This window comes from Streptococcus sp. SCPM-O-B-23252 (M501) (assembly GCF_058200355.1).
In genome coordinates this window covers 1-230,686 of the sequence record NZ_JBYQGS010000001.1, presented here as the reverse complement: position 1 = coordinate 230,686, position 230,686 = coordinate 1, and the positions used below count along the sequence as shown (strand labels likewise).

The 230,686-nt window shown below is 43.0% G+C and carries 207 protein-coding genes, 1 tRNA gene, 5 pseudogenes and 1 riboswitch (1 of these 214 cut by a window edge); of the genes and pseudogenes, 50 read left to right on the top strand and 163 right to left on the bottom strand.

Features of this window, described 5'->3' with window-relative positions:
* From AC3E6G_RS01065 to AC3E6G_RS01015, 11 genes are all read right to left on the bottom strand, one after another.
* On the bottom strand, positions 1-700 hold the 5' portion of the coding sequence (locus tag AC3E6G_RS01065; protein WP_006146163.1) for a YebC/PmpR family DNA-binding transcriptional regulator. 17 nt of this gene lie to the left of the window's left edge; 700 of the gene's 717 nt are visible here — the first part of the coding sequence; the start codon lies at positions 698-700; its stop codon lies beyond the left edge, outside the window.
* A gap of 217 nt (positions 701-917) precedes the next feature.
* Positions 918-1,730 (bottom strand): hypothetical protein, encoded by an 813-nt coding sequence (locus AC3E6G_RS01060; protein ID WP_048789828.1) that lies wholly within the window; start codon positions 1,728-1,730, stop codon positions 918-920.
* Between the two features lie 70 nt (positions 1,731-1,800).
* Positions 1,801-2,892, bottom strand: a complete 1,092-nt coding sequence (locus AC3E6G_RS01055; protein ID WP_048789827.1) for a nucleotidyltransferase — start codon at positions 2,890-2,892, stop codon at positions 1,801-1,803.
* A 6-nt stretch (positions 2,893-2,898) separates the two neighbouring features.
* Positions 2,899-3,639: a class I SAM-dependent DNA methyltransferase gene (locus AC3E6G_RS01050; protein ID WP_125334847.1), complete on the bottom strand. Its 741-nt coding sequence runs from the start codon at positions 3,637-3,639 to the stop codon at positions 2,899-2,901.
* A gap of 208 nt (positions 3,640-3,847) precedes the next feature.
* Positions 3,848-4,201, bottom strand: coding sequence for a ribosome silencing factor (gene rsfS, locus AC3E6G_RS01045; protein WP_003014310.1), 354 nt, complete (start codon positions 4,199-4,201; stop codon positions 3,848-3,850).
* A 14-nt stretch (positions 4,202-4,215) separates the two neighbouring features.
* Entirely contained in the window at positions 4,216-4,716 is a 501-nt protein-coding gene (locus tag AC3E6G_RS01040; RefSeq protein WP_048691706.1) for a cysteine hydrolase family protein, read from the bottom strand.
* A complete protein-coding gene (gene yqeK, locus AC3E6G_RS01035; RefSeq protein ID WP_048789825.1) occupies positions 4,717-5,313 on the bottom strand; it encodes a bis(5'-nucleosyl)-tetraphosphatase (symmetrical) YqeK in 597 nt (198 codons plus the stop codon).
* A complete protein-coding gene (locus AC3E6G_RS01030; RefSeq protein WP_125334849.1) occupies positions 5,310-5,942 on the bottom strand; it encodes a nicotinate-nucleotide adenylyltransferase in 633 nt (210 codons plus the stop codon). The genes yqeK and AC3E6G_RS01030 overlap by 4 nt, the downstream gene beginning before the upstream one ends.
* A 21-nt stretch (positions 5,943-5,963) precedes the next feature.
* Positions 5,964-6,275 (bottom strand): ribosome assembly RNA-binding protein YhbY, encoded by a 312-nt coding sequence (yhbY, locus tag AC3E6G_RS01025; RefSeq protein ID WP_006595720.1) that lies wholly within the window; start codon positions 6,273-6,275, stop codon positions 5,964-5,966.
* Between the two features lie 224 nt (positions 6,276-6,499).
* Positions 6,500-7,606, bottom strand: a complete 1,107-nt coding sequence (yqeH, locus tag AC3E6G_RS01020) for a ribosome biogenesis GTPase YqeH (RefSeq protein WP_048789823.1) — start codon at positions 7,604-7,606, stop codon at positions 6,500-6,502.
* A 2-nt stretch (positions 7,607-7,608) separates the two neighbouring features.
* Entirely contained in the window at positions 7,609-8,136 is a 528-nt protein-coding gene (locus tag AC3E6G_RS01015; protein ID WP_045759146.1) for a YqeG family HAD IIIA-type phosphatase, read from the bottom strand.
* Positions 8,137-8,320: 184 nt separating this feature from the next.
* Here AC3E6G_RS01015 and AC3E6G_RS01010 point away from each other — a divergent pair, with 184 nt between their 5' ends.
* Positions 8,321-8,941, top strand: coding sequence for a TVP38/TMEM64 family protein (locus tag AC3E6G_RS01010; protein WP_048789822.1), 621 nt, complete (start codon positions 8,321-8,323; stop codon positions 8,939-8,941).
* A gap of 33 nt (positions 8,942-8,974) precedes the next feature.
* On the opposite strand, the gene AC3E6G_RS01005 is transcribed toward AC3E6G_RS01010, so the two are convergent.
* The 9 genes from AC3E6G_RS01005 to AC3E6G_RS00965 form a co-directional block, all read right to left on the bottom strand.
* Positions 8,975-9,886 carry a DMT family transporter gene (locus AC3E6G_RS01005; RefSeq protein ID WP_048789821.1) on the bottom strand — a complete coding sequence of 304 codons (912 nt, stop codon included), beginning with the start codon at positions 9,884-9,886 and terminating at the stop codon, positions 8,975-8,977.
* An 86-nt stretch (positions 9,887-9,972) separates the two neighbouring features.
* A complete protein-coding gene (locus tag AC3E6G_RS01000; protein WP_048789820.1) occupies positions 9,973-11,013 on the bottom strand; it encodes a 2,3-butanediol dehydrogenase in 1,041 nt (346 codons plus the stop codon).
* Positions 11,014-11,121: 108 nt separating this feature from the next.
* The gene (locus AC3E6G_RS00995) at positions 11,122-11,502 is read right to left on the bottom strand and encodes a hypothetical protein (RefSeq protein WP_048789819.1); all 381 of its coding nucleotides are present in this window, start codon (positions 11,500-11,502) and stop codon (positions 11,122-11,124) included.
* A gap of 100 nt (positions 11,503-11,602) precedes the next feature.
* Entirely contained in the window at positions 11,603-13,045 is a 1,443-nt protein-coding gene (gene gatB, locus AC3E6G_RS00990) for an Asp-tRNA(Asn)/Glu-tRNA(Gln) amidotransferase subunit GatB (protein WP_490700275.1), read from the bottom strand.
* A complete protein-coding gene (gene gatA / locus AC3E6G_RS00985; protein WP_118227880.1) occupies positions 13,045-14,511 on the bottom strand; it encodes an Asp-tRNA(Asn)/Glu-tRNA(Gln) amidotransferase subunit GatA in 1,467 nt (488 codons plus the stop codon). The genes gatB and gatA overlap by 1 nt, the downstream gene beginning before the upstream one ends.
* The gene (gene gatC, locus AC3E6G_RS00980) at positions 14,511-14,813 is read right to left on the bottom strand and encodes an Asp-tRNA(Asn)/Glu-tRNA(Gln) amidotransferase subunit GatC (RefSeq protein WP_048789816.1); all 303 of its coding nucleotides are present in this window, start codon (positions 14,811-14,813) and stop codon (positions 14,511-14,513) included. The genes gatA and gatC overlap by 1 nt, the downstream gene beginning before the upstream one ends.
* Before the next feature lie 136 nt (positions 14,814-14,949).
* The gene (locus AC3E6G_RS00975; RefSeq protein ID WP_048789815.1) at positions 14,950-15,519 is read right to left on the bottom strand and encodes a cysteine hydrolase family protein; all 570 of its coding nucleotides are present in this window, start codon (positions 15,517-15,519) and stop codon (positions 14,950-14,952) included.
* Complete coding sequence (codY, locus tag AC3E6G_RS00970; RefSeq protein WP_048691732.1) at positions 15,519-16,307, bottom strand: GTP-sensing pleiotropic transcriptional regulator CodY; 789 nt, start codon at positions 16,305-16,307, stop codon at positions 15,519-15,521. Before codY ends, AC3E6G_RS00975 begins: the two co-directional genes overlap by 1 nt.
* 185 nt (positions 16,308-16,492) lie before the next feature.
* Entirely contained in the window at positions 16,493-17,707 is a 1,215-nt protein-coding gene (locus tag AC3E6G_RS00965; RefSeq protein WP_023024219.1) for a pyridoxal phosphate-dependent aminotransferase, read from the bottom strand.
* A gap of 212 nt (positions 17,708-17,919) precedes the next feature.
* Here AC3E6G_RS00965 and AC3E6G_RS00960 point away from each other — a divergent pair, with 212 nt between their 5' ends.
* Positions 17,920-18,372 carry a universal stress protein gene (locus AC3E6G_RS00960; protein ID WP_048789814.1) on the top strand — a complete coding sequence of 151 codons (453 nt, stop codon included), beginning with the start codon at positions 17,920-17,922 and terminating at the stop codon, positions 18,370-18,372.
* Between the two features lie 41 nt (positions 18,373-18,413).
* Here the strand turns inward: AC3E6G_RS00960 and AC3E6G_RS00955 are convergent, their stop codons facing one another.
* A complete protein-coding gene (locus tag AC3E6G_RS00955) occupies positions 18,414-19,826 on the bottom strand; it encodes a Cof-type HAD-IIB family hydrolase (RefSeq protein ID WP_125334851.1) in 1,413 nt (470 codons plus the stop codon).
* Between the two features lie 64 nt (positions 19,827-19,890).
* On the opposite strand from AC3E6G_RS00955, the gene AC3E6G_RS00950 reads away from it, so the two are divergent.
* Positions 19,891-20,853 carry an asparaginase gene (locus AC3E6G_RS00950; RefSeq protein ID WP_048789812.1) on the top strand — a complete coding sequence of 321 codons (963 nt, stop codon included), beginning with the start codon at positions 19,891-19,893 and terminating at the stop codon, positions 20,851-20,853.
* A 469-nt stretch (positions 20,854-21,322) separates the two neighbouring features.
* Here AC3E6G_RS00950 and recG read toward each other — a convergent pair whose 3' ends face one another.
* The 8 genes from recG to manA form a co-directional block, all read right to left on the bottom strand.
* Positions 21,323-23,338, bottom strand: coding sequence for an ATP-dependent DNA helicase RecG (gene recG, locus AC3E6G_RS00945; RefSeq protein WP_125334855.1), 2,016 nt, complete (start codon positions 23,336-23,338; stop codon positions 21,323-21,325).
* A 97-nt stretch (positions 23,339-23,435) separates the two neighbouring features.
* Entirely contained in the window at positions 23,436-24,563 is a 1,128-nt protein-coding gene (gene alr / locus AC3E6G_RS00940; protein ID WP_048789810.1) for an alanine racemase, read from the bottom strand.
* Complete coding sequence (gene acpS, locus AC3E6G_RS00935; RefSeq protein WP_006595699.1) at positions 24,553-24,915, bottom strand: holo-ACP synthase; 363 nt, start codon at positions 24,913-24,915, stop codon at positions 24,553-24,555. The genes alr and acpS overlap by 11 nt, the downstream gene beginning before the upstream one ends.
* Positions 24,916-24,998: 83 nt before the next feature.
* Positions 24,999-26,030, bottom strand: a complete 1,032-nt coding sequence (locus AC3E6G_RS00930; RefSeq protein ID WP_048789809.1) for a 3-deoxy-7-phosphoheptulonate synthase — start codon at positions 26,028-26,030, stop codon at positions 24,999-25,001.
* Between the two features lie 20 nt (positions 26,031-26,050).
* Positions 26,051-28,570, bottom strand: coding sequence for a preprotein translocase subunit SecA (secA, locus tag AC3E6G_RS00925; protein WP_048691105.1), 2,520 nt, complete (start codon positions 28,568-28,570; stop codon positions 26,051-26,053).
* A 301-nt stretch (positions 28,571-28,871) separates the two neighbouring features.
* Positions 28,872-30,716: an APC family permease gene (locus AC3E6G_RS00920; protein WP_490700274.1), complete on the bottom strand. Its 1,845-nt coding sequence runs from the start codon at positions 30,714-30,716 to the stop codon at positions 28,872-28,874.
* Positions 30,717-31,090: 374 nt separating this feature from the next.
* Positions 31,091-31,831: a MerR family transcriptional regulator gene (locus AC3E6G_RS00915; RefSeq protein ID WP_048691111.1), complete on the bottom strand. Its 741-nt coding sequence runs from the start codon at positions 31,829-31,831 to the stop codon at positions 31,091-31,093.
* Between the two features lie 126 nt (positions 31,832-31,957).
* A complete protein-coding gene (manA, locus tag AC3E6G_RS00910) occupies positions 31,958-32,902 on the bottom strand; it encodes a mannose-6-phosphate isomerase, class I (protein WP_490700273.1) in 945 nt (314 codons plus the stop codon).
* Positions 32,903-33,045: 143 nt separating this feature from the next.
* Between manA and queG the strand changes: the two genes are divergently transcribed.
* Positions 33,046-34,179 carry a tRNA epoxyqueuosine(34) reductase QueG gene (queG, locus tag AC3E6G_RS00905; protein ID WP_048789804.1) on the top strand — a complete coding sequence of 378 codons (1,134 nt, stop codon included), beginning with the start codon at positions 33,046-33,048 and terminating at the stop codon, positions 34,177-34,179.
* Between the two features lie 61 nt (positions 34,180-34,240).
* On the opposite strand, the gene AC3E6G_RS00900 is transcribed toward queG, so the two are convergent.
* From AC3E6G_RS00900 to AC3E6G_RS00885, 4 genes are all read right to left on the bottom strand, one after another.
* Positions 34,241-34,756 carry a phosphatase PAP2 family protein gene (locus AC3E6G_RS00900; RefSeq protein ID WP_490700272.1) on the bottom strand — a complete coding sequence of 172 codons (516 nt, stop codon included), beginning with the start codon at positions 34,754-34,756 and terminating at the stop codon, positions 34,241-34,243.
* A gap of 45 nt (positions 34,757-34,801) precedes the next feature.
* Positions 34,802-35,212, bottom strand: a complete 411-nt coding sequence (locus AC3E6G_RS00895; protein ID WP_414281043.1) for a peptide deformylase — start codon at positions 35,210-35,212, stop codon at positions 34,802-34,804.
* A gap of 107 nt (positions 35,213-35,319) precedes the next feature.
* Entirely contained in the window at positions 35,320-36,213 is an 894-nt protein-coding gene (gene scrK / locus AC3E6G_RS00890; protein ID WP_490700271.1) for a fructokinase ScrK, read from the bottom strand.
* Positions 36,214-36,414: 201 nt separating this feature from the next.
* A complete protein-coding gene (locus AC3E6G_RS00885; protein WP_414281040.1) occupies positions 36,415-38,304 on the bottom strand; it encodes a sucrose-specific PTS transporter subunit IIBC in 1,890 nt (629 codons plus the stop codon).
* Positions 38,305-38,684: 380 nt separating this feature from the next.
* Here AC3E6G_RS00885 and AC3E6G_RS00880 point away from each other — a divergent pair, with 380 nt between their 5' ends.
* Positions 38,685-40,139 carry a sucrose-6-phosphate hydrolase gene (locus tag AC3E6G_RS00880; protein WP_125329147.1) on the top strand — a complete coding sequence of 485 codons (1,455 nt, stop codon included), beginning with the start codon at positions 38,685-38,687 and terminating at the stop codon, positions 40,137-40,139.
* Positions 40,120-41,085: a LacI family DNA-binding transcriptional regulator gene (locus tag AC3E6G_RS00875; protein WP_048691131.1), complete on the top strand. Its 966-nt coding sequence runs from the start codon at positions 40,120-40,122 to the stop codon at positions 41,083-41,085. Before AC3E6G_RS00880 ends, AC3E6G_RS00875 begins: the two co-directional genes overlap by 20 nt.
* A 248-nt stretch (positions 41,086-41,333) precedes the next feature.
* Here the strand turns inward: AC3E6G_RS00875 and nusB are convergent, their stop codons facing one another.
* The 5 genes from nusB to uvrA all read right to left on the bottom strand — a co-directional run bounded on the left by nusB (position 41,334) and on the right by uvrA (position 46,716).
* Positions 41,334-41,762 (bottom strand): transcription antitermination factor NusB, encoded by a 429-nt coding sequence (gene nusB, locus AC3E6G_RS00870; RefSeq protein ID WP_048716428.1) that lies wholly within the window; start codon positions 41,760-41,762, stop codon positions 41,334-41,336.
* A complete protein-coding gene (locus AC3E6G_RS00865; RefSeq protein ID WP_006595687.1) occupies positions 41,755-42,144 on the bottom strand; it encodes an Asp23/Gls24 family envelope stress response protein in 390 nt (129 codons plus the stop codon). Before AC3E6G_RS00865 ends, nusB begins: the two co-directional genes overlap by 8 nt.
* A 36-nt stretch (positions 42,145-42,180) precedes the next feature.
* Complete coding sequence (gene efp / locus AC3E6G_RS00860) at positions 42,181-42,741, bottom strand: elongation factor P (protein WP_006595686.1); 561 nt, start codon at positions 42,739-42,741, stop codon at positions 42,181-42,183.
* Positions 42,742-42,826: 85 nt separating this feature from the next.
* A complete protein-coding gene (locus AC3E6G_RS00855; RefSeq protein ID WP_140814285.1) occupies positions 42,827-43,894 on the bottom strand; it encodes a M24 family metallopeptidase in 1,068 nt (355 codons plus the stop codon).
* Positions 43,891-46,716 (bottom strand): excinuclease ABC subunit UvrA, encoded by a 2,826-nt coding sequence (uvrA, locus tag AC3E6G_RS00850; RefSeq protein WP_125329150.1) that lies wholly within the window; start codon positions 46,714-46,716, stop codon positions 43,891-43,893. Before uvrA ends, AC3E6G_RS00855 begins: the two co-directional genes overlap by 4 nt.
* A 121-nt stretch (positions 46,717-46,837) precedes the next feature.
* Here uvrA and AC3E6G_RS00845 point away from each other — a divergent pair, with 121 nt between their 5' ends.
* Positions 46,838-47,782: a magnesium transporter CorA family protein gene (locus tag AC3E6G_RS00845; RefSeq protein WP_006597173.1), complete on the top strand. Its 945-nt coding sequence runs from the start codon at positions 46,838-46,840 to the stop codon at positions 47,780-47,782.
* A 28-nt stretch (positions 47,783-47,810) separates the two neighbouring features.
* Complete coding sequence (locus AC3E6G_RS00840; protein WP_129270089.1) at positions 47,811-48,485, top strand: DUF1129 family protein; 675 nt, start codon at positions 47,811-47,813, stop codon at positions 48,483-48,485.
* Positions 48,486-48,520: 35 nt separating this feature from the next.
* Here the strand turns inward: AC3E6G_RS00840 and AC3E6G_RS00835 are convergent, their stop codons facing one another.
* The 4 genes from AC3E6G_RS00835 to rpsF all read right to left on the bottom strand — a co-directional run bounded on the left by AC3E6G_RS00835 (position 48,521) and on the right by rpsF (position 50,346).
* Positions 48,521-49,042: a GNAT family N-acetyltransferase gene (locus tag AC3E6G_RS00835; RefSeq protein WP_129822441.1), complete on the bottom strand. Its 522-nt coding sequence runs from the start codon at positions 49,040-49,042 to the stop codon at positions 48,521-48,523.
* Between the two features lie 211 nt (positions 49,043-49,253).
* Positions 49,254-49,493 carry a 30S ribosomal protein S18 gene (gene rpsR / locus AC3E6G_RS00830; RefSeq protein ID WP_000068664.1) on the bottom strand — a complete coding sequence of 80 codons (240 nt, stop codon included), beginning with the start codon at positions 49,491-49,493 and terminating at the stop codon, positions 49,254-49,256.
* 41 nt (positions 49,494-49,534) lie between these two features.
* Entirely contained in the window at positions 49,535-50,029 is a 495-nt protein-coding gene (locus tag AC3E6G_RS00825) for a single-stranded DNA-binding protein (RefSeq protein ID WP_006595680.1), read from the bottom strand.
* A 26-nt stretch (positions 50,030-50,055) separates the two neighbouring features.
* A complete protein-coding gene (gene rpsF, locus AC3E6G_RS00820; RefSeq protein ID WP_006595679.1) occupies positions 50,056-50,346 on the bottom strand; it encodes a 30S ribosomal protein S6 in 291 nt (96 codons plus the stop codon).
* A gap of 277 nt (positions 50,347-50,623) precedes the next feature.
* Here rpsF and AC3E6G_RS00815 point away from each other — a divergent pair, with 277 nt between their 5' ends.
* Genes AC3E6G_RS00815 through AC3E6G_RS00805 form a run of 3 tightly spaced genes read left to right on the top strand, consistent with a single transcriptional unit; the run spans position 50,624 to position 52,962 of the window.
* Positions 50,624-51,676, top strand: coding sequence for a bifunctional glycosyltransferase family 2/GtrA family protein (locus AC3E6G_RS00815; RefSeq protein WP_285338267.1), 1,053 nt, complete (start codon positions 50,624-50,626; stop codon positions 51,674-51,676).
* The gene (locus tag AC3E6G_RS00810) at positions 51,663-52,565 is read left to right on the top strand and encodes a phosphodiester glycosidase family protein (RefSeq protein WP_140814288.1); all 903 of its coding nucleotides are present in this window, start codon (positions 51,663-51,665) and stop codon (positions 52,563-52,565) included. The genes AC3E6G_RS00815 and AC3E6G_RS00810 overlap by 14 nt, the downstream gene beginning before the upstream one ends.
* A complete protein-coding gene (locus AC3E6G_RS00805; protein WP_140814451.1) occupies positions 52,546-52,962 on the top strand; it encodes a hypothetical protein in 417 nt (138 codons plus the stop codon). Before AC3E6G_RS00810 ends, AC3E6G_RS00805 begins: the two co-directional genes overlap by 20 nt.
* Before the next feature lie 108 nt (positions 52,963-53,070).
* Here AC3E6G_RS00805 and AC3E6G_RS00800 read toward each other — a convergent pair whose 3' ends face one another.
* Positions 53,071-55,455, bottom strand: a complete 2,385-nt coding sequence (locus AC3E6G_RS00800) for a phosphoketolase family protein (protein ID WP_048691154.1) — start codon at positions 55,453-55,455, stop codon at positions 53,071-53,073.
* Positions 55,456-55,815: 360 nt separating this feature from the next.
* Here AC3E6G_RS00800 and AC3E6G_RS00795 point away from each other — a divergent pair, with 360 nt between their 5' ends.
* Positions 55,816-56,787, top strand: coding sequence for a hypothetical protein (locus AC3E6G_RS00795; RefSeq protein WP_048691157.1), 972 nt, complete (start codon positions 55,816-55,818; stop codon positions 56,785-56,787).
* 365 nt (positions 56,788-57,152) lie between these two features.
* On the opposite strand, the gene metF is transcribed toward AC3E6G_RS00795, so the two are convergent.
* The 4 genes from metF to AC3E6G_RS00775 form a co-directional block, all read right to left on the bottom strand.
* Positions 57,153-58,028: a methylenetetrahydrofolate reductase [NAD(P)H] gene (gene metF / locus AC3E6G_RS00790; protein ID WP_140814290.1), complete on the bottom strand. Its 876-nt coding sequence runs from the start codon at positions 58,026-58,028 to the stop codon at positions 57,153-57,155.
* 62 nt (positions 58,029-58,090) lie between these two features.
* Complete coding sequence (gene metE, locus AC3E6G_RS00785; RefSeq protein WP_140814291.1) at positions 58,091-60,340, bottom strand: 5-methyltetrahydropteroyltriglutamate--homocysteine S-methyltransferase; 2,250 nt, start codon at positions 60,338-60,340, stop codon at positions 58,091-58,093.
* A gap of 273 nt (positions 60,341-60,613) precedes the next feature.
* Positions 60,614-62,221 carry a glycoside hydrolase family 13 protein gene (locus AC3E6G_RS00780; protein WP_490700270.1) on the bottom strand — a complete coding sequence of 536 codons (1,608 nt, stop codon included), beginning with the start codon at positions 62,219-62,221 and terminating at the stop codon, positions 60,614-60,616.
* A 114-nt stretch (positions 62,222-62,335) separates the two neighbouring features.
* On the bottom strand, positions 62,336-63,376 hold the full coding sequence (locus AC3E6G_RS00775; RefSeq protein WP_490700269.1) for an acyltransferase family protein: 1,041 nt from the start codon (positions 63,374-63,376) through the stop codon (positions 62,336-62,338).
* 120 nt (positions 63,377-63,496) lie between these two features.
* On the opposite strand from AC3E6G_RS00775, the gene pabB reads away from it, so the two are divergent.
* The 4 genes from pabB to AC3E6G_RS00755 all read left to right on the top strand — a co-directional run bounded on the left by pabB (position 63,497) and on the right by AC3E6G_RS00755 (position 67,887).
* Positions 63,497-65,227 carry an aminodeoxychorismate synthase component I gene (pabB, locus tag AC3E6G_RS00770; protein ID WP_490700268.1) on the top strand — a complete coding sequence of 577 codons (1,731 nt, stop codon included), beginning with the start codon at positions 63,497-63,499 and terminating at the stop codon, positions 65,225-65,227.
* Positions 65,224-65,838, top strand: a complete 615-nt coding sequence (locus AC3E6G_RS00765; protein ID WP_140814295.1) for an alpha/beta fold hydrolase — start codon at positions 65,224-65,226, stop codon at positions 65,836-65,838. Before pabB ends, AC3E6G_RS00765 begins: the two co-directional genes overlap by 4 nt.
* Before the next feature lie 333 nt (positions 65,839-66,171).
* On the top strand, positions 66,172-67,080 hold the full coding sequence (locus AC3E6G_RS00760) for an ABC transporter ATP-binding protein (RefSeq protein WP_140814296.1): 909 nt from the start codon (positions 66,172-66,174) through the stop codon (positions 67,078-67,080).
* Between the two features lie 54 nt (positions 67,081-67,134).
* A complete protein-coding gene (locus AC3E6G_RS00755) occupies positions 67,135-67,887 on the top strand; it encodes an ABC transporter permease (RefSeq protein ID WP_140814297.1) in 753 nt (250 codons plus the stop codon).
* A 20-nt stretch (positions 67,888-67,907) separates the two neighbouring features.
* Here the strand turns inward: AC3E6G_RS00755 and AC3E6G_RS00750 are convergent, their stop codons facing one another.
* The gene (locus AC3E6G_RS00750) at positions 67,908-68,795 is read right to left on the bottom strand and encodes a sensor histidine kinase (protein WP_490700267.1); all 888 of its coding nucleotides are present in this window, start codon (positions 68,793-68,795) and stop codon (positions 67,908-67,910) included.
* On the bottom strand, positions 68,795-69,484 hold the full coding sequence (locus tag AC3E6G_RS00745; protein WP_172605117.1) for a response regulator transcription factor: 690 nt from the start codon (positions 69,482-69,484) through the stop codon (positions 68,795-68,797). Before AC3E6G_RS00745 ends, AC3E6G_RS00750 begins: the two co-directional genes overlap by 1 nt.
* 203 nt (positions 69,485-69,687) lie before the next feature.
* Between AC3E6G_RS00745 and AC3E6G_RS00740 the strand changes: the two genes are divergently transcribed.
* Positions 69,688-70,221, top strand: a complete 534-nt coding sequence (locus tag AC3E6G_RS00740) for a hypothetical protein (protein WP_490700266.1) — start codon at positions 69,688-69,690, stop codon at positions 70,219-70,221.
* Between the two features lie 114 nt (positions 70,222-70,335).
* Here AC3E6G_RS00740 and AC3E6G_RS00735 read toward each other — a convergent pair whose 3' ends face one another.
* From AC3E6G_RS00735 to AC3E6G_RS00715, 5 genes are all read right to left on the bottom strand, one after another.
* Positions 70,336-71,775: a 6-phospho-beta-glucosidase gene (locus AC3E6G_RS00735; protein WP_490700265.1), complete on the bottom strand. Its 1,440-nt coding sequence runs from the start codon at positions 71,773-71,775 to the stop codon at positions 70,336-70,338.
* Between the two features lie 524 nt (positions 71,776-72,299).
* Positions 72,300-72,647, bottom strand: a complete 348-nt coding sequence (locus AC3E6G_RS00730) for a VOC family protein (protein WP_129270049.1) — start codon at positions 72,645-72,647, stop codon at positions 72,300-72,302.
* Between the two features lie 110 nt (positions 72,648-72,757).
* Positions 72,758-74,533: a pyruvate oxidase gene (spxB, locus tag AC3E6G_RS00725; RefSeq protein WP_490700264.1), complete on the bottom strand. Its 1,776-nt coding sequence runs from the start codon at positions 74,531-74,533 to the stop codon at positions 72,758-72,760.
* Positions 74,534-74,867: 334 nt separating this feature from the next.
* Complete coding sequence (locus tag AC3E6G_RS00720; protein ID WP_129270047.1) at positions 74,868-75,500, bottom strand: SGNH/GDSL hydrolase family protein; 633 nt, start codon at positions 75,498-75,500, stop codon at positions 74,868-74,870.
* A 52-nt stretch (positions 75,501-75,552) separates the two neighbouring features.
* A complete protein-coding gene (locus AC3E6G_RS00715; protein WP_129270045.1) occupies positions 75,553-76,386 on the bottom strand; it encodes a Cof-type HAD-IIB family hydrolase in 834 nt (277 codons plus the stop codon).
* Positions 76,387-76,634: 248 nt separating this feature from the next.
* Here AC3E6G_RS00715 and AC3E6G_RS00710 point away from each other — a divergent pair, with 248 nt between their 5' ends.
* Positions 76,635-77,510 (top strand): AraC family transcriptional regulator, encoded by an 876-nt coding sequence (locus AC3E6G_RS00710; protein ID WP_129270043.1) that lies wholly within the window; start codon positions 76,635-76,637, stop codon positions 77,508-77,510.
* Between the two features lie 92 nt (positions 77,511-77,602).
* Here the strand turns inward: AC3E6G_RS00710 and AC3E6G_RS00705 are convergent, their stop codons facing one another.
* The 5 genes from AC3E6G_RS00705 to AC3E6G_RS00685 form a co-directional block, all read right to left on the bottom strand.
* Positions 77,603-79,285, bottom strand: coding sequence for a MutS-related protein (locus AC3E6G_RS00705; protein ID WP_490700263.1), 1,683 nt, complete (start codon positions 79,283-79,285; stop codon positions 77,603-77,605).
* 17 nt (positions 79,286-79,302) lie between these two features.
* Complete coding sequence (locus AC3E6G_RS00700) at positions 79,303-80,580, bottom strand: CapA family protein (protein ID WP_233436518.1); 1,278 nt, start codon at positions 80,578-80,580, stop codon at positions 79,303-79,305.
* A 494-nt stretch (positions 80,581-81,074) separates the two neighbouring features.
* Positions 81,075-82,010, bottom strand: coding sequence for a peptide-methionine (R)-S-oxide reductase MsrB (gene msrB / locus AC3E6G_RS00695; RefSeq protein WP_490700262.1), 936 nt, complete (start codon positions 82,008-82,010; stop codon positions 81,075-81,077).
* Positions 82,011-82,291: 281 nt separating this feature from the next.
* Positions 82,292-82,648, bottom strand: coding sequence for a helicase BlpT (locus tag AC3E6G_RS00690; RefSeq protein ID WP_125334892.1), 357 nt, complete (start codon positions 82,646-82,648; stop codon positions 82,292-82,294).
* Between the two features lie 123 nt (positions 82,649-82,771).
* Positions 82,772-83,707 carry a dihydroorotate oxidase gene (locus AC3E6G_RS00685; RefSeq protein WP_125334894.1) on the bottom strand — a complete coding sequence of 312 codons (936 nt, stop codon included), beginning with the start codon at positions 83,705-83,707 and terminating at the stop codon, positions 82,772-82,774.
* Positions 83,708-84,081: 374 nt separating this feature from the next.
* Here AC3E6G_RS00685 and gdhA point away from each other — a divergent pair, with 374 nt between their 5' ends.
* Complete coding sequence (gene gdhA / locus AC3E6G_RS00680; protein WP_048789780.1) at positions 84,082-85,428, top strand: NADP-specific glutamate dehydrogenase; 1,347 nt, start codon at positions 84,082-84,084, stop codon at positions 85,426-85,428.
* Positions 85,429-85,520: 92 nt separating this feature from the next.
* Here gdhA and dnaJ read toward each other — a convergent pair whose 3' ends face one another.
* The 12 genes from dnaJ to AC3E6G_RS00620 all read right to left on the bottom strand — a co-directional run bounded on the left by dnaJ (position 85,521) and on the right by AC3E6G_RS00620 (position 97,220).
* Positions 85,521-86,666 carry a molecular chaperone DnaJ gene (gene dnaJ, locus AC3E6G_RS00675; protein WP_129270033.1) on the bottom strand — a complete coding sequence of 382 codons (1,146 nt, stop codon included), beginning with the start codon at positions 86,664-86,666 and terminating at the stop codon, positions 85,521-85,523.
* Between the two features lie 332 nt (positions 86,667-86,998).
* The gene (locus AC3E6G_RS00670) at positions 86,999-87,631 is read right to left on the bottom strand and encodes a DJ-1/PfpI family protein (protein ID WP_490700261.1); all 633 of its coding nucleotides are present in this window, start codon (positions 87,629-87,631) and stop codon (positions 86,999-87,001) included.
* A gap of 198 nt (positions 87,632-87,829) precedes the next feature.
* The gene (gene dnaK / locus AC3E6G_RS00665; RefSeq protein ID WP_048716323.1) at positions 87,830-89,653 is read right to left on the bottom strand and encodes a molecular chaperone DnaK; all 1,824 of its coding nucleotides are present in this window, start codon (positions 89,651-89,653) and stop codon (positions 87,830-87,832) included.
* A gap of 223 nt (positions 89,654-89,876) precedes the next feature.
* Positions 89,877-90,401: a nucleotide exchange factor GrpE gene (grpE, locus tag AC3E6G_RS00660; protein WP_325049894.1), complete on the bottom strand. Its 525-nt coding sequence runs from the start codon at positions 90,399-90,401 to the stop codon at positions 89,877-89,879.
* Positions 90,402-90,425: 24 nt separating this feature from the next.
* Positions 90,426-91,460 carry a heat-inducible transcriptional repressor HrcA gene (gene hrcA / locus AC3E6G_RS00655; protein WP_048716318.1) on the bottom strand — a complete coding sequence of 345 codons (1,035 nt, stop codon included), beginning with the start codon at positions 91,458-91,460 and terminating at the stop codon, positions 90,426-90,428.
* Between the two features lie 166 nt (positions 91,461-91,626).
* Positions 91,627-92,400: a M15 family metallopeptidase gene (locus AC3E6G_RS00650; RefSeq protein WP_048716316.1), complete on the bottom strand. Its 774-nt coding sequence runs from the start codon at positions 92,398-92,400 to the stop codon at positions 91,627-91,629.
* Positions 92,393-93,091, bottom strand: coding sequence for a histidine phosphatase family protein (locus AC3E6G_RS00645; protein WP_048716315.1), 699 nt, complete (start codon positions 93,089-93,091; stop codon positions 92,393-92,395). Before AC3E6G_RS00645 ends, AC3E6G_RS00650 begins: the two co-directional genes overlap by 8 nt.
* A 41-nt stretch (positions 93,092-93,132) precedes the next feature.
* A complete protein-coding gene (locus AC3E6G_RS00640) occupies positions 93,133-93,849 on the bottom strand; it encodes a histidine phosphatase family protein (RefSeq protein ID WP_490700260.1) in 717 nt (238 codons plus the stop codon).
* A 133-nt stretch (positions 93,850-93,982) separates the two neighbouring features.
* Positions 93,983-95,320: a PFL family protein gene (locus AC3E6G_RS00635; protein ID WP_048789774.1), complete on the bottom strand. Its 1,338-nt coding sequence runs from the start codon at positions 95,318-95,320 to the stop codon at positions 93,983-93,985.
* An 18-nt stretch (positions 95,321-95,338) separates the two neighbouring features.
* Positions 95,339-95,605 (bottom strand): ACT domain-containing protein, encoded by a 267-nt coding sequence (locus tag AC3E6G_RS00630; RefSeq protein ID WP_003004214.1) that lies wholly within the window; start codon positions 95,603-95,605, stop codon positions 95,339-95,341.
* A 137-nt stretch (positions 95,606-95,742) separates the two neighbouring features.
* The gene (locus tag AC3E6G_RS00625) at positions 95,743-96,345 is read right to left on the bottom strand and encodes a rhomboid family intramembrane serine protease (protein WP_414280108.1); all 603 of its coding nucleotides are present in this window, start codon (positions 96,343-96,345) and stop codon (positions 95,743-95,745) included.
* A gap of 164 nt (positions 96,346-96,509) precedes the next feature.
* Positions 96,510-97,220: a CPBP family intramembrane glutamic endopeptidase gene (locus AC3E6G_RS00620; protein WP_490700259.1), complete on the bottom strand. Its 711-nt coding sequence runs from the start codon at positions 97,218-97,220 to the stop codon at positions 96,510-96,512.
* Positions 97,221-97,675: 455 nt separating this feature from the next.
* On the opposite strand from AC3E6G_RS00620, the gene AC3E6G_RS00615 reads away from it, so the two are divergent.
* A complete protein-coding gene (locus AC3E6G_RS00615) occupies positions 97,676-97,879 on the top strand; it encodes a CsbD family protein (protein ID WP_306474902.1) in 204 nt (67 codons plus the stop codon).
* Between the two features lie 436 nt (positions 97,880-98,315).
* Here AC3E6G_RS00615 and AC3E6G_RS00610 read toward each other — a convergent pair whose 3' ends face one another.
* The 6 genes from AC3E6G_RS00610 to AC3E6G_RS00585 form a co-directional block, all read right to left on the bottom strand.
* Positions 98,316-98,732, bottom strand: coding sequence for a hypothetical protein (locus tag AC3E6G_RS00610; RefSeq protein ID WP_490700258.1), 417 nt, complete (start codon positions 98,730-98,732; stop codon positions 98,316-98,318).
* Between the two features lie 87 nt (positions 98,733-98,819).
* Positions 98,820-99,437, bottom strand: a complete 618-nt coding sequence (locus AC3E6G_RS00605; RefSeq protein WP_490700257.1) for a CPBP family intramembrane glutamic endopeptidase — start codon at positions 99,435-99,437, stop codon at positions 98,820-98,822.
* Positions 99,438-99,958: 521 nt separating this feature from the next.
* On the bottom strand, positions 99,959-100,471 hold the full coding sequence (locus AC3E6G_RS00600) for a GNAT family N-acetyltransferase (RefSeq protein WP_490700256.1): 513 nt from the start codon (positions 100,469-100,471) through the stop codon (positions 99,959-99,961).
* 423 nt (positions 100,472-100,894) lie between these two features.
* The gene (locus tag AC3E6G_RS00595) at positions 100,895-101,251 is read right to left on the bottom strand and encodes a class Ib ribonucleoside-diphosphate reductase assembly flavoprotein NrdI (protein WP_490700255.1); all 357 of its coding nucleotides are present in this window, start codon (positions 101,249-101,251) and stop codon (positions 100,895-100,897) included.
* A complete protein-coding gene (locus AC3E6G_RS00590; protein WP_061564378.1) occupies positions 101,252-101,599 on the bottom strand; it encodes a hypothetical protein in 348 nt (115 codons plus the stop codon). It abuts the gene before it with no gap.
* Positions 101,600-101,798: 199 nt separating this feature from the next.
* Positions 101,799-102,410 (bottom strand): TetR/AcrR family transcriptional regulator, encoded by a 612-nt coding sequence (locus AC3E6G_RS00585; protein WP_152904093.1) that lies wholly within the window; start codon positions 102,408-102,410, stop codon positions 101,799-101,801.
* A gap of 364 nt (positions 102,411-102,774) precedes the next feature.
* Here AC3E6G_RS00585 and AC3E6G_RS00580 point away from each other — a divergent pair.
* Positions 102,775-102,924: pseudogene (locus AC3E6G_RS00580) on the top strand (site-specific integrase); the annotation flags it as partial.
* A 664-nt stretch (positions 102,925-103,588) separates the two neighbouring features.
* Here the strand turns inward: AC3E6G_RS00580 and AC3E6G_RS00575 are convergent.
* The 8 genes and pseudogenes from AC3E6G_RS00575 to AC3E6G_RS00540 form a co-directional block, all read right to left on the bottom strand.
* A complete protein-coding gene (locus AC3E6G_RS00575) occupies positions 103,589-103,723 on the bottom strand; it encodes a hypothetical protein (RefSeq protein ID WP_023024363.1) in 135 nt (44 codons plus the stop codon).
* 43 nt (positions 103,724-103,766) lie between these two features.
* Complete coding sequence (gene cadX / locus AC3E6G_RS00570) at positions 103,767-104,105, bottom strand: Cd(II)/Zn(II)-sensing metalloregulatory transcriptional regulator CadX (RefSeq protein ID WP_000711078.1); 339 nt, start codon at positions 104,103-104,105, stop codon at positions 103,767-103,769.
* 11 nt (positions 104,106-104,116) lie between these two features.
* Positions 104,117-104,731: a CadD family cadmium resistance transporter gene (locus tag AC3E6G_RS00565; protein ID WP_002911684.1), complete on the bottom strand. Its 615-nt coding sequence runs from the start codon at positions 104,729-104,731 to the stop codon at positions 104,117-104,119.
* Between the two features lie 299 nt (positions 104,732-105,030).
* Positions 105,031-107,094, bottom strand: a complete 2,064-nt coding sequence (locus AC3E6G_RS00560; protein ID WP_002893754.1) for a heavy metal translocating P-type ATPase — start codon at positions 107,092-107,094, stop codon at positions 105,031-105,033.
* A 1-nt stretch (position 107,095) separates the two neighbouring features.
* Positions 107,096-107,374 carry a DUF6110 family protein gene (locus tag AC3E6G_RS00555; RefSeq protein WP_002893755.1) on the bottom strand — a complete coding sequence of 93 codons (279 nt, stop codon included), beginning with the start codon at positions 107,372-107,374 and terminating at the stop codon, positions 107,096-107,098.
* A gap of 180 nt (positions 107,375-107,554) precedes the next feature.
* A pseudogene (locus tag AC3E6G_RS00550) lies at positions 107,555-108,145 on the bottom strand (IS256 family transposase); the annotation flags it as partial.
* A 148-nt stretch (positions 108,146-108,293) separates the two neighbouring features.
* Positions 108,294-108,627: pseudogene (locus AC3E6G_RS00545) on the bottom strand (diacylglycerol/lipid kinase family protein); the annotation flags it as partial.
* A gap of 3 nt (positions 108,628-108,630) precedes the next feature.
* Positions 108,631-108,774 (bottom strand): annotated as a pseudogene (locus AC3E6G_RS00540) (IS982 family transposase); the annotation flags it as partial.
* A 350-nt stretch (positions 108,775-109,124) separates the two neighbouring features.
* On the opposite strand from AC3E6G_RS00540, the gene AC3E6G_RS00535 reads away from it, so the two are divergent.
* Together AC3E6G_RS00535 and AC3E6G_RS00530 are read left to right on the top strand one after the other, a co-directional pair.
* Positions 109,125-109,733: a DUF1269 domain-containing protein gene (locus AC3E6G_RS00535; RefSeq protein ID WP_002893760.1), complete on the top strand. Its 609-nt coding sequence runs from the start codon at positions 109,125-109,127 to the stop codon at positions 109,731-109,733.
* A 244-nt stretch (positions 109,734-109,977) separates the two neighbouring features.
* A complete protein-coding gene (locus AC3E6G_RS00530) occupies positions 109,978-110,199 on the top strand; it encodes a tyrosine-type recombinase/integrase (RefSeq protein ID WP_002893762.1) in 222 nt (73 codons plus the stop codon).
* A gap of 109 nt (positions 110,200-110,308) precedes the next feature.
* On the opposite strand, the gene rpsI is transcribed toward AC3E6G_RS00530, so the two are convergent.
* From rpsI to rlmB, 5 genes are all read right to left on the bottom strand, one after another.
* Positions 110,309-110,701, bottom strand: coding sequence for a 30S ribosomal protein S9 (gene rpsI / locus AC3E6G_RS00525; protein WP_002893764.1), 393 nt, complete (start codon positions 110,699-110,701; stop codon positions 110,309-110,311).
* Positions 110,702-110,719: 18 nt separating this feature from the next.
* Entirely contained in the window at positions 110,720-111,166 is a 447-nt protein-coding gene (rplM, locus tag AC3E6G_RS00520; RefSeq protein ID WP_002876943.1) for a 50S ribosomal protein L13, read from the bottom strand.
* Positions 111,167-111,319: 153 nt separating this feature from the next.
* Positions 111,320-112,183 (bottom strand): DegV family protein, encoded by an 864-nt coding sequence (locus AC3E6G_RS00515; RefSeq protein ID WP_125374535.1) that lies wholly within the window; start codon positions 112,181-112,183, stop codon positions 111,320-111,322.
* Positions 112,180-112,695 (bottom strand): NYN domain-containing protein, encoded by a 516-nt coding sequence (locus AC3E6G_RS00510; RefSeq protein WP_411400077.1) that lies wholly within the window; start codon positions 112,693-112,695, stop codon positions 112,180-112,182. The genes AC3E6G_RS00515 and AC3E6G_RS00510 overlap by 4 nt, the downstream gene beginning before the upstream one ends.
* A gap of 29 nt (positions 112,696-112,724) precedes the next feature.
* Positions 112,725-113,453, bottom strand: coding sequence for a 23S rRNA (guanosine(2251)-2'-O)-methyltransferase RlmB (rlmB, locus tag AC3E6G_RS00505; protein WP_048715200.1), 729 nt, complete (start codon positions 113,451-113,453; stop codon positions 112,725-112,727).
* Positions 113,454-113,557: 104 nt separating this feature from the next.
* Here rlmB and AC3E6G_RS00500 point away from each other — a divergent pair, with 104 nt between their 5' ends.
* Together AC3E6G_RS00500 and AC3E6G_RS00495 are read left to right on the top strand one after the other, a co-directional pair.
* Positions 113,558-114,523 carry an aromatic acid exporter family protein gene (locus AC3E6G_RS00500; protein ID WP_490700254.1) on the top strand — a complete coding sequence of 322 codons (966 nt, stop codon included), beginning with the start codon at positions 113,558-113,560 and terminating at the stop codon, positions 114,521-114,523.
* Positions 114,524-114,679: 156 nt separating this feature from the next.
* Positions 114,680-117,919 carry an LPXTG-anchored zinc carboxypeptidase gene (locus AC3E6G_RS00495; RefSeq protein ID WP_490700253.1) on the top strand — a complete coding sequence of 1,080 codons (3,240 nt, stop codon included), beginning with the start codon at positions 114,680-114,682 and terminating at the stop codon, positions 117,917-117,919.
* Between the two features lie 327 nt (positions 117,920-118,246).
* Here the strand turns inward: AC3E6G_RS00495 and AC3E6G_RS00490 are convergent, their stop codons facing one another.
* The 10 genes from AC3E6G_RS00490 to AC3E6G_RS00445 form a co-directional block, all read right to left on the bottom strand.
* Complete coding sequence (locus AC3E6G_RS00490) at positions 118,247-119,914, bottom strand: alpha-glucosidase (protein WP_490700252.1); 1,668 nt, start codon at positions 119,912-119,914, stop codon at positions 118,247-118,249.
* 66 nt (positions 119,915-119,980) lie between these two features.
* Positions 119,981-121,111, bottom strand: a complete 1,131-nt coding sequence (locus tag AC3E6G_RS00485) for an ABC transporter ATP-binding protein (RefSeq protein ID WP_021154414.1) — start codon at positions 121,109-121,111, stop codon at positions 119,981-119,983.
* A gap of 124 nt (positions 121,112-121,235) precedes the next feature.
* The gene (locus AC3E6G_RS00480; protein WP_490700251.1) at positions 121,236-122,096 is read right to left on the bottom strand and encodes a helix-turn-helix domain-containing protein; all 861 of its coding nucleotides are present in this window, start codon (positions 122,094-122,096) and stop codon (positions 121,236-121,238) included.
* Positions 122,093-122,491, bottom strand: a complete 399-nt coding sequence (locus AC3E6G_RS00475) for a Mini-ribonuclease 3 (protein WP_490700250.1) — start codon at positions 122,489-122,491, stop codon at positions 122,093-122,095. Before AC3E6G_RS00475 ends, AC3E6G_RS00480 begins: the two co-directional genes overlap by 4 nt.
* Positions 122,484-123,827 carry a cysteine--tRNA ligase gene (gene cysS, locus AC3E6G_RS00470; RefSeq protein ID WP_490700249.1) on the bottom strand — a complete coding sequence of 448 codons (1,344 nt, stop codon included), beginning with the start codon at positions 123,825-123,827 and terminating at the stop codon, positions 122,484-122,486. Before cysS ends, AC3E6G_RS00475 begins: the two co-directional genes overlap by 8 nt.
* A 20-nt stretch (positions 123,828-123,847) precedes the next feature.
* A complete protein-coding gene (locus tag AC3E6G_RS00465; RefSeq protein ID WP_490700248.1) occupies positions 123,848-124,714 on the bottom strand; it encodes a GNAT family N-acetyltransferase in 867 nt (288 codons plus the stop codon).
* A gap of 12 nt (positions 124,715-124,726) precedes the next feature.
* Positions 124,727-125,344 carry a serine O-acetyltransferase gene (gene cysE / locus AC3E6G_RS00460; RefSeq protein ID WP_003018264.1) on the bottom strand — a complete coding sequence of 206 codons (618 nt, stop codon included), beginning with the start codon at positions 125,342-125,344 and terminating at the stop codon, positions 124,727-124,729.
* A gap of 24 nt (positions 125,345-125,368) precedes the next feature.
* On the bottom strand, positions 125,369-127,591 hold the full coding sequence (gene pnp / locus AC3E6G_RS00455; protein WP_490700247.1) for a polyribonucleotide nucleotidyltransferase: 2,223 nt from the start codon (positions 127,589-127,591) through the stop codon (positions 125,369-125,371).
* A gap of 493 nt (positions 127,592-128,084) precedes the next feature.
* Positions 128,085-128,675, bottom strand: a complete 591-nt coding sequence (locus tag AC3E6G_RS00450) for a hypothetical protein (protein ID WP_490700246.1) — start codon at positions 128,673-128,675, stop codon at positions 128,085-128,087.
* Between the two features lie 162 nt (positions 128,676-128,837).
* Entirely contained in the window at positions 128,838-130,115 is a 1,278-nt protein-coding gene (locus AC3E6G_RS00445) for a DUF6287 domain-containing protein (protein WP_490700245.1), read from the bottom strand.
* 174 nt (positions 130,116-130,289) lie between these two features.
* Between AC3E6G_RS00445 and pepF the strand changes: the two genes are divergently transcribed.
* Positions 130,290-132,086 carry an oligoendopeptidase F gene (pepF, locus tag AC3E6G_RS00440; RefSeq protein ID WP_490700244.1) on the top strand — a complete coding sequence of 599 codons (1,797 nt, stop codon included), beginning with the start codon at positions 130,290-130,292 and terminating at the stop codon, positions 132,084-132,086.
* A 53-nt stretch (positions 132,087-132,139) separates the two neighbouring features.
* Positions 132,140-132,931, top strand: a complete 792-nt coding sequence (locus tag AC3E6G_RS00435) for a DUF2785 domain-containing protein (RefSeq protein ID WP_140814327.1) — start codon at positions 132,140-132,142, stop codon at positions 132,929-132,931.
* A gap of 72 nt (positions 132,932-133,003) precedes the next feature.
* Here AC3E6G_RS00435 and trxA read toward each other — a convergent pair whose 3' ends face one another.
* The 4 genes from trxA to AC3E6G_RS00415 form a co-directional block, all read right to left on the bottom strand.
* A complete protein-coding gene (gene trxA, locus AC3E6G_RS00430; protein ID WP_490700243.1) occupies positions 133,004-133,318 on the bottom strand; it encodes a thioredoxin in 315 nt (104 codons plus the stop codon).
* Between the two features lie 12 nt (positions 133,319-133,330).
* Positions 133,331-133,555: a DUF4649 family protein gene (locus tag AC3E6G_RS00425; protein ID WP_219074665.1), complete on the bottom strand. Its 225-nt coding sequence runs from the start codon at positions 133,553-133,555 to the stop codon at positions 133,331-133,333.
* Positions 133,556-133,939: 384 nt separating this feature from the next.
* The gene (rpsO, locus tag AC3E6G_RS00420; RefSeq protein WP_004193424.1) at positions 133,940-134,209 is read right to left on the bottom strand and encodes a 30S ribosomal protein S15; all 270 of its coding nucleotides are present in this window, start codon (positions 134,207-134,209) and stop codon (positions 133,940-133,942) included.
* 175 nt (positions 134,210-134,384) lie between these two features.
* Positions 134,385-135,113: a pseudouridine synthase gene (locus AC3E6G_RS00415; protein ID WP_314837205.1), complete on the bottom strand. Its 729-nt coding sequence runs from the start codon at positions 135,111-135,113 to the stop codon at positions 134,385-134,387.
* 172 nt (positions 135,114-135,285) lie between these two features.
* Between AC3E6G_RS00415 and def the strand changes: the two genes are divergently transcribed.
* Complete coding sequence (gene def / locus AC3E6G_RS00410; protein WP_490700242.1) at positions 135,286-135,900, top strand: peptide deformylase; 615 nt, start codon at positions 135,286-135,288, stop codon at positions 135,898-135,900.
* Positions 135,901-136,235: 335 nt separating this feature from the next.
* On the opposite strand, the gene AC3E6G_RS00405 is transcribed toward def, so the two are convergent.
* Positions 136,236-137,087 (bottom strand): mechanosensitive ion channel family protein, encoded by an 852-nt coding sequence (locus AC3E6G_RS00405; RefSeq protein WP_490700241.1) that lies wholly within the window; start codon positions 137,085-137,087, stop codon positions 136,236-136,238.
* Positions 137,088-137,236: 149 nt separating this feature from the next.
* Here AC3E6G_RS00405 and sstT point away from each other — a divergent pair, with 149 nt between their 5' ends.
* Entirely contained in the window at positions 137,237-138,454 is a 1,218-nt protein-coding gene (gene sstT, locus AC3E6G_RS00400) for a serine/threonine transporter SstT (RefSeq protein WP_233331725.1), read from the top strand.
* Between the two features lie 29 nt (positions 138,455-138,483).
* Here sstT and AC3E6G_RS00395 read toward each other — a convergent pair whose 3' ends face one another.
* The 5 genes from AC3E6G_RS00395 to AC3E6G_RS00375 form a co-directional block, all read right to left on the bottom strand.
* A complete protein-coding gene (locus tag AC3E6G_RS00395; protein WP_490700240.1) occupies positions 138,484-139,824 on the bottom strand; it encodes an alanine/glycine:cation symporter family protein in 1,341 nt (446 codons plus the stop codon).
* A gap of 155 nt (positions 139,825-139,979) precedes the next feature.
* A riboswitch (glycine riboswitch) is annotated at positions 139,980-140,070 on the bottom strand.
* Between the two features lie 136 nt (positions 140,071-140,206).
* Positions 140,207-141,625 (bottom strand): C69 family dipeptidase, encoded by a 1,419-nt coding sequence (locus AC3E6G_RS00390; protein ID WP_490700239.1) that lies wholly within the window; start codon positions 141,623-141,625, stop codon positions 140,207-140,209.
* A gap of 80 nt (positions 141,626-141,705) precedes the next feature.
* Complete coding sequence (locus tag AC3E6G_RS00385; protein WP_490700238.1) at positions 141,706-144,042, bottom strand: endonuclease MutS2; 2,337 nt, start codon at positions 144,040-144,042, stop codon at positions 141,706-141,708.
* 96 nt (positions 144,043-144,138) lie between these two features.
* Positions 144,139-144,693, bottom strand: coding sequence for a CvpA family protein (locus AC3E6G_RS00380; protein WP_048688423.1), 555 nt, complete (start codon positions 144,691-144,693; stop codon positions 144,139-144,141).
* Positions 144,694-144,703: 10 nt separating this feature from the next.
* Positions 144,704-144,994, bottom strand: a complete 291-nt coding sequence (locus AC3E6G_RS00375; RefSeq protein ID WP_023024429.1) for a cell division protein ZapA — start codon at positions 144,992-144,994, stop codon at positions 144,704-144,706.
* Positions 144,995-145,145: 151 nt separating this feature from the next.
* Between AC3E6G_RS00375 and AC3E6G_RS00370 the strand changes: the two genes are divergently transcribed.
* The 4 genes from AC3E6G_RS00370 (at position 145,146) to recD2 (ending at position 149,742) form a co-directional block, all read left to right on the top strand.
* Positions 145,146-145,625, top strand: a complete 480-nt coding sequence (locus AC3E6G_RS00370; protein WP_490700237.1) for a glutathione peroxidase — start codon at positions 145,146-145,148, stop codon at positions 145,623-145,625.
* A 55-nt stretch (positions 145,626-145,680) separates the two neighbouring features.
* Positions 145,681-146,571: a ribonuclease HIII gene (rnhC, locus tag AC3E6G_RS00365; protein WP_490700236.1), complete on the top strand. Its 891-nt coding sequence runs from the start codon at positions 145,681-145,683 to the stop codon at positions 146,569-146,571.
* Positions 146,572-146,574: 3 nt separating this feature from the next.
* Positions 146,575-147,213 (top strand): signal peptidase I, encoded by a 639-nt coding sequence (lepB, locus tag AC3E6G_RS00360; protein WP_048715187.1) that lies wholly within the window; start codon positions 146,575-146,577, stop codon positions 147,211-147,213.
* A gap of 93 nt (positions 147,214-147,306) precedes the next feature.
* Entirely contained in the window at positions 147,307-149,742 is a 2,436-nt protein-coding gene (gene recD2, locus AC3E6G_RS00355) for an SF1B family DNA helicase RecD2 (RefSeq protein WP_490700235.1), read from the top strand.
* 28 nt (positions 149,743-149,770) lie between these two features.
* On the opposite strand, the gene dinB is transcribed toward recD2, so the two are convergent.
* A complete protein-coding gene (gene dinB, locus AC3E6G_RS00350; protein WP_195611103.1) occupies positions 149,771-150,883 on the bottom strand; it encodes a DNA polymerase IV in 1,113 nt (370 codons plus the stop codon).
* Between the two features lie 225 nt (positions 150,884-151,108).
* On the opposite strand from dinB, the gene pflB reads away from it, so the two are divergent.
* The 6 genes from pflB (at position 151,109) to AC3E6G_RS00320 (ending at position 157,916) form a co-directional block, all read left to right on the top strand.
* Positions 151,109-153,424 carry a formate C-acetyltransferase gene (gene pflB, locus AC3E6G_RS00345; protein WP_048688403.1) on the top strand — a complete coding sequence of 772 codons (2,316 nt, stop codon included), beginning with the start codon at positions 151,109-151,111 and terminating at the stop codon, positions 153,422-153,424.
* A 140-nt stretch (positions 153,425-153,564) separates the two neighbouring features.
* Positions 153,565-154,323 (top strand): threonine/serine exporter family protein, encoded by a 759-nt coding sequence (locus tag AC3E6G_RS00340; protein WP_048688400.1) that lies wholly within the window; start codon positions 153,565-153,567, stop codon positions 154,321-154,323.
* A gap of 4 nt (positions 154,324-154,327) precedes the next feature.
* On the top strand, positions 154,328-154,795 hold the full coding sequence (locus AC3E6G_RS00335) for a threonine/serine exporter family protein (protein WP_048688397.1): 468 nt from the start codon (positions 154,328-154,330) through the stop codon (positions 154,793-154,795).
* Between the two features lie 106 nt (positions 154,796-154,901).
* Positions 154,902-155,132: a hypothetical protein gene (locus AC3E6G_RS00330; RefSeq protein WP_061564813.1), complete on the top strand. Its 231-nt coding sequence runs from the start codon at positions 154,902-154,904 to the stop codon at positions 155,130-155,132.
* Positions 155,133-155,476: 344 nt separating this feature from the next.
* Entirely contained in the window at positions 155,477-156,655 is a 1,179-nt protein-coding gene (locus AC3E6G_RS00325; RefSeq protein ID WP_490700234.1) for a hydroxymethylglutaryl-CoA synthase, read from the top strand.
* Positions 156,648-157,916, top strand: a complete 1,269-nt coding sequence (locus AC3E6G_RS00320; protein ID WP_490700233.1) for a hydroxymethylglutaryl-CoA reductase, degradative — start codon at positions 156,648-156,650, stop codon at positions 157,914-157,916. The genes AC3E6G_RS00325 and AC3E6G_RS00320 overlap by 8 nt, the downstream gene beginning before the upstream one ends.
* Before the next feature lie 46 nt (positions 157,917-157,962).
* Here the strand turns inward: AC3E6G_RS00320 and fni are convergent, their stop codons facing one another.
* The 7 genes from fni to AC3E6G_RS00285 form a co-directional block, all read right to left on the bottom strand.
* Positions 157,963-158,979, bottom strand: coding sequence for a type 2 isopentenyl-diphosphate Delta-isomerase (fni, locus tag AC3E6G_RS00315; protein WP_490700232.1), 1,017 nt, complete (start codon positions 158,977-158,979; stop codon positions 157,963-157,965).
* Positions 158,957-159,982 (bottom strand): phosphomevalonate kinase, encoded by a 1,026-nt coding sequence (locus AC3E6G_RS00310; RefSeq protein ID WP_048789988.1) that lies wholly within the window; start codon positions 159,980-159,982, stop codon positions 158,957-158,959. The genes fni and AC3E6G_RS00310 overlap by 23 nt, the downstream gene beginning before the upstream one ends.
* The gene (gene mvaD / locus AC3E6G_RS00305; protein WP_490700231.1) at positions 159,972-160,922 is read right to left on the bottom strand and encodes a diphosphomevalonate decarboxylase; all 951 of its coding nucleotides are present in this window, start codon (positions 160,920-160,922) and stop codon (positions 159,972-159,974) included. The genes AC3E6G_RS00310 and mvaD overlap by 11 nt, the downstream gene beginning before the upstream one ends.
* Positions 160,904-161,782, bottom strand: coding sequence for a mevalonate kinase (gene mvk / locus AC3E6G_RS00300; protein WP_048789986.1), 879 nt, complete (start codon positions 161,780-161,782; stop codon positions 160,904-160,906). Before mvk ends, mvaD begins: the two co-directional genes overlap by 19 nt.
* Before the next feature lie 120 nt (positions 161,783-161,902).
* A complete protein-coding gene (locus AC3E6G_RS00295) occupies positions 161,903-162,856 on the bottom strand; it encodes a serine hydrolase domain-containing protein (RefSeq protein WP_490700230.1) in 954 nt (317 codons plus the stop codon).
* A 35-nt stretch (positions 162,857-162,891) separates the two neighbouring features.
* Positions 162,892-163,626, bottom strand: coding sequence for a CppA N-terminal domain-containing protein (locus tag AC3E6G_RS00290; protein ID WP_023024457.1), 735 nt, complete (start codon positions 163,624-163,626; stop codon positions 162,892-162,894).
* A 105-nt stretch (positions 163,627-163,731) separates the two neighbouring features.
* Positions 163,732-165,012 (bottom strand): DUF308 domain-containing protein, encoded by a 1,281-nt coding sequence (locus tag AC3E6G_RS00285; RefSeq protein ID WP_023024458.1) that lies wholly within the window; start codon positions 165,010-165,012, stop codon positions 163,732-163,734.
* 101 nt (positions 165,013-165,113) lie between these two features.
* Between AC3E6G_RS00285 and AC3E6G_RS00280 the strand changes: the two genes are divergently transcribed.
* The 3 genes from AC3E6G_RS00280 (at position 165,114) to AC3E6G_RS00270 (ending at position 168,703) form a co-directional block, all read left to right on the top strand.
* On the top strand, positions 165,114-167,393 hold the full coding sequence (locus AC3E6G_RS00280; RefSeq protein ID WP_490700229.1) for a Xaa-Pro dipeptidyl-peptidase: 2,280 nt from the start codon (positions 165,114-165,116) through the stop codon (positions 167,391-167,393).
* A 112-nt stretch (positions 167,394-167,505) separates the two neighbouring features.
* Positions 167,506-168,021 carry a DUF536 domain-containing protein gene (locus tag AC3E6G_RS00275; protein WP_048690819.1) on the top strand — a complete coding sequence of 172 codons (516 nt, stop codon included), beginning with the start codon at positions 167,506-167,508 and terminating at the stop codon, positions 168,019-168,021.
* Positions 168,022-168,109: 88 nt separating this feature from the next.
* Positions 168,110-168,703, top strand: a complete 594-nt coding sequence (locus AC3E6G_RS00270; RefSeq protein ID WP_061564416.1) for a 3'-5' exonuclease — start codon at positions 168,110-168,112, stop codon at positions 168,701-168,703.
* Positions 168,704-169,016: 313 nt separating this feature from the next.
* On the opposite strand, the gene AC3E6G_RS00265 is transcribed toward AC3E6G_RS00270, so the two are convergent.
* A complete protein-coding gene (locus tag AC3E6G_RS00265; RefSeq protein WP_048690824.1) occupies positions 169,017-169,316 on the bottom strand; it encodes a YbaB/EbfC family nucleoid-associated protein in 300 nt (99 codons plus the stop codon).
* 140 nt (positions 169,317-169,456) lie between these two features.
* Positions 169,457-170,803 (bottom strand): Nramp family divalent metal transporter, encoded by a 1,347-nt coding sequence (locus tag AC3E6G_RS00260; protein WP_006595549.1) that lies wholly within the window; start codon positions 170,801-170,803, stop codon positions 169,457-169,459.
* Positions 170,804-171,089: 286 nt separating this feature from the next.
* On the opposite strand from AC3E6G_RS00260, the gene AC3E6G_RS00255 reads away from it, so the two are divergent.
* From AC3E6G_RS00255 to AC3E6G_RS00245, 3 genes are all read left to right on the top strand, one after another.
* Positions 171,090-171,620 carry a hypothetical protein gene (locus tag AC3E6G_RS00255; protein ID WP_006595548.1) on the top strand — a complete coding sequence of 177 codons (531 nt, stop codon included), beginning with the start codon at positions 171,090-171,092 and terminating at the stop codon, positions 171,618-171,620.
* Positions 171,621-171,707: 87 nt separating this feature from the next.
* Positions 171,708-172,880 carry an aminoacetone oxidase gene (gene aao / locus AC3E6G_RS00250; protein WP_195324185.1) on the top strand — a complete coding sequence of 391 codons (1,173 nt, stop codon included), beginning with the start codon at positions 171,708-171,710 and terminating at the stop codon, positions 172,878-172,880.
* Positions 172,881-173,077: 197 nt separating this feature from the next.
* Positions 173,078-174,415, top strand: a complete 1,338-nt coding sequence (locus AC3E6G_RS00245; protein ID WP_195324186.1) for a sodium-dependent transporter — start codon at positions 173,078-173,080, stop codon at positions 174,413-174,415.
* A 40-nt stretch (positions 174,416-174,455) separates the two neighbouring features.
* Here the strand turns inward: AC3E6G_RS00245 and AC3E6G_RS00240 are convergent, their stop codons facing one another.
* From AC3E6G_RS00240 to tsaB, 6 genes are all read right to left on the bottom strand, one after another.
* Entirely contained in the window at positions 174,456-175,127 is a 672-nt protein-coding gene (locus AC3E6G_RS00240; protein WP_229046236.1) for a hypothetical protein, read from the bottom strand.
* A gap of 122 nt (positions 175,128-175,249) precedes the next feature.
* A complete protein-coding gene (locus AC3E6G_RS00235) occupies positions 175,250-175,579 on the bottom strand; it encodes an AzlD domain-containing protein (RefSeq protein WP_129269951.1) in 330 nt (109 codons plus the stop codon).
* Positions 175,566-176,261, bottom strand: coding sequence for an AzlC family ABC transporter permease (locus tag AC3E6G_RS00230; RefSeq protein WP_156676971.1), 696 nt, complete (start codon positions 176,259-176,261; stop codon positions 175,566-175,568). Before AC3E6G_RS00230 ends, AC3E6G_RS00235 begins: the two co-directional genes overlap by 14 nt.
* An 86-nt stretch (positions 176,262-176,347) precedes the next feature.
* Positions 176,348-177,370 (bottom strand): tRNA (adenosine(37)-N6)-threonylcarbamoyltransferase complex transferase subunit TsaD, encoded by a 1,023-nt coding sequence (gene tsaD, locus AC3E6G_RS00225; protein WP_129269949.1) that lies wholly within the window; start codon positions 177,368-177,370, stop codon positions 176,348-176,350.
* Entirely contained in the window at positions 177,360-177,797 is a 438-nt protein-coding gene (rimI, locus tag AC3E6G_RS00220; protein ID WP_490700228.1) for a ribosomal protein S18-alanine N-acetyltransferase, read from the bottom strand. The genes tsaD and rimI overlap by 11 nt, the downstream gene beginning before the upstream one ends.
* Positions 177,794-178,477, bottom strand: a complete 684-nt coding sequence (gene tsaB, locus AC3E6G_RS00215) for a tRNA (adenosine(37)-N6)-threonylcarbamoyltransferase complex dimerization subunit type 1 TsaB (RefSeq protein WP_129269945.1) — start codon at positions 178,475-178,477, stop codon at positions 177,794-177,796. Before tsaB ends, rimI begins: the two co-directional genes overlap by 4 nt.
* Positions 178,478-178,760: 283 nt before the next feature.
* On the opposite strand from tsaB, the gene AC3E6G_RS00210 reads away from it, so the two are divergent.
* Both AC3E6G_RS00210 and rnjA read left to right on the top strand, forming a co-directional pair.
* Positions 178,761-178,991 carry a DNA-dependent RNA polymerase subunit epsilon gene (locus AC3E6G_RS00210; protein ID WP_006595537.1) on the top strand — a complete coding sequence of 77 codons (231 nt, stop codon included), beginning with the start codon at positions 178,761-178,763 and terminating at the stop codon, positions 178,989-178,991.
* A 3-nt stretch (positions 178,992-178,994) separates the two neighbouring features.
* On the top strand, positions 178,995-180,677 hold the full coding sequence (rnjA, locus tag AC3E6G_RS00205) for a ribonuclease J1 (protein WP_006595536.1): 1,683 nt from the start codon (positions 178,995-178,997) through the stop codon (positions 180,675-180,677).
* Positions 180,678-180,925: 248 nt separating this feature from the next.
* On the opposite strand, the gene glnA is transcribed toward rnjA, so the two are convergent.
* The 4 genes from glnA to AC3E6G_RS00185 form a co-directional block, all read right to left on the bottom strand.
* Complete coding sequence (gene glnA / locus AC3E6G_RS00200; RefSeq protein ID WP_006595535.1) at positions 180,926-182,272, bottom strand: type I glutamate--ammonia ligase; 1,347 nt, start codon at positions 182,270-182,272, stop codon at positions 180,926-180,928.
* A gap of 41 nt (positions 182,273-182,313) precedes the next feature.
* Positions 182,314-182,679, bottom strand: a complete 366-nt coding sequence (locus tag AC3E6G_RS00195; RefSeq protein ID WP_048715733.1) for a MerR family transcriptional regulator — start codon at positions 182,677-182,679, stop codon at positions 182,314-182,316.
* 69 nt (positions 182,680-182,748) lie between these two features.
* Positions 182,749-183,282: an FUSC family protein gene (locus AC3E6G_RS00190; protein ID WP_048690848.1), complete on the bottom strand. Its 534-nt coding sequence runs from the start codon at positions 183,280-183,282 to the stop codon at positions 182,749-182,751.
* 146 nt (positions 183,283-183,428) lie between these two features.
* Positions 183,429-184,628 (bottom strand): phosphoglycerate kinase, encoded by a 1,200-nt coding sequence (locus AC3E6G_RS00185; RefSeq protein WP_048715731.1) that lies wholly within the window; start codon positions 184,626-184,628, stop codon positions 183,429-183,431.
* A gap of 140 nt (positions 184,629-184,768) precedes the next feature.
* Here AC3E6G_RS00185 and AC3E6G_RS00180 point away from each other — a divergent pair, with 140 nt between their 5' ends.
* On the top strand, positions 184,769-185,476 hold the full coding sequence (locus AC3E6G_RS00180; RefSeq protein WP_048715728.1) for a hypothetical protein: 708 nt from the start codon (positions 184,769-184,771) through the stop codon (positions 185,474-185,476).
* A gap of 94 nt (positions 185,477-185,570) precedes the next feature.
* Here AC3E6G_RS00180 and AC3E6G_RS00175 read toward each other — a convergent pair whose 3' ends face one another.
* The 12 genes from AC3E6G_RS00175 to rsgA all read right to left on the bottom strand — a co-directional run bounded on the left by AC3E6G_RS00175 (position 185,571) and on the right by rsgA (position 201,225).
* Complete coding sequence (locus AC3E6G_RS00175; RefSeq protein ID WP_490700227.1) at positions 185,571-190,367, bottom strand: endo-beta-N-acetylglucosaminidase; 4,797 nt, start codon at positions 190,365-190,367, stop codon at positions 185,571-185,573.
* 233 nt (positions 190,368-190,600) lie between these two features.
* Positions 190,601-191,611 (bottom strand): type I glyceraldehyde-3-phosphate dehydrogenase, encoded by a 1,011-nt coding sequence (gene gap, locus AC3E6G_RS00170; protein WP_006595530.1) that lies wholly within the window; start codon positions 191,609-191,611, stop codon positions 190,601-190,603.
* Between the two features lie 255 nt (positions 191,612-191,866).
* A complete protein-coding gene (fusA, locus tag AC3E6G_RS00165; RefSeq protein WP_048715725.1) occupies positions 191,867-193,948 on the bottom strand; it encodes an elongation factor G in 2,082 nt (693 codons plus the stop codon).
* Between the two features lie 270 nt (positions 193,949-194,218).
* Positions 194,219-194,689, bottom strand: a complete 471-nt coding sequence (gene rpsG, locus AC3E6G_RS00160; protein ID WP_048715723.1) for a 30S ribosomal protein S7 — start codon at positions 194,687-194,689, stop codon at positions 194,219-194,221.
* A 19-nt stretch (positions 194,690-194,708) separates the two neighbouring features.
* Complete coding sequence (rpsL, locus tag AC3E6G_RS00155; protein WP_001142332.1) at positions 194,709-195,122, bottom strand: 30S ribosomal protein S12; 414 nt, start codon at positions 195,120-195,122, stop codon at positions 194,709-194,711.
* A 216-nt stretch (positions 195,123-195,338) separates the two neighbouring features.
* Positions 195,339-195,875: a hypothetical protein gene (locus AC3E6G_RS00150; RefSeq protein ID WP_154854441.1), complete on the bottom strand. Its 537-nt coding sequence runs from the start codon at positions 195,873-195,875 to the stop codon at positions 195,339-195,341.
* Positions 195,876-195,897: 22 nt separating this feature from the next.
* Positions 195,898-196,722, bottom strand: a complete 825-nt coding sequence (gene purR, locus AC3E6G_RS00145; RefSeq protein ID WP_272079841.1) for a pur operon repressor — start codon at positions 196,720-196,722, stop codon at positions 195,898-195,900.
* Between the two features lie 129 nt (positions 196,723-196,851).
* A complete protein-coding gene (locus tag AC3E6G_RS00140) occupies positions 196,852-197,802 on the bottom strand; it encodes a 3'-5' exoribonuclease YhaM family protein (protein WP_129269931.1) in 951 nt (316 codons plus the stop codon).
* Complete coding sequence (locus AC3E6G_RS00135; RefSeq protein ID WP_233331752.1) at positions 197,789-199,045, bottom strand: DNA recombination protein RmuC; 1,257 nt, start codon at positions 199,043-199,045, stop codon at positions 197,789-197,791. The genes AC3E6G_RS00140 and AC3E6G_RS00135 overlap by 14 nt, the downstream gene beginning before the upstream one ends.
* A gap of 1 nt (position 199,046) precedes the next feature.
* Positions 199,047-199,712 carry a thiamine diphosphokinase gene (locus AC3E6G_RS00130; RefSeq protein WP_343093902.1) on the bottom strand — a complete coding sequence of 222 codons (666 nt, stop codon included), beginning with the start codon at positions 199,710-199,712 and terminating at the stop codon, positions 199,047-199,049.
* Positions 199,672-200,331, bottom strand: coding sequence for a ribulose-phosphate 3-epimerase (rpe, locus tag AC3E6G_RS00125; protein ID WP_023024510.1), 660 nt, complete (start codon positions 200,329-200,331; stop codon positions 199,672-199,674). Before rpe ends, AC3E6G_RS00130 begins: the two co-directional genes overlap by 41 nt.
* 15 nt (positions 200,332-200,346) lie before the next feature.
* Entirely contained in the window at positions 200,347-201,225 is an 879-nt protein-coding gene (rsgA, locus tag AC3E6G_RS00120; protein WP_129269925.1) for a ribosome small subunit-dependent GTPase A, read from the bottom strand.
* Positions 201,226-201,407: 182 nt separating this feature from the next.
* On the opposite strand from rsgA, the gene AC3E6G_RS00115 reads away from it, so the two are divergent.
* Positions 201,408-201,490: transfer RNA gene (locus tag AC3E6G_RS00115), tRNA-Leu, on the top strand.
* Between the two features lie 137 nt (positions 201,491-201,627).
* Here the strand turns inward: AC3E6G_RS00115 and rsmA are convergent.
* From rsmA to AC3E6G_RS00060, 11 genes are all read right to left on the bottom strand, one after another.
* Positions 201,628-202,503, bottom strand: coding sequence for a 16S rRNA (adenine(1518)-N(6)/adenine(1519)-N(6))-dimethyltransferase RsmA (rsmA, locus tag AC3E6G_RS00110; RefSeq protein ID WP_490700226.1), 876 nt, complete (start codon positions 202,501-202,503; stop codon positions 201,628-201,630).
* Positions 202,504-202,566: 63 nt separating this feature from the next.
* Positions 202,567-203,193 (bottom strand): immunity protein Imm33 domain-containing protein, encoded by a 627-nt coding sequence (locus tag AC3E6G_RS00105; protein WP_048690870.1) that lies wholly within the window; start codon positions 203,191-203,193, stop codon positions 202,567-202,569.
* 20 nt (positions 203,194-203,213) lie between these two features.
* Positions 203,214-203,798, bottom strand: coding sequence for a ribonuclease M5 (gene rnmV, locus AC3E6G_RS00100; protein WP_172605119.1), 585 nt, complete (start codon positions 203,796-203,798; stop codon positions 203,214-203,216).
* Positions 203,770-204,540 (bottom strand): TatD family hydrolase, encoded by a 771-nt coding sequence (locus tag AC3E6G_RS00095; protein ID WP_490700225.1) that lies wholly within the window; start codon positions 204,538-204,540, stop codon positions 203,770-203,772. Before AC3E6G_RS00095 ends, rnmV begins: the two co-directional genes overlap by 29 nt.
* A 121-nt stretch (positions 204,541-204,661) precedes the next feature.
* Positions 204,662-204,796: a 50S ribosomal protein L34 gene (gene rpmH, locus AC3E6G_RS00090; protein ID WP_003003086.1), complete on the bottom strand. Its 135-nt coding sequence runs from the start codon at positions 204,794-204,796 to the stop codon at positions 204,662-204,664.
* A gap of 146 nt (positions 204,797-204,942) precedes the next feature.
* Positions 204,943-205,587 carry an HI_0552 family protein gene (locus AC3E6G_RS00085; protein WP_490700224.1) on the bottom strand — a complete coding sequence of 215 codons (645 nt, stop codon included), beginning with the start codon at positions 205,585-205,587 and terminating at the stop codon, positions 204,943-204,945.
* An 86-nt stretch (positions 205,588-205,673) separates the two neighbouring features.
* Positions 205,674-206,618 carry an RNA-binding cell elongation regulator Jag/EloR gene (gene jag / locus AC3E6G_RS00080; RefSeq protein WP_061564437.1) on the bottom strand — a complete coding sequence of 315 codons (945 nt, stop codon included), beginning with the start codon at positions 206,616-206,618 and terminating at the stop codon, positions 205,674-205,676.
* A 15-nt stretch (positions 206,619-206,633) separates the two neighbouring features.
* Positions 206,634-207,449, bottom strand: coding sequence for a YidC/Oxa1 family membrane protein insertase (locus tag AC3E6G_RS00075; protein WP_061564438.1), 816 nt, complete (start codon positions 207,447-207,449; stop codon positions 206,634-206,636).
* Positions 207,450-207,453: 4 nt separating this feature from the next.
* Complete coding sequence (rnpA, locus tag AC3E6G_RS00070) at positions 207,454-207,795, bottom strand: ribonuclease P protein component (RefSeq protein ID WP_048690882.1); 342 nt, start codon at positions 207,793-207,795, stop codon at positions 207,454-207,456.
* 106 nt (positions 207,796-207,901) lie between these two features.
* Entirely contained in the window at positions 207,902-208,597 is a 696-nt protein-coding gene (locus tag AC3E6G_RS00065; RefSeq protein WP_048690884.1) for a CPBP family intramembrane glutamic endopeptidase, read from the bottom strand.
* A gap of 110 nt (positions 208,598-208,707) precedes the next feature.
* On the bottom strand, positions 208,708-209,625 hold the full coding sequence (locus AC3E6G_RS00060; RefSeq protein ID WP_195612493.1) for a TDT family transporter: 918 nt from the start codon (positions 209,623-209,625) through the stop codon (positions 208,708-208,710).
* A 180-nt stretch (positions 209,626-209,805) separates the two neighbouring features.
* On the opposite strand from AC3E6G_RS00060, the pseudogene AC3E6G_RS00055 reads away from it, so the two are divergent.
* Positions 209,806-209,973, top strand: a pseudogene (locus AC3E6G_RS00055) (ISL3 family transposase); the annotation flags it as partial.
* 149 nt (positions 209,974-210,122) lie between these two features.
* Here the strand turns inward: AC3E6G_RS00055 and gltX are convergent.
* The 10 genes from gltX to AC3E6G_RS00005 form a co-directional block, all read right to left on the bottom strand.
* Positions 210,123-211,583: a glutamate--tRNA ligase gene (gltX, locus tag AC3E6G_RS00050; RefSeq protein WP_195612496.1), complete on the bottom strand. Its 1,461-nt coding sequence runs from the start codon at positions 211,581-211,583 to the stop codon at positions 210,123-210,125.
* 98 nt (positions 211,584-211,681) lie between these two features.
* Entirely contained in the window at positions 211,682-212,464 is a 783-nt protein-coding gene (locus tag AC3E6G_RS00045; protein ID WP_048690889.1) for an alpha/beta hydrolase, read from the bottom strand.
* A gap of 74 nt (positions 212,465-212,538) precedes the next feature.
* Positions 212,539-214,200 (bottom strand): ribonuclease J, encoded by a 1,662-nt coding sequence (locus AC3E6G_RS00040; protein WP_195612498.1) that lies wholly within the window; start codon positions 214,198-214,200, stop codon positions 212,539-212,541.
* Between the two features lie 216 nt (positions 214,201-214,416).
* Positions 214,417-214,905 (bottom strand): hypothetical protein, encoded by a 489-nt coding sequence (locus AC3E6G_RS00035; RefSeq protein ID WP_061564443.1) that lies wholly within the window; start codon positions 214,903-214,905, stop codon positions 214,417-214,419.
* Positions 214,906-215,474: 569 nt separating this feature from the next.
* Positions 215,475-216,233 (bottom strand): ABC transporter ATP-binding protein, encoded by a 759-nt coding sequence (locus AC3E6G_RS00030; RefSeq protein ID WP_048690895.1) that lies wholly within the window; start codon positions 216,231-216,233, stop codon positions 215,475-215,477.
* Positions 216,230-217,096, bottom strand: a complete 867-nt coding sequence (locus AC3E6G_RS00025) for an ABC transporter permease (protein WP_006595484.1) — start codon at positions 217,094-217,096, stop codon at positions 216,230-216,232. The genes AC3E6G_RS00030 and AC3E6G_RS00025 overlap by 4 nt, the downstream gene beginning before the upstream one ends.
* A 168-nt stretch (positions 217,097-217,264) precedes the next feature.
* Positions 217,265-225,997, bottom strand: coding sequence for an SspB-related isopeptide-forming adhesin (locus AC3E6G_RS00020; RefSeq protein ID WP_490700223.1), 8,733 nt, complete (start codon positions 225,995-225,997; stop codon positions 217,265-217,267).
* A gap of 378 nt (positions 225,998-226,375) precedes the next feature.
* Entirely contained in the window at positions 226,376-229,297 is a 2,922-nt protein-coding gene (pgfM1, locus tag AC3E6G_RS00015; RefSeq protein WP_490700222.1) for a glycosyltransferase PgfM1, read from the bottom strand.
* 18 nt (positions 229,298-229,315) lie between these two features.
* Complete coding sequence (gene pgfS / locus AC3E6G_RS00010) at positions 229,316-230,275, bottom strand: glycosyltransferase PgfS (RefSeq protein WP_195610952.1); 960 nt, start codon at positions 230,273-230,275, stop codon at positions 229,316-229,318.
* Between the two features lie 76 nt (positions 230,276-230,351).
* Positions 230,352-230,686, bottom strand: a 335-nt coding sequence (locus AC3E6G_RS00005; protein ID WP_490700221.1) for an LPXTG cell wall anchor domain-containing protein, incomplete at its 5' end; no start/stop codon positions are given.

Here is a 230,686-nt window from a genome sequence, read left to right as displayed (position 1 = left end):
TTGTGTAGATTTTTTGTACGTCTTCGTCGTCTTCAAGAACGCTGTAGAGTTTTTCAAATGTTTCCAAATCTTCACCTGATAACTCAACTTCTGATTGAGGAATCATTTCCAATTCGGTTACTTGGAATTCTTCGATACCAGATTCACGCAAAGCAACGATCGCTTTGTGAAGGTCAGTTGGAGCAGTGTAAACAGTAATTGTTCCTTCTTCTGCTTCAACATCATCTACATCCACATCTGCTTCCAATAAAAGCTCAAAGATGGCATCCGCATCATCACCCGCAAAGACGATGACCCCCTTGTTGTCAAAGAGGTAAGATACAGAACCAGAAGCTCCCATGTTTCCACCGTTTTTACCGAAGGCAGCCCGGACATTCGCAGCTGTACGGTTAACATTTGATGTCAAGGTATCAACGATCAACATGGAACCATTTGGTCCAAATCCTTCGTAACGTCCTTCTGTAAAGGTTTCGTCTGTATTCCCTTTTGCCTTATCGATCGCTTTATCAATTACGTGTTTTGGCACTTGCGCTTGTTTAGCACGGTCGATAACGAATTTCAAAGCAGTATTCAATTCTGGATCTGGCTCACCTTTTTTAGCGGCTACATAGATTTCTACTCCGAATTTCGCATATACTTTTGAGTTAGCGCCATCTTTGGCAGTTTTCTTTGCCACAATATTGGCCCATTTACGTCCCATTGGAGGTTCTCCTTTTAATAGTTTACATTTTAATCTTCATTATTATAACACAGTAACCATGAAAAATCACTAAGAAAAATAGTAGAATTCGTTCTCTTCTATATCTTTTCTTTAACAGAAAAGAAGATGTTTACTTGTAGATCCTAATCTTACATTTCCTATTGACTGGTATCTTATGAACTTTGCCTTTGGAAATAGCGAAGCTCAACATAGCAACTTATTGTTCATTCTTCTCGTCAGTGATAGTTGGAATGTCTTCCTTTTCAACCAAGTTCCAGTCTGAGTATGTCGTTTCACTCTTGATCGTCAGTAATCCTTTATTACTTAAAGTAGATACTGTCATCTTGAATTCTTTAAGGAATTTAGTTTTTTTGTCAATCTTTACGATCAAATCATTCTTGTATTTTGAATCAGGGAATTGTGATAAGTTAAACTGGAACTCGTCTTCATAAATGCTTATTAAGTCAGCATCCTTATTTTTCAACTTGAAGACATAAGCGTCATCCGTTTCTTCTAGAGCTAAATCTTCTGTTAGTTCATTCAAACCCTTTAAGAGCTGGAAATAATCCGGGTTAACAATATATTTACCGTCTTTTCCATAAATCTCCTTATCCCATTCCCCACTTTTATTATAACGGGTATACATTGGAGTCATTTCACCACCCGGCATCAAGAGTTCTTTAAAATTTTCTTCTCCATTCTCCAAAGTCTTAACACTAATGTATGCCATCTCTACTTCTTGCTTTTCAGTCTTATAGATAACTTGTGAAGTCATTTTTTGTTTTTTTTGAATAGTTTCTTCTTTTGTATTTAATGAACCACTTATATCCGTTTTCTGACGAACACTAGTCATTTTTTTATTAGTGGTCTCGATTTCTTCTAAAAGACTTGTTATATCCTCGGTTTTACGTGAACTTTGACTTGTTTTTTTCTGAGCACTATTTCCTTGATGGTTAATGCTCGAGCAAGCACCTAGGCCGAGGGCAATTATAGCCAAGAGGGAAAGTAAGATTGATTTTTTCGTTCTCATAAAAGAAGATTCCTTTTTCTGTTTTTATATGCTTCTACTTCTATCTTTTTAGTTTAGATAAAAGTTTTCTTTACAAAACAATCACTGGGACGCGTCCAAAATTTTGTTCCTTAAGTGCAGGATGGCCTAGTTGATACACCTGATCAGCTTGTTGGGTCAAAGCATCCCAAGGTTCCTTACCGATTCGGGTCACGATTTCTACTGATTTTTTCAAGCCTTTGAGATGAGCTTGTCCCTTTGCGGAAAAACCTAAGACACGAATGGCGTCGGGAAGAGCCTGATCCATCGCCCCTACCAAGATGTAGGTAAAGATGCGGCGCACGCGCGCTTTGGTATAGCGCTTGGTTGCGACTTTCTCAACTAAGTCCTCCACAGAGCTAGCACTTCGAACGGCCTCCTTTATCCGGTTGGCCAGTTCCTCATTGACCTGAAAGATCTGTGTCAGATCTGGATGGGTTAGGATTTGATAACGGAGCAGTTGGTCATAATCCTCCCAAGATACCTGTGGAGCCGACTGAAAGAGTTGACTATTGGGCATGAATTTAGCGACAAAGTCCTGATCTTCCTTGTGTAGGCGTAGACTAGTCGCAGAAGCATAGGCCACTTCTTTTTCTTCTGAATGGTAGCCTGCTCCCTGGCGCTGGACGGACTTGAGCGCAATTCCCTTCCCAGCACAAGCCTTGGCATAGGCCAAACCCAGGATATGATTGGGAGTCTCTCCTGTGAACTCCACTCCAGCAAAGGTTTCCCACATTTTTTGGGTCTTTTGTGGATAGGATAAATCGTCAGGAAGGCTTCGCAAGAAAGCTTCCATTTCCGCCTCATTCTCCGAGTAGACTGTCGCAATCGCTTGGTAATCTATGACTTCTTCTGTCCCAAAGGCCAATTGGTCGATTCCTAGACGGGATAAGATTTCTACCGCTCCCTTGGCAAAATGATCCGCCGATTGAACAGCCACGAGAAAGGGGAGCTCGACCACCAGGTCTGCTCCATTTTCCAAAGCCATCTGAGCCCGTGTCCACTTGTCTACAATGGCAGGCTCGCCACGTTGAACAAAATTTCCAGACATGGCGACGATTTTCACCCCTTCTGCCTGTTCCAGCAGGTACTTGTGTCCATTGTGAAAGGGATTAAATTCAGCAATAATACCTGTAACTATCATGCCGTCCTACTTCTGCGCTACGAAGAACCAACGTTTGCTGGTCTTTGTTGGCTCCTTATCTTCAAAGTCTGCGTACAATTTGAAAGATTTAAAGCCAGCCTGCTCCAATAAGATGTCATAGGTTAAAACTTCATAGGTGCGTTCCTCATGAACTTCATCGTGCCGACTAAAGGAGCCATCTTCTTCTTGGACAAAAAAGGTCAGCTCATGGACGATGGAGTGGGGGGCTTCATCCTCATAGGTATCCCAGAGCATTGCAAAATCTTCCGCATTTTCGTGGTAAGAATAGCCTGGGAAGACCTCATCTGTCTGGTAGGTCGAATGGACATCAAAGATAAAGACTCCGTCCTCATTGAGGGCATTATAGACTTCTCTGAAGACATCCCCTACTTCTACCTCGTCCTGCATATAGCAGATAGAATCCGAGTAGCAGGTCACGAAATCATAAGTGCCTGCTTGCGACAGGTCCAGCATATTGCCCACGATAAAATCAATCTTCTGCTTAGCTGAAACAGCTCTTTTTTCAGCAATTTTCAGCATGTCAGCACTCAGGTCTAACCCTGTCACATCAAATCCAGCTTGAGAAAAGCGAACAGACTGAATCCCTGTCCCACAAGCTAATTCCAGTAATTTTTTCTTATCTTTTGTCTTTGGGAGATGGCGGAGTGAAAAATCCGTCCACAAATCATACAGACTGTCATCCATGACCGTATCATAGACCGCCGCAAAGGTTTCATAAGTCGCCATAAATCGAGATACAAAGAGCGTTAAAAGCAAAGAGAAAATAGGAAACTTTCTGCGTATCGTCAGATACAAAGGAAGTTACTCTTTTTCTCACAGCTTTTAGCTCGTGTTCAGTTAGAAACCTAACCAAGCACAAGGCTCCATCCTTTCTTTCCATAGAATTTTCAATTTAACCAACAAAACTCAGTTGCTACCAACTGAGTTTACCTGCTTATGCTAGGGCTGCTGAAAGATCGACAGCACTTGCTTCGTGCCATAGCTTTTCTAGGTTATAGTGGGCACGCATTTCTTCTGAGAAGACATGAACCACTACACCACCTAAGTCAAGGAGGACCCAACCTCCAGCTGAGTCACCCTCGACGTGGCTGGCATTGCCACCAGCTTCAACGACTTTCTCACGAATATTCTCTGCGATCGCTTCCAACTGACGGCTATTCATAGAGCTTGCGATGACAAAGTAATCTGTCACACTGGTTAAGCTTTGAACATCCAAAGCCACAATGTCTTCTGCACGTTTTTCATCGGCAGCTTTAACAACAAGTTCAAGTAATTCTTTTTCTTTCATGTAATCCTCTTTCCTTAAAAAATTGATTTGTAATCTAAGACATCCGCAAAACGTCCTGCCCAAATATTTTCATAAAATTCATTAAGCGTTTCTGCCGGAATATCCTCTCCATCAAAGGTTGTGACAGCTCCTTCTGGAACAACCAACTTATAGCCGTATTCAAACCCCACTTTGACGGATGTATCGACACAATATTCTGTCTGCATGCCACACAGGACCAGTTGTTGAATTCCTTGTTGATCCAAGTATTCTTTTAATCCTGTCTCCTTAAACATGCTATTGTATCGCTTCTGAAATACCTTTTCATTCTCCTGTCTTTTCAACAGAGGAGACAATTGCCAATCTTCCGAAGTTAAAGCCTCTGGCGTTTCAATATGCTGAATGTAGATGATTTCAATCTGCTGTTTTCTAGCCTGATCTTGCAAATAAGCAATCTTCTCTAGGAGCTTTTCTGTCTCAAAACCTGATTCCACTAAGATATTTTGTACATCAATAATGATAAAAGCTGTCTTCACTTACTGCTCCTCTTTCAAATACTTCACAAATGCGTTATAGGTTTCAAGGGTTTGGGGATAAATGGGCAATCCTTGGTGGGCCAGGTGTTCGACTGTGCGAGCCGTCTCATAGGCCACGGCACGATCCAAGGAGACTTGGGCGATGTCACGTGCTTGCTCTACCCCCGGAAAGGCCCGGTTGTGTTCAATATAATCTGCCACATAGACAATCTTATCTAAGGTTGACATCTGTCCACTCCCCACGGTGTGAATCTCAATACTACGAAGAATGGCTGGATCTGTCAGTCCGAGATCTTCCTGAATCTTATAAATGCCGACCATTCCATGCCAGACGTTATTGCCCCAGTTTTTTAATTCTGGATCAAGACTATAGCGATCAATCAAGTCTAGAAATTCCTGATCCGATAATTTCTTGGCATAGTCATGCAAGAGACCTGCTAGTCCAGCCTGTTCTTCATCTGCTTCATAGCGTTTGGCCAAGTCACGCGCAGCTTTCTCAACCCCTAAACAGTGGGTTAGGCGTTTTTCTGGCAAGATTTGACCCATTTTTTCAAGCAAGACTTCACGAGAAAAGCCGAGATAGTTTTCATAGGTCATTGATACAAACCTTCTTTCTTGATGTAGTCCAAGACTGGCTTTGGCAACATAAAATTCGGCGTCCGACCTTGGGCGATAAACTCTCGCACCATGCTAGAAGAGATGTCCATAAGAGGAACATCGACCCAAATCACAGGATAGGAGGTTCCTGCCTTGTAACGGGGACGTTGAACACCGACAAACTGCACCATCTCCACTAATTCGTCAATCCGATACCATTTTAGCAGGTAGTCCACCATATCCGCTCCAATGATGAAGTAATAGTCTGTATCTGGGTCTCGCTCATTGAGCAACTTCATCGTATCGTAGGTATAAGAGATCCCTTTACGCTCTAGTTCAATCGTCTCGATTTCTAGCCCTTCAATACCCTCAATGGCTAGTTCCAGCATTTTCAAGCGATGGCCTTCATCAATGGTTTCTTTTTTATCCACATGCGGAGGCTCATATTCTGGCATGAGAAGGACCTTGTCCAAACCTAATTGCTGGCGGACTTGGTCAGCAACTACAAGATGGGCATTATGGACGGGATTGAAATTCCCTCCGAGGATTCCCACTTGTTTGCGTTTCTTATCTTTAATCTCTGGCTCTAACTCCACCTTGGTAAAGGGGGTTAATAGTTCAATGGCCATATACTTGCTCTCCTGTGTCTCTTAGATTTCTTTTACTTTGACTGAAATCTTCCGGTTTTCTTTTTTGCTTGATTGCTTGTATAAGATGAGGATGCGTCCAATTTTTTGAACCGTATCCACACCAATTTCTTCTTCCAAGATTTCCGCTACTTCATGGATATTCTCATCCGTATTTTGAAGGAGGGTCACCTTGATCAGTTCGCGCGCATCTAGCGCTTGGCGCACACTGGTTTTGATTTGGTCATTGAGCCCGTTTTTCCCGATTTGGATAATGGGTTTGAGGCTGTGGGCTTGGCTGTTGAGGAAAGCCCGTTGTTTAGATGTTAATGTCATATTTTTACTTCCTTTTTTTTGATCGTTATTTTAAGTGGTGGGGACGGCCGGAACTAATTTTTCAAAGATCTCATCTTTGAAAAATGGATTTCCTCACCTCAAAATGGAGCTTTGGTCTCCATTTTGCCCTTGCCAATCTCACGATTGGCAACTACACCACGGCAATAACGATCTCTTTATGAGCTCACTTTGTTCGCTCTTTAGATATATTTTTTCCTGTTTTTTTAAATAATAGCTTTGCGGGTGACGACGGCAACGCCTTCTGGTGCCCAGACGGCTACTTTGGCTTCCCCATTGACGCGGATCCAGCCGAGTCCAGAGATGACGAGGTCTGTCTTGTCCTTGATGGTAAACTCATGAGAAACCAAGGGTGGGAACTCTTCTTTTTCTTTGCTATTAGGTGGAGTTAGCAAGCCACCAACATGCTTGTCATAAAAAGCGGTCGCTCCTTCTAGCTTGGTTCGATGAAGCTTGAGTTCGTTATCAAAGAAGGCAGTAAAACCTTGCTTTTCCCCCTTGATAAAGTCAAAGCGTCCCAAGCCACCCAAGAAGAGAGTCTGCTCTGGATTGAGCTGATAAGTCTTGGGTTTGATTTCCTTTTTAGGGCTGACATACTTGAGGTTTTTCGCAGTCAAGTAGTGAGCCATCTGGTGGCGATGAATAATCCCCGGTGTATCGTAGATGTAGGATCCATCGTCCAATGGGATTTCAATCTTGTCCAGTGTCGTTCCTGGGAAGCGAGAGGTCGTGATGATATCCTTGTCACCAGTGATTTCCTGGATAATCGCATTGATGAGGGTCGATTTCCCTACATTGGTTACCCCCACCACATAGACATCACGACCCTTACGGTACTGTTCAATCTTTTCCATCAAATCCTTGATGGCACTCTTGTTTTGGGCAGAGGTGAGGACCACATCGACAGGACGCATGCCTTCTTCGTGGGCCCGCTCCATCAACCAATGCGTCACTTTGCTATCCTTGACAGACTTGGGCAAGATGTCTTTTTTATTTCCGACTAAAAGGACATCATTACCTGCTACAAAGCGCGGTAAGCCAGGAATGACAGAGCCATTAAAGTCAAAAATATCGACTACATTGACCACGAGAGCATCACTATCTCCTACTTCGTGAAGGAGTTTTAGGAAATCATCATCTGTCAGATGCACATCTGTGATTTCATTGTAGTGACGTAGACGGAAACAGCGTTGGCAATAGACTTCGCCTGTTTCCAAGCCCTTTTCAAGAGCTGATTGGGGAGTATAGCCTATCCCCTCTTTGTTTTCTGTCTGAATGGGCGCTCCACAGCCAATACAGAATAATTCTTCCATTCTTAAATTCCTTTTTTGTATACAATCGGACCATATTTTTCGGCCATTTGCTTCATGACACGGCGTTCACGCGCCCGGTTGATCTGGGTCTTGATGGAGTCATGCTCAACCAAAGGCTTGACCAAAATCGAGCGAATGCCTGCACGATGGGCAGCCCGGATATCCGTCATCAGTTGATCCCCGACCATGACCACTTCATTTTTCTCATAGTGGAAACGTTTGAGGGCACGATCAATCCCAAAGGTAAAGGGCTTGAGCGACCAGGCTTCATAGTCAATATCAAATTTTTCTACCGCACGCTTGACCCGTTTGGGACTATTATTGGACACCACGATAACCCGAATCCCGCCATCACGAAGGTCGTGCAACCACTGGCGCATCTCAGGAGTCCCATCCGGATTATTCCAAGCAATCAAGGTATTATCCAAATCCACAAGGACCGCCTTAATGCCTTGTTTTTTCAAGTCTGCAACGGTGAGATCATAGGCTGCTTCCACCGCAAAATCTGGTTTGTAATTTTCGATTGACACGTTTTTCTCCATTTTTTATATTCTCTTCATTGTAGCATAAATAGACGTATTTTGCACTTGCTTCGTTGTCTCCCCTTTGTAAGAGGACCCATTCTATCTCTTTGATATTCCCTAAAATAGACAAAATCGTTACAAAGTTCCAAAAACGTGGTATAGTAGAAGAAAAAAAATACGCGGAAGAGTTATGATAACAAAAGAAAAAAAATTGAGGGAGGTCTCCCCTCTCCTACAAAAAATCATCAATTGGTCCTCCATCATTGGAGCCCTGGCAACCCTTGCTTTCTGTATCTGGGCCTACTTTGCTGGCATTCTCCAATCCAAAGAAACTTTGTCGGCTTTTATTCTCCAAGCAGGTATCTTCGGGCCACCTCTCTTTATCTTTCTTCAGATCCTTCAAACAGTGGTGCCTATTATCCCCGGTGCCTTAACATCTGTCGCTGGTGTCTTTATCTATGGCCACATCATTGGGACCATCTACAACTACATCGGAATTGTCATTGGCTGTGCCATCATCTTCCATCTCGCGAGAATGTACGGGCCTAAATTTGTCCAGTCTATGGTCAGCCAGAAGACTTACGACAAGTATATTAACTGGCTCAACGAAGGCAAGCGGTTTGATCGTTTCTTCATCTTCATGATGATCTGGCCTATCAGTCCAGCGGACTTTCTCTGCATGCTAGCTGGATTAACCAATATGACCTTTAAGCGCTACATGACCATTATTATTCTCTGTAAACCGATTACTCTGGTCATCTACACTTATGGTCTCACCTATATCATCGACTATTTCTGGCAAATGATTTAAAAAAGATGTTGGGAAAACACCCAGCATCTTTTTTTATAGAATTCCTTTTTCTTTTTGAATAATGAAGTCCTTTAGAGTGATCAGGAGGACCGCTAACAGAATCATGCCCATACCCAAGAAGTCAATCATAAAGAAATGCTCCTTCATAATGATAAAGGCAAAGAAAACTGCCGAAATTGGCTCAATAGAGGCTAATAAGCTTCCCTTTACAGCTCCGACCAAAGAGGTCCCTTTAAGAAAGGCTGTGTAGGCAAAAATCGTTCCAATAACAACCAAACCAAAAAGAGCCATCAAGGTATCCAGTCTGTAGTTTCCAGAAAAAGAAAGAAGACCACTAAAAGGAATCATCAGAATTCCTGGAATGACCATCCCAACTCCAATCACCAGCATACTTCCCCATTTTTTAATTAAATTAAGAGGAAGGACAATATACAGAGCATAAGCAAAGGCTGAAACCACTCCCCAAGCCAGACCTTTAGGATTAATGGCCAGTTGGTTGACTTGACCGTGTGTTGCAATTAAGAAAGTGCCACCAATCGCTAACAGCATGGAAGCTACTTCCGCAAGAGTAGGAGCTACTCTATCCTTGATACAGGTATAGGATAAAATCCCCACTGGACAGAGATACTGCAAAACGGTGGCAGTCCCAGCATTGGTTTCTGCAATCGCCTCTAAATAGGTCAATTGAGTTAGTAACAATCCTAAAAATGAAAAAACGAGAAGGGGAAGGTAGGAAGATTTATCTTTAGCAAAGGCTAATACCTTCTCTTTATCCGCTACGTAAGATAATATAATAAGGACAATGCCTGAAAAAAGTAGACGAAAATTAGTTAACCCTATAGCTGAAAAACCATGTGCCATCAAATATTGCCCGCTAACACCAGAAAGCCCCCAAGCAATTCCAGCAATCACAGTCATCAAGGTTCCTTTGAAAGATGTAGACATGTTGCCTCCACAAATATTATTTACATCCTAATTGTAACATAAAAACCAGCCCAAATGGACTGGTTTTATTCATAAAATATACTAATTTACGGCTCAACCAAAATCTTGATTTGCGATTTATCTTGCGTTAATTCGATAAAGCCATCTTGAACAATATTTTCCAATTTGATTTTCTTAGTAACTAATTTCTCAGCAGAGAAGTAGCCTTGTTCCATCAATTCCAATACTTTAGGGAAGATGTGGCGATAAGCGATAATCCCTTTAAGAGTCTTTTCTTGAATGGCGAATTCATTTGGATTGATGCTTGCTTCGCGTTCCCAAATAGAAACAACCATACACTCACCAGCCTTATGAACTGCTGCAAGAGCTTGTCCAAGAACAACAGGAACCCCTGTTACTTCATAAGACACATCCGCTCCACCATCCGTCAAGCGATGAATGGCTTCAACGATTGATTCACCTTCTTCTGGACGAACTACAATGGCACCTAGCTCTTCTGCTTTTGCTTGACGTTCAGGAGACAATTCAACTGCATAGATTTTTGATGCTCCTGCTGCACGAAGGGCTTCAACAATCAAAAGACCGATTGGACCCAAGCCAAAGATAACGGCTGTATCCCCAGTTTTCAATGCAGATTGACGAACGGCATAAACAGCAACAGCTGCAGGTTCTGTAAGAGCCGCTTGCTCGTAGCTCAAGCTATCTGGAATCACATGCACAAGATCACCATCAAGCACACAATACTTCGCAAAACCACCATCTGCTGCTAAACCAACAAAGTTCAAGTTTGGATCAAGGTTGTAGTCACCGATTAGGTTATGTTTTGCCAAAATTGGTTCAATCGTCACACGATCCCCAACTTTGACACGAGTCACATCGCTTCCAACCTCAACAATTTCTCCAGCAAACTCGTGACCAAGGGTAACGGGTGCTTTTTGACCAGAATAAACATGCTCTTCTGTTGGAATGAAGATTGGCCCATCCAAGTATTCATGCAAGTCTGTTCCACAGATTCCCGTGAATTTGACCGCAACCTTTACTTGATGAGGTTCTACTTTAGGGACTTCCACTTCCTCGATACGAACGTCCTTCTTGCCATGCCAGCGAGCAGCTTTCATTGTTTCCATATGTTTCTCCTATTTTTCCATGAATTGCAATTCCCTTTCAGGAAACCCGACAACTATATTGTAAGCCTTTTCACAAACTTTGTCAAGAAGAAACAGACGGTTAATATCTTAATTATCAATCCGAGATGACTCTAATTTCCAACCGACAATCCAGCCCAGAACAAGAAGATAATTTTCAAAAGCTCCAATAACATTTACTGGCAAATGATAGTTGAGATAAGCAAATAAATGATTGGTCCCAATCCCAAGCCCACCAATGATCAAGGCCAATAGTACCGTTCGAAGATAGAACCAATCATATTTGAGATTGACAGCAATGAGAATCACAAGAACTGCCACATTCCAAATCCCAATCTCCCGCTGCCAACCGACAGAAACACCATATCCCGAATGACTTCCCATATAGGATGGAAAGAAGAGCTGAAAAATAATGGCTCCAGACATGGCGATGATAACTAGGACAAATAAGGCTCTTAAAAATTTGTTCATGTAACTTCTCCTAATGCTAGTTGATATGTAATGGTCTTTCCTATTCTAACACAATTTTATGGATAGTAAAAACCAACCTCTCGGCTGGTTTTTTTCTCTATTACTCTTCTTTCAACTTCGCCAATTCTTGGGCAAGTAGTTTGAGGGCTACTTGTGGGTTGGCTTGGCCTTTGGTTGCTTTCATGAGGAAGCCTGTGAAGGCCTTGTCCGCATTCCGTTTCCCTGACTTGAAGTCGGCTACGGCTGCTTCATTGTCTGCGAAGACTTGGTGGATGATTGGAATCAAGACTTCAGGGTCTGAAATCTGTACCAATCCAGCTTTTTCGACGTATTCACGCGCACCGCCACCATTTTTCGCCAAATGAACGAAGACTTTCTTGGCAATCTTAGAAGAGATGGTTCCATCTTCAATGATGGCAATCATTTCGACCAAGTTTTCTGGTGTCAATTGGATTTCTTCAAGCGTTTTACCTTCGGCGTTCAAGAATTGTGCGACTTCACCTTGCAGCCAGTTAGACACTTGCTTGGCATCTCCACCAAGGGCTACCGCTGCTTCAAAGAAGTCAGAAGTAACTTTCGTAGCTGTCAATTGGTTGGCATCATAGTCAGACAAGCCAAGCTCTGCCACATAGCGAGCACGACGATCTTTTGGAAACTCTGGCAATTCTGTGCGCATTTCCTCAATCCACTCATCTGAGATTTCATACAATGGAAGGTCTGGTTCTGGGAAGTAACGGTAATCCGCTGCTCCTTCTTTGACACGCATAAGGATAGTGCTCTTGTTGGCTTCATCATAACGGCGTGTTTCTTGACGAATAACACCACTTGAGCGCAAGATTTTCGCTTGGCGTTGCACTTCGTATTCAAGACCTTTACGGACGTTTGAGAATGAGTTCAAGTTTTTCAACTCCGTCTTGGTACCAAATTCCTCTTGACCGTATGGGCGAAGGGAAATGTTGGCATCCACACGCATCGATCCTTCTTCCATCTTGACGTCTGAAATACCAGTATATTGGATGACTTCTTTCAAAGCTGTCAAATAGGCGTAGGCTTCTTCTGGAGAACGCATATCTGCTTCAGATACGATTTCGATCAATGGAACTCCTTGACGGTTGAGGTCTACATAAGAGAAACCGTCTGTTCCGTGCGTGTTCTTACCGGCATCTTCTTCCAAGTGGGCCCGTTCAATCCCGATTTTCTTAGTTGAACCATCTTCCAATTGCACTTCAATCCAACCGTTATAACCGATTGGCTCGTCAAATTGCGAAATTTGGTAAGCCTTTGGATTATCAGGGTAGAAGTAGTTCTTACGATCAAAGTGCATGTGCTGATGGATATCCATATTCAGTGCCAAAGCAGCCTTGATACCAGCGTCCACAACACCCTTGTTCAAGACAGGAAGCACACCTGGGAAAGACCAGTCAATCACATTGGTGTTGGCATTTTGCTCATTCCCAAAGTGGGCAGAGGTTGGTGAGAAAATTTTTGAGTTTGTATTCAATTCAACGTGGACTTCAAGTCCGATGACTGTTTCAAAGTTCATTAATTGTCACCTCCGAAAATAAGGGGTTGTTGCTTGTGGTAATCCGTCGTAGCTTCAAAGGCCGCTGCAGCCTGGTAGATGGTTTCTTCAGAATACTTAGGACCAATCAACTGCAAACCAACTGGAAGACCTTGAGCAAAACCTGCAGGAATCGAAATCCCTGGGAGACCTGCCAAGTTGACTGGAATGGTCAAGAGGTCAGCCAAGTACATGGCAACCGGGTCGTGGTTGAGCGAATCCAAATCAAAGGCTACGCTTGGAGCTGTTGGACCAAGAATGAGGTCGTAATCCGCAAAGACTTTTTCGAAGTCTTGGATAATGAGGGTACGAACTTGACCAGCTTTCTTGTAGTAGGCATCGTAGTAACCAGATGACAAACTAAAGGTACCCAGCATGATCCGGCGTTTGACCTCATCACCAAAGCCTTGACTACGAGTATTCACGTAGATGTCATCCAAGTTTTTAGCATCTTCCGCACGGAAACCATAGCGAATCCCGTCGAAACGTTGCAAGTTTGAAGAAGCTTCAGATGAAGCGATGATGTAGTAAACGGCAACCCCGTATTTAGAATGAGGCAGGCTAACTTCTTCGACAGTTGCTCCCAATTTTTCAAAGTGTTTGGCCGCATTAAGGATGGTTTCTTTGACTTCTGGGTCAATCCCTTCACCGAGGTATTCCTTAGGAAGGGCAATCTTCATGCCTTTAATGTCTTGACCAATCTTAGAAGTAAAGTCTGCTACACGAACAGGCGCAGATGTTGAATCTTTGACATCTTCACTGGCAATGACATTGAGCAAGAGGGCATTTTCCTTGACCGTTGGTGCAAATGGTCCAATTTGGTCTAGTGAGCTACCAAAGGCAATGAGACCAAAACGTGAAACTGTTCCATAAGTTGGTTTGAGACCAACAATCCCGTTGAAGGCAGCTGGTTGGCGGATAGAACCACCAGTATCTGAACCAAGGGACAAACGGACTTGACCTGAAGCTACAGCAGCTGCTGAACCACTAGAAGATCCACCAGGCACCTTACTGTGGTCCCATGCATTCTTGGTTGGTCCATAATATGAAGTTTCACCAGATCCACCCATGGCAAATTCATCCATGTTGGTCTTCCCGATGACAATCATATCTTTAGCTTTGGCATTGGCAACAGCTGTCGCATCAAAGATTGGCTCGTAGTTATAGAGCATTTTTGATGCCGCAGTCGTCAAGATACCATCTGTTGAGATATTGTCTTTGACCGCGAGCGGAATCCCTGATAGGAGGTTGTCTGCATCGATTCCTTTTTCATCAATAGCCTTGGCTTGTGCAAGGGCAGCTTCTTCGGCCACCGTTACAAAGGCATTGATTGCTTCTTCACGCGCCTTGATATCATCAAGCGTCGCTTGGGTCAATTCGGTTGCTGAAATTTCCTTAGAGACAAGGAGGTCGTGCAACTCTTCAATGGTTTTATGGTTGAATGACATTAGGCATCTCCTCCATCTTCTAGGATAGCTGGTACCTTGATGTAGTAATTATCTTTTTCAGGTACATTTTTAAACAAACGGTCACGGTCCGTCCCTTTTTCAGCAACATCCGGACGCAATACGGTCTTACGATCCGCCATGGTTGTTGTTGGAGCCACACCGTTTGTGTCCACTTCTTCCAACAATTCCACCATGTCGACAATCTTAGACAAGGTTGTCGCAAACTCAGCTGTCTCTTCTGGAGAGAATTTCAATTTTGAAAGATTGGCAACGTGGGTTACCTCTTCTTGCGTAATTTTCATCTTGCTTCCTTTCGTGAAATGATGATTTCTCAATACCCTCTATTTTACCATATTTTTAGTATTTATGCGGTAGTTTGGCAAGAAAATAGAGTCCGAGGAAGGCTAGGCATTAGGCCATTCTCCTCGAACTCTAATCTTACAATTCTTCTAATTGTTCATTCACCACTTTTGCTCCCAAAACATGTTTGAAATGATTTAAAGCAAACTGGTGGTTTTCAGGAGTGAGCGACGCCACAGCAGGCGCGACCACTTCGATCTGATAGCCCAGATTATAGGCATCTACTGCTGTATGGAGGACACAAATGTCCGTTAAGACTCCCGTCAAAATAACCGTATCTACGCCACGTTCCCGGAGGCGGATATCCAGATCAGTTCCTGAAAAAGCAGAATAATGACGCTTGTCCATCCAAAAGACGCGTGGATCCGCTTTGTGCTCCCGATAAAAATCAGCTAAGGGACCATACAAATCCCGTCCACTAGTCCCAATGATATTATGAGGTGGGAAGAGCTTGCTTTCTGGATGAAAGGGATCGTCTACATCATGAGCATCAATCGCAAAAAAGACATAGGCCCCTTGGTCAAAGGCTAACTGGGTCACCTGGGCAATGCTCTCAGAAATAGCTTGTGCAGGAGCTCCTGCCGTTAGCTTACCTTCATCTGCTACAAAATCAACGGTGTAGTCAATCGAAATTAACGCTTTAGTCATTAGTAATCTCTTTTCTTTATTTCTTCAAAAATATCTGGGATCAAGACTTTGAGGTAGGTTCCCTTCATCCCAAGAGAGCGGCTTTCAATAATACCGGCTGACTCCAGTTTCCGCAGCGCATTGACAATCACAGAGCGGGTAATACCAATCCGATCCGCAATCACGGAAGCAGTTAACTGCCCTTCATTTCCCTTCAATTCACTAAGGATAGCGGAAACTGCCCGCAATTCTGAATAGGACAAGGTATTGACAGCCATATTGACCGCAGTCCGGCGACGAATATTTTTCTCATCTTCCTCTCGTTGGAAGTTCAACATTTGAATCCCAACTACGGTACTAGCAATCTCAACCAAAATCAAATCATCATCCGCAAATTCCTTATCATTGCGCCAAATAATCAAAGACCCCAAACGAATCCCAGATACATGGATGGGAGCAATCGTTGTCAACCCATCAGGAAAATCAGACTTTGTCTCTACTGGAAAGATACTTAAATCGTGATCTACATCTAAATTCGCCTCTGTATCATAGACTAAACTGGCCGCTTTAGCATAATCTTCAGGTAATTTTTTATTGTCAAAAAAAGCCTCAACCCGATCATTATTGGTTTTGTAGCGCATGAAATAACCTAGAAGAGTTCCCTTGCTATTAATAATACAAGCGTTACAATGAATGATGTCAGCCAGTTGACGGGCAATTGCATTATAAGGCATTTCATCTTGCAACTGTTCTTCAGAACGTTTCAAGATAGATGTAATTTTTCTCGTTTTTTCTAATAATTTAGCCATAATAAACCTCGCATATAGTCAGCTAAAGTATATCATATAAGTGGGGGAATTTCAATCAAATTATCTGAAAATTATTTATTTTTTCTACAATTCTATTCAATTCAGAAAAATTAGCCTTATGTAACAAAATATTCGCTGGATTCATTCAAAAAAAAGAAACCGCCTATTAGCGATTTCTCTTACACTTATCGTTTGTATTGTTTTAAGAAACGGGTCATCTTCTCTTGAATTTGAGCCAATTCTTCTACTCGAGGAAGGTAAACAATCCGGAAATGATCTGGCTCTTTCCAGTTAAATCCACGTCCGTGAACCAAGAGAACCTTTTCTTGTTTTAAGAAATTCAAGACAAACTGCTCATCATCATCTACCCGGTACATTTCACGATCAATCTTAGGGAAGATATAGAGACCAGCTTTTGGTTTGACAGCTGAGAGTCCTGGAATATCATTGATAGCCTTGTAGATAAAGTTCCGTTGTTCGTAGATTCGACCGCCTGGAAGCAAGAGTTCGTCCACTGACTGGTAGCCTCCCAAAGAAGTCTGGACCACTTGTTGGGCCAAGACGTTTGAACACAGACGCATATTGGAGAGCATATTCAAACCTTCGATATAGCCCTTCACGTGGTGTTTTGGTCCAGATAAGACCATCCAGCCCACACGGAAGCCCGCTATGCGGTGTGATTTGGACAAACCGTTCATGCTGACACAGAACAAATCTGGCGCGAGACTAGCAATGGCTGTGTGTTTGGCACCATCCATGACCAAGCGATCATAAATTTCATCTGCAAAGATAATCAAGCCATGTTGACGAGCAATTTCGACAATTTCCAACAAAATCTCATCTGGATAGAGAGCTCCGGTTGGGTTATTGGGGTTAATCACGACGATAGCCTTGGTGTTTGAAGTGATTTTCGACTTGATATCATCAATATCAGGATACCACTCAGCCTCTTCATCACAAACATAGTGTACTGCATTTCCACCTGCTAGGCTGACCGCTGCTGTCCAAAGAGGATAGTCTGGCATTGGCACAAGTACTTCATCGCCATTATCCAGCAAGCCTTGCATGGACATCACAATCAACTCACTGACACCATTTCCGATATAGATATCATCAATCTCAACATTCGGAATCTTTTTCAATTGGCTATACTGCATAATGGCCTTACGGGCAGAAAAAATTCCTTTTGAATCCGAATACCCTTCACTATCCCGAGCATTCATAATCAAATCATGAATGACTTCGTCGGGAGCTGTAAACCCAAATTCTGCTGGATTTCCTGTATTTAAGCGAAGGATTTTCTCCCCGTTGGCCCGCATGCGCATCGCTTCTTCTAAGACTGGACCACGAATATCGTAAGCAACGTGCTCTAGCTTGACGGACTTATTGTATTCTTTCATGATTTTTTCCTCACTTTATCAAACTGCTTCCATTATACCACTAGTTAATCTGGAGTACAACTGAGCAACCTCTTTCATTCTCAATGAAATCCTATAGATATCTGATTTGACCTTTACTTTCTATGGTAAAAGGTTTAAAATATAATTATAGGTAACATAAATGGGTTCTTCCATTTCTTTTCACGTTTTCAAGCAGTAAAGGAGGACGGAACATGTCTCAAAAATACGAAAACATCATGGTTGCAGTTGATGGATCTCGCGAAGCTGAACTTGCTTTTGAGAAAGGGGTCAATGTTGCGTTGCGAAACGGATCTAAACTTACCCTTGCTCATGTCGTTGATACACGTGCCTTACAAAGTGTCTCTAGTTTTGATGCTGAGGTGTATGAAGGATTCCAAACAGAAGCTAATGAACTATTAGAAGGGTATATCAAGCGTGCTAAAGAAGCCGGTGTCCAAAACATTGCTTCGGTGATTGAAATGGGGAATCCAAAAGTCCTCTTAGCGACTGATATCCCTGATGCAGAGGGAGTTGATCTCATCATGGTTGGGGCAACTGGTCTAAATGCTTTTGAACGTTTACTAGTTGGGTCTTCCTCTGAATACATTCTCCGCCATGCCAAAGTCGATTTGTTAGTGGTTCGTGAGACAGAAAAGACCTTATAAACTTTATAAAAACCAAAAGGTGTGAAGGAAAACGAATTTCCTCACACCTTTTTATTTTCTTCCGATTCTGCTGTTTTTTCAGAGTAGTGTTTTTGATAAGCTTTGATTTGCCGTTCCAACTCTTTTTGAATGGCTGGCTCAGGTGCATACTTTTCTTCCCAGTCGTTCGGTTTTAAAATTTTATGCGTGACTTCATCAAAGTGAGCCTGACCATCTGGGAAAATCTTCCCCATGTTTGCACGGTGAACAATCTCAAAGACCTCTTCCGGATCGACCCCCATTAGAACAAAACTACCATAAGTCAGATAGAGCGTATCAATCAAGGCATCGACCTGCCCCACCATGGAGATCTCAGCTGGATGCTTGCTACGAACCTTATTGGCTGCCTCATCTAGGGCTTGATGCAAGCTTTCGATTGAACGATCAAAGGTTGCTTCATCCTTGCTCGCTGCCCGAATAAATTCAACCAATTCCTCCTGCTTAAACATGGTTCGGTAAAGAGCCTCTTGATTGTCCCAGGCCTTTGGTTCTTCCTGAGTTTGACCATCCATGAGTTGATGGAAGGCTTTGACCTTATTAAAGTGATCGTCGCGACTAACAAACAGTGACTGATCCGTGATAATGCCAAAATGTTCCAGCGCTTTTTGGATCCCGTCTTTGGTATTACTGGTCGTCGTATGCTGAGCTACTTCTTTGACCCTGCTGGTTCCATTGCCCATCGCAATCGATAAGCCAACACCCGAGAGCATTTCCAAGTCATTATCTGAATCTCCAAAGGCCATCACCTGGTCCATTGAAAATCCAAATTCTTCTCCTACGATCCGAATCCCTTCCAATTTTGAGTTGTCTGGATTGATAACGTCCGCCGCAAAGGGGCTGGAACGCGTAAATTTTAATTCAGGAAAAGCTTGCTCAACTTTTTGAGTGTCTTTAGGACTAGCTAATAAGAGAACCTGATAAACCGGTCCTTGGGCAATTTGTTGCAGTTGCTTTTGATCCTGAGGGACAGCCTTGCTAACCACCTTGTTGAAGCCCTGACTAACTGCCTTCGAAAAGCCTTTTGGTACAAAACGTGCAGACCATAGAGAAATAGGACTCAGACCAAAACTCATAATGCGAGAACCTTCAACTCCATCTTCTGTTCCTAAGGCGATCTCAATGCGATGGTTTTTTGCGTAGTCAATCAAGTCATGCAGATTCTTCTTATCAATTGGAGAAGCAGATAAGACCTTGTCCTTGGTAAAAATATACTGACCATTATAGGTGACCGCAAAATCAAAGTCATAGCGCTCGATAAAAGGACGGACAAAGAAGGGTCCTCGCCCTGTTGCCAAACCAACAAAAATTCCTTGTTCCTTTAAGGCGCGAATGGCTTTTTCAGTTGACTTCAAGACCATTCGACTATCATTGACCAAGGTTCCGTCAATGTCAAAAAAGACCGCTTTTATTTCCATGATGACTGCTTTCTTTCCGTTTTATGATACAATAAATTATAACACACATTCCAAGGAGACACACATGATTAAGAAAATTTTGGCCCTTCATACAGGAGGGACCATCTCCATGCAGGCGGATGACTCTGGAGCTGTCGTGACCAATTCATCCAACCCCATGAACCATATTGATCTGTCACTGGCAGGGGTTGAGCTTACTTCAGAAGATTTTTTAAATTTACCCAGCCCTCATGTAACTCCTCAGCACATGTTACAACTCTATCATAAGATTCAGAAAGAGGCTTCCCAGTATGATGGGATTGTCATTACCCATGGTACCGATACTCTTGAAGAAACAGCCTACTTCTTAGATACCATGGACTTGCCAACTATTTCAGTAGTCTTAACAGGAGCCATGAGAAGCTCCAATGAATTAGGAAGCGACGGCGTCTATAACTATCTGACCGCCATCCGAGTAGCAGCAGATCCCAAATCACAAGACAAGGGTGTCTTGGTCGTGATGAATGATGAAGTCCATGCAGCCAAGTACGTGACCAAAACACATACCACCAATGTCAGCACCTTCCAGACCCCCACACATGGCCCTCTAGGCTTGGTCATGAAAAAAGAAGTTCTTTTCTTCAAAACAGCTGAACCCCGTGTGCGTTTTGATTTGCAAGAAATCAAGGGAGTTGTCCCCATCATTTCAGCCTATGCTGGCATGAAAACAGAACTCCTTGACCTACTAGATGTCCAACAAATGGATGGTTTGATCATTGAAGCCTTTGGTGCAGGAAATCTTCCTAAGGAAGTAGCTGAGAAACTCTTTGAATTTCAAGAGGCTGGCCTTCCTATTGCCTTGGTTTCCCGTTGCTTCAATGGAATTGCGGAACCTGTCTATGCTTACGATGGAGGTGGAGTCAAACTTCACGAGCACGGCATCTTCTTTGTCAAAGAGCTCAATGCAGCTAAGGCCCGGCTGAAGCTCCTTATTGCTCTCAATGCCGGATTAAAAGGCGATGAATTAAGAGACTATATAGAAGGTTAAAATAACAATAGAAGGTGTGATGGTGGATACATCCGCCTTTTAAATTTAAAAATAGCTTTGATGGACTGAGATAATGATTGACAAGATGAATTTCAACATGGTTCGCATAGCTAGGACCTCTTTTCTATTTTTTACGATTATAGGTCCACAAACTTAAAATAAGATAAAAAGCTAAGAAAATCTTAGCTTTTTAAATATAGTCAAACTATTATTTTACATAAAACGGCTAGTTACTCTTCAAAAATGACTTATTTTGCCATTTAAGAAGATTAAAAACTTTCCGCCGTAAGAAAAGTGCCTGAAACACAATAGTTTCAGGCACTCGGGAGTTTTGAGACCTTAGGCTCAAAACTAAGTCATGGAACTTCTTCGAAGTTCGCTGACGTCCACACTCACCTAAGGGAAGTTTTTCAGAAGACTTTATCTTCAATCTTAAAACTAAGAAAATCTTAGCTTTTTTTATTCTTTCTTAATCTAAGTGTTCTTTCTGTTCCAAATGTAGAGACAGACAGTGCCAATCTGGATGCTCTCGCCAATTAGGAGTTGTGACCACCTGAACAGCTACCTTTCGTGCCTCCTCTAAGATTGGATAATCTTCAATGAGGTTGGCCACTTGAAATTCTGGTATACCTGATTGACGCGTTCCAAAGATTTCCCCAGAGCCTCGTAGCTTGAGGTCTTCTTCTGCCAAGACAAACCCATTGGTGGTTTCGGTCATGATTTTCATCCGACGCTTACCAGATTCTGTTTTGGGATTGGCAACTAATACTGCGTAAGACTGCTTATCACCACGCCCTACCCGACCTCTCAACTGGTGCAATTGGCTCAAACCAAAGCGGTCTGCATCCATGATAATCATGACGGTAGCATTGGGAACATTGACGCCGACCTCGATTACAGTTGTAGAAACTAGTAAGTCAATTTCTCCCTGCTTAAAGGCCTGCATAATGGCCTCTTTTTCTTCCCCCTTCATCTTACCATGAAGGAGAGAAATACGGGCTCGGTCTCCAAAATAAGCAATCAATTCTTCCTCTAGAGCAATAGCATTTTTGAGGTCCAAGGCTTCCGACTCTTCAATCAAGGGAGAAATGACGTAGGCTTGGGAGCCTTTTTGAATTTCTTTGACCAGCCAATCAAAGACTAAATTTAACTGTTGATGCTTGACCCAGCGGGTGATAATCTCTTTTCGACCTGCTGGCATTTGGTCGATAATCGAAACATCCATATCTCCAAAAGCAGTGATTGCCAGAGTTCGGGGAATTGGGGTCGCTGTCATCATCAAGACATCCGGATTTTGGCCCTTTTCACGCAGGATCCGTCTTTGGGCTACACCGAAACGGTGCTGCTCATCAATAATGACCAATCCGAGATCATGAAAACGAACCCCCTCCTGAATCAAGGCATGGGTTCCCACAATAAGGTCCACTTGCCCTGTCTGAACAAATTCCAAGCGTTCTCGTCTCTCCGCAGCTTTTAGACTGCCTGTCAAAAGAAGAATTCTAAGACTAGGAAAGAGAGAGGTCAAACTTTGTAAATGTTGCTCGGCTAGGATTTCGGTCGGTACCATCAAGGCCGCTTGCTTGCCAGCTGTTACAGCAGCATACATGGCCAGTCCAGCAACGACGGTCTTCCCGCTTCCGACATCTCCTTGCAAGAGACGATTCATGTGGTAAGGAGAACGCATATCTGCTAGAATTTCGTTCAGACTTCGCTCCTGAGCTTCTGTCAACGTAAAAGGAAGCTTAGCTTGAAGAGCTTTTAGCTTCTTCTTATCCCAATCCAAGACGATTCCCTGTCCGACGGAACGATTTTCTTCCTTCAAGACCTGCAGTTGCAATTGGAAAAAGAGCAATTCTTCAAATTTCACTCGTCTCAAGGCCTGCTTATATTCTTCAAGATCCTTGGGAAAATGCATGGCCCTGACTGATTGTCTGCGAGAAAGCAAGTGGTACTTGTCCATTAAGATTTGAGGGAGATTTTCTTCCAATAGCTGATCCAAGCCTGCTTCAAAAGCCGTCTTGATAACCTTTACTAAAGCTGACTGGCTCACCCCTTGAGATAAGCGGTAGACCGGTTGAAGGTCATCTTCGACTTGGGCTAACAGCTTCATCCCTGTCAAAGCTCCCTTGGCCTTATTCCATTTACCAAATACAGCTACTGTTTGCCCTAGTTCAATCTTGTCCGCTAGATAGGGCTGGTTAAAGAAACTAACTGCTAGGACCAGCTCCCCTTGTTTAATGGTAAAGCGAAGACGGTTACGCTTGTAACCATAATACTGGACATTGGCTGGGGTGGCAACAATTCCAGAAACAACTGCTTTTTCTCCATCTTCCAGATCTAAAACATTTTTTGATTTAAAATCTTCATACCGAAATGGGAAGTAGAGCAAGAGGTCCTCAACCGTTTCGATTCCCAATTTCTTGTATTTTTCTGCTGATTTCGGTCCAATTCCTGGCAGGACAGAAAGCGGTTGGTGTAAGTTCATTCTTTCCTCCTAGATAAGAAAGGAGGCTGGGACCACCGTCATCAACCTCTTTCATCTCGAACTTTTTATAAAAGGAAGCTGGGAAAAGACAAACAACTTACTTCCCACTGTCTTCCTTTGTTGGACGATAAACTCTTGGTACGCGATCACTCAAGACACAAACAACCTCATAGTTGATCGTGCCTCGATAGACTGCTACATCCGTTGTCGTTATAGCTAGATCACCATCCCTTCCGATCAATACTACCTTAGTCCCAATCGGGTAGGCCTTCGGTAGGCGAATGGTAATTTGGTCCATGGATACGCGACCGACAATCGGGCAGAATTGCCCATCAACAAGGACATGAAAACCTTGCATATCTCTGGTCCAGCCATCTGCATAGCCAATTGGAATGGTCCCAATCCACTCTTCCTCACTAGTCTGATAGGTCGCTCCATAGCCAACTGTCTGCCCCACTTCTAGTGGTTTGATATGGACCAATTCTGTTTCCAGACTCAGAGCAGGACGGATGCTATAGGGAAGCTCTAACTCTCTTCCACTTGGATTGAGACCATACATGACATCGCCCAGTCGGACAGCATTAAAAATGGTATCAGCATGCCATAAAGTTGTTGCTGAATTGCTGGCATGAACGATTTTCGGAGTATAGGGCAAGAGCTCCAACAAGCTCTTAAATCGTTGCAACTGGCCTTGGAAATGCCGGTCATCTTTCTCATCAGCTGTAGCAAAATGAGTAAAGATCCCTTCCACTTCTGCTCCATGGTCTCTTAATAAGATCATAGCTTCCTGCAAGTCTTCTGCCGAACGAAAACCAATTCGTCCCATTCCTGAATCCACTTTAATATGAACCTTCAACCCAGTCAAATCAGACTTTTCAGCCAACAATGCTTTCAACCACTCGAGACTAGCCACTGTATAACGAATTTCCTCTTTGATGGCAATCGCAACGTGTTCTACTGGTGCAACGCCCAAAATTAAGATCGGCTTTTCACCTGCTACTTGGCGAACTTCCAAGGCTTCATCTAGGTTGGAGACACAAAAAGCATCTACTAGTGGCAATAAACGTTCTACCACTGGCTCAACCCCATGGCCGTATGCATTTGCCTTGACAACTGCAAAGGTCAAGGTCTCTTTCGGAATATGGGCTTGTATTTGTTGAACATTATAGGCAATAGCCTCTACATCCACATATGCTCGCGTTGGTCTATGTATACTAGCTTTCATTTCTTTCCTCCAAAATGACACTGGTCGAAACTAAATCGCCTGAGTGACTAATCGATACCCAAATCTTTCCACTAAAAGGAGCTTTTGAAAAATAGGGAGCTCCTTTTTGATTGGTTAGAATTTCCAGATCCTGAAATCCTACTGGACCAATTCCTGTTCCCCAAGCCTTGGAAAAGGCTTCTTTGGCAGACCATCGACCTGCCAGGTATTCCATTTTTCTTTTTCCAGATAATTGGTCGAACCGTTCTCGTTCCGTCTCTGTCAATACCTTGGAAGCAAATCTCGGATGTCTCTGGTAGGCTTGTTCAATGGATTGGATCGATTCGATATCTATCCCATGTCCAACAATCATATCTTTTCCTCTTTAATGATTTTCTATCAGCAACTCTATTTAAGAAGGAAAGGGCTGAGAATATTTTCTCCAGCCCTCTCCTTTTATTCAGCTACATACTGATAAATTTCTCGTACTAAGCTTTCTGTCTTTTCCCAACCCAAGCATGGGTCTGTGATCGATTGACCAAATACTTCTGGTTGATCTTGACGACCGTCCTCTAGATAAGATTCAATCATAAATCCACGGACTACATCATGGATAATTGGATTCCAGCTACGATTTGTAAGGGTTTCTCTGACAATGCGAATCTGCTCAGCAAATTTCTTCCCAGAATTATCATGATTGGTATCAACCAGGATAAATGGATGTTGCAAGCCCAAGGCCTGGTAACGATGCGCAGCTTCTAGCAGATCTTCATAGTGGTAGTTTGGAATGTTTTTCCCATTCGCGTCTAAAGCTCCACGCAGAATAGCATGTCCGAATGGATTTCCACTTGTCTCCACAGAACGACCATTATAGAAGAAATGGTGCCCATGTTGTGCAGCATAAATTGCATTAAACATAACCGACAGATTTCCAGACGTTGGATTTTTCAATCCAGTTGGGACTGAGATGCCACTCGCCACAAATCGATGGCCTTGATCTTCTACAGAACGTGCCCCAATAGCAACATAAGAAAGGAGATCCTCAACAAATGGGTAAGTCTCTGGATACAACAGTTCATCTGCTGTTGTCAAACCAGTTTCGGTAATCACTCGATGATGCAGGCGACGAACCGCCTTTAAGCCAGCTACAAAACTAGGTTCTGAAGCAGTATCCGGCTGATGCATCAAGCCTTTATAGCCATCTCCATTGGTCCGAGGTTTAGCAGTGTAGACCCGCATCACAATGAAGACCCGATCTTGAACTTCTTCTTGAAGGGCTGCAAGGCGACGAGCATATTCCATCACTGCTTCCTCATTATCTGATGAACATGGTCCCATCACAAGCAAAATCCGCTTGTCTTCCCCCTTCAAAATAGAGGCTAGTTCACGGTCACGCGCTTCTTTGCGAGCTAAATGTTTACCTTCTAAGCAATAAAGAGAGGTTACTGCTGTTTCATCAATGATTGGGCTAGTAACTGTAAAAGACATAGGCTGATCCTTTCATCCGATTAGAGTTTTTTACCGTGGCAGTTTTTAAATTTCTTACCAGATCCACATGGACAGATGTCATTGCGTTTAATTTGACTCAAATCAAGATCTTCTGGTAAATCAGTTTTTTGAGCGGCAATATTACGAGTCGCTGTCGTTGAAATACTGTGTTCTGTACGTGGACGCTCTTGTTCATGGATTTGAGCTTTCATCATCAAACGAGTCACATCAAACTCGATGGAGCCAATCATATCGTTGAACATACGGAATCCTTCTGATTGGTATTCAACCACAGGATTGTTTTGTGCATAACCACGGAGACCAACAGCATTACGCAATTGATCCAAGGCATCGATGTGATCGGTCCATTTGCTATCCACAACACGAAGGATCAAGACTTTTTGGAATTCTCTGACTGCTTCTTCATCGCGTAATTTCGCTACTTGGTTTTCATAAACCTCTTCAGCACGTTTGTACAAGTAATCAATCACATCTTTATCAGATTTGCCTTCAATATCGCTCTCAGAAATAGTATCTTCAGGGACCAAATTGTATTTGGCAAAGTTCAGAATAGCTTCGATCCGTTCTTCCTTGCTTGAGTGGCTAGCTCCTTCAACGATCCGTTTAATGGTCCGTTTGATCATGGCCTTGATTTCTGGCGCCAAATCACGATCCGCTGTAATGACATCATAGCGTTGAGAGTAGATAATCTCGCGTTGTTCCCGCATAACATCATCATACTGAAGGACTTGCTTACGAGTGTCATAGTTGTTCCCTTCCACTCGTTTTTGAGCTGCTTCAACTTGGCGTGTAAACATGTTAGATCTGATGACAGATTCTTCTTCGCTTAGTTTGAAGCGGTCTAGCAAGGCTTTGATGCGCTCTGAACCGAAACGACGCATCAACTCATCTTCAAGAGAAAGGTAGAATTGAGATTCACCTGGATCCCCTTGACGTCCAGAACGTCCACGCAACTGGTTATCAATACGACGGCTTTCATGACGCTCTGTACCAATCACACAAAGTCCACCGAGTTCACGAACCCCTTCACCGAGCTTGATATCGGTACCACGTCCGGCCATGTTGGTCGCGATGGTAACGGCACCACGTTGACCAGCGTTCATGATGATTTGCGCTTCTTTGTAGTGGTTTTTCGCATTCAAGACTTCGTGAGGAACGCCTGCTTCAACCAAGAGGCGGGATAGGTAGTCACTGGTTTCAACTGCAACGGTACCCACCAAGACTGGTTGTCCTTTTTCATAGCGAGCTTTTACATCTTCTACTACAGCTTTAAACTTCGATTTCAAGCTTGGGTAGAGAAGGTCCGGATGGTCAATACGAGCAATCGGACGATTAGTTGGAATTGGAATAACGCGAATGTTGTAGATTTCACGGAATTCTTCTTCTTCTGTTTTACCAGTACCTGTCATCCCTGAAAGTTTCTTGTACATCCGGAAGAGGTTTTGGTAAGTAATAGAAGCGGATGTTTTGGTTTCTTCTTGGACTGGTACACCTTCTTTAGCCTCAATCGCTTGGTGCAAGCCGTCAGAATAACGACGACCTTCCATGGTACGACCTGTAAATTGGTCGACGATCAAGATTTCTTGATCTTCACTGACTACATAGTCGATATCCAAAATCATGATGTAGTTAGCACGGAGGGCATTGTCGATGTAGTGTGTTAAGGCAACATTTTCAATGTCGTACAAGTTTTCAAGATTAAAGTAACTTTCAGCCTTATCAATTCCAGAATCTGACAAACCAATCGTTTTTGAAGGGACATCAATAATATAGTCTTCTTTTTCCAAAGATTTTACATAGGTATCCGCCATGTGATAGAGTTGACTAGTTTCTGTAGAAGTCTGACCTGAAACAATCAATGGCGTACGGGCTTCATCAATTAAGATGGAGTCTACCTCATCAACCAAGGCATAATTCAAAGGACGTTGTACCATATTTTCGGCACGAACAACCATGTTGTCACGCAAGTAGTCAAAACCTATTTCCGCGTTGGTTGAATAAGTGATGTCACAAGCATAAGCTTCTTGTTTTTCAGACGGTGATTTTGCAGCCAAGTTGATCCCAACTGAAAGACCTAGCCATGAGTACAACTCACCCATCTCAGTCGCATCACGTTCTGTCAGGTATTCATTGACAGTGACAACGTGAACTCCTTGGCCAGATAGGGCATTCAAATATACCGGCATGGTCGCAGTCAAGGTTTTTCCTTCCCCTGTACGCATTTCTGGAACGTCACCATGGTGAAGAACAATACCCCCCATGACCTGTACTTTATAAGGGAACAAGCCCAAGACACGCTTGGCACCTTCGCGAACTACCGCAAAAGCTTCATACAGAAGGTCATCCAATGATTCACCATCTTGGTAGCGTTGCTTGAACTCTTCTGTTTTCGCTTTCAGTTCATCATCTGACAAGGCAGCCATTTGATCTTCGTATGAGAAGACCTTGTCTGCCATCTTTTCCAATCGTCTTAATTCACCTTTATCATTTTCGATAATTGTTTTTAATAAATTAGCCATTAGTTTCCTTACTTTTCAAATTTCTTAAATTTTAAACGTTCTCTTTATTGTAGCATTTTTTAAACATTTTTTCAAGATTAAGGCTGTATCTTACAAGACTTTCGAGTGGTTTTTTCGTGTGAGAAAATCCAAAAAGATGGCTGCTCAAGCAGACATCTGAAAGTGAAGACAAACTGTTCATTGATACAAATCTAATAAATTCTATAAAAATTATACTCGTTAGAATTATTCAATCATCTACTAAAACTTTGTTTTTAATCCGAATCACCTCTATAGTAGACATCTCTTCTTTATGCGATAGTTATTCAGACAAATGGTAAGAATAGCTTGCCACAACCACTTCTTCATGCCAACGAAGCGCATACTTCAATTTCAAACTCATTTGGTTGTGGAGAATATTTTGCCAATGTTTTTTAGGGATGAATTGAGGAACTAAGACTGTGACGGTGTTCCCTTTTTCCTTGGCCTCCTCAGCTACTTTTGAGACAAATTCAACTGTTGGTTGGATAATATCCCGGTAACTTGTCATAACATTTTCAAAGCGAATATGAGGGAAATAATGTTTGAATTCTTCTGCTACCTCTGCATCCTTGACCTTGGTTTCTTCCGTTGAGACGTGCATGGCTATGACATCGTTTCCTAGGCTATTTGCATAACTCATAGCTCCCACACTTACCTGAGTGACATTCCCAACAAGGACAATGACAGTATTGCCCGCGTAATTTGTCTTTTCGATCTTCCTTCCCAAACGCAATTGAGCCGCAACTTTATCATAGTGATTGCGAATACTTAAGAACATCCAAAGTAAAAGACCGATTATAGGGAAGAAGGGCCAGATCTCACCCAAACGGAATAATAAGAGGATCAAGACAATCCCATAACATATGGCTGCCCCCAGGATATTGGCAAGGGAATACTTAAGAAATCCTTTTTGATATTGGCGTTTCCAATGAATGACCATCCCTGTTTGAGAAAGGGCAAAAGGAATGAAGACCCCAATGGTATAGAGCGGAATCAAGCTTTCTGTTTGTCCATCGAAGATCAAGAGCAAAACAATCGCACCAATCGCCAATGTCAAAATCCCATTGGAATAGCCTAGACGATCCCCTTTTTCCATATACATGTGTGGCATGTATTTGTTTTTGGCCATGTTAAAGGCCAACATTGGAAAGGCGGAGAACCCTGTATTAGCCGCAACTGCCAAGATCAAGGCTGTTGATAATTGGAAAACGTAGAAGAAGGCTTGACCGACTGGGGAATTCCCTAAGATAGCTTGGGCCATTTGGGCTAGAGTTGTTACCCCTTTTGCTGGAACAACACCCACCCAGTAATTGAGAAAGGTAATCCCTGCAAACATGATCCCCAAAATCAAAGCCATAATGGTCAAGGTAGAAGCTGCATTCTTTGCTTTTGGTTTCTTAAAGAAGGGAACCGAATTGGAGATGGCTTCCACCCCTGTTAGGGAAGCGGATCCACTCGTAAAGGCCCTCAACAAGAGAATGATGCTGACTCCTGAAATGGTTTGGCCAACATGCGCAGTCGCGTTATAGGCCAAATGCCCTGTCAAAATTTGGATCACGCCATAGCCGATTAAGGCAATGGTACTGACAATAAACAGATAGACCGGAATCATCAAGGATGTGGCTGATTCGCGCAGTCCCCGAAGGTTCATCAGCATCAAAAGCAAGACCAACAAAATGGAAATGTGAAGATTATAAGGATGAAAAGAGGGAATCGCTGACGTGATGGCATCTGCACCAGAAGAAACAGATACCGCTACCGTCAGCATATAGTCAACCAAAAGACTTCCACCAGCGATCAACCCCGCTTTGGGAGACAGGTTCTCCGAAGTCACCATATAGGCTCCTCCCCCTTGAGGGTAGGCATGAATGACCTGACGATAAGAAATCGTTAAACTGGCTAGGAGAACCAGGACCACAATCCCAATTGGAATTGACCACCAAATAGCTCCTGCTGATACGGTCATCAAGACCAGGATAACTTGTTCTGGACCATAGGCAATAGAAGAAAGTGCGTCACTAGAGAGCATGGCCAAGGCCTGCATTTTCCCTAGCAATCCTCCTTCACCTTCTGCACCAGATTTCAACGGACGGCCAATAAACCATTTTTTCAATGTTGAAAACATAAAAAACTCCTTGAAAAAAGATCATGAGGCCGGGAATTCCCTGCCTCTTTTCATAAAACAGGGGTTATTCTACTCCTTTTTTTCAAGACTGTCAACTTAAATTGTGAAATTTTCATAAAGTTTTCATTGTCTTCATTCATTCGAGCTCTCTTAGATCTGCCAGCTTCTTTTCAAATTGATCCAAGCAAAAAACGAGGCTGGGACAAAAATCCTAGCCTCTCAATTATTTTTGGATTGTCGAGCAAGACGCAGTGGTTGAGTGGGCTCTACTACGCTGATTTCATCAGCTTTTACAGCCCTACTCAACTGTGCGGAGGTGGAACGACGAAATCGAATTCTAACGAATTACCGATTTCTGTCCCACTCTCACTTTTTTATTTTGCTTGATTTTCGACATAAAAGGCAATGACATCCGAAGTGTACTGGGCTGTACCAGCGCCAAACTTGTCGATGTTTTCCTTGAATTCTGGATTATAGGCATAGCCTTTGCCGATATGGCCAAAAACCTCTATAGAGCAGTCAAATCCATACGTTCGAATCGTATCTAAAAGTTTGGTTGCTTCTTCTTGATTTTCCGATGCTGTTACTGGCAAACCAGCCTGGAAGTTTTTCGCCAAGACTTGGAAGACTTGATTAAAGGCTCTTGTCGCCTCCTCTTCTCGACCTTTTTGGCGTTCAAGCGCTTGGTCCATGACTTCTTGACCGTACTTGTCTACCGCCTCTTGATGGTATTTTTTAGTATCTTGGTAACTAAATCCAGTAAATTTTTCCTCAATGGTCATTTTTCTTTCTCCTTTTTGTTCCTGAATGGTTTTTTGCAAGGTGGAAATCAAGGTATCCAGGCGTTGCCTTTCTTGAGTCAAATAGTCCAACTGTTTGGTCAAATGGGGCAATAAGTTAGATTTTTCTTCGGCTAAGAGTTCTGCTATTTGGTCTAAGGAAAACCCTAGATACTTGTAGTAGAGAATCACCTGTAATCGTTCTAAATCTTCTTGATTGTATGTCCGATAGCCATTTTCAGATTTCACAGGGACGAGAAGTCCTATCTTGTCATAGTGGTGCAAGGTCTTGACAGAGACACCTGACAGCTCTGCAGCTTCTTTGATATGGTACATGATTTCCTCCTTACAAAGATAGTATAATCCCTCCCCTTAGGTCAGAGTCAAGACTTAACATAAAAATAGTTTTCAGATAAAAAAGGGTTGAGTTGTCCACAGCTTTTAACTCAAACCCTTTCTTTTTTATGGATGACTCACGATCAATTCTAAATCTTGCCCTTCCAAAGTCCAAGATTCAACATCACTCGTTAAGACAAAGTGATCTCCTTTTCCAATCGGATAATCTACCCCATCCACCTGAAGGCTTCCTTGCCCTGAGAGAACGCTCAACAAGCTATAATCATGGGTCTTTTCAAATCGAACCTCCCCATTGACTACCCACTTGTGAACCCCAAAGAAGTCATTGGCCACTAACAAAGTAGACGACAAGTGATCGACTTTTTCCTCAACCGGTCGGCTATTCGCTGGAGCCCCTAAGTTCAGCACATCAATGGACTGTTCAATGTGCAACTCACGTAAATTTCCTTGATCATCTTTGCGATCAAAGTCGTAAACTCGATACGTCGTGTCGCTTGATTGCTGGGTTTCCAAGATTAAAATACCCGAACCGATGGCATGCATGGTTCCACTTGGCACATAGAAGAAATCTCCCGCTTTCACAGGAACCCGCGCTAACAGATCATCCCATTCTTTGGCTTCGATCATTTGGCGCAATTCTTCCTTAGACTGGGCGTGGTGACCATAGATAATTTCTGCCCCTTCATCAGCGGCAATAATATACCAGCATTCAGTTTTCCCAAGTTCTCCTTCATGCTCCATTCCATAGGCATCATCTGGGTGAACCTGAACACTAAGCCAGTCATTAGCATCTAGAATCTTTGTCAACAAAGGAAAGACCGGTTCTGGTCGATTTCCAAACAATTCGCGATGCTCTGTATATAGTTGGTCTAATCCCATTCCAGAATAAGGTCCGTTCTTAACAACAGAAACACCATGTGGATGGGCCGAAATAGCCCAGTATTCACCAACATGATCGCTCGGGATTTCATAGCCAAACTCATCTCGTAATCTAGTTCCACCCCAAATCTTTTCCTGCATAACTGATTGTAAAAATAGCGGTTGTGACATACCTGCCTCCATATATCCTTGTATTCAATACCTTATTATACCAAATTCCACTCTTTTTTGAAAGCTCTGCCAAGCTCTTTAGCCCCTTTTTAATTTTTTGCACGTTTTTCGCATTTTTACCAGCTTTCCGCTATAATAGGAATATGAACCTCAAAGAATCCATTATCGAATTGGCTCATTCCATTGGTATTTCAAAAATCGGCTTTACCACTGCGGATGATTTTTCCTATTTAGAAAAATCCCTCCGCCTAGCTGTGGAAGAAGGCCGAAATTCTGGTTTTGAGCACAAAAATATTGAAGAACGAATCCAACCACGCTTAAGTTTAGCTTCTGCTAAAACGATTATCTCCATTGCCGTTGCCTATCCCCACAAGTTAAAACAACAACCTCAGAAGACGGCCTATAAACGCGGAAAATTCACCCCCAATAGCTGGGGGCTTGATTATCACTATGTCTTGCAGGATAAATTAGACCGCCTAGCACGAGGGATTGAAGAATTAACCGCCGACTTCGAATACAAGGGCATGGTGGATACCGGTGCCTTAGTGGATACCGCGGTTGCTCAACGAGCAGGGATTGGCTTTATCGGAAAGAACGGCCTCGTCATCTCAAAAGAATACGGTTCTTATATGTTTTTAGGGGAGCTTATCACCAACCTAGAGATTGAACCCGATCAAGCCGTTGACTATGGTTGCGGAGATTGTAACCGCTGTGTAGAAGCCTGCCCGACTTCTTGTTTAATCGGAGATGGCTCTATGAATGCCCGACGTTGCCTTTCCTTTCAGACCCAAGACAAGGGGATGATGGATCTGGAATTCCGTAAAAAGATTAAAACGGTCATCTACGGTTGTGATATCTGTCAAATCTGTTGCCCCTACAATCGTGGTCTGGACAATCCATTAGCCACTGATATCGATCCTGAACTAGCTCATCCAGAATTAATCCCCTTTATTGAGTTATCCAATGGACAATTCAAGGAAAAATTTGGAATGGTCGCTGGTAGTTGGCGGGGAAAGAATATTCTCCAGCGCAATGCTATCATTGCTTTGGCCAATGCTAATGACCGGTCTGCTATTCCTAAACTGTTAGAAATCATCGAAACCTCGCAAAACCAGATTCATATTGCAACAGCCATTTGGTCACTGGGAGAGCTTATTCGAGAAGTCACACCTGACTTGGTTGATTTGTTAACTTCCCTCAAAAACCCAACTCCAGCTATTATAGAAGAACGTGAACGGTTCTTCCAAAAATTCCAATACCAAAACTCACATAATTAAAAACTGCCTAACAAACTTAGGCAGTTTTTAATCATTTCTTTCTTCTCTCATACAGCCTCTCTCAGAAAATTCCTAATAGAGAAAAACTGACAATTCCCCATAGGAGTGCAACGACAAATCCGACTACGACATCACGGACAAAATGGAGTCCTGCCAGAACACGAACTCCTGCCAATAGCAGAGCCAAGAAGAGACCTATGCTCGATAGAAGAGGATTCACTCCCCAAGCTACTGTCGAAATGATGGCCGCTGAAAAGACGTGCCGGCTTGGCATGGAACTTCCCTTACCTTCTCTCTCTAGGAGAGGTGGAAGCGCGCCAAGCTCATAGGGACGGGGCCAATTGATTGCTTTTCGAATGACACTCAATAAAATAAAGCCAGATGCCGGAACCAATAGATAGGCAAGAACAACCCAAATCTCGGAAGCTTTCAAATATGCTGCCCAAAGAACATAAAAATAAAGGAGTGGCATCAGGAGGGTGACGAGGTGGTTGACCCACTTTAATAAAGAAAGATAATTGGGATGGGAGACCAAAAATGGTCTAACCCGTTCATAGAACAAATATTCTTTTTTCATCAACAAATTCTCTTCGATCGATTCCTTAATAAACAGCAACTGGACCTATATCAAAATCCCTTCCAGATGATCTAGCTCATGCTGGCAAATTTGGGCCGCAAAACCTTCTAAGCTTATGAGCTGAGGCTTCCAATTCATGTCGCGATAGGAGACCTGAATCTTTTCAAAGCGGCTCGTTTTTCGGCTCCCTGCCAAAGAAAGGCACCCCTCTTCTGTCTCATAAACTCCTTCTTTCTTTACTAGAACAGGGTTAAAGAGAACCAAGGGTATCAAACCTAGTTGGATGATGATTACTCGTTTGCGTACACCAATCATATTAGCAGCCATGCCAACACAGCCTTCCTGGTGAGCTCGTAAGGTGTCTTGTAAATCTTGCGCCAAATACAAATCCTCTTTTGTCGCTTCTTCAGACACTTGACTCAAAAAGAAGGGATCCTTCATAATGGCTTTTTCCATCATTTCTCCTCTCTTGCTTAAAAAAGAGAAGGTCATTCATCCATCTTCCCGACGAAGAACTCCCTCCCCTAGCATTTCATGCTTTTTGTTGTTTCAGCCTTACCTGATTAGTCTTTTTTGCTGACTTGTTTTGCTAAGACAAAGTTCCCTAAAGTTGCTGAACCATTTCCTGCTACTGCTGGTGTTACGATGTAGTCTCGAACATCTGGCACTGGCAAATAGCCGTTCAATAAGACGGTGAATTTTTCACGGACGCGATCCAACATGTGTTGTTGTGCCATCACTCCTCCACCAAATACAATCACATCTGGGCGGAAGGTTACAGTTGCGTTGACAACAGCTTGGGCAATATAGTAGGCTTGGATATCCCATACAGAGCTATTGAGTTCAATATTTTCCCCACGAATACCGGTACGAGCTTCCAAGCTTGGACCAGCCGCAAAGCCTTCTAAACAACCTCTGTGGAATGGACACACCCCATTAAATTCTTTTTCAACATCCATCGGGTGTTTGGCAACATAGTAATGGCCCATCTCAGGGTGTCCCACTCCACCAATGAATTCACCACGCTGGATGACACCTGCACCAATCCCTGTACCAATTGTGTAGTAGACTAGGTTTTCAATACGACCACCCGCATTATTACGAGCCACTACCTCACCATAAGCTGAGCTATTTACGTCAGTTGTAAAGTAAATCGGTACATTTAATGCACGACGGAAAGCACCTACCACATCTACATTTGCCCAATGTGGTTTGGGAGTTGTTGTAATAAAACCATATGTTTTTGAATTTTTATCAATATCAATCGGTCCAAATGAACCAATGGCTAAACCAGCAAGACTTTCAAATTTAGAGAAAAACTCAATACATTTATCAAGGGTTTCAATAGGGGTTGTTGTCGGAAACTGTGTCTTTTCAATGACGTTATTATTTTCGTCACCTACAGCACAAACGAACTTTGTTCCACCAGCTTCAAGACTTCCATATAATTTAGTCATATCAAACCTCTTTTTCAATTCTCTTTTTTTCTATTATATCACAAAGGGAAACGGTTCACTTCTATTCCTTATAGAAAAAACTACTCTTATTTATGTTTAAACATTAGGTGAGCAACTTTTTTTATTCCAAGCCTCACCTCCAAAACAAAATTCAAGGACTGGAGGAAGCCCTAACCAGTCCTTGAGTAATCCTATTTTAGATTATGCTTTTACTTCAATAATCGCATCGCCTTTAGCAACTGCACCAGTAGCTACTGGAGTTACTGAAGCATAATCAGCTGTGTTTGTGACGATGACCATTGTTGTATCATCAAGACCAGCTGCTGCAATTTTAGCAGAATCAAATGTTCCAAGAACATCGCCAGCTTTAACCTTATCGCCTTGAGCAACTTTCTGATCAAATCCTTCACCGTTCATTGAAACTGTATCAATCCCAACGTGGATCAAAACTTCAGCACCATTAGCTGTCTTCAAGCCAAAAGCATGACCAGTCGCAAAAGCAATGGTTACTTCAGCATCCGCCGGTGCATATACAACACCTTCAGTTGGTTTGATGGCAATCCCTTGACCCATCGCACCGCTTGAGAATACTGGATCATCCACTTTAGACAAAGCAACAGCTTGCCCAACGATTGGAGAGATGATGGTTTCATCTTGAAGAGTTGCAGGAACGGTTCCAGTCACAGCTTCCTCAACAAAACGATCTGTTATAGCACTTTCAGTTACAGTTTCAGGTTCTTCATCCTCAAAACCAAACATGTAAGTAAGAGCAAAACCAAGAGCAAATGATACTGCTACCATAAGGAAGTATTGTGGGAGTTGACCATTTACATAAAGCACTGTACCTGGAATGATTGTGATTCCACTACCAGTACCAGCAAGACCAAGAAGTGAAGCCAATCCACCACCGATAGCACCAGCAATCAATGAAAGGAAGAATGGTTTACGGAAACGCAAGTTCACCCCGAAGATCGCAGGCTCAGTAATACCTAAGAAGGCAGAAAGAGCAGCTGGGAAAGCAAGAGTTTTCAATTTAGGATTTTTAGTTTTCACACCAACCGCTACAGTAGCAGCTCCTTGAGCGGTCATAGCAGCTGTGATGATAGCATTGAATGGGTTGGCATGGTCAGCAGCAAGTAATTGAATTTCAAGCAAGTTGAAGATGTGGTGAACACCTGATACGACAATAATTTGGTGTACCCCACCAATCAACAACCCACCAAGACCAAATGGTAAGCTAAGAACAGCTTTTGTTCCAAGAAGAATGTAGTTTTCAACAACGTGGAATACTGGTCCAATAAGGAATAGACCAAGAATTGACATTACGAAAAGAGTAACAAATGGTGTCACTAAGAGATCAAGGACATCTGGAACTACTTTACGAACAGCTTTTTCAAACTTAGCTCCAACAACCCCGATAATAAAGGCTGGAAGAACAGATCCTTGCAACCCTACGACAGGAATAAAGCCGAAGAATTTCATAGCAGTCACCTCACCACCAGAAGCAACAGCCCAGGCATTTGGAAGTGAACCAGAAACAAGCATCATACCAAGAACAATACCAACCGCTGGGTTCCCACCAAAGACACGGAAGGTTGACCAAACGACAAGACCTGGCAAGATGATAAAGGCCGTATCTGTCAAGATTTGAGTATAAGTCGTAACATCTTCTGGAAGAGTCACACCAAGGGCATTCAAGAGTCCACGGACACCCATGAAGAGACCTGTCGCAACAATAACTGGGATGATTGGTACAAAGACATCACCAAAAGTACGGATAGCCCGTTGGAACCAATTTCCTTGTTTAGCGGCTTCTGCTTTCATCTCAGCCTTAGTTGAAGTTGGCAATCCAAGAGCGACAACTTCATCATAGATCTTATTTACAGTTCCAGTACCAAAAATAATTTGGTATTGACCTGAGTTAAAGAAAACTCCTTGAACTTTTTCAATATTTTCGACAGCATCTTTGTCGACTTTCGCTTCATCTTTCACCATCACACGAAGACGAGTCGCACAGTGAGCAACACTGTTGACGTTCTCAACTCCACCGATCGCATCGATGACTTTTTTTGCAATTTCTGTATTTGACATTTGCAAAAATCTCCTTATTTTTTATTGTTTTGAAAACGGTTCACCCGTCTCTACGCATTTAATTGTACCACGTATTAAGAATATGTCAACCGTTTTGCAGAAAGTTTTTGGTATTTATTTGCAATTTTTGATAGTTTGAAAGAAGCTCTTTTTATTTTCATTCATCTCAACGCCCATCTAATATAGGTTATAGGCTTCGTCCGGTTTTTAAATTTTCAAAAACTTTCATTCTTTCATTTGTTTTCATAAATCAAATCTAACCTCCACCCCGATATTTTATGATAAACGTTTGACATTTTTTCTCGATTCTTTGGTCAAAGTCTTGCTTTTTTTTATAGAAATCGGTACTATGGAAGTAAGAAAATTTTTGGAGGAGTCAAATGGAATGGACAACAGAACTTCGGTACAAACGGTATGAAGACTGGACCGAAGAAGAAAAGAAACAAATTAAAGAAAACATGGCTAATTCTCCTTGGCATACTCATTACCATGTCGAACCCAAAACTGGCCTTTTAAATGACCCGAATGGTTTCTCCTATTTTAATGGTAAATGGATTCTCTTTTACCAGAACTTTCCATTTGGAGCCGCTCACGGATTGAAGTCTTGGGTACAACTGGAAAGTGATGATTTAGTTCATTTTAAAGAAACTGGTCTTAAAGTCTTACCAGACACACCTTTGGATAGTCACGGAGCCTATTCTGGTTCGGCTATGCAATTCGATGATAAACTTTTCTTATTCTATACAGGAAATGTACGAGACGAGAACTGGATCCGTCATCCCTACCAAATCGGGGCCCTTTTAGACCAGGATGGAAATCTTAAAAAAATCGACCAAATCCTCATTGATCAGCCAGAGGATGCTACCGATCATTTCCGCGATCCACAGATTTTTAAATTCAAAGATCAATACTATGCCATCGTCGGTGGTCAAGACCTTGATAAAAAAGGATTCGTTCGCCTATACAAAGCGGTGAATAACGATTATACCAACTGGGTTGAAGTAGGCGATCTTGATTTCAACAATGATCGTACAGCTTATATGATGGAATGTCCTAACTTGGTCTTCGTCGGCGAGCAACCTGTCCTTCTGTATTGCCCTCAAGGTTTGGACAAAGCAGTCCTCGACTACGACAATATCTACCCAAATATGTATAAGATTGGGGCTTCTTTTGATCCTGAACAAGCTCGTCTCGTTGACGTATCTGAATTACACAACTTGGACTACGGCTTCGAAGCCTATGCAACTCAAGGCTTCAACACTCCTGATGGAAGAGCTTTAACGGTTAGCTGGTTAGGTCTACCAGATGTCGCTTACCCATCCGATCGCTATGACCACCAAGGAGCCTTCTCTTTGGTCAAAGAGCTAACCATTCAGGATGGTAATCTTTATCAATATCCGGTCGAAGCTGCAAAAGAGCTCCGCTCCACCTCTTCCGAGTTTACAAACAAGGAAAAAACCAATAATTGCTACGAGTTAGAATTAGCCTTTGAAGCCAATAGCAAAAGTGAGATTGTTCTCCTAGCCGATAAAGAAGGCAAAGGACTTTCTATTACTTTTGATATTGCAAATGGTCAAGTCATTGTCGACCGTAGCCAAGCTGGCGAACAGTATGCCCAAGAGTTTGGAACTACTCGTACTTGCCCGATCGAAAATCAAGCGACAACAGCTACAATTTTCATCGATAACTCGATTTTTGAAATTTTTATCAACAAAGGAGAAAAAGTATTCTCTGGTCGCGTCTTCCCGCATGCTGATCAAACTGGTATCTTGATCAAATCCGGAACACCTACTGGAACATACTACGAACTAGACTATGGTCGCAAAGCTCACTGATGTCGCCAAATTAGCTGGCGTCAGCCCCACGACAGTTTCACGAGTCATTAACAAAAAGGGCTATTTATCTGAAAAAACTGTCTCAAAAGTTAAAGAGGCCATGAGAGAATTGGGCTACAAGCCCAATTCGATCGCTCGGAGCCTACAAGGAAAATCAGCCAAGTTAATCGGCTTAATCTTCCCAAAAATCAGCCATGTCTTCTATGCAGAATTAATCGATAAACTGGAAGAAGAATTGTTCAAACATGGGTACAAAACCATTATTTGTAATAGCGAGCATGATTCGGAAAAAGAACGTGAATACATCGAAATGCTAGAAGCCAATCAAGTAGATGGGATTATTTCTGGTAGTCATAATCTGGGAATAGAAGACTATAACCGGGTCACAGCTCCTATTATCGCCTTTGACCGGAACCTCTCCCCTGAGATTCCAGTCGTCTCGTCGGATAACTACGCTGGGGGCGTTCTCGCTGCGGAAACCCTTGCCAAGACAGGGGCAAAAAAGATTATCATGCTCACAGGGAATGATAACTCCAATTCCCCTACTGGCCTCCGGCATGCTGGCTTTGCTTCCGTCCTACCAGAAGCACAAATAATCAATGTTTCCAGTGATTATTCACCCATTCGCAAAGAAATGGAAATCAAGTCCATCTTAACCCAGCAAAAACCGGATGCCATCTTTGCGTCTGACGATCTAACGGCTATTTTGGTGATGAAAATCGCTGACGAACTCGGCATTGCCATTCCAGAAGACCTGAAGATCATTGGCTATGACGGGACCTACTTTATCGAAAATTATTTCCCCCGTCTCACCACCATCAAGCAACCCTTACAGGAAATTGCTCGCCTGACGGTCGACCTTCTTCTTCAAAAAATCGAAGGAAAAGACGTAAAAACAACAGGCTATTTTCTCCCAGTGAGTGTTTTACCTGGCAAAAGTGTTTAAAAGAGAGTGGGACAGAAATCGGTAATTCGTTAGAATTCGATTTCGTCGTCCCACCTCCGCATAGTTGAGTAGGGCTGTAAAAGCTGATAAAATCAGCGTAGTAGAGCCCACTCAACCACTGCGTCTTGTTCGACAATCCAAAGTCAATTGAGAGGCCGGACTTTTGTACCAGTCTTTTTCCTTATCATGATCAAGCGAAGCTCTATACTCAAAAAGAAACCACCCGTGAAGGTGGTTTCTTTTCTATCTTATTCTGCTTCCGTTACGAATTGGCTTAAGACACCATTCACAAACCGAGCAGATTTTTCATCTGAAAATGTTTTAGCTAATTCAATTGCTTCATTCACTGCAACCAGCTGAGGGGTATCAAAGGAAGTGATTTCGAACACACCCAAACGAAGAATGTTTTTCTCCACTAGAGTCAAGCGTTCGACGGTCCATCCAGTTTTCAAGTGTTGGGCAATCTGTTGATCCAATTCATCCTTTGATTGACGAACACCAGATACCAAATTGAGTAGAAAAGCTGGAATTTCCACTTCCTGGTCTGTTTCCTCTTTGTCATGAGTAAAAGCAAATCGACACGCTTCTACAACATCCCCTTCATACTCCAAACTCATTAGAGCTTGAAAGGCACGCTCCCGTAGATCACGACGTGATTCAAATAAAATATCAGTCATTGAGGAAATCCTCATTAAACAAATCTTTCAAATCAGGTTTCGCCGCTTTTTCAGTCACGATCCCAACCACATGGATATTGACATCATCCAAGGTCACATCTGCCATATTGTAGACAGCTGTTTTTACTGCTTTTTGGATCGCAACAGCTACTTTAGGGACTGCTACACCATACTCTAGATAGAGGTAAATATCAACAGAGATTTGACCATCTTCTTGTGTACGAAGGTAAACCCCACGTCCAAGAGCACGTTTTGAAAGGCTATCCGATACACTCTTATTTTCAAGAGAATGAACACCATCTACTTTTGCAGTCGCAATCGCAATAATTTTTTCTAGCACACGAGGTGCAATGACGATTTCGCCGTATTGTTCAGTTGCCATAGAAGTTCCTTTCTATCAGACCTATTTTAGAGCTGATTAGGCACGAGAAACGTAAGTTCCTTCAGCTGTATTGATAATCAATTTTTGTCCTGCTTCGATGAAGTCTGGAACGTTTACCACAAGACCTGTTTCCATTGTAGCTGGTTTACCAGAACCTGTCACTGTAGCACCTTTAATAGATGGTTGTGTTTCAGCAACTGTCAATTCAACAGTTGTAGGAACCGTCACCCCAATCACTTCGCTTCCGTAGAATTGAATTTTCACTTCTGAGTTTTCAAGGATGTAAAGCAATTCGTTCTCAACATTGACAACAGGAATTTCATATTGGTCGTATGTTTCAGTATTCATGAAGTAAGCTGTGTCATCCATTTTATACAAGTATTGAGCTGGTACAGTTTCAATAATAGCTTGCTCAAATTTTTCTTCTGGACGGTAGCTTGTATCAAAAGTTGAACCAGTACGAACATCACGCAATTTCATACGCATGATCGTGTTTCCTTTACCTGGTTTGTGGTGGCTAGCTTCCAAAACGCGGATCAATTTTCCATCAGCTGTTTCAAAGGTCATACCAGCTTTCAACTTACTTGCTTCAATCATGTTTTCATACCTCTTTTTAAAAATATATTACTCTTTATTTTATCACAAATGCTCAGATTTCTCAAATCTGTCTCTGCAAATTTCCTTAGATCACAATCAATTCTTTTGGTGCCAAGGTCAAGACTTCACAACCGGTTTCCGTAATCAGGAGATCATCTTCAATCCGGACACCAGATAGGCCTTCAATGTAGATCCCTGGCTCATCTGTCAAGACCATGCCGGCCTTGATAACTTCTTTGGAAGTTTGACTGAAATAAGGCTCTTCATGGATGTCCAAGCCAATTCCGTGGCCAATTCCATGAGTAAAGTACTGACCGTATCCTACAGCCTCAATAATATCTCGAGGAATTTTATCAAAATCACGGAAACCGAGTCCATCCTTGGCTTCAGCAATAAGGGCTTGGTTGGCTTTCAAGACCGTTTCGTAAATTTCTCTTTCCTTGTCGCTGACATGACCTGCATAAATGGTCCGGGTCATATCACTGACGTAATGGTTATAGAGACAGCCAAAGTCCAAGGTCAAGGCATCCCCAGCAGAGATGATGCGATCACTTGGAGTCGCATGGGGCATAGCAGAGCGCTCTCCCGCAGCGGAGATGATATCAAAGGATACACCTGAAGCCCCCAATTCCCGCATTCTGAAATCTAGGAAGGTCGCCGCTTCTAACTCTGTTGTTTGGCCAACCTTGATAAATTCCAGCACATCTAGAAAGGCTTGATCTGAAATACTGCAGGCCTTGCGGATCGTTGCTACTTCTGTCTCATCTTTAATCAAACGAAACTCCATCACAAAATCAGACAAGGCTCTTAGAGCGACTCCTGAGAAAGCGGTCGCTAGACGGGTATGGTAGGCAACTGTGATCTCATCCTCAAAGCCAAGTTCTTGGATCGCTGCGTCTTTGACAATTTTTGCTGCTTCTTCCAATTCATTGCGGGTTTCAACAATCTCAACAAAGGGGAAACAAGTCGCATGGGCATGAATGGTATAGCGCGAATCGGTGAAGAGGACCACGCGCTCTTCTGTCACCAAAACAGTCCCATTTGATCCCCAGAAACCTGTCAAATAGTAGACATTTTTCAAGTTGTTAATGAGGACAGCTTTTAGATCCTGTGCCTTCATTTTAGTTCGTAGATTTGTAATTCGTTGGTTCATTGTAATTTCCCTTTCAAATACTGTCCTGTAAAGCTAGCTGGGTTGCTGGCTACTTCTTCTGGTGTTCCTGTCGCAATAATGGTACCACCACCGACACCACCTTCTGGTCCCAAATCAATGATATGATCCGCTGTCTTAATGACATCCAAGTTGTGCTCAATGACCAAAACGGTATTGCCATCATCTACAAAGCGTTCCAAGACCTTGAGCAGACGAGAGATATCCTCTGTATGTAGACCTGTTGTCGGCTCATCCAAGATATAGAAGGACTTGCCAGTTGAGCGCTTATGAAGTTCTGAAGCCAGCTTCATCCGCTGGGCTTCTCCACCAGAAAGCGTCGTTGCCGGCTGTCCCAGGGTCACATAGCCCAAACCGACATCCTTGATAGTTTGTAATTTGCGATTAATCTTTGGAATATGTTTAAAGAAATCCACCGCATCATTGACGGTCATGTCCAAAATCTGGGAGATATTCTTTTCTTTATAGTGAACTTCTAGGGTTTCACTGTTGTAGCGTCGCCCATGGCAGACTTCACACGGTACATAGACATCCGGTAGGAAATGCATCTCAATCTTGATGATCCCATCTCCCGAACAAGCCTCACACCGACCTCCTTTGACGTTGAAACTAAAGCGGCCTTTTTTATAGCCTCTAATCTTGGCTTCATTGGTTTGGGCAAAGAGGTCACGAATGTCGTCAAATACACCTGTATAGGTAGCCGGATTGGAGCGTGGAGTGCGGCCAATCGGGCTTTGATCAATATCGATCAGTCGATCAATGTGCTCAACTCCTGAAATAGTCTTGTATTTCCCTGGTTTCTCTGAATTGCGATTCAATTTTTGGGCCAGTGTTTTTTTCAAAATACTGTTGACCAAGGTGGACTTGCCTGAGCCAGAAACACCTGTTACAGCAATGAACTTGCCCAGTGGGAAGCGTGCTGTCACCTCTTTTAAGTTGTTTTCAGCTGCCCCTGTCAGTTCGATAAAGCGTCCGTTGCCTACCCGCCGTTCCGTTGGTACGGGGATAGCCCGTTTGCCAGAAAGATACTGACCAGTGATGGATTTGCTATTGCGGGCTACCTGCTTAGGTGTTCCAGCCGCAACAATCTCGCCTCCAAAGACTCCGGCTCCTGGACCGACGTCGATCAGGTAATCAGCCTCTCTCATGGTATCCTCATCGTGTTCGACAACGATCAAGGTATTGCCCAAATCACGCATCTTCTTGAGGCTAGCAATCAAGCGATCATTGTCCCGCTGATGAAGACCGATCGAAGGCTCATCCAGGATATAGAGGACACCTGAGAGGTTGGACCCAATCTGGGTCGCCAAGCGAATCCGCTGACTCTCTCCCCCAGATAGAGTCCCGGCCGAGCGAGACAGGGTCAGATAGCTCAAGCCAACATTGTTCAAGAAGGTCAAACGATCCTTGACTTCCTTTAGAATCGGTCGCGCAATGGTCTCCTCATTCTTGGTTAATTTTAGATCAGCTACCACCTTAAGATGGTCCTCAATGGACAAGTCAGAGATTTGCCCAATATGTAGCCCCTTCTCTCCTCCTACTCGGACAGACAAGGCCTGGTCATTCAATCGATAACCATGGCAGGTGACACAAGTCAATTCATTCATGTAGGACAACATCTGATTGCGAGTAAAGTCACTAGACGTTTCGTGGTAACGGCGATTAATATTGGTAACGACCCCTTCAAAAGGAATGTCTATATCGCGAACCCCACCAAATTCATTCTCATAATGGAAATGGAATTCCTTGCCCTCAGAACCATAGAAAACCAAATGCCGCTCTTCTGGAGATAAGTCTTCAAATGGCTTGTCCATATCAATCCCAAACTGGATCATTGCCTGCTCCAACATCTGAGGATAGTAGTTAGAAGAGATTGGATTCCAGGGTGCAAGTGCTCCTTCACGGAGAGTCTTGCTAGCATCTGGAACAACCAAATCCAAGTCCACCTCTAGCTTGATCCCCAGTCCATCACAATCTGGACAAGAGCCAAAGGGGGCATTAAATGAAAAGAGACGAGGTTCCAACTCAGGGACGGTAAAGCCACAAACCGGGCAAGCGTAGTGTTCTGAAAAAAGTAGTTCATTTTCATCCATGGTATCGACGACCACATAGCCATCCGCGATCCGAAGGGCCGCTTCGACCGAATCAAAGAGACGAGAACGAATGCCATCTTTGATGACAATCCGGTCTACAACAACCTCAATTGTGTGCTTCTGGCTTTTGGATAATTCTGGGACCTCTGTCACATCAAAAATATCGCCATCCACACGCACCCGGACATAGCCGTCTTTTTGCACCTTTTCGATGATGTTCTTATGCTGGCCTTTTTTCTTACGAACGATCGGTGCTAGAATTTGTAGGCGTTGGCGCTCCGGAAGTTCCAAAACTTGGTCTACAATTTGCTCGACCGAAGAAGCGGTAATCGCCCCATGGCCATTGATACAGTAAGGAGTCCCCACACGAGCATATAGAAGACGTAAGTAATCGTTGATTTCTGTAGTCGTTCCAACCGTTGACCGCGGATTTTTGCTGGTTGTTTTTTGGTCAATGGAAATGGCTGGACTTAAGCCATCAATCGAGTCCACATCGGGCTTTTCCATATTTCCTAAAAACTGACGAGCATAGGCTGACAGACTCTCTACATAACGTCTTTGTCCTTCCGCATAGAGAGTGTCAAAGGCTAAGCTCGATTTCCCAGAACCTGATAGACCAGTGACCACGACCAGCTTATCTCGAGGGATTTCAACATCAATATTTTTTAAATTATGAGCACGCGCTCCATGAATGACAATTTTATCGAGCATTTCTTCCACTTTTCATCAATTTATTTATCCTTCATTATATCAAATTTTTCAGCATTCTTTTATCCAAAAGCGTGCTTTTTCTGTTATAATGTTAAGGTGTAAAAAAACAAGGGGAGGCACCATGAAACAGGTCTTTTTATCGACAACGACTGAATTTAAAGAAATAGAGACACTGGAACCCGGTAGCTGGATCAACCTTGTCAATCCTTCCCAAAGTGAATCGATGGAAATCGCCTCTGCTTTTAACATCGATATTGCCGACTTACGGGCACCGCTCGATGCGGAAGAAATGTCCCGTATGACCATCGAAGATGAATATACCTTGATCATCGTAGACGTTCCCATCAAGGAAGAGCGGAACAATCAGACCTACTATGTCACCATCCCTTTGGGAATTATCCTAACAGAGGAGGCTATCATCACCACTTGCTTGGAAGAGTTGCCTCTCCTAGACACCTTTATCAATCGTCGCTTGCGGAATTTCTATACCTTCATGCGATCCCGCTTCATCTTCCAGATCCTTTATCGCAATGCTGAGCTCTACTTGACCGCACTTCGTACCCTGGATCGTAAGAGTGAACAGATTGAAAGTCAACTGCACAAATCAACTCGTAATGAAGAGCTGATTGAGCTGATGGAATTAGAAAAAACCATCGTCTACTTTAAGGCCTCTCTGAAAACCAATGAGCGCGTAATCAAGAAATTGACCAGTGCCACCAGTAACATCAAGAAATACCTGGAAGACGAGGATCTGTTGGAAGATACCTTGATCGAGACCCAACAGGCCATTGAGATGGCGGATATTTATGGAAACATTCTCCACTCTATGACCGATACCTTCGCATCGATCATCTCCAACAACCAGAATAATATCATGAAGACCTTGGCCATGGTGACCATCGTCATGTCCATCCCAACTATGATCTTCTCGGCTTATGGCATGAACTTTAAAAACAATGATCTCCCCCTCAACGGAGAACCTAATGCTTTCTGGCTCATTATCTTTATTGCCTTTGCCATGACCGGATCGCTCGTTGTCTACCTCATCCATAAAAAATGGTTCTAACACCTACTAATAACACTAAGGAGTATTTATGTCTCAATTTGATTTGACCCAATTAAGTAAAAAGAATCAAGAATTCGTTCGCATCGCTAAACACCAATTGATTGAAAACGGCAAAACAGAAGAAGAGGCTACTAGCCTGATTGAAGAAATTCTTCCAGCTATCTTTGAAAACCAACCAAAAGGAGTAACGGCGCGAACTCTCTTTGGAGCGCCAACTGTTTGGGCCAATGCTTTTAGTGATCAGGAACGCTACGAAAAAGAGCATCCAAAAGAGAATGATGCTCCTCATCTTATGATCACAGATTCTTTCCTTCTCGTCTTTGGTCTCTTTGCTGCTATTTCAGCCTTCATGAACCTTTTTGCACCTCAGGGAACCACTTATGGACTTCTCACATTGACTCTTGGTAGCTTGGCTGGTGGGGTTGTGCTCTATTTGATGTATTACTACTTCTACCAGTACTACGAAGTTTCTAAACGTGGAATGAAACGGCCTGCTTTAACCAAGTCACTCCCTATCCTAATGTTGGCGATGATCCTTTGGGTTGTAATTCTCATGGTCACTGCTTTGCTCCCACAATTCCTCAACCCTCGTGTACCAAACTGGTTCATGCTCTTACTCGGTGGAGGAGCTCTTCTTCTCCGCTACTACTTGAAGAAAAAATACAATATTAAGAGCGCCAATACAGCACCTCAACGACGCTAAAAAGAAACGGATGAAGTTTTCATCCGTTTTTGTTTTTACTGTATTTCCCTGTTCAATCTTTTTGAAAAATAGAGGACTAAGTCATCATTGTTTTCACAAGAACTGTAAGGGTCCAAGGGCTGATCCCTAAACCAAACTCCAGATCCGTCTGGGATATAGTCCCGTTTGACATACAGTCTTTGAGCTGGACCATAACCCGAGTGTAAACCAACCCCTAAAGTAACAATCTCTGATAGTAGCCGGACTCTTTTTTCCGCCTCTTCTAAGAGTTGATTCCCAATTCCTCGATTTCTAAATGGCTCAAAAACATTAAAATCAGATAGTTCAGGATAGACTCCCACGAAAGGGCCGTGCTTGGCATAAGGCAATATAGTGATATAACCTGCCACAAATCCATCCGACTCAGCTACTAATACGTCTCTCTTTCCGTTCTCCTGATCCTGAAAATAGCTGGCCAAGATATCCTCTCTACCCGGCCACCCTTGATGGATAAAGGCTTGAGAGATCCCTTCAATATCATACTCCATCATACTTCTGATGATTGTGCTTTCCTTCATGTTGCGCTTCTTGATACCTTTCTCCCCCTCATTATAGCATAATTAGAGCTTGGGAAAGATCAAAGAGGGCCACCCGGACCTGAAAAAAAGACCTGTAAGGGTCTTAATTCGCTTTCTTGTTTTCAAGCTCATGAAAAAGAGGGCCACCCGGACCTCAACTCGCTATCCAATTTCCAGGCTCGTGAAAAAAAGACCCGTAAGGGTCTTTTCTTTAATCTTCGTTTACGAAAGGCATCAAAGCCATTACGCGAGCGCGTTTGATAGCTGTTGTTACTTTACGTTGGTTCTTCGCTGAAGTTCCAGTTACACGACGAGGAAGGATTTTCCCACGTTCTGAAACGAAACGGCTAAGAAGCTCAGTATCTTTGTAATCAACATATTCAATTTTGTTTGCTGCGATGTAATCAACTTTTTTACGGCGTTTGAATCCGCCACGACGTTGTTGAGCCATGTTTATTTCTCCTTTATAATTTTAATTCGTTAAACCCATTCTTAGAATGGTAGATCGTCATCCGAGATGTCCATTGGATTAGCTCCGAATGGATTGTCATCACGTCCAAAGTTTGGTGTTGCGTTTGATGGTTCAGATCCTCCAAAGCTTGGAGCTGCATTTCCTGCAAATCCTCCAGCTGAAGCATAACCACCACCTGCTTGTCCTTCACGATTCGCGCGGCTTTCCAACAATTGGAAGCTGTCCGCTACGACTTCAGTGACATAAACACGTTGACCTTGCTGATTCTCATAATTACGAGTCTGGATACGACCTGTAATCCCAACTAAGGCACCCTTTTTAGCCCAATTCGCTAAATTTTCAGCTTGTTGACGCCAAATCACACAGTTGATAAAGTCCGCATCTCGTTCACCATTTTGGTTTTTAAAATTACGGTTAACCGCGAGTGAGAATGTCGCAACAGCCTGATTTTGAGGGGTATAACGAAGCTCAGCATCTCGAGTCATACGACCTACAAGTACAACATTGTTAATCATTAGTCACCTTCTTTATTCGTTAGGGCTTACGCGTCAACTTTTACGATCATGTGACGAAGAATGTCACCGTTGATTTTTGAAAGACGGTCGAACTCGTTAAGAGCTGCATCGTCGTTCGCTTCAACGTTTACGATGTGGTAAAGTCCTTCACGGAAATCTTGGATTTCGTATGCAAGACGACGTTTTTCCCAATCTTTTGATTCAACAACAGTTGCACCGTTGTCAGTCAAGATAGAGTCAAAGCGTGCTACCAAAGCGTTTTTAGCTTCTTCTTCAATGTTTGGACGAATAATATAAAGAATTTCGTATTTAGCCATTGATATGTTCCTCCTTTTGGTCTAATGACCCCAAGTCTTTGCAAGGGGTAAGTGAGGTTTGCTCACAAGAAACTATTATACCAGACTTTGGGATAGAAGGCAAGTGAAAATACCTTCTCTACATTCTTTTCGAAAAGTTTTATTTTTCTTCTATTATTTTCTCTCCTTTTTTACAACAAGGAAATCTCTCCCTTTCCTTAAAGAAAACTGATATCAGTTAGCTTTAAGAAAGGGCCGTTATACTACCTTCATCACAAACAAGAAACGAGGAACGCTTATGAATTATTTAGTCATCCCCGCTTATCAACCCGATCAAAAACTTCTCAAACTGGTAAAAAAACTGAGAGAAAAATGTGACTTCTCCATTATCGTTGTGGACGATGGTAGTTCTGAGGACTGCCAAGCGATTTTTGAAAAATTAGACGGGCTAGCTACAGTCCTTCACCACGAAACCAACCTTGGAAAAGGAGGGGCTCTCAAAATAGCCTACACTTACATTCAAGAGCAAGGGCAATACGGAACAGTCATCACTGCTGATGCTGATGGTCAACATAAGGTTTGGGATATCTTCCGCGTAGCCAGTCAATCGCAAGAAAATCCGAACCAATTGGTTCTAGGGGCACGCGCCTTTTCAGGCAAGGTTCCTTTGCGTTCTGCTTTTGGAAATAAATTGACCCGCTTCTTGTTCAAGCAACAAACAGGGGTCGCTGTGACAGATACGCAGACTGGCCTTCGAGCCTTTACAACCAACATGATCCCCTTTATGTTAGATATCGAGGGACAACGGTATGAGTACGAAATGAATGTGCTCCTCGCAGCTAGCAAGGCCTTTCCCATCTTGGAAGTTCCGATTGAAACAGTCTATATCAATGACAATGAAGGGTCCCATTTCCGTCCTATTCGCGACGGTCTCATGATCTACAAGGACATGTTCAAGTTTGCCCTCTCTTCCCTGAGTAGCTTTATCGTTGACTACCTGGTCTATGCCTTCTTCCTTTTCGTGATGATGGCTGTGCCGATTAGTCTTCGGATCCTCCTTGCAAACGGGATCGCTCGTGTGGCCAGCTCCATCTTTAACTACTCGACCAACAAACGGCTAGTCTTTAAGAACAAAGACAGCCTGGCTCGAACCGGAAGTGGTTACTTGGGACTTGCGATTGGACTCTTTATTCTCGATACCCTCTTGATTCGACTCTTCTATGCAAGCTTTGGTCTCCATTTGCTCCTCAGCAAAGTGATCGTCGGACTCTTGCTCTTCGTCGTCTCATGGTTGATTCAGAAAAAAATCATTTTCAAGGAAAGGACTACACCTACTCATGAAATTCTTTAAAAAATCTTATACCTATGCTGCTTGTTTCGGCATCCTGCTAACAAGCTCCTTCAGCTATTCTATGCTCAAAACCTTTGTCTTATCCGATGCTATCCAAACAGTCAAAGCTACGACTACTGATACCAAGGCGGCTAAGGAGGCAGCAGCCTCTGCTACTACAACAGATACCAGTTACTCCGATGACAATATCCAGGTGAGCCTGACAGAAAAAACAGTTGAAAACACTCAAGTTTACATTGCAGATATTACGGTTAGCTCTTCTGACTATCTAAAAACTGCTTTTGCTCAAAATACCTACGGGACAAACGTGACAGCTAAAACTTCCGTCACTGCAACTGAGAACAATGCCATTCTAGCCGTCAATGGAGACTACTACGGAGCTAATAGCACCGGCTATGTCATCCGAAACGGAGTGGTCTACCGTGATACGGTTCGCGAAGACTCTAGCAATGGCGACTTAGCGATTTATAAAGATGGTTCCTTCAAGGTTATCTACGAAGATGAAATCTCTGCGGATCAGTTGGTCAAAGACGGGGTTGTTAATCTCCTTGCCTTCGGACCTTCCTTGGTTGAAGATGGAGAAATTACAGTCGATACTAACTCAGAGGTGGGACAATCCATGGCGTCTAATCCACGTACTGCCATTGGGATCATCGACGAAAACCACTACATCATTGTCGTCTCGGACGGCCGGACTTCAGAGAGTGAAGGCCTATCTCTCTACCAATTAGCGGAAGTGATGAAATCGTATGGCGTCAAAACAGCCTACAACCTAGACGGGGGTGGATCTTCTACCCTCTACTTCAATGGCCAAGTTATTAACAAACCAACTACAAATGGTACTATCTCAGAAAGGGCGGTGAGTGACATTGTCTACATCGGTTACTAATCCTATCAAACAAAGGTTGAAAAAGACCATTCTCTGGTACACTCTGATTTCAGCTTTCTTTTTCGTCGGAAGTCGCATCTACGAACACTTTAGTTTTGGCGAAACCTCTGCCTTCATGCACTACCTCTTCTTGATTCCTTTGATTGGTGGGTCCTTGCTCGTAGCTCTGCAACTAGTGGTAAAAGGCCTTTCTCGAATCACTCTTAATCTTTGGAACTCAGCTCTTGCCACGGCAACTGCTGGAGCCCTCTACCGAGGCATTGTTAACCTCTCTGGTCGTTCTACAACTCTCGACCAGCCCTACTATTATGTTGCAGGGATCTTCCTAGCCCTTGCTCTCATCAGTATCTTCTTTGTCCGCAGTGTCTGGGTGGAAAAAACAAAGTTAAGTACTTAATATTGAAAGCTCTTATCCAATTATTATGGATAAGAGCTTTTAGATTTTTTACAATACTATCTATCAAAAAAGAAACCAGAATAACTTCTGATTTCTTTTGGAATAAACTTATTTATTTACGTTTTCCCATTTCCAGTTGTGTACTTCTGGAATATCATCACCATGTTCACGGATGTAAGCATTGTGGAAGGCAATTGTTTCGTCCATTTGAGCTGCGAATTCAGCTGCTTCTGCTCCAAGAGCTGCATTGGCTGCATCTTGTGCCAAGTGGAAGCGATCCAATTCAGACATCACACGCATATCGAATGGTGTTGTGATATCTCCGTTTTCACGGTAACCATGCACACGCAAGTTGTGATTGTGACGGTTAAAGAAGATGTCACGGATCATGCCTTCGTAACCATGGAAGGCAAAGATCACTGGTTTATCAGTTGTGAAGACTTTATCGAACTCTTCATCTGAAAGTCCACGCGCATCAACGGATGGGTGACGCAATTTCAAGATATCTACCACATTGACAAAGCGGATCTTCAATTCTGGGAAGGCCTTGTGCAAGATTGTGATGGCAGCAAGAGCTTCAAGGTTTGGCTCTGTACCTGCAGCTGCAATGACAAGATCTGGATCTTCATCTGCTGACACAGTTGATGCCCAATCGATCACCTTGTATCCTTCACGAACCAATTCCTCTGCTTCATCAGCTGAGTAGAATTGAGGACGTGGGTGTTTAGAAGAAACGATCAAGTTAATCATATCTTCTGCCTTGAAGGCTTGGTCCATCACCGCAAGCAACGTATTCGTATCTGCTGGCAAGTACTCACGGATGTATTCTGGAGTTTTTTCTGCCAAGTGAGTCAAGATACCTGGATCTTGGTGAGTGTAGCCATTGTGGTCTTGTTGGAAAACAGTTGAAGTCGCAATCAAGTTTAAGGCAGGGTAGTTTTTACGCCATGTCGTGTGAGTCTTAGATTTACGCAACCATTTAAAGTGTTGAGTAATCATAGAGTCTACGACACGAAGGAATGATTCGTAAGAAGCGAAGAAGCCATGACGACCTGTCAAGACATATCCTTCCAGCATACCTTCTGCTTGGTGCTCTGACAATTGAGAGTCAATGACACGTCCAGCAGGGCTCAAAGCTTCATCGTAGTCTGGTTTCGTACGTCCTAACCATTGACGGCTTGTACGAGTGAAGACTTCTTGAAGACGGTTTGATTTAGTTTCATCTGGTCCAAAGATACGGAAGTTATGTGGGTTCGCATCCACAAGATCTGCCGCATACTTACCAAACTCGATCATATCTTGGGCCATGATAGCACCTGGTGTTTCGATCTTGAAGGCATGTTTCTTCCAATCAGCAGTGTCCATTGGTTTAATGACACCTGCGTTTGTGATTGGGTTCATAGCCATGCGACGGTCACCTTTTGGTGCAATTTCAGCAATTTCAGGAAGCAATTTACCAGTTTCGTCGAACAATTCAGCTGGACGATATGATTCCAACCATGAAAGAAGAGCATCCACATGCTCCATATGGTGAGCATCTACTGGGATTGGAACTTGGTGCGCACGGAATCCACCCTCGATTGGTGTACCTTCCCAAGCTTTTGGTCCAGTCCAACCTTTAGGAATACGAGCAATCAAGACAGGGTATACTGGTTGAGTTGCTTCTTCTGCAGAACCTTTACGAGCTTCTGCTTGGACTTTCTTGATTTCTTCAATCGCTTCGTCTAATTTTTCTGCAAACAAAGCATGAGCTGCTTCGTGGTCGTCAGAAATAGCGGTTACGTCTGCAAAGATTGGTTTCCATCCAAGACCTTCAAAGAAAAGGGCCAATTCTTCGTCTGTTTTGCGTTCGAAGATTGTTGGGTTGTGGATTTTCCCACCGTTGAGGTAGAAGATTGGAAGAACAGCACCATCGTTAACTGGGTTCAAGAAGGTATTAGCCAACCAACCAGCCATCAATGGACCAGTTTCCCCTTCACCATCACCGATTACGGTTGCAGCAATCACATCTGGATTGTCCAAAACAGCTCCAGCTGCGTGAGAAAGAGCATAACCAAGCTCTCCACCTTCGTGGATAGATCCTGGAGTTTCAGGTGCCGCGTGAGAGGCAATCCCTCCTGGGAATGAGAAGATTTTACATAGGTGTTTAAATCCTTCTTCATTTTGTGGGATATTTGGATTCAATTCTGTGTAAGAACCATCTAAGTAAGAGTTGGACACCATAACTTGTCCACCATGACCTGGTCCTTCAATGTAGAACATATCCAAGTCGTATTTGTTGATGGCACGGTTCAAGTGAGCATAGATAAAGTTTTGTCCTGGTACAGTTCCCCAGTGTCCGATTGGGTGAGCCTTCAAGTCGTTTTCAACCACTTCACGTTTCAACAATGGGTTGTCTTTCAAGTACATTTGAGCAGCCGAAATGTAGTTGGCTGCACGCCACCACGCATCCACTTTATCCAAGTAAGCTTTGCTGTTAAAATCAACAGTCATATTGTCTCCTCTCAAATTCTAGCTATGATTCTGATGAATTAGAATCCAGTGCAAGTATTTAGGTTATAAACATTCTGTTTCATTCATATTAAGACAGAACGAACGCGAACCAAATTTAATTCAATTCTTTTCTATTCTATCAATAATTTAGCTTTTTGTATATAGAAAAAATTAAAAAAAATATAGTTTTTTATAAAAAGTTGCAAATCTCTTTTAAAATCAAAGCATTTTTCAATCATTTTACAAACAAGTTTTTGCTTAAACCTCTCAAAAAGCCTTTGAAATCAGCTATCTATAAATTCCCTTGTCACATAAAACCTTTCATGATATACTTTAGATATCAAACTAAAGGAGATCGTTATGATGAAGGAAAAACCTAACAAAGGATTTGTTTCAGGTCTGGTGCTTGCCCTTGTCTTTCTTGCATTCGCAGGATTAGTATTTTCATTATGGATGGGACGCCAGAACCCTTCTACTAGCTTTGCGAAGGCAGAAAAGTCTGGGGATCCTGTAACGATGCAAGTCTATGATATTACACAAGAACCTGTCGGAACTGTGGACAACGGCCACGTCCTCTATATCGTCCAATATGATAACCAAAATGATGGTAAATTTGCAGGGATCGAAGCCAAAAAAGACGATGCGACGATTAAAGAAATCGTTGATAAGGCAAAAAATGGGGAACTGCTGACCAAACCTTATCAACTAAAGGGAACGCAATTGGCCCCTTTGGCAAAGGATAGCAAAAATACGTCTCGTAACGGTCGCCTTGTCGGCTATAGCGACTACATCCATTCCCTTCTCGACCCGACTTCTGTCGTGTCCCTTAATATGACGACCAGCTATTACTTAAGCCTTACAGAGTACAACAAAGACTCCTTATTCCTCTTGATTGGTTCAGCTGCTCTTGCTGGACTTTCTATCATAATGGTCGTAGCCAGCTTCTCCGTTCGGAAACGGACCATTGCTTCCTATCAGGAACTCCACCAAAACTATCCCGAACTCCAAGGAGATCTGTCCCGCCTGTCTGATGGAGCCAGCTACTACAATCAAGACTTAAAAGTTATCTTGTACAAGAATCATTTGATCACCTATTTCAAAGGAACGCAAACGATTGATTTACGAGAGGTTCAACAACTATACTTACATGTCACTCGAGTTCGTCAATCAGGGATTGCTCGCTCGATCTTCCAATTGTGCTACATCCGCAAGGACAAACCAAAGAAACAGCACCGCCTATCCATTAAGAATAGGAAGAACGCTGAAGAACAACTCTACACTCTTTTTGCACAGGTGTCTGAGAGATTCCCAGATGTCAAAGTTGGCATTTAAAGATTTTCCAACTCCCTTTGGAAATACTGTTCTCAGCACTAAAATCCCCTCATCAGAATCAGTTGATGAGGGGATTTTTACTATTTAGGTCACGTTTGAAACGAGAGGATCAAATCACTTTTTTACCATTTTTATAGACATCTGTCACTAGGTTGGTCGCGAAGAAATAGAAGAGATAATCTAGATTTGGTGCATCATAAATCGTGATGTCAGCCTGTCAAACAAGATCTAAGCTTCCGATTTTTAGGATTACTATAAAAAAGTGTATCTTCGCATGTATTTTTCTTAAACAAAAAAATCAAAAGGGAGAGGAGCAAGAGGGTACTTTTGAATTCCCTCTGTTCTTCTCCCTATTTTTTGATTTCTCAACTCACTTCAAATTTGGTTTTGTGGTGGAAGAGAGCTTCCGTAGCCTTATACACTTGATGAGCTACTTCTGCATTATTCATCGTGTATAGATGAATTCCTGCTACATCTTGAGTAACCAAATCCACGATTTGGTCTACAGTATAGGCAAGTCCTGCTGCTCTGAGAGATTCAGGGTCATTCTCATACTTGTCCAAGATAGCCTTAAACTTACGTGGGAGATGAATGTTCTCACAAGTCTTCAGTAGACGAAGAGCTTGGTTACGGTTAAGAATCGGCATGATTCCCGCATGAATTGGAACATCAATACCTGCCAAGGTACACTTGTCTTGGAAATCATAGAAACGCTCATTGTCAAAGAAAAGTTGCGTTACGAGACTGGAGCAGCCTGCGTCCACTTTCTTCTTGAGATTTTGAATATCCGAGATCTGATTTGGAGAGTCAGGGTGCCCTTCTGGGTAGCAAGCGCCAACAATATCAAAGTGAGGAGCTTGCTCCTTGATGAACTCAATCAAGTCTGTGGCGTAACGAAAATCCTTTTGAGGCTCAACACCCGGAATGATATCTCCACGAAGAGCCAAGATTTTCTGAACCCCAACCTTATCCAAATCTGCAATAGTCTCAGCCACCTTATCCTTAGTTAGGTAGATAGCTGGCAAGTGAGCAATGGTCGGAATCTCCAAGTCATTTTGGATATAGTCTGCCAAACGAACCGTCGTCTCTTTGATATTAAATTTATTATTGCTGGCAGTCACACTGATGAAGTGGGGAGCCAAGCCCTGCATATCTTTTAGGGCTGCAATAATTTTGTCATTGCCTACTGCTGGGTTTGGAGGGAAAACTTCAAATGAGAGTGACGGTGTTTGACGCGACATATGTAATAACCTTTTTCTAGTTGATTTCTTACTGATCAACCAAGTATGGAGAACTGCTTTTCTTACAATTTCTCACGCGCAACTTTCGCAGCTTCTACAAGGCGGATCAAGCTTTCTTTCGTTTCTTTAATTCCACGTGTTTTCAAACCACAGTCAGGGTTGATCCAAACTTTTCTGCTTGGTACTTTCGCAAGGATTGCTTCGATTGTGTGGTCGATTTCGCCTTCGTTAGGCACACGAGGTGAGTGGATATCGTAAACCCCAGGTCCAACTTCTGTTTGGAAGTTTTTCGCTTTGAGTTCGTCCAAGATTTCAAGGTTTGAACGACTCGCTTCAAATGAGATGACGTCTGCATCCATGTTGTCGATGGCTGGGATGATATCTGTAAATTCTGAGTAACACATGTGAGTGTGGATTTGTGTGTCTGGTGCTACTGTTGAGTGTACCAAACGGAAGGCTGGAATAGCCCAGTCAAGGTAGTCTTCATACCAGTCACTACGACGGAGTGGCAATTTTTCACGAAGAGCAGCCTCGTCGATTTGGATGATTTTCACACCTGCAGCTTCAAGATCAAGAACTTCATCCTTGATTGCAAGAGCGATTTGAAGAGTTGAATCCTTGATAGAGATGTCTTCACGTGGGAATGACCAGTTAAGAATTGTAACAGGTCCAGTCAACATCCCTTTAACAGGTTTGTTAGTACGGCTTTGTGCGTAGCTAGACCATTTCACAGTAATAGGGTTGAGACGAGTCACATCACCCCAGATGATTGGTGGTTTCACCCCACGCATACCGTATGATTGTACCCAACCATTTTTAGAGAAGAGGTAACCTGACAAGTTTTGACCGAAGTACTCAACCATGTCATTACGCTCGAATTCACCGTGTACAAGTACATCAAATCCAACTTCTTCTTGCCATTTGATCCATTCGTCAATGGTTTCAGCAAGGAAGGCATCGTATTCTTCTTGTGACAATTCACCCTTACGGAAGGCCAAACGTTTCGCACGAACTTCTTTCGTTTGAGGGAAGGATCCGATGGTTGTTGTTGGAAGAGCTGGAAGTTTGAAGGCATCTTCTTGGATTGCTTCACGTTCAGCAAAAGCTGGCAAACGAGTGTAGTCTGCGTCTGTCAATCCAGCGATACGCGCACGAAGTTCTGCATTTGCTCCGACACGTTCAGTCGCAAAGAGTTCTTTGTTTGCTGCAAGAGCTTCTGCTCCTTGACCGTTGCGGATAGCATCCAAATCACGGATTTCATCCAATTTTTCAACTGCAAAAGCAAAGTGGTTCAAGATAGCTGGTTCAAAGTCTTCATTAGCAGTTGTAAATGGCACATGAAGAAGTGAGCATGAGCTAGTCAAAACGATGTTTTCAGCTGGGATTTGCTCAAGAATAGCCAAGCTCTTTTCATAGTTGTTGCGCCAGATGTTCTTACCATTGACGATACCTGCATAAAGCGTCTTGTCAGCTGGGAAGCCACCTTTAACGAGTTCAAGAGTTTTCTTCCCTTCAACGAAGTCCAAACCAATCGCATCTACTGGCAAATTCACAAGGGCAGAGTAGATGTCACGAACATCACCAAAGTAAGTTTGGATCAAGACCTCAAGACCTTTCTTGTCAGCCAAGAGCTTGTTGTAGAGGTTCAAGAATAGCGCTTTTTCTTCAGCTGATAAATCTTTAACAAGAGCTGCTTCATCCAGTTGGATACGAGTCGCACCAAGCTCAGCCAATTTAGCAAAAACATCTTGGTAAGCAGCTACTAAGCTATCAACGAAGTCTTCTGCTTTTACGCCTTCTTCAAAGTCTGATAATTGAAGGAAAGTGAATGGTCCAACCACAACTGGACGAGTGTCAAGACCCAATTCTTTCGCTTCTTGGTACTCATCAAAAATCTTGTGACCAGCCAATTTGACTTCTGTTGTTTTTTCAAATTTTGGAACGATGTAGTGGTAGTTGGTGTTGAACCATTTCTTCATTGGAAGAGCACGCACATCCCCTTTTTCTCCTTGGTAACCACGCGCCAAGGCAAAGTAGCGTTCAAGGTCAGACAAGTCCAAGTTTTGAACAGATGTAGGAACCACGTTGAAAAGGAAGGCTGCATCTAGGAAGTTGTCATAGTGAGAAAAGTCATTTGATGGGATTTCAGTGATACCTTTTTCTTTGACAATATTCCAGTGTTTGGCACGCAATTCTTTTGCAGCATCCAACAAATCTTCAGCTGTAATTTCGTTTCTAAAATATTTCTCAGTTGTAAATTTTAGTTCGCGGAATTCACCCAAACGAGGGAATCCGATAATTGTAGTTGACATGTTTTGTCCTCCAAAAATTCAAGTTGAGTCTATCTTATCAGAAGAAGCGCCTTCTGTATAATTGCTTTTCAATGGTTTATGGTATAGCCAGAAGCTATAACCTTATAGATCAAGGGTTTCCGCCACTTGTCATTGAACAGAACTAATAGACCTTATAAAAAATAACTATAAGGCTTCTACCAGACAGACTGAGACCCCTCCCATAGGACAGTCCTCATTCCCTCTAAAACAAAAAAAGAAGCTATCCGCTTCTTTTTTTGTAGAAACTTATGCTCAAGTTAGTTGCACACAAAAAGCATCCCAAGGTTCCAATACTTTTGTCTGTTTGACCTGCTCTACATTGGTATTGCTAATGAGGACCTCCTGATAGTCTTGCTTCAGTTCAAAGCTCTGAACTTGACTAGACAAATTGACCACAATCAAATAGCGTTGATTCCCATCTACTCGTTGGTAGGCAAAGACCTGATCTGCTGTATCCAGTAGTTCAAAGTCGGCAGAGATCAACCAATCTTGCTCCTTACGGAGGGCAACCAATTGTTGGTAGGTATAGAAAACGGATGAGGAATCAGCCAAAGCCGCTTCTACATTTATTTCCTGATAGTTTGGATTGACAGCTAGCCATGGGCGACCGGTTGTAAAACCAGCCTGTGGCAGATTGGACCACTGCATAGGGGTTCGAGCATTGTCCCGGCCAATATGTCGGATCTGGTCCATAATGGTGTCTAGCTCCACTCCCTTTTCTAGGCTTTCCTTGGCGTAGTTAATAGATTCAATATCTTCGATTTCGTCCAGGCTCTTAAAAGGATAGTTGGTCATGCCAATCTCTTCTCCCTGGTAGATATAAGGTGTCCCTCTCATCAAATGAAGAAGAATGGCTAGGGCCTTAGCGGACTTCACCCGATAGGCTTGCTCATCTCCCCAGGCAGAAACAATCCGAGGGAGGTCATGGTTGTTCCAAAAGAGGGAATTCCAGCCTTCGTCCATGCCCAGTTCCGTCTGCCATTTGTTAAAGATTTCTTTCAACTTAGGAACATTGAGCTTCTTCGCATAGTGCCATTTTGGCTGGCCTTCTTGGAAGAAAAGCCCGATGTGCTCAAATTGAAAGACCATTGACAATTCCTCATTATCAGGACCAGAGTATTGCTTAGCAATCTCAGGTGTCGCTCCCCAGGTCTCCCCGACCGTTAACAAATCCTTATCCCCGAAAGTCGCTCGATTCATTTCTTTCAGATAAGGGTGGAGCATGGGACCATTGGCTACGATCTTCTGATCAGGAATTTTCCCAATCATGTCGATGACATCCATCCGAAAACCACCGATCCCCTTGTCGATCCAAAAGTTCATCATGTCATAAATCTTCTGCCGAAGGGTCTCATTTTCCCAATTCAGGTCTGGTTGCTTCTTACTAAAGAAGTGCAAATAATACTGCTGGGAAGCCGGATCAAATTCCCAAGCTGACCCACTGAAGGTAGAGACAAGATCATTGGGTTGGTCCCGCCAAATATAGTAGTCCCGCTCCGGACTGTTTGGATTTTCTTTCGCTTCGATAAACCAGGCATGCTCATCAGAGGTATGGTTGACCACCAAATCCATGATCATCTTAATACCTCGCTTTTGCCCCTCCGCAATCAATGTTTCCATATCTTCCATGGTGCCAAAGATGGAAGCAATAGCCTCATAATCAGATATATCGTAGCCATTATCATCCATAGGGCTTTGGTAGACAGGAGACAGCCAAATAGCCGTAATGCCTAACTTCTCCAAATAATCCAGTTTACTGATGATCCCCTTGAGGTCACCGATTCCATCGCCATTGCTATCTAAAAAACTCTTGGGATAGATTTGATAAATCACGGCATCATGCCACCATTTTTTCTTCATGCGCTTCTCCTTTTTGACTTTACTTGTAATCCCTTACATCATAACCAAACTTGAAAAGAATTGCAACTCTTAGTGGATCTATCAGTCTCCCTTAAAATAAAAAAGAAAGTCTCTTTAGAGACCTTCCTTTTCAAGACTTCGATTCTTCTTTTCTTTTTGCCAATTGTGATAAGAAAGCATGGCCAATCCAAAGAGGTGACTACCAAACAAGGCGGCCACAAAAATCAGCTTGCCCCTGCCTGGATAAGAAAGTGGGAGATTGCTAAAGCCATAGCGAGCCCATTCGATAAAAATCGGATGCGAAAAATAAAGCGCCATGCTCATCTGCTTTAAGTACTGCATATCATAGCTTTTCAAAAAGGACGATCGCAGACAAGCATTAACCAAATAGACCGTCACAAAGGGAAGGAGCAAGAAAAAGTTCTTATCGATTCCTTCATGTTGAAAAATGATGAGGCCTTCTAGACAGAACAGTCCAAAGGCAAGGGCCACTTTTTGCCAACGGTGAACCTTAAAGGTTTGTGCATAAAAATGATCATAGAGATAGTATCCCATATAGATAAAAATAGGCGTGTAAAAGAGACCATTTCGCGCTGTGAAAAATAAGTTGCTGTAGAGTTGGTATCCCTTGAGAAGACTCGTGGTGTCCAGATAAGCTGAATAGGTCTCGATCAAACCCCAGCAGTATAGAAGAAACGTGATCACCCCCGTCCAAACCATACCTAGGCGTTTGACCAATTGATTGACCAAAAACAAGCCCAGCAAAAAGGCTGGGATATACCAGAGTTGGTAGCACATTCCCAGATAGAGCAGAGCAATCAGAACGCCTGCTGGAAAGAGATAGACAGGGAGATGGAGACTAGAAAAAAAGACCCAGGCATAGGGAAGATAGACACAACTCCAAAATAAATAGGTTTTTACGATTTTGACCAGGTAGGCCTTCATTTTCCTTGCATCTCTTAGTGATGGCTTGAGGAAAAAGCTGGCACAGACGATAAAAAATGGCACCGCCAGCCGTCCAAGGATACTCTTGAGGCCAAAATGCACCAGCTCATAGGAAGTTAAGCGACCACTATGCACCAAAATCACTGCAATTGCAAAGAGGTATTGAAAAAGACTAATACTGGAAGTGTTATAGAGGGAATTCTTTTTCATGGTCCTACTCCTTCGCCAAATGCAGATTCTATGGTTATTTTAGCATGAAAGAGAGGACCAAGCAAGGAATCCTTGCCTCCTTATCTACCTTTTTTCCTCTATTTTTGATATACTCAAAGCATGCACAAACAAACGATTATTGATTTTAAAGAGCTTGGATTGCGACACGTTTTCACCAAGCCCCTAAAGGAATTAAAAACAAGAGACCTCGGCCAAGTAGAGACTCTTCTGAGAGAGGTAGAAGCCTATCAGGAGGCTGGTTTTTATGCCGTAGGCTATGTCAGCTATGAAGCCGCTCCTGCTTTTGAGAAAAAATTAGCCGTCCACCCAGCACCACTCATGGGAGAGTATCTCCTCTATTTCACAATTCATGAGGAGGTCGAGACCCTTCCTTTCCCAGAGGACTACGAGGCAGTGGATCTTCCAGCCAATTGGCAGGAAGAGGTAGAGGCGCCTGCTTATCAAAAAGCTATCGAGACCATCCAGCACCACATCCGCCAAGGGGATACCTATCAGGTCAACTACACCGTCCAGCTTTCTCAAGAGCTAAAAGCTGACCCTTTGGCCATCTACAATCGCTTGGTGGTAGAACAGAAGGCCCATTACAATGCCTTTATCCAGCACGATGATGTGTCCATCCTCTCTATTAGTCCTGAGCTCTTTTTTGAACAAGATGACCGGCTACTGACCACCCGCCCTATGAAGGGGACGACTCGTCGTGGGCTTACCAACCAAACAGATCTTCAAGAGGCTGCTTGGCTAGAAGCTGATCCCAAAAATCGAGCAGAAAACATGATGATTGTGGATCTCCTGCGTAATGATATGAATCGCATTTCGGAGATCGGAAGTGAGCAGGTGACCCATCTCTGCCAGGTGGAGCAATACTCTACTGTTTGGCAGATGACCTCGACCATTGAAAGTCGCATACGCCCCGAAGTCGACCTAGTCCAAACCTTCCAGGCTCTCTTTCCTTGCGGTTCCATCACAGGGGCACCGAAGATTTCCACTATGGAAATTATTCAACGGACAGAGGTTGCTCCTCGTGGCGTCTACTGTGGAACAATCGGTATCCTTCTTCCAAAAGGGAAACGGATTTTTAATGTGGCCATTCGAACCCTTCAAATGCAAGGGCATCAAGCCGTCTATGGCGTAGGTGGAGGCATCACTTGGGACAGCAAATGGGAAAGTGAATACCAGGAGACCAAGCAAAAGTCTGCTGTCCTCTACCGACAAGAACCTCGCTTTGACCTCTTGACAACTGGTCGTATCCACCAAGGAGAGTTGACCTTCCTGGAGCAACACCTGACCCGTTTAAGAGAGGCCAATCGCTACTTTGCCTATCCTTTTGATGAGCCAAAACTCCTGAAAGAACTTCAAGAAGAGCTTGCTCGTTTGGACTCCAACCTTGACTATCGTTGTCGGATTGCCTTACAAAAAAACGGGGCCTTCCAGCTGGCTATCACCGAGCTGAAGGACTTGCCCGCTAGCTATCTGCAGGCTCAACTGACCGAGCAAAAGCTTGATTTAGCGAAGCCATTTACTTATTTTAAGACTAGCCAGCGAGCCCATCTAGTAGCTAAAGATCACGAGCAGATCTTCTATTTAGAAGACGGGACCTTGCTAGAGACGACCATCGGAAATCTCATCCTAGAGATTGACGGCCAGCGCTACACACCTCCAGCCCACCTCCCTATCCTCGACGGGATTTACCGCCGCTATCTCTTAGAAACTGGACAAGTAGAAGAAAAACTGTTAACGCTGAAGGATTTAGAAGTCGCTGACCAAGTCTATGCCTGCAATGCCCTGCGTGGCCTCTATCCACTCGATTTCACTAGAGAGGAATCAGAATGAAACTTATTTTTTTACATGGCCTAGGCCAGGATGCCCACTCTTGGCAAGGGGTCCAAGATGCACTTTCCCCCTTGCAATCTGAATCTTTCGCTATTTTCTCCCGTCCAAGCGAAAGTTATCAGGAGGCCAAAGAAAGATTGACGGAGTACCTCCAACAAGAAAGCGAACCCTTTATTCTGGTTGGACTCTCACTGGGAGGCGTTCTCGCTCTCGATCTCTCCAGCCGAGACTTGCAACAACTCAAGGGCTTGGTGCTTTCAGGGACGCAATACAAACTCAACACCAATCTCCTCTATAGGCTCCAAATTCTCCTTTTTCGTCTGATTCCCAAGCGTGTCTTTGAAAAGCAGGGGGCCAATAAACAGCACATGTTGCAAATCTTTACCGAATTAAAAAGTCTCAATCTAACCGATACCGCTAAAACCTGCCCTCTTCCTAGCCTAGTGATTTGTGGCAGCAAAGATGGGGCCAATCAGGCTTCTTCTAAAAAGTTGGCAAATCTCCTGCCTAAAGGTCACTATCTAGAAATCGCAGACGGAGGCCATCTACTCAATACTCAGAAACCCCATGAACTGGCACAAGCTATCAAAGAGTTTGTTGGTGATTTTTAATAGGAACAGAGGCTGGGCATAAAGTGTCCAGTCTCTTATATATGATAGTTATAACTGCAAGGCGCAGTAGCTGATTGCTCAAAGCACTGCTTTGAGGTGGTGAATAGAACTTGCGAGCAAGTTTCCTAAGTCTTTGTTCGCCTTTTAAGCTCCAAAGATGACCTAATCAGCCTTGCGGGGGTGGGGCAACGAACGATTTTTAGTCAAAATTCGTTCTGTCCCACTCCCGTTTTTTTAGAAATATTTTAGAATTGCTTGATAGTTATTTGAAAAGCAAGCTGTATACTAAGAGTGTAAAAAAAATAACTAGTCATTTGGACGAAGGAGAAAACCATGGAAAAAGTATTAGAAATTTCCCATTTGAGTAAAAAGTTCGGTCAACAATACGCCTTAAATGATGTGAATCTGAGCATTCGCAAAGGCGACGTCTACGGCCTGATCGGTAAGAACGGGGCAGGGAAAACCACCCTCATCAAGGTCATCACCCAGCTGATTCAAGAAACTGACGGAAGCGTCTCCCTCTTCGCTTCCACGAATCGCTCTCAGTGGACACAAGCCCTGAAACGGGTTGGTTCCGTCATTGAGAGTCCTGTGGCTCACAAGCATATGACCGCCTACCAAAACTTAGTCTACTATTGCAAGGCTCGCCATATTCCCAATCCCGACCAGGTCATCAAAGAAACCTTGAATTATGTTGGCCTGAATAATACGGGTAAGAAGAAATTCCGCGATTTTTCACTCGGGATGAAACAACGGTTGGGAATTGCGATTGCGCTCATTGCCAAGCCCGACTTCCTCATTTTGGACGAACCCATCAATGGTCTCGATCCCGTCGGAATCAAGGAATTCCGTCAGATGATCAAGCGCCTCAACGATGAACTCGGTATGACCATCCTCATTTCCAGTCATATCCTTTCCGAGCTTTATCTGGTTGCCAATCGTTTTGGCATTGTCGACCAAGGACGCCTGATCAAAGAAATTAGTAAGGCTGAATTCGAAGAACAAGGAGAAGATTACATCATCCTCAAGACCAGCCAGCTAGCCCTTGCGAGTCAACTGATCCAGGATCAACTCCATCACCGTATCAAGGTCATCGATAAAGATGGAGAAATCCATATCTTCGGACAGACTCACGATATTAAAGTCATTGTCAAAGCCCTCGTTCAAGCGGATATTGACGTGGACGAAATCTACTATGCCCGCCAAGATCTGGAAAAATTCTTTACGGACTTGGTAGACTAGTCAAATCACCGCCTTGTTTTACTTATCCCACATATTTCATTTAGGAGATCTATCATGTTGCATACCATTCAAGCAGATTTTTACAGACTTTTTCGCTCCAAAGGCTTTTGGATTACAGAAGCCATTCTCGTTCTCAACATCCTGTCTGGAGTCATCTTTGGAGCTACCGGCCACGTCGGCGTCAATACGGAATCCAAATTACCCCAAGCAACCGAAGTTTGGACGGGCTTTAAAGCCTTGACCAACTACTCTTCCAGCATCAGTGTGACTATCCTCTTTACCATTATTGTCATCACCTTGGTTCTAGGAACAGACTTAACGCAAAACTTATACAAGAATAGTCTGGCCTATGGGGTTTCGCGCACCAGCTACTACTTTGCCAAAAGCGCCGTTGTCCTGACCATTGCCCTCTTCCAATTTCTCGTTTCTTATGGTCTCGTCTTCTTGATCGCGACCCTCTACAATGGACTTGGAACCATGCCAGAGCACTTCCTTGCTCATTTTGGTCTGACCGTGCTGATTCAGTTCCTTTCCACCCTGGCTTGGGTCAGCATCATTTCCTTCCTCCTTTATGCTAGCCAATCCATCACCCTAGCCTTCGTTGGCTACTTCGTTGGAAATATCCTCTTAAGTCTTCCTGCGCTTTTCTTTAAAGATATTGATATCCTCCACTATCTAAACTTGGAATTCCAATATTCCATGGTCCAAAGCACCACAGCAACGAACAACACCCTCTCGATTGCTCTTGGATTCATCCTTGTTTTTGGCTTCCTAGGACTCGCTACTTTCAAACACAAAGATTTATGACAAAAAGGCTTGAGCGGTGCTCAAGCCTTTTTTCTCAGTGTAATGGTCAAGATAAACCAATCTGCCTCTGTTGCCAGTTGCAAGTCGCCCCCTAAGATCTCTACAAAATTTTGAATGATATAGAGACCCAAGCCAGATGATTCTTCTGTATCCGATAGATTTTCTGAGTAGAAGCGACTAGCCAACTGGTCTAAGTGCTGGATCGGTTGTTGCACAATATTGCGTAGCTCGACCCGAATCGTGTCCTCATCCGACATCAAGGTCAAGCGGGCCTGATCCTTCCCATGCTTGAGGACATTGCTGAGCATATTTTGCAAGAGGCGCTCCCAGAGCTCCGGATCCGTAGCATAATGAAGATGCTCCTCCATCTCCACTTCTAAGGCAATCCCCGCCTCAGACAAGCTATCATAATACTGGAACAACTGCTGGGTCAGGACTTGGCTGAGATTAACGTCTGTAAGCCGAGGCTGAATAGCTCCCTCCATCAAGCGTCTGTATTCCAAGAGAGATTCCAGGCGTTTTGAGACGACTTGAAGATTGGAAGCAATTTTCTTCAGCTTTTCCTCTTCCTGCGTCCCACCCTTGATGATTTGTTGGGTATAGCCCGATGCAATGGTCAAAGGCGTCCGGATATCATGAGCAATATTACTGATGGCCATATCCAAGGTCTTTTTCTCTTGAAAGGCAATCCGATTGGTCCGCTCGATTTGATCAAAGAGATCACTGACCTGCTTGGTCAAGGCGACCATTTCTTTTTTTGAAACACGTGACGTTAACCGTACCCCACTCCCATTTTGGAGCTTCTGTTGAATCTGCTCCTGCAAATCTGTGAGAGCAGAGAGTAGGCGAAGGTAACCCAGTCCCAAGAGAAAGACAAGGACGACTAGAATTAGAACCAATCCCCACATTACTTGTCTCCTTTCAAGCGAACGCCCAAGCCCCAGACGGTTTCAATGTAATCCTCATCTGGGTCTAGTTGGGCAATTTTCTTCCGGAGATTACTCAACTGGGCATTAAGGGTATTGTCTCCAGGCAGATAGACCTCTTCCCAGACCGCCTCATACAATTCTTCCTTGGTGAAAATCTTCTTTGGATGAACCAGCAAGGTCTCAAAAATTTGAAATTCTTTTTTGCCCAAGCGAAGCGTCTGTTCGCCAGACTCCAGTTCAAAGGTTTCTGGATTTAAGACCAAATTCTTAAAGGATAGCTTTTGCGGCGCTTGAGCTTCCTGTGCTACCGTCGTTTGATTTCGCAGCTGCACCGTCACACGAGCTGCCACCTCATCCAGATTAAAGGGCTTGACAATATAATCATTGGCACCGGCAAGGAGGTACTGGCTAATGAGGTGTTTGTCTCCAAGAGCCGTCATCATGATAACCGGCACCTGACTCTGCAAACGGATCTCCTCCAGGACCTGGTCCCCATTTTTCCCTGGAAGCATGATGTCCAGGAGGACCAAATCAACGGCTTCTTGCTGGAAGAGTCGCAACCCTTCTGTACCTGAAAAAGCCTGAAGGACCTCATAGTCTTCACTTAAGAGACTGTATAAAATTTCTTGGATATCATTATTATCCTCGATTAATAAAATCCGTGCCACTTGCCTCGCTCCTTTTTCCTTTGAACTCCAAATCATTTCTATTCCCCTAGCCTATCAAATAAAAGCTCCTTCGTCAATGAAAATATGAGAAAATTCTATAGTACCCAGGTAGATCTGCATGTTAGGTTATCACAGGATGAACTTGACTATCCTTTCTTTCAAAGGGTATAATAGGACCAATGACAGAATAGGGAGAATCATCTATGAAAAAAAATGCCAAAACGAAAATCAGCCTTGTATCCATTCTCGTTATCCTGGGCGTTGCTGGAAGAATGATGCGAGTCATCCACCGACACCAAATTAGAGAGCAAAACAGACAAAACATCCAAACGACTAAAAAGGTTGCAGAGTTTCAGAAAACACTAGACGAGGAAGAAACGAAGAAACGCAACGAAACCTTCAACAAGGTTTTTAATGAATCCCTAGTTCAGAAAAATTTTGAAAATTGGCAAAAAGTCGATGAATTTCATGGTTTGGGACAGAGAACTGGACAATTTTATATCTATAACTTTGAAAAAAAGGAAGAGATTCTCCTAGAGAATACAGATCAAGCATTTGTTCTACCCATTCGAGACAAGAGTGATAACGTCACATTTCAGGCTATTTTTGCCCACAAGGACGGCCAGTGGCACATCATGAAGCCAGACGGAAGTTCGCAGTTGCAACTAGGAGAAGCCAACATTTCCGCTGAATCTAAGTTTGTCATCGAGAACAATGTCTTAGACTACGACCAGTAAATCCATAATGACTTGGTTTAACTACATACAAAAAGCTTAGGACCCCAGCTTGTGGTTGGGATTCTAAGCTTTTTAGTTTATAGGGGAGAGTCGGCCAGCAAGGACCGAAAACTTTTATTCAACAGAAGCCCCATTGGTCGCAATGACGTCTTTGTACCAATAGAAGGATTTCTTACGTGAGCGGGCCAAGCTTCCCTTGCCTTCATTGTCCCGATCGACATAGATAAAACCGTAGCGCTTCTTCATTTCTCCAGTCCCGGCAGAGACCAGGTCAATACAGCCCCAAGTCGTATAGCCCCAGAGGACAACACCATCTTCATGAATGGCATCCCGCATGGCCTTGATGTGGGCTGCCAGGTAGTTAATCCGGTAGTCATCCTCAATCTCCCCGGCTTCATTTGGAGTATCAACGGCGCCTAGTCCATTTTCTACGATAAACAGAGGCTTTTGATAACGATCCCAGATGGTGTTGAGGGTAATGCGGAGACCAAGAGGGTCAATCTGCCAACCCCATTCTGAGCTTTCTAGGTAGGGGTTCTTCAGAGAGGCAAAGATATTGCCTGCTGTTTTCTCCCTTTCAGCTGGATCCCCTGAAGCGACCCGACTGGCATAGTAGGAGAAGGAAATAAAGTCCACTGTATGGTCTTTCAACAATTGAAGGTCCTGCTCGGTCATCTCAACCGTGATTCCCTGACGCTCCCACTCTTTCTTAGCATAGTTTGGGTATTCCCCACGCGCCTGCACATCGATGAAGAAATAGTTCTTGCGGTCTTCTTCTAGACCAGCCCAGACATCTCGCGGAGCACAGGTATGCGGATAGTTTTGCCCAGCTGCCAACATACAGCCAACCTTATTGTTAGGATCAATCTCATGGGCTAGCTTGGTAGCAATGGCTGAAGCGACCAACTCATGGTGAGCCGCCTGGTATTTGACTTGCTCCTCATTCTCCCCTTCTTCAAAGCAGAGACCCGCTCCCATAAAAGGCGCATGAAGGATCATATTGATTTCATTGAAGGTCAGCCAGTAGTTGACCAAGCCCTTGTAGCGAGTGAAGAGGGTCCGGCAGAGACGTTCATAACATTCCAACATCTTGCGACTGCGCCAACCTCCATACTCAGTAATCAAATGCATGGGACAGTCAAAGTGGGTAATGGTCACCAAGGGTTCAATGCCATACTTGTGGCACTCCTTAAAGAGGTCTTCATAGAACTGTAGACCTGCTTCATTTGGCTCCAGTTCATCCCCTTTCGGGAAAATCCGAGACCAGGCAATGGACAAGCGATAAGTTTTAAAGCCCATTTCCCCAAAGAGCGCAATGTCTTCCTTGTAGCGATGGTACATATCAATGCCATCCTTAGCCGGATAAAAATAGCCCTCTTCAAAGTCGAACATCTTTTTCTGACCCGTAATAATGGCGTGACGATCAGGACCAATCGGTACCACATCCACATTGGTCAAGCCACGGCCATCTTCATTATAAGCTCCCTCACACTGGTTAGCAGCCGTCGCCCCACCCCAAAGAAAACCATCTGGAAATTGAAGTTTATCGGTCATCTCTCTACCTCACTTGATTTGATAGTTCTATTATACCCTTCTCTAACCCGAAAATCTTACAACATCCTAGGAAAAACTGATACTATTCTAAGGTATCTACCACACTCATACAAGAAAACAGATCGGACGAATCCGATCTGTTAAAATGCATACTCTTTTGCCAAATATAATATTGGTCTTTCTTAAATCTAATAAATTCTGTTAAAATAGAAAAATTTTATTCGTTAGAATTATTCAATCATCTACTGAAACTTTCCGCCGTGAGAAAAGTGCTAGAAACACGATTGTTTCTAGCACTCGGGAGTTTTGAAACTTTAGGTTCAAAACTAAGTCATGGAACTTCCTGGATTGCTGAAATCATCCACTGGATAATTTCACCTAACGTCCGTACTCACCTAAGGAAAGTTTCAAAGAAGATTTTGTCTTTAATAAAAAAGACCGGATGGCTCCGATCTTTTCTATAGTTCATTTTCTCAAATTCTATTTTAAGAATAGCTAAGGTTGGCGTTAAATGACCACGCCTCCTATTTCATACGATAAAAATCAATCACTAGACCTGCTGGACCACTTACTAGCAGGGATTCGGTTCCCCAATCAGTTACAGCTGGACCATTTAAAACCTGGATACCAAGATCTTTCAACCGTTGGTAGTTCTGCTCTACATCCTCAACTTCAACGTGAAGAATGATTCCTGACTGGAAATTTTCCAAAGGTATCAAATGGTTTTGGGATAACATGAGACAGTGACTGCCAATCGTGAACTGAGCAAAACTTTGGTCAACATAGTCCGCCTTTTTGTCCAAGATACGCTCCAAGTCAGCACATACTTGGGGAACATTTGAAACGATGATATCTAATTGATTTAAATTCATTTACTATCCTCCAGAAAAAGACCGGATAGCTCCGATCTTTTCAAGTTCTGCTCTAAGAAAATCAAAGCATAAAATCTACAATGTTTACTTTTGATTTTCCACAAGAGAAATTATTTGATTGCGCGTGATTGCAATCCTTCTTCTTCCAAGAAGAGACGGAATGGTACGAGTTCTTCTGCTTCGTATTTTTCCTTGAAGGCTTTAATAGCTTCTTCTGAGTGTTGTTTTGGATCCAACTCAAGTACTTCTACTGGAAGTGGACGATGTGGAGTGATGTGAGCATTGATAACAACAGTTTTACCTTCTTTGTTCAATTTAACAGCTTCAGCAACGACTGCGTCGATGTCTTCGATACGGTCAACTGTAAATCCAATAGCTCCTTGAGCTTCAGCGATTTTCGCATAGTCAGCATTAGGGAAGTCACAACCAAACAAGTGTTTGTTTGTGTCTTCGTATTTGTCCTTGATGAAGGCATATTTACCATTTGAGAAGACAACGTTGATAACTGGAAGGTCGTATTGAACGTTTGTGATAACGTCTGGGTAGCACATGTTGAATGCACCGTCACCCATGATGTTCCATACTTGGCGATCTGGATTGTCTTTCTTAGCAGCGATACCACCAGGAAGGGCAATACCCATTGTCGCAAAGAGTGGAGATGTACGCCACATGTTCTTAGGTGTCATGTGAAGGTGACGAGTAGATGTTTGAGTAGTGTCACCTACGTCGATTGAATAGATAGCGTCTTGATCAGCATGTTTGTTGATTGCATTGTAAACTTGATACAATTGCAATTCACCCTCAGTTTTACCTTCGAGTTTGTTCATGTAATCACGCCAGTTTTGGTTATTCTTCACGTTTGCACGCCACCATGGAGTAGATTCAACTGGATTCACTTTGTCAAGGATTGCTTTCGCTGCTTGACCTGCATCACCAAGGATTGAAGCGTCTAGGGCATGACGTTTACCAAGTTTGTAAGGGTCGATATCTACTTGGATAAATTTTTCAGTGTTTTTGAAGGCTTCGTAAACTTCAGCAAATGGGAAGTTTGAACCAAGGAAAAGAACTGTGTCTGCTTCAAAGACAACTTCGTTGGCTGGTTTCCAACCAACACGGTAAGCAGAACCTGTCAAACCTTCGTAGTTCCATTCGAAAGCTTCAAAGTTTTTACCAGTTGTGATGATTGGTGCTTTGATTTTACGTGACAATTCAGTAATCACTTCACCAGCTTTAACACCACCGTAACCAGCGTAGATCACTGGACGTTCCGCATTGTTCAAGATTTCAACAGCTTTGTCAATTTCAACTTCGTTCAAAGCAGGAGCGATAAATGAACGCTCGTAAGAACCTGATCCGTAGTATGAGTTTTCGTCGATTTCTTGGAAACCAAAGTTTACTGGAATTTCAACAACGGCTGGACCTTTTTTAGAAACAGCAGCACGGCAAGCTTCGTCAATTACTTTTGGCAATTGCTCTGCGTAAGCTACACGTTTGTTGTAAACAGCGATACCGTTGTACATTGGGTTTTGGTTCAATTCTTGGAAGGCATCCATGTTCAATTCGTTAACTGGACGTGATCCAAGGATAGCAAGGAATGGAGTGTTATCCATAGCTGCATCGTAAACACCATTGATCAAGTGAGTTGCACCAGGTCCACCTGAACCAACTGCAACACCGATAGAACCACCAAATTTAGCTTGCATAACCGCTGCAAGAGCACCTGTTTCTTCGTGGCGAACTTGCAAGAAACGGATATCTTTGTCTTCAGCCAAAGCGTCCATGAGTGAGCTAAGTGTTCCTGATGGGATACCGTAGATAGTGTCTACGCCCCATGTTTTCAATACGTTGAGCATTGCTGCAGATGCAGTAATTTTCCCTTGAGTCATAATGATAACTCTCCTTCAATAAAAATAATTGTCAGTCTTTGAACTGAATTCGACAAAGAGTGAAAACGTTTCAAATAACTTTACTATATCAATTTATCACGTTTTATTGTCCTTGTATAAGAATATGCTCACCGAACACCTGGAACTATTACATAACACAAAGCAAAAATCTGTTCTGTTTCCGCGAACTATTTTATAACAGAAGTCATAAACCGCATAAGGACAAGGTTTTTGCTTGTTGTAGAATTAGTACAAAATAAAGTGTTTTCCCGAACTGTTTTATAGAAAGCATAAAAAATCCTAGCTGGAAAATCATTTTCCTTGCTAGGATGGGTTATATTTCTCTTTGAAGAGCCTTACTCAAGACCCTGTATCCTTCAATTGTTAAATGAAGACCATCTGTTGTATAAGCCGGCTTGAGCTGACCATCTTCTCCAAGCAAATGGTCAAAAACATTGATAAATTCAACATTTATCATCCCTTGGGCCAATTCGTGGTAGGCCTGGTTCAAGGTCTGAATCTTCTGATTGGTCCGGATATAAACTGTCCCCTTGTAGGGCTCTCCCTCATTCACAGGAAGAACCGAAACGAGTTTGATTTGCGCCAAGGGCAAGAGCCGCACCATCTCCTGCAGGATGATGCTCATGTTTTCAATGGTTTCCGACAGGGGCATTTCCTTACCAATGTCATTAGTTCCAATCAGCAAAAAAACCTTATCCACTGCTTGACCGAAAATATGGGCATCTAGATGCTCTCTTAAGAGGTCTGTCTTGTAGCCTCTAATCCCCCGGTTCACCATATACTGATCCGTCAGCAGCAACTCTTGAAGGGGATAGTATTCGACGATAGAGTCTCCTATAAAAAGAATATCGGGTTCCCTCAAAGGATTGTGATTCAGTTCTCGGTAATTCTTCTGTATTTTTTCCTGTTCTTTCAACAGCCAGGTCTCCAATAATTGTACAGCCATAAAGGCTCCTTTCGATTCGTATAGTAGAAACTGTGCAAGGTAGGATAGGCGCCTAGTCGAAGCTGAGCCTTCCATCCAAGTAAGCTTCGATGACTTCGTAGACCCCCTGATTCTGATGAGAAGGTGCCGTATAGCGGGCTGCTTGTCGCGCATGGGGATCCGCATTTTCCATTGCATAGGAATAGGTCGCTAACTCAAGCATCTCGACATCGTTTTGGCTATCGCCAAATGCCATCAAGTGCCCACCATCCACGCCCCAGCGTTCTTCTAAGAATTGAATGGCTGTAGCCTTATTGACACCCGGTTGCAGAATATCAATGGCCCCATAGCCACTAGCTGCTGGAAGCAGGCGCTCTCCAAACTTTTCTCGTAACTCCTGCACAAAGGCTTCGACTTTTTCAGTCTCAGTGACGACACTTAGCTTCAAAACTTGCTCGCCATGTTCATGGGCCAAATCATCCACAAAGCCCATCCGTTTGTAAAAAGCAGCTGCTAACTCCGGCGTCATCAATTGCTCTAAAAGAGGAAACTCTGTTCCTTTCTTGGCATAGCCTCCCGATAAGCTACTAACGACCAGATGAAGTTCTTCTTCTCGGCCTTCTAGATAATGCAAGACCTCCTGCACCAGCTCTTCCGGCCAGCTGCACTCTCGGATGAGCTTCCCCTTCTCTAATATCCGTGCCCCATTGGCCAGCACCAAGGTGACGCGATCTTTCAAGTCTCCCAATACATGAGCCATACGGCTATAGCCATTCCCTGTCGCAATGACAAAAGGAATCCCTCTTTGGTCTAGCTGATCCAAAATGCGGCTCAAGCGCTCATGATCTACTTCTCCTTGCTCGTCCATCAGAGTGCCATCCATATCTGTCGCAATCATTTGTAGCATACCGCCACCTCTTTCCATCTTTCCCCTATTATACACCATTCCCTCATCATTTTGGAGCCTTCTCTCCCATAAATCACACCTCTCCTCCTTCCTTAAAATTTAAGAAATTCCAACAAATCCTCTTTAATTTTTGGTCCAATTTTATTATAATATAGATAGTAGATTTTCCCTGTATGAGTAACTAGCAGACCCTTTCACACACCTGGTAAAAACGTCTGCTACTCCCGAAAAAGATCTAAGAGGTAGGCATGAACACAAAGACCTTATACCGCCAAACATCCTTTCCCAATAGCGATTTCCCTTTTTCAATCAGACAGATTAGAACACAAAATGGACAGCCAGATATCTTATTTCACTGGCACACCGATATTGAGATTATTTATGTCAATGAAGGGACTGCTCAGTTCCATATCGACTATGAATATTTTAATAGTCAGACTGGTGATATTATTTTGATCCGCCCCAATGCCCTCCACTCCATCCACCCCATCCAGAGTTCTTCTCATACTATGGATGTCCTGCATTTTAATCTGGACCTGATTGGGATTACCCATAAAAATATCGCCACCCTAAAATATTTACAACCCCTCTACAATGGGGATTTTGAATTCGTCCGACGCATTCAAGCCCAATCACCCGGTTACGAAGAAATCAAACAGAGCCTCTTAACCTGTATGGCAAACGGAAGAGAACAAGGACCCTACTATGAACTCCGACTTAAATCCCAGCTCAATGAACTCCTCTATCTCCTCTTCTCTCACAACTATATCGTCGAGAAGAAGTTCTCAACGGACGCTTACCGGAGAGAAGAAAAAATCCGTTTGGTCCTCGACCATATTTCGAACCATTACCAAGAGGAGCTCATGATCGAGCATTTGGCAGAGCTGTGCCATTTTAGCCCGACCCACTTCATGAATTTCTTTAAGAAACAATTAGGGCTCTCTTGTATGGAGTACATCATTCAATATCGGCTGAAAAAAGCGGCCCATCTCCTCCAGCATTCCGATCAGGCAATCATTGATATCGCGAGCCAATCTGGCTTCAACAACCTCTCAAACTTTAATCGCCAGTTCAAGAAATACTATCAGGTCACTCCAAGCCAATACCGAAAAGCTTGTCTTTAACCAATAGATCAAACAATAAAAGCACATAAAACACAAGTGAAGTTTGCGTTTTATGTGCTTTTAATTTTTTACAACAGAAGGTCTGATAAAGCCTAGCAACCTTCCTCTTTATCACTCAACATTCTATTCAAAGACCATTTCCCTGTCTTTTCATATTGTCCAATTAATTCTTGGGAAGTTTGAGTGATTTCTGAAGGAAAATGAAGGCTTTTTAATGTATTGACCGCATTCTTCGTTACTGTAGCCCCCTGCTTTATCTGATAATCAAAGACAATTTTCCCGTCAACATAGCGACTGTCAAAATGATAATTATCATTGACTGCACCAGATGCCGCAACTAGCTCAATATCATGACTCGAAATCATATACAGGCAATCGTGTCTCGATAGCCAGCGGACAATCCCTAAGCCAGACCCAATTCGCTCAATGGTATTGGTTCCCTTAAAGAGTTCATCAATAAAGAAATAATGAAAACCTGACTTTTCCAGACTCTCAATCATTCGGAGGATCGTTTTGCTCTCTGTAATAAAATAACTATCTCCAACCTCGATATCATCGCTGACATCCATAGAGGTCATGACATGTCCATAAGAAAGCTCCAAACTGTCACCATAAGCGAAGCCCAAGCCCTGCGCTAAAATACAGTTAATGGCTACCATTTTCAAATAAGTGGATTTCCCGGAGGCATTATCCCCACTAATCACCATATTCTTTTCAAAACTAACGTCGTTAGCAACCGGATCTGCTAGTAAAGGATGGTATATCCCCTTTCCTTTAATCCCAGTCTCTTCCTTAAAATTGGGATGACAAATCAAATCACCATCACGCTTATGGCGTAGAAGGCTGATAGCTACTTCCAATTCGCCCAAAAGATTGATTGTTTCCTGCGCTTCTTTCTGATGAGTCCTCACTTGCTGGTAGATATAGATTTGGGCAATCTGCGGAATTAAGAAAAGAAAATTAAGGTAAATCAGGATAATTTCCATCTCGGAGCTTCCTGTTGGACTTTGTAAGATGCTGGAAATGACTTTCGTCTTCTTAAATGGTTGGACAGCCTGTTTGAGGGTTTCTTGTTTTGGTAGTGCTAGACGGCTCAGCTTTTCCGCTGAAGCAAAGATACGAACCAAGTAACTAACTTGATCCAAGCGCAGTTTATTCGACCAATTCCGAATGCTCGAAAAAATGATATTAAACGTCACACTCGCTATCAAGACTGACATGGCTTGAATTTTAAAAAACGGAAGAAAGAAAAGAGAGAGGACTGGCAAACACGCTAAAAAAATATAGAGAGAAAGATAAATCCTCGAATCTTGCTTCCCTGGATTCGCCACAATACTTCTAGCCATATTGTGGTTCTTTTTTCCTAACTGGTTCATAACAACCTGAACCTTCAGACGAAGATCCGTGTGATGTTCAAAGAAATCTTCTAACTCCTGCAAAGATGCATCTGGTTGAAAGTTTATCAAACGCATCTTCTGATACAAGGCCTCTGCCCCAATACTAGACTGTGTATGGTTCAGCTGATCAAAGACTCTATGCATGTCTAAATCATGCCAAGTTTGACCATCTACTTGACTATCCGTTGGCTGGAATGTAGATGCCAAAAGCATCGTTTCCACTAAACTCTCTTCACTATCATTTTTTATAAAAAAAGGTTTCCCCTCCCAAGCCTTGGCTAAATTTTTTCTCAGACGAATCGTTGATATCCGATTTGTTAGAACCATAATGATAATCAGTCCAACAAATCCAATTGGTAACCACTCCAGTTTGTCCATTCCTTAATCCTCCCTTCCTATTGCCAATTCAGATTCACACGTTCCTTTACTTCCTGGTAGGCTGTATCGACACGCGCCTTTGTTTCGTCATCCAATTGGTCCCGATACTTGCCGCCTTCAATCCAGTCCTCCAAAATATAGGTCTGGAAATGATAGAGTTCATAGCCTTCAGGAGAATAACTGTCCTTTGGCGTCCGGTTGACCCAAGTAGGATGAGCTGTGGCCGTTTTGATCCGCGTCTTACGCCCTACCTTCTCAATGGTGATATCCATCAGGACACCCCGTTCGGTCCATTGGGCATTGTCTATCCCTTCCATGGTTTCCATCCGCTGATTGGAAAGGAAATTCCCCATAGAATAAATGATCAATTTCTGTTGCCCATCCTTATCCACAATCTCAGCAGGCTGGACGACATGAGGATGACCACCCAAGACGATATCCGCACCCCAAGAAATCATCTTATGGTATAGCTCCTTTTGTTCCTCTGTTGGTTCTAACTCATATTCATTTCCAATCTGAGGCATGACAATGGTCATGTCCGCTTCCATCTCCGCTTTTTGGATTTCTTGACGCATCCGCTCCTCATTGAGATCCGATAGACGGTTGTCATAGTCCTCTTGTTCTAGATTATATTCCATCCCATTAAACCCGTAGGAATAGGCCAAAATCGCAATCTTGATCCCATTTACCTCCTTGATTAGGATAGGGGCTTGATCCCGCGTCTCATGTGGGTAGACACCAACCGTTTGGATCCCCGCGTCTTCAAAAGCCTTGGCAGTCGAAAACAGCCCTTCCAAGCCAGAATCGAGGATATGGTTATGTCCCAGATCCATCACCTGATAGCCTGCCTTCTTAATCGAAGCAACTACCTCCCCAGGGGCATTGAAAATCGGATAACCCGAAAGCCCATAATCCGGATTAATGGTCCCTTCAAAATCCCCCAAGACCAGATCTCCTTGCTTTAACCATTCCTGAGCATAGTGATAATTCTCAGAAAAATCATAGCTTCCATCTTCCTTGGCGGCGCTCATATAAATCAAGTCATGATAGAGTTGATCTCCATTTGCCATGATCCGAGCCGTATGCGGTAACTGATCCGGATGAATTTCTTCTTGCTTTTCAACGACTTCCGGCATTTCTAGCGCTGTAATGGGAAAACCATTCCATTTTTGAACCCACAAGACCAGATTTGCTGCCGCAAATACTGTAATCAGCAAACCATAGACAAACTGTTCGTTGGTCAGGCGGAAAGCGGTCACCTTTCCCAAGCCAATATCAAGCCAGTCGTTGAGCATCCTGAGGATATCTTTCCCAAGCTCGCTCCATCTCTTTAAGAGATCCTTCCAATTCTTCATCATCTTCTCTTCCTATTCAATTCTCTTGCACTTGTCAAAGGCCTCTCCCTAGCATCTTGATGCTACCTTTTACATTCTCACACTTCTCTAACATTTCAACTTTCTCATCTCAGGTTTATACAATGAGCCACTAAACCCATATCAAACCTAGTATTCATTGAAATGCTTTCTCTTCATTGTATCACAAATTTTAAGAAGAGAAAAAAGAGAGCAGGACAGAAGCGCCATTGTTTAGAAACGCTTCATCGTCCTACTCCTGCACAGTTGATTAATTCATATAAATGATCGATCATCATTTCTTATCGTTTGATTTGGACAAGCTAATCGAAACCATGACAAGACTTAGGAAAAAGGCCGAAAGTGAAAAAATTGTTAACCACAAATTTCTATTTTTCATCATAAACTCCGTTTTTCGATTTAATAGAAAGGCCCTCTTATTTCAAAGCCTTTAATAAATAACCATAACCTTCTTGCTCCATTTCCTCTTTTGGAATAAAGCGCAGTGAGGCCGAATTGATGCAATAGCGAAGGCCACCTTGGTCTTTGGGTCCATCGGTGAAGACATGGCCTAGATGGGCATTGCCTGAGCGGGAACGAACTTCGATTCGCTCCATCCCATGGCTATGGTCCTGGTAATAGTGGATGACATCTTTGGCAATGGGACGGGAGAAACTTGGCCATCCACAGCCAGACGCAAACTTGTCTTTAGCAAAGAAGAGAGGCTCCCCAGTCGTAATATCCACATAGATGCCCTCTTCAAAGGTCTGATCGTAGGCATTGTGGAAAGGACGCTCCGTCGCACTCTCCTGAGTGACTTGGTACTGTTCTGCTGTCAGTTTCGCCTTTAAGGTTTCTTGATCTGGCTTCTGATAGGCTGCCGGATCAATCAAGGGTTGGGCTGCATCCGTCACATCGATATGGCAATAGCCTCCAGGATTCTTCTTGAGATAGTCTTGGTGGTAGTCCTCAGCCAAGATATAGTGACGCAAGGGCTCTAGCTCCACCGCGATCTTGTGCCCCAGTTGCTCTTCTTGCTCCGCAAACAGGTGGGCGATCACCTGACGATCCGCCTCGTCTAGGTAATAGACACCTGTCCGATATTGGCGGCCTCGATCATTTCCCTGCTTGTTAACGGACAAGAGATCGATCACCCGGAAATAGTAGAGCAGAATTGCGCGTAAAGTAATCTTGTCTGGATCGTAGATAACTTGTACAGTCTCTGCATGATCCGTTTCTTTGATCAGTTGATAATTGGTCGTTTCTACCTGGCCATTGGCATAGCCCACCGTCGTCTTTTCTACACCGAGGATCCGAGAAAAATACTCCTCTAAGCCCCAAAAACAGCCACCTGCTAGATAAATCTCTGCCATCTTTTTTCCTCGCTTCCTGCATTCCCTAAGAGGAACGCTTAACATCTATTAGCTCCATCATAATCCAAGAGCCTCAGATTTTCAAGGATTCTGCATCAAAAATCCCTTCTACTATACTAGTAAAAGGGATAAAGGCACTCCCACTTATTTTTCAAATAAGAAAAAGAGCGAATAACCAAGATTTCGTAGAGACACTAAAAACTGATGGAAAAAATCATGCATGAGAGACATGTCCCACACCTCCTTTGAATATCTGTGGATAAACACAAAGCTAGCATCAACTACAAAACCACCGTCGGTCCGTAGACCTGTAACTGAGGCTTCACAACCTCGTAATGCCAGTGATCATAAGCTCGCCAAGATTGAAAGGTTTCTTCATTTAAACGCAACCCGCTCAGACCAATCAATAAACTAGCGGTCTGATAAAACTTCTCCAACTCGATCAACAGGTGATTGTCTATCCTTTGAGCCTTCAATAAAACTTTCAACATCTGATCTAGATTTTCTTTAAATCGAAAGGCATCATGACTGGCTTTGCATTCCCTAGAAAAGGCTGTTTGGAGAGTTTCGATCTTCGTCCTCGCCTCTTGAATCACATCCCTTTCTCCCATCGAAATCACCTTCCTTTTCACCTCCATTGTACACCTTTTTCTCTCTATAAAAATGGAAAATCTCTAAAACTAGGAACAGAATGTTGTCTCTGGATAAGAAACCATAAAAACTTCCCCAAGTTTCCACTCGAGGAAGTTCTTTTCAAAAAATTAGTCAATGTAGTGCAGTTTCCCACGGAAATCTTCCAGGCTTTGGTAGCCTTTTTCTTCCATGATGGCTTTGAGTTCCGCAGTGATGCGTTCAAAAGCCCCCACTCCTTCTTTATGAAGCGTGGTTCCGATTTGTACCATACTCGCGCCACAAAGGATATGTTCAAAGGCATCACGACCAGTCAAGACGCCTCCTGTCCCCACAATCTGAATTTCTGGATTCAACCGTTGGTAAAAAGCATGGACATTAGCCAGAGCAGTTGGTTTGATGTATTCGCCACCAATCCCACCAAAGCCGTTCTTCGGACGGATCACAACGGATTCATCCTCGATGTAAAGGCCATTTCCGATTGAGTTGACGCAATTAACAAACTTGAGCGGGTATTTGTTAAAGATCGCTGCTGCTTGATCAAAATGAACGATATCAAAATAAGGTGGCAACTTGATCCCAAGAGGTTTGGTAAAGTAGGCAAAGACCTCTGACAGGATTCGGTCCGTCGTCTCAAAATCATAAGCGATCTGGGGTTTTCCTGGGACATTGGGGCAGGAAAGGTTCAATTCTGTCAAACCTTTAAAATCACTTTCTTGCACCTTTTTCAAGATGGTATGGGTCTCTTCAGGAGACATACCGACGAGAGATAGGAAGAAAGTCCGATTGGGATCTGTTTCTTGCAACTCCAATAGGTAATTCAAATAATAGTCCAAGCCTTGGTTAGGTAGCCCCATCGAATTGATTGAGCCAAGTGGGACATCTTGGTAGCGTGGCTCTGGATTTCCAGAACGGAACTCCAAGGTGGCTGTCTTGGTCACAAAGGTCCCAGCAGCCGAATTCTTCACTTCTTCTAATTCCTCAGTGGTCATACAGGCCACACCTGCCGCATTCATCAGGCAGTTATCAAATTCAAAACCAGCAATTTGCGTCTTTGTCGATACCATCTTCTTCTCCTTGAAATGAATTCTTACAGCCATTATAGCACGAAAAGGATGATTCATGACTAGAAAACCAGAAAAGAGCAAGAAACGTACGGAAATAGAAAAAATCACCTTAAACGTTATCCTTTTATTTTCTATATAGAGGGGAAAAATCAGACATTTTTCCAATCCTATCGTCCTTTCACATCCATTTTTTCCCACTTCATAGGCAGTTGTGAAAATTTTCAGAAAATTCAACTTTTTTCTTTACAAGTCAAAAAAAGTCTGCTATAATTATCGACGTAATAAAACATGACATTGCTCTCAGCAGTGCCTCCATATACCAGTAAGTTCGCTAACCTGCTGGAATTCGTTTCAATGAAAAAAGGAGAAACATGATGACAACTGCAAAAGAATATATCCAAAGCACTTTCGAAACCGTAAAAGCTCGCAACGGCCATGAAGCGGAATTCCTTCAAGCTGTTGAAGAGTTCCTTAGCACTTTGGAACCTGTATTTGAAAAACATCCAGAATACATCGAAGAAAACATCTTGGCACGTATCACTGAGCCTGAGCGCGTGATTAGCTTCCGTGTTCCTTGGGTTGACCGTGACGGAAAAGTTCAAGTTAACCGTGGTTACCGTGTTCAATTCAACTCTGCTGTCGGTCCTTACAAAGGCGGACTTCGTTTCCACCCAACAGTTAACCAAGGGATTTTGAAATTCCTCGGCTTCGAACAAATCTTTAAAAACGTTTTGACTGGCCTTCCAATCGGTGGAGGTAAAGGTGGATCTGACTTCGATCCTAAAGGAAAAACAGACGCTGAAGTAATGCGTTTCTGCCAAAGCTTCATGACTGAATTGCAAAAACACATCGGTCCTTCTCTTGATGTCCCAGCTGGTGATATCGGGGTTGGTGGACGTGAGATTGGTTACCTTTACGGACAATACAAACGCCTTCGCCAATTTGATGCTGGTGTCTTGACTGGTAAACCTCTTGGTTTCGGTGGTAGCTTGATCCGTCCAGAAGCAACTGGTTACGGTTTGGTATACTACACTGAAGAAATGCTCAAAGCCAACGGCGACAGCTTTGCTGGTAAGAAAGTCGTGATCTCAGGTTCTGGTAACGTTGCTCAATACGCTCTTCAAAAAGCAACTGAACTTGGTGCAACTGTTATCTCTGTATCTGACTCAAACGGTTACGTGATCGACGAAAACGGCATTGACTTCGACCTTCTTACAGACGTCAAAGAAAAACGTCGTGCTCGTTTGACTGAGTATGCTGCTGAAAAACCAACTGCTACTTACTACGAAGGATCTGTATGGACTTACGCTGGCAACTATGATATCGCTCTTCCATGTGCAACTCAAAACGAGATCAACGGTGAAGCAGCGAAACGCTTGGTTGCTCAAGGGGTAAAAGTAGTTTCTGAAGGAGCTAACATGCCTAGCGACCTTGATGCGATCAAAGTCTACAAAGAAAACGGCATCCTTTATGGACCTGCTAAAGCTGCCAATGCTGGTGGGGTTGCTGTATCTGCTCTTGAAATGAGCCAAAACAGCCTCCGTCTTTCATGGACACGTGAAGAAGTGGATGGACGTTTGAAAGACATCATGACCAACATCTTCAACACTGCTAAAACAACTGCAGAAACCTACGGTCTTGGTAAAGATTACCTTGCGGGTGCCAATATCGCAGCCTTTGAAAATGTCGCAAATGCGATGATTGCCCAAGGTCTTGTTTAATTTGATTCTTTTGCCACACCTCTGAACCCCTGGTTTCGGAGGTGTTTTTCTTGATAAAAAAAGAAGATTGGAAAAACCAAATCTTCTTTTTTTTATAAATCATCCAAGGCATCTTTCATCTTGTCAAAGAAGCCTTTTTTCTTTGGATTCACCTTGATATCACCAGCTTCCGCAAATGCACGAAGGGCTTCTTTTTGCTTGTCATTTAGACCTGTTGGTGTCACCACATTAACAGATACATATTGATCTCCTACAGAGCCACCACGCAAGCTTGGTGCTCCTTTACCACGGAGGCGGAATTTCTTACCGGTCTGAGTTCCTTCAGGAATGACCAAGTCAACATCGCCGTGAACCGTTGGAACATGGACCGTATCCCCAAGAGCAGCCTGAACAACGTTCAAGTTCAATTTATAGTAAATGGTTGATCCATCACGCTCAAATTTATCGCTCGGCTCAACGTTGACTACCACATAGAGATCTCCGTATGGCCCTCCATTAAAGCCAGCTTCTCCTTGACCAGAGAGGCGGATTTGTTGGCCAGTTTCGACCCCAGCAGGGATTTTCACATTGACACTGTGGGCTTGCTTCTCGTGACCAGTCCCATGACAGGTTATACAAGGATCTTTAATTTCTTTACCGCGTCCATGACAGACATCACAGGTGATTTGACGGCGCATCATCCCAAGTGGGGTTTGCGTATCCACATTGATAACCCCAGAACCATGACAGCGTCCACAAGTTACTGGACTTGTTCCTGGCTTAGCACCAGTTCCATCACATGTCCGACAGCTGGCTTCCCGATGGTACTTGACTTCCTTCTCAGTTCCAAAGATGGCTTCTTCAAACTTGAGGTTTACGCGGTACTGAAGATCATCTCCCTGACGTGGAGCATTTGGATTACGACTTGCACCGCCACCTCCAAAGAAGCTTGAGAAAATGTCCTCAAAACCACCAAAGCCAGTGCCATCAAAACCACCGAAGCCACCAGCTCCGCCACCGAAGCCACCAAAACCACCGTTGGCTCCTGCAGCACCGTATTGGTCATAAGCCGCCCGTTTTTGTTCGTCGCTCAAAGTCTCATAAGCTTCTTGAACTTCCTTGTACTTTTCCTCAGCACCAGGCTCCTTGTTGATATCTGGGTGATATTTTTTAGATAATTTCCGATAGGCTTTCTTGATCTCATCTTGAGATGCATTCTTTGAAACGCCCAAACGGTCATAAAATTCAGTATTGTTCATAATTCAAGATACAAAGGGCGTTAAACGGACACAGCCAAAATAGGAGTTTTGACGACGGACGCTCGCGTCCTAGAAAAAACTATCTTTTTGGCACCGTCCGTAGCCCGTGTTCAGTTGCGAACACCTTTGTTCCTTTCTATTGATGTTGTGAATCAAACCACGATTTAGGTCAGGTTCAATTCTTTTCTTTCATATTGAGTAAGAAACTTCAGAGCTCGGGTTCAATTCCCCGAACACTCTTTGTTCCTTTCTTTTATATTGAATTAGAATTTATGGAACCCGTGTTCAGTTGCGAACACCTTTGTTCCTTTCTATAATTTTCATGTACATCTTTAGAGGATGTTTTCTATACTTTGCTTCACTTGATCAAACTCTTGGTCTGATAGAGTAAATATCAAATCCTCTTCAGCACACTCGTTCTTTTCTTTAAAATAGTTGTCCGTATTCTCTGCCAATCCTAAGCTTAGAATCACTTTTCTTGCAAACTCTTGATGGGCAAAACCGATAGCCGTAATGATTTGTTTATCTTGCACAACCACTTTCGGTTGGAAATTCTCACGTGGAAGAAATTCAAAATAATCAAAGAAGTTTTGCCAAATTCCACCTGTAAATTTCGTATCGTTCAGCAAACCTGCTTTCGCTAATAAAAGAGGCGCTGAAGAAATGGATGCAATTAGGATATCTTGCTCACCAAGGTCCCTCAAAAACGAAATCAATTTCTCATCCTGTAGAGCAGGTCCTATGTTTACCATTCCTGGCAAAATCACACAAGAATACTCTTCTATACAGATTTGATCTAGTGTTTTCGTTGGTTGACAGGGCAAGCCATCCTCAGAGACCACTATCGAATAATCTGAAGCGGCATAATCAATCGTAATATCAAAAGACAGAGCTAAAGTACTCGTTAAAGCGGTTATCTCATAAAGAGAAAAATTAGGATAAATGATACAAAGTACTTTTTTCATACGCAACATCCTCTATTTTACCGAAAAACAGAGGCTGGGTTGCAACCTCTGGATTTCTTTTTATCATTTACTAGTTAGGCGTTTAGGCAAGTCGCCATAGCGATTGCCGTAGAATGGCAATCACTTTAGTGATTAGTCATTCTTAACGCCTCGCTCCCAAATTTTCAAGCTCGGGATAAAATAGTCCACTGGACTATTTTATTTCTCCGTAAACTCTCCGTCTACGACGTCATCGCCTGCGTTTCCTGTTGCTTGTGCGCCTTCTGCTCCTGCTTGAGCTTGTTGTGCTGCTGCGGCTTGTTCGTAGAGTTTCACAGCAAGTCCTTGAGCTTTTTCGTTCAAGGCTTCAAGTTTTGCTTTCATTTCGTCCAAGTTGTTATCTTCTTGGGCCTTCTTAAGCTCATCAAGGGCAGCTTGTGCAGCATCACGTTCTGCATCGAAGCCTTTGCCTTCAGTTTCTTTGATTGTCTTTTCAGTCGCAAAGATAGCTTGGTCTACTTCGTTACGAAGGTCAACTTCTTCTTTACGTTTCTTATCTGCTTCAGCGTTAGCTTCTGCATCTTTCATCATGCGGTCGATTTCTTCGTCTGTCAAACCTGAGTTTGATTGGATAACGATTGTTTGTTCTTTTTGAGTTCCAAGATCTTTCGCTTTAACAGATACGATACCGTTTTTATCGATGTCGAATGTTACTTCGATTTGTGGGATACCACGAGGTGCAGCTGGGATATCTGTCAATTGGAAACGTCCAAGAGTCTTGTTATCTGCTGCCATTGGGCGTTCACCTTGAAGAACGTGGATATCAACGGCTGGTTGGTTGTCTGCTGCAGTTGAGAAGACTTGTGATTTAGATGTTGGAATAGTTGTGTTGCGGTCGATGAGTTTTGTGAAGACTCCACCCATTGTTTCGATACCAAGTGACAATGGTGTTACGTCAAGAAGGACAACGTCTTTCACATCACCAGTGATCACACCACCTTGGATCGCAGCACCCATCGCAACTACTTCGTCAGGGTTCACTGATTTGTTTGGTTCTTTACCAGTTTCAGCCTTAACAGCTTCTACAACGGCTGGGATACGAGTTGAACCACCAACAAGGATCACTTCGTCGATTTCTGACAAGCTCAAGCCTGCATCAGAAAGAGCTTGACGAACTGGAACTTTAGTACGTTCTACAAGGTCACGAGTCAAATCGTCAAATTTGGCACGAGTCAAAGTCATTTCCAAGTGAAGAGGCCCAGCTTCACCAGCAGTGATGAATGGCAAGCTGATTTGTGTTGAAGTTACACCAGAAAGGTCTTTCTTCGCTTTTTCAGCTGCATCTTTCAAACGTTGAAGGGCCATCTTGTCTGTTGACAAGTCAATGCCGTTTTCTTTCTTGAATTCTGCAACCAAGTGGTCGATGATTTTTTGGTCAAAGTCGTCACCACCGAGTTTGTTATCCCCTGCAGTTGCCAATACATCAAAGACACCGTCGCCTAATTCAAGGATAGATACGTCAAATGTACCACCACCAAGGTCGAATACTAAGATTTTTTCTTCTTTATCTGTCTTGTCCAAACCGTAAGCAAGGGCTGCTGCAGTTGGTTCGTTGACGATACGTTCTACTTCAAGACCAGCGATTTTACCAGCGTCTTTAGTTGCTTGACGTTGAGCATCGTTAAAGTAAGCTGGAACTGTAATAACAGCCTTCGTTACTTTTTCACCAAGGTATTCTTCAGCGTAACCTTTCAAGTATTGAAGGATCATTGCTGAGATTTCTTGTGGAGTGTATTCTTTCCCGTTAGCAGAAACCTTTTCAGAAGTCCCCATCTTAGATTTGATAGAGATGACTGTATCTGGGTTTGTCACTGCTTGACGTTTTGCAGCGTCACCAACGATGATTTCACCGTTTTTGAATGACACTACAGATGGAGTTGTGCGATTTCCTTCTGGGTTCGCGATGATTTTTGATTCAGTTCCTTCAAGAACTGCTACTGCTGAGTTTGTTGTACCTAAGTCAATACCGATAATTTTAGACATATGTTTTTCTCCTTAAATTTATCTTCTTTTTTCTTTTTGATATTTTCCTTGCAAGCCTCCGGCTTGTGTTTTATCTTTCTTTCATAGTTTAGTGTCGTTTCGGACAAGGTAGCCTAGTTGAACACGCCCTAAGCTCTGGGTAAAAAAGATAGATTTCCTTGTGTTCATCGAACACTTCGTCAATCTCCTATTTTTACTGTGAGCTTTTTACGGGCTTTGTATCCTAGTTGTAGACAACTACCATAGCCGGTCTTAGGATGCGGTCATGGAGTTTGTAGCCTTTTTGGAAGACTTGTGCGATAGTGTCTGCTGGATGTTCGTCATCAGCTGGGACTGTTTGAATAGCCATATGATAGTTATGGTCAAATTCTCCGTCCGCTGCGATTTCTTCAATCCCTTCTTCTTTCAGGGCGTGAATCAAGCTTTCTTGTACCATTTCCAAGCCCTTCTTCACATCATCTGTCAATCCTTCGACGGCAAGGGCACGTTCGAGGTTGTCCAGTGATGGTAAGATCGCTTTTGCCAAATCTTGGCTACGGTATTTTTGTAATTGTTGACGTTCTTCATTGGCACGGCGCTGAATGTTTTGCATCTCTGCATGAGCACGAAGGTATTTGTTTTCAAATTCCTCGGCACGCGCTTGTGCTTCTTCTAACTCAGAAGGTTGGTTGCTTTCCTCAACAACTTCTTCAGTTGTCTCGGCAACTTCCTCTTCTTTCACGTCTTCTTTTTTGATATCTTCTGTCAAGGCATACACCCCTTTCATTTGGTCTTAATTTACTTCATAATGGTTGCTGTTGAGGTAACGGTAATAATCCGTCAACTTCATGACCAGTACTCGGCCGATAACATTGACCAGGCTTATCACACGCCTGTAGTCCATCTCTACGGGACCAATCACATGCATGAGGGCCATCCCACGATAAGGAACTAAGAACTTGTGACTAATGACCGTCACATTTTTTAAGGCCTTCTCTTGGGATTCCGCAACCAGGATCTGGGTCATTTGGTCTTCCGGCATTCCTCCTCGTAACTCCAAGGCTACGTGTTGGGGATTATCTAAGAACTTATAGGTCTGAAGATCGGCATAACTCAAAGATGAAACCTTTCCTTCTACAAAGACCAGTTCTTGAAACAGTTGCGAGAAGACGTAATCGAATAGATCCACGACATTGTCTGTCGTCTTGAAATAGCGCTGTACAATCTGTGGAATCTCCGTCCGTAAGCGGTAGTGGATATCCAAGACCGTATTTCCAATGAAGCGTTCTTGAACCAGCTGATGGAAGATTTCCAAGTCACTGGTTAAGAAATTCTTTGGAATAGCAAACTGTACGGTGACAGGCTTTGATTCATCCAAGGTCAGAACTGCTAAGGCATCATGGTTGGATAATGGAACAATCTCAAAACCCGTCAAGCGCTGCCGTGTCGGCTCCACATCCTGAATCACTGCGGTGTAGCCCGTCATCTGGGCTAGTAACTTGGCCGTAGCATCCAAGATATCGTCTAACTTAAAGGCTTCGAAATCAAAGGCCTTCACCACCTGGTAGACATCTTGTTCATCAATCAACTCTAGATCGAGCGAGTTCTGAACGAAATATTGGAAACCAGCTCGACTAGGCATGCGGCCACTCGAAGTATGGGCTTTCTCTAGCAACCCTTGCTTTTCGAGAGCAGCCATGTCGTTTCGGATGGTCGCACTACTGGATTGAATGACATCTTGTAGTGCTTTTGAACCGACCGGTTCGTGGGTCTTGGTAAAGATATCAACGACAAGATTTAAAATCTCATTTTGACGTTCTGTAACCATGACCTCACCTCTCTTTCATTTTTAGCACTCTAAACACTCAAGTGCTAAACCATGATTCTATTATACACCCTCTCAAAAGAAAGTCAAGAAAAAAATCCAAAAAATTAGCACTCTTTTTTAAAGAGTGCTAAAAATCATTCTTAAGACCGATACTAGGCCAAAAAAACTATAAACCTGCTTCTTTCAGCTTTTGAATATATTCTTCTAAGACCAGTTGGTGCTTGACCATATACTGGGCATTTTCTACACCGACGTAGCGGAAGTGCCAGTTTTCATAGTCCACACCCGTGATCGCATTTTTCCCTTCTGGATAACGGAGAACAAACCCATATTGTGGCGCCAAGGCAATAATTTGTTGCACTACCTCTTCGGATAGCCCATTTGGGGCACTCATATCAATCGCAAGGCCTGTCTGGTGCTCACTAGCCCCTGGGACCTGTACTTGTGTTTGTGCTTGACGTTCTGCCTCTTCATGAGGAAGCCCAGTAGCTTCTAATTGAGCTATCCGCTCATTAAAAAGTTCTGTTTGCTCCTCTACACTTCGATAACCGGAAATCAAGGACTCCTCAGGAGCAATGGCCCTTGCCGCCGCTAAAAATTGCTTAGTTTGTTCTGCGATCCGACTATCCACCTTGATTTCTTCAACGTCGACTAACTGAGGATTCAGCTCAGCCAACTTGTTGTCCCGGTTGACCAAGACTAGGTTCCAATCCTTGCTAGAAACTTGCGGAAGGTCTGTCTTCGGTTTTTCTTCCTTTTTCTCAACCTTTTTTGGAGTAGTCGTTTCTACTTTTTTATCTTCAACAGAGCCCATATGAAGCCATTGAGGTTTCAAATAGAAAATACCCACTCCTGCTCCGATTAGACAGAGGCCTATACAGCAGAGCACGATCCAGCTAACTTTCTTTTCTCTTTTCTTGGCAAGTTTATATTTAGTCATGATTTTCCTCTAACCATTTCGCTCCAACCTGGCGGTATGACAGATCTCCAACTGCTTCTAGTTTAAATTGGCCATCTTCATACTCAATAACAGTCACACTACCATTGTCCAAGACCAATTCTTTAAAGGCTTTTGGATCAATCAGGTAAATCAAGGTACTGATGGTCATCCCATGACTGACTACGATGGCATTCCCACCACCTTGAGACTCGACATCCTTAGCAATCGTCGTAAAGCCATCCAAGATGCGGTCACGAAGGGTTTCCCAAGACTCTGCCCAGCCGGCTGTGTCCACTTCGACAATCCCTTCAGCCAACTCCATCAAGCTCAAATGATGGAAGTCATCGACACGAAAGACACGTGGTAAAACGCCCAAAAAGAGTTCTCCATCGTAGGCGCCATCAAAGCTTCCAAAACACCATTCGCGGATGCGCTTATCATAACGGTAAGGAATCTTACCCGTTAACCCTAATTCTTCTAGCACAATCCCCATGGTTTGAATGGTTCGACCGGAGTCGCTGGACACGGCTTGTTGGAACTGAATCCCAGCTTCACGTAGACCAATCCCCAATTCATGAATCCCTCGTTCGCCAGCTTCTGTCAAGGGACTATCAGACCAACCTTGGGCGCGACCAATGGTATTAAACATGGTTTTTCCATGACGGGCAATATACAATTTTGTCTTTGCCATTTTTATCCTCCTGCAATTGTTTTCTTCTTATATATAGTATCTTATTTTTTTACATCAAGTTCTTCTGAGTGGGCTGCTAACCAGTTAGCACCCAGCTTGCGGTATGACTCATCTCCGATGGTCTGGATTGAAAATTGTCCATTTTCGTATTCTACAAAGGTGACACTACCATTTTCAACCCTTGGATCCAGCTCAATCTCTGGATTCAAAATACACACAAAGGAACCAATGGTCATGCTGTGACTAACAACCAAGGCATTTCCACCACCCTTGGCTTCAACTTCCTTGGCAATCTCCTCAAAGCCATCTACAATCCGTTTTTTCAACACATCCCATGGTTCAGCCCAACCTGCTGTATCTACTTGGTAGATTCCATTCGCCAGTTCTTCCAGGGTAAGTTTCTTATAATCTTCAATATCTAGAGCCCGAGGAACAACTCCGCGGAAAAGCTCCCCTCCGTAGGCACCATCAAAACTTCCAAAACACCATTCCCGGATCTTTTTGTTGAAAGTATAAGGAATCTGATCTGTGAGCCCAAGCTCGTCTAAAACAATTCCCATGGTTTGAATAGCACGACCTGAATCGCTGGAAACAGCACGGACAAAGTCCAAACCAGATTCTCTCAAACCAACCCCCAATTCACGGATGCCTTCTTCTCCTTGAACAGTTAAAGGCGTATCCGACCAACCTTGGGCACGACCTATCGTATTAAACATGGTTTTTCCATGCCGAATAATAAACAATCTTGTTTTCGCCATGTGATCTCCTTTTATGTCCTTCTATTATATCATTTTTTATAAGGAAACTGGCAGCGATGACCTCTCGATTCACTTTCACTTCCTCAGCCAACATTAAAAGCCCTGAGCAAAAATCCTGCTCCAGGGCCATTTTTTAATTTTTAAAACTATGAACTGGGGCTGGAATTTGGCCACCACGGGCAATGAAATCAGCTGACGAAGCTTTGTTGACCTTCATCACCGGAGCAGACCCAAGAAGTCCTCCAAGCTCTAACATATCGCCTTCTTTTCCATAAGGAATGATCCGAACTGCTGTGGTCTTTTGGTTGATCACCCCGATAGCTGCTTCGTCGGCAATCATGGCCGCAATGGTTGTATCTGGAGTATCAGCTGGGATGGCAATCATATCCAAACCGACGGAACAGATAGCTGTCATGGCTTCCAATTTTTCCAAGTTGATATGACCTGATTGGACCGCCGCAATCATCCCTTCATCTTCTGAAACCGGAATGAAGGCACCTGACAAACCACCGACTTGGTTACAAGCCATAATGCCACCTTTTTTCACTTGGTCATTAAGCAGAGCCAGCGCTGCTGTTGTCCCGTGGGTTCCAACTACTTCAAGCCCCATGGCCTCAAGGACACGGGCAACCGAATCCCCAACTGCTGGTGTTGGAGCAAGAGACAAGTCGACAATTCCAAACTCAACACCGAGACGTTCACTAGCCATTTGACCTACCAATTGGCCGACACGGGTAATCTTGAAGGCTGTCTTCTTGACTGTTTCAGCCAATACATCAAAGCTTGCTCCGGGAACTTTTTCGATGGCCCGTTGGACGACACCAGGTCCTGAAACCCCAACGTTGATGACGACATCTGCTTCACCGACACCGTGGAAGGCTCCCGCCATAAAGGGATTATCTTCTACCGCATTAGCAAAGACAACGAGTTTACCTGGTCCCATTGGATCTGCTTGGGAAGCTTCTTTAATGATGCGCCCCATGTCTCGGACAGCGGTCATATTGATCCCTGTCTTAGTCGATCCAATATTGACTGAAGAGCAGACAAAATCTGTCTCCGCAAGGGCACGAGGAATGGAATTAATGAGGATCTCATCCCCTTTTTGGTAGCCTTTTTGAACAAGAGCTGAGAAGCCACCGATAAAGTTAACCCCAACTTCCTTCGCCGCACGATCCAGCGCCTTGGCAAAGGGTACATAGTCTGTCGCGCTGGTTGCTGCTCCGATAATGGAAATCGGAGTGACCGAAACCCGCTTGTTCACAATGGGAATGCCGAGTTCCGCCGCAATCTCATCCCCAACAGCCACTAAGTCCTTGGCCTTTGTCACAATCTTATTGTAGACTTTTTCCGCTGCCTTATCGATATCCGGATCAATACAATCTAGAAGGGAGATCCCCATGGTGATGGTCCGAACATCGAAGTTCTGCTCCTCAATCATGGCAATGGTTTCTGTTACCTGTCTAATGTCCATAAATTCTCAACCCCTATCTTACAAATTGTGCATAGCATCAAAAATCGCTGCACTTTGGATATTGATTTTCACATGCAGAGACTGACCGAATTCTTCTAACTCTGAACGGAGCTGTGTGAAATCTTTTTTCTCATCTGACGATACAACTGCCATCATGGTAAAGTATTCATCCAATACCGTTTGAGAGATATCATCGATATTGAGTCCTAATTCTGCCACTTTCGTTGCAACACCCGCTACGATTCCTTTTTGGTCTTTACCAACGACTGTAATAATTGCTTTCATGTCACTGCTCCATTCTATCTATTTGCTTCCATTGTAGCATAATCGCCTTAATTTCGCATAAATGTTTTAGAAAAGGTTCGGTTTATAAATAAAAAACATCCAAGAAAATCTCTTGAATGTCTGTTAGTCTTTATAAATCAACGATGGCTAAAGCGATTTTTCTTAAGGTAGTGGCTGAGGATAGAAACCCCAAGGTAACTCGCAATCCCTGAAAGATGCAATAGCGTTGAGATCCATCCGGTGATTACTGGTAAGAGCATGAGGCTAGATAGAAAAATTAAGAATAGATAAAACCATTTTACGGTGCGTGATAATTCTTTCCACACGTTTGGCAGGAGCATAATCCCTCCGGTCACAAAGGCATAGCCGACGGCAGAGATTCCTGTTGCCTGAATGTCCTGCCCGCGTGTTAAGAAGTGAAAAACGATGGAAGAGAGGACTGTCGCCGTCACAAAAACGATTAAGACTTGTCTGGAGCCTCTTTTTCTTTCTAGCAGTCCACCGAAGGGAAGGATCATGAGTCCGTTTAAAATCAAATGGACCCATAAAAACCAGACAGGGGCTCCTTTACTACCGTGCATCAAGGTCCCACTGACATACTGCCAACCATACACCGGCTTCGAATGAAAAGCCAATAGGTCATACATAGCATCCCCATAAAAGGAAGTCAATAAACCGAGCAACAAACAGATTAGAGCTATCGTACTGATAACAGGATAGGTTTTTATCATCGTTTTCATTTTAAAACTTCTTTTCTGTAAATAAATCAATTGTCTCACCTTGAGTATACTTTCATTATACCACCCCTTAAACGAAAATAAGATCACTTTTAAAAAGTGATCCTAGTTTCATTAAACAACTCCAACCTCTAACTCCCATTTCACGCCCAGCTACAAAAACAAGGTTATTTAACAAGAAAATGCCAGTAGATATAATTGAAGATAAAAATCCAGATCGGTTTCCAAAAAGTGAGAAAATTGCTAAAGGCATGCAAGAAGATGGGCAACCGGATATCTTTAGTTTTCTTATAGACAGCTGCGAAGAAGAGCCCTGAACAGAAATAAAGAGAAAATGTTACAGGATCCCGATATTGATGGATCAGATGAAAGGCCGCAAAGAGAAAGCCCGAAAGCAAAACGTCTAAATGAAACTTACTTTCTTTAAAGAAGACATTCATCAGATAGCCTCTAAAAATAAATTCTTCGATCATAGGAGATGTAACAGTTGCTAGGACAAAAAACAAAATACCCGAAATACCAGGGCCATTTAGATAAATGGAGGATGGCAATTTGGTTTGATGAACGACAGGAACCAGCAAATCCTGAAAAGTTTGCAGCACCCATCTTTCAACAAAGAACCACAAGAGCACCAGAGCAAAATATCCCAGATAGTGCCACTTCCATTTCTGTATATTTGAACGGACGACTATCTTCTGCCTTTTAAACCAAAATAGAATGCCGATGAGAAGCAAAGAGTAGAGAATCAAATAGATGAAATAAAGAAAACTTACATCACCATTGAAAACTCCAGTTAGGTAGATACCAAGGCCTTCAATCCCAAAAACAAATAGATATAACAGGAACAGTAAAGCGACTCCATATTTGGCATATTTCATATCTCTATTCTCCAATATCATTCTTTCGTACAATTATGTACAAATATAACACATGGAAAAACTTGTAGGCAAGGAGAGCCTCAATTGTCCATTTTTGAACAGAAAGTGGTATCTACTTTTGTTTTTTACTCCACTTTGCTAGGAGAAAACAGCCGTTTAGATTTTCTAGCCTGACGATTCTACGCTATATTATTCCTTAATCACCTGGACGATTTTGTTATGAAATAGCTGAAAACCTTTGTTTCTTCAATTAAAGATCAAGATAAGGACCTATCCATCATTAGTTGCGATCTCGTCATAACTCCTTCCCACTTTCAAAATACCGTAGCAAATATTTGACTTCCCATTTCAGAAGGCATATACTTATATTAATCTGAGCTAAATAGTTTTAATTTTTTAAATGAACTGTCTTGAATTCAGATTAATAAAACTATTTACTTAACGGAGGTGACACTATGTCATTAGAAGATAAATTAAACCAAGTTAAAGGTTCTGTTAAAGAAGGTCTCGGTAAAGTAACCGGCGATAAAAAAACAGAAGCTGAAGGCGTTGCTGAAAAAGTTGCATCAAAAGCAAAAGAAGTCGTTGAAGATGCAAAAGAAGCTGTCGAAGGAGCTATCAACGGCGTGAAAAACATCCTTCACAAAGACGATAACTAATCGTTAACGTTCTAAAACCACCCTATTTTCTGCAGTCCTATTTGACTGGGGAAGACTGGGTGGTTTTTTGTTTGTCTTTGATTTAGTTTGGGCATAGGAAAAAGAACACCTCGAAAGGTGCTACTTGTAAGTATAGTAATTCTTTCGAATTAACGTTTACTAAATTGTGATGCTTTACGAGCTTTCTTAAGACCCGGCTTGGAAAGTATGAGTTTCAGTTGGACTAAAAACAGCGTAATATCAAGGTTTTTCAGAACGATATCTACTGATTAATTTCATAAAATTTGAATCAATTTTTTTAAAATAGGGGAATAGATTAAATCTGTAAAAAACAACCACAAATCATATCCTTTTCCAACTCAGGTTTATTATTACTACAATAAGCATGAGCTAAGCTGTGATCATGTTTATTCAAACTCTTTCGCATTTCTCTTTTCTATGATTGAGTCGGAACAATTGTAAGGTCACTATGGTCATTTAAAAAACTATACATTGGTACTCCAAAACCCTCTTCCGATATATTCTCACATAGAGTTTTTACAAAAAATTCTATCCATTCACTAGAAGGTTCCACAGCATCATCAGCCTGAGGAGTGAACCACATTTGAGGAATAAGTTCCATTGTGTCTAAATCGAATGCAATCCCAATCATCATATCATAGAAATCAAAGGAAGCACAAAAAGCACGCATATTATCGCTAACAGTATCAACTCCTAATTCAGGAGGTATTTCCGTCATCGTAATCATCATATGACCAGTTATTTTTCCATTTTCCTCTTCAAACTTTTCAAGTACTCCTTGCTCACGGAGGATATTTTCTATTTTGAGGAATATTTCTTTATCTGCTAACATTATATTATCTCCAGCAATATTATTAGTGGTCTATTGAGCAAAAATCTTACATGAAATTACAAATATAAAAATAACCAGAATACATAATTAAAAACCTATTAAAGCCAAAAAATTAGCAAGCATGTGAATTAGTACAGAGTATTCTATCCTTTTAGTTCTATAGTAAATGTAAGATATTATACCGCCTAACAAACTATACAGTAAAATCGATCTAATAAAAATTCCAATACTAGGTTCGTTCATGCAATGCACAAATCCAAACAATATATTTGATATGATGAAACCTTTCCTGCTCATATTATAGCAATAATTCATTATTGCACCATGAAAAGTTAATTCCTCTAAAACTGGTCCTACGAAAATTCCATAAAAATTGAATAACTCTACGCCCATAATATCTTTTAAAATTTGTAATAACGCATCATTTTGGGTATCTCCAAAAATGCTTACATACAAATGAACTGTAAGTCTTATCAAAGCAACGAATGCTAAACAATAAAGTACTTTGTTCCACTCTAGTTTCTGAATACGATTAATGACATTATGTTTTATGCTTATTTGATAAGAGAAATATAATGTAAAAAACAAGAAAAGTACAAATAGCAACCTAGCATAGACTAATGAAATATCTTTCAAAATAAAACAACAAAACGGTAAATTTGAGAGCAAAAATAACTGCCCAGTCACTTTATATTTTTCTTTCATTTTTAACTACCTCCAATAAACCATTATTAATATTTCAATCATTGCTTAATTCATTTAATCATTTTTCTGAAACTTGAAGTGGAAATGCTGAGATTCTTTCCATATACTGATTCTGATATTTTATCTTTCCTAAAAATCCTCCTACCTTAAGAAAGAAACACAGATATCTTACAATATTAACCTCACCAATAATCGAGTAAGCGCTTTTACATTTTTATTGTAACTAACTATTTTTATTTTTTCAAATAATTATATGCAATTCCCAATTTGTAAAATTAAGGTAGACAAAAAAAGACATCCAAGAGAATACTCTTGAATGTCTGTAAACGTTGATAGTATCGTATTGATTAACGTTTTGAGAATTGTGATGCTTTACGAGCTTTCTTAAGACCGGGCTTATGAAGCTCTAGTGGAGGAGTTAGAGTAGATGTTGCACTTATTCTTGCAATTTATCATATAAAAAAGTAGACGAATGTCTACTAGAAATGTTGAGGTTTGGCAAACGGCTGGTAATGATGATGCTATAGATTCCTTATCTCAAATACTGCCGTATTAATCCACTCGTTATTCATTTGAAAGTCATTTTCTATGATTTTACTAAAGGTAAAACCATTTTTTAAAAGCACTCTCTGAGAAGCCAGATTGTACGTTGCCGTCCCCGCGATAATCTTATGTAAACCATAAGTAGTAAAGGCCTTTTCTAAAACGAGTTTAACCGCTTCACTTGCATAACCTAAATTAGTAACATTTTCTCCGATCCTATATCCAAGTTCTGCTGTTTTTCGATCATCCTCTAAGACACTTAAATTGATTCTTCCAACCATAGTACCTTGTGCATCTCTAATAAGATGCATGTAGACATCCTGATTCTCTTGTTCCCTTAACAATTCTCTTGTAATTTCTTTAAAACCTTCTGAATCAAAATAGGTAGCTGGTCTAGGAGGTAAATTCCGCTCAAAATACTCCCGATTTTCTTTTTCAAAAGAATAAACATCTATGCTATTTTCTTCAGACATCAGCTCTAAACTTATCATTGTAAACCACCTCCTATCATTCTATAAATTCAAATGTACTCATGTTCACACAAAGTGACATTTACAGAATTTACAGAGATATCTTAATTTATTCAAATCGTATTTACATTATAACACAACATACTATGAAGAAAAATAATATCCGTCAAGGACCTCATAAATTCCAACATCTTGCTAAACAAGTAGGGTTTTCTCTTGAGGCCATTTCAGAAGCACTTACTCATAGTGACATCCAAATAACGAAGACTTATGTCAATACTACTGAAACAGTAAATCAAACAGCAGGAGAAATAGCCTTTAGAAGTCTCAAAAAGCAATAGGGTGAACTTGGGGTGAATTTTGGGGTGAACTCTAGTTTTTTGAATAAAAAAAGACATCCAAGAGAAAATTCTTGAATGTCTGTTTATACAAAACTTGATGAGACTAGCACTCCGCCAAAAATGCCTGCACAGTCTTGACATCTTCTGAACTACCGCCTTGGTCAATATCGCAGATATGCTGGAGCCCATATTTTTCGATAATCAAGGCAGTCGCTCCGCAGAAGGTCCGGCCGTGTTTAACAGAGTCACCATTGTTAACAAAACCTTTAATCAGCCCAGGATGTTTCTTAATAAAGCGTTTGGTAGACCACGGAATTTTCCCAGAACCAGCATTTCGAGTAATGAGAATACAGGGCTCTTCCAGTTTCTCCTTGATGCTCTGGGTCGGATAGCCCAGTGATTCTGCAAATCGTTTTCCAATACCAGTATTTGAATCATAAACTACAATCATCTTCATCACCTACTTTCTTAAAAAAAGAATAGCAAACCAAGCCGCAAAGCCTAAAACCACAACATCAGAGATGAGCATAAGCATAAACTCTAAATCTGGCATCATGTGAATGTAAATCAGCAATGACAAAGTTGTCAAAGCCAGTGCTATCAGCTTAGCAACTGCCGGCAAGCCCGGAATCAAAGCAGCTCCGATTAGGACAATGATGAGACCTCCGACTAAAAATGACTGAAAATCCACACTTAAACTAAAACCAACTGTCGCACCGCCGTAGCCAATGGTCAAAAGACCAATTGCGACCAGACAGATACCCAAAATAGCCATTCCACTCATAGCAAATCCTCCTTGCTTATTCATTCTTTTCCTCACTTTCTATTTTTGAATAAACGCTTCCAAATATTCATTCAAAGCTTTTTAAAAAATAATTCACTTTATACTTATGCAATCACATTTCTTCCCATTCCTATTCGGACTACATAAGCCATCACCTCCTTTGTTCGTGAATGAATGGTTATATAAATTCATTCACGTCTACTTCCAAGAAAAGGAATTTCCTCTATTTGGAAAAAATTCCCTTAACAAAATATTTCACTAAAGTCTCAAGACTATCGAAGTAGCCTGAAAAATCCTGCTCTGTGACATGCATGTCTATGTAATAAATCAAGTCATAAACCTTCATGATCTCAGCTATTTTCTCCTGCGAAAAGCCCTCTTCCTGCAAGCGCTGGCTGAAGGTCTGAATCAGAAACTGATGAAAAGCATTGGATGCTCGTCCGGAATCCTGATTATAGTAATCGTGCAGAATCTGAGAAATGCCTGGCTTGTTCCACTCAGCCAGAATTTTATTGGGTGAAATCAATTCAAAAGTGACTGCAAAAAGCTGTTCAACGATTGTCTCGGGCTCGCCCTGCCAGTCTACGCGTTGTATGATTCCCTCACGTATACGGCTATTTTCAGCTACATAAACCTCCAAGAAGATAGCTTCCTTGGACTCATAATACTTGTAAAAGGATCCGACAGCCATACGGCTCTTCTTAGCAATATCAGAAATTCCAGCTGCCTTATAGCCTTTTTCTGCAAATACTTCCCTAGCCGCAGCCAACAGCTCATTTTTTTTATCCATTTCTATGCCTCTTTTATGAATGAATAAGTCTGTATATTCATTCATATTCTAACACATTCTTGCTATTTGTCAAGCATTTATGCGATACTATACAATAAAGATAGTTTGCTAATCAAATTATTTTTTAGATTATATTTTGGAGGTTGAGCTATGCTCAAGGAAAGACGAAGCCAGGGTACCATCCCCTACTGGTAATTACTTTTATTTTTCTAAGAATTTTTCAACTGTATCGAGGGGTTTGATATAGGTAAGATTTACAATAAACATAAGCGACTCCCTTAAAATTAATGATAAATAGATTATAATACTTTACAAACTACCTGAATAGTAGGCACATTTTTGTAAGGAAAAAAAATGCTGACAAATAAAAATTGGAATTGTAGTATGTCCCAAGTTTTGGATGTAGTTGGTGGCAAGACGGGCTGGAACATCATTAAATGCTATTTCAGAAGCACTTACTCATAGTGACATCCAAATAACGAAGACTTATGTCAATACTACGGAAACAGTAAATCAAACAGCAGGAGAAATAGCCTTTAGAAGTCTCAAAAAGCAATAGGGTGAACTTTGAGGTGAACTTTAGTTTTTTGAACAAAAAAAGACATCCAAGAGAAAATTCTTGAATGTCTGTAAACGTTGATATAATCGTGTTGATTAACGTTTACTAAATTGTGATGCTTTACGAGCTTTCTTAAGACCTGGTTTGGAAAGTATGGATTTCAGTTGGACTAAAAACAGCGTAATATCAAGGATTTTCTGAACAATATCTACTTTTTAATTTCATAAAATCTGAATCAATATTTTTAAAATAGGGAATAGTTTAGGTCTCTAAGCATTAAAATAATACACCTAACTTTGGTCACCGTTTTTTAGTTATTCACTCTTTTTTCGGATAGTGTTTTTAAAGTTATGATGTAAAATGCCGCAATTAAAACACTATACATCATAATCAGAGGATAGACAATTAAGGATAGAATCAATCCCACTCCTTTAATTATTAGGTCAGGTATCAATAACTTCCTATATTGTGCGGTAGCTTCAAGTAATTCTTTCTGATCTATATTGGGTTTATCAATTACTTTATGTAAAAAACAGTTTGCTACCGTTGAAACAATAACGATCAGTCCATAAAAGAGCTGTGCCGTATGATTCATGAAATGACTACTAACTATTCCAGTAGCATAGGGCATAAATGAAACAAAAAATAAAAGATACAAATTCTTTCAAATTTCTCCCTTTTCAATTTGCCTAACTTGACCTGCATTACCTAGGTCGCTTTGCTTTAAATTATACTTTTTTCTTAAACATTTAATACGAGTAGGTATTTCTTGTGAGTAATTTTCATCAAAAAATTTCATATATAATCTCCCTATAATCATGGAAAAGTAGTAAAAATAGTTGTTATCCTAGTTGATTAAAAAAATCTCTGATTTCCTCATCTTTTATAAAATAATATATAATTTTCCCCTCTCTTCTAGTGTCCAAGATGTTTTGATTGGCTAGTTTACGAAGATGGTGGGAGGCAGATGCCATACTGAGATTTAATAAACAGGCTATATCGCAGACACAGAGTTCTTCGACGGCAAGGAGATAAAAGATGATATTTATCTGTTTATTATCGGTAAATTTTGATAAAATGCGAAGTGATTTTTGGACTTTTTCCTTTTCAAGGTAGTTCGTTGCGGTTGTAACATTTTGTTGATTTATAACATCCACTTGACAGATACTATCTTTTTTCATAATTTTTTCTCCTAGCCTAACACAGCCCATAGCATGTCAAAGCTGTTGTTTTCAATCAGGATATACATCCCCAATCCTAAATAGACAACGGCAATAAACCATCTGCTATATTTTTCCAAAGTTTCTCCAACAGAAGGGACTTGTGCTAATTTTTGGGCAGAAAAAACCAAGAGATAAATCATGACTAGAAAAGTAAGTAAAGTCACTATCAAATTCGCTAAATTTAAGGTGGTAAAATATGGGACAAAGACACCAATATTGTCAGCGCCACAACTTGCAAAAGTAATCATAGCGACTAGAAAAATCAGGTTTTTATTGTCTTTTCGCAAACCATCTTTTGCAATAGCTTCTCCATCAGAATCTCCTAAAAGCAAAACTTTGAGGCCTAGGAAAATTGGAATCAAACCGAGTAAACCTAAAATCTCTTTACTAGGAATATAATTTAAGACAAATGCAAAAAGCAAACTTAGGAATATTAGACTAACAGAGCCTAGAAATTGTCCTAAATAGATGTTAATGATGTCCTTTCTGCTTTTTCTTTTGGCAAAAAATAACATTAGGATAATAAGTAAGTCTACGGCTGTCCCAGAATACAGGATTATTGAAGTAACAATATTTTGAATCATAAAACACCTCATTCAAATATATTTTTGAATGTATTCTAACATTAACCTTTGTAGATGTCAACTTAAAATCCACCAATTAATAATTGCATGTCAATATTTGTATTGTGAAACTAGTTTCAGAAATATATAGTCTTAAAGTATGTCCACTGCCAATGGTTTTTTCAATATTTAAAAGGAGAGAACCAATTTGGTCCTCTCCAGGGTATAATTTTCCATCAACCCACTACAGTTGACAAAGAGCCGTTATTCTCAAATGAGACAACTCCTTTTAGTTTTTATAACCTCAGCTTCTCGGTCTCTTACCTACTTTTAATAGAAAGACTACGAAGGACGATTCTTAAAGTAGTCAGATTGTGCAATATCGAAAGATTAGATGGGCTTAACCAATTTAACAACCCAAATCCAATTAAACTTCCATTTATTACAACTGTTTCTTGAATATTTCTTTGAATTAATTTCTGCAACGATTCAGATAAAGAATTCAATTCCTCGAAGAAATCTAAACGATTATCTAATAATAAAATATCACTCATCTGCTTAGAAATATCAGCACTTTCATTCATCACAACCCCAATATCTGCAAGCGTCAAGGCAGCAGAGTCGTTTAACCCGTCTCCAACCATCAAAATAGTTCGGCCAGCTTTCTGTAATTCCTGAACCAACTGAAACTTACCATCTGGTTTTAAATCAGTATAAACGTTGTCAAATGGCAGATCTTTAACCAACTCTTCTGTTCTAGCCAACGTATCACCAGTTGCCAGAATCAGTTTTTTCCCTTGGCGCTTTAGCTTTTTCAATGCAACTTTCGCCTCGCTTCTCAAGGGAGTGTGGATACAAAACATCCCAATTAATTCTTTCTTATAAGCCAAAAACAATAAATTGTAATGAGTCTTATATTGCTCAATCAAGGCCAGCTGCTCAGAACTAATTCTTACCTGTTCGTCTTGCATTAGTACATAATTTCCAATGACAACCGATTGACCATCAATTTGCGATTTAATCCCTTTGCTTGCAACATACTGAAGCTTGCCATGCATTTCTTCGTGTTCAATGCCTTCAATTTCAGCTTGTTTAACAATTGCATTGGCAATAGGATGATAGATATGTTCCTCCAAACATGCACTTATTCTTAAAATATCTTTCTCAGTATAATCTCCGAAAGGAAGAACCTTTTCAACCAAAGGATAACTCGTCGTGATGGTACCCGTTTTATCAAACAAGAAAGTATCCACTTCCAGATATTTTTCTAATACATCACCATCTTTAATAACCATTTCTCGATTTAGACCTTCCTTTATGGCCGTAAGGTAGGCTACAGGTGTGGATATTTTTAGAGCACATGAAAAATCCACCAATAAAAAGGAAATGGCTTTTGAAAACGAACCTGTTAACAGATAAGTCAAACCAGCACCTAAGAAGTTATATTTTACAACCTTGTCTGCCATCCTAATAAAATGACGTTGTTTTGTCTTCTTACTCTCTTCAGATTTTTTCATCAGATTGATGAGTTGCAAAATACGACTGTTTATCTGATTATCAGTCACACGAATTCTTAACTCTCCTGTTTCCAAAACAGTATTCGCACATACAGAATCTCCCTCTTTCTTTTCAACAGGGAAGCTCTCTCCAGTCAAGGAACTCTCATTGACCATGCCTAATCCTGAAACCACTTGGCCGTCAAACAAGATTTCATTCCCTTGGGAGACAACTAATACATCACCTACTTGAACATCAGAACTCTTGATGCTGATGACCATGTCTCCCCGCACTAAGAAAACATCACTTTCTTTAGCAAGAAGGCTTTGTTCCAAATCTGTTGCTGTTTTTTTTAAAGACCACTGATCCAGATGATTACCCAAATCAAGCATAAACATGATGTTGCTAGCTGTCTTGGATTGGTTCATAAACAAGGACAACAAAATGGCCGAACAGTCCAAGACCTCCATGGTTAGTTCCTTGCGCGCTAAAGTTTGATAGGCTTCTTTGACATAACCCAAAGCCTGATAACAAGTCCAAATATAACGAATAGGGTAGGGTACAAAACTTCGAAACAGCAAACGCTTAATCGCTGCACCCGATACAATTGAATAAGCACTCTCTTCTCTACGAATGGGAAGAGTCATCAAGTCCGAAACTTTCCCCTTGTCAATTTTTTTTAAAAAGGCCTCTGCATTTTCTAATACAGAGAAGCCTTCTTTCATACGTAGAGTAAAGTGCTGCTGATCCATATAAAACTGAATAGAGTCGATCCCTTTTTCATCTTTAGCCAAGGAACGAAGATAATCTTGAATATCCAAGGTCAGTGAAAACGAGGACGATAATCGGATATGTTGATATCCTCTGTGTAGCACTTTAAAAGACATATTATTCACCTGTCAGGCTATCTAATTGTTCTTCTTTCTTTTCCTGTTCGTATAAATATTTAGCGTCTTGTAAAACATCATCACCGTGTTGTTTTACAACAGAAACAGATGCATCCAGTCCATCTTTCAATTTGTAAGCTTTAGCCAAGGCCTTAGAATAGCCTTTCTTAGCTTCTTTACTTGCTAAGACTTTCAAGCCAAGCGTCCCAAATGCTACCCCTCCTAAGAAGAGAGATGATTTTTTCGCAACTTTTGCGACGTTTAATACTTCTTTTAACATGTTTATTTCCTCCTTGTAACTATTGTAGCGAAAAATGACAGCAAAAGCAATTGCTGATATCTGATATATAGATAAAATTCTCTATACTGATATTTAATTATATTATGATGAAAACAATATACTTTATTTTTTGATACTGTCAATAATTATGTGTAAACACTTAAGTAGAGTTACGGAGTGTTAATTAAATAAGCTTTCAAGTGTATCAGAACATTGACCAAACCCTTTATGGATTCGTTGACTTTGCTTGAAATTATAATCTTCAAACAACGTAACTAAGTAACGTTCCAGAGCCTCCTCATTAGGAAAAAGAACCTTCTTTTTCGTTTGATGTTTGATTTCTTTGTTAAGAGACTCAATGAGGTTTGTCGAATACATGCTGTGCCAAATCTGGTAGGGAAACTGATAAAAAGTTAAAAGATTATCCGTCTTCTCCAGACTTTCCATGACTTTCCTATACTTTGGTTTCCATTCGGCGAGAAAGTCCTCTAAAGCTTGTCCTGCCATTTCTAAATTTTCAGCACGATAAATCATTATAAATTGCCCCAGAATAACCGCTCTATCTGCTCGTTTCACTTTACTAGCTAGATTTCGACTAATATGAATTAAGCAACATTGTTGTTTAGCTAATGGGTGAGCCTGACTGATAATCTGCTCAAGCCCCTTAAAGCCATCTGTAACTACAAGAGAAATCTGTTGGATTCCTTGGTTTTGAAGCTTGTCTAACAGGGTGGACCAAGAAGCATTGTTTTCTTGAGGCAACTGTGCATAGCATATCTCTATGCGACTAAAGTCGCTAGAGCTATCCTAATTGCGCACCGCCAGTTCTCATAGAAAAAAACACCTTGCAAGATGCAAAGTGTTTTCGTTTGTATTCTGCTGTCCAGCAACGAATTAACGTTTAGAGAACTGGCTAGCTTTACGAGCCTTTTTCAAGCCTGTTTTCTAGTATTTTTATATCTATTGGCAGATTATCCGACTTATCCCCATCAACATCTGACTCTAACTCAACCTCTGAAGAAATCCTAATATTGCGTACTTTGATATATTCGATATTATTGTTACCTACTAGATCCCCTTTTTAATAAATCTGGGATAGCCGATAATTTAGAAATGATGGATGAATCCTTTAAAATCAAGATATTTCCATATTCATCTGTATTTTCATCAAATAGTTTTTTGTCTGCATAGTAATTGGATAGAAGAACTAAGACCTGAGTAGCTTCACCTTCATAATTGCCATTTTTGCTTTCAAAAGGTAATAATTGCTTGTTCATAGCTTGGCGAATCAGTTGCACCAGCCAAATTAATTGTCTTGACCGACGAATAAAGCGACTTCTTTCAAGGATTCGACCATAAGGAAACAGTTGGCAGATTCTATAAAAGTGTCGATGTGATTCGGCACGCTCATCAGACTCGCTACACAGAGCTGGTACATAATATCTGCTATAATTTTCTGGAAGATTTGGTCAAGCGGTCTTTTAGCCGTGTGACAGGCATACAGGAAAAACACTATTTATTTACTTTTTGCACGGGAGGCTTTAAGATGTTGCTGGACGCCTTTCTTGATAATCACTCAGAGTCGCCAGAGTGTCTGGGCTGGGATATGGCAAAGATATACCGCTGCCTGAAACTGTTCTTTGACGCTGATAAACGCGACATATCAATTAAAATGTCGCACTAAAATGATTGAAAAGTGATTGAAACTGTATTATAATGAACGTATATATTTAGAAAAGAGGTACTAACTATGGAAAACCTAGTAGTTTCAGTCTTTAACACTGAAAGCGAAGCTTATCAGTCCTTTGCGGATTTGAAGGCTTTCCGCCAAACTCAGACGACCAAGGTTGCTCAAATCGCCTTGGTCAAAAATGAAAACGGTCACATCGTTGAAAAAGAACGCTATGACTTTGAAGATTCAACGACGGATGCAACCCTAGAAGGTGGCTTGCTCGGTGCAGTTATCGGGCTTTTGGGTGGTCCTATCGGCGTCTTGTTTGGTTATGGTATTGGCAGCCTCTATGGTTTGGCTGCTGGTGATACCGTTGATACGGCAGAAGCTGGCTTGATTGACGTTGTGTCTCAAAAATTGATCGACGGCGAAACAGCCGTTGTCGCCTTGGTGCAAGAAAACAACGAAGCAGTCATCGATGCTTACTTCACCAAGTACGACACCCAAATCGTGCGTTGGGATGTAGCAACCGTCGTAGCCGAAATCGAAGCAGCTCTGCAAGTCCAAGAAGACCTCTACAACCAGGCACGTGCACAAATGAAGGCTGAACGTAAAGCCGAACGCAAGGCTAAACTTGAAGAATTCAAGGCAAATGTCAAAGCAAAATTTGACAAATTGAAAGCCTAACGTCTAAGCGTCTCATAAATTTAAATGTGACTGAGACACCATTTAAAATTTATGTGCGTCGGATTCTCACAGTTAAATAATTGCGTTGACAAAGCCGTTACAGCCGTTCTTCCATTCTTTGAAAAGAATGTTTAATAGACAAGAAATCTGGACTAGTATTGGTCTGGATTTTTTTGTGAATATAGAGGTCATAGCTTTTTGACTATGCTTCGTTATAATTAGAAAAATTTTAAGTTTTATCAAGATGAAATCAGTCAGACGAAGACATCCCGAATTAGCACCAGCATCACCACACAAACTAAGACATACTGGTGCTACTCTTGCTAAACAAGCAGGTGTTTCTCTTGAAGCCTTCTCAGAAGCTCTTACTCATAGTGATAAAGAGATTACAAAAACTTACGTTAATATCAAAGATAAAGTCAATCAGACTGTAGGTGATATTGCTTTTCGTAGTTTAAAAAATTGATGGGGTGAATATGGGGTGAATTTTGGGGTGAACTTTGATTTTTTGAAACAAAAAAGACATCCAAGAAATAATTCTTGAATGTCTGTAAACGTTGATATAATCGTATTGATTAACGTTTTGAGAATTGTGATGCTTTACGAGCTTTCTTAAGACCTGGTTTCTTACGTTCAACTTTACGTGAGTCACGTGTAAGAAGTCCTGCGCGTTTCAATGAATCGCGGAAGTCTGGGTCTACTTGAAGAAGGGCACGAGCGATACCGTGACGGATAGCTCCTGCTTGACCAGCGTAACCACCACCTACAACGTTAACGAAAACGTCGTATGAACCTGCAGTTGAAGTAACTGCGAATGGTTGGTTGATTACAAGACGAAGGTCAGCGTGTGGGATGTACTCTTCAACATCTTTTTTGTTAACAGTGATTTTACCAGTTCCTGGAACAAGGCGAACGCGTGCAACAGCGTTTTTACGACGTCCAGTACCTGCATATTGTGCTTGTGACATACTTTATTGTTCCTTTCCTTAGATAAGTCCTGAAATATCAAGAACTTCTGGTTGTTGTGCAGCGTGAGTGTGCTCAGCTCCAACGAATACTTTCAATTTCATACCTTGAGCGCGGCCAAGAGTATTGTGTGGAAGCATACCTTTAACTGATTTCTCAATCAAACGAACTGCATTTTTAGAACGAAGTTCACCAGCAGAGATTGATTTCAATCCACCTGGGTGGTTTGAGTGAGTGTAGTAGATCTTATCAGTTGCTTTTTTACCAGTCAATTTAACTTTTTCAGCATTGATAACGATTACGAAGTCACCTGTATCAGTGTGAGGTGTGAATGTTGGTTTGTTTTTTCCGCGAAGCACGCTTGCAACAACTGCTGAAAGGCGTCCAAGAGGTACATCAGTTGCGTCAACAACGTACCATTTGCGTTCTACTTGGCCTGGTTTAGCCATGAATGTAGTTTTGTTCATGATTTCTCCTATTATGAATATCGTTTTTGTTTACAGGGCGGATGTTCCGGTCCGCAAGTTATTTGAAAGGTTCCGGGGCCTTACAAATGGGGTAAACAATACCGCCTACTATTGTATCAAATTTTTAAGATAAAAGTCAACCAATTTAAAAAATTATTTGCGATTTTCTTTTCCTATAACAAAGCCGATGAGAGAATTAGGACCGACGTGAGCAGCAATGACGGGACCTAGTGGCATGATCAAGACTTGGGAGATAGCTGGATTCTCCAACAATTGATCCTTGAGCTCCTCTGCTCCTGCCAAATCATCTGTATAGGAAACCAAGGCTGTGCTGTGACCGATATCTTCCTGGATCAGAGAAAGCATTTCCCGCATAGCTTTTTTACGTCCACGTACCTTAGCGATTGGAGCTAACTTGCCTTCTTCATCAATCCAAAGAAGGGGTTTGATATTGACCAAACTTCCGACGATGGCTGAACTCTTAGAAAGGCGTCCCCCGCGCATAAGATGGTAGAGATCATCCACCAAGAAATAGGTCCGCAACTTAGGAGCGATTTCCAGCAGTTCTTCCTTAACTTGATCCAAACTCTTACCGGTATCACGCGCCTCAACTGCTAGCATAGACAAGTAGCCTTCTCCAATCCCTGCAGCTTTTGGATCGATGATTTCGATGACAGCTTCTGGGTAGTCTTCAAGGACCAAGTCTCTTGCCATGACCGCACTCTGGTAGGTCCCTGACAAAACTGAAGAAAAGGCGATATAGAGGAGATTTTCCTTGCGTTGAGCGTAGCCTTTGAAAATCTCTTGGAATTGCCCAACATTGACCTGACTGGTCGTTGGTTTAGCACCCTTTTGCATCTCTGCTAATAATTGGGGGCTGGTCAGTTTATCTGGACCTACTGTCTCATAATGAGTACCATCGATTTGGATCGACAAACCGACGATCTCTACATCATGCTCCTTTGCCCATGTTTCATCTAAATCTGCAGTTGAATCTGTTAAAATTTTAAAGGTCATTTACTTGCTCCCATCTCTTTTTGTAGTTGACGTAGGCCCTCTAGGTCAAAAGGCCGTATCGGTGGTTTTTGATCGTTGACAGCTCCTCGCGCCTGGTTCAAGTCGGCTTTGACAACGGCGACTCTCTTCTCTAGCTCACGTGCCGACACCCGAAGTGCTCCTTGAGCAAAGACCGTCCATTGCTCATTCAAGTCACTCGTCGCGACTGATACTTGGTGGAGGGGTGTATTGAGCTCTGCTGCCAAGCGTTCAATGTAGTCATCGGCGGTCTCCTCCTCTGCAGTGAAGACCACTTGGACCTGAAATTCTTCATAGGTCTGGCGAATCCCTGGCATGTATTGGGCATCAAAGACACAAATCACGCGAATGCCTTCAAAGCTAGCATAGTGACTTAGCTTCTCTAGGAGGATCGTTCGTGCAGCATCGAGCTCACTTTTCTTAAAGAGCTGCCGGGTCTCCTGCCAGAAGGCAATCATGTTGTAGCCGTCCACTAACAAAATCTTTTCTTTCATGGATTGCCCCCTTCCTTTGATTTCTTCTATTATAATTTATTGCGAAAGACCTCATACATGAGGATCGCTGCTGCGACACTGGCATTCAGACTTTGGACATGCCCCTGCATAGGAATAGTAATCATTTCATCCACTTGTTTTTTTATATTGGCTGAAATGCCCTTGCCTTCGTTGCCAATAATGAGGGCTAGCTTCCCACTGGTATTCCATTTGTGAGAAGGCGTTCCATTCATATCGGTTCCGAAGATCCAAAAACCTGCTTCTTTGAGCTTATCCAAAGTTTGGCTAAGGTTGGTCACCCGGGCAATGGGGACATGCTCCACTGCCCCAGTTGAGGTCTTGGCAACAACAGGAGTCACCCCAACAGCACGGTGCTTGGGAATGATGACTCCCGCCACTTGGGTCGCATCAGCTGTTCGGAGAATGGATCCCAAGTTATGCGGATCAGTCAAGCCATCCAAAATCAAGAGCAAGGGATTGTCTTGATCAGCTACCTGGGTCAAGATTTCAGTCAAGTCCGTATAGGCAAATTCCGAAACTCGCAGGACAAAACCTTGGTGGACAGCTCCTTCTGTCATTTCTTGCAAGGTCTTCTTAGGGGTCCAAGAAATAGAGACCTTTTTTTCCGCTGCCAGATCCTTGATTTTTTCAACATTTTTTCCACGCAAATCATCCTGGATATACAATTTATTTCCTGTATTTGCGACTAGTGCTTCTGTAACGGCATGAACGCCATAAACAATATCGTTTTTTTCCATGAAACTAGTATAACACAATTGCCATATCTGGTGAAACATTTGGAGTAGGCCACTTTGCTTGTGGTATAATGAAACTAGTTTAGAAAAAGGAAAGAATCAGCATTATGCCACTTATTCACCGAACCATCAAGATGGTTCTCGCCACCTGTTTGGCCATCTTGCTTGCAGAGTTTCTTGGCTTGAGCTATGCCACCTCTGCGGGGATCATTGCCATCCTCAGCATCACCGATACCCGTCGAAGTACCGCCAAACTAGCCTATAATCGCTTTATGTCCATGCTTCTTGCTCTCCTCCTTGGAAGCTTAGCCTTTCAGATTCTCGGCTTCAATCTCTGGGCTCTTGGTTTTTATCTGGCCACCTATGTTCCCCTTGCTTTCCTACAAGGCTGGGAAATTGGTATCACGCCCAGCTCTGTCCTGGTTACCCATCTCCTGCTAGAAAAATCCACTTCCCTTTCTTTATTGGGAAATGAAGTGGCTATTTTCCTAATCGGAACCAGCTTTGCCCTCCTAGCCAATCTCTATATGCCTTCTCGACAGGAAGAAATTGATCGCTATCATGAAATTGTCGAGGAGCAACTCAAGAAGATTCTCTATCGCTTTGCAGAGTTTCTAGGAAAAGGAGACGGGAGCAACGATGCTAGCTTGATTCGTGAGCTAGATACCATCTTAAAAGAAGCTCTCGATTTAGTCTATTTAGACCATTCCAACCACCTCTTCCATCAGACCAACTACCATATCCACTATTTTGAGATGCGCAAGCGCCAAAATAATATCCTGCGGGACATGGCCAATAATGTAAACAACTGCCAATTAGCTGCGAGCGAGAGTCTTATTTTGGCCCAACTCTTTGCTAAAACAGCCAGCCAGCTCAGTCAAGAAAATCCAGCCCAATTCCTACTTGACGAAATCAACCGCTATCTAGCAGTCTTTCGTGAGCGACCTCTTCCTCGATCACGTCAAGAATTTGAAACCCGAGCGACCCTTCTGCAACTCCTCCGTGATCTTGAAACCTTCATCTCCATTAAGGTGGAATTCTATCAAACCTACCAGAAGGAACTTCAAGCATAAACCCTTCTTTAGAGACTGGGAAGATTTTCCCAGCTCTTTTCTTTGCCATCAATCTGTAACGAATTTCAAGAGAAAAACTTCCATATATATTGAAAGCGCTGTCATAAAGTGTTATGATAGAGGTGCATACATGCAAAGAACAAAGGAGGTCTCTTTATGCATTCTTCTTATAAGAAGCGTTTGTACACAAACGCACTCAGTCTCTCTACCGCTGTCCTTTTAGCCTTCCTCGCACAAGGCCAAGTTGCTGCGGACACTGTTGAGACAGCTAGTCCTGCCGCACCTGTCGAAAACGTCCTCAAGCCACAGGGAACAAACGCTAGCCCGGCAACAAGCACAGAGGCTAACAGTCCGGCTCCTGCAACAGAAGCGACTGCAAGTCCTGCAGAGACTGCTCCAACTAATCCTTCTAGCCCAGTTGAAGCCTCTCCTACCGCTTCAGACACTACTAGCCCTAGTGCTAAGCCAGAAAACACAGGAACAGAGCGAGCAGCAAACGCAGAGCCAGCTATCAGCCTTAGTGACAGTCCTGTTTACATGTCTGAAAAAGGAACGCTGACGGATACCGTTAAGGATCAAGCTCAGGCTGCTGGCAAGATTAGCTGGACTTTGGACGACAAACCACTGGAAGAGTGGAAAACTTGGGACATGGAGACAGGAACTCTGTCCAAAGATCCCTTCATCACAGTTGAAGAGAACAAAAACGGAAACGATTTGGATCTGACCTTTACGGTCAAGGAACTCTTTGGCGAAGATTTAAGCCTTCGGAGCCCTAATAATATCCGTCGGACCTATCGGAACTATATTGGCGAGCATACTTTAGTCGGAACTAGTTCAGATCTTGGGCTGACTATTCGCAAGAATCTAACCTTCCGTCCATATAAAGATTTCCATACCCACGAGGAAATGCTAGCTTCCATTGAGCAGACAAAGGCAGAAGCCAAAACGGACCGTCTAGTTCAGCTTGAAACTCTTGGTAAGAGCGCCCAGGGACGGGATATGAAGATGGGAATTATAAGTAAGGACCAAGCAAGTATTGACCACTACCTCTCATCTACCAATCCAAAAGCCCTCACCAAACCAAGCGAGATGTTGGCAGCTCTGAAGGACAAGACCTTGGATTACAAACTACCTGTCCTGGTTCATAATACGCATGCGGATGAACAACCTGGGATTGACATCATCACCGGTCTCTTCCGTACCTTCGCTACAGAAAATCAAGTCACTTTTAAAACGACAGACGAAGCTGGTAACGTCAAGAATGTGACTCTGGACATCCCAACTCTTTTAAACAAATTTATCTTCTTGTTTGACTTCACGGAAAACCCTGACGGGGACGCTCTCAACCTGCGTGCCTTGGCCAACGGACTAGATCCAAACCGGGATGCTAGTTACCAAACCAACCCAGAAGTGCGCACCGTCATCCAAATGATCAACAAATGGAATCCGATCGCTCTCTATGATATCCATGGATTTGTCAAAGAATTCTTGATCGAGCCTGCAACACCTCCACATGATCCGAACTTTGAATACGACCTCATGTCCAATCTCATGCTGGAAAATGCCCGTCATATGGGTCGCGCAGGGGTTGCCAATTCCAAATACGACAGCTACATCATTCCAAAACTGGATTGGGGAGATGGCTGGGATGATTCCTTCTCTGGTTATACAGGTGTCTATGCTGTCTATCACGGCATCTTGGGCCACACCATTGAAATTCCAGAATCCAACCAAGAATCCTATTATGCTGGACGTAATGCTGTCCTTGGCGGAATTGACTTCCTCAGCCAAGATCCAGACAAGCTTCTTGAGATGCGCCTCAACTTCTACCTACGTGGCCTCAACAAGATTGAAGATCCAAAAGCAGAAAATGAATTAGTAGGACCAACTGGTGAAGTTGTCGGTCGTGTAAAGAATGGTCGTCCGAAATTCTTCCCTGACTATTATGTTATCCCAATGGGACTCGACAAGAACAATGACGCCCAAGAAGCCTTCAATATGATCGACTACTTCAAACGAAACGGTGTCCTCGTTAAAGAACTCAAAGAAGATACAGGCAACTACAAAAAAGGGGACTTAGTCATTGATATGGCCCAAGCTAAACGGGGCTATGCCAACCATATCCTCTATAAAGGGTCTAACGAATCCGCCTGGGCAGCCATGTATGCGGAACTTCTCGTCAACTTCCCTGATATGAGAGGGTTCAAAGCAGAACCAGTCTTCAAGGACGGGCTTTTTACAGGCAAACTAGGGGAAGTCACAACTACCCGTGCCACTCGAACCTCTGAGATCGATCCTAAAGCGCCTTACTACGTCATTGCCAATACCTCAGCCAGTGCCGTTCAAGCCGTAAACAAGGCGATTTCCCAAGGTAAATCTGTCTACTTAACAGATGATGGCTACATCGTTGACCGCGATACTTTTGCATCGCTCCTTCCAAACTATGCCATCTACGGCGAAGCCCTCTACAAGGTGCCAAACGGCCCAACCTTGAAACCATTGAAGATCTATTCTCCAAACTATCACTACGATTGGACCGGCGTAGATGCGCCTGCTCATACTAGTTTGGTCCTTGAAAAATTAGGTTTCCAAATCGTCGATACTCCTGACGAAGCAGATGTCATTGTGCTTGAAAATAATCGCTTTGATGCCTCCATCTTCGGCAAGAAACCAACTCTCGTCATCGGCGGGGAAGCCATGCAGAAACTGGAAAAATTGGGAGTTCTTTCAGGTTTTGACGCTGAAAAACTTAAAGGTGGCAGTGACTACGAGGGCTTGATGAAAGCCATCATCGATGACCAAGACCCACTGACCAGTGGCTACAAGAAGAACGCTCTCTTCTACTCCAACTCAGGAAACTGGATTGAAAAGGTTCCAAGCAACTTTAAGACCTTGATGAGTATCGCTTCAAGTGACTACTACATTGCAGGCTGGTGGCCAAAAAATGAAGTCCTAGCCAATAAGGTCATGGCCATCTCTGGAGAACTTCTTGGCCAACCACTCTTTGTCTATGCCGGAAATCCAACCAATCGCCAACACCCAGTCCACTTCTTCCGCTGGGTAACCAACGCGATCTTCGGCAGCAAGTTGGCAAGCTTGATGGATTACGTACCAGCCAAAGAACCAGATCGGGTGGTAGTCCCAATCTACAATCAAGCAGAGCAGAAAAAAGTAGAGCAGTCTCAGACTACTTTACCAGCTTCTCCTAAAGTTGAAAAAGAATCTGGTGTCGTTCATCCACTTAGCTACCAAGTAGGACAAAGCTTCCAAGAAAATCCAGACAAGGCGCAATTGCCACAAACTGGAGATCACTCAACCGGACACTTTGTTCTTTCAAGCTTCTTGCTAGCCGTAAGCGGAGGCTTCCTCCTCTTGAAAAAGAAAGAAGTTGAATAAGTTCCAGGTGTAGACTTGGATGACATGAAAAGAACCTTCGCAGACGCGAAGGTTCTTTTTGGAGATAAAATATCTTTCAAAACTTTCCTTAGGTGAGTACGGACGTCAGCGAACTTCTTCGAAGTTCCATGACTTAGTTTTGGACCTAATGTTCCAAAACTCCCGAGTGCTTGAAACATTAATGTTTCAAGTACTTTTCTCACGGCGGAAAGTTTCAGTTTATCCTTGACTGATTCTAAAGTATAGAAAACTTTTATAAATTTCCCCAGAATATTTAATGAAAATACTATTCTACATTAATTTCTAACACTGATGCAAAGTTTCTCCTTATTCCACCAATTCCAACACAACCGTTTGGTAAGGGGTCAATTCTAATACTTGGTCTCCTTCATGGAATAGTCCTGCTGTATTATTTAAAAGGACCGTTTTAATCGGAGTTGGCAACTCCAAGGTGGCCTGGCGATTTTGGAAATTGCTGACAACCAAGAGACGCTTGTCCCCACGGCGTTCAAAGGCGATGATATTCTCACGGTCCCGATACGCTGGAATCATATCTCCAAACCGAACGGTATTTCCATAGAGGGGATGGCGATACAAGGCCGTCAACTGGCGATAATAATTCAAGATAGAATTTGGATCCTTTTCCTGGTCTTCCACATTGATGGCAACATCTGGTTTGGGACTGATCAACCAAGCTGACCCATCGCTAAAGCCCAATCCTGGCTCTGCCGACCATTGCATGGGTGTTCGCGCATTGTCCCGGCTGTATTTAGCAATCGCAGCTAAGGCTTCTTCCTCGGTCAAACCAGCTTCTTTCGCAACATGATAACCATTGATGGTCGCAATATCATCAAAATCCTCCACCGATTCAAAGACTTGGTTTTCCATTCCAATTTCTTGGCCTTGATAGATAAAAGGAATTCCCTTACGCAAAACCTGAATGGTTCCTAGAGCTTTTTTACTGGTATCGTTTACCGGACCTTCCGCAATATAATGGGACACGCCACGAGGTTCGTCGTGGTTTTCGATGATGGTCGAGAGAACACCAATCCTATCTGCGCGCTCATGCGCTTGGAAAATACTTTCCTTAAGTTCTTCCGCTGTTGGAAGAGTATGGTCAAACCAGCCCTTTCCTTCCTGCCCTAAGCAGGTTTGCTTGAAGTCAAAGATAGAAGAAAAGACACCGTCTTTTCCAATGAAGAAATGCAATTCTTCGTCGGTTTCATTGAACACTTCCCCAACTGTGAAGGCATTGTACTTGGCGAAGGTTCGCTCATTTAACTCTTGCAAGAAAGGTTCAATCGATTGGGCATTCACTAGAGACTCCAGTACTGGGACCAAGCCATTTTCGCGATCAGACGGAAGCGAACGCCATTCTAGATCTTTTTTGATATTGATAATAGCATCGATCCTAAAGCCCGCAATTCCCTTGTCCAACCACCAGTTGATCATCTTGTAAATTTCTTCGCGCAAGACAGGATTTTGCCAATTAAGGTCTGGCTGATCCTTGTGATAAGAATGGAGATAGTATTTGTTGGTGCCAGGAACTGGTTCCCAGACACTGCCTCCAAAGTAACTTTCCCAGTTGTTGGGTTCCTTGTCACTTTCGATGAAATAAAAGTAATCTGCATAAGGGCCATCTGGATCTGATAGAGCTTTTTGGAACCACTCGTGATGACTGGAGCAGTGGTTAACCACCAAGTCCATAATGATAGAAATGCCCCGCTTCTTACCTTCAGCAATTAGCTCCTCCATATCTTCCATAGTTCCAAAAATAGGATCAATGGCATAGTAGTCTGAAATATCATAGCCCTGGTCAATAAACGGACTCTTGTAAATAGGCGATAACCAGAGAATGTCAATTCCTAAGTTTTGAAGGTAATCGAGTTTCTTCGTGATTCCTTTCAAATCCCCAACGCCATCACCATTGCTATCTTTAAAGCTTTTTGGGTAGATCTGATAAGCGACCTTCCCCTTCCACCAGTCTTTTTCCATGTTTTGTCTCCTTAAAATGAAAGTGACTGAGACATATCGTCTCATTCTCTACAGTGTCAGTAGGTATTAGTATACTGTTTTTTCAGTTTCTTTGTCGAAGAAGTGAGCTTTGTTCAAGTCAAATCCAAGTTCGATGGTTTCACCAGTTCCAAGGTAGTCACGTGCATCTACTTTAGCGATGAATTCGTTGTCACCAACTTGGCAGTACAAGTGAGATTCTGAACCAAGCAACTCAGATACAGAGATGGTTGCTTTCACGACTGATTCTGGGAATGTTTCAAGGAAAGCAGCTTCTGTATTCACGTCTTCTGGACGGATACCAAAGATCAATTCTTTACCATCATAGCCTTTTTCTTTCAAGACTTTCAAAGCACCTTCTGGAACTTTCAAGTTCAATCCATTGGCAACGATGTGTCCACCTTCCAATTTCACGTTAATGAAGTTCATTGCAGGGCTTCCGATGAATCCGGCTACGAATTTGTTGACTGGGTTTTTGTAAACTTCTTGAGGAGTACCGATTTGTTCCACACGTCCAATTGTACCAGTACCTGCAGGGTTTTTAGTAGCAGACATGATAACGATACGGTCAGCAAGTGTCATCGCTTCTGTTTGGTCGTGGGTTACATAGATCGTTGTAGCTCCGATACGACGGTGAATTTTCGCGATTTCAGCACGCATCGATACACGCAATTTGGCATCCAAGTTTGACAAAGGTTCGTCCATCAAGAATACTTTTGCATCACGGACAATGGCACGTCCCATGGCCACACGTTGACGTTGACCACCTGAAAGGTCAGCTGGTTTACGATCCAAGAATTCTTTCAAGCCAAGGATTTCAGCTGCTTCTTGTACACGTTTGTCGATATCTTCCTTGCTGTATTTACGCAATTTCAAACCGAAAGCCATGTTATCGTATACAGTCATGTGTGGGTAAAGAGCGTAGTTTTGGAATACCATGGCGATGTCACGGTCTTTAGGTGCCACGTTGTTTACAACAGTACCATCGATTGAACACTCACCTTCTGTGATATCTTCAAGACCAGCGATCATACGAAGAGTCGTTGATTTACCACATCCTGAAGGACCTACGAAAACGATAAATTCTTTGTCTTTGATGTCCAAGTTGAAGTCTTCAACTGAGTAGTGTTCGCTGTTTGGATATTTTTTGTAAATATTTTTAAGATTTAATTCTACCATGATGGTACTCCTTTGATTTTTATAGTTCTATTGTAAATGAAAACGTTTTACAAATCTATGGCAAGTCTCACAAAAAAGAAAAAGAGTTTTGTGCAAGTTGCACAAAACTCTCGATTGATTCCGTTTAAATGACATCTTGCAAGACTAAATGGTAGCAAAGAGCCAGATCTGTCAGATTTTTCAACTGGAGACCCGTTAGCTCTTCCCACTTATCAATCTTGTATTGGAGCGAATTGCGATGGAGATAGAGTTGCTGGGCCGCCTTGGTTACGACTGCCCCATTTTCCCAAAGAGCGACAATGATGTCTTGCAATTGATCTTGACTTTCAATCAACTGATGTAAGCGTTCTTTGATCGGGGTAAGATCCAGACCTGCCTGCTCGATTCCCCACAGATAGAGTTGGGAAAAGCGATAGACGCCTTGATGCCCTTCTCGGATCCAAGCTCGAAAGACCGCCTGTTCTGCTCGGATAACCGGAGACACTTTTCCTTCTTTTGACTCGGTCCATACTTGCCCGACCAGGATAGATAAACGAATGTTAAAATCATATTCCATGGCAGAGACAGTATCTTTTAAGATAGCAGCTACAGGTAAAGACTGGTCTTGGTCCAGAATGAGCACGTAGTCCTGTCCACTCAGTTGCAAGGTTGCTCGGAAGTTGGGCAAGAGTGTCTGCATCATCTCTAACCAAGAAGCCGTCCCTTCCGCTGTTGAATGCGAGATGTGGCAATAGACGAGTTGCATTTTTTTGATGACTTGAGGGGCTTCTCCCTTTCCATCGATCAGGTACTGGTACCAAGGATTAGGGGCAACCTCTTCTTCACCGCCCAACCAGGAAATCAATTGTTTTTCTCGCTCAGTTAGCTCTTCTTCCTTCAGCAGTAACCATTGATGAGCCTGAAGGGGAATGGCTACATAACCAGCTGGTGGATTGGCTTGATCCGTCACCTCTGCATGAGGAAACCACTCTCTGATATTTTTCACTGCTTTCTTCCTTCTTCTACTTGCTGGATGCACCAGTCAATCAGCTCTTCTAGCCGAGAGAGCTCCCCCGTCATATGGAGATAGCCCATGACAGCCTCAAAGCCCGTCGACATCCGATAGGTCACGACATCCGCATTTTTGGCCTTGGTATGGCTATTGGTATTGCGACCGCGCTTGTAGATCTCCAACTCTTTTTCCGTCAGAATTTCTTGCTCCAGCATGCTTTCAATCAAGCTGGCCTGAGCTCTAGCAGAGACATAGCGGGTGGCAGCCTGGTGAAGCTTATTGGGCTTGGTCATCCCTTGAAAAATCAGGTGCTTGCGAATATACATGGAATAGACCGCATCTCCCTCAAAGGCCAGGGCGATTCCATTGATTAGATTGACATCAATCACGTGTCCACCTTACACCTTCTTTTGTATCCAAGAGCTTGATTCCTTGCGCAGCCAATTCATCGCGAATCGCATCTGCTCGCGCAAAATCTTTATTAGCCCGCGCTTCTTGACGTTCCGCGATCAAGGCTTCAATATCTGCATCCAAGACTTCCTCGACAAAGACCACTCCAAAGACTTCTAACATCTTGGTCAAGGCATCCTTGACGTCTTGATTGTAGTGACCTGAATTGATCCATTTAGCCAATTCAAAGACGACAGTAATTCCGTTCGCTGCATTGATATCTTCATCCATCGCCGCGATAAACTTGTCCACAAAGCCTTGCAAGTCTGCTGGATCCACTTCTCCTGTGAACGGTTGCTCATAGGTATTTTTCAAATACTTGAGGTTGGTCTCCGCATCGCGTACCGCTTTTTCTGTGAAGTTAATGGGCTTGCGGTAGTGCTGGGTCGCAAAGAAGAAGCGAAGGACTTGGCCGTCGATGGTCTTCAATGCATCATGCACAGTAATGAAGTTACCTAAGGACTTGGACATCTTGACATTGTCGATATTGACAAAGCCATTGTGCATCCAGTAGTTGGCAAAAGTTTTGCCTGTTTTGGCTTCAGACTGGGCAATTTCATTGGTATGGTGTGGAAACTCAAGATCGGCTCCACCACCGTGGATATCAATGGTATCGCCTAAAATCCCCGTTGACATGACCGAACACTCGATGTGCCAACCAGGACGACCAGGACCCCAAGGACTGTCCCAAGAAACTTCACCCGGCTTCGCAGCTTTCCAAAGGGCAAAGTCGACTGGATTTTCCTTGCGGGCAGTCTCTTCATCTGTCCGACCAGAAGCACCTAACTCCAAGTCTTCTAGAGTTTTGTTGGCTAACTTAGCATAGTTGTGGGATTTTTCCACACGGAAATAAACATCCCCTTGGCTCTCGTAGGCATAGCCTTTTTCGATCAAATCAGCGACAAAACGGATGATATCGTCCATAAACTCGACCACACGAGGGTGGCGAGTTGCAGGTTTCACGCCGAGAGCCGTCACATCCTCACGAAAGGCTGCAATGTACTTGTCTGCCACTTCCTGAGGAGTAATACCTTCTTCTTTAGCACGGTTGATAATCTTATCATCCACATCTGTAAAGTTGGAAATATAGTTAACCTCGTAGCCACGATACTCAAAATAGCGACGAATCGTGTCAAAGGCTACCGTTGAACGGGCATTCCCTACGTGGATATAGTTGTATACTGTTGGCCCACAAACATACATGCGGACCTTTCCTTCTTCTATTGGGACAAATTCTCGCAAATCACGAGACATGGTATCATAAATTTTTAACACGCTTCATTTCCTTTCTGTTTCTACTCTTTTGGCTTCAAGTAAACCACCTGAGTCTGTGTGACAAAGCCAATCTTTTCATACAAGCGTTTGGCACCTACATTGCTGTCTTCCACTGCAATCTGAAATGCCTTGTCATTTTGCGCAATGAGTTTGTTGACGAGGGATTTTGCTAGATAGCTTCCGTAACCTTGCCCACGATAGACTTCAGCAATCGCAAGTCCATAAAGGTAATTGCATTTTCCAGATACATCCACCGTACAAACGCCAATCACTTGACCTTCTTTGAGTAATATGTAAAGCAGACTATCAGGATCCTTCAATGCCTCCGAAATGTATCTGTGGCTCACTTCCGGTGCTTCCACTTCAACTGAAAAGGTTTGGTGGTGGAGCTGGGCAATGGCTTCAAGATAAGAAGGTTTTGCCAAGAGCACATCGACATCCGAACGGGAATCTAATGCATAAGCGGTTCGATCACGTCCTAACCAAGTTTCTGTCTCTTCATCCTCAACCAGTCCCCAATTGCTAGCAAAATCAGGATGATTCTCTAGAAAAATACGCTCTGTCTGAAAAGTCACAGACTCAATTGGATAAGATGCCGTTTCTTTCTCAAAACTTCTATACAAAGCACGCGCAATTCCCTGGCGGCGATGATTGGGATGGACCAGGATCGCTACTTCCACATCTTGGTCATCCGCATAGATAGTTAATAGACCAACAAGTTCACCTTTTTCGTAATAAAGGAAAAAGGCCGGCATATCGGGATCAAAATTGAGCATATTGGAGAGATAAGGATCCCGAAACGTTCCGTCATACTTCTGACAGATGGCAATAAGGGCCTTTGCTTCCAGTAGTTGGTGGTCATTCAATGTATTGGTTGATTGAATCACGTAGCGATCTCCTTACAAGCTCGAAGACCGATGGCTGGCTTCCTTGGCATGCTCCAGCTTGTTCATGTAGTATTCCCGTTTTTCTTCTTCTTGATGAATGACTGGTTCGTCTTTTCGACCGTGTACCCGTACAATCTTGGCAGGAACACCGACAACGGTCACATCACTTGGTACATCTGAGACCACGACAGCTCCTGCTCCTACTTTGGCTTTTGCTCCGATTTCCACTGGGCCGATGACCTGAGCATGAGCGGAGACCAAGGCTCCTTCACGTACCGTCGGATGGCGTTTGCCGACATCCTTTCCTGTTCCCCCAAGGGTCACCCCATGGTAAAGCATAACGCCTTTTTCAACAATGGCTGTTTCCCCGATAACAAGGCCCGCTCCATGGTCGATAAAGACACCAGAAGCAATAGTCGCACCTGGATGGATCTCGATCTGGGTCCAAAAACGCCAGAATTGGCTGTGCATCCGAGCTAGAAGCTTAAAACCATGGTTCCACAAAAAGTGGGAAACACGGTGAGCTGCCAGTGCTTTGACGCCCGGATAGGTCAAAAGGACCTCCAGCGAGGTACGCGCTGCTGGGTCATTTTCTTTTACAATATTGATGGTTTCACGCCACCATCCCATACCGTGCTCCTCCTTTTCTAATGCTTATTCTGAATCTTTTTGTGTAATGGTAAAGTCTTTTTTAGGTTTGTGGTCTTTATTGTGGTGACGAGGACGATCGCCATGACGAGGACCCTTTTCACCTTTTTCTTCTGAAGGTTCAGGTTTTGGCGGACGTGGTAAGAGTGCCTTCATAGAAGCATCAACACGACCCTTTTCATCAATCTTGATAATCTTCACATCGACTTCATCGCCGATCGCTACCAAGTCTTCAACACGGTTGGTGCGCGTCCAAGCCATTTCAGAGATGTGTACGAGGGCATCTGTCTTATCAAAGAGGTTAACAAAGGCACCAAATTTCTCGATACGCACCACTTTGGCATGGTAGACTTCGTCCACTTTGGCTTCACGAACCAAACCAGCAATGATCTCTTTGGCACGGTTAATCGCATCTTGGTCGCTCGAGTAGATAGATACGTTCCCTTCTTCGTCGATATCAATCTTAACGCCTGTTTCAGCGATGATCTTATCGATGGTTTCTCCACCCTTACCGATGACAATCTTAATCTTGTCGACATCAATCTTGATGGTATCAATTTTCGGAGCAGTTGGCGCCAATTCTGGACGCACTTCTGGAATCGTTGCTTCAATCACGTCAAGGATTTCAAAACGAGCTTTCTTGGCTTGAGCAAGCGCTTCAGTCAAGATTTCTGCAGTAATCCCTTGGATCTTGATATCCATCTGAAGGGCTGTAATCCCGTCACGCGTACCTGCAACCTTGAAGTCCATATCTCCAAAGTGGTCTTCCAAACCTTGGATATCTGTCAATACTGTGTAGTTGTTTCCATCTGAGATGAGACCCATGGCAATACCTGCTACTGGCGCCTTGATTGGCACACCACCAGCCATAAGGGCAAGTGTTCCCGCACAGATAGATGCTTGAGAAGATGAACCATTTGATTCCAAGACTTCTGCTACCAAACGAATCGCATATGGGAATTCTTCTAAGCTTGGCAATACTTGAGCAAGAGCACGCTCACCAAGAGCACCGTGACCAATTTCACGACGACCAGGCGCACCGTAACGACCTGTTTCCCCTACAGAATATTGTGGGAAGTTGTAGTGGTGCATAAAGCGTTTCTTGTACTCTGGATCCAAACCATCGATGATTTGCGTTTCACCCATTGGCGCCAAAGTCAAGACAGAAAGGGCTTGCGTTTGTCCACGAGTGAAGAGACCTGAACCGTGTACACGAGGAAGGTAGTCCACTTGCGCATCCAAAGGACGAATTTCGTCGACCTTACGGCCATCCGGACGAACCTTATCTTCTGTGATCAAACGGCGCACTTCTGCATGTTCCATTTGTTCCAAGATTTCAGCCACGTCGCGCATGACGCGTTCAAACTCTTCGTGGTCTGCATATTTTTCTTCGTAAACAGCCGTTACTTGGTCTTTCACTGCTTGAGTCGCAGCTTCACGCGCCAATTTTTCTTCAACTTGGACAGCTTTTTGAAGGTCGCTGTTATAGGCTGCGATGATTTCAGCTTGCAAGTCAGCGTCTACATGAAGCAATTCTACTTCTGCTTTTTCCTTACCAACTGCCGCTACGATTTCTTCTTGGAAGGCAATCAATTCTTTAACAGCTTCGTGCCCTTTGAGAAGAGCTTCCAACATGATTTCTTCTGACAATTCTTTAGCACCAGACTCTACCATGTTGATAGCGTGTTTGGTACCAGCTACTGTCAATTCAAGAAGCGATTGATCAGCTTGGTCTTGCGTAGGGTTGATGATGATTTGGCCATCAACATAGCCTACTTGTACCCCAGCGATTGGTCCGTCAAACGGAATATCTGAGATAGACAAGGCCAATGATGAACCAAACATGGCTGCCATTGGTGCAGATGCATTTTCATCGTAAGAAAGCACAGTATTGATGACCTGCACTTCATTACGGAAACCTTCCGCAAACATTGGACGGATTGGACGGTCAATCAAACGCGCTGTCAAGGTCGCATCTGTTGAAGGACGTCCTTCACGTTTCATAAAGCCACCAGGAAATTTCCCAGCCGCATACATTTTCTCTTCGTAGTTGACTTGAAGTGGGAAGAAATCCCCAGTTGCCATCTTCTTAGACATGACAGCTGCCGTCAAGACAGTTGACTCACCGTAACGCACGACAACAGATCCATTTGCTTGCTTAGCAACCTGACCAGTCTCTACGATCAACTCACGACCCGCAAAAGTCGTTTGAAACACTTGTTTTGTCATTGTAATCCCCTTTGGATTGATAAAATTATACGACTTGCCTACAAAAATCAGGATACAAAGGGCGTGAAGAATCCCGTATGAAAAAAGGAGATTGACGCAGTGTGCCACGCACACCAGGAAATCTATCTTTTTCACTAGGGATTTCGCCCGTGTTCAACTATCAAGATATTTTGGACGGTTCGGCTTGCCGAACATTTCTGTAGAAAAATAGAAAGGTGACGTCGCACTCGATGAGTGCTAGGAAGCTTATCTTTTTTCCTAAGAAATGAGGCCAAAATTCAATTACTCAAGATACTAAGGCCTCCAACTCAAAGAGATAGGAATTGCAAGAGTCTTTCTATATGTTATATCCTCATCTTTGTATCCAAGCACGTATACCTTTTATTTTAACATATTCAAGCCCAAAAGAAAAAGGCTTTGAGGGCCTTTTTCTTTGAATCTTCAGCAAGTTCTATATAAAAATTTTAGAGCTAGATATAGCTTCTGATTATTTTTACAATTTCACGAATTCTGTGCTGTCCACATAAAAGCGTGTTTTATACGTTCCACCCTTGTAGTTCTTGTTGTTGCGTTTCAAAACAAAGCATCTGTAGGATTCAGAAGTCCCTTGGATGGTCGTTGGCACTTCAACCGAATCTTCATTGATCACCCATTCATCGGGTAAAGGGGCTTCCATCGGTGACATCGCTCCGCCACGACCACCAGGAACAACTTCGTAGAAGGCCTTGTCTTTTGTCGAATAGATCCAGCCGTCCTTCTTTTCGTTTGTCAGTTGGATCAGCTGGTCTTGTGACAGACTGCGGATAGATTCCGAGGTCTCTTCAGCATTCAATTTATCAATGACATCTTGCAAATTATAAGTTCCCGGCGTGTAGGTATTGTAGTAATCAATGAACATGTCTTGTGGGTAACCATCAACCGCACCGTGATCATTGTTCAACTCTAGCAAGCGAGTCGGTTGCACCTGAAGGGAATAGGTCAAAGATGTACTATTTTCAATGATCGAATAGATATCCTCTTCGTCCGCTTTTGACAAGGTCCCAATGGCTTCTTTGTCATTTTCATCTGACTTAACTTCTTCCATCTTCTCTTTTTCTTGGGCCTCACCAGATGACTTTTAGACTGATGAAGACCCTACTGGGCCATGCTTACGCTCATACCGCTTCGGAGTACAAGCTACTAAAGAAAGCAAGAGGGTTGTAGCTAGTAGATAGGTTCCAATTTTTTATGTTTGACTCTTTTTTTCTTAGTTCACACGGTAGTACAAGTCGTTTCCATTCGTCACATCACTCTTGCTCCAATATATGGATTCACTTCCCCCTTCTCTTGAAGGAATGAAAATAATTGGCGTTTCACTCGTTGCTCCAGGCATGCGACTAAGCCCGTGTAAATTGCCTTCTTTAAAGTAGAAGTCAGAAAATTGAACACCACTCAGAGCACTACCATTGGCCTTCACAATTCCTTGCGCATTAAACTCAATGCTAGTTCCGTGCTTATTTTTCCATACGCCTGCCACACTTGAGAAATTTCCATTTTTAATTTCTTCTAGATTCATCCCAGTACTTGCAGTGTCAGGAGCAGGAGCTGATTCAGCATTTCCCCCTTCCACTCTCGTCGTAAATTCAAGCGCGATCCAGCCTTGGCCAGATTGGAGCTTGCCCCAGGTATAACCGTCAGCTGTAACCGTCTCAGTTATCGTGTAAACACCTTGCGGGATTATTCCGACTTCTTCCCCCTTGATCGATGCTTCTTTACGAATTCGAAGATCTGAAACTGATACACGGACTTGGAAACTACTTGTTTGCTGCTCTGAGGTACTTGCTTGGCTGGTCGCCTTCTTCCCAGTCTCTAGTTCTTTCCATCCAAATTTTGCTTGATCCAATTCTTTTGCTGTAATCCCTAAGGCTTTTTCTGGCTTCTGACCGTCCCCATTTTTAATTTGGATCTTATTGACAGTCTCCAGCTTTCCTTTTTGGAACTTGTAATAGATTAGATCTACTTCTGGTTTAAGAGACGAAAAGCTAGCATAGATGACCGAGCCATCCTCAAAAATTTGAAAACCTGAACGAGAGCCACCAGAGGAAGCTACAAAAGCCGTATGCAGCAATTCTGGTTGCTGGCCTTTCAGATAGTAGATTGCTGAGACTGTTTGGCCATTCCCAATCAAGAGTTCATCCCGGCCATCCTTATCCAAATCTGTATAAAAATAGGAAAGATTTGGTTTACTACCCAAAGTTTGAAGATACATGGCATAGACATACTCATCCGATTGAGGATCTATTTCTTTTAGTTTTGTCTCTAGACCTGCACTATCACCTGCTTCGATAGCCCTAGAGTAGGCCTGGTAACGTTCAAGCACTGTTTGATAGTACTCATGCCCAGACGATGCTTTCTTGGAACTTTTTCCATCTGTTACTTCACTCTGAGCTGTAGAGGGTTGCGTCCGAGGACGTCGCTTAGGTCCACATGCCACCAAGGTTAGCAAGGTCATCGCTGCCAAGCTAACTTTATAGATTTTCTTCATCGTATACTCCCTAAAAGTTTCTCAACTTTATTATACCAAAAGAAGGTAAAAAAGCTAGAAAATCCTTGGTTTCTTATTAGATCAAGCTGGCAGTGATAAGTTCTCCTTTCGCCTATCATTCTCCCCTATTTTCTGCTATACTGAGTATAGTTATTTGATCAAAAGGAGAACACTATGGAATTAAAAAAACGTTCTGAATTTCCTGAGAATGAACTCTGGGACCTCACAGCCCTCTACCAAGACCAGGAAGACTTCTTGCGCGCCATTGAAAAAACACGCGAAGAAATCAATGAATTTGTCCGTAACTACAAGGGCAAGCTCCACACTTTTGAAGACTTTGAAGCAGCCTTTGCGGTCTTTGAACAGATTCAGATCCGACTCAGCCACATTGGTAACTACAGCTTTATGCCACAAACGACGGACTTTGGCGATGAAGCTTTTGCGGAAATTGCCCAAGCGGGGATGGATTTCGAAACTTGGGCAAGCGTCGAACTTTCCTTCTTTGACGATGCTTTGGTCGAAGCAGATGAAGAAGTCCTCGAACGCCTCGGGCAACTCCCTCACCTCACTTATGCCATTCGTCAGGCTAAAATTAAAAAAGCCCACTACTTAGGAGCTGACGTAGAAAAGACCTTGACCAACCTGGGTGAAGTCTTCTACGGACCACAAGACATCTATACTAAGATGCGGGCGGGTGACTTTGAAATGGCTGATTTTGAAGTGGATGGAAAAGTTTACAAAAATAGCTTTGTTACCTATGAAAACTTCTACCAAAACCATGAGAATGCGGAAGTCCGTGAAAAAGCCTTTCGTTCTTTCTCAGAAGGTCTCCGCAAGCACCAAAACACGGCTGCTGCTACCTATCTAGCCCAAGTTAAGTCTGAAAAACTGATCGCAGATATGCGGGGCTACGACTCTGTCTTTGACTATCTCTTGGCTGAGCAGGAAGTGGATCGTTCTATGTTTGACCGTCAGATTGACCTGATCATGAAGGATTTCGCTCCAGTCGCTCAAAAATTCCTCAAACACGTGGCCAAGGTCAACGGCCTTGAGAAAATGACCTTTGCTGATTGGAAGTTGGACTTGGACAGTGCGCTCAACCCAGATGTTACCATTGATGATGCCTATGACTTGGTCATGAAATCTGTGGCACCTCTTGGAGAAGAATACTCCCGCGAAATCGCCCGCTACCAAACCGAACGCTGGGTCGACTTTGCGGCCAATGAAGGCAAGGATTCCGGTGGTTATGCCGCTGACCCATACCGTGTCCACCCTTATGTCCTCATGAGCTGGACAGGACGCATGAGCGATGTCTACACCCTGATCCACGAGATCGGACACTCTGGTCAATTCATCTTCTCAGACAACAACCAAAGCTACTTCAACGCCCACATGTCGACCTACTATGTGGAAGCTCCTTCTACCTTTAACGAGCTCCTCCTCAGCGACTATTTGGAACACCAGTTTGACGACCCTCGTCAAAAACGCTTTGCCTTGGCTCACCGTTTGACAGACACCTACTTCCACAACTTCATCACCCACTTGTTGGAAGCAGCCTTCCAACGCAAGGTCTACACCTTGATCGAAGAAGGTGGCACCTTCGGTGCTAGCAAGCTCAATAGCATCATGAAGGAAGTCTTGACCGAATTCTGGGGAGACGCCGTTGAAATCGATGACGATGCAGCGTTGACCTGGATGCGCCAAAGCCACTACTACATGGGGCTATACAGCTACACCTACTCAGCTGGCTTGGTTATCTCAACAGCGGGATACTTGCATTTGAAGAACTCCGAAAACGGAGCAAAAGATTGGCTAGACCTCCTCAAATCAGGTGGCAGCAAGACCCCACTTGAGTCAGCCATGATCATCGGAGCAGATATCTCGACTGACAAACCACTTCGCGACACCATCCAATTCCTTTCAGACACAGTGGATCAAATTATTGCTTATAGTGCAGAATTGGGAGAATAAACTCCTCTACAGCCAACTCTAAAATAAGCTAGTAGAAATTCAGAGGTGTAGGGATGTATCAAGAATTACAAAGTAAAGTGACAGAAGAAAAACCAAGCTATAACCGAGAAGAAATCCAGTGGTTGCTGGAACATTTAGGAGATCCCTCACCAGAAATTCGCGATGATCTCGTTTTTACAAGCTTGGCTAGAGGGATTCAAGAAGAACTCTTTACACAGGAACAGTTTCATTTCATTTCTGAGACGATTATATCCGATGAAGGAGTAGAAAAAGAGATTGACAAGATTGGACTATCGACACTTGATCGTTCTTTTAGAGCACTGATTTATGCCAATCTCTTGTCTGCAGATGCCAACCAACAATCGATTTTTTATCAAAGATTAAAAGCTGATATAAGATATATTTTACTGGATCAAGGCTTACACTATCTTTTAAAAGAAAAGGATACAACAGGTTTTTCCAGCCAGTATGGTTGGGTTCACGCTTTTGCGCATGGAGCTGATCTTTTAACAGAAGTAGTTTGTCATCCAGACCTTCCTAATAACAAAGTTCATGAAGGATTGAACATACTTGGCCAAGTCTTTAAAAGAATTTCAATTCGTTTTACCGATGATGAGGATTGGCGTTTAGCTAGAGTGCTCTATGAACCTATTTTGCAAGGGAAAATCGAGCAAGAACAAGTAGCTTCTTGGATAAAAACGCTTGACTTTCCAATAGAGGAGAGGGGAGATTTTTATAAATTTTCCAACCTTAGATCCTGTCTGTTAGAAGTCTATATTCAACTTGATCAGAGAGACTTTTTACAAGATGAGTTGAAAGAGGCCATTCAATCTTTTCAATACTAACTATTGCACTTATTCTTGCAATTTATCATATAAAAAAGCACTCCCATTTTATTAATGGGAGTGCTTATGCTTTTAACTCAACTCAGCCACAATGGCCTTGATTTGTTCTGCTGTGTGAACACCAGCAACTTGTTTAACCACTTGTCCATCTTTTTTGAAAAGAAGAGTAGGGATAGACATAATGCCGAAAGCACGCGCTGTATTTGGATTTTCATCAACGTCCATTTTAACGATTTTCAAGACATCTTCTGAAAGTTCTTCAGACAATTTATCCAAGATTGGACCTTGCATACGACATGGACCACACCAGGTCGCCCAGAAGTCTACCAAGACCAATCCTTCGTTCGTTTCTGTTTCAAATGTTGCGTCTGTAATTACTTTTGCCATTTTCTTTCTCCTTTAGTTTTTGTATGGATCAAGGTCTTGCTTCATCAAATAGAAGAAGACATCTCCATAAGTTCCGTGATAATCGAGTTCGTGCCCATTATAAGTCAATTTTTGTACAGGATAGTAATCCGCTACACCAATCAAGCAGGTCTGTTGGGAGCGTTCAAATTCTTCATAGGAATCAAAATGCATGACTCTTTCTTGTTTTGCACCATCTAGATATGTAATATCAATCATATCGATAACCTCTATTTCTTAAGATGCACTTATTGTAACTCTATTTGTTACATCTGTCAAATAAAACGACTTACTCAGAATAATGAATCTTGTCCGAAAAAAGATAACAAAAAAGCCCTCTGAATTCAGAGAGCTGTTTTGAGGTCGGGCTAAAATCCTAGTGAAAACAAAAAAAGCTACTCAACTAGAGTAGCCTTATTTTCAAGATATACTCAATCGAACACGGCCTAAGCACTTGGCAAAAAATAACAGCCCTCTGAATTTAGAGAGCTGTTTTGAGCTCGGGCTAAAATCCTAGTGAAAAAGATGAAACTCCTTGTGTTCATCGAACACTGTGTCGTTTCCCTTTTTTCATACGGATTTTTGGCGCCCTTAGCATCATGATTAACGACGAAGTCCAAGAGAGTTGATCAACTCACGGTAACGGTTAACGTCGTTCTTACGAAGGTAAGCCAACAAGTTACGACGGCGACCGATTTTCTTCATCAAACCACGGTAAGTAGCGTGGTCTTTTTTGTGTTGTTTGATGTGGTCGTTCAAGTGGTTGATTTCCCAAGTAAGGACAGCAACTTGTACTTCTACTGAACCAGTGTCACCTTCGTGACGTGCGTATTGTGCAATGATTTCATTTTTTTTCTCTTTTGAGATTGCCATGATAAGCTCCTTTTCTTTATGCTCTATCCGAGTGGCAGGTTTGGCATAGCCTGCTACCAAGAAAGAGTTAGTTGTCTATTCGACCTATTCATTCTACCAAGATTTCATCTTTCTGTCAAACACTTCTGCTTTTTCCAACAGAGTTCTTCAAACCCAAGACTACAATGACTTCTCATTATAGGTTGACCCCAAAGTCAGTTAAGAACTTTATTTCTTCTGCTGTCAATCTACGCCACTCCCCCAATTCGAGACTAGGATCCAAGCTCAAGGGCCCCATAGAAATCCGCTCGAGATCGGTGACTTCCTTGCCACAAGCTGCGACCATGCGCTTGACCTGGTGGAATTTTCCCTCAGCGATGCGGATCTGAACCAAGCAACTATTAGCTTCTTGATCGACCTCCAACATTTCCAACTCAGCTGGCAGGGTGGTGAAATCCTTCAATTCTATTCCTTCTTTGAAGCGGTCGATATCTTCCTGAGTCATGATGCCAGCTACTTGGGCACGGTAGACCTTGTCCACATGTTTCTTAGGCGATAGCATGGCATGAGCCAACTTACCATTATTGGTCAAGAGGAGTAAGCCATGGGTATCGATATCCAAACGTCCAACTGGAAAGACTTCCTTGTGTCTGGCCGTGTCATCTAGCAAATCTAAGACTGTTTGATGGCGGTCATCTTCCGTTGCTGAAATGACCCCTTTGGGTTTATTGAGCAGATAGTAAACAAACTCTTCATGGAATAAACTTTCTCCCAGATAGGTCACTTGATCCTTATCTGGATCAATATGGACCTTGGCAGAGGTTTCTACCTTTCCATTGACCTGAATCTTTTTTTGCTTGAGGACTTGCTTGACTTCTGTCCGACTTCCCACTCCACAGTCCACTAAATATTTATCTAGACGCATGCTTGCCTCCTTCATTCTTCTTATCATTATACCATGAACCGGACTAGGATGCTTTCCTTTTCTAGTTTACAGTCCGTCTGGTCCATTAGCACCCCCTCAATCAATTGGCAAACTTTCATTCTAAAAGGAATTATGATATGATGGTTTCTAGAAAAAAGGAGTGAATGAGAACATGTCTGCAATCGAAACCATTACAAAAGCTGCCCATCTAATTGATATGAATGATATTATCCGCGAAGGCCACCCAACTTTACGTGCTATCGCTGAAGAGGTCACTTTCCCACTGTCAGATCAAGACATCATCCTAGGGGAAAAAATGATGCAGTTCTTGCACCATTCACAGGATCCTGTCATGGCGGAAAAATTGGGTCTCCGAGGTGGAGTTGGACTCGCTGCCCCTCAGTTGGACATTTCTAAGCGCATCATTGCCGTTCTCGTCCCAAATCCAGAGGACGAAGAAGGAAATCCTCCAAAAGAAGCCTACTCCATCCAAGAAGTCATGTACAATCCTAAAATTGTCTCCCACTCAGTCCAAGATGCGGCTCTAGGAGATGGGGAAGGGTGTCTCTCTTTAGACCGCAACGTTCCTGGTTATGTGGTTCGCCACGCACGTGTAACGGTAGACTACTATGACAAGACCGGAGAAAAGCACCGTATCAAACTCAAAGGCTACAACTCCATTGTGGTCCAACACGAAATCGATCACATCAATGGCGTTATGTTCTACGATCGGATCAATCCGAAAGATCCTTTCGCTGTCAAAGATGGCATGCTTATTTTAGAATAAGAAAAAAACATAGATCTTTTACAATGGAGACAAACTATTGTTTTACATAAAAACAGTTAGGTGATTACCAAAAAATGACTTTTATTTTTTAGTTATTTAAGAAGATCAAAAACTTTCCGCTGTGAGAAAATGCCTGAAACATAATTGTTTCAGGCATTCGGAATTATTGAGAGTAAAACAGTTTGGGAAACTGTTTTAGCCTGAGACCAGAAATTAAAGAGCGAAGGGGCTCAATACAAGTTTAACAAGGGCTGCGGATAAAGTCCGTACTCACCTAAGGAAAGTTTTTCAGAAGACTTTATCTTCAATCTGAAAGACCAATAGGTCTTTTTTTGTTAGGGTGTGACAGAGAAAGTGGTTGGAATCTCGATGCCATTTTGTAAGAGGGCATCATGATAGAGTTTGTAATAAAGATGGTAGATGGCCACTTGGCTTCCCGACTGGACCATCATGGCGACGCGGAAGGAATAACGACCTGTCCCTTTTTCAATTTGAGGGCCTAGAATCGTTGGACCATCTAAAATTTCTGGATGCTTCTGGGCTTGTTCATCGTTGACTTGCTGGAAGATTTGATAGATTTTGTCTAGATCAGTTTGAGCAGAAATCGGCATATCGATGAGGACGCGCTGGTTGCCCCGAGAGAGATTGCTGACAACCATAATATTGCGATTGGGTACATAATGCAAAGTCCCATCTGCATCTCGCACCTGGGTCGTCCGAATGCCCACACTAGAGACGGTTCCAGCGATGGTGATCGGACCATTGGTCAAACGAACGGTATCCCCGACGTCTATCTGACGTTCCAGAAGAATAAAGAACCCATTGACCAAGTCTGATAGGAAGCCCTGTGCTCCTAACCCAATGGCAACTCCGGCAATTCCTGCACCTGCTAAGAGACTGGAGACTGGTAAGCCCAAGATAGAAAGAATCCAGTAGATCAGGATAAAATAGAGGCAGTAATTCAACAAACTCTCTACCAAGCGCAAGATGGTATTCTTACGCGCTTCATCTTGGCCTACATAATTCAGAGAAGGCTTCAAGATGCGTTTCACCAAACTATGGATTAGTTTTTTTGCAAGAAAAAATAAAACGAATAAAATAGCTAACGAAATCAATTTTGAAACCAAGTCATCCATAATCTTGGTCCAATCAAACTGACTGATATAGCGGGAAAAAATATTCTTCATACCTTCTATCAATCTCCTTCTCTTTTTCTAATGGTTTGATTATATCAGATTTTAGGCTATAGAACCACTAACCTCCTCTTATACTCACCTTGATTTTCAAACTTATCTATCGTATAATGGACGGTAAACTTTCAATAAAGGAGGTCCTTATGGTCAAACGACTCATTCAAACTTGGAACAAAACCAACCTGATGAAGCGGATTGCAATCGGAATCTTCGTTGGAGCCCTTTTAGCTCTGTTGCTTCCTAAAGCATCTGCAATTGGTCTGTTAGGGGAAATCTTTGTAGGAGGCTTGCGGGCTATTGCTCCTCTTCTAGTCTTCGCCCTTGTCGCTAACGCCCTCTCCCAGCACCAAAAGGGAACCCAAACCAATATGAAATCAGTCATTGTCCTCTACCTCCTGGGAACTTTTGCGGCAGCCTTGGTAGCGGTCCTGGTGAACTATCTCTTTCCTATTACCATTTCTTTAACAGGAGCTAGTGCTGAAGGAACTTCTCCCGATGGACTAGGGGAAGTCATCAGCAACCTTCTCTTAAAAATCGTGGACAATCCGCTCAATGCCCTTATTCAGGCCAATTATATCGGGATTCTATCCTGGGCCGTCGTCTTTGGTGTTGCTATGAGAGAAGCGAGTGAGCACAGCAAGGACCTCCTTCAAACCCTGGCAGATATCACTTCCAAGATTGTCGAATGGATCATTAACCTTGCGCCATTTGGGATTCTTGGCTTGGTCTATACAACGATTGCAGGACAAGGCTTTGATGGACTTAAAAGCTATGGCCTCCTCTTACTTCTCTTGGTTGGCACCATGTTCTTCGTCGCTCTAGTCATCAACCCGATTTTTGTCTACATCATGATTCGCAAAAATCCTTATCCGCTCGTCTTCAAATGTCTACGAGTCAGTGGACTGACTGCCTTCTTTACTAGAAGCTCTGCTGCTAACATCCCTGTCAATATGAAGCTATGTAAGGAACTAGGTCTCAACCCTGATACTTACTCGGTCTCTATCCCTCTAGGATCTACTATTAATATGGCCGGAGCTGCCGTTACCATTAATACCTTGACCCTAGCTGCTGTCAACACCTTAGGCATCCAGGTCGATTTTGGGACTGCCCTGGTCCTCAGTATCGTTGCAGCCATCTCAGCTTGTGGGGCTTCTGGAGTAGCCGGTGGCTCCCTCCTCTTGATCCCTGTCGCCTGCAGCCTCTTTGGTATCGACAATGATATCGCTATGCAAGTGGTTAGTGTAGGCTTCATTATCGGTGTTATCCAAGATTCTTGTGAAACAGCCCTTAACTCATCGACAGACGTCCTCTTTACAGCCATTTCTGAAATGAAAGATTGGCCCAAAGAAAAACGCTATTAAGACAGAAAGACCAGATCACACGATCTGGTCTATTTCTTTTTCTTAAAATATCGTTTGCTTTCCTTTATAACAATAGGCGATAAGGCTAACAAGGCGATGAGGTTCGGCAAGGCCATCAGTCCATTCACAATATCGGCAATGATCCAGACCAATTCTAACTGAAGAAAGCCTCCTACCCCCACCATCAGGATAAACAGAAGACGGTAATAGGGGATGAGTTTGACACCCGCCAAAAATTCGACACAGCGTTCACCATAATAAGACCAACCCAAAATGGTCGTCGTCGCAAACAAGACCAAACAAAGAGTCAGAATGATCCCACCGATGTGGCCAAAGGTCGAGATAAAGACCTGTTGGGTCAAATCACTCCCAACTTGCGCCACTGTTGTCCACTGGCCAGATACTAAAATAGCTAGACCAGTTAGGCTACAAATAATTATGGTATCGATGAAGGTCCCGGTCATAGAAATCAGACCTTGCTCCACTGGTTCTTCCGTCTTCGCTGCAGCAGCTGCAATCGGCGCCGATCCCAGTCCTGACTCATTGGAGAACACTCCACGCGCCACCCCTTTTTGAATCGCCTCTTTCACCAAGGCTCCAGAAAAACCACCGATAGCCGCGGTTCCTGTAAAAGCACCTTGGAAAACTTGGGATAGAACGGTCGGCACTTGATCCATATTCAAGACAATAATATAAACTGTCGCAAAGATATAGGCTGCAGCCATAAAAGGAACCACCTTTTCGGAAACCTTGGAAATCCAATGAATTCCCCCAAATATGACAGCCGAAACGATTCCTGCAATGACCAGACTAGCGACTTGAGGGGAAAGTAGAAAACTAGTCTTCAAAGCGCCCGTAATGGCATTCACCTGGGTCATGGTTCCAATCCCAAAGAGAGCCACCAAAACACCTGCCAGGGCAAAGAAGATGGCAAGAGGACGCCACTTCTCTCCCATCCCATGAAGGATATAGTACATCGGACCACCAGAAATGTGACCATTGTCATCCTTGGTTCGGTAGCGAATGGCCAACAAACCTTCTGCATACTTGGTCGCCATTCCAAAGAAGGCTGCCATCCACATCCAAAAGAGGGCACCTGGGCCACCTGTCTGAATCGCTGTCGCTACTCCGACAATATTTCCTGTCCCAACTGTCGCCGCCAAGGCTGTTGCCAAGGCTCCGAAGCTAGAGATATCCCCTTCTCCTTGATCTTCTGTAAAAATGAGCCGAAAGGCTTGGGGTAAACGAAAAACTTGAAGCAAGCCCAAGCGGAAGCTCAGATAAATCCCAGTCCCCACCAAGAGGATCAAAAGGGGAGCCCCCCAGACCACATTATCTACTTGTTTAAAAAATGCCAGCCAATTTGTCATCCTTATCTATTTCTCCTTTTATCATTTGTCTAGCTTTAGAAAGGGATAGCCATCCACTTCCTCCACATCATCCAAGCAATCATCCAAAGAGAAAAAGAAAGAGCACATGTCAAACATGTACTCTGGTGCTCCAAATAAAAACCAAAAAGGCTTCTATCTTTTGCTCTGTCCTTTTACCTGAGAGTTTGAGTAGAATGCTCTACCTTGCCCCTTCGGTGCCTTTACGGTCTCTCCAGAGTTCCGTCCATTTCACAGTCATAGGAAGGCCCTACTTCTGAAAAACTTCATCCGGTATGATGTTCAATTTGTTCTATTTTAGCATAATTTGAAAAGAAGGTCAATGTTTTCAGAAACTATCATGAAATAGTACAACTTAGTCCAACTAGTCACTCAAAGAGAAATGGTTGGTCATCAGGTTACTAGAATCCAACAAGACCTTATCCAATAAGCGATCCGTCGCTTCTTGAATCTGATCACTCATTTCCTGATTTTCTCTTTCGAAATCAACGGTTTGTCCTGTTGCCAAGGCTTGATCCACTCGTCCAATCCGGGCATGCCCAAGTGCCATAGTACTTTCTTGGTAATCTTCTAAATCTCCAACATGATGACTATAGTGGGCATCTGCCAGACCAGCAATGATCCGATTGGTCCAATAGAAGGAATCTGTCGTCACTTTTTCTGTCGTATTGGCAAAATAATCCGGTGTCGTATCGACCTGGGTAAAGAAAGGAACGGCCGTATTGAAAGGCATTGACCCATAGCAAAGCCATTGAATCCCGGTTGTCTCTTGAGGACGATTTGGCCGCAATTGGAGAATGGCCGTCTGGCTGGTCCGGTTAATGCCAATGGTACGGAAGGTCCGACGACTATGACTATCCCCTTCTAAACCGTAAGGATCATAGGCTGAATCCTGGTAGTGACTGCTGAGGACATATTTGACATCTTCAATCGTAATCTTGCGGTAAGGTTTTTGACACCAAGGAAGGAAGAAGGAACGAGGATCTTGCTCCACTTCTGGGTTGAGGAATCGTTGAATATCCCAAGTCCGTGGCGTGTTGTAATGGCGGTCCTTGTCTCGTTGGCTCCCAAAAGCATAACGAGGGTTAAAAGACGAACCGTCAAAATCCAAGGCCAGGTGATGGCGTTCCACAAAATCTTTCAAGTCTGGGTCACATAAAAACTCTTCCGGGCGATCAAACTCAAAGCGATCACTTCCCAATTGATTGGGATTGGTCACATAGGCATCGTCTGGCACACGGCGGGCCATCCAGTGATGACCTCCGATGGTTTCCAACCACCAGATCTCATTGACATCGCTGATAGCTACTCCGTTAGACTCATAGGTTCCGTATTCTTCTAGGATTTTCCCCAAGCGAATCACTCCTTCTCGGGCAGTCTGGACATAAGGAAGGACCAAGGTTAGCATGTCTTCCTCCCCAATTCCACTTTCCACCAGAGGATCCGCCCCCAAGACTCGGCTATTGGTCGTAATGGTCTCTGTCTCACTCATAGCCACATTGTACCGATTGATCCCTGCTTCTCCCCAGATACCATCTTTTGGAATGGCATCTGGAACAGCTGTGTAACGAACAGGGTTATCTGGCAGGTCTATCTCAAAAGGAGATAGGACCGACCGATAATGACGGGGTTGATCCTCTGGCTGAACAACGATAAATTTCTTAGGAGTAAACACTCCGTTTTGAGAGTCTTCCGTGCGAGCTACAATGGTTGAACCATCATAACTGGCATCTTTTCCGACAAGTATGGTAGTACAAGAATCGGACGAACGATTAGGGGTCATATGCTTTCCTTCTTTCCGTTTAAACTGACTGTATTATAGCAAAAAGCGTGCCTGATTAAAAGGCACGACTGACTCTTTGCTTATTTAAAGGTCACAATTGTCGCTCCGCTTCCTCCTGCATTTTGAGGGGCGTACTCGAAGCTTTTGACATGCTTATTGCGACGGAGGTACTTGGTAACTCCTTCCCGGATGACCCCAGTTCCGATACCGTGGATGATATCGACTTGGGCCATATTATTGAGAAGGGCTTGGTCGATAAAGCTGTCCAATTCTTCCATGGCTTCCTCATACCGTTTGCCACGAAGGTCCAAGCGAGCCCGAGGCCCATTGGCGTTGGAACGTTTGACTACGTGGACCTGGCGTTTTTTCGGTTGTGAAGCATCTTTGTCAGCTTTTAACAGATTAAATTCTTTTTCTTCCAAGGTCATCTTGATCAGTCCCACTTGGGCTTCCCAGCGACCATCCTTGAGCTGCTTAGTAAGACTTCCTCGTTGCCCATAGCTAATCACCAAGATCTCGTCTCCGACTTTTGGAGCACGGGCTTTCTTAACCTGTTTCAAGACCTTGTTTTTCGATAGGTCGACCGTTTCTGGGGCCAATTTCTTCAACTGAGACTTGGCCTCAATAATTTCATGGGGCTTGAGTTGCGATTTGGCATGAAGACCTTGTAAGATCTGATCGCTCTCTGCTAGAGCAAGATCCACAATTTCTTGCGCTTCTTTACGCGCCTTGTTGAGCTCTGTTTCCCGCTCTCGGGTCAACTCATTGTACAATTTCTTGAGGACGCGGTTGAATTTCAGATTTTCCTGTTCAACATCTCGGATGGACTCGAGTCGTTTGCGACTTTCTAGGGTCTGAGCTTCCAACTTTTCAATGATGCGGTTGACATCCCGATCCTGATTGGTCAACCCCTGCGCTTGACGAACAATCACTTCTGACAAGCCTAGACGACGCGCGATTTCAAAGGCATTGGAACGTCCTGGTACCCCCTGCATAAACCGATAGGTCGGACGCAGGCTGTCCGTATCAAATTCCATGCTGGCATTTTGAACACCCAGGGTCTCAATCCCATAGGCCTTAAGTTCTGGATAGTGGGTAGTTGCCATGGTCTTGATCCCTCGTAAGCGGAGATCTTCTAGGATGGCGATCGCCAGTGAAGCCCCTTCCTGAGGATCTGTTCCAGCACCCAACTCATCCAGCAAGACCAAGGATTCCTCATCGACCTGCTCCAAAATAGAGACAATATTGGTCATGTGACTGGAGAAGGTAGACAGGCTCTGCTCGATCGACTGCTCATCTCCGATATCAGAGAAGATTTGCGTGAAGACAGCCACCTTACTCCCAGCGTCAGCTAGGACTGGCAAGCCCGACTGGGCCATTAATTGGGCTAGTCCCAGGGTCTTGAGCATGATGGTCTTCCCACCCGTATTCGGTCCGGTAATAACAATCTCTGTGAGGTCTTTTCCAAAGTGGATATCATTGGGAACAGCCTTCTCAATCAAGGGATGGCGCACCTGCAAGAGCTGAATCTCCCCTTGATCTGACAAGGTTGGAATAGTCCCTTTTCGGTCCTGTAAAAAGCGATGTTTGGCCCGAACGAGGTCAATATGACCGATCAGCCAAGCATTGTTTCGGATTTCCCCCGCATGAGGACGAAGGAGGTTTGAAATTTCTTCCAAGATCCGGAGCATCTCGAAGCGTTCATCTGCACGATGGTTCGCAATTTCTTCATTAAGATTGACGACCGCCCGAGGTTCGATATAGACGGTATTTCCACTAGCTGAAATATCGTGCACCACACCGGCAATCCGATTGCGGTAGGTGTTTTTGACTGGCAAGACATTTCGTCCATTCCGACTCGCTACGACCTGATCAGCCAGCATTTCGGACTTGGTCTTCAACAATTCTTGTAGAATGTCTCGCACTTGGTGTTCATTCTCTTGAATCCGTCGACGGATTTTAGCCAAGATTTCACTGGCAAAGTTTTCAATAAATCCTGCCTCATTAATGGCATGGAGACTTCCCTGCAACTGAGGCAGATCGACTAGATTTTCAAATATCCGATCCAGTTTTTCCAAGCGGACATTTTCTAATTCATCATAAAAATTTCGCAATTCATGGGTCACGCGCAGGACTTTCTTCACCGCTAACAATTCATCGATATTGAGCGATGTTTCTAGTTCTAAACGCTTGGTCACTGGACGAATTTCTTGGATGGTGGGCACGCTAAAGTGCGGATGCTCCACAAATATCTGAGCCATATCCGCCATTTCAAGAAAGGCGGTTTCAATTGCTTCTTTTTTTGTAAGTGGGGCTAATTCCTGCAACTCCACTTCGCCCTGCTCCGTTTGCAAATAGGGCTCTACTAAGTTTTTGACTTTTTGAAACTCTAAGGTTTCGAGAATTTTTTGATTCATGTTTCTCCACAACAGAAAAGGAGGCTGATTTTGGTCTGAGCCTCCCCTTCCTTTCTATAATAACTCTCATGAACTGTTAGACATGATGAGAAGTGATTACGCACCTAAGATTTTTACAACCCAAAGTTGTTTCAAGAGGCCTGCTGTAAGGGGGCTATGCTGCACCATAAATCGAATGAGGAAACTTCCATGAAGTCGATCTTGAATGGCTGCCATGGGGATGGTTGACAAAATCGTGAATCCCATTTGCAGAACAAAGTAGGTTACTAGGACAGCTAGCACACCACTGGCAATCTGAAACGGATACTCCTCCCATTTTTCAGGCGTTGGAATCAAGGGAATAAAGAGTCCAATCACTCGACCTATCGCATAGACTAAAACAAACAAGATGAAGTAAGCCAAACCAGCGTAAAAAACTTTGTCTAAGTGAAAGAGTTGGTCTGCACCATAAAAATAGCTTTTTGAAGCTTGTGTTGCACTCGAAAATGGAATCCATAGACTAATGGTTTTTGCCAAGGACTGATAGCCTGATCCTGCGACCAACATGGCCACAATCATGGTTAAAAAATAATATCCTTGAAGCAAAATCCCTCGTGAATACCCAATATAAAAACTCCAAGCTAGGATGAATAAAATCAGGATTGAAAACATGCAACTCCCCTTAATTAGATGATCTACCGACTAGGCCATCTAGGGCCTTGCGACGAAAATCTTCCAATTCTTTTTCCTTATCGTCAAACTCAATCTCACGACTCAATTGTGTTGACAAACTATTGATTGCTAGTAAAATGGCCAGGGTCTCATCATCAGCAGCTGGCATTTGTTCTTTAATCGCTTCATATTTTTCTTTCGCGACCCGTTCAACCTCTTCCATAAAGAGATTATCATGATTGGTTGTAAGAGTCAGCGATTTATTACCGAAAGTAAATTTGTATCTATTTAAGCTGGACATAAAAATCACCTCACGATATTATATCAAAATATAGCCCGCTTGTCAGTAGGAAAATCCCCTTCCCATAGGAAATACTGGACACTAGGGCCACGGTTTAACTTTTTTCGACTCAAGCGTGATACAATAGAGAAAGTAGGAAAGGACGTGTAAAATGACTATCTATGATTTCACTGTAATGGCCCAAGATGGGAGCCCCTTCTCCCTCGAAGCATATCGAGGCCAAGTACTCCTCATCGTCAATACAGCAACAGGTTGCGGGCTTACGCCTCAATACCAGGGATTGCAAGAGCTCTATGAGCGCTACCATGACCAAGGATTTGAAATCCTTGACTTTCCATGCAATCAATTTATGGGCCAAGCGCCGGGTAGTGCGGAGGAGATTAATCAATTTTGTAGCCTCCATTACCAAACCAGCTTCCCACGCTTTGCAAAAATAAAAGTCAATGGGAAAGAAGCCAGCCCCCTCTACCAATGGTTAAAAGAACAAGCTAGTGGTCCCTTGGGCTCCCGCATTGAATGGAATTTCGCTAAATTCTTGATCGATCGCCAAGGCCAAGTCATCCACCGCTTCTCTTCAAAAACCGATCCTCAAGCAATTGAAGCAAGCCTAAAAGAAGTTCTTTCAGACTAAATTCGATTGGTCTTTTTCTGGCCTTTCATCTAGCTTTTATGATACAATAAGGGCTATGGAAACAATTACATTGTCCCCTCAAAATGAGGACATCCAAGCATTTGTTCGTCAGCACCAAGACCACCTGCTACCTTCAAAAAATCCTTATATCCGTTATTTTTTCAAGGCACCTGGTGCAACCATTTCGATTTACACATCAGGAAAGGTTGTCCTACAAGGTAGTCAGGCGACGCGCTATGCTGCCTTCTTCGGTTACCAACAAGATCCGATAGACCAAGCACTTGCCAGACAAGACTTCCCCTTAATCGGAACGGATGAAGTTGGAAACGGTTCTTACTTTGGAGGGCTTGCCGTCGTGGCTTCACTGGTCAGCCCGGAGCAACATGCCCGCTTAAAAAGTTTAGGAGTTGGGGATTCTAAGACCTTAGATGATCGAAAAATTCGAGCTCTCGCACCGATCCTCAAACAAGAAATCCCGCATCAGGCCTTACTGCTGACACCTAAAAAATACAATCAGGTCATCGCCTCTGGCTACAATGCGGTATCTGTCAAGGTTGCTCTTCACAATCAAGCCATTTTTTTGCTCTTGCAACAAGGGGCAAAAGCTCAAAAGATTGTAGTCGATGCCTTTACGACCAAGAAAAACTATGATCGCTATGTTCAAGCAGAAGCGAATCAGGTCCCACAAGTCGTCACCCTAGAAGAGAAGGCCGAAGGAAAATACTTGTCAGTAGCTGTGAGTTCCATTATTGCCCGTGACCTCTTCCTCCAAAATCTGGAAGATTTGAGTCAAGAACTCGGCTACACCCTTCCTAGTGGGGCTGGTGCGCCCTCAGACAAGGTAGCTGCTCAACTATTAAAGGCCTATGGCATTCAAGCCCTTGACTACAGTGCCAAACTTCATTTTAAAAATACAGAAAAAGCAAAAAAATTGATAGAAAGATAAAGCATGAAACGTTCAAAAAAATCAACTAATCCAGTCCGTTCTTTCCTGAAAGAATGGGCGCTCTTCGGCCTCATTATTGGAGGCATTATTCTCTCTCGTATTTATCTGTGGACGCCTGTCCGTGTCGATGGCCATTCTATGGATCCGACCTTGGCAGATAGTGAATACCTTCTCGTTATCAATAAACTGCCTATCGACCGTTTTGATATCGTGGTCGCTAGTGAAACAGAAAATGGAAAAACCAAAGAAATCGTTAAACGGGTCATTGGACTCCCTGGTGAAACCATCGAGTACAAAAACGATGTCCTCTATATCAACGGCAAAGAAACTGACGAGCCTTACTTGAAAGACTACATTCAAAAATTTAAAGAAGATAAATTGCAATCAACCTATTCTGGGAAAGGGTTCGAAGAAAATGGAGAGCTCTTCCGCCAAATGGCACAGATTGCCGAAGCTTTCACCGTTGATAAAGATGGAAGTGCGACCTTCACGAAAAAGCTCTTGGATGATGAGTATCTACTCCTTGGTGATGATCGAATCGTTTCAAAAGATAGCCGCCAGGTGGGGGCTTTCAAGAAGGAACAAATCAAAGGGGAAGCCGTCCTTCGCCTCTGGCCACTCCTTCCATTCCAGACTTATTAACCCATGATGAGGTTGGGACTCTTGTTCCAATCTCTTTCAATATCTTCATGAGAGATAAGCTCTCTCAGACCATTACTTAAAAGGAAACTCTGCATGGAATACTATTTCTCAGGAACCATTGAGCGGGTCATTTTTGAAAATCAAAGTAGTTTTTTCCGTATCTTATTGTTGGATATCAATGATACAGATACAGAGGACTATGATAACTTTGAAATTATCGTTACTGGAACGATGGCAGATATCGTCGAAGGGGAAGATTATACCTTCTGGGGAGAGCTGGTCCATCATCCGAAATATGGCCAACAGTTGCAAATGAATCGCTATGAACGAGCCAAACCCACTAGCAAAGGCTTGGTGAAATACTTTTCTAGCGACCATTTTAAAGGGATCGGACTCAAAACGGCCCAAAAAATCGTGGATCTCTATGGTGAGGATACCATTGATAAAATTCTGCAAGCACCTGAAAAGCTAGCCTCTATCTCCGGACTTTCTAAAAAGAATCGCGAGGCCTTTGTCGAAAAACTACAGCTCAACTATGGTACGGAACGAGTCCTCGCCCAACTTGCTAACTATGGCATCCCTAATAAACTAGCCTTCCAAATCCAAGATTTCTACAAGGAAGAAACCTTGCAAATCGTTGAATCGGCTCCGTATCAACTGGTCGAAGATATTCAAGGAATGGGCTTTAAAATTGCCGACCAATTAGCAGAAGAATTAGGGATTGCCAGTGATGCACCTGAACGCTTCCGAGCAGGACTGGTTCATAGTCTTTTAACCCTCTCCTTAGAAACAGGGGACACTTACGTTGAAGCCAAAGCATTGCTCCAAGCCACCATCCAACTCTTAGAAGCATCTCGTCCAGTCGAGCTCGATCCAGCCAGCGTCGCCCAAGAATTGGCCAGTCTCATTGAAGAAGACAAGGTGCAAAACATTGACACCAAGATTTTCAACAACAGCCTCTTCTTTGCGGAAGAAGGGATCCGAAGCCATATCGGTCGCCTGCTAGAAAAAGGAAAGCAAGAATCTTTCGACCCAGAAAAAATCGAACAAACGATTGATGACATTGAAGATGAACTCCACATCCACTACGACCCCATCCAACGGAAGGCTATCCAAGAAGCCATCCAGCAAAAGGTCTTCGTGCTAACAGGTGGACCAGGAACGGGAAAAACAACTGTTATCAATGGGATCATCGGGACCTACGCCCTCCTGCACCAATTGGATCTTCGCAAGAAATCTCAATTACCGATTCTCTTAGCCGCTCCAACCGGTCGAGCAACCCGTCGAATGAGTGAACTGACGGGTCTTCCGAGCGCCACCATTCATCGTCACTTAGGAATGACGGGAGACGACGACACAAGTCACTTGGACGATTATCTCGATGCGGATTTTATCATTGTCGATGAATTCTCTATGGTGGATACTTGGCTGGCCAATCAGCTCCTCAGCAATATCTCCTCCAATACCAAACTCTTAATTGTTGGTGATGCTGATCAGCTTCCTTCTGTGAGTCCTGGACAAGTCTTGTCCGATCTCCTACAGATCCCCAGCATCCCTCAAGTCAAACTGGAACATATCTTCCGTCAAAGTGAGGATTCGACCATCGTCACTTTGGCCAGTCAGATTCGCAAAGGCCACCTACCTTTAGATTTCACAGAGAAAAAACCTGATCGTTCCTACTTTGAAGCGCCGAGTGAGCTCATCGCTCCCATGATTGAAAAAATCACCAGCGCTGCCCTTCGCAACGGCATTCCGGCCCGAAACATCCAGGTCCTCGCTCCGATGTATCGAGGTTCTGCAGGCATTGATCAAATAAACAGTCTCATGCAAGACCTCCTCAATCCATTAGAAACGGATGCTCTATTCTTTCAAGCACTGGACTGTCAGTATCGAAATGGTGACAAGGTCATCCACCTGGTCAATGATGCCGAAAGCAATGTCTTTAACGGAGATATTGGCTACATCACCGACCTCTTGCCAGCTAAGTATACCGAATCCAAACAAGATGAACTCACCATCCAATTTGATGGCAATGAATTGGTCTACCCCCGCAATGAATGGTACAAGATTCGCCTGGCTTATGCCATGAGCATCCACAAGTCACAGGGAAGCGAATTTCCTGTGGTCATCCTTCCTCTGACCAATCAGAGCCGCCGCATGCTCCAGCGCAATCTGATCTACACAGCCATTACCCGTTCGAAAAGCAAACTCATCCTCCTGGGAGAATACACTGCATTTGACTTTGCGACAAAGAATACCGGAACCGCTCGAAAAACCTATCTGATTGAGCGTTTTTCGGATGGGATTCCTCAAGGTAGAGACTGTGCCTCACAGAGCCCTGTCCACCTGGAAGAGCCCATTAAAAAAGCTGAGCCCCAAAGGGAGCCTGTCTCAATTGAAAACCACTCTGACCCACCTGCTTCCCCAACTTCTCAACAAGGCTATCGATTAACAGAGGACAACTACTTAAGCATTGATCCCATGATTGGCCTCACAGAGGAAGAAATTCAACAGTTCTTCAAAAACTAGCTAAAAATTCCCCGTAGGTCAAGTATACCTACGGGGTTTCTTCTATTAGAGATCCTGCATATGATTCCTGAGACTCGGAAGAAAAATTAGTGAGGGTCACCCCTAAAAGGCGAATACCTGAGGAGTTACTTTCTAGGCTCTGGTAGAGCTCCTGGGCAAGTCTCTGAATGACTTCAGGGTCTCTGGTTGCTTCCTCTAAACTTCGTCTCTTGGTCAAGGTCGTAAAATCGGCATAACGAATCTTTAGCACCAAGGTCTTACCAATTTTCTGATGCTTGGCCAAACTGCTCGCTACCTTTTCAGATAGGTTGGTTAATTCTTTTAGCACATCATCCTCGGCCACCAGCAATTTTCGATAGGTGCGTTCCTTCCCAATGGACTTGCGAATGCGATTGCTCTTAACCGGACTATTATGAATCCCCCGAGCCTTTCGATAGAGATCAAAACCAAAACGACCGAAGTGATCGATGAGAGTCATTTCCGGCACTTCTAAGAGATCTGCACCAGTATAAATTCCCAAATCATGAAGTCGCTCCACTGTCCGTTTCCCCACACCATGAAACTTAGCAACATCCAGCTGACTTAAAAAGTCTTGAGCTTGCTCGGGTAAAATGACGGTCAGTCCCTGAGGCTTCTGGTAATCACTGGCAATTTTTGCTAGAAACTTATTGTAGGAAACTCCGGCAGAAGCAGTTAGGTGCAATTCATTCCAAATAGCATGCTGAATCAAGCGAGCTACCTTGACAGCAGACTGAAGACCAAGCTTATTGTTGGTCACATCCAGATAGGCTTCATCAATGCTCATAGGCTCAATCAGATCGGTGTAGCGTTTAAATATTTCTCTGACTTGGAGACCGACTGCCTGGTACTTCTCGTAGTTTCCAGGGATGAAAACTGCCTGAGGACACCGTTCATAGGCCTCTTTGGAACTCATAGCCGAATGGACACCATATTTTCTGGCTTCGTAATTACAAGTCGACACCACTCCTCTTCCGCCAGACAAACGGGGATCATGGCCAATAATGACAGGCTTTCCCTTCAATTCAGGATGGTCACGCTCTTCAACGGACGCAAAAAAGGCATCCATATCGATATGAATGATTTTACGGCTCGTATCATTGACTAAAGGAAATATGAGCATGGGCAACCTCCTCTTTCATTATATCCCTATCAACGATTTTTTCCTACTAATTTTCACTTCTCCCAAGACAAAAATATAATACAGTTTATCCATATATCCCCTTCTGTATTATAAAAGAATCCAAAATCTTTTTGCTATTCCCTTTGTGAAACCGATTTCCATATGGTATACTACTATTGTAAGTGCAACAGATTTGTTGCTAGAAAGACAAAAGAGGATTTAAACATGGTTGTTAAAACAGTTGTTGAAGCACAAGACATTTTTGACAAAGCCTGGGAAGGCTTCCAAGGTGAAGACTGGAAAGAAAGAGCCAGTGTCTCACGCTTTGTACAAGCTAACTACACTCCATATGATGGAGACGAAAGCTTCCTAGCTGGCCCAACAGAACGTTCACTTCACATCAAGAAGATTGTTGAAGAAACAAAAGCACACTACGAAGAAACTCGTTTCCCATACGATACTCGTCCAACTTCTATCGCTGATATCGCAGCTGGATACATCGACAAAGAAAACGAAGTGATCTTCGGTATCCAAAACGATGAATTGTTCAAATTGAACTTCATGCCTCGTGGTGGTATCCGTATGGCGGAAACTACTTTGAAAGAAAATGGATATGAGCCAGATCCAGCTGTGCATGAAATCTTCACTAAATATGTAACAACAGTTAACGACGGTATCTTCCGTGCTTATACTACAAACATCCGTCGTGCACGTCACGCTCACACAGTAACTGGTCTTCCAGATGCATACTCACGTGGACGTATCATCGGGGTTTATGCTCGTTTGGCCCTTTACGGAGCTGACTACTTGATGGCTGAAAAAGCAAACGACTGGAACGCGATTACTGAAATCGATGAAGAATCAATCCGTCTTCGTGAAGAAGTAAACCTTCAATACCAAGCACTTCAAGAAGTTGTTAAATTGGGTGACCTTTATGGTGTAGACGTACGTCGTCCTGCCTTCGATACAAAAGAAGCAATCCAATGGACAAATATCGCCTTCATGGCTGTCTGCCGTGTGATCAACGGTGCTGCTACTTCTCTTGGACGTGTGCCAATCGTTTTGGATATCTACGCTGAACGTGACTTGGCTCGTGGTACTTACACTGAATCTGAAATCCAAGAATTCGTTGACGATTTCGTTATGAAATTGCGTACTGTTAAATTTGCTCGTACAAAAGCTTACGACCAATTGTACTCAGGTGACCCAACCTTCATCACAACTTCTATGGCTGGTATGGGTAACGACGGACGTCACCGTGTTACTAAGATGGACTTCCGTTTCTTGAACACTTTGGACAACATCGGTAACTCTCCAGAACCAAACTTGACAGTTCTTTGGACTGACAAATTGCCATACAGCTTCCGTCGCTACTGTATGCACATGAGCCACAAACACTCTTCTATCCAATACGAAGGTGTAACAACAATGGCGAAAGACGGATACGGTGAAATGAGCTGTATCTCATGTTGCGTATCTCCACTTGACCCAGAAAACGAAGAACAACGCCACAACATCCAGTACTTCGGTGCTCGTGTAAACGTGCTTAAAGCTCTTCTTACTGGTTTGAACGGTGGTTACGACGACGTTCATAAAGACTACAAAGTATTTGACATCGATCCTATCCGTGACGAAGTTCTTGAATTCGAATCTGTTAAAGCAAACTTCGAAAAATCACTTGACTGGTTGACTGACACTTACGTAGATGCTTTGAACATCATCCACTACATGACTGATAAGTACAACTACGAAGCTGTTCAAATGGCCTTCTTGCCAACTCACCAACGCGCTAACATGGGATTCGGTATCTGTGGATTCGCTAACACTGTTGATACTTTGTCAGCAATCAAATACGCTACTGTTAAACCAATCCGTGACGAAGATGGCTACATCTACGATTACGAAACAATCGGTGAATACCCACGTTGGGGTGAAGATGACCCACGTTCTAACGAATTGGCAGAATGGTTGATCGAAGCTTACACTACTCGTCTTCGCAGCCACAAACTTTACAAGAATGCAGAAGCTACAGTTTCACTTTTGACTATCACTTCTAACGTTGCTTACTCTAAACAAACTGGTAACTCACCAGTCCACAAAGGGGTATACCTCAACGAAGATGGTTCTGTGAACACAAGCAAATTGGAATTCTTCTCACCAGGTGCCAACCCATCTAACAAAGCTAAAGGTGGATGGTTGCAAAACTTGAACTCACTTGCTAGCCTTGACTTTGGTTACGCAGCTGACGGTATCTCACTCACTACTCAAGTGTCACCTCGTGCTCTTGGTAAAACTCGTGACGAACAAGTAGACAACTTGGTAACTATCCTTGATGGATACTTCGAAAACGGTGGACAACACGTTAACTTGAACGTTATGGACTTGTCAGACGTTTATGAAAAGATCATGAGCGGTGAAGACGTTATCGTTCGTATCTCTGGATACTGTGTAAACACTAAATACCTCACTCCAGAACAAAAAACTGAATTGACACAACGTGTCTTCCACGAAGTTCTTTCTATGGATGATGCATTGAGCTAAGATTCAAATAGATTTTTCAAACCAGTCGGAAACGGCTGGTTTTTTCTTGTCCTGTCTTGACTAAATCCGTGGTAACACTAGTACAAATCAGTGAAATTTTGATATAATGGAAGCAATCTATTAACAGAACAGGAAGAACAATGGAAGCGTCTAAAGATATGGACCGCGTGATTGATGTCCTCATGTTGGCAGGAACCCTCCTTTTAGAGAGTGGTTCTGAAATCCATCGGGTGGAGGATACCATGATCCGGATTGCTCATTCTCAAGGAATCGATGATTGCAATGCCTTAGCGATGCCAGTCGCTATTTTCTTTTCAATCGAAAATGCCAATATCACGCGGATGAAGCGGATCCTGCGGACCAATTACAATATCGAGAAGGTCTGTGATGTCAATCAGATTTCTCGCCAATTAGTCTCTGGGCACATCAATCTCGAAGAAGCCTACCAAGCCTTGATCCAATTGAAGCAGAAGGCAGTGCCTTATACCAATCTACAGTTAACCATTGCGGCTACTCTAAGTGCTCCTTTTTTCTCCATTATGTTTGGCGGGAATTTTTATGATGCGATAGGAGCAGGTATTGCGACTGTCTTTGCCTATGCTTTCTCTCTAGTAGTTGAGAAATACGTGCGCATCCCTTTTGCCACTGCTTTTGCGGCAGCCTTTGTCTTTGGCTTTTTGGCCCATATTTGGGCCCGCTATAGTGGTTTTCCTTCCAATACCGATCTCATAATTGCTGGTTGTGTCATGCCTTTCGTTCCTGGGATTGCCATGACCAATGCCGTCAGGGATCTGATGAACAACCACCTCAACTCTGGGATGAGTAAACTCTTTGAGACCCTGCTCATTACTCTTGCCCTTGGTGCCGGAACGACCGTCGCTCTTGTCCTTATGAAATAGAATCATGAATCTAATCGAATTTTTAATCCAAGCCGTGGCGAGTTTGATTGCCATCATTACCTTTTTAATCGTCCTCAACGTGCAACGTTCCATGCTACTCCCTGGAGGAATTTTAGGGATGGCTATTTGGTTGCTCTACTATATCTTGAAAGGACCTACCAATGTTATCATTGCGACTTTTATCGCCGCCATTGTCGGTTCTTGTATCAGTCAAATTTTAAGTATCATCTACAAGACGCCTGTCGTTGTCTTTATGCTAGCTATTCTCGCTCCTTTGGTTCCTGGATATATTTCCTATCGGACCACCTCCTTCTTTGTTAGTGGCCAATATCAGCAAGCCGTGACCAGTGTGACCCTAGTTGTTATTCTGGCCTTGGTTATCTCTATCGGGATGGCTAGCGGGTCTGTCGTCTTGAAACTCTACCATTCTTACCAACGCCATCAAAAAAGAAAAATGACCAATGCCAACTAGCATTGGTTTTCTAAATTTTTATATGTAATCGCTTGCATTTTTATTTAAAAGGAGTACAATGATAGTGAAAAAAACAAATCCTTTAAAGTATGCGAGGTGTTGCATGATGGGAAACAAGTATATCAAGTATCTCCCTTGGGGGATTTTAGGAGCAATCAACTCCTATCTAGAAGCAACTAACTATGCACGCAATTCATTTGACCTGTTCTTTCTGACCTTGAACTTTCTGATTGTGTACATCGCTATACTCGTCTTCTACGAAAATGTTCTAAAAGATAAATGCAAAGAACTCTTCATACGGGTTATGAGTAACCCTAAGAAAGATAAGCAAGCATAAGAGTTGAAAAGGCTGGGACAAAAGTCCTAGCCTCTCAATTGTTTTTGGATTGTCGAGCAAGACGCAGTGGTTGAGTGGGCTCTACTACGCTGATTTCATCAGCTTTTACAGCCCTACTCAACTGTGCGGAGGTGGGACGACGAAATCGAATTCTAACGAATTACCGATTTCTGTCCCACTCTCTTTTGTTTTTCGTCCTCTTTTTTTCAAAAAATCCCCTTGCCCAACTCGGTCCTAAGAATGATTTCCAAACTGTTCTGGCTTTTTCAAGGGAGTTTTGCTCTCAAATATGGTAAAATAGTAACGAAATATACTAGTAGATATCAAATTAAAAGAGGTTATTTATGACAATCGGTATTGATAAGATTGGATTTGCGACCAGCCAGTATGTCTTGCGCTTAAGTGAGCTAGCGGCTGCTCGAAATACTGATCCAGAAAAACTCAGTAAAGGGCTCTTATTGAAAGAACTAAGTATTGCCCCTATTACAGAGGATATCGTCACACTTGGAGCAAGTGCCAGCCATAGTATTTTAACCGAAGAAGAAAAAGAAGAAATTGATATGGTTATCCTGGCGACCGAGTCAGGAATTGATCAGAGTAAGGCTGCTGCTGTTTTCGTTCACGGTCTCCTAGGAATCCAACCCTTTGCTCGGAGCTTTGAAATGAAGGAAGCCTGCTATGCTGCAACGGCCGCTTTGGACTATGCTAAACTTCATGTTGAAAAGTTCCCACAGAGCAAGGTCTTGGTCATTGCAAGCGATATTGCAAAATATGGGATCGACACCCCTGGAGAGCCGACTCAAGGAGCTGGATCTGTCGCTATGCTGGTGACGCAGAACCCACGTATCCTAGCCTTTAATGATGATAATGTTGCTCAAACCCGAGATGTCATGGATTTCTGGCGTCCCAACTACTCCAGCACACCCTTTGTCAATGGGATTTATTCGACCCAACAGTACTTGGATTGTCTGAAAACAACTTGGATAGAGTATCAAAAACGGACTGGTTTGACCTTGGATGATTTTGCGGCGGTCTGCTTCCACCTTCCTTATCCCAAGCTCGCCCTCAAGGGCTTAAAAAAGATTCTTGACAAGAGTCTTTCTCCTGAGAAACAAGCCCAATTGCAATACAATTTTGAACAATCCATTCTCTACAGCCAAAAGGTTGGGAATATCTATACAGGTTCCCTCTTCCTAGGTTTGCTTTCTCTCTTAGAGAATCAGCCTCAACTAGTGGCTGGCGACCGCATCGCCCTCTATGGATATGGAAGTGGCGCAGTCGCTGAAATTTTTAGTGCTCACTTAGTCGAAGGATTTGAGCAAATGCTCCATCCAAATCGTATGGCAGAATTGGATCAGCGAAAAGCTCTTACGATTGCCGAATATGAGAAGATCTTCTTTGAAGAGGCACAATTAGATGCTGAAGGCAATCAAACCTTCCAAGGTTACCAAGATCAAACCTATGCCTTATCAGAAATCAACGAACACCAACGAACCTATGTAAAGGTAGAACACCATGGTTAAATTAACTGGTTTTTCAAAAGCAAGTCCAGCAGAGCGCATCGAGAAACTGGCTCAGGCCGGACTCCTTTCAGAAGAAGGTCTACAAACAGTAAGGGACAATGAAACATTGCCCCTTTCTCTTGCCAATGAAATGGTCGAAAACGTCCTCGTCACCTTGGCTTTACCCTTTGGTCTGGCTCCTGGCTTCCAGATAGATGGTCAGGAAATCCAAGTCCCAATGGTGACGGAAGAACCTTCTGTCATCGCTGCTGCTTCTTACGCTGCTGGACTAATCAAGCGCTCAGGTGGGTTTCAGACCCAGGTTCACAAGCGTCAAATGATCGGTCAAGTGGCTCTCTATGACGTTAGCCATAAAGAAAAGGCCAGTCAGGCGATTACAGAAGCTAAAGAAGAACTGCTCCAACTGGCCAATCAAGCCTATCCTTCCATCGTTAAACGGGGAGGTGGGGCACGAGATCTCTGGACAGAGGTGAAAGGGGACTTTCTCATTTGCTACCTGTCTGTCGATCCCAAAGAGGCCATGGGGGCTAATATGCTCAACACCATGCTAGAAGCCCTGGTCAACCCTTTAGAAGATTTATCCGAGGGGCAGGGATTAATGGCTATTCTGTCTAACCTAGCGACAGATGCCCTGGTCACGGCAAGTTGTCACATAGACTACCGCTTCCTCAGTCGCGATCCCAAGGAAGCGGCCGAAATCGCTCAGAAAATAGCTCTGGCCAGTCAATTAGCGGCTGTTGATCCTTATCGAGCAGCGACTCACAACAAGGGAATTTTCAATGGTATCGATGCTGTCGTCTTAGCAACTGGGAATGACTGGCGGGCGATTGAAGCGGGTGGCCATACCTATGCTAGTCGATCTGGACAAGCTCAAGGACTATCTAGTTGGATAGCTCATCCAGATCAGCAAGTCCTAGAAGGTCAGCTGACCCTTCCTATGCCTATTGCTACCAAGGGAGGCTCCATCGGACTCAATCCAAGTGTTCAAGTGGCTCATGACCTGCTTGGAAATCCCGATGCCCAAACTCTTGCGCGGATCATTGTTTCTGTTGGCCTGGCTCAAAACTTTGCAGCGCTTAAGGCCTTGGTCAGCACCGGTATTCAGCATGGGCATATGAAACTCCAGGCTAAGTCACTCGCCCTACTTGCTGGCGCTAGTCCGTCAGAGGTAGCTCCAGTGGTCCAAGCCCTACTAGAGGACAAGCCCTTTAACCTGGAAAAAGCCCAAGCTGTTTTAGAGGAAATTCGTCAAAGTAAGTAAAAAATCCTTCCGTGTAAACGGAGGGATTTTTGCTAGTTTCTTCAAGTTAATCATGGATGGAAGAGATTTGTTCGTGTCCTTCTTTTACTCGTCCGTAAAGAATATAGGGAACCTTTCTTAAATCGGCAATTGTCTGACAAGAAAGGGCACACATAATCAGGCGTAAATCCTCTTTCCAAGCATTGACTTGGGCGATGGCCTCGTCAATCGGCTTTGTCTCTACCAATTCTAAAATGGTCCGAGAAAGACCGACCCCCTTGGCTCCTAGAACCAGTGCCTTGATCATATCCAAGGGATGACGAACGCCACCAGAGGCGAGAACCTCGACCTGATCCATCAGTGGTTGAGCCCCAAGTAGGGCTTGGACCGTTGTTTGTCCCCAGTCATTGAGATAGGAGCGATTGCCTCCCCGACGGTTTTCGATATAGGCAAAACTGGTCCCACCTCTACCAGAGATATCAACGGTCCTGACACCTAGTTCGATGGCTCTTTGGATAGTTCTGGCATCCATACCAAAACCGACCTCTTTTAGCACCAACGGTACTGGTAATTGCTTTGCATAGTCTGCTAAATGGTCTTGCCAGTTTCTAAAGCTTCGTTCCCCTTCAGGCATGAGAAGTTCCTGCATGAGGTTGACATGGAGTTGGAGAAAGAGAGGCTGGGTCTCCTCAATCGTCTGTAAGCCCAGTTCAAGCGGTTTGTCAATCCCGATATTGGTCGCAAAGAGAAGGTCCGGATAAAGGTCCTTGACTCGATAGGAGCTGTCCTGGGGATCTTTTAAAGCTGCACTATAGGACCCCGTCACAAAGAGAATGCCACAGGCTTCTGCCACCTGGGCTAACTTCCGATTGATGTCTCCCCCCTTGGCACTGCCACCTGTCATGGCATTAATATAAAAAGGGTAGTCCCAGTCACGACCCGCAAAATGGGTCGTCAAATCCACCTGATCTAAATCGATAGTTGGTAAAGAGGAATGAATCAACTCAACCTCATCAAAGCTATTGTAACCTGGAGTTTGCTCCAAGGCCAAGCGAATATGTTCATCCTTTCGGTTGGTCGTCATACTCTCCCATCCTTTCTGCATATAATAAATCAATCCCTGCTTCTTGCCAGCGTCTGACGATTGTTTGGGCAGCAGCCTCCTCAAATGCGAGGGCGATCCCACAATCTCCTCCTCCAGCGCCACTGGATTTTGCAATGACCGCTAGTCCCTCTTCTGCCCTCTTTAATTGGGCCAGTTTTTTGGTATAAATCACCTCATTGAGAGATCGAAGTAAGTCACTAGCCCGACTGATAGAAGACCAGGCCAAGTCTCGGTCTGCCTCTTGAAAGGCCACTAAGAGGTCTTGTACAGCCTGCTCCGTCCCCTCTAAGAAGACAGGATCAATAGCTGAACGAACCTGGTTAATCAAGTCTCTTGAAATAGCAGGTTCCTGGGTCCAGCCTACTAAAAAAGTATAGGACAACTGAGGGGCAAGAGGCAGGATTTCATATCCCCAATCCAGGGCTAAGATCTGGTTTAAATCCTGATCTTGTAATTGCTCAGCCAGTGCCCGTCTGTCAAAAGAGCGGTAGCTAACCAAGCCTTCATAGGCAATACAAGCTAGGTCTCCCATGGACCCATTATCTCCACGTCGAATCAAGACCAAACAGGCCAAACGAAAGAGCAAATCTGCTGACAGGGGAAAATCATAAAGAGCTGCCATGGCTTTGAGGGTCAACAAGACCACACTGCCACTAGAGCCAATTCCGAATTTCTTACCCTCTCGCTCAAATTTCCCCCCAATACGTAAATCAAAGGGAGCAAGTGCCACTCCTTGTGACTGGAGGTAGGCGTTCATTAAATGCACGGTTTCTTGGATCAGGGCATAGTCTGCCTGCGGAGCCAAATCAACCGCAAAGGAAAACATGTCCGACTGAATCCGATAAGTAGATGACGGTTGAATTTCTGCCTGCATGTAAATGGGAATAAACTGAATAATGGCTGTTTGTCCCGGGGTTAAGATAGAATATTCCCCAGCGATATACAGCTTCCCACCTGCTCGAACTGCTTTCTTATTCTTCATGGGATAGATCCTTGGTCTTGGAAACAATGATACGATAATCTTGTTCAAAAAGTGGAACTAACTGGTCCAGATCCTCTTCTAGAAAGAGAACCTTCACATTCGGTCCTGCATCCATGGTGAAGTAGCACCGTTTCCCTTCGTTACGAAGAGAGCGCACAAAATCCATGGCCTCATAGCTCTTTTCCGTCAAATAGGAGAAGGAGGGGCTAGCAGTCTTGGTTGTAGAATGCATAAGAAGAGCATTCCGTTCGGTCAATTCCCCTACTTTTTCAAAGTCATTGTCCTTCAGGTAAGCCAGCATATCTTGGTAATCTTGAGCTGACTGACGGATCCATTCTTGGAAATTGCTAGAGGTTTCCGTGCACCGCTTCATCCCTTCCCGACTGGAAAGAATTTTTTGTTGGTCGTTTAACACCAGCATAATCATCGCCAGTTTGAGATCCGTTTCCACCTGGTAGATTGCTCCAGTATCCTTGTCCCAAGCCGCTATAGGGCCAAAGAAAGAACGGGAAGACGAACCGGAAGCAAACTTAGCCGCTTGAGCTTGTTCTGCCTGCGTCATCCCCAGTTGGTAATAGCGATTGCAGGCTTTTACCAAGGCAGATAGACCACTGGAACTAGAAGAAAGCCCTGCAGCTGTCGGCATGTTGTTGCTGGTATCAACCCTCACAAAGCCTGTTTCCCCTTCTGGTTTAAAGCGGTCGATGACTGCTCCGATCTTGGCCTGCTCCGCTTCATTTTGGAAGACCCCATCAATATAGAAAGCATGGGCCTTGGCCTCAGGACCCAAAGGACTGAGTCGCGTCTCCGTATACATATTTTCCAAGGTCAAGGAAATGGAACTAGTTGATGGCACCATGGATTCACTGTTTTCCTTGCCCCAATACTTAATAATGGCGATATTGGCATACGATTTTACACTTACAGGCTTTCGATCCATAACTCCTCCACTCCTTTATTTCTTAGTTCTTTTGCGATGATTTCTGCTTGTTCTTGGTCTGCAGCAAGGGCAATGATACAACCACCGAGCCCACCACCGCTCATCTTGGCTCCCAAGGCTCCACTCGCTAAGGCTAATTCCACCAATTGATCCGCTTCTGGACAACTCACTCCCACTGCCTGCAAATGATGATGGCAGTCTGTTAAGATACGTCCCAAGGTGAGAGCATCTTTTTGAGCAAGAGCTTTTTCCGCCTGCTCGGTAAGGAGCCCGATTTCATGGAAACTAGCAAGAGCCGCTGTTCCCATATCTTTGACTTTCTGAATGGCTTCTTTGGTATGGCCACGGATACCTGTATCTGCAATGACCAGCTTGGCACCCAAATCAACTTCTAACTCACTAAAACCGACGTTGCGAATGAATTTAATCGGCTGATCACTTAGGCAAGTCTTGGCATCTAGCCCACTTGGATTCATATGGGCAATCATTTCTGCTCGATTAACCAAGATTTCCAAGGTTTCTTGGCTCAAATCTCGCTTGAAGTAATCAAAGACCGCTCGAATTGCTGCGATACTGACAGCAGCCGAGGATCCCATCCCCCGCTGAGCTGGAATCATGGAGTCAATCCGGCAAGCGATGGCTGCCTTCTCGATCCCCAAATACTCTAAGGAAGCGTAGACTGCCATCGATAAGCTGTCATTCTCAAAAAGGACCCACGGACGCTCCGCAGGTACAATCTGACAAGTGACCTGAATGTGAAGGAGGGGCAGGGCAATGGCTGGATAGCCATAAACAACCGCATGCTCTCCTATTAAAATAATCTTGCTATGTGCCTTGCCGACACCTATCGATTTCGTCATACGTCTCTCAGTTATCTTCATTCTTTTCTGCTATAGATTGCTAGATACAATCTTCTCTCTTTCCATTTTAATATAAAAAAAGAAAAAAAGCGATGGCTAAACCACGCTTCTTTCTCCGTCTTAGGAAGGATTTTTGACGGTCCCTTCCATTTCTCTTTTGATGAGCTCCATGAGTTGATTCCGATCCAGGATCCATTGGGCCCTCTCATCTTTTTCATAGGTCCGATTGGATAGGAAAACAGCTGCCCATTGGAGCTTGCGGTTATAGAGAAGGAAGGTCCCTGTATAACCTGTATGGTCCAACCAGTCTCCTTCCAGATTCCAGGCCAGAGAGCGCGTCTTTCCTTCTTCTAAAGCATAGTTCTGGGAAAGGATTTCTGCAAAAGGATCCTGTAAGTAATGCTCCAGGAAAATTTCCATATCTCTAATGGTCGAAAACAGACCTGCACTTCCGGCATGGACTCCCAGTACACGCGCTTTCGGATCATGGACGACACCAGCTGGAACGCCACGAAGGGTTGGCACCGCTTGAGAAACCGGGCCAAAAGTAGTCTCCTTCATTTGCCAAGGTGCAAAGACTTGCTCCTGAAAAATCTGGGCCAAATCCTGACCATACCACTTCTCCAGAAGAAAGCCCAACAAAAGAAAATTGACATCTGTATAGTGGAACTGGCGATTGTCCTTGAGCTTCAAACGGTGCAGGGCTTCTTTTAAGCCCTCAGCATCCAAGTCATCTCGTCTAGGGATGAAAGGATCCAGCCCAGAAGTATGGGTTAAAAGCTGACGGATGGTCACCTCTGCCTGCTCCATATCCGGATAGTGAGAAGCTAAGGGACGATCGATATCAATTTGCCCTTGTCGGACCAGAAAAGCAAGAACCGTTCCAACTCCGACGACCTTACTCACACTGGCTAAATCATAGGTCAAGCCAGGAATAACTGGCTCTTGCTTGTCTGGATCAGCTAGTCCCAAGTAATACTCCTGCCAGCTTCCTTTCTGATAGAGCGCAAGAGAGGCACCTGGGTAGATGCCTGCTCCTATTTGCTCTTGAATTTTTTGGATGATTTTTTCCATTTTTCTTCACTCATTTCAATCAGCCAAAGACTTGCTTAGGCTTCGAACCACCATTCAATCTTGCTTGGATCCTCAACCAAGACAAATTGTTGCCTTTTTGGTACAAAAGTCACCTGATCTCCAAAGCAAGAGGCCACTTCACTTGCTACAAATGGCTCTAGAATGACCTTGACCTGACAAAGGTCCCAAGTCTGTCCATTAGCTAGTGTGAGGTCCGGACCATCTGATGCTTCTAAGTCTAAATACTCTTCTAAGCCAGGTAGTTGTTGATAGAAAGCTGTAGAAGTCTCTACATTAGGTACACGAAGAACTATCTTTTCTACGAAAAACTCCGTCAAGGTTGTAAACTCTTCATTCGCTTGAAAATCTGGAACTTCCTCAATTTCAGTTAAACTGTCCACTTGCTCTTCCGCATGGAGCAAGATACGATCTCCTTCTGGCGAAAGAGCTTCAAAGGCATAGCCATTTTCCCCTCTGAAGAGGCGATCAACTTGATGACCACGAGCCAGAAGCCACTCAATTTCTTGCGGGTTGGTCACGCGAATCTTTAAGCAAGCCAAGCGTTTTGGTCCCTCAACCTTACGGGTTCTCATACTAGGGGATTCCTCTAAATAGAGGCGGTCTGTCTTCGATTGATCTCCAAGGGATAATAAAGCCCCATCTTCCAACAGGGTTTTCATTCCTAAGACCTTTTCAAAAAATTCTTGATTGACATTTCGATTGTTTGTTTTTAATACGGGTGAAATACTACTAATCTTATTTATGCACATAATTCCTCCAAGTCTTTTATATTTTAAAAGATTTTCTTTTTTTTTACAAGAAATCTTGTGCAAAAAAGACAGATTTCTCAAAATTTTGAATCTGTCTTTCTTTACTTAATATACTGTTCGTGTATGGACCCGCCCGTTTGGAGCTTCAAATTCGTATTCTAAGTAATCCTGATAGGTCCCTGGTGCAATCACTCCACGCACATCTAATACAGCCGTTCCCGCCTGTCCCACAATGGAATCTGCTAACAGGCAGCAATTCGTAGACAGAACAAAGTAAGATTTAAAACGCGAAGAAGTAAATTTATATAGCTCAGCCCCTAAATCATATTTCAATTTGTAAGCGTAGGTCGGCTGACCGTCTTCCAGTAACCTACTAGGTGGATCCCAAGGTTCTAACAACTGATCAATTTCAGCTAGACGCTTCTCTACTGCCTGATTCTCTTCTTCGGTAAGGGATAGGCTGTAGCCAAACAGCGTCTTTTGACTCTCTTTTTTACATAGTTCGATGTATGGTTCCTTATCCACTTTAAACAGTACGCCATCCCCAATCGTCCCAAATAGACGCTCTGAAAAGGGATCGTAACTTCCGTAAGAAATGACCTTCCCCTGATAACAAATATCTACATGCCCAATCGCTCCAAATAAGTTGCTGTCAGAAGTATGAACCAAAATTTCTAATTCCCTTGCCTCTTCTTCTTTTTTCACCAATCGATAAGGGCCTGTGTGTCCCGCCGAGCTCCCTTTTTGAAGAAACTGGTTAAACCGTTTTAACTCCTTAGCAGGGATAAAGGCTGCAAAGATAACCGGTAGGCTAATACGAAAGCGACGTTTTAACTCTTGGCCTTGTTGGTCTTTGTCAAATAAAATACCATCTCGAATATTAGAAATCCCCAACAAGACCAGATAAGCCCCCAAGAGGATAAATTGGAAGTGCCCATCTGAACCAGGTTCCAAGACAGTTGCTAGACCAATCCCACCGTTTAAAAGCGCATCCCATAAATAGAGCCAGCCTCCTTTTACCCGATTGGCCTTATAAAGCCAAAATGTGATCCCATAGACAATGGCACTCCCCAACTGATATGCCCCTAAACAAATCACAACTAAGTTTACGGGCAGACTACTCAGTCGATTCAACCAGATCAACGCAAGTGAAAGAAAAATAAACCAAATAGAGTGGCTATAGGAAATAGACTTGCTACGTAACAAAAAGCGAAGAAGAAAGCTTCCTAGTCCATCAACTAAAAAGTAAATGGCTAATAGATCCAAGGAAAATTTTGTGAAACCAACACCGTTTCGAAAAATGAGGATCCCAAAAATGACGGCAAGAACCCCAAACAATAAAGTCCGTCTTCTTGCAACTTCTTCAACAGATAATTTTCTCACCATGACACCCTCCTTCAGAGATCAAAGGTCTTTAGACAAATACTATTTTATCACGTATAATATAAGAAGTAAAGAAACAGTGAAGCTGATAAAAGGAGCATCCTATGAAATTCAATCAATATAGCTATCTACCAGTCGACCAAGCAGACATTCTAAAGGAACTGAAAGAAATCGGGTTTGACCTTCCCCTTCATCTTACAGAGAAAGAACTGTTTGAATGGTTTGTTCGCAAGGTTTATTTCACCTACAAAAATACAGATTATCCTCTCTCTAACCTAGTGGCGGATGCTGAAACAGATCTCCTGAGCTATTTCCAATCTGACCGCGAATGGTCTCCAAATATTTTCTACACAGTGGCCCTCCAATTGCTCGGTTTCCGCTATTTTATTGACTTTGAAAATACGGACAGCTTCTTAAAAGAAGTCCAAATTCCGATTGAGTATGGAAACTTGGTTGAGAACCTCTATCACCTCCTCAATACTCGAACAGTAAAAGGAAATTTACTCATCGATCAGTTGGTCAGCGATGGCTTGATTCCTGAAGACAATCGCTACCACTTTTTCAACGGAAAAAGTCTAGCTACCTTTAACTGCCATGATGTAATCCGTGAAGTGGTCTATGTGGAGAGTCGAGTTGATAGCGACCAGGATGGTCTTCCAGATTTGGTCAAGGTCAATATTATTCGCCCACGCTATGAAGGAAAAATCCCAGCCGTCATGACTGCCAGCCCTTATCACCAAGGAACCAATGACAAGGCTAGCGACAAGGCTCTCTATAATATGAATGTGGACCTCGAGGTCAAAGAACCTCATACCATCCAAGTAGAAGAACCTCAATTAGAATTGGTGGATCCTGTCGGTTCAGCTCAACTAGTCTCTGAGGCTGAAGAAACCCTCACTCATATCAACTCCAGTTATACCCTCAATGACTACCTTCTCGCTCGTGGTTTTGCCAATCTCTACGTCTCCGGTTTAGGGACCAAGGACTCTCAAGGCTTGATGACCAATGGAGATTACCGTCAAATCGAGGCCTATAAAAATGTTATCGACTGGCTCAACGGCCGTTGCCGGGCCTTTACAGACCACAGTCGCCAACGCCAAGTCAAGGCCGATTGGTCTAACGGCAAAGTTGCTACGACGGGCTTGTCCTACCTAGGGACCATGTCCAATGGACTGGCTACCACCGGTGTCGATGGCCTAGAAGTTATCATCGCAGAAGCCGGTATCTCTTCTTGGTACAACTACTATCGGGAAAACGGACTCGTGACGAGTCCTGGCGGCTATCCTGGAGAGGATTTTGATTCGCTTGCTGAGTTGACTTATTCACGTGCCCTTCGGGCTGGAGACTATCTCCGCCACCATGCAGCCCATGTCGCTGATTTGGAAGAGGTTAAGAAGCAATTGGATCGCAAAACAGGGGACTACAACCAATTCTGGCATGACCGCAACTATCTCCTTCAGGCAGACAAAGTCAAGGCAGAGGTCGTCTTCACCCATGGTTCCCAAGACTGGAATGTCAAGCCCCTCCATGTATACCAAATGTTCCAAGCCCTTCCAGCCAACATCAAGAAACACCTCTTCTATCACAATGGAGCCCATGTCTATCTCAACAACTGGCAGTCCATTGACTTCCGTGAGAGTATGAATGCCCTCCTCTCTAAAAAATTACTGGGCTATGATTCAAGCTATGAATTGCCAACCGTCATCTGGCAGGACAATACAGGGGAACAAAGTTGGACTTCCTTGGAAGACTTTGGCAATCAAACAGCCCAGCGGACCTTCCCACTGGGAGATGGTGAGAGAGTCATCCAAAACCGCTATGCGACAGAAGATTATGAGCGCTATGGCAAAGCCTATCCAACCTTCCTAACTGATCTTTACCAAGATAAGGCCCAACAGGTGACCATCGATCTTCCGATCGCAGAAGACTTACACCTCAACGGAAAAGCTCGCCTTCACCTGCGGCTCCAATCTAGCACAAACAAAGGCTTGCTCTCAGCCCAACTCATGGAGCTAGGAAGCAAGAAATATCTCCAACCCTATCCAGCTGTCCTATCCGTCCGCACCCTTGATAACGGTCGCTACCATATGCTAGACAATTTGACCGAGTTGCCATTTAAGGAAGCCGGTCAACGGGTGATTACAAAGGGCTATCTCAACCTTCAAAACCGTCATGATCTCTTACAAGTCGAACCTGTAACCCCAGGGGAATGGATGGAATTCGACTTTGAACTCCAACCAACCATCTACAAGCTGGAAAAAGGGACTACTCTTCGTCTTGTCCTTTATACAACCGACTTCGAGATCACTGTCCGCGACCAAACGGACTACCAACTCACCATTGATCTGGCTAACTCCAGATTAACCCTTCCTAAGATGGATTAAGGAATTTCATGCTTTTTCCTTGTCGTCCCTTCCCTTGCTTGATTTGACAGCCTTGCCTACTTATGATAATATCTAAGAGAGTATTTCATAGAAAAAGAGTTTAGAGGATATTATGGCTATCGAAAAAACAGTCAGCGAAATTGCTGAAATTCTAGGAGTTAGTCGCCAAGCGGTCAACAACCGTGTTAAGGCCCTAGATCCTGAAGATACAGAAAAAAATGATAAGGGAGTTACCGTCGTAACCCGTAGTGGCTTGATCAAGCTAGAAGAAATCTACAAAAAGACCATCTTTGAAGACGAGCCTGTCAGTGATGATGTGAAACAGCGTGAATTGATGGAAATTTTGGTAGATGAAAAAAATGCCGAAATCGTCCGTCTCTACGAACAACTAAAAGCAAAAGACGACCAGCTAAAATCCAAAGATGAGCAATTAGCTAAAAAGGATGAGCAGTTGCGTGTCAAAGATGTTCAGATTGCTGAAAAAGACAAACAGCTCGACCAACAACAACAGCTAACCCTTCAGGCTATGAATGACCGTGAAACATTGAAATTAGAATTAGATCAAGCCAATGAAAAGGTTCAAGAACAAGAGAGTAAAGGCTTCTGGAGACGCGTCTTTGGTCGCTAAAAACTGACTTCGGTCAGTTTTTTCTATGCCTTTGCCTCCCCTCAATAATTAGAAAATCCAAAAACACCCAATAGATGAAGGAGTTCCCTTGAAAGAATTAAGCCACTATGTCTCCTTTGATTTAGAATTTAATCAATTTGAAGGAAAGTACCACATTATCCAAGTTTCTGCTGTCCGCTTTGCAGATGGCCAAGAAGTTGCCCACTATGATTCCTATGCCTATACGGATAAACCACTAAAGAGCTTTATCAATGGCCTCACCGGGATCACATCTGATAAAATCCTCCAAGCTCCCCCACTCGAGCAAGTCCTAGCGGAGTTCCGAGATTTTGTTGCAGATAGTCCCCTCATTGGATACAATGCCATCAAGAGTGACCTCCCTATCCTAGCGGAAAATGGGCTAGAGTTCACAGACCAATATGCTGTTGATGTCTTTGAAGAAGCTTCTAAACGCCGCCCTTCTGACCTCCATGGGATTAAAAACTTGCAGCTCCATACAGTTGCTCAGTTTTTAGGAGTAGCTGGAAAATCGCATGATAGTCTAGAAGATGCCCGGATGACTGCTCTTGTTTATGAAGCCTTTCTCGAATCAGACCGGGCCCGGCAACTCCTAACCGAACAAGAATCCTTTTCTACCTCTCCTTTTGGTGGATTGGACCTCTCCAATTTTTTTAACGACTAAAAAAACCTCTATCGATGATAGAGGTTTTTGAATATAGATAAACTAGTGTTTTACATAAAACAGCTAGATGACTTTCAAAAAATGACTTATATTTTTTAGTCATTTAAGAAGATGAAAAACTTTCCGCTGTGAGAAAAGTGCTAGAAACACTATTGTTTCTAGCACTCGGGAGTTTTGAGACCTTAGGCTCAAAACTAAGTCATGGAACTTCTTCGAAGTTCGCTGACGTCCGTACTCACCTAAGGAAAGTTTTTCATAAGACTTTATTTTCAATCTAAAACCTCTATCATCGATAGAGGTTTTCTCTGTATGCTTAGAATGGTAATTTACCAGCAAAAGCTCCCAATTTTTTCTTGGTTGCTGCATCAATTTCTTCGATGGCCGCATTGATAGCTTGAACAGTCATATCAGAAAGAGTTTCTGTATCTTCTGGGTCCACGACTGCCGGGTTAAATTCGATGGATACCACCTTTTTATCACCTGTCAAGGTAGCGACGACCAAATCCTGAGCAGACTTACCAACAAATTGAGAAGCAGCCAATTCTGCCTGGCTTTGTTCCATTTGTTTCTGAAGCTTTTGGGCTTGCTTCATCATATTTTGCATATTCATCATAAGATTTTCTAGATTCCTTTCATATCAAGGGGTTAGGACCTCTTGTTAAGTTTTTACTTCCCACTTCTGCCCATTTTCTAGCTAGATGGGAACTTCTCTCCTATTATAGCATGTTTTCCCCGTCCGACAAAGCTGATTTTTTATTTAAAGAGCGTCGTCACAATGAGTTGGACGTTTAACAGAGTCAGAAGAGTCGCTACTCCGTAAGCTAAATAGGTATTCCATTTTGCATTGACAAATTCTCCCATGATTTTTTTATTGGAGGTAAAGTAAACCAAGGGAAAAATTGAAAATGGTAGAGCCAGAGACAAGAAGACTTGAGAATAGACCAACAAATCATCTAGAACACTTTCCTGGTCTCCAAAGAGAAAGGCGACAATCAGGACAGGAGTGAGGGCCAACATCCGTGTAAAGAGGCGGACAAGCCATTGAGGAAGACGGAATCTAAGGAAACCTTCCATGACAATTTGACCTGTCAAAGTACCTGTAATTGTTGAATTCTGACCACTTGCTAACAAAGCAACAGCAAACAAGGTGGACAAAAAAGGACTTGCAATAGCTCCTGCAATGGCATTGTTTTGCAAGGCATCATACATACTAGAGAAGGCTCCAATTTCTTCTGCGTGTCCAAAAAAGAGGGCCGCTCCGAGAATCAGCAAGAGTGAGTTGACAACAAAAGCCAGAGTCAATTCAATATTGGAGTCCCAGGTCATGAAGCGCACAGCCCGACGAACATCTGCAGGATCCTCATAATCGACCTTGCGTGTCTGTGAAATGGAGGAATGCAAATAGAGATTATGAGGCATGACGGTTGCACCAATTATCCCCAAGGCCAGCGTCAAGGCTTGTGATCCCTTGGGAAGACCGATGCCTACGATTTCCTTCTGAGGAAGAAAGCCAGCAAAAATGCCACCTATATCTGGTTTTGATAGGACCACAAGGTAGATAAAAATCCCCAGAATGGTCAAAATCAAGGTGGAGACAATAGCCTCAATCTTACGAAAACCTAAGTGCATGAGTCCAAGGAGGAGGAAGACATCCAGGATGGTGACCAAAATAGAAAAGAGCAAGGGCCATCCGAACAGCAAATGGAGTGCAATCCCTGAACCAATGACTTCTGCTAAATCTGTCGCCATCAAGGCTAATTCAATCACTATCCAGAGCATATAGCGGAGCCACTTGGGCAAATGCGTCGCTGTTGTCTGGGCCAAATCTTTCCGATGGACAATCCCTAGTTTCCCAGCCATCTGTTGCAATTGCATGGCAATCAAGGAAGACAAGAGAACCACCGACAAGAGCAAGTAACGATAGTGAGCCCCTCCAACAACGCTGGTGATCCAGTTCCCAGGATCCATGTAGCCCACTGCTACTAGGCTCCCCGGACCTGAAAACAATAATAAGGTCCTCCAAAAAGAAGTTCCCTTGGGAACCTTGACGGATTGATTGATTTCTTGGAGCGATTTCCGCTCTAACTGTTCTAAACTCATGATACCCTTCTTTCCATGACGTCACTTCCCCTTGATTATAGCACAAATAAAAGGTTTCGGTAAATTTTCTTTGCATTTTCAAAAAAATATGCCCTTCTTCTCCCCACTTCCCCATTTTCTTCGTATTCCTTTAGCAACTTTTTCTCCTTTGCTCCTCTAAAATGAACCAAATAGCTTCAAAAATGAACCAAATAGATTTTTCCCCCTATCTGACTTCAAAAGCTTGTATACTATTCGTAACTGAAAGATAGCTCAGTTATTTACTCAATAGCAAAGGAAAGAAACTATGATCTATGTCATTGAATACAATTATCCCTCTAAGATGTTGGTCGAACATATTAACAACTATCTAGAGAAAAAACGGGTTCGTAATCTACCAGTCAAGCTGGTCTATAATGGAAATATATCCTATATCGACTATGACTTGAAAAACATTTACTTCTTCTCCTGTCAAGGAAATTCTGGAATCAACGCCTACAAAGAGCTCGAACGCATCCGAAGAAATGATCCCTTCGGACGCATCATTGTCCACTCTAACAAGGTGGACGGACGTAGACTTATGGACCATAAGCTACAAGTCTATGGTTTGATGGAACTAAGCCTTAGTGACTACGGAAAGCCAGACCTCTATTATCAAGAGCTCGACTTCTTGCTCGGCGATCTCTACGAAGAGCTCTGGGAAATGGCGGCAGAAGCCAAGTACGCTGCTGGGAAAAAAACCAATCAGCTCTTCCCACGCTGGGGTCCTGAAATCGGCATTTACCCACCTAAGCGTTATTCCATCCACCTCCGTCAAAATCCAGACGAAGACAATTAACTCATAAAAAGTGGAGCCTGGGGACAGGGTCCATTTTTTATGTTACAATGAACTGGAAATAAAACGAGACGAGAAAAAGGAGACCTTATGAACCACTACGATACCATTGTCATCGGAGGAGGCCCTGCTGGCATGATGGCCACCATCTCTAGTGCCTTCTACGGGCAAGCAACCCTCCTCTTGGAAAAGAACCGCAAACTAGGGAAAAAACTAGCTGGGACTGGTGGAGGTCGGTGCAATGTGACCAACAATGGGAGCCTGGATGATCTCCTAGCAGGCATTCCAGGCAACGGACGCTTCCTTTACAGTGTCTTTTCTCAATTTGACAATCATGATATCATCCGCTTTTTTACAGAAAACGGGGTCAAACTTAAGGTCGAAGACCATGGTCGTGTCTTTCCAGCCTCAGATCGTTCCCAGACGATCATTCAAGCGCTGACTGATAAGATTGCTGAGCTTGGTGGTCAAGTCCGCTGCCAAGTAGAGGTAACCTCTGTGAAAAAAATCGACGGACAATTTGTCATCAAATCCAAAGATGAGACCTGGACTGCAAACCGCTTGATTGTGACAACTGGTGGAAAGTCCTACCCTTCGACGGGCTCTACCGGCTTTGGCCACGATATCGCCCGTCATTTCAAGCACACTATCACGGAACTAGAAGCTGCTGAAAGCCCCCTCCTGACAGATTTCCCCCACAAGGCCCTTCAAGGAATTTCCTTAGACGATGTGACTCTCCACTATGGCAAACACCACATTACCCATGACCTCCTCTTTACCCACTTTGGCCTGTCTGGTCCCGCCGCCCTTCGCATGTCAAGCTTCGTCAAGGGAGGAGAAATCCTAACACTAGACAGTCTCCCTCACTATTCTAAGGAAGAACTCACAGCAATCCTAGAGGAAAATCGTGAGAAGTCCTTAAAGAATGTTCTGAAGGCCTATCTGCCAGAACGCCTGGCGGAATTCTTTGCCCAGGATTTTCCGGAAAAGGTGAAGCAACTCTCTCCTAAAGAAATCGATGCCGTACTAGCGAAAGTAAAGGAACTCCCAATCCCTGTAACAGGGAAGATGTCCTTGGCCAAATCCTTTGTAACTAAAGGTGGTGTCAGCCTCAAGGAAATCAATCCCAAGACCTTAGAAAGTAAGTTGGTCCCCGGTCTTCATTTTGCTGGGGAGGTCCTGGATATCAATGCCCATACAGGAGGCTTTAACATTACTGCTGCCCTCTGTACCGGTTGGGTGGCCGGAAGTCTCCACTATTGACAGCTTTTTCAAAAGATGTTAGGATTATTTTTAGAACAAATCCAGCAACAAACATAAGAGTCGTCTTCTTAGAGATGTCACTTTGCGTTTTTATGGCTATTTAGTTCGTACTAAATAGCCTTTTTCTTTTGTCTATGAAAGAGCCTTTGCTGGCCTTTGCTTTCTTCCTATATTTGAACTAGAAATGGAGAATCCATATGGAAAAATCTCAATGGGGTTCCAAAATTGGCTTCATCCTAGCCTCTGCAGGTTCTGCAATTGGCCTTGGGGCTGTTTGGAAGTTTCCCTATATGACCGCCGCTAACGGGGGCGGAAGTTTTCTTCTCGTTTTTTTGATAGCAACTCTACTCATCGGCTTTCCCCTCTTACTGGCTGAATTTACTCTAGGACGTGCAGCTGGTGTCTCTGCCATTAAAACCTTTGGAAAACTTGGTGGCCGTCGCCTCTACGATGGAATCGGTTGGATTGGGGCCTTTGCCCTGTTCATCCTCCTCTCCTTCTACAGTGTCATCGGTGGCTGGATCTTGATTTATTTAGGGGTTGCCTTGGGAGAGTTATTCCAACTTCTTACAGTTAACGACTACACCCAGCTCTTTGGGGAGATTATTTCAAATCCCTGGTTGGCTCTTGGAGCCCAAGCAATCTTCATTCTCCTCAATGTCTTGATTGTTTCCAAGGGGGTGGAGCAAGGCATTGAAAAGGCCTCAAAATTCATGATGCCCCTTCTCTTTATCATTTTCTTAGTCATGATTGGTCGTTCCTTAACCCTAAATGGCGCTTGGGATGGAGTCAGCTATTTCCTCAAGCCAGACTTCTCCAAGATGACCAGTCAAGGTCTACTCTATGCTTTGGGCCAATCCTTTTTCGCCCTCTCGCTAGGGGTGACAGCCATGTTGACCTATGCTTCCTATTTGGACAAGGACACTGACCTGGTCCAATCCGGGATTTCCGTCGTCTTCATGAATATCGCCGTTTCCATCATGGCGGGCTTGGCGATCTTCCCAGCTATGTCAGCCTTTCAAATCCCTTCTACTAGTGGACCGGGACTCCTCTTTGTAGTCCTTCCACAAGTCTTTGATAAGATGCCTTTTGGAACTCTCTTCTACCTGCTTTTCCTTCTTCTCTTCCTCTTTGCGACTATTACCTCATCCGTCGTCATGTTAGAGATTAATGTCGGGAACGTCACCAACCAAAACAACAAAAAGCGGGCTAAATGGAGCCAAATCATTGGTCTTCTGACCTTTGTATTTGGGATCCCATCTGCCCTTTCCTATGGAGTACTATCCAAGTGGACCCTCTTTGGAAAATCCTTCTTTGATTGCATGGACTTTTTGGTTTCCAACCTCCTCATGCCTTTTGGAGCTCTCTGCCTCTCCCTATTTACAGGCTATATCTTTGATCAAGTCCTAGCCCAAGAAGAACTAAAGGTGGGAGAAGAGAAAACCAAGCACTTCTTCTTCAAGCTCTGGGTTTTCTTGCTTCGCTTTGTGATCCCAATCGTCATCCTCATTGTCTTTATTACACAATTTATCTAAAACAAAATCCACGACTCCTTAGGGATTCGTGGATTTTTCTTTATTTTGTAAGGGAAACACGGAAATCATTGTATTTGTTATAATCAAAGTCTTCATTAAGCCCTGTTACAAATACAATCGGTGTATAATGGCCCTCTTCTAAGATGAAGCCGGGTTTTACCTTCATATTGGCTCCCCCAAGTCCAGCAATCCCTGGAAGAAGGGCATCAAAAGCGCCAGGTTCGTCTGTTTCCCAGTAATAGACATTACCAGATGCTTGAACTGCCTTGGCTTTCGTTGTTGCAGTACGAACAGGATTCAAATCAGCTTGATAAAAGTTCGCTGTTGTAGTGACCGTACCGTCTGCAGCCACGGTCATTTGAACATCTTTGGCAATTTCGGTTGTTCCTGTCCAAGTCCCTACCAGCTCTTCTGGCACCATTTGAGACGAATCTGTGGCCTTATCAGTGCTTGCTGCACCAGATCCTGCAGCGGTTTGACCTGAGTTTCCTGCATCTTGAGAAGCAGCTTGTGCCCCTTCTTGCGAATCCGTTTCAGTAGATTTTGTCTCTTTCTTACCAGAAGCTGCCTTTGTTTTTTTCTGACTAGACTTCACCGTCGTTTGTGCTTCTTTGGCAGAAGATTTGTTCTCTTCTTTTTTTGAACCACAGGCTACGAGTAGGCTTGCAGAAGTTAATCCTAAAAGTGCTAAACTTGTCCATTTTTTCATCATGATGATCCCTCACTTCATTTGATAAAAACTATTATATTACAATATTACTCAATGTCAAGTATTTTTGAAATATTTTTGTAATATTTGTAACAAACAGTAATCTATCTAAAAATTCAGGGGATTCAGGCGACAAGCAAACGTGAGAGGGCAACCAAGACAATCCCGAATAGAACCGTACCCATTAGATTTTTGTAGCGAAAGGCTACTATCATGGTTGGAATGGTTGCGACCAGATCCACCCACCGGACCTGAGGAAGCTGGCCTACTTTCCCCTCTACCAGACTGGAAAGGATCAAGGCAAAAATAATAGCAATGGGGAGGTATTTTAGAAAACGCAGAACTGGATCTGGCAGCCCCCGGTATTTGACCAAAACGAAGGGCAAAATGCGCGGAATCCAGGTGACCACTGCGGACGTCAAAATAACTAAGAAAATCCAACTATTCACGCGCATCGCACATCACCCCCACGAAACAGCCTGTTAAAGTAGCCACTAAAACGGCCAAGGATTGGGTCAAAAAGAAGGTCAAGAGGAAAAAGCTAAAGGCCACAGCACCTAAAACAAGGAGCAAGGTAGCCATCTTCTCCGTCAAACGCATACCTTGAAACTGACCTGCAAAAATCCCAATAAACATAGCAACTAAGGCGAAGTCCAGGCCGAAGGCACTAGGATTGGGCAAGAGAGACCCCAGGGCTGTCCCCAAAATGGTTGAGGAGCCCCAGGCCAGATAACCGACCACATTATTGCCATGCATCCAGGGAACAGTGATCCGGTCACTTTTCAATTTTTCACTCAAATAAACCCCGTAACTTTCATCTGTCAACAAACTACCAATTCCAATATTATGGACCAGGCTAGCCTCCTTAAAATCAGGGGAGGTATGCAGACTCATGAGCATATTACGCAAATTGATGAAAAAGACGGTTAAGGCAATATTCATGAGGGACGAATGAACCGCAATCAAAGAGATCATCGCAAACTGAGAAGCCCCTGCGTAAACCAAGAGACTCATCAAGCCCATTTCTAAAGGGGAGAGATAGGGAGACGCCACCACACCACAGGCCAAGCCAATACTGATATAACCCAAGGCTGTCGGAAGGGCATCCCTGACCCCCTGCTGAAAATTCTTTTCCACTCTTTCTTCCTTTCTTTTTTGATGCTCTCTATTATAACAAAAAAGGGACGGGAATCGTCCTCCCGTCGTTTATGTTCGTTTTTTAACTAATCTAAGTTCTCTTCTATCGGATCAAAAGCAAGGCTAGGCTTAGCATTGAGGTCTAATCTAGCAAAATTTCCCTTATTCCATTCGCTGACACTGGCATAGGCAATCATCCCCGCATTGTCCCCGCAGAGGCGTAGAGGAGGAATGATGACCTTAACATCTGTGATCTCAGAAGCCAGGCGTTCACGTAATCCTTGGTTGGCCGCGACTCCTCCCGCCACCACCAGGGTCTTAACAGGGTATCTTTCTAGGGCTTTTTTAGTCTTGGCCATCAAGATATCCATCACCGCTGCTTGGAAGGAAGCCGATAGGTCTTCCTTGGACAGGCTCTCGCCTTTTTGCTCGGCATTGTGGTGGAGATTGATAAAGGCTGATTTGAGCCCTGAGAATGAGAACTCCAGATTGTCTTCCTTGATCATGGCACGTGGGAAATCGTAGATATCCTGACCCTTATGTGCCAACTCGTCAATCTCACGACCGGCTGGATAGGTCAAGCCCATTACGCGGCCGACCTTATCATAGGCCTCACCCACTGCATCATCACGTGTTTCCCCAACGATCTTATAATCACCCGCCTCCGAGACATAGACCAACTCAGTGTGTCCTCCGCTGACCAGCAAGGCCAAGAGCGGAAATTCTAAAACCTCAACGCTTTGAGCGGCCATCAAGTGCCCTGCCATATGATTGACAGGAATCAAAGGAATCCCATGGGCCCAAGCAAAGGCCTTGGCTGCAGCAAGACCGACCAAAAGAGCTCCAACCAGACCTGGTCCGTAAGTTACCGCAACCGCTGTGACTTCTTCTTCTGTAATTCCCGCTTCTTCTAGCGCTTCCTCAATACAGGCCGTAATGACTTCGACATGGTGCCGACTGGCAACTTCTGGAACCACTCCCCCGAAGCGTTTATGGCTTTCAATTTGGCTGGCAATGACATTGGACAAGAGCTCTGTATCGTTCTTTAAGACGGCGACACTGGTCTCATCACAAGATGTTTCAAATGCCAAAATATATCTATCCTTCATTTGCTTCCCTTTTCATCATAATGGCGTCTTCGGTAGGTGCATGATAATACCCTTTCCGACAACCAATTTCTTTAAATCCTTGTTTCTGATAGAGAGTCCGAGCCGGAGTGTTTCCTTCTCTCACCTCTAAAAAGACCTCTTTCTCCTGAGGAAGGATTTCTAATAGCTGACGAGCAATCCCTCGCCCTTGCCACTCTTTTCGAACAGCAATTTGGACGACCTCTAGCTCATAGAGATTTTCTTGCATGGCCAAGAAGCCGACCAATGCTTCCCCACTATAGGCCAAGGCATACCAATTTTGAGGTTGACCGATATCCGCTAGGACTTGCTCCAAGGTCCAAGGACTTTGTCCATAGACATTGTCTAAGATTTCTACCAACTGAGGGGCTAAATCGAATCGCCCCGCCTCCTTCTCGATTCGGATCATAGGCGTTTGATGTAGGACTGACCGGACTCTTGATGGTCCTTGAGCCAGTTTTCTTCAGCTTCTACCCGCTTGAGGTAGTTGGGCACAAAGCCATGAACGGAGACAGCTTCTTTTGTAAGTCCTAGTCGACCAATCCGTACCGCATCCGGTAGGGTTTCTACCATCTGAGCATTTGGCAAGGCTTCTTGTATCTGTTCACGAAAGGCCTCCACTTCCCCAAGGAAGGTCACCTTTTCAGCTCCCTTTACTCTTTCTAATACGGCTTCAAAAGAAAGGTGAGCCTCCGGGTAGACCAGCTGATCCTCTTGGTAAAAGCCCGCATAGACATGGTTGCGCCGCGCATCCATGACTGGAATGGCCAGACCTTCTATCTCTTCTGGTACCAAGGCTAGTAAGCTCGACACCCCTACTAAGTCAATCTTTAGCGTTTGAGCTAGGGTTTTAGCCGTTGCTACCGCAATTCGTAAGCCGGTATAGGATCCAGGCCCTTCTGCTACTACGATACGGTCCAAATCCGTCGGTTTCCAATCAATGCTGGCCATTAAAAATTCAATAGTAGGCATCAAGGTAATGCTGTGGTTTTTCTTGATCGTCAGTGTCAACTCTGCTAATCGGTTTTCTTCCTCCAAAAGGGCAACGGATAGGGCCTTACTGGAGGTGTCAAATGCTAATACTTTCATGTTTTCTCCTCGTTGTCTGCTTCATATTATACTACAAATAGACGCCAAACGGTAGAGGAAGCACCCTCAGACTGTGAAATCAACTGCTCTCTATCCCTTCTAAAAAAGCGCTTCCTTCTGCTCTCAGAACCCGCTTGCATCTTTTCCTTAGAGCCTATTTATGGTATAATGAATAATAATTGTATCGAATCAGGACAAAAGAAAGCAAGAATAGGTGTCTCAGCTAGCTACTAGCTGTTTCTTTTCTGCTACAGTCCGAACATGTGAAAGGAACCGAAACGAAATGATTTACAAAGTTTTCTACCAAGAAACAAAAGAACGCAACCCTCGTCGTGAAACGACTCATGCCCTCTATCTCGATATTGATGCGAAGAATGAGTTAGAAGGACGCATTGAAGCTCGTCGCCTTGTTGAAGAAAATACATCTTACAATATCGAATTTATCACTCTCTTGTCAGACCAACACCTAGAATATGAAAAAGAGTCTGGCGCATTTGAAATTACGGAGTTCTAATCCATGGCATATACCTTAAAACCTGAAGAAGTTGGTGTTTTCGCCATTGGAGGTCTCGGGGAAATCGGTAAAAATACCTATGGGATTGAATACCAAGACGAAATCATCATTGTGGATGCAGGGATCAAGTTCCCTGAAGATGATTTGTTAGGGATTGATTACGTGATTCCTGACTATTCCTATATCGTTGAAAATATCGATCGTGTCAAAGGTGTCTTGATTACCCACGGGCATGAAGACCACATCGGAGGAATTCCCTTCCTCTTGAAGCAAGCCAATGTGCCAATCTATGCTGGACCTTTGGCCCTAGCCCTTATTCGTGGAAAATTGGAAGAGCATGGCCTCCTTCGTGGTGCCAAACTCTATGAAATCAACCAAAATACGGAGTTGACCTTTAAGCATATTAAAGCAACCTTCTTCCGTACAACCCACTCCATTCCAGAACCTTTGGGGATTGTTCTTCATACGCCTCAAGGAAAAATCGTCTGCACAGGAGACTTTAAATTTGACTTCACACCTGTTGGTGAGCCGGCCGACCTTCACCGGATGGCTGCACTAGGAGAGGAAGGCGTCCTCTGTCTGCTTTCTGACTCAACCAACGCGGAAGTCCCAACCTTTACCAACTCTGAAAAAGTCGTTGGCCAATCCATTATGAAGATTATTGAAGGCATTCATGGACGCATCATCTTTGCTTCCTTTGCATCCAACATCTTCCGTCTCCAACAGGCTGCAGATGCCGCTGTTAAAACTGGCCGCAAGATTGTTGTCTTTGGACGCTCGATGGAAAAAGCCATTGTCAACGGAATTGAGCTTGGCTATATCAAGGTACCACCTGGAACGATTATTGAACCAAGTGAAATCAAAGACTACCCGGCAAACGAAATCCTCATTATGTGTACAGGTAGCCAAGGGGAGCCTATGGCGGCACTGTCTCGTATCGCTAATGGAACCCACCGCCAGGTGCAATTGCAACCGGGTGATACCGTTATCTTCTCATCTAGTCCAATTCCTGGGAATACAACTAGTGTGAATAAATTGATCAATATCATCTCGGAAGCGGGAGTCGATGTCATCCACGGTAAGATTAACAATATCCATACCTCTGGACACGGTGGCCAACAAGAACAAAAGCTCATGTTGCGCTTGATCAAACCCAAATACTTCATGCCTGTCCACGGTGAGTACCGTATGCAGAAGATTCACGCTGGACTTGCGCGTGATTGTGGAGTAGAAAAAGATAACATCTTCATCATGAGCAACGGAGATGTTCTTGCCCTGACGGCTAACTCAGCTCGTATCGCAGGAAGCTTCAATGCTCAAGATATCTATGTCGACGGAAATCGCATCGGAGAAATCGGAGCGGCTGTCCTTCGTGACCGCAAAGATTTATCAGAAGATGGGGTTGTCCTAGCTGTTGCGACAGTTGACTTCAAGTCGAAAATGATTTTAGCTGGACCAGATATCCTCAGCCGTGGCTTCATCTATATGAGAGAGTCCGGTGACCTGATCCGTGAAAGTCAACGCATCCTCTTCAATGCTATTCGAATCGCCTTGAAGAACAAAGATGCCAATATTCAAACCGTACACGGTGCTATTGTCAACGCCCTTCGTCCTTTCCTTTACGAAAGCACGGAACGTGAACCTATCATCATCCCGATGATTTTGACACCAGATGAAGAAAATTAAGTAAAAAGAATGAGGCTGGGACAAAAGTCCTAGCCTCTCAATTGTCTTTGGATTGTCGAGCAAGACGCAGTGGTTGAGTGGGCTCTACTACGCTGATTTCATCAGCTTTTACAGCCCTACTCAACTGTGCGGAGGTGGGACGACGAAATCGAATTCTAACGAATTACCGATTTCTGTCCCACTCTCATTTTCTATCTATGAAAAAAGAGCCAGGTCATCAAACCTAGATCTTTTTCGGATAAATTTGCTTAGTACAAGTCCAAGTAGTTATCAATTTCCCATTGTGAAACAAAGGTTGCATAACTTGCCCACTCGATCCGTTTGGCTTCCAAGAAGCTGGTATAGATATGTTCACCAAGAGCATCCTTAACAACTTCATCTTCGGTCAAAGCTTTCAAAGCATTGTGAAGGGTAGATGGAAGGTCAGTGATTCCAGCTTCTTTACGCTCTTCTGCAGTCATGATGTAGATGTTTTCTTCGATAGGAGCTGGTGCTTCGATTTTGTTCTCAATCCCGTGCAAACCAACTTCCAAGAGAACAGCCATTGCAATATAAGGGTTGGCCATTGGGTCTACTGAGCGCAACTCAAGGCGTGTTCCCATACCGCGTGAAGCTGGTACACGAACCAATGGTGAACGGTTGCGGCCAGCCCAAGCGATGTAAACAGGTGCTTCATAACCTGGAACCAAACGTTTGTAGGAGTTAACGGTTGGGTTCATGATGGCTGTGTAGTTGTAGGCGTGCTTGATCAAACCGCCAAGGAAGTGATAAGCTGTTTCTGACAACTGCATTCCTTTTGGATCATTTGGATCAAAGAAGGCATTGTTTCCTTCAGCGTCGAACAAGGACATATTGCAGTGCATCCCGGAACCAGCAATCCCAAATTTTGGTTTAGCCATAAAGGTTGCATACAAACCATGTTTGCGAGCAATGGTTTTGACAACGAGTTTAAAGATTTGAATCTTGTCACAAGCACGAAGCACTTCATCGTACTTAAAGTCAATTTCATGCTGACCTACGGCCACTTCGTGGTGACTGGCTTCTACTTCAAATCCCATTTGAGTCAAGACATTGACGATCTCACGGCGAGTGTTATCAGCAAGGTCTGTAGGCGCCAAATCAAAATAGCCACCCTTGTCATTCACTTCAAGAGTTGGATCCCCATTTTCATCGAGCTTAAAGAGGAAGAACTCTGGCTCTGGTCCAAGGTTGAAAGATTTGAAGCCAACTTCTTCCATGTGACGAAGGGCACGTTTGAGGTTCCCACGTGGGTCTCCTGCAAAGGGTTCCCCTTCTGTTGTATAGACATCACAAATCAAGCCTGCGACACTACCGTTCTCATCTCCCCAAGGGAAAACCGTCCAAGAGTCCAAGTCTGGATAGAGATACATATCAGACTCATTAATCCGAACAAACCCTTCGATAGAAGATCCATCAAACATGGCCTTGTTTGAGAGAACCTTTTCCAACTGTTCATCTGTCGCTGGAATTTCAACGTTTTTCATGGTCCCTAAGATATCTGAGAACATCAACCGAATAAAGGTTACATTTTTTTCTTTGACTTCGCGACGAATATCTTCAACAGTAATTGACATGTGTGTCTCCTTATGAGTATAGCATTTAGCAAAAAGAATGATCAGCGTAACTGACCATATGGCGATGAGGTTGTATGAAAGCGACTTTGCTGGAGAATGTCACGGTGAAGGGCCTTACGGACATCCTTTTCACTGACAATCTTGGCAGCTTGACGTTGAGCTTCTTTCTCAGCAATCCGTTTTTTAATTCCTGCAATATTAAGGCCTTCAGATAAATAATCCTTAATTTCCAACAGGCGATCCATATCGTTGAGAGAAAACATCCGACGATTGCCCTCTGTTCGATCTGGAGTAATGAGTTGTTGATCTTCGTAGTAGCGAATTTGACGAGCTGTTAAATCTGTCAATTTCATAACACTACCAATCGGAAAGACCGCTAACGTTCGTCTTAATTCCTTTTCTTTCATACAAGACCCCCTTTCTATTCTATTATAACGCAAAAAAAACCGATGTCAAGATTAAAATGTCACATAATCTCACATGGTTTTTTTTCTTTCTTTTATAAAGTCCCGAATCCGATCCACATCTGAATTGACTAAAATCGCAACGAAGACTCCGATAAAGGTTTCAAAGATGCGGGCAAAAACATATAGGAACGTTTCTCCTGTCGGAATGGAGAGGGTGATGATCAACATGGCTGAAACTCCACCGATGATTCCAGCTTTGTTGTTCATAGCGACGTTTGTCATTATGGTTAACATGGTCGCAATGGGCACAAAAATCAGGGTCACCCAAAAAGCATTGTGGAAGAGAATCTTGATCATAAAGAACAGCAGGGCATAAAAACCACCGATGCTGTTACCCATCACGCGCGAAGCTCCGAAGTGAACACTCTTATCAAAATCTTCTCTCAAACTAAAGACAGCTGTCAGCGCCCCAATCTGCAAGCCCCGCCAGCCAAAGATACCAAAAATCAATAGAACCAGAAAAACGGCTATCCCTGTTTTGAAGGTTCGCATTCCTAATCGAAATTTGGAACGGTCAAATTTATGTCGTTTAAAGTAATCCATTGTCCCCTATCTTTCTATCTCTTTTATTCTAACATATTTCTAGAAAGGTTCAAGCGGGGAAATGAAGATCGACTAGCTTCCTTCTACTCACATCCAATAGAAAAAGCACCTTTCGGTGCTTCTTCTATGGTTCATGAGGAACCGTCTTATTTTTCAGTCAATGCTGCAAGTCCTGGAAGAACTTTACCTTCAAGAAGTTCCATTGAAGCTCCACCACCAGTAGAGATCCATGAGAACTTGTCTGCACGTCCAAGGTTGATCGCTGCGGCAGCTGAGTCACCACCACCGATGATTGATTTAACGCCTGGTTGTTTAACGATAGCGTCCATTACACCGATTGTACCAGCTTGGAAGTCAGGGTTTTCAAATACACCCATAGGTCCGTTCCATACAACTGTTTTCGCACCAGTCAAAGCTTCGTCAAATTTAGCGATAGATTTAGGACCGATATCCAAACCAAGGAAACCTGGGTCTACTGCTTCACCTTCAGTGTCTTTCACTTCAGTGTAGTCAGCAAATGCGTTTGCTTCTTTTGAGTCAACTGGCAAGATCAATTTGCCGTTTGCTTTTTCAAGAAGAGCTTTAGCGACATCCAATTTGTCTTCTTCTACAAGTGAGTTACCGATTTCGATACCTTGAGCTTTGTAGAATGTGTAAGTCATCCCACCACCAATAAGAACTTTATCAGCTTTTTCAAGCAAGTTTTCGATCACACCGATCTTGTCTGAAACTTTTGAACCACCAAGGATAGCCACGAATGGACGTTCTGGAGCTTCAACTGCTTCTTGGATGTAAGCAATTTCGTTTTCAAGAAGGAATCCAGCAACTGCTTTTTCAACGTTTGCTGAGATACCAACGTTAGATGCGTGTGCACGGTGAGCTGTACCGAATGCATCGTTTACGAAGATACCATCTCCAAGTGATGCCCAGTATTTACCAAGTTCAGGATCGTTTTTAGATTCTTTCTTGCCGTCAACATCTTCGAAACGAGTGTTTTCAACCAAAAGAACTTGTCCATCTTCAAGAGCGTTAATCGCTGCTTCCAATTCAGCACCACGAGTAACACCTGGAAGGAAAGCAACGTCTTGACCCAATTTAGCAGCCAAGTCAGCCGCTACAGGAGCAAGTGATTTACCTTCTTTGTCTGCTTCTTCTTTCACACGTCCAAGGTGAGAGAAGAGGATTGCACGTCCACCTTGTTCAAGGATGTACTTGATTGTTGGAAGAGCTGCAGTGATACGGTTATCGTTAGTGATCACGCCATCTTTTACAGGAACATTGAAGTCAACACGAACGAGAACTTTTTTCCCTTTCAAGTCAACGTCTTTAACAGTCAATTTTGCCATTGGATATGACTCCTTCTTTTTTTAATACATGATAATTATATCACAAAAGCTGTAAAAGAGGTAGAAAAATCCAATGCTTTTCCCCTCTTATTGACAGTCTAACCAAGAGACCCTATAATAGGGATAAAAAGGAGATATAAATGAAAGAAGGATTATCTACTCAACAAAAAGAAGCCGACAAAGATTTAAATATCTTGGCACTTTTCACCTTGCTTCCACTGATGGGCTTTCTAGCTTTTCAGGAGCCAATCATCAACTTCACTAGAAGCCCAGACCATTCTCTCTGGATTCGCTTAATCGTTCTCGCACTTTGTCAATTTTCTGTAGCTGGCTTGGGAACTAGTGCTGTCCTTATTCGTAGAAAAGAAAGCATACAGAAATATGGACTGGTTAAGAAAAAATTCTTTCCAACTATCCTTCAAACAGTTCTTATTGCCTTACCTCTTCTCATTTTCCTCATAGCTTCAGGTCAGATGCATTCCTATCTTCCTTTTCAATCCATCCTCCTAACAAAAGAAGTCTTATCCAGTCCCTTCCCAACCAATTTCTTGGGCTATCTTCTCATTTCTCTTATTTGGGGATTCTGGGAGGGTTTTAATTATGTTGTGATTGTCCAAAAAATCAACCTCCGCTATCCTCAGTACGTAAAAGGAGTATGGAATCTAGGAGCATTTGTGTGTGCTTTAATCTGCTTGCTCATCCACGGGATGATTGGTTTTGACTCATTGTCACTCTTACAAGAAGGAACTGTTTTCATTCTTATTTATGGAATGCTTCTAGTTCAGAGACGTACAGGAAACGCTTGGGGCTGTATTCTTATTTTTGTCCTCCTTTGGAATGCCTTTTAATATCCTCTAAACAAGATCAAACCTCTCTGGTTTTTACCAGAGAGGTTTTTTTGAGAGTGACTTTTTAAAAGAACGAAAGAATCCTGTAAAAGACTTACTCTTCTTTCCTCTTACCAGCCAAGAGGAAGCCGCCTAAGGCTGCTAAGAGAACAGCTTCTGCTGCAAAGGAAGCTTCTAGGCTTGCCGTATTTGGCAAGTGTTCCGATTGACTTTCTTTGCTTGCATCTTTTGTTCCTTGCTGAACCGTTGGCTGTGAGTTCGCTCCTTGGTGGGCACTTAACAACTGATGGATCTCTTGATCGACCATATCCTTGTGATCTTCCTCTTGATGACCCGGTTGAGTAGAAGTCGTTGGGGCCAACTGATCCACTTGAGATGAATTTGTAGGCTTCAGTGGATTAGCTGGATCCGGAGTCACTGGGGTACTTGGTTGGACTGGCTGATTTGGTTGAGCCGGTTGAACAGGCTGATCAGGTTTAGCCGGCTCCTCTGGTTGGATCGGTTGATCTGGTCCTTCCGTTTTTGCTGACTTATAGACAATCGCATAGTGGGTAAAGTGAGGAGCTGTAAAGATAACGGTATCTCCTTCTCGCTCAAAGGCTAAGGATTGAGGTGCTTGACCTTCTGGGAAGAAGAGAACTTGCTCCACTTCTTTATCCTTATCCACAGGGATTTTCACAAGGGATGGATGCTGGGTATCGACATCCTGACCACTTGCATCGACTCCTTCGATATCAAAGATAGTCGCTTCTCGTCCCTTCAGCTCTTCTTTTTCTGCCTGATTGGCTTCAACTTTCGCGACTCTTAGTCCCTTAATAGCAGTAGGCTCCAAGTTAGAGAATTGAACTTCGACTCCAGTCACAGGGTCTACAAAGACCGCTGGCTTATCTTCTTTCAGGAGCGCAATCAAGGTTTCTAGACCTGTTTTTGCGGTTGCAAGCGCTTCAGGAGTGAGCTCTGAAGAGTCTAGGAGTTCTTTATTTTTCTCAACCAGTGCCTGCAAAGCGTCACCAGAAGGGTGATTTGGCTTACTTGCTAATAGAGCGGTCGCTTCCTCTGTCAGAGCAGAAAGAGCTTCTCTCTCTTTGACTAGATTAGCTTGTCCATCCAAGGCTTTCAAGAGAGCGGTCAATTGGTTCAACTGCTCATTGACTTGATCTTGTGTGCTGGTATCATGCTCTTTCAAGACTTTTTCAGAAGCAGCCATTCCAGCCAACAAGGCTTCTTTGACTTCAGGACTGGCAAATGTAAAGTCTACTTTGGCTTTTGCAGCTTCAGCTTCAGCTAATTTTTGCTTAAGGTATTCATCATTGAGAGCTGGTTTTGGATTAACGAGGACATCAAAGCTTGTGCTAGCTCCTTTGTAATGGATAGTGATGGTTTGACGGCCTTCCTTGCTCGCATCAAAGCCAGTTACTTCAACCCCTTCATCGGTCAAGGCGTGCGTTTCGGTTGTTTCATCATCAAAGACAACTGTAAAGCGTCCGCCTTCTTTTTCAAATGCTTCTCCGACGATATATTCTACTTTTGGTTTGTCGGTCAATTCTAGACCAGCAACTGCTTTTTCACCTGCTTCCTCTGCACTGACCACAAAAACAGTGAGAGTCTTATCCAATTTCTGACCAAGGTAAGAAACTTCTAGGTGTTGTTCTCCAAGCTTGCTACTGTCAAATCCATGAATCTCTACACCTGAGTTGGTGAGGTTGACCAGTTGATCTGCTTGGCCATCTTTATAATGAACACGGAGAGTCGCCCCTTTCAAGGAAAGAGCATCCCCTTCCCGGTAAACCTTCTTGGTCAAACCATCTTCAAATTGAAGTCCCGCAATTTCTTTATCATTTTTTGGAACTTCGATCGCTAGAACATTACTGATATCTTTGCCAGGTTCTTGCGCACGATAGTAGAGAAGAGATGGGGTTGATTCAAAAGCCAGTGGTTTAAAGATCAGATTTCCAGCTTGATTGGCTGTCATGGTCGCAATTGGGCTAGTCGCTTCTTTATCGGCATAAAGAGTCAGTGTGGTATTGGCCGGTACATCTTTGAAGCCGACTTGGACAAAATGATTGCCTAAGTTTTGCGCTGCAGCATGTTTCATCGGGATGTTGACCGTTTCCTTATCCAGACTTTCATACATCTTCCAGTTGTAAATCCGGATGGCTTGCCATGGAGTTCCGTTATCTGCCGTAATGACATGGAGACGCCATTCTTGAGCCTTGATCGGATGATCCAGTGTAATTTCGGACACATGGGCTTTATTGCCACGAACTTCCTTAGCGAGCTTCCATTCACCCGCTTCATCCTTGTAGTAAAGGTCGAAGTCACGGGTATTCATCTTGCCATCATCGACTGACTCCCCACCCGCACCGGCATGGTCCATGACCCATCGAACAATGGTCCGAGGTTGTGTCAAGCGGATATCGACGGTTCCACTCAATTGAGCAGAGGACCATTTATCTGAAAGACTGGTAATGGTACCATTTAACATCCCCTCGATGCCTTCACTACCATCCGCATCTGGGAAGCTTGAACCAATGACTTTGGCTCCGATGACCACGTTTGGTGCTAGGGCTTTTGGAAGACTGGTATCTGACACGGTCATACCCCAATCAAAGGCCACAGTTCCTGCATCTGAACGTTGGCCGTTCTTCCCAACTGCAACGACCTTGAGGTCCTGAGTCGTTCCTTCAGCACTTGCTGAACGGCTAACTTTTGGTAGATAGACGGTTGTCGCAGAAGACCCTGTTAAGAGACGCCAGTTGTCGCCGTCTTTTTCATAGACTTCATAATAATCTGCGTCCGCAACCCCTTTAAAATTAAGGACAGCCTCCGCTTCCTGGGCATTTTGCAGGCGTTTTGCCCGAACAGTCACTTCAGATGGGGCTACTGGTTTTTCTTGGTTGGACGTAATCGACAATTGACCGAGGTTGAACTTGTAATCTTTGACATCTGCATCATGATCAAAGAACATCTTAACGGCATAAATAGTCTTACCCGCCAAGCCTCCCAAATCAAAGGTTTGAGTAGACCAATCCGCACTCGGTGTCAATTCCTTCCATTCGTATTCAGAGTAGTCTTCTTTTGTGGCAACAGCTACCCAAGCAGCAGCTCCGACCCCACCCTTGTGAGACACACTTAATTTTGTCGTTTCTGTCACAGGAATCTTAGTAGAATAGAGCATGACATTTTGGCTGCTATTAGCTTTCAAATCCCCTTCAAAGGTTAAAGAGTTCCCTCCATTGTAGGCTTGATCAAAATCATAGCGACCTTTTAATGGCGTACTATCTTCACTATGCTCTACCCACCAGCGCCATGTTGGAAGGTAGCCAGAAACAGAACGGTAGTTCCACTCCCCTTCTTTAGAAATCTTGCCATCCACAAACCAATGTTTGCCGTGGCCTGTATTAAAGGACGTATTGAAATCAGCACTTGTAATTGGAGTTTTATCCACTACTAGATTGGACATCCCGTACCAAGATTGGTCTGCTGGTTTTCCTTTGGTCGGATCCCCTTGGAAACCAGTCCAGAATAGATCTTCATGGGTATGGTAACCTTCTCCTGTCTTTCCTAGACCTGTAATGGTATCAGGTGCATAAAGCCCAAGAGATAGACGCAACTTGCCATGCTCATCTAGAATCGCATTCCAGTCGACATTGGTCTTATAAGAACCTCCTTTTTGAAGTTCGAGACCCGCTAAAACATCATAAGGATTGCGGTTAATCCATTTGGCTGTACTAATCGAATAATCAACTTCTGATTTGCCCCAGTTAAAGTTGGCAAAGAAGGTATCCACAGGATTTTCCCCGTTTTCAGGCTGCATGAAATTGTAGTTGTACTCACCCAGTGCATTTTCATGGTAGCGACCATATTCATAGGTCATAGCATCATACCAGGAATACTTAATCGGATAGTTCAGACTCTTCGCATACTCCTTAGTATAAAGAAGGAAATCTCTTAATTTTGGCCCCAAAGGCTCTACTAAGTTCCCTGTTGTTTCTTGGTTGATAAAGTAGCCATCAAAACCATAGTACTTGGCTAGATCAACCAATTTACGAGCAATCGGGAATGTTTTAGAGCCTTCACTATCTTCTTTCAAGGTTTCTGCAAAGCGCTCTTGATCCTTGATGCTACTAGACCAGTTGTAAAAGAGTGTTCCATAAATAGGCACACCATTTCTATGAGCCGCATCAATCACGTCTGCTGAAGGGACAAGTCCTTCCCAAAAGACCATAGAATCCAAATATTGCCAGTAGTCAAAAGCATAAGCCTTAAACTCTTCCCCACCGACGGAAGCATGATCCTTAGCCTTTGAGTTCATGTTAGAAAGGGCTTGGATCTTTGCATCTGGGTTGGCTTGCTCGTTGATTTGCTTCCCTTGAAAACGACTCGCAAGTGGGACACTTGCTCGGTTCATATCGTCATCCACTCGTTTTCCTGGTTCCCACTTCAAGAGATCGTCCCAGGTATCGAACTTAACTTCTTTCGGTCTTAATTGTTTTTCTTCATTGGTTGGTAAATCTTCTACTTTTTCTGCGACTGCTTTTGGTTGTTCCGTCGCTGAAACGGCTGGAGTATCTGTCGTCGTCGGGCTAGCTTCTGTGCTTGCAGGACCTGATTCTGGAGTTGCTGGAGTTGCTACCTCAACTGGTTTTGCTGTTTCTGCAGTTGGCAAAGCAGCATCTGCAGTGTAGACTCCCGCTTCTCTGATCAAATGATTGACATCTTCCGTATTTGCTGTGGAAGCTTCTAAGGGTTGTTCATTAGTCGCATGCGTCTCATCTGCTGAGACTGCCCCCGTTCCTAAAAATGCCAATCCAATCAATGCAGAACATACTCCCACACTAAACTTTCGGATACTAAAACGTTGTTGTTTTTCAAATTGATGACCTTTCATCTTGACCTCCTCAAATGGATTTTTTCTTTTTCTTGAGCGATTTCCATTGGCTCCTTCCTCTACGACTTGTAATCGCTTTCATTTCTTTGTATTAGAAATCTCCAATCAAGAATAGGATACCGAATCCAGTTAACACTGTCAATCCATTTTGGCAAGTCCTATAATATGATGAGGAAGGTCTAAAAAAAGTACAAAAAAAGAGGAGGTTACCCTCCTCTCATCATACAGATGAATTATTTAGCAATTTTTGCGAAGTATTCAAGAGTACGAACAAGTTGTGCAGTGTAAGACATTTCGTTGTCATACCATGAAACAACTTTAACCAATTGTTTACCGTCAACGTCAAGAACTTTAGTTTGAGTTGCGTCAAACAATGAACCATAAGCCATACCTACGATATCTGAAGATACGATTGGATCTTCTGTGTAACCGTATGATTCGTTAGCTGCTGCTTTCATAGCCGCATTTACTTCATCAACAGTAACGTTCTTTTCAAGAACTGCAACCAATTCAGTAACTGATCCAGTTGGAGTTGGAACGCGTTGTGCAGATCCGTCCAATTTACCGTTCAATTCTGGGATTACAAGACCGATAGCTTTAGCAGCACCAGTTGAGTTAGGAACGATGTTAGCTGCACCAGCGCGAGCACGACGAAGGTCACCACCACGGTGTGGTCCGTCAAGGATCATTTGGTCACCAGTGTAAGCGTGGATAGTAGTCATCAATCCTTCTACAACACCGAAGTTATCTTGAAGAGCTTTAGCCATTGGAGCCAAGCAGTTTGTAGTACATGAAGCACCAGAGATAACTGTTTCAGTACCATCAAGAATGTCATGGTTAGTGTTAAATACAACTGTCTTAACATCGTTTCCACCAGGAGCAGTGATAACAACTTTCTTAGCTCCACCTGGGTGCAAGTGTTTTTCAGCAGCTTCTTTCTTAGCAAAGAAACCAGTTGCTTCAAGAACGATTTCTACACCGTCGTTAGCCCAGTCGATTTGTTCTGGATCACGTTCAGCAGAAACTTTAACGAATTTACCGTTAACTTCGAATCCACCTTCTTTAACTTCCACAGTACCGTCGAAACGACCTTGAGTTGTGTCATATTTCAACAAGTGTGCAAGCATAACTGGATCTGTAAGGTCGTTGATGCGAGTAACTTCAACACCTTCTACGTTTTGGATACGACGGAAAGCAAGACGACCGATACGACCGAAACCGTTAATACCAACTTTAACTACCATTCGTGATTTCCTCCTTATGAAAATCAAAAAATTTTTTATGTGAAAAGAGTAACTTGATAGGTTACAAATCATCTTTCAACAATATTATTATATACTTTCTTCCCCTAAAATGCAACTGATTTCATTAGGATTAGAAATATTACACAAACTTTCATATTCATTTTCACTATCTCTTATGAGGAAGAGGCCTTAAGTTCTTTTCGAATCAAAAAAAGCTTTCCTCCTATGAGGAAAGCTTTTAGCTAGACGGTAAAATTATGCTTCACCTTTAGCTTTTTTAATGATTTCTTCTTGTACTGATTTCGGTACATCTTCGTAGTGGTCAAATACCATCATGAAAGTACCACGTCCTTGAGTTGCAGAACGAAGGACAGTAGCGTAACCGAACATTTCAGCAAGTGGTACATAAGCACGAACGATTTGGCTTGCACCGTGTGCTTCCATACCGTCTACACGTCCACGACGAGCAGTTACGTGACCCATAACATCCCCAAGGTTTTCTTCAGGAACTGTGATGGTTACAAGCATCATTGGTTCAAGGATAGCTGGTTGTGCTGATTTAGCTGCTTCTTTAAGAGCAAGAGATGCAGCGATCTTGAAGGCAGTTTCAGATGAGTCGACATCGTGGTATGATCCATCGTAAAGCTTCGCTTTCACGTCAACCATTGGGTAGCCAGCAAGAACACCGTTAGCCATAGATTCTTGAAGTCCTTTTTCTACTGCAGGGATGAATTCACGTGGAACCACACCACCGACGATCGCATTTTCGAACTCGAATCCTTTACCTTCTTCGTTTGGAGTAAATTCGATCCAAACATCACCAAACTGACCTTTACCACCAGATTGACGTTTGAAGAATCCACGTGCTTGTGTAGAAGCGCGGAATGTTTCACGGTAAGATACTTGAGGAGCACCAACGTTTGCTTCAACCTTGAATTCACGTTTCATACGGTCAACAAGGACATCCAAGTGCAACTCACCCATACCAGAGATAACTGTTTCACCAGTTTCAGGGTTTGTTTCAACGCGGAATGTTGGATCTTCTTCAGCCAATTTTTGAAGGGCGATACCCATCTTATCTTGGTCTGCTTTAGATTTAGGCTCAACCATCAATTGGATAACTGGTTCTGGAACTTCGATTGACTCAAGGATAATTTTCGCTTTTTCATCTGTCAATGAGTCACCAGTTGTAGTATCTTTCAAACCAACGGCAGCAGCGATATCTCCAGAATAAACTGTTTCGATTTCCATACGAGTGTTGGCGTGCATTTGAAGGATACGTCCGATACGTTCACGTTTACCTTTAGATGTGTTCAATACGTAAGAACCTGAGTTCAAGACACCTGAGTAAACACGGAAGAATGTCAAACGACCTACGAATGGGTCAGTCATGATCTTGAAGGCAAGAGCTGCAAATGGCTCTTCATCAGATGCTGGACGTTCTTCTTGTTCGTCTGTATCAGGGTTTACACCCTTGATTGCAGGGATATCAAGTGGGCTTGGAAGGTAGTCAAGGACTGCGTCCAACATCAATTGAACCCCTTTGTTCTTGAAGGCAGAACCACACAATACTGGGAAGAATTCAACATTGATAGTTGCTTTACGGATAGCAGCCTTCAATTCTTCGTTAGTGATTTCTTCACCTTCAAGGTATTTCATCATCAAGTCTTCATCAGTTTCAGCAACTGCTTCAACCAATTTTTCACGGTATTCTTGAGCTTGGTCAAGGTATTCAGCTGGGATATCTTCTTCAAGAATGTCTGTACCAAGGTCGTTGGTGTAGATTTCAGCTTTCATCTTGATCAAGTCGATGATTCCACGGAAGTCATCTTCTGAACCGATTGGCAATTGAATTGGGTGTGCGTTTGCTTGAAGACGATCATGAAGTGTGCTTACTGAGTAAAGGAAGTCAGCACCGATTTTATCCATCTTGTTCGCAAATACGATACGAGGAACACGGTATTCAGTTGCTTGACGCCAAACTGTTTCTGTTTGAGGCTCAACACCTGATTGTGAGTCAAGAACCGTTACAGCACCGTCCAAAACGCGGAGTGAACGTTGTACTTCGATCGTGAAGTCCACGTGTCCTGGTGTGTCGATGATGTTAACACGAGTGTCTTTCCATTGAGCGGTTGTCGCAGCAGATGTGATGGTGATACCACGTTCTTGCTCTTGCTCCATCCAGTCCATTTGTGACGCACCTTCGTGAGTTTCACCGATTTTGTGAATCTTACCAGTGTAGTAAAGGATACGCTCAGTTGTAGTTGTTTTACCAGCATCGACGTGGGCCATGATACCGATATTACGAGTTTTTTCAAGTGAAAATTCGCGTGCCATGAGGTTTTGTTCTCCTATATTTTTTATTTCTATACTATTATAACATGATTTAACAAAAACGGATAGGCAGGACCTACCCGTTCTCATTGTTTATCCTGTTTTTTGTTGGTTCCAACTTGTAGATAAGTTGAGTTGGGTTCAAAAGCTGATGATGCTTAATTAAACCCGGGCTAAAAGCTCGGAAAATAGATAAGCTCTCCTAGAATCTTTGATTCTTCGTCAAGCTTCCTAATTTTCAGTCGCTTTTTTAACGCCCTCAGTATCTTGATCTTACCAGCGGAAGTGTGCGAAGGCACGGTTAGCTTCAGCCATACGGTGAGTGTCTTCACGTTTCTTAACTGCTGCACCAGTGTTGTTTGCAGCATCCAAGATTTCTTTAGCAAGGCGATCAACCATTGTGTGCTCACCACGTTGACGAGCGATGGTTACCAACCAACGAAGTCCAAGTGTTGTACGACGTTCTGGACGAACTTCAACTGGGACTTGGTAGTTAGATCCACCAACACGACGTGCACGTACTTCAAGTACAGGCATGATGTTTTCCATTGCTGTTTCAAATACTTCAAGCGCGTCATTTCCAGTAACTTCTTTGATTTGCTCAAAAGCACCGTAAACGATTGAAGCTGCTGTACCACGTTTACCATCAAGCATAACGCGGTTGATAAGACGAGTAACTAGTTGTGAATTGTAAAGCGGATCTGGCAATACATCGCGCTTTGGAGCTCTATTTTTACGACTCATTTCTCTTTATCCCCTTTCCTTATGCTTTTGGACGTTTAGTACCGTATTTAGAACGGCCTTGTTTACGATCGTTAACACCTGCAGTATCAAGTGCACCACGGACGATATGGTAACGTACCCCTGGAAGGTCTTTTACACGTCCACCGCGAAGAAGCACCACGCTGTGCTCTTGCAAGTTGTGTCCGATACCTGGGATGTAGGCAGTAACTTCGATCAAGTTGCTCAAACGTACACGAGCGAATTTACGAAGGGCAGAGTTAGGTTTTTTAGGTGTCATTGTTCCAACACGAGTTGCAACACCACGTTTTTGTGGTGAAGAAACGTTTGTTTGAACTTTTTTATGACTGTTGTAACCAACGTTCAAAGCTGGTGATTTAGATTTTTCTACTTTTGATTTACGCGGTTTGCGAACCAATTGGTTAATTGTAGGCATCTACATTCTCCTGTATTTTTTTATTTTTGGTGATGATACACTTGGTGACAGCTATCATCCGTGTGTACTTTTGCAACATTTGTCAGCACGTCCCTGTACACTCTTGAGAGACCAAAAGTAAAAAGTACCGTCTATTATTGTAACATAGCGGTACTTTCACTGTCAAGATTTTTTTATCTTTTTTGCACGATTGCTTCTTCTTAAAATCGCGCTAGATTATTGTTCAGTTTGTTGCGTTACAGCTGGTGTGGTAGCATTCGAAAGCTGAGGAACCTCATTGGACTGATACTGAGGGACTTCTGCGGGAACGACTTGTTGAGGTTGAACTGTTTGGCTAGCTTGATTCGTATCAGTTGATTGAGTATTCTGATTGGTTTGCATTCCGTAATAGTCTACAATGTACTGAATACGAGCTTGAAAGGCCTGTTTCTTGGTTTCATCCTTCACTTTTTCTACAGCCTCTTGCGCAGCGGTTAAGGTTTCTTGAGTTGCTGTGGTTTCAAAATGAGCGACTGCTTTTTCAGCAACTTCAAGGATTTTCGCTTCCTCTTCTTCTTTGGCTTTTTTAGGGTCTTTCTTCTTAATAGGAAGAGAACCTGTTTTTTTGGTTTCTTGTTTTACCACTGTGACCTGGTCTGCAGAATTTTTACGAACCGTATAAAGCCCACCGACAAGAACTCCAGTCAAGATGAATATCGTTGCCAATCGAAGCCATAGGGGACTACGATCAAAACGGTCTAAAATTGTTTTCATTTTCCTTTCTCCCTCTCCAGCCTTAGTTCTTATCGAAAATATTTCCGATTTCTACATCAATTTTATTTTCTGCTACATCAATGTTGGTCACACGTAGAAGTGACTTGTGATCGAATAAATCTTTACTTCTAGCCGAAGCATTGTCCGCAAAAATAGCAACTCCTGCCAACTCTGAATCGAACTCAGCTAAGAGGCTAACCATCCCACTGATCGTTCCCCCTCCTTTAAGGAAGTCATCGACAATCAGGACACGGCTTCCAGCTTTCAAACTACGTTTGGATAGGAACATTTTCTCAATCCGATCGCCACTGGAACCAGATACGTAGTTGACACTGACCGTTGAGCCTTCTGTAATTTTCAAATCGCGTCGTACAATGACAAAAGGAACATTTAAGACATTCGCTACCGCATTTGCTAATGGGACACCCTTAGTGGCCACCGTCATGACAGCATCGATTTTTTGATCTCGGAAGGCCTTGGCAATAATGCGACCAATATTATTTAAGATTTTTGGATCACTTAGCAAATCCGAAAGGTAGATATAACCACCTGGTAAAATCCGGTTACTTTCTGACAATTGATTGCACAAGTTTTGGACAATTTCTTTTGAATCTGCATCCGAAATCGATGGTGTAAAGATGACCCCTCCACCTGCACCGGTAAGAGTTTCAATGCTTCCAATTTCCATTTCTTCAAAGGCCCGTTTAATAATGACAATGTCCTCAGAAATAGATGATTTGGCAGATTCGTATTTTTCGGCAAATGTATTTAAACTCGTCAATTCGTAGGGATGATTAATCAAATAATTCGAGATCACAACCATCCGCTCACTTCTTCTTAGCTTCATTTTCTCTCCACATAGTTTTTTATTGTATTATACCATATTATACCAAAAAACGAACGTTGTTAGTCTCACAACATTCGTTTTTGGTTTTTTTACTAACAAACTAAGAGTAATATTTTCATCGCCAGTTTATTAGGAATCTTTTAAATTTGGCTTATAGAAGGAGCGGTTGTCCAAGGCAAAAATCTTATTGGTCATTTCACCAGGGCCTACTAAAGCTAAGGCAGAAGTCATCATCATCATTTCTGCATCTAGGTTATCAATCATATGGATGATCTCGGCTTCCATGATTTTTGGACGAACCGGGCTACCATATTCTAGTAGACCATGGTGACTCAAAATCACATGGCGCAACACAATCACATCTTCTTTTTGATCATCAATCTTTAACTCTTGTAAGACCTTGGTAATTTCTTCATCGATTAGAGCAATGTGCCCGATGAGGTTTCCTCGAACCGTATATTCCGTATTTTCAGGGCCTGAGAGTTCCAGTACCTTGGCAAGATCATGGAGCATGATGCCGGCATAGAGGAGACTCTGATTTAATTGAGGATACACCTGAGAGATGCTCTCAGCCAAACGAACCATGGTGGCTGTGTGATAGGCTAAGCCAGTCTCAAAAGCATGGTGGTTGGTTTTGGCCGCAGGATAAGAGTAGAACTCTTTGTCGTACTTGCTGTATAGCGCCCGCACCACACGTTGCCAAACTGGATTTTCTATTTTGAAAATCATCCCCGATAGGTAATCTTTCAAATCGACTGGATTTACCGGAGGCTTTTCCTTAAAGTCTGCTGGATTCGATGGCTCCCCACTTTGAGGCAACCGCAAGGTCAACTGATTGACCTGGGGCGTATTGTTGTAGACTTCCCGACGGCCACTCATATGAACCACGCGCCCAGCCTGAAATTGCTCCACATTATGTGGCTGAGCATCCCACAATTTTCCTTCGATCGTGCCTGTCTCATCTTGGAAGACAAAGGCAAGATAATTCTTTCCAGCACGTGTCTGACGAACATCTGCTGACTTAATGAGGTAGAAGCCTTCAAACAATTCGTCTTTTTTCATTTGATTAATTTTGACCATCATCTTCTCCATCTTCTAAATTCAATAGGCTTGCTATATCTAGATTCTCTGACGTTTCAATGTTTCGGAGTGTGCGCTCGATAGCATTTGTTCTTCGGTTTAAGAGGTCATCAATATTACCAGAGGCATGCTTCAACTGCCGTTGGGTCTTTTCTAAAACGCCTCCAAATTTTTGGAACTCCGTCTTGACGGATGCAAGGACCTTGCTAATATCATCTGCACTTCGTTGAATATTCAGGGTCTTAAATCCAACCGATAAGGAATTTAACAAGGCTGAAAGCGTACTTGGCCCCGCGACGACAATCTGCTCCTCTCTTCGGAGGCGATCAAAGAAGGCTGGGTCGCGGACCACTTCTGAATAGAGCCCTTCCGTCGGTAAAAAGAGAATCCCAAAATTAGTAGTGGCAGGTGGATAGAGGTATTTTTGATGAATGTCCTTGGCAAATTGTTTGATACTAGCCAATAGGAGTTTGCGACACCGTTCAATCTCCTCTTTCTCCCCACTTTCATAGGCTTCTTCCAGTCGGTAATACCCCTCCAGAGGAAACTTAGAGTCGATTGGCAGATAGACGTATTCCCCTCTGACCTGACCAGGCATCTTGATAGCGTACTCGACGCGTTCGCTGGAATGGGGAACTGTTACAAACTCTCTTTCATATTGGGCGGGAGTTAGGATATCTTCAATGATCTGGCCGAGTTGGAGTTCTCCCATAATCCCACGGGTTTTCGTATTAGAAAGAACCTTATTGAGACTTCCTACATCTCTAGCGACCGTCTGCATTTCCCCAAGACCTTTATTGACCGACTCCAATTGTTTGGAGACTGTCTCAAAAGAGGTTTGAAGACGACTGTGCAAGGTTTTTTCCAACTTTTCTTCGACCGTTTGACGCATCTGCTCCAACCGCAAATCATTGGAAGCTTGAATCTGTTGCATCCGCTCGTCCGTTTTGTCTCGGTTTTTAGTGAAATTCTCAGCAAGTTCTGCTCGTAAAGCAGTCGTTTGCTGATGCATTTCTGTCCGTAATTCCATAAGACGGTCACTGATCGCCATCTCTATCTGCTGGCCAGTGATTTGCTGAGCTTGTCGCTCTCTCTCAAATCGGTAATCCAGCTGATCAGAAAGATGATCTTCTTGGTCCTCCAGTAAGTCACGGACCTGTTTGTTATCAGCTGTCCGTTGCTGGTAGAGCAAGAAGAGCAAGACAAGATTTCCCACTCCTAATACAAAAAGGATTAATTCCATCTTATTTCCCATCCTTGCTATAAATGATAAGGGCGTAGCCTCGATCAACAGTTAAGGTAATCGGCTGATTGATAAACTCGTTGGAACCATAAATAGCCTTTTTAAAATAATTGGTCTGATTTAAGGGATACTTGGCTCCTTCAATCTGGATGAAAGCTCCCTCAACTGGCATAAAAGCTACATAGGTATAGCCTGCTATAGGTAGAATGGTATGGCGGCCTGCTGGGCGATAGCAGAGATAATTTTGTTGGTCTATCAAGTAAAGTTGCGACATAAAGGGTGCAATCTCTGGATCGCTAGGCAAAAAAACGCTGGCCAAGTGGTGATCCAGGCGACCACCAAAGGCTCCAAAGATTAGAATGTCCGCTTGAGGCCAACCTTCTAACACTTCCTTAATCGCCAATTCCAGATCCGTATCATTTTTTTCTGCTACCGAAGTCCGTAATTCGTGAGCCGCAGATTGAATACTCTGGAATTCTTCTGGCTCGACAGAGTCAAAATCTCCAACTGCTAAAGAAAGTTCCAATCCTTGCTCTAATAGGAAAAGACAGCCTGCATCCACCCCAACATAAATATCCAAGTCTAGCGGAATGGTTTCCACTCGGCCTCCAGCTACAATCGCAACCTTAGTCTTGGATGGCTGCTCGAAGGGTTTGAACTCGTTCATTCACATCTCCATTAAACACATAGGAACCTGCTACAAAGACGTTTGCCCCTGCTTCTTTCGCAGCGTGAATCGTCTTATCATCAATCCCCCCATCGACTTCAATATCGAAATCCAAGCCTTTTTCTTCACGCAATTGAACCAATTGACGAATCTTATCCATAGTCTCTGGCAGGAAGGCTTGCCCACCAAATCCTGGGTTGACAGTCATGACAAGTACTTGATCTACCAAGTTCAAGATGTGTTGGATACTTTCAACAGGGGTTCCTGGATTGATGACCACACTTGGTTTTACCCCTGCCAAACGAATTTTTTGAAGGGCGCCATGGATGTGTGGAGTCGCTTCGACGTGAATGCTAATGATATCTGCTCCGGCACGCGCAAACTCTTCGATATGTTGCTCAGGATTGGTAACCATCAAGTGGCAGTCAAACACTAGCTTGCTGTGAGGACGCATACTAGCAACTACACCAGCACCAAAGCTGATATTAGGCACAAAGTGGCCGTCCATCACATCGATATGGGCGTACTCCGCACCAGATGCTTCCAATTTCTTCAATTCACTTTCAAAATTTGCATAATCTGCACTCAAAATAGAAGGGGCTAATTTGTTTGTTTTCATATTCTTCAGGTCTCCTTATTTGGGTAATTTTTTCGATACTTTTTTGTAGGTTTCTCGCTTATTTTCAATCTCGCTTAAGAACTGTAAGTAATTCTCATAGCGGAAGGAAGCTATGATCCCTTCCTCGACAGCAGGCTTAACAGCACAGGATGGTTCATGTGTGTGGGTACAAGTACGGAACTTACAAGCCTGGCTCACCTTGGCGATATCTGGAAAAGCATGATTCAGATCTTCCGCATTATCGACTTCATAATCTAGAGAGGAGAAGCCAGGAGTGTCCGCAATTTTGCCCCCATTGAGATCATAAAAGCTGACGGCTCGCGTCGTATGCCGACCTCGTCCAAGACTGTCGGAGATTTCTCCTGTCTCTAGTTCCAACTCCGGAGCCAAGGTATTCAAGAGGGTGGATTTCCCCACTCCTGTTTGGCCCATAAAGACCGTCACCTGATCCTTCAAGAGAGGCAAGAGCTCTTCCTTGTCCGTGACAAAGTCATAGCCCATTTTGCGATAGACTTCCTGGAAAGGAAGCATCTGAGCTGGATCTTCTAGTAAGTCCATTTTTGAAATATAGACAATCGGATGAATCACTTTTTGTTCCAAGAGGACTAAAAAGCGGTCCAATAAATTAACATTAAAATCCGGCTCTTTGGCAGACATGATGACGACAGCCTGATCTATATTCACAATGGGTGGGCGGACTAAGCTATTCTTTCTTGGGAATATTTTTAAAATATAGCCTTCCGAATTTTCTTCAGCTGAAAATTCTACCTTATCTCCAACATAGGGAGTTTGTCCCTTTTTCCGGAAATTTCCTCGGGCGCGTGTTTGGTAAATTTCTCCCTCGCACTCCACATAATAAAAACCGGCCAAGGCTTTAACAATCGTTCCTTGCAACTGGCACTCCTTTAAAGTTAATACTACCATTATATCAAAAAATATACGATAACGCTTGCGAACCTTAAATTCTATATATATTAGGATTTTATATTACCTTAAGACTCCGTACAGAATCACTATATAAATTCTGTTACTATTTTTTCTTGGCTTTTCTTTTAAAAAGAGTATAATAGAACTATGCGGAGGTGGTGGAACGGCAGACACGCATGCTTCAGGCGCATGTGCCCCTTCGGGCGTGAGGGTTCAAATCCCTTTCTCCGCATCTTGGAAAGGTGGCTCAGCTCGGTACGGCACCGGACTCGAAATCCGGCAAAGATTTTCTTCATGCGCGGGTTCAAATCCCATCCTTTCCTTCCATCATTCAAAAAGACATGAGATTCATATCTCATGTCTTTTCTATTATTTTATTCCTGCTTCTAGAAGTCCGTCAGCCAAACGAGCGAAGTCTTCTAAGCTAAGGGATTCTCCTCGTACAGAAGGTTGCAGGCCTGCAGCTTGAATCCCTCCTTCCAGTTTGGCTTTGATTTCTTCAGTCTTGCCAAAGCGACTGGTCAAGTTGTTCCATAGAGTCTTGCGGCGGTGGACAAAGCTAGCCTTGCTGACAGAGAAGAAGAAATCTTCATCCTTGACTGCCACTGCTGGTTCTGGGCGACGCACCATCTTGAGGATGGCAGAATCGACGTTTGGCGCTGGCACAAAGACGGTGCGAGGCACGATAAAGGCTACTTTAGCGGTCATATAGTATTGGACTGCAATGGACAAAGACCCGTAAGCTTTGGTATTAGGTTCGGCTGAAATACGGTCTGCCACCTCTTTTTGCATCATAACCACAAATTCTTGGAAAGGAATCTTGGATTCGATCAAGTGCATAAGGATGGGAGTCGTGATGTAGTAAGGAAGATTAGCCACTACCTTGATCGGAAGCTCTGGATTTTTGAACTCTGCGATGTACTGGTTGAGGTCTACCTTGAGGATGTCTTGGTTGACAACCGTGACATTGTCAAAATCACGCAAGGTATCCGCTAAGATAGGCACCAAGCGGTCATCAATCTCAAAGGCCATGACTTCTGCGGCATTTTCTGCCAAAAACTCCGTCAAAGCTCCAATTCCGGGACCAATTTCGATGACATTGACTGTTTTATCAATCTCAGCCGTATCGACAATCTTTTGAAGGATATTGGTATCGGTCAAGAAGTTCTGACCGAAGGATTTTTTAAAGGTAAAACCGTGACGCTCTAGCACTGTCTTGGTCACGCTATAATCTGCAATTCTCATTTTTTCTCTTTTCTAATCCGTTTAGTGTGAGACATACTCTCTCTTTTTTCTCCGCAGGCCAGTCTAACAGTCTTCTACAAAGGCATTCTGCTCCGCTTGGTAAACATAAGCTTCCCCGTTCTTATCTAAGACGGTTTCCAACAAGGGCTCCATTTCCAAGGCGTCTTCAAGACTGATGATGGTAATCTTAGACGGATCGTCCAAGTCTTCCTGGGACTCATAACCTGTAAAGAACTGCCAACCACTATCTTGTGAATGATGAGGGACATCGTGAATCGCCCAATTAATCTCACGTCGTAGGAAGCAATCCTTGGTAATCATGGCCCCTTTTTGCGTATCAAGATTCAGCGGAGGAACCATCAGACTGGCGATATGTTCCTGGGCAAATTCCAGCTCATCTCCAAGCTGGATGGTGGTAATATAAGCCGGTTGATTGGTTAAACATCCTTTGAACTTCCCATCGCGGATTTCAGTGAGTTCGACCCACATACGCTCTGCTCGACACCCATTCTCCAAGACTGTATCCAGCACAAAGATGAGGCGAACCTGGTCCCCAAGCTTCAATTGGTTGATTTCTTCTTGACTTGGAATCAAAAAATGCCGTGGATTCTTTTGATGTTCTGCGTGAACATTCTCCAAAGAAAATCCTATCACTTTTTTCTTATCTGTAAACAGGTCGAACAATCCCATCTTCCACCTCTATCTCTTTTTTAATAACTGGCCATCGTTTCTTCGACTTGCGCTAAACAAATTCCAAACAACTCCAAGCGATTGAGCAGTTGTTTGCCATTGCAGTAGCCGATGCGCAAGGCTTCTCCTAGATATTCCCGTCGTTTGCGACTTTCACTGCCCATCAGCAGACCGAGTCGCATCAGATCTGATTTGGTAATATCAAAGAAATGCTCATCTTTATAGGAGCCCACCAGTCCAGCAAGGGCTTTTTCCAAGTCTTCAAAGCTGGCATGCTCGACTCCCAAGGAACGGCCCTTGGTTTTTGATTTGGGTACTGCTTCGCCACGATTTAAAAAGGCATGCTTGGCCTGCGGAATTTCTTGCATGATGATCTTACGAATGCGCTCCCCATTGTAATCCGGATCCGTAAAAACTATGACTCCACGCAACTCCTGCAAGGTGGCAATTCGTTCTAGGTCATCATGATTAATGGCGGATCCACGTGTCTCATAGGTATCCACCTCATAATAGCGTTTCAGATTGGCCGTATCATCCTTGCCTTCAACAACAATCACTTCTGGTATTTTTCTTTTCTCAGTCAAGGCCAAATACCTTTCTCGCATTGTCATAGGTGGCTTGAGCTATTTCTTCTGTTGTCAAGCCACGTAGTGTTGCAATATGATCCACTACATAGCGGGTGTAGGCTGTTTTATTTTCCCGGCCCCGCTTAGGAACTGGTGCCAGATAAGGGGCATCTGTCTCAACCAATATCTTATCAAGCGGAAGGCCAGCTGCCGCTTCTTGGACATCTGTCGCCTTCTTAAACGTCACCACTCCAGAGAAGGAAATCATCATTCCCAGATCCATGAAACGTTTGGCTTCTTCAAGACTACCGGAGAAAGAATGCATGATGCCACCGCGCGGGCCCACTCCTTCACTCTTGATAATGGCGTAGGTATCTTCGAGAGCATCACGCGTATGCACTACAAAAGGCAAGTCCAAGTCCTTAGACAGTTGGATCTGACGGCGAAAAACCTTTTCTTGAACGTCTTTTGGTGCCGTCATCCAGTGGTAATCGAGACCGATTTCTCCTAGGGCGACGACTTTAGGATGTTTCAACTGTTCAAGTAAATAAGCCTCTACTTCAGGACTATAGTCGCCCGCCTCAGTGGGATGCCAACCCAGGGTAAGATAAACTTCCGGGTACTGGTCGGCCAAGGCTATTGCTCGTTCGATGGTTGGTTTGTCAAAGCCAACAACATTGTGGGCATGGACTCCCAGCTCTTTAGCTAGTTCTAATTCCTCTTTTTCTCTCCCTGCAAACTCTTCAACGTTGAGGTGAGTATGAGTATCAAAAATCTGCATATGGATCCTTTTCTACGATTTTTCTCATTCTATTATAACAGAAAGCCTAGCTGAATACACTTTTGGCAAAACAAAAACCAGTAGTCTCGAGTTTCTACTGGTTTTTAGTTTTTTATCTGAATTACGCAGCCAAAACTTTGCGTCCTTTACGACGACGAGCTGCCAATACGCGACGACCGTTTTTAGTTGCCATACGGTGACGGAAACCATGTTTGCGCGCACGACGAAGTTTACTTGGTTGATAAGTACGTTTCACGATGAATACCTCCTCATAGATTTTGTATTCGTTTAGCCGGCTATAATGTGATCAGTTACTAAACATACTTTACTATTCTATCTGATTCACGTCTGTTTGTCAATAGCTATGAAAAATTTGTTGGGGCAGGTTCAATGATACCGCTTTTATTGGGCATCTCCTTCTATCCTTTGACGAGTCGCTTCATAGTAAGGAAGCAAGCTAGCCATTCCTTTTTTTAATTCCTCAAGAATGGCATCTCGACTCGTCGCTTGCGATAGATTGACATCGACTTTTACCAAGACCTTTCGGACCTGGCCAGTTTCCACACCTTTGAGAAGTCTCTGGCGATTGGCTTCTGTCCCTTGGAATCGTTGACTGACACCTTCTATTTGGGCGAAGTAATAGACTGGCGAAGAAACCGGAAGAGTTAAAACGCGGTTCTGCTTTTGTAGACTCTCCTCATCCTTCTTGCGTTCGATAAAACTTACTTCCAGGGACACACCAAAGTCCTTCGCATCACCATAAAGTCGCAATGCAAACATCGGATCCGTGATCTCTCCCTCTCCTTGGAGATAAGCCCAAAAATGAGGGCGAAGAATTTGAGCTTGATTCATCCACTGACTGGTCCGATCTTGTTTTAAATGCGGAAAGAGCTTCTGAAAATCACTGACCAAGTGGGTGAATTCCTGTCGAGCTTCTTGCCCTAACTCGCGATACTCTACCATTCGCTCTGCATCCTCACCAGCTTTAGCAGGGGCTAGGTACTTGATCCCCTGACAATTCAAAAAGTCTCTCATCATACTGTACATTCTAGTTTTCCTTTCTCAGACAGAAAAGGAGAGAGCAAGCTTACACCCCTCTCTCCCTTTTGAAATCTTCCTTTTTTGATGGCAGATTAACCTTCAATATCGACGACAACGTAACGATTTGGTTCTTCTCCTTCAGAATAGCTGGTGACTCCGTCCATTTTTGATACGATGCGGTGGATGATCTTGCGTTCGCTATTAGACATTGGATCTGTATGTTGCGCTCGACCTTCTTCTAGAGCACGACTTGCCAATTTTTGTGCATAACTTTGAAGCACTTCTGCACGGTGTTCAACATAATCATTAACGTTGATCGCAATGTAGAAATTCTTAGAATACTGATTGTAAAGGTAGTTCTGTGCCAACAATTGAAGGGCCTTGAGAACTTTCCCATGGTAGCCAATGACACGGCCTGGCTCATTGGTATCAATCTGCATATTGATGGTGCGACGGTTGTAGCTGCTTGAGATGCTAGCTTCGACATCCATTTCATCAATAACGGTTTGAACATAGGCAGTGACATCAGAAACAACCTTTTCAATGTCATAGCTTTCTTCTACTTCAATGCCCAAGTCAGCAAAATCAGACGTTTGGCGTGACTCAGCTTCGTTAAGACTTGAATCGAGAATCTCTCCATGACCTTGTTCTTCAAGAATGGTTTCAGGAGCCTTCTCATGTTTGAGAATCTCAGCCTTCACTTCCTCAGAAACTTCTTGGCCTTCTTCTTCAACTTTTTTAATCGCTGCTACCACGCGCCCCAAATCAACAGTCTCTTCACTGACACTCTTGACAGGTTCATTTTGAGCATTAATTTCCTCAGGAACTCCCTTAACAGCTTGTTGATTGGCTTTTGTCACTGTAGTTTCTGCAATTGGTTCGATGTCTACCACAGCTGGCTTCTTACCAAAGAGACCAAGGAACCCTTTCTTTTCACGAGAAACGACAGTAATATGTGCTTTCATGCGCGGGATATCTAATTCTTTCAAACCATTTTGAATGGCTTCTTCAACATTGACTCCTGTATATTGGACCATCTGTCAAACTCCTTCTTAGTTTTTCTTTTTCTGTGCTTTGTTAAATGCACGTCGTTTTTGTTTTTCTAGATCTTTGATTGCCTGTTGCTCTGCTTCACGCGCCGCAATAATCTTAAATGGATTGTTCAATAGGTAAGTTTGCCCAACTTGGTAAGCATTGGAAACCACCCAGTAGAGAGCAACCCCGCTGGCTGAGTACATAGCAAAGAAGAAAATCATCACGGGCATTGCATACATCATGGCTGTCATTCCACCATTTTTTTCTGGCATGGCTTTGTTGCTCAACCAGGTGCTAAAGAAGGTGAAGACGGCTGCCAAAACTGGCAAAATAAAGGTTGGGTCTGTTGCGCTCATATCCAACCAAAGAAAATGACCGACTTTTAGGAATTCTACCCGACTCAAAGCTTGGAACAAGGCCATCAAGACTGGCATTTGAATAAACAATGGCAAGAAGGCAGAGGAAGTCTTGACGCCTTTTTCTTTATAGAGTTCCCGCATTTCTTCTGACATGCGAGTGCGGCTTTCCAAATCCTTCCCAGGATACTTGGCCTGGATTTCTTTCACTAGTGGCTGAATCTCCTGCATTTTACGCGAGGAGGTCATTTGGTATTGGAAAACTGGCAAAAGAATGGTCCGAATCAAGAGAGTGAAGAGGATAATCCCGACTCCGATGTTTCCTCCGATAGAAAGAAAACGGATGACTTCAGCAAAGAAGTAAACAAATTTTTCCCAAACTCCTGATGATTGGGAAGTCACTTCAGACGTTCCACAGGCTGTTAATAAAAGGAGGGCTCCTCCGAGTAAGCTAGCTACTTTTAGTTTCTTTTTCACGTAATTACCTTTCCTGACGATAGACTTGCGCTAATTTTAATACATGGACTAGATTTTTTTCGACCTGATCAAAATCCAGTTCTTCAACTCCCTTTCGAGCAATCACAACAAAATCATCTGCTACAAGATGATCCTGGTGCTTCATTAAAACATGCCGAATCAAGCGCTTGATTCGGTTGCGTGTCACAGCATTTCCTAGTTTTTTACTCACGGATAAGCCGACACGGAAATGGGGCTGCTCTTGTGGCAAACGGTAGATGACAAATTTTCTATTTGCACAATTCTTGCCGCTTTTAAAAATGGCATTGAAATCTTTTTCTCGCTTGACACGATAGCTTTTTCTCAAACTCCCACTCCCTCTTTTAAATTTATTCTATTATACCATAATTTCAAAAAAAACCAACGACCTTCTGGCTCTTGGTTTAAAGCCTCCTCCAGTGCCGTCAAAACGGCTAGGAGAAGAGATGCTGGATGGTTGATAAGATGATGGGTAAGCTATAAATGAAGTTCAAGCCGATATGAGCAAGGATAGGATAATACAATGAGCTCGTCTTTTCATTCAATAATCCAAAAATAAGGGCGGGGATGGTATAGATCAAAAAACTCAAAAAAGTAAAAGGATGCTGGAGGAATTGAAGTCCACTATAGATAAGGGCTGGGGCCCATACACTCGCGTAGAAGGGCCATTTTTTAAAATAGGCTTGGACAAGCGCTCCACGAAAGATCAGTTCCACGGTCATCGGTCGAATGATGACCACTAATACAAAGAGGATGAGAGATCCTAAGGCTTCCAAGGTCACCGGAAAAGAGTGATAAATAGCTAGACGTCCTTTGGTGAACCCACTAAGAAAGTAGTCTAGCCAGTAGATGGCACAACTGGAGAATATAGTAGCGTAGATAGCGGGAAGGAATTGTTTCTTCTTCGCCCACTGAAAAACCATACGTGGACTGTATTTCTTTACCAATGAAAAAACAAGCACCAAATAACCTGCCTCTAAAAAGAGAAGGGTCCAAAAATAGCTAAGAGCTTGGCCGACTTGGTTGCTGACTAGTTGGGCCAACTCGCGAAATTGTGGCCGAACTAAGATATAGAAGACCAGTAGTAAAAGTGGATAAAAGAGCTTGGCCTTTGTCTTTAAAAATTTCATACATTCCTTTCGAGGGAGACAAAAAATGATTTATTGCATCTTACCATAATCATTCCTAGGATTCAATTAGAAAGTGAACCCAAAAAGGTTGAGACAACCGTCTCTGACCTCTAATTTCTATTGGAATGCTCGTTCTCCCCTTTTATGTAAATCACAAAGCCTACAAGCACGGACACAAGAATGGCTAGACACAGAATGGTTTCTAACCAGACAAGGGGCCTTAACAGAGAACTGTGCAATAGGCCTTGGGCCATTTTCAGGGAAGTAGCTGTGATGACCGTCGGGAAGGTTAAGGCTGAAAAGGCTGGTTGAAAGCCCTCTTTTATCATTCTAGGTAGACGCGTTAAAACGAAGAAATAAAAAGCTTGAGAGAGTCCGACCATGGTGTATAACAGCCAAACAGGTAGACTGGCTCCACCCACACGAACCAGGGCCGCTAACAGAAGAGAAAAGGGGGCACAATAGATGCCTTCTTGCCCTAATAAGTGGCTCGGTAAAGGGGCGGTCTTCAACCCCTGGTAGATCAAGGGGTAAAGAATCAAGGTTAAGACAAAGCCAAATCCGAAAGTCAGATAGGCCAGCCCAACCACTCCTACCACTGGATAGGTCAAGGCAGCAACAGCAATCCCCACATAAAGAACGGTCCAACTAGGGGTGGCATTGGCTCTTGGTTTTGCCAATATATGGGTCTTGGTAAAGTAGAAGATCAAGCCACAATCTAAGAGGAAAGCAGTCCACCAAACTGCCTGGGCGAGTCCTCCAAATGTCGGAAAGAGTCGTAAGAGATAAGTCGATAAAATCATCCCAGCCATGGGGAAGGTCGCCATCCCAGATAGAAGGGCCGGTTCTTGTAGTTCAATCTTGGTTTCTGACCAGTAGATCAGATGGTGACATAAAAAGAAAACCCATAGGATCAAACCCGTCAAACTGAAGAAATGAGCCAGAACTGGGAAGGTATCAGACAGAAGGTTTCCAGCCCCTGCTAAACCTAACAGGCAGCCTGAAAATGCTAAAGGAATCTTTTTCATCTTGATCTCCAATCATTTTATCGCTTTCAGTATACCATAAAATACCAGGAGGGATCATCAAAAAAAGTAGACACTAAAACTACTTCTTTTTTAAAATGCTTTAATTACTCTAGTATATAAGGAATGATGGAGTTTTTTTGCTGTAAATAAGTCCCATAAATCTCTAAAGACCATTAACACATAGAACTCCCCTACTTAAATGTAAAACTGAAAGCTACTAATAACCTCATCAAAGGCATCAAGCAAAATACTGTTGCTTTCCAGAACATTGACCACTTTAAAACTAGAATTTTCATCATTTTGGACATCAAAAAGGAGAGAACCAATTCGATCCTCTCCAAGGTGTAACGTTTCCTCACCCATTATAGCTGACAAAACACCCAGAGTCCTTCTCCAATCTCCCTCTGAGATTTTAGAGTAGCAATCTTGACACTTACTTCTTTATAATGCAATCTATAAGCCTCTGTCAACATTCTTAAATAAGAATAAATGTATTCCTATTTTGCAATTTCTTCCAACATTTTTTCAATGTGTTGGATAGATTTCTCGCGACCAAGCAAGTAGATGGTTTCTGGCAATTCTGGTCCGTGCATTTCACCTGAAACAGCGATACGGATAGGCATGAAGAGGTTCTTCCCTTTGATACCTGTTTCTTTTTGAACTGCTTTGATTTGCGGGAAGATATTTTCTGCCACAAACTCGTCATCTGACATGGCTTCGAGCTTGGCTTTGAATGCTTCAAGTACCGTTGGTACTGTTTCACCAGCCATGACTTCTTTCTCATCTTCGGTCAATTCTGGGAAGTCCGAGAAGAAGAGGTCTGTCAATGGAACGATTTCATCCACTGACTTCATTTGTGGTTTATAGAGTTCCACCAATTTCTCAGCCTTGTCTGTCAAACGTCCTGCTGCTTCGAGGAATGGTTTTGCCATTTCAAAAATGGTCGCAAGATCTGCATTCTTGATATACTCATTGCTCATCCAGTCCATTTTCTTTTGGTCGAAGGCTGCTGGAGACTTGCTGAGGCGGTTTTCATCAAAGAGCTTGATGAGTTCTTCGCGAGAGAAGATTTCGTCTTCCCCACCAGGGTTCCAACCAAGAAGGGCGATAAAGTTAAAGACTGCTTCTGGAAGGTACCCTTTCTTACGATAGTCTTCGATGAACTGAAGGGTATTGGTATCGCGTTTAGACAACTTCTTACCAGTTTCAGAGTTGATGATCAAGGTCATGTGACCGAACTCTGGAGCTTCCCATCCAAGCGCTTCATAAACCATGAGCTGTTTTGGTGTATTGGCAATGTGGTCATCTCCACGGATGACGTGAGAGATTTGCATGTCATGGTCATCGATCACAACGGCAAAGTTATAAGTTGGATAGCCATCTTTCTTTTGGATGACCCAGTCACCACCGATATTGCCACCTTCAAACTCGATATCGCCTTTGACCATATCATGCCATTTGTAGATACCTGACTCATTCACTGCCAAGCGAACCGTAGGAATAATTCCCGCTGCTTCACGTTCTGCGATATAAGCTGCTTTTTCTTCTTCGCTCATGCCAAGGTATTCATTGATATAGCGAGGTGTTTCACCCGCCGCTTCTTGGCGTTCACGTTCCGCTACCAACTCTTCTTCTGTAACGTAAGATTTATAGGCTTTTCCTTCGGCCAAGAGTTGGTCAATGTATTTTTGATAGAGTTCCAAACGTTCAGACTGGCGGTAGTTCTCATGCGTCTCTGGACTTTCATCCCAGTCCATACCCAACCAACGAAGGTTTTCCAGCTGGGAACGTTCTCCATCTTCGACGTGGCGCTTACGGTCCGTATCTTCGATACGGATGATAAAGGTTCCACCATGGTGGCGCGCATACAAGTAGTTAAACAATGCTGTACGAGCATTTCCGATGTGTAGTAGTCCGGTTGGACTTGGTGCATAACGCACACGAATATCTTTAGTCACGTATGTTTCTCCTAATTGTTCATTGATTCTGGGCTTCTCTTCTAACTGGCCCAGGCACTTTTCACTCTATTATAGCATATCTCTGCATGAGTAGCTTCCTAATCGAGTCGTTCTTCTAGTTCAAAATCAATTGGCAGGGTTGCTAAGAAATGCTCCAACTCCCGCTCCCAATAAAACCATTCATGTTTTCCTGGTCCATGGCTGTAGGTGATATCAAAACCGAGGTCCTTCAGATGATCAACAGCTGTATTGTTGGCCTCATACAGAGCATCCTGCTCGCCACACCACGCCCATAAGACCGTCTTTTTATCTGAGTACTTCTCCGCAATGCTCTCCAAGGAGTAAGGACTCGTCGTCCAATCTTCTAGCTCTCCAAAGACCCCTTGCCAATAAGCCTTACTGCCAAGGTCAGTGTCTGCCAGTTGACGTCCCTCAAAGCTAAGAGCACCAGAAAAGCTAGCAGCATGCGAGAAGCGATTGGTTTGAAGGGCGAGTTTGAAAGATCCATAGCCCCCCATCGATAGACCAGCGATAAAGGTCTTCTCCCGCTTCTTAGTCATATTGGGGAAGAAGCGTGCCAAGGTCTTAGGCAATTCCTCTGCGATGGCTGTGTAGTAGGGATAGCCATACTGGGTATCCGTATACCAACCATTATTGGTATTAGGCAAGACAACAATCAGATTGGTCGACCGTAAGATCCGTTCTACATTGGTCCGTTTCAACCAGGAGTACTGATTGCCATTCATCCCATGAAGGAGATAGAGGACCGGGATATCTTGATCATCTGGATTTTCCACCCGAGATCCATCTGGGTAGAGGACGTTGATCCCCCACTCCATTGCGAGCGCTTCTGAATAGTATTCAATCTGCATTACTGCCATCTATCTTTCCTCACTATTTCTTCTTTTCCTTGATAAGAAAAAGCCGACGATCGACTTTTCCTCTTATCTTAATCCTAGCGTACTTCCATGACGACTGGCAAGATAGCTGGTCGACGTTTGGTCTGGTCAAAGAGGTACTTGGCCAAACTATCACGAACAGCACCCTTGAGCTCGCCCCAATCGAAGCTGTCCTGGGCTAAGTATTCTTCCACACTTTGGTTGACAATCTCAGCACTTTCGCGCAAGATATCGCGACTCTTCTTCACATAGATAAAACCACGAGTGTGAACTTTTGCCTTCGAGATAATGCGTTTTTCACGACGGTTAACCGTAATGGCCACAATAAAGATACCATCTTCTGAAAGGACTTTCCGGTCACGGAGCACGACATTTCCAACATCCCCAATGGCATTCCCATCGATGAGGACATCTCCAGCAGAGACGCTACCTGCAGGAACGAAGTCACCATTGTCATATTCCATGATGGTGCCTTTTTTCGGAATGAAGATATTTTCAGGCAAAATCCCCACTTCCATCGCAAGCCGTGCATGGGCATCCAATTCGCGGTATTCCCCTTGAATTGGGAACAGATAGTTGGGGCGCAGGAGGTTGATCATCAATTGAAGATCACGCGCATTTCCATGTCCTGATACACGCAAGCTTTGAGTAATCGCTTTAACGACTCCGCCTGCTTGGTAGACCATGTTTTCTACCCGTGCCATAACCGCTTCTTTGGCAATAGATGGAGTTGTTACGATATAGACCAAGTCGCCATCCTTGATTTCAACATAGCGGTGACGACCAATGGACATTTTACGGAGTCCGTTGATTGGTTCACCCATCCGACCCGTTTCAAGAATAATCAATTCATGATCCTCAAAACGAGACATTTCTTTTGGCTTGATCAATATTTTTTCGTTGGCCAAAGACAGTTTATTTAAACGAATCCCTGTCCGGACAATATTTTCTACGTCAAATCCAGTCAAAACAACCCGGCGCCCTGTCTCTGCAGCTGCGTCAAAGACTTGCTGGATCCGTGATAGGTTACTTGCAACAGCGGCTACAATGATACGGCCATCCCAGTCAGCAATCGTATCTAGGATTTCATCCCCAACCTCTTGCTCACTAGCCACTTGAATCTTACTATCGGCATTGGCAGAGTCACTCAAGAGAGCGAGGACGCCTTCTTGTCCAATCTCTGCCAAACGAGCAAAGTCAGTCGCATAAAACTCACTCGCTGTCTGGTCAAACTTGAAGTCTCCTGTATAGACGATACTTCCTTCAGAAGTCTTGATGACAATTCCTAAACTTTCTGGAATAGAGTGGGTTGTCTGGAAGAAGGAAACAACGGTTCCTCCAAAATCAATCTCTGAGTTGGCATCGATTACATGGAAATCATTGAACTTCTTGACACTGTCATTGCTCTTGACAAAGAGTTTGGCCAACTCGATGGTCAACTCTGACCCAAATACGGGAACTTTAGCCTCCGCTAAAAGATAGGGAAGGGCTCCAATGGCATCCGCATGCCCGTGCGTTAAAAAGACTCCTGCGATACGATCGCTATTCTCAAAGAGGTAGTCCATGTTGGGAATAACGACATCGACCCCTAGTTGTTCATTTTCTGGATACTTGAGACCAGCATCCAAAACAAAAATAGAGCCATTTACTTCAGCTATGTAGAGGTTTTTCCCGTTTTCACGGACTCCACCTAAAGTAATCAACTTAATTTTACTCATGTTTTCTCCTTTATGTGATGGTTCATACTTACGGTCCTTGGCTCACCAAGTCGAATTACAGTTTTGCAATTTTCTTGCATATCTAGAACATTATACTATTTTTTCACGATTTTTTCAAAAGTCAGACCAAACAAAAGCCCTCCATCATCTGATGGAGGACCCTTTATTAAGACCAAAGACGATAGCCTAGATTGTCAACTTTGTCAAAAAGAGACCCTAGTCCGTATGATAGTCATTTTTCTTATTCTCAATCACCCGTATCGCCGCTTTGATCACATGAAATTCATTTAACAGTTCTTCTAGGTGGTGGTAATTCCGATCGCTGAGAGCCCCTTTCTTGAGGGTTTGGGACAAACTATAAAACCGATCAACATGCTCATCAATATTGGCTAGTAACTCTTTCGCCTCTTTCAAACGGTAGCGATTCAGGAGCTTGCTTTGGCTATGTTTATAGGCGAGCACATTCTCACGATGAATATCTTGACAGACTTCCTTCTGCTCTTCATCCACCGTCAAATTGACCGCTTGGAAGCAAGTAATAAATTCTCGCTTCTTCAGATCACACACAAAGACGACACCGTCCTCTGCTACATAGGCTTCCGTATCGGGCCGTTGATCAAAACTGCTATCAAAATGATGAAGCGAGGGCACATGTTGATTGACCCAGCGTTTCAACTGCTCTTTATCGACCCCAAATCGTTCCATTGCTCTTTCTTTAAAGTGATCTCGACAGCTATATTCATGTGCGTATGGCAATCCCACTGACCTCACCTCAACTTTCTAGCATGACAGACAAAAAGACCTCCAGTCTTACGGGACTAGAGGTCTGGTCTGCTTCACTGACAAGAGGCGATTAACCATTTAGGCTAACGAAAACAACAGTTATGATTTTCATTTCTTTTCATGGTACGTTTTCACATACCAGTGGTTTTCTTTGCAATTTCTCTTTCAGTTTTGTTACAAAGCACTCAGTTGAGCATACCGAAGTTCGAAAACCATCTAAAGCTTCCACTACTATTTACACGTATTTCAATGTCATTTAGTAAGTTAAGCAGACTTACTTGACGGCTCAACCGATTTAACATTTCCGGCGTTAAGGCTCTTTTCATAAAGAGCACGAACAAGTGTCAGCGAAGACAGACCTAAAACGAAGTAACCTAATGTATGAATCTATAAGGCATTGGTATCAACCCCTTCTCCCTTATCTTCACCTATAGTATACTCCTTTAATATTGGTATTGCAAGCGATTACACGCTGAAACTAGTTTCTAAATTTATTCAAAGAAACGGTAGTAATCAGACAGGTCCATCTTGGCCTTTTCCTCTTGGTTCAAGTCCTGGATAATCTTTCCATCCTTCATGACAATCAAGCGATTCCCGTACTTGAGCGCATCTTCCATGTGGTGGGTAATCATCAAGGCAGTCAGTCGATCCGTTTTGACAAATCGATCCGTCAGCTCCATCAAGGCCTGACTCGTCTTGGGATCGAGCGCAGCTGTATGCTCATCCAAGAGTAAGAGTTCAGGACGCTTCAGGGTAGCCATCAACAGGCTCAGAGCTTGACGTTGCCCACCAGATAAGAATTCTACCGCCGTATCGACATGCTTCTCTAAACCATTGCCAATCTGGCTTAAAACCTCTTTAAACTCGTCTTTGTACTGGGCAAGACGACGAGGAACCAAGCCCCGCTTTTCTCCTCGGAATTTTGCAATCAGGAGATTCTCAGCCACTGTCATACGAGGGGCTGTCCCCATCTTTGGATCTTGGAAGACCCGGGATAGGTATTTGGCCCGTTTTTCCGGACCATAGTGCGTCACGTCCTCCCCCTTGATCAAGACTTGACCACTGGTCAGCGGCAGGGTCCCAGCCAAGGTATTGAAAAGGGTTGACTTCCCAGCACCATTGCCCCCAAGAATGGTGATAAAGTCATGCTCATGAATCTCCAAAGAGACATTGTCCAAAATGACTTTTTCTTCATTCAAGCCATTGTTCACCACGATGGTGGCATTTTTTAATTCTACAATTGCGGTCATTTGCTGAGTTTGACTCCTTTCAGCAGTTTCTCTTTAAAGGTTGGAATCATGAGACAGATCGCCAAGATGATAGCACTAAAGATGCGAATGTAGCTGGTATTGACACCGATGGCAATCACAGCCCAAATCAAGAATTGATAAATGATTGATCCAATAACGATACTGAGCAAACGTTCTGCTAAGGTTAGTTTTGAGAAAAGGACCTCTCCGATAATCAAGCTAGCCAAACCAACAACGATGACCCCAATCCCTCGAGAAGCATCTGCATAGCCTTCTTGCTGGGCCATCAAGGCACCTGACAAGGCAATAATCCCATTAGAAACTACTAGCCCCATCAACTCCATCCGGCTGGTATGGATCCCAAAGCTTTTAGCCATCTCAGGATTGTCTCCTGTCGCAATATAGGCCTGCCCCAATTTAGTATCTAAAAAGAAGAGCATAGCGGCAATCACCAGGGTCACAAAGATGATCCCAATGATAATCTCGTTTACGCCACTCGCGATGGGAATCATATCTTGGATTTTTGAGTATCCGAGTAAACCCAGGTTGGCCCGTTGCATCACAAAGAGAATGACTGAGTTACAGGAAGTCATCACCAAAATCCCCGATAACAGCGTCGGAATCTTTCCTTTGGTATAAAGAAGACCTGTAGCCAATCCAGCCAAGCACCCCGCACCAATGGCCGCCAGGGTGGCTAATAAAGGGTGAACCCCTTTGGTAATCAGAGTTACCGCAACGGCTCCTCCTAATGGAAAGGAACCCTCTGTGGTCATATCTGGGAAATCCAAGATACGGAAGGTCATAAAGATCCCTAGCCCCAAAATAGCCCAGATCAAGCCTTGTGAAATAATCGAAATAAGCATATCTTTGTCCTAACTATTGTAAATATCCTCTATTGTATCATATTGCGAGACGTGATTTCAATGCTTTCAAGAAATAACAAAAAGGCCCCACTCCTTAGAGCGAGGCCTCCTTGTGGAAAACTAAAGTATTTACGAACCTAGTGTGATTCGTTGGTTTTTACCACTTGTTTAGTCTTCGTTTTTCTTGCGTCTTGCAAGACCAGCAAGTCCTACCAAACCAAGAGCAGCACCTAACAATGCAGCAGAAGCTGATTGTTCTTCACCTGTAGCAGGAAGTTGTGGTGTTACTGGTGGTGTTGGTGGTGTCACCGGTGGTGTTGGTGGTGTTACCGGCGGTGTTGGCGGTGTTACCGGTGGTGTTGGCGGTGTTACTGGTGGTGTTGGTGGTGTTACTGGTGGTTTCGGTGGAATTACCTTGTTGTTGAACTCAGTATCTTCCGGTAATTGAGAAGTTGTTGTTAAGACTTTGCCTTCTTTAGTAACTGTTACTGTTACTGTAGCTACCATCTTATCGTATTCAACTCCTGCGTCAGTACCTTTAACCTCTTCCACTGTGTAAGTGTGAGTTCCTTCTTCTCCACGTTTGAACTCTAATGCAGAGAACTTGATGTTTCCTGATGCATCGTTCTTAACTGTTTCAATAACTTTTCCATCTTTATCTTTAAGTACGAAGCTAAATTCACCTTCTTTTAGTTCACGTCCTTCAAGTTTCTTAGTGAAGTTAAATTCAACTTTAGTTGGGATGTTAACGACACGTTTTTCTGTTGGTTTTTCTGGTTTTTCAACAGATTTCTTAGTTGGATCGTATTGGTGAACAGTTTGTGAAGCAGTGTTTTCGATATCTACACCATCTTTAGCTGTTGCTTTGATAGTTGCAGGGATCTCAAACTTGTAGTAACGTCCGAATGCCAATTTAGCAGTGTCGATTACTGGAGTGTTTTCTGCGTCTCCAAGTGACTTAGTCAAGTCTGCCTTAGAAGTTGCAGTGATCACACCATTTTCAACCTTGATATCAAATTTAGCTGTCACATCTTCTCCTGTTACAGAGTCGTATGCTTTAATATCTGCTACGTTGACCTCTAAGTTTTCGCTGTCATATTTATCTGTTACACCTACAGATTGAATATTGTGAGCTTCAGTGAACTTAGTTGTATCCAACCATACTTGGTAGTATACTTTATCACCCTTCTTAAGTGTCTTCGTATTGATATTTTGAGCTTCATTATTATCAGCTTGATCAACATAAGGATTTGCATTCGTATCAGCAACCTTATCTGCCAATTCTTTATCATCATCCAGAAGTTTGTTGCCAGTGATATCGAATTTCTCTTCATTAAGAATGTATTTCTCTGGGTTGAATTCTGGAGTTTCTGGTGGAGTTACCTTGTTGTTAAACTCTTTATCTGCTGGTTCTGTTACGTCAGTAATGAGAGCTTTAGCTGTTCCGTCATGTTTAACTTCCACAGTTACTGTTGCCTTCATCGTATCGTATGCTACAGTTCCATCAGTACCCTTCACTTCTTCAACTGTGTAAGTATGAGTCCCTTCATGGCCCTTCTTGAATTCAAGAGCTGAGAACTTAACGTTACCAGATGCATCATTGCTTACAGTTTCAACAACTTCACCTGATGCGTTCTTAAGAACGAAGCTGAATTCGTTGGCTTGAAGTTCACGACCTTCCAACTTCTTAGTAAAGTTAAATTCAATTGAAACCGGTACGTTGTTGACACGTTTTTCAGTTGGTTTACTTGGTTTTTCAACTGTCTTAGAAGTTGGGTTGTAGTAGTTGACTACTTGAGCCGCAGTGTTTTCGATGTCTACTCCACCTGCAACATCTGCTTTAACAGTCGCTGGGATATCAAACTTGTAGTAACGTCCAAATTCGAATTTAGTTGTATCGATGATTTGAGTGTTGTCCGCATCGCCAAGTGACTTAGTGAAGCCAGCTTTAAGAGTTGCAGTGATCACTCCACCTTCAACTGTGATATCGAATTTAGCTGTTACGTCTGCTCCTGTTACTGAATCGTAAGCCTTGATAGCAGAAGCATCTACATCAACTTTTGTTTCATCAAAGTCATCAGTGATTCCTACAGTTTGAACGTTATCTTTGTTAGCTACGTCAAATTTAGTTGTATCCAACCATACTTGATAGTAAAGTTTTTGACCACGTTTAACAGTCTTGGTATTGATGTTTTGAGCTTCGTTGTTGTTAGCTTTATCTACATATGGATTTGTATTTGTTTCTCCATATTTATCAGTCAACTCAGCATCATCATCAAGAAGCTTGTTATCAGTGATTGAGAATTTCTCTTCATTCAAGACATATTTCTCTGGTTGGAAATTAGGTTCTTCTGGAGGAGTGACACGGTTGTTAAATTCTTTATCCGCAATTTCGCCTACAGTTGCGATCAGAACTTTAGCTGTTCCATCGTGTTTCACTGTAACTGTTACATTCGCTTTCATTGTGTCGTATGTAACGGTTGCGTCTGTGCCTTTAACTTCTTCTACTGTGTAGTTGTGAACGCCTTCTTGACCTTTCTTGAATTCAAGAGCTGAGAACTTAACGTTACCAGCTGCATCGTTCGTCACAGTTTCAAGAGTATTACCTTCTGAATCTTTAAGAACGAAGCTGAATTCGTTAGCTTGAAGTTCACGTCCTTCCAACTTCTTAGTAAAGTTGAACTCAATTGAAACCGGTACGTTGTTGACACGTTTTTCAGTTGGTTTGCTTGGTTTTTCAACCTTCTTAGTTGTTGGGTTGTAGTAGTTAACGACTTGAGCTGCAGTATTTTCGATATCTGCACCAGCTTTAACAGATTCTTTCACTGTTGTTGGGATGTCGAACTTGTAGTAACGTCCAAAGGCAAACTTAGTTGTATCGATGATTTGAGTGTTTTCTGCATCGCCAAGTGACTTCGTGAAGCCAGCTTTAAGGGTTGCAGTGATCACACCATTGTTCACAGCGATATCGAATTTAGCAGTGACATCATCGCCTGTTACTGAATCGTAAGCTTTGATCTTAGTTTCGTCAAGGTTCAGCTTAGTTTCATCGTAATCATCTGAGATTCCTACTGATTGGATGTTTTCTTTGTTTGTTTCAGAGAATTTAGTTGTATCCAACCATACTTGGTAAACCAACTTGTCGCCACGTTTAACAGTCTTCGTATTCAAGTTTTGTTTTTCGTTGTTTGATGCATCGTCCGCGTATGGGTTGGTATTGGTATCTGCGTACTTGTCTGCCAATTCTTTGTCATCATCAACGAGCTTGTCGCCTGTGATATCGTATTTCTCTTCAGAAACAACGTATTTCTCTGGTTGGAACTTAGGTTCTTCTGGTGGAGTTACACGGTTGTTAAATTCTTTATCAGCGATATCACCAACAGTCGCAATCAGAACTTTCGCTGTTCCATCGCGCTTCACTGTGACTTTCACTGCAGCCTTCATCGTATCGTATGTAACAGTTACGTCGCTTCCTTTAACTTCTTCTACTGTGTAGTTGTGAACGCCTTCTTCACCCTTCTTGAATTCAAGTTTAGAGAACTTAACGTTACCTGCTGCATCGTTGCTTACAGTTTCAACAACTTTACCTGTTGAATCTTTAAGAACGAAGTTGAATTCGTTAGCTTTAAGCTCACGGCCTTCCAAACGTTTAGTGAAGTTGAACTCTACTTGTACTGGTACGCTGTTGACACGTTTTTGAGTAGGTTTGTTTGGAGTTTCAACTTTCTTAGTTGTTGGGTTGTAGTAGTTAACTACTTGAGCCGCTGTATTTTCGATATCTACACCAGCCGCTACATCAGCTTTCACTGTTGTTGGGATGTCGAACTTGTAGTAACGTCCAAATGCGAACTTAGTTGTGTCAATAACTTGAGTGTTATCCGCATCGCCAAGTGACTTCGTGAAGCCAGCTTTAAGGGTTGCAGTGATCACACCGTTATTAACTGTAATATCGAATTTATCTGTTACATCATCACCTGTTACTGAATCGTAAGCTTTGATCTTAGTAGAATCAAGATCCAACTTAGTCTCATCGTAGTCATCTGAGATTCCTACTGATTGGATGTTGTCCTTGTTAGCTGCGTCGAATTTAGTTGTATCCAACCATACTTGGTAAACCAACTTGTCGCCACGTTTAACAGTCTTAGTATTCAAGTTTTCTGCTTCGTTGTTTGATGCATCGTCCGCGTATGGGTTGGTATTGGTATCTGCGTACTTGTTTGCCAACTCTTTATCATCATCAACGAGTTTGTCGCCTGTGATATCGTATTTCTCTTCAGAAACAACGTATTTCTCTGGTTGGAATTTAGGTTCTTCTGGAGGAGTTACCACGTTGTTGAACTCTTTGTCTTCAGCGTCTGTTACGTTTGTAACTAATGCTTTAGCTGTTCCATCATGAGATACCACAACTTTAACAGTAGCTACCATTGTATCGTATGTAACAGTTGCGTCTGTTCCAACAACTTCTTCAACAGTATAGTTGTAAGTTCCTTCATCACCCTTCTTAAATGTAAGAGCTGAGAATTTAACTTTTCCGTCAACATCATTCTTCACAGTTTGAAGTTCTTTACCTGTCGAATCTTTAAGCACGAAGCTGAATTCTTGATCTTTCAACTCACGTCCTTCCAACTTCTTAGTAAAGTTGAATTCTACTGAAAGTGGTACGTTGTTGACACGTTTTTGAGTTGGTTTTTCTGGTTTTTCAACTTTCTTAGTTGTTGGGTTGTAGTAGTTGACCACTTGAGCCGCAGTATTTTCGATATCTACACCAGCTGCAACTGATTGTTTAACTGTTGTTGGGATGTCAAACTTGTAGTAACGTCCAAAAGCAAACTTAGTTGTGTCAATGATTTGAGTGTTTTCTGCGTCGCCAAGTGACTTGGTGAAGCCAGCTTTAAGGGTTGCAGTAATCACACCATTGTTCACAGCGATATCAAATTTAGCTGTTACATCATCGCCTGTTACTGAGTCGTAAGCTTTAATCTTAGTAGCATCAAGTTCTAATTTCGCTTCATCGTAGTCATCTGAGATTCCTACAGATTGGATGTTCTCTTTGTTAGTTTCAGAGAATTTAGTTGTATCCAACCATACTTGGTAAACCAACTTATCACCGCGTTTAACAGTCTTGGTATTGATGTTTTCTGCTTCATTGTTGGTATCTTTATCAACATATGGATCAGTGTTTGTTTCAGTGTATTTGTTTGTTAATTCGCTATCATCATCCAACAACTTGTTGTCTGTAATAGAAAATTTCTCTGCATTCAAGACATATTTTTCTGGTTGGAACTTAGGTTCTGTTGGAGGTGTTACTGTGTTGTTGAACTCTTTATCAGCTGGTTCAGTTACGTTAGCAACCAATGCTTTAGCTGTACCGTCATGAGATACTGTTACAGTAACTTCTGCCTTCATTGTATCGTAAGTGACAGTTGCGTCTGCACCTTTAACCTCTTCAACAGTATATTTGTGAGCTCCTTCTTCACCTTTTTTGAATTTCAATGCTGAGAACTTAACGTTTCCTGCTGCATCATTCTTAACCGTTTGAATTTCTTTACCTGTTGAATCTTTCAGTACGAAGCTGAACTCGTTCGCTTTAAGCCCACGACCTTCCAAACGTTTCGTGAAGTTGAATTCTACAGTGATTGGCACACTGTTCACACGTTTTTGAGTTGGTTTTTCTGGAGTTTCTACAGATTTGCTTACTGGGTTGTAAACGTGAACGATCTGATTGGCTTTGTTTTCGATGTCTGCCCCACCAGGAACATCAGCTTTAACAGTTGCTGGAATATCAAATTTGTAGTAGCGACCAAATGCAAATTTAGTTGTATCGATAACTTGAGTGTTAGCAGTATCACCTAAAGATTTGTTCATAGAAGCTTTAGATGTGGCTGTAATGACTCCGTTAGCTACTGTAATATCAAATTTAGATGTTACATCTTCACCAGTTACGCTGTCATAAGCCTTGATGTCAGTAGCGTTAACCGTCAATTTATCTGCATCGTATGTATCAGAAATACCTACAGATTGGATATTGTTCTTGTCAGTGAAATTCTTAGTATCCAACCACACTTGGTAAACTAATTTATCACCACGTTCAACAGTTTTCGTATTAATGTTTTCTGCTTCATTGTTGTTTGTATCATCAACATATGGGTTAGCATTTGTTTCTGTATACTCATCTGTCAACTCATGATCGTCGTCAACGAGTTTTGTACCAGTGATGTCATACTTTTCTTTGTTAAGGACGAATTTTTCTGGTTGGAATACAGGCGTTTCTGGAGGAGTAATCTTGTTGTTGAACTCTTTATCCGCTGTTCCATCAGTAGCGTTACCGTTCTCATCTACCCCACCTGTTGATGTTACGTTGGTTACAGTTGTCAGAGTATGACCATTCTTAGCAACTTCAATAGTAATCGTAGCTTTCATAGTGTCATATACCATTCCAGCTTCTTTCGCTGCAGGGATCACTTCTTCTACAGTATAAGTGTGAGTACCAACTTTAGAGTTGTCGAATGATAATTCTGTAAATGTTACAGTTCCGTCTGCTTTGTTCGTTACTGTTTCAACTTCTTGTCCGTTTGCATCTTTAAGAACGAATTTGAATTCGCCGTCTTTAAGCTCACGTCCAGCTAATTTCTTAGTAAAGTCGAATTTAGTCTTAACTGGTGCTACAACATAGTTGTTGAAGACCTTATCATCAGCACTTGATTTGAATCCACCTTCAGCACTGTATTTAACTGCAGCTTGTAATTCACCTTGAGCATTCTCCGTTACAGTAACTGTCATCGTAACAGTCATTGCATCGTAATCAACGTTTGCATCTGAACCTGGAATTTCAGTGATTGTGTAAGTATGTACACCTGGTTTGTTAAATGTTAATTTGCTGAATGTAGCTTTACCGTCTGCTTTGTTCGTTACAGTTTCTTCATATGAAGGAAGTGACTTATTTGGTTGTACTTCTTTGAGTTTGAATGTAAACTCACCGTTTGCTAATACACGTCCTTCCAATTGTTTTTCAACTTCTGGAGTTACTTCAGCTGGCTCTTGTTTGACATAGTAGTAGACCGGTTGTTTATACGGTGTCAAAGTGTTAAGCAAGTCAACGTTTGTACCGATACCACCAACTCCACGTTCTAATTGTGCGTTAGCTGAACCGTGTCCAATCCCGTCTCCTAAGAATGGTACGAATACTGATTTATATGGCGTATATCCTGAAGCTTTTTGGAAATCGAATGTAACTTCTCTACCGTTAGGATAGTTTGTTTTGGCTCCAGTTCTTGGATCAGTTACTGTATGTGCAATAGTGTTAAGAGGTGATTTCTTAACAACTAATTCTTGTGTATTATGTTCACCTGGTTTAATAGGTTTCGTTTCTGCAAGCAACATATAGCCATCAGTACTTAATGAACCATCAGAACGCTTGCTTTGTTGTCTTGGATCTAATAAGTAAACACGAATAACTACTGAACCGTCTTCTCCAACAACTTCTTTGATACGTTTGATACCGTATCGGTCCGCATCCATGAATTTAGAACCGATAGTATAAGGACGATTTACAAAGCCTGATTGATCATTTGCATTAGCTCTTTGATACAATTTATATCCATCAAATTGGCGCTCACCAGATGCTGTGAATCTTTGTCCTTCTTCAGCTTTAAGTGTATATCTAGCTAAGTCTACTTCATTACCATTTTCTTTATAATCTTGAACAGTTTTATCCGTTTTATTAGCGTTGAAAGTAGGGTTATTTTTATCAACTACTTTATAGTAAGTTGTTTTATTAATTGTTTCTGGTATTTTAGCGTTTGAATCAGTAATTGTACGGCCATTGTAAGCTGGTTCAACAACGTTTAGAACATCTGTTGTAGTACGAGCATTATAAACCGCATTATAAAGTGTTTGCTCCGCAGGTGTCAATTGGTGTCCAGCAGCCACTAAATCTGTTATACTCTTTCCAACTTCATAACCATTTTGAATAAATGGTTGAGTAGTTTTACCTTTTTCAGCAGTACCTGCTTTATAATCCACTTGGAAGGTTAATTGACTATTAGACGCAGCTGTGGTAGTAGTGAATTTTTGAACACCACTAGAGGAAGTAATTGTTCTTGTTTCAACTACAGTACCAGTCGTTTTATCGATTAAATCAACAGTTGTATCTGTAGATTCATCAAATCTCTTATAGGCACGAGCATAGTATTTTGTACCATAACGTTCATTGAATCTAGTTAAATCCCAGATAGCGTATGTGTACCAATCTCCTTCTTTAGCTGAGTAACCAGCTGGTACCGTTTGAGATCTTACAGTTGCACCGTTAGCATCTTTAATTTCTGGAGTTACTTTTTCCCCATCTTTTAAGTAAGTACTTACGGCTACTGGGTTAGAGTTGTGGTCTCCAGATACAGCTTCGTTAGTAGTAGCACGACGACTACGTACTTTTGGTTTGTTTGATTCGTCTGTAGCTGGTTTAGCTTCAGCTACTGGTGTAGCTTCAGTTGCTTTTTCTTCTTTTTTAGTTTCTCCTTCAGCAACTTCTGGTTTTGCTTCTTCCTTATTGGCCTCTGGTTTAGCAACTTCTTCTGTAGATGGTTTTGCTTCCTCAGTTTTTTCTGCAGTTGCTGCTGATGTAGCTTCAGCTGCTTTTTCTTCAGCAACTGGAGCGCTCACAGCAGTATCTTTAGGGGCCTCTGCTCCTTCAGCGTTGGTACTTGCTGGAGCTGGCTGAGATTCTTCAGCTTGGGGACTTGATACTGCGACCACTTCACGTGGTTGAGAAGTAGAAACAGCTTCATCCGCAGCTACTGACGGCGCTCCGACAGCAAAAAGTGCTGTCCCTAATAATACAGAACAAACACCAATGCTATATTTTCTTAAAGAAAAGCGCTGGCGCCTATTAAACAATTCCTTCATTTGTTGTATCTCCTTTTTCATATTAATTTTTTCTTTGATACATATTGAATAGTAACAAAGAAGTAGCGTTTCGTCAACAAATTATAGAATTTTGGCTATTTTAACTATTTTTTTTACATAATCTTAGTCATATTGCAATTGTTTTCACAAAATTGTCACTTTATTTCCCACTTGGTACGATTTTTTACTATCTTCGAATGTGGTGGATCTCCTTTTATTGATGATGGAACTTTCGGCTATCAAGTTAAGGCATTTAGCCCTTTTCAGTATGCTTCTACATCACTTATTTTCCTTTCCTTTTTGACAAGTGCATTCCACTCAAAAGAAAAAAGTTGAGAATACATCTCAACTTTTTTATAGGATATTAGACCTACATACTTAGACCGTCTCTTTCGAACGTTTCATGATAATCACTAAGGATGCAATTGAAACGATTGATAATAAGCTACCAAGGATAAATCCTTTTTTCTTAAAGACGAACTCAATCTTATGCTTCCCTTTTGTGATTGGGAAGGATAAGAAAGCATTCCAAGATTTTTCAGTTTGGACAAATTTCCCATCTACTTTGACCTTCCATCCGTCACTATATGGGATTGAAGTCATCATAAATTTACTATCATCCGTAATATTTACATTACCGACAATATGGGTATTTGAAAACTTGGTTACTTCTAAACCTTGTTTCTTACGATTATCTAATACTTTTTGAATTTGATCAAGATCTGCACGATAGACCCCTGCATGACTCATATCAATTTTATCAGTTCTAAATCGAAACTCAATTACAGTTTCTTGATTTTCAGTATTATCAGTTAGTTGCCAAAGTTGTCTTTGAGTAAATGTTTTATTATTAGGCAACCATTTCCCTTTCACTAAAACTGAGTAATCTTGTTTTGGAATCAACCCCGCTGGTGTGAAGAAGTAATAAGTATAGTTTGAACGTGGCACTAGCTTATATCGAATGATGGCCTCTTTAGAAGAATCTGCTCTTTTATAGATTGCCTCACCAGTATTCTTATCCACTTTTTCTTCAATGACATTCTCCGTTTCAATGGCACTAAAAGCTAACGGTTTAAAGTAGTCATAATAATCACTCGTTTTCTTTTGATGCCCTTCCATTGAGTTCAAAATAATATTTTGGTTTGCGATAGCATTGTTCACTCCAAATTTTATATTTTTAACCAGAGCATTTGTTCCATATCCAAGAGGGAATGAATTTGGGTTCTTATAGACAAGGAATCGCTTGTCTTCATATACTTTTTCTGTATAATAGCGCTCCAAATCGAAACGATTTGTAAAACGATGGAAGTACATCTTTTCTGGATTTGCTTCTATTTCTTTTGGATCAAAATCTTTCACCGTCATATAATAACGAACCCCATACAAGGCATCTGTTAGCGGTGTCCCATTTGTATATTCGGTAGCAGCATTGACACCTAGGTCCCCCATTAAAGCAAAGTGATCCATGGTGCTTCTTTCCAAACTCGAACTAAAGGTACTTAAGCCAGGATAAGATACTAGAGAAGGTACCGTCCGTGAATATGCGAAAGTCGTTGCAATCCGATAAAATTCTTCGTCTGCATTTTCTTGAATATTATCTGTCATGCGTTTCACTGAAACAGCTGCATCTGAAAATTTATTGACGTCGTCATAACCCAGAGTAACCTGAGACAAATAAGCATTATATCCGAATTCAAAGATACTCAAAGCTGACACGACGACAACTGAAAGACGTGACAGTTTAGAATTTATTAGAAGCAATAGAAGCAGATAGATTATCGCTGTAAGACTTAATTGTGAGAATAGATAGCCTTGTTTCAACAAAAATCCTGCAATCACTAAGAAAAGAGTAGTAACTCCGATTCGAAGGATTTTCTCTCGTTGATTGCTCTTTGATTTTTCCCAGTAGGTATAGAAACCAAAGCAAGCAACAGCCACAAGGCCTAGTAGGTGGAGAATTGAGTATCTTGAGAAATAGGATGTTACTGCTTTTGGTTGAATTTTCGAAATAAAGGTATAGCTATTTGAATGGATGTAGATAACAGCTAGAAGCAAACTAAGTGTAATGACTAGATTAGTTAGCTTAGAGATAACTACTTTCTCTTTCATTACTTGGTAAGCCAATACCAACATGAAGAATGAGAATAACCAAGAAAAACGGAAAAAGAAACCGGCAGGGTTTTGCCCCATATGCCAAATCTTACTTACAAACTCATTGACGAATGATGTCAAGAATATAAGAGTAACAATCCCAGCAGCCCATTTCTTAACTTTTGAAACATTCTTAGAGAGAAAGTAGAGAACAAAGCCAAGAAAACCAAACGCTCCAATATAGATATTTGGTAAGTTTGGTCCTGCAGACCAACCAGAGGTCGTATCAAAGCCACCAATCACCATCTTAGCAAGAATATCCAGTGGATTAATCTGGAAGGCCAAGGAGAAGGTCATTCCTCCACCAACTTGACCTTTACTTTCTACCAAATTGAAGAATACAGGAAGGATTAGGATTGCTGCTGTCCCAATCCCAATAATAGAATAAATGACAGCCTGTAACAACGGTTCAATAAAGTTTTTGATCTTCGCTTTAAGATCTCCATCAATCATCAATCTAGGAGATACATAGAAGCAAGCATACAGAGCAACAAAGATCGAAATCATGTAACCCATGTAAAATTGAAGTAGGACGGTCAGCCCCAATGCAAAAGAATAACGATAAGGGGCTCCACCATCTAATAATTCTTCCAAGTAAACAATGACAATCGGCAACATAATCATAGCATCATAAAAAATGACGTTCATTTGATAAGAAACCAACATTCCTGAAAGGGCATATGCTGTTGAAAAGAGCGGTACTAACCATTTTCTTTTCTCTAATCCTTTATAGCGCTTGATAAGAAGAAAGGCGAAGGCTATTCCTATTGCGCCATAACGGAGCCAAATTGTCAAAAATACTGCAAAACCGAAATGCTTAAGTGGTGTCAAAATATAAATGATATTGAAGGGACTCATTAAATAATATCCGAGGACCCCAATCATATCTCCACCAAGGGACTTAGTGAACGAATAACTCAGACTAGAAAGATCCCCAGTGAGAACCGCATTTTTTAATAAACCAAAGAAACTGATGTATTGTTGACCAAAGTCAACTGCCATCAAACTTTTGGTCCCAAAAGGATATGATCCCATAAAGGCCCAAACAACAAGCATAATTGTCATCGGGAGTAAAGCGCTAAAAGCATATAGAAACCTCTTGGGATTCTTTTTCCAAAGCTCTTGCAAGCGCATGAACCAAACTAACATTTTTATCTCCTATACATCTTAACCTATCTTATTCTCATTGGCTTGTTCAATATTGGTATCTTCAATAATGAAATGAGGACGGCGCTTCACCTCGTAATAAATTTTTCCAATGTATTCCCCAAGAATACCGATAAATATTAACTGAACACCACTAAATAGAATGATCGCAGCTATGGTTGTAAAATAGCCACTCACATAATTCCCTTGCGCGAACATGTACTTCATCATTTCAAAAGCAAGATACAAAATAGCAAGTCCCAAACAGATAAACCCAAACTGAATACAAACACGAAGAGGACGATCATTAAATGAAATAATCCCTTGAATGGCATAGTTCATTGATTTTTTAAAACCAAACTTACTCTTTCCAGCTTTACGGATTTCGTTTTTATAAGGAATCACCTTCTCTTTGAAGCCAATCCACTCATACAAGCCCTTATTGAAACGATTGTATTCTGGCATAGATACAAACGCATCAATTGCTTTACGACTAAGGAGTCTCAACTCGGATTTACCATCCGTCAGTTTAACATCCATCGACCGGTTGGACAAGAAATAGAACATACGAGCAAAGGTACTGCCGATAAAGGACTCCCCTTCTCGAGTTCGTTGCCCACTGACGATATCATAGCCTTCATTATAGGCTTCTAAAAAGAGGGGGATCAGATAAGGTGGATGTTGTAAATCTCCATCCATTACCATTACCGCATCACCGCTTGCATATTTGAAGCCTGCTAAAATACCGCTCTCACGACCAAAATTACGACTAAATCGAATATATTTTACATGAGGGTTCTCTTCCGCAATGGCTGTAATGAGTTCAAATGTTTTATCACTACTTCCATCATCGACATAGAGAATTTCATAGTCAGTAAGTTCTTTCCCAAACATCTGCTCTAGCTGACTCGAAATAGCAGCATGCGTTTGAGACAGGACCAACTCCTCATTCAGTAATGTAATGAGTATCGATAGTTTCATCTCTATTCTCCATCTACTCTATTTCCAAAAAAGAGAGAGCTTTCGCTCTCTCCTTTATACGGAAACTCTTTTTCTATTATTTAGACATTTTACGTTTCATTACAATCGCACCTGATAGGACAAGTACTCCTGTGAATACTAGGCCAGTTGCTACGACTTCACCAGTATTTGGAAGGACTTTGCGTCCACCACCGTTACCATCTGCATTTCCGCCAGGGTTTCCTGGTGTTGGAGTTGTTGACTCTGGTGTTGTGGTTGGCTTTGGAGTTTTCTTCTCTGGTGTTGTAGTTTCTTCACTTGATGAAGTAGTTGTTGTAGTTGCTTCACTTGATGAAGTAGTTGTTGTAGTTGCTTCACTTGATGAAGTAGTTGTTGTAGTTGCTTCTTCGCTTGATGAAGTGGTTGTTGTAG

Coding starts and splice junctions, on each gene's coding strand:
- AC3E6G_RS01060 (WP_048789828.1), bottom strand. CDS start 1,730: ATGAGAACGAAAAAATCAATCTTACTTTCCCTCTTGGCTATAATTGCC.
- AC3E6G_RS01055 (WP_048789827.1), bottom strand. CDS start 2,892: ATGATAGTTACAGGTATTATTGCTGAATTTAATCCCTTTCACAATGGA.
- AC3E6G_RS01050 (WP_125334847.1), bottom strand. CDS start 3,639: ATGGCGACTTATGAAACCTTTGCGGCGGTCTATGATACGGTCATGGAT.
- rsfS (WP_003014310.1), bottom strand. CDS start 4,201: ATGAAAGAAAAAGAATTACTTGAACTTGTTGTTAAAGCTGCCGATGAA.
- yqeK (WP_048789825.1), bottom strand. CDS start 5,313: ATGACCTATGAAAACTATCTCGGCTTTTCTCGTGAAGTCTTGCTTGAA.
- AC3E6G_RS01030 (WP_125334849.1), bottom strand. CDS start 5,942: ATGGCCATTGAACTATTAACCCCCTTTACCAAGGTGGAGTTAGAGCCA.
- yhbY (WP_006595720.1), bottom strand. CDS start 6,275: ATGACATTAACATCTAAACAACGGGCTTTCCTCAACAGCCAAGCCCAC.
- yqeH (WP_048789823.1), bottom strand. CDS start 7,606: ATGGAAGAATTATTCTGTATTGGCTGTGGAGCGCCCATTCAGACAGAA.
- AC3E6G_RS01010 (WP_048789822.1), top strand. CDS start 8,321: ATGATAACAAAAGAAAAAAAATTGAGGGAGGTCTCCCCTCTCCTACAA.
- AC3E6G_RS01005 (WP_048789821.1), bottom strand. CDS start 9,886: ATGTCTACATCTTTCAAAGGAACCTTGATGACTGTGATTGCTGGAATT.
- AC3E6G_RS01000 (WP_048789820.1), bottom strand. CDS start 11,013: ATGGAAACAATGAAAGCTGCTCGCTGGCATGGCAAGAAGGACGTTCGT.
- AC3E6G_RS00995 (WP_048789819.1), bottom strand. CDS start 11,502: ATGAACAAATTTTTAAGAGCCTTATTTGTCCTAGTTATCATCGCCATG.
- gatB (WP_490700275.1), bottom strand. CDS start 13,045: ATGAACTTTGAAACAGTCATCGGACTTGAAGTCCACGTTGAATTGAAT.
- gatA (WP_118227880.1), bottom strand. CDS start 14,511: ATGTCATTCAACCATAAAACCATTGAAGAGTTGCACGACCTCCTTGTC.
- gatC (WP_048789816.1), bottom strand. CDS start 14,813: ATGAAAATTACGCAAGAAGAGGTAACCCACGTTGCCAATCTTTCAAAA.
- AC3E6G_RS00975 (WP_048789815.1), bottom strand. CDS start 15,519: ATGACTAAAGCGTTAATTTCGATTGACTACACCGTTGATTTTGTAGCA.
- codY (WP_048691732.1), bottom strand. CDS start 16,307: ATGGCTAAATTATTAGAAAAAACGAGAAAAATTACATCTATCTTGAAA.
- AC3E6G_RS00965 (WP_023024219.1), bottom strand. CDS start 17,707: ATGAAAGAATACAATAAGTCCGTCAAGCTAGAGCACGTTGCTTACGAT.
- AC3E6G_RS00960 (WP_048789814.1), top strand. CDS start 17,920: ATGTCTCAAAAATACGAAAACATCATGGTTGCAGTTGATGGATCTCGC.
- AC3E6G_RS00955 (WP_125334851.1), bottom strand. CDS start 19,826: ATGGAAATAAAAGCGGTCTTTTTTGACATTGACGGAACCTTGGTCAAT.
- AC3E6G_RS00950 (WP_048789812.1), top strand. CDS start 19,891: ATGATTAAGAAAATTTTGGCCCTTCATACAGGAGGGACCATCTCCATG.
- recG (WP_125334855.1), bottom strand. CDS start 23,338: ATGAACTTACACCAACCGCTTTCTGTCCTGCCAGGAATTGGACCGAAA.
- alr (WP_048789810.1), bottom strand. CDS start 24,563: ATGAAAGCTAGTATACATAGACCAACGCGAGCATATGTGGATGTAGAG.
- acpS (WP_006595699.1), bottom strand. CDS start 24,915: ATGATTGTTGGACATGGGATAGATATCGAATCGATCCAATCCATTGAA.
- AC3E6G_RS00930 (WP_048789809.1), bottom strand. CDS start 26,030: ATGTCTTTTACAGTTACTAGCCCAATCATTGATGAAACAGCAGTAACC.
- secA (WP_048691105.1), bottom strand. CDS start 28,570: ATGGCTAATTTATTAAAAACAATTATCGAAAATGATAAAGGTGAATTA.
- AC3E6G_RS00920 (WP_490700274.1), bottom strand. CDS start 30,716: ATGTTTTCAACATTGAAAAAATGGTTTATTGGCCGTCCGTTGAAATCT.
- AC3E6G_RS00915 (WP_048691111.1), bottom strand. CDS start 31,831: ATGTACCATATCAAAGAAGCTGCAGAGCTGTCAGGTGTCTCTGTCAAG.
- manA (WP_490700273.1), bottom strand. CDS start 32,902: ATGTCACAACCGCTATTTTTACAATCAGTTATGCAGGAAAAGATTTGG.
- queG (WP_048789804.1), top strand. CDS start 33,046: ATGAACCTCAAAGAATCCATTATCGAATTGGCTCATTCCATTGGTATT.
- AC3E6G_RS00900 (WP_490700272.1), bottom strand. CDS start 34,756: ATGAAAAAAGAATATTTGTTCTATGAACGGGTTAGACCATTTTTGGTC.
- AC3E6G_RS00895 (WP_414281043.1), bottom strand. CDS start 35,212: ATGGAAAAAGCCATTATGAAGGATCCCTTCTTTTTGAGTCAAGTGTCT.
- scrK (WP_490700271.1), bottom strand. CDS start 36,213: ATGACTAAATTATATGGAAGTCTTGAAGCTGGTGGAACAAAGTTCGTT.
- AC3E6G_RS00885 (WP_414281040.1), bottom strand. CDS start 38,304: ATGTCAAATACAGAAATTGCAAAAAAAGTCATCGATGCGATCGGTGGA.
- AC3E6G_RS00880 (WP_125329147.1), top strand. CDS start 38,685: ATGGAATGGACAACAGAACTTCGGTACAAACGGTATGAAGACTGGACC.
- AC3E6G_RS00875 (WP_048691131.1), top strand. CDS start 40,120: ATGGTCGCAAAGCTCACTGATGTCGCCAAATTAGCTGGCGTCAGCCCC.
- nusB (WP_048716428.1), bottom strand. CDS start 41,762: ATGACTGATATTTTATTTGAATCACGTCGTGATCTACGGGAGCGTGCC.
- AC3E6G_RS00865 (WP_006595687.1), bottom strand. CDS start 42,144: ATGGCAACTGAACAATACGGCGAAATCGTCATTGCACCTCGTGTGCTA.
- efp (WP_006595686.1), bottom strand. CDS start 42,741: ATGATTGAAGCAAGTAAGTTGAAAGCTGGTATGACCTTTGAAACAGCT.
- AC3E6G_RS00855 (WP_140814285.1), bottom strand. CDS start 43,894: ATGAACCAACGAATTACAAATCTACGAACTAAAATGAAGGCACAGGAT.
- uvrA (WP_125329150.1), bottom strand. CDS start 46,716: ATGCTCGATAAAATTGTCATTCATGGAGCGCGTGCTCATAATTTAAAA.
- AC3E6G_RS00845 (WP_006597173.1), top strand. CDS start 46,838: ATGAAACAGGTCTTTTTATCGACAACGACTGAATTTAAAGAAATAGAG.
- AC3E6G_RS00840 (WP_129270089.1), top strand. CDS start 47,811: ATGTCTCAATTTGATTTGACCCAATTAAGTAAAAAGAATCAAGAATTC.
- AC3E6G_RS00835 (WP_129822441.1), bottom strand. CDS start 49,042: ATGAAGGAAAGCACAATCATCAGAAGTATGATGGAGTATGATATTGAA.
- rpsR (WP_000068664.1), bottom strand. CDS start 49,493: ATGGCTCAACAACGTCGTGGCGGATTCAAACGCCGTAAAAAAGTTGAT.
- AC3E6G_RS00825 (WP_006595680.1), bottom strand. CDS start 50,029: ATGATTAACAATGTTGTACTTGTAGGTCGTATGACTCGAGATGCTGAG.
- rpsF (WP_006595679.1), bottom strand. CDS start 50,346: ATGGCTAAATACGAAATTCTTTATATTATTCGTCCAAACATTGAAGAA.
- AC3E6G_RS00815 (WP_285338267.1), top strand. CDS start 50,624: ATGAATTATTTAGTCATCCCCGCTTATCAACCCGATCAAAAACTTCTC.
- AC3E6G_RS00810 (WP_140814288.1), top strand. CDS start 51,663: ATGAAATTCTTTAAAAAATCTTATACCTATGCTGCTTGTTTCGGCATC.
- AC3E6G_RS00800 (WP_048691154.1), bottom strand. CDS start 55,455: ATGACTGTTGATTTTAACAGCAAAGCTTACTTGGATAAAGTGGATGCG.
- AC3E6G_RS00795 (WP_048691157.1), top strand. CDS start 55,816: ATGATGAAGGAAAAACCTAACAAAGGATTTGTTTCAGGTCTGGTGCTT.
- metF (WP_140814290.1), bottom strand. CDS start 58,028: ATGTCGCGTCAAACACCGTCACTCTCATTTGAAGTTTTCCCTCCAAAC.
- metE (WP_140814291.1), bottom strand. CDS start 60,340: ATGTCAACTACAATTATCGGATTCCCTCGTTTGGGTGAATTCCGCGAA.
- AC3E6G_RS00780 (WP_490700270.1), bottom strand. CDS start 62,221: ATGAAGAAAAAATGGTGGCATGATGCCGTGATTTATCAAATCTATCCC.
- AC3E6G_RS00775 (WP_490700269.1), bottom strand. CDS start 63,376: ATGAAAAAGAATTCCCTCTATAACACTTCCAGTATTAGTCTTTTTCAA.
- pabB (WP_490700268.1), top strand. CDS start 63,497: ATGCACAAACAAACGATTATTGATTTTAAAGAGCTTGGATTGCGACAC.
- AC3E6G_RS00765 (WP_140814295.1), top strand. CDS start 65,224: ATGAAACTTATTTTTTTACATGGCCTAGGCCAGGATGCCCACTCTTGG.
- AC3E6G_RS00760 (WP_140814296.1), top strand. CDS start 66,172: ATGGAAAAAGTATTAGAAATTTCCCATTTGAGTAAAAAGTTCGGTCAA.
- AC3E6G_RS00755 (WP_140814297.1), top strand. CDS start 67,135: ATGTTGCATACCATTCAAGCAGATTTTTACAGACTTTTTCGCTCCAAA.
- AC3E6G_RS00750 (WP_490700267.1), bottom strand. CDS start 68,795: ATGTGGGGATTGGTTCTAATTCTAGTCGTCCTTGTCTTTCTCTTGGGA.
- AC3E6G_RS00740 (WP_490700266.1), top strand. CDS start 69,688: ATGAAAAAAAATGCCAAAACGAAAATCAGCCTTGTATCCATTCTCGTT.
- AC3E6G_RS00735 (WP_490700265.1), bottom strand. CDS start 71,775: ATGACCGATAAACTTCAATTTCCAGATGGTTTTCTTTGGGGTGGGGCG.
- AC3E6G_RS00730 (WP_129270049.1), bottom strand. CDS start 72,647: ATGAATTTAAATCAATTAGATATCATCGTTTCAAATGTTCCCCAAGTA.
- spxB (WP_490700264.1), bottom strand. CDS start 74,533: ATGACTCAAGGGAAAATTACTGCATCTGCAGCAATGCTCAACGTATTG.
- AC3E6G_RS00720 (WP_129270047.1), bottom strand. CDS start 75,500: ATGGCTGTACAATTATTGGAGACCTGGCTGTTGAAAGAACAGGAAAAA.
- AC3E6G_RS00715 (WP_129270045.1), bottom strand. CDS start 76,386: ATGCTACAAATGATTGCGACAGATATGGATGGCACTCTGATGGACGAG.
- AC3E6G_RS00710 (WP_129270043.1), top strand. CDS start 76,635: ATGAACACAAAGACCTTATACCGCCAAACATCCTTTCCCAATAGCGAT.
- AC3E6G_RS00705 (WP_490700263.1), bottom strand. CDS start 79,285: ATGGACAAACTGGAGTGGTTACCAATTGGATTTGTTGGACTGATTATC.
- AC3E6G_RS00700 (WP_233436518.1), bottom strand. CDS start 80,580: ATGCTCAACGACTGGCTTGATATTGGCTTGGGAAAGGTGACCGCTTTC.
- msrB (WP_490700262.1), bottom strand. CDS start 82,010: ATGGCAGAGATTTATCTAGCAGGTGGCTGTTTTTGGGGCTTAGAGGAG.
- AC3E6G_RS00690 (WP_125334892.1), bottom strand. CDS start 82,648: ATGGAGGTGAAAAGGAAGGTGATTTCGATGGGAGAAAGGGATGTGATT.
- AC3E6G_RS00685 (WP_125334894.1), bottom strand. CDS start 83,707: ATGGTATCGACAAAGACGCAAATTGCTGGTTTTGAATTTGATAACTGC.
- gdhA (WP_048789780.1), top strand. CDS start 84,082: ATGACAACTGCAAAAGAATATATCCAAAGCACTTTCGAAACCGTAAAA.
- dnaJ (WP_129270033.1), bottom strand. CDS start 86,666: ATGAACAATACTGAATTTTATGACCGTTTGGGCGTTTCAAAGAATGCA.
- AC3E6G_RS00670 (WP_490700261.1), bottom strand. CDS start 87,631: ATGAAAAAAGTACTTTGTATCATTTATCCTAATTTTTCTCTTTATGAG.
- dnaK (WP_048716323.1), bottom strand. CDS start 89,653: ATGTCTAAAATTATCGGTATTGACTTAGGTACAACAAACTCAGCAGTA.
- hrcA (WP_048716318.1), bottom strand. CDS start 91,460: ATGGTTACAGAACGTCAAAATGAGATTTTAAATCTTGTCGTTGATATC.
- AC3E6G_RS00650 (WP_048716316.1), bottom strand. CDS start 92,400: ATGACTAAATATAAACTTGCCAAGAAAAGAGAAAAGAAAGTTAGCTGG.
- AC3E6G_RS00645 (WP_048716315.1), bottom strand. CDS start 93,091: ATGGCAAAGACAAAATTGTATATTGCCCGTCATGGAAAAACCATGTTT.
- AC3E6G_RS00640 (WP_490700260.1), bottom strand. CDS start 93,849: ATGGCGAAAACAAGATTGTTTATTATTCGGCATGGAAAAACCATGTTT.
- AC3E6G_RS00635 (WP_048789774.1), bottom strand. CDS start 95,320: ATGGACATTAGACAGGTAACAGAAACCATTGCCATGATTGAGGAGCAG.
- AC3E6G_RS00630 (WP_003004214.1), bottom strand. CDS start 95,605: ATGAAAGCAATTATTACAGTCGTTGGTAAAGACCAAAAAGGAATCGTA.
- AC3E6G_RS00625 (WP_414280108.1), bottom strand. CDS start 96,345: ATGAAAACGATGATAAAAACCTATCCTGTTATCAGTACGATAGCTCTA.
- AC3E6G_RS00620 (WP_490700259.1), bottom strand. CDS start 97,220: ATGAAATATGCCAAATATGGAGTCGCTTTACTGTTCCTGTTATATCTA.
- AC3E6G_RS00615 (WP_306474902.1), top strand. CDS start 97,676: ATGTCATTAGAAGATAAATTAAACCAAGTTAAAGGTTCTGTTAAAGAA.
- AC3E6G_RS00610 (WP_490700258.1), bottom strand. CDS start 98,732: ATGTTAGCAGATAAAGAAATATTCCTCAAAATAGAAAATATCCTCCGT.
- AC3E6G_RS00605 (WP_490700257.1), bottom strand. CDS start 99,437: ATGAAAGAAAAATATAAAGTGACTGGGCAGTTATTTTTGCTCTCAAAT.
- AC3E6G_RS00600 (WP_490700256.1), bottom strand. CDS start 100,471: ATGATAAGTTTAGAGCTGATGTCTGAAGAAAATAGCATAGATGTTTAT.
- AC3E6G_RS00590 (WP_061564378.1), bottom strand. CDS start 101,599: ATGAATAAGCAAGGAGGATTTGCTATGAGTGGAATGGCTATTTTGGGT.
- AC3E6G_RS00585 (WP_152904093.1), bottom strand. CDS start 102,410: ATGAATGAATATACAGACTTATTCATTCATAAAAGAGGCATAGAAATG.
- AC3E6G_RS00575 (WP_023024363.1), bottom strand. CDS start 103,723: ATGAAATTTTTTGATGAAAATTACTCACAAGAAATACCTACTCGTATT.
- cadX (WP_000711078.1), bottom strand. CDS start 104,105: ATGAAAAAAGATAGTATCTGTCAAGTGGATGTTATAAATCAACAAAAT.
- AC3E6G_RS00565 (WP_002911684.1), bottom strand. CDS start 104,731: ATGATTCAAAATATTGTTACTTCAATAATCCTGTATTCTGGGACAGCC.
- AC3E6G_RS00560 (WP_002893754.1), bottom strand. CDS start 107,094: ATGTCTTTTAAAGTGCTACACAGAGGATATCAACATATCCGATTATCG.
- AC3E6G_RS00555 (WP_002893755.1), bottom strand. CDS start 107,374: ATGTTAAAAGAAGTATTAAACGTCGCAAAAGTTGCGAAAAAATCATCT.
- AC3E6G_RS00535 (WP_002893760.1), top strand. CDS start 109,125: ATGGAAAACCTAGTAGTTTCAGTCTTTAACACTGAAAGCGAAGCTTAT.
- AC3E6G_RS00530 (WP_002893762.1), top strand. CDS start 109,978: ATGAAATCAGTCAGACGAAGACATCCCGAATTAGCACCAGCATCACCA.
- rpsI (WP_002893764.1), bottom strand. CDS start 110,701: ATGTCACAAGCACAATATGCAGGTACTGGACGTCGTAAAAACGCTGTT.
- rplM (WP_002876943.1), bottom strand. CDS start 111,166: ATGAACAAAACTACATTCATGGCTAAACCAGGCCAAGTAGAACGCAAA.
- AC3E6G_RS00515 (WP_125374535.1), bottom strand. CDS start 112,183: ATGACCTTTAAAATTTTAACAGATTCAACTGCAGATTTAGATGAAACA.
- AC3E6G_RS00510 (WP_411400077.1), bottom strand. CDS start 112,695: ATGAAAGAAAAGATTTTGTTAGTGGACGGCTACAACATGATTGCCTTC.
- rlmB (WP_048715200.1), bottom strand. CDS start 113,453: ATGGAAAAAAACGATATTGTTTATGGCGTTCATGCCGTTACAGAAGCA.
- AC3E6G_RS00500 (WP_490700254.1), top strand. CDS start 113,558: ATGCCACTTATTCACCGAACCATCAAGATGGTTCTCGCCACCTGTTTG.
- AC3E6G_RS00495 (WP_490700253.1), top strand. CDS start 114,680: ATGCATTCTTCTTATAAGAAGCGTTTGTACACAAACGCACTCAGTCTC.
- AC3E6G_RS00490 (WP_490700252.1), bottom strand. CDS start 119,914: ATGGAAAAAGACTGGTGGAAGGGGAAGGTCGCTTATCAGATCTACCCA.
- AC3E6G_RS00485 (WP_021154414.1), bottom strand. CDS start 121,111: ATGGTAGAATTAAATCTTAAAAATATTTACAAAAAATATCCAAACAGC.
- cysE (WP_003018264.1), bottom strand. CDS start 125,344: ATGGGATGGTGGCGTGAAACCATCAATATTGTAAAAGAAAATGACCCA.
- pnp (WP_490700247.1), bottom strand. CDS start 127,591: ATGACAAAACAAGTGTTTCAAACGACTTTTGCGGGTCGTGAGTTGATC.
- AC3E6G_RS00450 (WP_490700246.1), bottom strand. CDS start 128,675: ATGGAAGAAGTTAAGTCAGATGAAAATGACAAAGAAGCCATTGGGACC.
- AC3E6G_RS00445 (WP_490700245.1), bottom strand. CDS start 130,115: ATGAAGAAAATCTATAAAGTTAGCTTGGCAGCGATGACCTTGCTAACC.
- pepF (WP_490700244.1), top strand. CDS start 130,290: ATGGAATTAAAAAAACGTTCTGAATTTCCTGAGAATGAACTCTGGGAC.
- AC3E6G_RS00435 (WP_140814327.1), top strand. CDS start 132,140: ATGTATCAAGAATTACAAAGTAAAGTGACAGAAGAAAAACCAAGCTAT.
- trxA (WP_490700243.1), bottom strand. CDS start 133,318: ATGGCAAAAGTAATTACAGACGCAACATTTGAAACAGAAACGAACGAA.
- AC3E6G_RS00425 (WP_219074665.1), bottom strand. CDS start 133,555: ATGATTGATATTACATATCTAGATGGTGCAAAACAAGAAAGAGTCATG.
- rpsO (WP_004193424.1), bottom strand. CDS start 134,209: ATGGCAATCTCAAAAGAGAAAAAAAATGAAATCATTGCACAATACGCA.
- AC3E6G_RS00415 (WP_314837205.1), bottom strand. CDS start 135,113: ATGCGTCTAGATAAATATTTAGTGGACTGTGGAGTGGGAAGTCGGACA.
- def (WP_490700242.1), top strand. CDS start 135,286: ATGTCTGCAATCGAAACCATTACAAAAGCTGCCCATCTAATTGATATG.
- AC3E6G_RS00405 (WP_490700241.1), bottom strand. CDS start 137,087: ATGAAGAATATTTTTTCCCGCTATATCAGTCAGTTTGATTGGACCAAG.
- sstT (WP_233331725.1), top strand. CDS start 137,237: ATGGTCAAACGACTCATTCAAACTTGGAACAAAACCAACCTGATGAAG.
- AC3E6G_RS00395 (WP_490700240.1), bottom strand. CDS start 139,824: ATGACAAATTGGCTGGCATTTTTTAAACAAGTAGATAATGTGGTCTGG.
- AC3E6G_RS00390 (WP_490700239.1), bottom strand. CDS start 141,625: ATGACCCCTAATCGTTCGTCCGATTCTTGTACTACCATACTTGTCGGA.
- AC3E6G_RS00385 (WP_490700238.1), bottom strand. CDS start 144,042: ATGAATCAAAAAATTCTCGAAACCTTAGAGTTTCAAAAAGTCAAAAAC.
- AC3E6G_RS00380 (WP_048688423.1), bottom strand. CDS start 144,693: ATGTTTTCAATCCTGATTTTATTCATCCTAGCTTGGAGTTTTTATATT.
- AC3E6G_RS00375 (WP_023024429.1), bottom strand. CDS start 144,994: ATGTCCAGCTTAAATAGATACAAATTTACTTTCGGTAATAAATCGCTG.
- AC3E6G_RS00370 (WP_490700237.1), top strand. CDS start 145,146: ATGACTATCTATGATTTCACTGTAATGGCCCAAGATGGGAGCCCCTTC.
- rnhC (WP_490700236.1), top strand. CDS start 145,681: ATGGAAACAATTACATTGTCCCCTCAAAATGAGGACATCCAAGCATTT.
- lepB (WP_048715187.1), top strand. CDS start 146,575: ATGAAACGTTCAAAAAAATCAACTAATCCAGTCCGTTCTTTCCTGAAA.
- recD2 (WP_490700235.1), top strand. CDS start 147,307: ATGGAATACTATTTCTCAGGAACCATTGAGCGGGTCATTTTTGAAAAT.
- dinB (WP_195611103.1), bottom strand. CDS start 150,883: ATGCTCATATTTCCTTTAGTCAATGATACGAGCCGTAAAATCATTCAT.
- pflB (WP_048688403.1), top strand. CDS start 151,109: ATGGTTGTTAAAACAGTTGTTGAAGCACAAGACATTTTTGACAAAGCC.
- AC3E6G_RS00340 (WP_048688400.1), top strand. CDS start 153,565: ATGGAAGCGTCTAAAGATATGGACCGCGTGATTGATGTCCTCATGTTG.
- AC3E6G_RS00335 (WP_048688397.1), top strand. CDS start 154,328: ATGAATCTAATCGAATTTTTAATCCAAGCCGTGGCGAGTTTGATTGCC.
- AC3E6G_RS00330 (WP_061564813.1), top strand. CDS start 154,902: ATGGGAAACAAGTATATCAAGTATCTCCCTTGGGGGATTTTAGGAGCA.
- AC3E6G_RS00325 (WP_490700234.1), top strand. CDS start 155,477: ATGACAATCGGTATTGATAAGATTGGATTTGCGACCAGCCAGTATGTC.
- AC3E6G_RS00320 (WP_490700233.1), top strand. CDS start 156,648: ATGGTTAAATTAACTGGTTTTTCAAAAGCAAGTCCAGCAGAGCGCATC.
- fni (WP_490700232.1), bottom strand. CDS start 158,979: ATGACGACCAACCGAAAGGATGAACATATTCGCTTGGCCTTGGAGCAA.
- AC3E6G_RS00310 (WP_048789988.1), bottom strand. CDS start 159,982: ATGAAGAATAAGAAAGCAGTTCGAGCAGGTGGGAAGCTGTATATCGCT.
- mvaD (WP_490700231.1), bottom strand. CDS start 160,922: ATGGATCGAAAGCCTGTAAGTGTAAAATCGTATGCCAATATCGCCATT.
- mvk (WP_048789986.1), bottom strand. CDS start 161,782: ATGACGAAATCGATAGGTGTCGGCAAGGCACATAGCAAGATTATTTTA.
- AC3E6G_RS00295 (WP_490700230.1), bottom strand. CDS start 162,856: ATGGAAAAAATCATCCAAAAAATTCAAGAGCAAATAGGAGCAGGCATC.
- AC3E6G_RS00290 (WP_023024457.1), bottom strand. CDS start 163,626: ATGTGCATAAATAAGATTAGTAGTATTTCACCCGTATTAAAAACAAAC.
- AC3E6G_RS00285 (WP_023024458.1), bottom strand. CDS start 165,012: ATGGTGAGAAAATTATCTGTTGAAGAAGTTGCAAGAAGACGGACTTTA.
- AC3E6G_RS00280 (WP_490700229.1), top strand. CDS start 165,114: ATGAAATTCAATCAATATAGCTATCTACCAGTCGACCAAGCAGACATT.
- AC3E6G_RS00275 (WP_048690819.1), top strand. CDS start 167,506: ATGGCTATCGAAAAAACAGTCAGCGAAATTGCTGAAATTCTAGGAGTT.
- AC3E6G_RS00265 (WP_048690824.1), bottom strand. CDS start 169,316: ATGATGAATATGCAAAATATGATGAAGCAAGCCCAAAAGCTTCAGAAA.
- AC3E6G_RS00260 (WP_006595549.1), bottom strand. CDS start 170,803: ATGAGTTTAGAACAGTTAGAGCGGAAATCGCTCCAAGAAATCAATCAA.
- AC3E6G_RS00255 (WP_006595548.1), top strand. CDS start 171,090: ATGATCTATGTCATTGAATACAATTATCCCTCTAAGATGTTGGTCGAA.
- aao (WP_195324185.1), top strand. CDS start 171,708: ATGAACCACTACGATACCATTGTCATCGGAGGAGGCCCTGCTGGCATG.
- AC3E6G_RS00245 (WP_195324186.1), top strand. CDS start 173,078: ATGGAAAAATCTCAATGGGGTTCCAAAATTGGCTTCATCCTAGCCTCT.
- AC3E6G_RS00240 (WP_229046236.1), bottom strand. CDS start 175,127: ATGATGAAAAAATGGACAAGTTTAGCACTTTTAGGATTAACTTCTGCA.
- AC3E6G_RS00235 (WP_129269951.1), bottom strand. CDS start 175,579: ATGCGCGTGAATAGTTGGATTTTCTTAGTTATTTTGACGTCCGCAGTG.
- tsaD (WP_129269949.1), bottom strand. CDS start 177,370: ATGAAGGATAGATATATTTTGGCATTTGAAACATCTTGTGATGAGACC.
- rimI (WP_490700228.1), bottom strand. CDS start 177,797: ATGATCCGAATCGAGAAGGAGGCGGGGCGATTCGATTTAGCCCCTCAG.
- tsaB (WP_129269945.1), bottom strand. CDS start 178,477: ATGAAAGTATTAGCATTTGACACCTCCAGTAAGGCCCTATCCGTTGCC.
- AC3E6G_RS00210 (WP_006595537.1), top strand. CDS start 178,761: ATGATTTACAAAGTTTTCTACCAAGAAACAAAAGAACGCAACCCTCGT.
- rnjA (WP_006595536.1), top strand. CDS start 178,995: ATGGCATATACCTTAAAACCTGAAGAAGTTGGTGTTTTCGCCATTGGA.
- glnA (WP_006595535.1), bottom strand. CDS start 182,272: ATGTCAATTACTGTTGAAGATATTCGTCGCGAAGTCAAAGAAAAAAAT.
- AC3E6G_RS00195 (WP_048715733.1), bottom strand. CDS start 182,679: ATGAAAGAAAAGGAATTAAGACGAACGTTAGCGGTCTTTCCGATTGGT.
- AC3E6G_RS00190 (WP_048690848.1), bottom strand. CDS start 183,282: ATGGATTACTTTAAACGACATAAATTTGACCGTTCCAAATTTCGATTA.
- AC3E6G_RS00185 (WP_048715731.1), bottom strand. CDS start 184,628: ATGGCAAAATTGACTGTTAAAGACGTTGACTTGAAAGGGAAAAAAGTT.
- AC3E6G_RS00180 (WP_048715728.1), top strand. CDS start 184,769: ATGAAAGAAGGATTATCTACTCAACAAAAAGAAGCCGACAAAGATTTA.
- AC3E6G_RS00175 (WP_490700227.1), bottom strand. CDS start 190,367: ATGAAAGGTCATCAATTTGAAAAACAACAACGTTTTAGTATCCGAAAG.
- gap (WP_006595530.1), bottom strand. CDS start 191,611: ATGGTAGTTAAAGTTGGTATTAACGGTTTCGGTCGTATCGGTCGTCTT.
- fusA (WP_048715725.1), bottom strand. CDS start 193,948: ATGGCACGCGAATTTTCACTTGAAAAAACTCGTAATATCGGTATCATG.
- rpsG (WP_048715723.1), bottom strand. CDS start 194,689: ATGAGTCGTAAAAATAGAGCTCCAAAGCGCGATGTATTGCCAGATCCG.
- rpsL (WP_001142332.1), bottom strand. CDS start 195,122: ATGCCTACAATTAACCAATTGGTTCGCAAACCGCGTAAATCAAAAGTA.
- AC3E6G_RS00150 (WP_154854441.1), bottom strand. CDS start 195,875: ATGAAAACAATTTTAGACCGTTTTGATCGTAGTCCCCTATGGCTTCGA.
- purR (WP_272079841.1), bottom strand. CDS start 196,722: ATGAAGCTAAGAAGAAGTGAGCGGATGGTTGTGATCTCGAATTATTTG.
- AC3E6G_RS00140 (WP_129269931.1), bottom strand. CDS start 197,802: ATGGTCAAAATTAATCAAATGAAAAAAGACGAATTGTTTGAAGGCTTC.
- AC3E6G_RS00135 (WP_233331752.1), bottom strand. CDS start 199,045: ATGGAATTAATCCTTTTTGTATTAGGAGTGGGAAATCTTGTCTTGCTC.
- AC3E6G_RS00130 (WP_343093902.1), bottom strand. CDS start 199,712: ATGAACGAGTTCAAACCCTTCGAGCAGCCATCCAAGACTAAGGTTGCG.
- rpe (WP_023024510.1), bottom strand. CDS start 200,331: ATGAAAACAAACAAATTAGCCCCTTCTATTTTGAGTGCAGATTATGCA.
- rsmA (WP_490700226.1), bottom strand. CDS start 202,503: ATGAGAATTGCAGATTATAGCGTGACCAAGACAGTGCTAGAGCGTCAC.
- AC3E6G_RS00105 (WP_048690870.1), bottom strand. CDS start 203,193: ATGGGATTGTTCGACCTGTTTACAGATAAGAAAAAAGTGATAGGATTT.
- rnmV (WP_172605119.1), bottom strand. CDS start 203,798: ATGCGAGAAAGGTATTTGGCCTTGACTGAGAAAAGAAAAATACCAGAA.
- AC3E6G_RS00095 (WP_490700225.1), bottom strand. CDS start 204,540: ATGCAGATTTTTGATACTCATACTCACCTCAACGTTGAAGAGTTTGCA.
- AC3E6G_RS00085 (WP_490700224.1), bottom strand. CDS start 205,587: ATGTACAGTATGATGAGAGACTTTTTGAATTGTCAGGGGATCAAGTAC.
- jag (WP_061564437.1), bottom strand. CDS start 206,618: ATGGTCCAATATACAGGAGTCAATGTTGAAGAAGCCATTCAAAATGGT.
- AC3E6G_RS00065 (WP_048690884.1), bottom strand. CDS start 208,597: ATGAAATTTTTAAAGACAAAGGCCAAGCTCTTTTATCCACTTTTACTA.
- AC3E6G_RS00060 (WP_195612493.1), bottom strand. CDS start 209,625: ATGAAAAAGATTCCTTTAGCATTTTCAGGCTGCCTGTTAGGTTTAGCA.
- AC3E6G_RS00045 (WP_048690889.1), bottom strand. CDS start 212,464: ATGGCAGTAATGCAGATTGAATACTATTCAGAAGCGCTCGCAATGGAG.
- AC3E6G_RS00040 (WP_195612498.1), bottom strand. CDS start 214,200: ATGAGTAAAATTAAGTTGATTACTTTAGGTGGAGTCCGTGAAAACGGG.
- AC3E6G_RS00035 (WP_061564443.1), bottom strand. CDS start 214,905: ATGGAACGATTTGGGGTCGATAAAGAGCAGTTGAAACGCTGGGTCAAT.
- AC3E6G_RS00030 (WP_048690895.1), bottom strand. CDS start 216,233: ATGACCGCAATTGTAGAATTAAAAAATGCCACCATCGTGGTGAACAAT.
- AC3E6G_RS00025 (WP_006595484.1), bottom strand. CDS start 217,096: ATGCTTATTTCGATTATTTCACAAGGCTTGATCTGGGCTATTTTGGGG.
- AC3E6G_RS00020 (WP_490700223.1), bottom strand. CDS start 225,997: ATGAAGGAATTGTTTAATAGGCGCCAGCGCTTTTCTTTAAGAAAATAT.
- pgfM1 (WP_490700222.1), bottom strand. CDS start 229,297: ATGTTAGTTTGGTTCATGCGCTTGCAAGAGCTTTGGAAAAAGAATCCC.
- pgfS (WP_195610952.1), bottom strand. CDS start 230,275: ATGAAACTATCGATACTCATTACATTACTGAATGAGGAGTTGGTCCTG.